A 225,235-nucleotide genomic window follows, 5' to 3' on the forward strand; every position below is an offset into this window, starting at 1 on the left:
ATCACGATCGATCATCGAGGGCACGCTGGGCAAGGCGTTCGGGGTGATGGGCGGCTATATCGCGGCCGACCAGACGATCATCGATGTCATCCGCTCCTATGCGCCGGGCTTCATCTTCACGACCTCGCTGTCGCCGGTGCTGGTCGCCGGTGTGCTGGCGAGTGTCCGCCACCTCAAGGCCTCGACCGCCGAGCGCGACGGCCAACAGGCATCGGCCCGGATGCTCAAGGCGATGCTGGCCGAGGCCGGGCTGCCGGTGCTGCCCGGCGACACGCATATCGTGCCGCTGATGGTCGGCGATCCGGTCAAGGCCAAGCGGATCAGCGACATCCTGCTCGCCGAATACGGCGTCTACGTCCAGCCGATCAACTACCCGACCGTGCCGCGCGGCACCGAGCGTCTTCGCTTCACGCCCGGCCCCGCACATGACGAAGCCATGATGCGCGACCTCACCAAGGCACTGGTCGACATCTGGAACCGGCTGGAAATGGAAAGCGCCGTTCGTCTCGCGGCGTAACGGCGATCAGCAATCGGGACAGTCTTCGCCGTCGCTGGCCAGCTTCCGGCTGCAAACCGCGTGGCACCCCGTAGGCGATTCCTCGCGCGGGGCTTTTTTGCGATCGAGCGGGATGGCGATGCGGTGACTGCTATCGCCGCAGATCGACAGCGTCAGAACCTGTGAAGGCGGGCAGCAGGCAATAGCCAGCGCCAGCCGAGTAACCGCTGCAATCCCCATCCAGGCCGCCGCGCCCTCAATCATCCCGATCATCCTCGATCAGAATACGCATGGAGGCGCCGTCGAGATCCTCGAACTGGCCATCGCGAACCGCCCAGAAAAAGGCCGCGAGACCAGCGAGGCCGAGGCCAAGCGCGAATGGGATGAGCAACAGGATGCCGTTCATCGTACCGCGCCCCTCAACCGCAGCGCATTGGCGACGACCAACAGCGACGATCCCGACATCGCTGCCGCGGCAATCAACGGCGTCACGTGCCCCAGGATGGCGAGCGGCACGGCGATCGCATTGTAGCCGATCGCCAGCGCGAAGTTCTGGCGCACGACCGACATTGTCCGCCGCGCGGCCGCGATCGCCAGGGGGACGGGCATCAACCGGTCACCGAGAAAGACGATATCGGCAGCGAGCGTGCCGACATCGCTCGCGCTTCCCGGGGCCATCGCGACATCCGCGCTCTTGAGCGCCGGACCGTCGTTGAGCCCGTCGCCGACCATCAGGACGTGGTGCCCCGCAGCTTGAAGCTTGCCGACGTGATCATATTTGTCGGCCGGCGACATCCGCGCCTGGGCGGCGACGCCGAGCGTCGCGGCGAGTTCCGCGACCGCGGCGGGCGTGTCGCCCGACAACATCTCCACGGTCAGTCGCGAACGATGCAGGCGCGCGATTGCTTCCGCCGCATCGGGCCGGGTTTCGTCCCTCAGCACGACCATGCGGGGCGGCTGTTCGCCGACGCGATAGGCGATGGCGGTGCGATCATAGTTCAGTTCGCTGTCCTGGGCGATCCAGTCGGGCCGCCCCAGCCGGCAGCGGACCCCGGCGATTTCCCCTTCGAGCCCCAATCCGGCCTGTTCGATCAGATAGGCGGAGGGCAGCGCCACCGCGCCGGCTCGTTGCGCCGCCGCCGCGATGGCGCGCGACATCGGGTGCGTGCTGCCGCGTGCCAGGGTGTACAGGATCGACAAGGTGGCGACGTCGTCAGGCATGCCGCTGACTGGAGCGAAGCGTCCCAGCGTCGTCGTTCCGGTCTTGTCGAGCAGCACGGTATCGACGCGCGACAGGCGCTCGATCGCACTGCCGTCCTTGACCAGCATGCCCGCACGCATCAGCGCACCCGAGGCGACGACATGTGCGATCGGCACCGCCAGCCCCAGCGCGCACGGGCAAGTGATGATGAGCACGGCGACCCCGATCGTCGCCGCGTGATGGACGCCGGCACCGGCGATCAGCCAGCCGAGGAAACTGAGCGCAGCCAGCGTATGGACCGCGGGTGCATAAAGGCGCGATGCGCGATCGGCGATCCGTACATAGCGCGATTTGACCTGGTGCGCCGTTTCCATCAGCCGCGCGATATCCGCAATCGCCGTATCGTCGCCCGTTCGTGTCACACGGATTACCAGCGGGGCGGCGACATTGATCGTGCCGGCGAGAACCTCGCCATCGGCCTCCACCGGGTCGGGCGCGCTTTCGCCCGTCACCAGCGATCGATCGACCAAGCTCGTGCCGGTCTCCACGATCCCGTCGACCGGGATCCGCTCCCCGGCGGCGATGAGCACGCGGTCGCCGGGGCGCAGGTCGGCGATCGGCCGCCGCGAGGACGATCCATTGGCGGCAAGGACCAGCGCGTCGGCGGGAACCTGGTGGAGCAAGGCCGCGACGCTGTCGCGGGCGCGGGCGCGCATGACGCTGTCGAGGAAGCGCCCCGCGAGCAGGAAGAACAGCAGCATGACCGCGCCGTCGAAATAGGCATGCTCGCCGCCGGTGGCGGTTTCGTAGAGACTCATCAGCGTGGTCAGCACGACGCCGATCGAGATCGGCACATCCATGTTGGTGCGGCCACGACGCAGCGCGCTCCACGCATTGGTGAAGAAGGGCCGGCCGGCAAAGGCTACCGCGGGGATCGCGATCAGCGCGGACAGCCAATGGAACAGGCCGCGCGTCGCGTCGTCGGCGCCCGACCAGACCGACACCGACAACAGCATGATATTCATCGCCGCGAACCCGGCCACGCCGAGCGCGAGCAACAGCCGGCGGCGTTCGCCGTCCTCGCTTGCGCTTTCGGCGGCAGCGAACGGATGCGCCCGAAAACCCATCCCCTCGACCGTGCGGACCAGCGTCGCCGCATCGATTGCCGGAACATGGGTGACACGCAGCCGATGCGTCGAGAGATTCATCCGGGCTGTCGCGATCCCGGGCAGGGCATGCAGGCCGCCCTCGATCTTGGCGATGCACGAGGCGCAATGCACGCCCTCGACGGTCAGATCGGTCGTCGCCAGACTATCGTCGCGGCGGATGACGACCGGCGCGTTCATACCCTGATCTCATCGTCGAACGCGGCCTTGTCGGCGCCGGTATCGACCTCGATGCGCACCAGCCACCGGCCATGCGGCAAGCGGTCGACCGAGCGGTACATCCCGTCCCCGATTGACCGCAGGCGAACCTTCCGCTGCGCAACCAACCCGACGGGATGGTTGGCGACGATGCTGACCATCGCGCCCTCGACTGGCCGGTCGGCGCGCGACAGGCGCAGTGAGATCGTCCCGGTGGAGTCGGCCGTAGGCGCGGCTTGCCACCCGTCGCGCTCCTGCTGGCGGCCCTCTGCCAGCCAGCGATTGTAATGCGTCGTCGCGACATAGGAATTGTCGACGACCAAGCCGCCAAACGTGCGGATCGCGTCGCTGGCCATCACCATGTTGACCGCGATCACCACGCCGAAAAAGCCGATCATGATCGCCAGCATGTGCCAACCGGTAAAGCGTGCAGTCATCATCTACTCCGGGCGTTCGAAGACACTGGACACGGACGCGACGCCGCCTTCGCGATCGAGCGCACGCGCGGTGAAGGTGATCGGCGTATGCTCTTCCTCGGCTGCGGGCGCGGCCACGAACAGCGGCACTTTGGCCACCTGATCGGCCGGGACGGTCAGGCGGATCGTGCGGGTGGCGGCTTCGCGTGACCCTTGTTCGGTCCAGATCACGGCATCGACTCCCTGCAGATGCAGTTCGACGCTGCGCGGGCGACCTTCCATGTTGCGGACGTTGATCGAATAGCTGTTGCGGATGCTGCCGTCGGACAGGCGCACCCACATCGGGTTGCGGTTCTGCAGCGCCTCGACCGTCAGCCGCGTGCGGGTACCGAGCGAGAAGAGCATGGCGAGCCCGACCGCTGACCAGGCGGTGAGATAGATCAGCGTGCGCGGCCGCAACAGCCGGCGCAGCGGCGGCAATGCCGGCTTGCCCGCGGTCTCGAGCTGCGCATCGACCTCCGTCGTATAGCCGATCAGCCGCGGTGGTCGTCCGACCCGCTTCATCACGTCGTCGCACGCGTCGATGCACAGGCCGCAAGTGATGCAGCCGATCTGCGGGCCTTCGCGGATGTCGATCCCGGTCGGGCAGACCGCGACACAGGCATTGCAGTCGATGCAATCGCCGATCCGCGACGCACCGGTCGCGAGGTCGGCCAGTACGATATTGCCGTCGCGCGCTTCAGCAGCACGCTTCACGCCATGGCTACGCGGTTCGCCGCGCCAACTCTTGTAAGTCACCGCGAGCGTGCGCTCGTCCATCATCGCGCCCTGGATACGCGGCCACGGACACATATAGATGCATACCTGCTCGCGCATCAGGCCACCCAGCGTGAAGGTGGTGAAGGTCAGGACCCCGATCGTCGCATAAGCGACGAATGGCGCGGTGCCGTCGAGGAGTTCGCGGGCGAGGGTAGGCGCATCGGTGAAGTAGAAGACCCAGGCGCCACCCGTCGAAACGGCAATCGCCAGCCACAGGACGATCTTGCTCGTCCGCTTGGCGATCTTGGCTGGTCCCCAAGGCGCGCGATCGAGGCGGATCTGCGCGTTGCGGTCCCCCTCGATCATGCGCTCGACATGCACGAACAGATCGGTCCAGACCGTCTGAGGGCAGGCATAGCCGCACCAAGCGCGGCCGACCGCCGAGGTCACCAGGAACAGTCCGATCGCCGCCATGATCAGCAACCCGGCCACATAATAGAATTCGTGCGGCCAGATCTCGATCGAGAACATGTAGAACCGACGATGCGCCAGGTCGATCAGCACCGCCTGATCGGGAGCGTAGGGCCCGCGGCTCCAGCGCAGCCACGGCGTGACGTAATAGATGACCAGCGCGACCGCCATCACCGCCCATTTCAATCGGCGGAACGTCCCGTCGATCTTCTTGGGAAACACCTTGCGGCGCGCGGCGAAGAAATGTTCCTCGCCCTTGGTCAGGTCGCGTGGGTCCGACATCTCACTTGGCCGCGACGGTCGTGGCCGGTGCCGCGGCTGGGAGCGCTTCGCCGCCACCGAGCGAATGGACATAGACCGCCAGCATCTTCAGCGTGACCGGGTCGAGCTTCTTTCCCCAGGCCGGCATGATCCCATAGCGCGCATTGGTCACCGTTTGGGTCAGGCTGTCGCGATCGCCGCCATAGAGCCAGATCTTGTCGGTCAGGTTCGGCGCGCCGAAGTCGCGGTTTCCCTGGCCATTGGCGCCATGACACGCCGCGCAATTGTTGGCGAAGATCGTGCCGCCACGCTTGGCCGACGGGCTCATCGCTTCCTGGTGCGAGATGAAGCGCACATAGGAAACGGCATCCTGAACCTCTTCGGGCTTGAGGATCTCGTCCTTGCCGAACGCCGGCATCTGCGACATGCGCGTGCTGTCGTCGCCCGGGAACCGTACGCCGTCGAGCAGGGTCCGCTGGATCGACTTGATGTCGCCGCCCCACAACCAATCGTCGTCGTTCAAATTGGGATAGCCCTTGCTGCCCGCGGCGCCCGATCCGTGGCACGCCGAACAATTGATGCGAAACGCCGCGCGGCCACCGTCGATCGCCGCGTGCATCAAGGTCGGGTTCTTCTCGATTTCCTCGATCGGCAGACGATCGATCGCCGCGAGCGTGGACGCCTTGGCCTTTTGATCGGCGGCGAGTTCCGCCTCCAGCTGGCCCTTGCTGGTCCAGCCCAGCACGCCCGGCGTACCGCGCGTCAAGAGCGGCCAGGCCGGATAGGCGATGCAATAACCGATCGCGAAGACGATGGTCGCGTACAGGATATACAGCCACCACCGCGGCATCGGCGTGTCGAGTTCTTCGATCCCGTCCCATTCGTGACCGACAGTCGGGGTGCCGGTCGCCTGGTCGATGCGGCCTTTCTCAGACATCGGCCTGATCCTCTTCGAAAATGCTGGTGGCGGCGCGGCGCGTGGCCGCACTCGAATTCGGGCGGAAGGCCCAGCCGACAAAGCAGAGGAAGGCCACGCTCATCAGCACGAGCCCCCAAGAGTCGGCGAATTCGCGGAGCGCATTATAGCTCATCGTGCCTGCTCCCGTGCCGCCGCCTTCTTGAAGTCGACCTGGGTGCCGAGCATCTGGAGATAGGCGACAAGCGCATCCATCTCGGTCAGCCGGCCGGGATTGCCGTCGTAATCGCGCGATTGCGCGCCGGGATAGCGCTTGGCGAGTTCGGCCTTGTCGCCGTCGCCGAAGTCGCCTTGGGTCAGGACGTCGGCGACCGCTTTCTTGACGTCGTCGTCGCTGTACGGAACCCCGACGTCGCGCAACGCGGTCAGGTCGCGGTCGATATTGGGCAGCTTCAAATCGCGCTCGGCGAGGAAGGCATAACCCGGCATGATCGATTCCGGCACGACCGAACGCGGATCGGTCAGATGCTGGCGGTGCCATTCGTCCGAATAGCGTCCGCCGACGCGGGCCAGATCGGGGCCGGTGCGCTCAGATCCCCATAGAAACGGGTGGTCGTACATGCTCTCCGACGCCAGGCTGTAATGGCCATAGCGTTCGACCTCGTCGCGAAACGGGCGGATCATCTGGCTGTGGCAGAGCGAGCAGCCTTCCCGGATGTAGATGTTGCGCCCAGTGAGCTCGAGCGGGGTGTACGGCCGCACGCCGTCGACCTTGGGCACCGTCTCCTTGATCCAGAACAACGGCGCGATTTCGACGATGCCGCCGATCGCGACGACGAGCAAAGAGAGCACCAGCAGCAACATCACGTTGCGTTCGACGACCTTGTGTTTCTGAAGGAATGAAATGGCCATTGCTGCTTACTCGGCGGCAAGAGGAAGAGGAGCGGCGGCGCCGTCGGCGGGCGTCCGGATCACCGGACGGTCGCTGGCCGGGTCGAACGCGGCATCGGCGAGTGGGGCTTCGCTGCGCAGCTTACCCGCGATGGTCATCCAGATGTTCCAGACCATGAACAGCGCGCCGACGAAGTAGAGCAGGCCACCGGCGGTACGGATCACGTAATATGGATGCAGCGCGGCGACGACTTCGGCGAACGAGTAGACGAGATAGCCGTCCTGGCCATATTCGCGCCACATCAGGCCCTGGGTGATACCGGCGACCCACATCGACGAGGCGTAGAGGACGATCCCCAGCGTCGCGCACCAGAAGTGCCAATTGACCATGCGCAGCGAGTAGAGCCGCTCGCGACCCCATAAGCGCGGCGTCATGTAATAGAGCGCGCCGAAGGTGATCATGCCGTTCCAGCCGAGCGCGCCCGAATGGACATGGCCGATGGTCCAGTTGGTGTAGTGCGACAGCGAGTTGACGCTCTTGATCGACATCATCGGGCCTTCGAAGGTCGACATGCCGTAGAAGGCGAGCGCGAAGACCATCATGCGGATGATCGGGTCGGTGCGGATCTTGTCCCAGGCGCCGTTGAGCGTCATCAGGCCGTTGATCATGCCGCCCCAGCTCGGCATCCACAGCATCACCGAGAACACCATGCCGAGCGTCTGCGCCCAGTCGGGCAGCGCGGTATAGTGAAGGTGGTGCGGACCCGCCCAGATGTAGAGGAAGATCAGCGACCAGAAGTGAACGATCGACAGGCGATAGCTGTAGATCGGCCGCTCGGCCTGTTTGGGCACGAAATAATACATCATGCCGAGGAAGCCGGCGGTCAGGAAGAAGCCGACCGCGTTATGGCCGTACCACCATTGCGTCAGCGCATCCTGAACCCCGGAAAAGGCCGAATAGGATTTCGATCCCAGCCATGACGGCGGCACCGAGATGTTGTTGACCAGGTGCAACATCGCCACGGTGATGATGAAGCCGAGATAGAACCAGTTGGCGACGTAGATGTGCGGTTCCGACCGCTTCACGATCGTGCCGACGAAGACGATCAGATAGCTGACCCAGACAATCGTCAGCCAGATGTCGACATACCATTCGGGCTCGGCATATTCGCGGCCCTCGGTGATGCCCAACATATAGCCGGTCGCCGCCAGGACGATGAACAGCTGGTATCCCCAGAACACGAAGCGGGCGAGGGCGGGTGCGAACAGCCGCGCGCGGCACGTCCGCTGCACGACATAGAAACTGGTCGCGATCAGCGCGTTGCCGCCGAATGCGAAGATGACCGCAGAGGTGTGGAGCGGACGCAGGCGCCCGAAGGAGGTATATTCGATGCCGAGATTGAAGATCGGCCATGAAAGCTGCGATGCGATCAGGATGCCGACCAGAAATCCGGCGACGCCCCAGAAGACGGTCGCGATGACGCCCCAGCGTATCACGTCGTCATAATAACGGTCGGGACGTACCGCTTCCGGCGCGCGCCCGATCTGCCGCAGCGTATAGAAAGCCGCGATCGTCGCCGCGGCGGCGGAGATCATCATGTGCACGGCAAAGCCGGTATCGGCCGCAAAGCCCGCTGCGCTCACGCACAGGAACATCAATAGGAGCCAACCCCCGGCTCTGGTCACGACGTCGTCCAAATCGACCCCCCGAAAAGCGTTGTCACCCCGGTTCATGGGGGTGGCGGCGGCTTAGCCGGGGGGATCGGCGCGGCTCTATGCGTAGTTTCCCCAAGGCCTTGCCGGCGCGATGGGCCGGTGGCCGTCAATGCCGGCGAATTCCTTGACCACGATCAAATCCAGGCCGTGGAGCAGGGGTTTATGGGTTTTTGTGACGAGGCGGCAGAGGGGGCAATCGGGTCGCCTCGTCACTTTCCATCAGCCGAGGCACGACCCGTCATGCAGACCGACGAAATGCTCACCACGCCGTTCTGGCGCCGATCCCACTATCTTGATCGCATGACGTTGCGCGATCTCGCCGGCGCCTATTTCCGTCATTACGCGATCGTCACCTATCTGCTGCTGGCGGCGGCGATGCTGGGCCTGTACGGCTACCGGCCGGCCTCGCCGATCCAGACCGCCGCGGCGATCGCGCTGGTCGTCCTGGCCTATCCGCTGGTCTGGTATTCGCTCCATCGCTGGGTGCTGCACAGCAACTGGATGTTCAAGGTCCCGTTCCTGGCCGCGGCATGGAAGCGCATCCATTATGACCACCACCAGGATCCCAATCACCTGGAGGTGCTGTTCGGCGCGCTCTACACGACGCTGCCGACCTTATTGCTGGTCGCGGCATTGCCCGGGTGGCTGATTGGCGGGACGGGCGGGGCTGCCGCCGGGTTTGCCGCCGGCCTGCTCGTTACCTGCTTCTACGAATTCGCGCATTGTATCCAGCACCTGTCCTACAAGCCGCGGCTGCGGTTTCTCGCGGTTATGAAGGCGCGCCATCTCGAGCATCATTTCCACGACGAACGCGGCAATTTCGGCATCACCAATTTCGTCTGGGATCACCTGTTCGGGACCTATTACACGCGGCCGCAACGTCCGCCAAAAGCGCCACGGTTTTCAATCTCGGCTATGACGACGGGATGGCCCGCCGCTATCCCTGGGTCGCGCGCCGGTCGGGCGGCGTCGCTGCCGGCCATCCGCGATATCGGGCCGGCGCGTATGACTGAGCCATGGCCGATGCTCGACCGATGGTTCGCCGACGCCGCGGCAACCGATCCAGCCTTCTACAACGCCGCCGTCCTGGCGACAGCGGACCGAACGGGTCCGTAATTCCCCGAATATCGCGGTCGCAGCCGGCGCAATAGGGTGAGCGCCGGCTATTTCGCGGGGACGGCGATGAAGAATATCCTGGTATTGATCCATGACGACCCGGGGCAGGAGGCGCGCCTCCAGCTGGCATTGGATGTGACGAGGATGTTCAACGGGCACCTGATGTGCCTGGACGTCGCAATTCCTTCGATCGCGCTCGCGGACGAGGCATTCGGCGGTGGGGTCGGCGCGATCCTGCTGGCCGAAGAGGTCACCCATGAGGCCGCCAATCGCACCCGATTGGAACAGCGGCTGAAGATCGAAGGCGTTTCCTGGGAATGGGCTGACGCGACGGGCCGGGTTGCCCCCAGCCTGCGCGCTGCGAGCCAGTTTGCGGACCTGATCGTCGTCAACCGGCGGCTGGACGATTTCCCGAGTTCGGACATGCGCGCCGTCGCCGGCGAAGTGATCGCGCGATCGGGCAAACCCGTATTCGCCGTTCCGGAGAGTCTGCGCCGATTCCGGCCAGCCTGTGCCATGATCGCCTGGAACGGATCGACCGGCTCGATGGCGGCGGTGCGGTACGCGCTTCCTCTTTTACAGCACGCCGACCGCGTGTTCCTGACCGAAGTGGAAGGGCGCGGTGAAGGGTCCGCCGAGGCTGCGGCCAGCTATTTGTCGCGATACGACGTGCATGTCCGCGTCGAGCGACTGGCGCCCGAAAACGGCGACATCGGCCGCACGTTGATCAGCCGCGCAGTAAGACACGACGCAGGCTATATGATTGCCGGCGGATTCGGGCACTCGCGGTTGACGGAAGCGCTGTTCGGCGGCGTCACTCGCGACTTGCTCACGCACGCTCCATGTCCCGTGTTCATGGCGCACTGACGGTAATCATATCCTGCGCGCGAGCATCGTCCTTGACCGGAGAGAGCGCAAAGGAAAGCAGCGGGAGCGATAGCGCATAGGCATATTGCGTGAGCGAGACGCCGATGTTGAACGGGAACCAGATAGTGGGAACCCCAAGCCGGGAAAGCTCATTGATGAACAGCGCTACAGCGACCACCGCCATCGTTGTCAGTGCTAGCAATCTGCGTTCGCCGCGCGCGATGATCCGCACCGCAATCACCACGAACAGGACGGCGAAGACGGCGCGTCCAACGGCGACCAATGCATCTGCATGTGTAATCGCTCCGACGACTCTTACCACCCAGGCGGCTATACCGGTCAGCAAGACGATCCGCCTATCGCGGCCGTCCGCCCAGTCGTTCCAGGCAGCCGTCCATGCCAGCATGGCGAGTGGCGAGAGCAGAATGGCGTTCTGCCGATCCAGTGTCGAAATACCGATCAGGTCGGTCCAGGAGGCGACCGCGTTTCCCAGCCTGAGGCAAGCAGTCGCAACGAGGGCGATCGATAACCACCGGGCAAAGCCTGGCCTGGCCATCGAGGGAGCCACGACGAGCGCGATCCCGGCGAGCAGGAACATCATGATCGGCAGCGCGATTTCGACGATGTAGCCGGCAATGGTTCGATGCCATTGGGCATTGTACAATGTGTCGCCGAACGAGGCCGCGGCCAGAGTGGGCACGCTCCTGAGTCCACCGCTCTGATTGTCCCGACCAAGTCCCGGTTGCATGAAGGTCCTGATCGCCAGCAACGCGGAATGCTCGCTCGCCGATGGCGGAAGCTTGACCAGGAACGGCCGGGCACCGACCACTTTCGGATCATGGCCCAGCCTGCCGATGCCGCCGATCGGCTTGCCATTCCAGAACATCTCATAACCGTCATCGACCATCGTCGGGCCAAGCAACGCCAAGTCGCCCTGCGCGGGCAAGGCGACGCGGCGGCGATACCAGCCATAACCCTCAAGATCGGGATGGCCGCGCGCGTGCCAACCGGCGAGATAGCCGGGAAGGCCGACGTCGAAATCGTGATTGCTCGGTAGCGAAACCAGGTCGATCCGATCCCAGTTGCGATCGTCGGTCCGCGGGTCGGCCCATCGTGGATCGTCGCCCGCGTGGAAGCGCCACGACCCGTCCAGCACCCTCGCCGGGCCAACCGGATCGGGCCGGCCGCCGATCGCGAGCATTGCGACGACCGAGAGCAGCATCACCAGACAGAGAGAGCAGAACCAGAACCGCTGAGACAATTCGCTTCCCCTACAAACTGCCCGAACGAAGGTGCAATTGGAAACTGAAGCAGGTAGACCTGACTGCACCAGTTAAATGTGTTTTACTGGTGCAGTCAACGGAGTGCAGGTTGGATGGCCATTTCCTCTCCCCGTCCGGTTTCCGCGATCCGCCTGGATGGCGGCCGCTTGTCCATCGATTTCGCCAACACGATCCACGACCGGTTCGCGGCGGACGTGGAGGATTATATCGCGACCCCCGAACGCTATGTGGAATGGGCGAGGCGCTCGGGTGCGATCGCTGCCGACGAGGCGATGGAGGTATCGCGTTTGGACGGAGAGGGCGAACTCCTCATGGCGGACGTTCGCTCGCTGCGGGACGCTACCTATCTCCTCTTGTCGGCATACATCGACGATGTCGCGCTTCCCAAAGGTCCGCTGCTCGTTGAAAATCATTGGCTCCTGCATGCCCGACGGAGCCAGTCGCTGGCAGAAAACGGCCTACTAGCGTTGCAGGTGGACCCGGAGGATCTTCGCCTTCCTCTCAAGCGGATCGCCTTGGACGTCGTGGACACGCTCGCGGACGCGCGCGCCGGCAAGTTCACGCTCAAACGTTGTGCAAACCAGAGCTCCTGCGGATGGATATTCGCGGACACCAGCAAGAACGGAAGACGACGGTGGTGCGCGATGCAAACCTGCGGGACCGCCAGCAAAACCGAGACTCGCCGGAACAAGGGCTAAGGCCTGCGATACGCCGCAAGCAGGAACCGAGCAGCTTTGGGTGAGCAGAGCCGGATCATAACTCCGGGTTATCGGCGCAAGACGTAATTGCGATTGATTCCTCGCCCCCGCTCACGGACGTTGCAGTGCCCGGTCAGCAATAAGACCGAGAGCAAAATAAACATCAGGGGAAAATCATGGGGCCTCATTCGTGTTCCAATGCCGCACGTCTGCGCTACGCGTACCTTGCTGGTTGCGCCGCGATCTTGCTGGTATCTCCGCCCGCATTTGCCGCGAGCGCCAATAGCGAGGCGCCGACCGGACAGGAAACGCCCCCTGTTACTCAGCCGAGTGACGATCAACCGCAAAAGGACATTGTCGTCACCGGTTCGCTGGTGCGCAGCACCGGCTTCACCGCACCGACGCCGGTCACCGTGATCGATGCCGACGCCTTGGCGCGGGTCTCCGCGCCCAATGTCGCCGACGCGATCAACCAGATGCCGGCGCTGCGTCCCTCGCTCACCCCGACCAGCGCCGTGAACGCCGGCGGCGGCACCCAGATCGGCGGCAATTATCTCGACCTGCGCGGTCTCGGCTATGCCCGTACCCTGGTGCTGCTCGACGGTCGGCGCTACGTGCCGTCCAACCCGACCGGCGCGGTCAACCTCAACAACATCCCCCAGGCCTTGATCGATCGCGTCGACATCGTGACGGGCGGGGCCTCCGCCGCTTATGGCGCCGATGCCGTGGCCGGTGTCGTCAACCTGCAGACCAAGGCGAATCTGGAAGGGCTCAAGGCGACGCTGCAAGCCGGCGAGGCCGGAGCGGGCGATTATCGCAACCTGCTGATCTCGGTGGCGGCCGGGACCAAGCTGACTGACAGCATGCACCTGGTATTGGCCGGCGAATATTCCGACAATTCCGGTATCGCCCGCTTGGCCGCGCGGCGATGGGCCGCGGCCGGCGCCGGTCTGTTGGCCAACCCCAATGCCGGCAATGGCGGGCTCGGCACGCCGAGCCAACCGCGCCAGTTTCTCGTCACCAGCGGTCTGCGCAACAGCAATTCCACGGCCAATGGCGTGATCACCGGAGTGACCTTCCGGCCCGGTTCCGGCTCGCCGATCAACACCATCACCGGCCTGCCATCCTATTTGAAAGGCGTGCAGTTCAACGATGCCGGCCAGGCGGTACCGTTCTCACTGGGGACGATGACGACCTCGGGCACGATGCTGGGCGGGGACGGCGTGAACGGCATGGCCGACCAGGTCGGGGCGACGCCGATCACGCGCTATACCGCTTATGGCAAATTGAGCGGCGACGTCGCGCCCGGCTGGACCGCGTTCATCGAGAGCTCCTACAGCCATTTCCATTCGCTGCAGGACGGTATCCCCTCGACCTTCAGCTACACGATCGCGGCGGACAATTTCTATCTGCCGACGCAGTTGGCCGCGACGCTGGCGGCCAACAAGGTCGCCGCCATCACCGTCAACAAGCTCGCCGATCAGAATGCGCGGACGCTGACCAGCTACAATACCGACGTCTATCAGATCACGCTGGGCGTGCACGGCGAGCTCGGCAAGAGCTGGTCGTTCGACGGCTATTACGGCCACGGCCGCAACTACAACGACAATATCAGCCGGAACAACCGCATCCTGGCCAATTACGCCCTGGCGATCGATGCCGTGGCCGATCCGGCGCATCCGGGCTCGGCGATCTGCCGATCCACCCTGACCAAGCCGGGCAATGGCTGCATCCCGCTCAACATCATGGGCAAGGTCGATCCCAACAATCCGGCCTTGGGCTATGTCAACGGCGTCGCCGAAACTATCAACGACATCGAGCAGGACGAGCTTTCGCTCACGCTGCGCGGCGAACCCTTCTCGACCTGGGCCGGGCCGGTTTCCCTGGCTCTGGGCGGCGAATATCGCAGTCAGTCGCTACGGGTGAATTTCGACAGCGCGTCGCGGGCCGGCGCCTATTCCGCTCCCGCGCTTCCCTATTCCGGCAGCGTCGACGTCAAGGAAGCATTCGGCGAGCTGCTGATCCCGTTGCTCGCCGATTCCCCCTTCGGCAAGAGGCTGAGCGTCGACGTTGCCGGGCGGATCACCAATTACACGACCTCGGGAACGGTCGAGACCTGGAAGGCGGGTGTCGACTATGCGATCAACAAGTCGATCCGGCTGCGCGCGACCGAATCGCGCGACATTCGCGCGCCCAACCTGACCGAATTGTATCAGAAGAGCGGCAGTTCCTTCCTGACCGTCACCGATCTCGACCCGCGCTATCTCGGGCAGAGCTATCTCGTGACGGCACTGACCGCGGGCAATCTGAACCTGAAGCCGGAAGTCGCCAGGACCTTCACCGGCGGTGTGGTGCTGACGCCGAGCTTCATTCCGCGGCTGAGCATTTCGGTCGACTATTACAATATCGACATCAAGAAGGCGATCATCCAGCTGACGCCGGCGACGATCGTCCAGCAATGCTTCACCACCAACACGGCGGCTTGCCAATATATCACCCGGGACAATAGCGGCCTGATCGCCACGGTGTTCAGCGGGCCGACCAATCTCGCTTATGCCATGACTCGTGGTGTCGACGTCGAGATGAGCTATACGATGCCGGTCGGCAGCGATCGCATCGTCTTTCAGGGACTGGTCAATTATCTGATCAAGACCGAGACTTATGACGGGACCGTCCACGTCCGATTGGATGACAGCGTGGTCCAGCCGACCGTTGCCGGCATGGGCGGCAACCCGCGATGGAAGGCGAACGCCAATATCAGCTACATCGCCGGCGATTGGCGCCTCTCTGCCACCGCGCGCTATGTCGGCGGCGGCTTTATCGACCGCACCCTGACCGCCAGCAATATCGACAAGCTGACCGTCAACGGGCGGCTCTATGCCGACCTGTCGGGTGAAGTGACGATCTTCCGCCCGCATGGCGCGGGCAGCAAGGTCGCTTTGTTCGGCGCGGTTCAGAATCTGTTCGACAACGACCCGCCGATCACCGGCGCCGGCGGCTATGGCACGACGCGCGCGCTGTACGACACGATCGGCCGCCAGTTCATGGGTGGGCTCCGCGTGAAATATTGAGGCAGATGGCCGAAAAAAGGGGAGGGTAGCGTGACTCGGATTGGATATCTGCCGCTGGTCGCGCTCATTGCGATGTCACTGATGGCGCCCGCGGCAACGGCCGCCACGGCGGCCGAGCCGACGGCGGAGAAGGCGGCCGCGGTCAAAGCCGCGCTGGCTGTGCCCGCCACGTCGGCCGCCCCCGGCTGCGCGGTCGGGCTGTTTCGCGGCGGCAAGACCGAATTGCAGGTCAATGACGGCTATGCCGATATCGCAACCGGACGCCGGATCGACGCCGACACGCAATTCTACGCCGCCTCGGTCTCCAAGCAGTTTACCGTCGCCGCGCTGATGCAGTTGGTTACGGCCGGCAAGGTGCGGCTCGACGCCGACGTCCATCGCTACCTACCTGATTTGCCGTCCTATTCCGATCCGCTGACGATCCAGAATTTGTTGAACATGACGAGCGGCGTGCGCGATTCGCTCGTCCTGCTGCAGCTCGACGGGATCGAACCGCTTTCCCGCGCGACCCGGGCCCAGGCACTGGCCGAGGTGTTTCAGCAACGCGATATCAAGTTCAAGCCCGGCACCGCCTATGATTATACCAATGGCGGTTATCTGCTGCTGTCCGAAGTGGTCGAACGCGTCTCCGGCGAGAAGTTCGAGGCCTATGTCAACGCGCATGTGTTGAAGCCGCTGGGGATGACCCGCAGCTTCGTCATACTGGGCAGCCGCACGTCCGACGCCAATGCCGCGCGGGGCTATACCATGCCCGGCGGCAAGGCGGTGCTGACCGACGAATTTCCGCTGTTCGGCGGGAGCGGCGGGTTGATCACGACGATCAACGATCTCGCCAAATGGTATGCCGATATCGACCACGGACATAAGGTCTGGACCCCCGAGGTCACCCGGCTGATGGCCATGCCGGGGCGGTTCACCGATGGCAGCCCGGTGCGCGACCACGGCCAAGGGCCCGTCTATGGCAATGCCCTGCTGATCGGTCCGCACTGGTTCCACCACACCGGTTCCGCGGGAGGATTCAAGACCCTGTTCGGCTATAATCGCGAGCAACGCTTCGGCGTGGCGCTGCTGTGCAACAATGGCGACTATAACCCCGACAAAGTGGCCGATGCCGTGCTTGCCGCCTATGACGGAAACGTGCCGCGCGTCAGCGAGGGCGCACCGCCCTCTTCGCTCAACGGCCGCTACGGCAATCCCAACCTCAAGGCGGTCTATTCCATCGCCCTCACCGAAGCCGGCGGCACGGTGACCGTCACCGATCGCACCGGCAAGCCGCGCGCGCCGCAATTGCTGGAGGCAACCGGGCCCGGCCAATATAAGGGTCCGGGCTACACGCTGAGTTTCGACGACAATGCCATGGGCTTCACTCTGACTATCCCGCGCGTGGTTCTGCACTTCACCAGATTGCCCTGAGGCAATGTTGTCCGGCGAGTCGACGGCTGGCCAAGCAGGCGAACCGACCGCGCCACGGCTTGTCTAGCCCGGCTCAGCCGGTAAAGGCGGTGCGATGAGCACCGAGCTACCCAAGACCTTCGACCCTGCGGAAATCGAGACGCGCTGGTATGCGCATTGGGAGGAGAGCGGCCAGTTCCGCCCCGATCGCCCCGGCGCCGAACCGTGGACGATCGTCAACCCGCCGCCCAACGTGACGGGTTCGCTGCATATCGGTCACGCGCTCGACAATACGTTGCAGGATGTGCTGGTCCGTCATGCCCGTCTCAAGGGCAAGGATGCCTTGTGGGTGGTCGGTACCGATCATGCCGGCATCGCGACGCAGATGGTGGTCGAGCGCCAGATGGCCGAGCGCCAGCAGAAGCGCACCGACTTCACGCGCGAGGAGTTCGTCGCCAAGGTCTGGGAATGGAAGGCCGAAAGCGGCGGCGAGATCACGCAGCAGCTCCGCCGTCTCGGTTGCTCGATGGATTGGGCCAACGAGCGCTTCACGATGGACGAGGGCTTTTCCAAGGCCGTCCTCAAGGTGTTCGTCGACCTCTACAACCAGGGCCTGATCTACCGCGACAAAAGGCTGGTGAATTGGGACCCGGGTCTCGGCACCGCGATCAGCGACCTCGAGGTCGAGACCAAGGAGGTCAAGGGCAGCTTCTGGCAGATCCGCTATCCGCTGGCGGATGGGTCGGGATCGATCACCGTCGCAACGACGCGGCCGGAGACGATGCTCGCCGACATGGCGGTCGCGGTGCATCCCGAGGATGAGCGCTACAAGGCGATGATCGGCAAGCAGGTGAAGCTGCCGATCACCGGCCGCCTGATCCCGGTGATCGGCGACGAGCATGCCGATCCGACGCTCGGTACCGGCGCGGTGAAGATCACGCCGGGGCACGATTTCAACGATTTCGAAGTGGGCAAGCGCGCCGGGTTCAAGGCGGGCGAGATGCTCAACATGCTCGATGCCAAGGCGCAGGTTCAGCAGACCGCCGACGGGCTGATCCCCGACGACCTGCTCGGCATCGACCGCTTCTGGGCGCGCAAGCTGGTGGTCGAGCGGCTGAAGGAAGGCGGCTTCCTGGTCCCGCACATCGACAAGGACGGCGTCGAGCATGACGCCGAGCCGCGCACGATCCAGACGCCTTATGGCGACCGCTCGGGCGACGTGATCGAGCCGTGGCTGACCGACCAATGGTATGTCGATGCCGAGACGTTGGCGAAGGCGCCGATCGAGGCGGTCCAGTCGGGCGCGATCAAGATCGTGCCGAAGAGTTGGGAGAAGACGTTCTTCAATTGGATGGAGAACATCCAGCCGTGGTGCGTCAGCCGGCAATTGTGGTGGGGGCATCGGATTCCGGCGTGGTTCGCCGACGATGGACGCATATTAGTTGCCCAAGATGAGCAGGCGGCTTTGCTGCAAGCGATTGGGGGCGATAACGCCGGGCTCGACCTGATGGGAGGGTCGGCGATCGTCGTGGAGGATGAGCGCGCCGCGCAGGCGCTGCGCGAGACGCTGGCCGACAATGATAAGACGCTTATCCTGTGGCAGGACCCCGACGTCCTCGACACTTGGTTCTCCTCCGCGCTTTGGCCCTTCGCGACGATGGGCTGGCCTGACGAGACCGATCCCAAGCTCCACAGCCGCTATCCTAACGACGTGCTGATCTCCGGCTTCGACATCCTGTTCTTCTGGGACGCGCGGATGATGATGCAGGGCATGCACTTCATGAAGGACGTGCCGTTCCGCACGCTCTATCTGCATGGCCTGGTGCGCGCCGCCGACGGGCAGAAGATGTCCAAGTCGAAGGGCAATGTCGTCAATCCGCTCGGGCTGATCGACCAATATGGCGCCGACGCGTTGCGCTTCTTCATGGCGGCGATGGAAAGCCAGGGCCGCGACATCAAGATGGATGAGAAGCGCGTCGAGGGCTATCGCAACTTCGCGACCAAGCTGTGGAACGCCGCGCGCTTCTGCCAGTCGAACGGCATCGGCGCGTCCAAGACGCTCGAGGCGCCCGTGGCGACGCTGGCAGTCAACAAATGGATCATCGGCGAGACGATCCAGACGGTGCAGGCAGTCGATCTCGCGCTCGCCGATTACCGTTTCGACGGTGCCGCCAACGCGATCTATCAATTCGCCTGGAGCCGGTTCTGCGACTGGTATCTCGAACTGATCAAGCCGGTCTCTAGCGGCGACGAACGCGGCGCGATCGACGACGAGAGCAAGGCGGTCGCCGGCTGGGTGCTCGACCAGATCCTGGTCATGCTCCATCCGTTCATGCCGTTCGTGACCGAAGAGCTTTGGTCGAAGCTCGGCGTGCGCGACGACGACCTGATCGTCGCCAAATGGCCGATCGCCGATGCACGCGCGATCGATCCCGAAGCGGGCAAGGAGATCGACTGGCTGATCCGGCTGGTCAGTGAAGTGCGGTCGAGCCGCACCGAACTCAACGTGCCGCCAGGAGCGCGGCTTCCCGTCTATCTTCGCGATGCCTCGGCCGAGACGCAGGCGCGGTTCGAGCGTCTGGCGCCGGCGATCGCACGGCTCGCGCGGATCGATCGCGCTGAGGGCGAGGCGTCGGGCGGTGCGGCACAGGTCGTGGTGGACGAGGCGACCTTCGTCCTGCCGCTCGAGGGCGTGATCGATCTCGCCGCCGAGCGCACCCGCCTGACCAAGGCGATCGAGGCGGCGGCCAAGGAGCGTGACGGGCTGGCCGGGCGCCTCAACAATCCGAGCTTCGTCGAGCGCGCCAAGCCCGAGGCGGTCGAGAAGGCGCGGGCGGATCATGCCGAGAAATCGGCCGAGGCCGAGCGGCTGACGGCGGCGCTGGCGCGGCTGGGTTAGCCACACTTACAACGTCACCCCGGCCTTGTGCCGGGGTCCACTCCTCCTCTTGCGAAGGCAGGAGTTGTGGCACGGTGGATGCCGGGACAAGCCCGGCATGACGAAGTGACTGCCGACTCCGGGCGAATGCCACTCGCCGCCCAGTAACGCCAAGGAACATCTCTCCCGCGAACGGATTATGTTGCGCCTTGGGCTAGGCGAACCGGCGCCCATTCCCTATCGAACCGCACGACAGCGAAACGACCAGCGAATCCGGCCGTCCGGGCCGAAGAAAGGCAATCCACCGTGGCGCAGCCGCCGCAACAGCCTCAGCACCGGGGGCCGGGAGGCCGACGCGATCTGACCGTCGGACCGATCGGCTCGACCTTGCTGGCGTTCGCGCTGCCGACCCTCGCGTCGAACATTCTTCAGTCGCTCAACGGCTCGATCAACTCGATCTGGGTGGGGCGCTTCCTCGGCGAAAGCGCGCTCGCGGCGACCTCCAACGCCAACATCATCATGTTCCTGATGTTCTCCGCCGTGTTCGGCTTCGGCATGGCGGCGACGATCCTGATCGGCCAGTCGGTCGGGCGCAACGATATCGAGGGTGCGCGGCGCGCTTTCGGATCGGCGGTCGGCCTGGTGATCGGCGGCGCAGTCGTGATTTCGATCCTCGGCTGGCTGTTCGCGCCGCAGATATTGCGGCTGCTGGCGACGCCGGGCGAGGCGCAGAACATGGCGCGCGATTATCTGCGCGTGATTTTCCTCGGCCTGCCTTTCTCGATGCTCGGCGTGCTCATCTCGATGAGCCTGCGTGGCACCGGCGATTCGGTCACGCCGCTCTGGTTCATGGGGTTGAGCGTCGCGATCGACAGCAGCTTCAACCCGCTGCTGATCGACGGCATCGGCCCGTTTCCCAAGATGGGCATCGCCGGCTCGGCGACGGCGACGTTACTCGCGGGGATCGTGTCGTCGGCGGGCATGCTCATCTATGTCTATTGGCGCGACCTGCCGATTCGCTTGCGCGGGCACGAACTGCGCTATCTGATCCCCGAAAAGGCGCTGGTGAAGACGATCCTCGCCAAGGGTCTGCCGATGGGCGCGCAGATGCTGGTCATGTCGACCGCTGGTCTCACGATGATCGGCCTCGTCAACCGCCACGGCGTGGAAACCGCCGCGGCCTATGCGGTGTCGCAGCAGCTATGGACCTATATCCAGATGCCGGCGATGGCGATCGGCGTCGCGGTCAGCTCGATGGCGGCGCAGAATATCGGCGCGGGCAAATGGGAGCGGGTCAACGCGATTACGCGCTCGGGCATCGTCTACAACACGATCATCACGCTGGTTGTCATCACCGCGATCATCCTGTTCGACCGTCAGGTGATGACCCTGTTCGTCGGCAGCGGCAGCCCGGCGATCCCGATCGCGCGGCATATCCAGCTGATCTCGAGTTGGACCTTCGTGATGTTCGGCGCGACGATGGTGCTGTTCTCGACCGTGCGGGCCAACGGCGCGACGGTGCCGCCGCTGATCATCCTGGCGGTCGCTTTCTATCCGGTTCGTCTCGGCTTCGCGATCTTCGGTCAGCCGCTGATTGGTGCCGACGCTTTGTGGTACGCCTTTCCAATCGGCTCGATGGTCTCGCTGCTGCTCGCCGCCTGGTATTACCGGAGCGGCCATTGGCGCGAGCAGGTGCTGATCGTCCCGCCCGAGCCCGAGGCGGAAGAGCATGCCCATGGCACCGGCGAGCCGGCGGGACGGCTGCATCCAACGGGTTGAGCGAGAGTCTCCCCGGCCCCTTGCGCGCAGCGGCGGGGAGGCTCAAATGCGCGGCCATGAGCCAATACCCCGCGATCCGTCTCCGCCGCCCTCGCGCTTCGGCGTGGAGCCGGCGGATGCATGCCGAAACCACCCTGACCGCCGCCGATCTGATCTGGCCGCTGTTCATCGCCGAAGGGCGAGGCGTCGAGGAACCGATCGCCAGTCTGCCGGGCGTATCGCGCTGGTCGGTCGACGGCATCGTCGCGCGGGCGAAGGAAGCGCGTGACCTCGGCATCCCGTGCATCGCGCTCTTCCCCAACACGCAACCCGATCGCCGCACCGATGATGGCAAGGAAGCGCTCAATCCCGACAATCTGATGTGCCGCGCGATCCGCGCGCTCAAGGACGCGGTGCCCGATATCGGCGTGCTGACCGACGTCGCGCTCGATCCCTATACCAGCCACGGGCATGACGGCTTGCTCGACGATAGCGGCTACGTCCTCAACGACGCCACGGCGGACGTGCTCGTCGGCCAAGCGCTCAATCAGGCTGCCGCCGGTGCCGACATCATCGCGCCGTCGGACATGATGGACGGTCGCGTCGGCCTGATCCGCGACGCGCTGGAGGCGGAAGGCCACGTGAACGTCCAGATCATGTCCTATGCCGCAAAGTACGCCAGCGGCTTCTATGGTCCGTTCCGCGACGCGGTCGGCTCGCGCGGGCTGCTCAAGGGCGACAAGAAGACCTATCAGATGGACCCCGCCAATGCCGAGGAAGCGCTGCGCGAAGTCGCGCTCGACCTCGCCGAGGGTGCCGACAGCGTGATGGTCAAGCCGGGGCTGCCGTATCTGGACATCATATTGCGAGTGAAGGATCGATTCGAAGTCCCTGTATTCGCGTATCAAGTGTCGGGCGAATATGCGATGCTGGAGGCTGCCGTGGCGGCCGGTGCCGCCGAGCGCGACGCGGTGGTGCTTGAGACGCTGATGGCGTTCAAGCGTGCGGGTTGCTCGGGCGTGCTGACCTATCACGCGCTCCACGCGGCGAAGCTGCTGGCAAAATGATCGAGACGGCTCGCCTGATCCTCCGCCCGTGGCGCGAGGATGACAAACCTGCGTTCGACGCGATCATCAACACGCCGGCGATGATGAAGCATTTCGGCGGGGTCGCGCCGCGCGAGCGGATCGACACGCTGATCGACAGCCAGATCGCCAAACAGGACGCCGACGGCCATTGCATGTGGGCGGTCGAGACCAAGGCAGATGGCGCGCTTGCCGGGATTTGCGGGCTCAGGCTTGGCGGCCATCCCGATACGCCAGTCGACGGCATGTACGAACTCGGCTGGCGAATCGCCGAGAAGCATTGGGGGCAGGGGGTCGCACGCGAGGCGGCCGAGGCGAGCCGTGACTGGGGCTGGACGAACACGCCGGCCGAGACGATCGCGGCGTGGACCAATCCCGACAACGCGCCGTCCTGGGGGCTGATGATCCGGATCGGCATGACGCGCCGTCCCGAGCTCGACTTCCGCCATCCGCGCTATCTCGATAATGACGACGTGATCGGCGACATGATCGTCTACGCGATCGATCGACCGCGATGAGCGCGATCGAGACCGAACGACTAATCCTGCGCGGCTGGCGCGAGAGCGACGTCGCGCCGTTCCATGCCATGTGCAACGATCCGGAGGTCATGCGCTATCTCGGGCCGCCGCTGAGCCGCGAGGATGCCGAAGCCGCCGCGGCCCGCCAGAACGGATTCATCGCCAGCCACGGCTACTGTTTCTGGGCGGTCGAGCGAAAAGCCGATGGCGCGTTCCTCGGCTTTTGCGGCCTCAAGCCTGGCCCCGAGGGTACGCCGCTCTTCCACCAGGTCGAGATCGGCTGGCGGCTCGCGCGGGACGCCTGGGGCCGGGGCTATGCGCGCGAAGCGGCCGAGGCGGCGATCGCCTGGGGTTGGGCGAACACCGATGCCCCCGGTATCGCGGCGATGACGAATATTGAGAACGTGCGCAGCTGGGGCCTGATGGAGCGGCTCGGCATGATGCGCGATCATGCCGCCGATTTCGACCATCCGGCGGTGCCGATCGACGATCCGTTAAGGCCGCACATCGTCTACCGGATAGCGCGGCCTTAGTCCCACAGCGTGCCGTTGAGGCGCTCGACCACATAATCTGCACCCGATTCCGAAAGGTGTTGTTGGTCAATGAAGAACGGAATCTCTCCGTCATTGGTTCGGCACCGATCATTGGGGCACAACAGATCGCGCAGTTGCGCGAAACGAACGCCGCGGACGGCGTGAGCGCTCTCTGCGACGATCGCATTGCCGCGATCGACCAGCGGGTCGAAGAAGCGATCGTCGACTGATCCGTCCATCTCGCTCAGCCCCGGCGTCGTGTAGCCCTCGATGAGCCCGCGCAACGGCAGCGCTTGCGCCCAGACATGGCGCGCCGGGTCGAATCGCAGCCAAGGCACGTCCCCCAGCAGAACGACCTTCTTGCCGGCGTCACGGAGGCGAGTCAGCGTTCGGCCGAGCGCCGAGCGCAGTTCGATGTCGCTTGAGCTGTCCGTATTCGTCCCGTTGGCGGGTATCACCCCATCGCCGATGGCAATGGCACGAGCGCTGAAAGGCGACTGCCAGAATGCCGTCAGGACGACGATCTTGATGCGGGGATCCCGGGCCGCCTTTTCGATCGCGGCAATGTTGAAATCAGCGCAGGCCCGCGATGCGCCGGGATGCTCGCGCAGCCTGAGAGTCGCGCCGAGCAACGGTGGGCAGGAACCCGCCGTCATCTGGATCAGCCCGTAACCGTGCGCACGGGCATCCTCGCGCAGCGCGTCGCCGAGCGACGATGCATGGCTATCGCCAAGCAATGCGACAAGCGGGCCATTGCCGGGCGGCGCGCAGAATGGGCTGGGGTTCGGTCGATCGACGCCATAGCCGGTCAGGCAAGAGCTCCTGCTCTTGGTCAGGATTCTCTCTATGCGCCGTGACGATGCGCCGGTTCGGTCGGGAATGCCGCCGGACAGCGCGATACCACCGAACAGCGCGAGACTCGCCGCAAGCGCGATGCCGTAGCGCCGCAGGGCGGCCGGATTGGTGCGGCCATGCCGGGGGTGGCGCCAAGGCCGTTCGATCCAACGCCAGCAGCAATAGGCAGGAACGATCGACCCGATCGCCGTTGCCGCCAGCAGCAGCGGCGGTACCGGACCAGCAGCGGCGACGCGGAGGAAGGCGAGCGGCGGCCAGTGCCAGAGGTACCAGGAATAGGAGATGAGCCCGATCGCGACCAGCGGGCGGCTGCCGAGCAGGTGGCGGTTGATGCCGCTTTCGGGTGCCGCAATCATCATCGCCGTACCGAGGGTCGGCAGGAGCGCGGCATAGCCCGGAAAGCGCACCTGTTCGTCGAACAACCGCAAAGACGCGGCGATCGCCACCAGCCCGGCAACGGCGATCCATTGCTGTACGGCAGCCGGGAGCCGGAAGCCCGCGCAGTAGGCGATCGCCAGCGAGACGCCGATACCGAGCTCCCACGCACGCGTCGGCAATAGGTAGAAGGACGCGACCGGCTCGATCGGTGTCGCCAGCAGGCCGAGCAAAAGCGATAGGCCCGTAATGGCGAGCACCGCCCATAACGTGCTTCGGACGCTCCATCGGCGAAGCACCAGTAACAATGGCGGCAGGAGCAGATAGAATTGTTCTTCGATGCCGAGCGACCAGGTCATCAGGAACGGCTCGAGCACCGCGCTTGGCGTGAAATAATCGGTTGTGTGGAAGAACCAGAAATTGGAGATGCCGAGCAACGCGGCGACCGCCGAGATCGCGAACCGCGCAAGTTCGCTCGGCCCCAGGATCAGCACTCCCGATCCCAGCGTCGCCAACGACACGGCGATGAGCGCCGGCAGGATGCGCCGGGCGCGCCGGGCGTAAAAGGCGGCAAAGCTGAATCGGTGATCGGCGATCTCGTGATGGACGATTCCGCCGATGAGAAATCCCGAGATGACGAAAAATATATCGACGCCGGCGAACCCGCCGGGCAGCCAGCCGAGGCCGGCGTGAAAGAGCACGACGGAGGTAACGGCAATCGCGCGCAGCCCATCGATATCTGGACGATAGCCGGCACGCGCTCCGGCCAGAGCCGATCGGTCCGCAATTTGCCCGGTCGCCATATCCATCGCCGCGATCTAGGCGATAGAAGTTGAAAGAAGCTGAAATCCGATAAGCTTAGCGATCAAACTTTGATTGCAAGGTTGGATTATTGATGTTCTCCTTATGTTCCAGCGCAGTGCGTTGGACGGATCGCAGAGGAGAATTGCATGCAAATCAATGGCCCCAGCCAAATCGTTTTTCCGGACGGTTCGGCACAGCAGAGCTTGGCGCTGACTACCAGCGGCACTACCGGTACCGTCGACTTCAGCGTCACTGAAATCCCTGCGCAGGTTGCTTCGGTACGCCTGTCGGCCACCGCTTCACCGCTGGCTGTCGGCGCCGCGCTAACGCCAGCGCAGGCCGGAGCACTGGTCGTAACCCGTACCGCCAGTGGCGGCACCGGTTACGGCCCGAYGATCGACAAGTCGGCGATCGTCGGCGTCCGCTCGCGTGTCTACGCGACCGGCACCGCCGCGCCCGCTTTCACCACCGGCGATTCGACGGCGGTCACCGCGTGCAAGAATGGCAACTATTTCATCCCGGACTTTCCGACGGGCGGCAGCGGCACCTTCACCGTCGACATGCTGTTCGATATCGGTACGGCGATCACGCTAGGTAAGGTGGTCGATACGCTATTGAGCCTGGGGTACACCACGGCGACCAGCGATCAGTGGACCGGCGTCTCTGCCACAACCCTGGTCAGCGGCGACGGCACGACCGTATCGGTGCTGAACGCGCTGACGATCACCGCTGACAGCACCAATCCATTCAACCAGAAGAAGCTGAATGCGACTGTCACCGGCGCATTGTCGGGCCGCTGGGTCGGTGTGCGGCTGACCGCTGTCTCGCCGAGCCGCTACCCTTGCGTGTTCGGCGGCCTTGGCGTGCAGGCAAGCACCGGGTCGGGCTCGACCTTCACGCCATTGCCGTCGCCGGTCTATTTCGGCGTTACCGCGACCGACAGCGGGTCGGGATCGGGTGCGCTCATCGACCAGTCGTCGATCGTCGGCGTACGTACGCGCGTCTTTGCCAGTGGGACGACCGCGCCGTCTTTCACGACTGGCGACGCCAACGCCGTGACCGCATGCAAGGACGGCAACTACTTCATCCCCGGCCTGCCGACGAGCGGCACTGGAACCTATACGATCGACGTGTTGCTGGACATCGGCACCGCAATCACGCTGGCCAGTGTCGCTGACACGAAGGCCAGTTTGGGCTACACCACGGCGACGACCGATCAATGGACCGGAGTCACCGCCAACGCGATCGCAAGCAGCGACGGCACGACATTGTCGGTGCTCAATGCCCTGGCGATCACCGCGGACAGCGCCAGTCCGCTCAACCAGAAGAAGTTGAACGCGACCGTCTCCGGTGCACCGACCGGTCGCTGGGTCGGATTCCGCCTGCTTGGCGTGTCGCCCAGCCGTTATCCGTGCGTATTCGCCGCGTTGGGCGTGCATCCGGCCAGCGGCAGCGGATCGTCCGCCACCTATCGCGTGCCGATCGGCGACACATCGACCGATTTCGGCTCCACTCCGCCGCCGACTGGTAATCCGGTGGTCTATGGCGATCCGGGCACGCGTTTCCCGCTCGGCATCTATCTTCCGTCCCCGGCGGCGAGTTATGCACTGACGATCCCCGTCGGGCTGTCGCTCGTTGTGCGCTCGACCAGCCCGACGACCATCACCGTAGGTTCCGCCTATAGCCTCACCAGCGCCACCGGGCCGTTTGCTCCCACCCAGACCGCAGGGGGTGCGAGCAGCGTATCGCTGCAGATTGTGGGCAGCGGCAAAAGCTTCGACGGCACCAACCTTAACCTATCGGCCGGCACCTATCTCGCCTCTCCAGCGCTCGGGCTGAGCTTCGCGAGCAGCAGCGACGCGAGCAAAAGCCAGACGCCGCCGGCCTTCACCCTGTCGTTCAAGGGGGTCATCCCGACCGACAAGAACGTCATCGCCGCGGTCTACGAATATGGCGAAGGCGGCATCGTGCTACTCGGCAACTGGGCGACCAACAACGTCATCGTCCGGATCGAGCGCGACGGCACCGTCGAGGAGTTCGAGAGCCCGAGTGTGTTCTCGAACACCGCGGTCGAGGACGTAGCGGTGCGTTATGTCGACAATGCCTCGGGGGCAGGCGGGACCATCAGCTTCCTCCGTGCCGGGACACAGGTGGGGACGGCGCAGACAACGACGATCAAGCCGCGTGTCGTCCCTGACGCTCCGCTGGAAAGCAACGCGCTATCGGGCAACACTGCCGGCGGCGGTGCGCTCAAGGTGCAAAAACTCGGCGTCACCGTTGATCTTCCCTCGCAGAGCGAAAGCTTCACGCCGGTTTCGGCGGGCAACGTGACCGCCACGCAGTTGCAGAACCTCTATATCGATGCGCTGGCGGTAATGGCGCCGCAAAGTGCGCGGACGGTGACCTATCAACCGACGGGTGGATCGGTCCAAGCACTGGATGTGGTCATCGGCCCCCTGACGGTGCCGGCAGGCGCTCCGTATCGAGCAGTGCTCGAGGACTGGTCGAGCGGCTCGGCTGTCAGCCATGCCAACGTGCTCGTCATGACCAGACCGGTCAGGCAGAATTGCGTGTTCGAGGATGCGCAATTGGGGGCGGTTCCGCCATGGATCGAGTGTCTGCCGCAAGGCGCGGTACCGGTGATCGGCGGCATCGCCTATTATTGCGAAGCCGTGCGCATCGGGAGCTACGCGACCTTCCAGTTCGGCTATGACTGGACGACCGCGACGATGCCCAACAACCCGTTCGGCGATCCCAGTGGCAAGAACAGCTACATGGTGCCGCACAAATGGCGAATCGAAGATTCCTCAGGCAATCTGCTCGGCAAGGTCGAAAGGCCCGATGGCGGCCCGCTGAACGGCACTGACATCCCGAGAATCTTCGCCGGCAGCTATGACGGCAACGGTGTGGCGATCACTAACGCCACCGATAGATGGTATCCGCACGGCACGGTCCGCGCGGCGGTGATCTGGCGCTCGGCAACGCCGACGGCACAGAGCCAATCATTCATCAACGCCAATCTGCCGCGGTACGACATCACCGTGCCGTATGCGTCGCACACCCATTTCTCCAACAATGGCGGGGACATGCGCTTGTGGAGCGACGGACAGGCCAACGGGTTTGGCAATACGCGCGTCATGCCGTGGCAACCGACCACTTATGCTGCCCTGGTACCGCAGGCGGGTGTCACGCAGGATCCGTACAAGGCGTCGCTCTACGCCGACGTGTCGCTCGCGTCGGTGGCATCGACGTGGCTTAAATATACGCCGTTCAATCAAGCCGGCCGCAGCCCGGTGACGGGGCCGGGCGGTGCTCGTGACGATCGCGCCGGCATCGCCGAGCCCGTTGCCCAATATATGTACGACGTGACCGCCACGCGGCCGCACGACGGCACGCTGTTCGCCGCGATCGCGCTGGATTATTGTTCGAGTTACGCCAGCGATCCCTATCATTGTTTCGAAGGCGGGCGATGTGTGCCCCTGTTCAAGGGGCCCAACGCTAATCGTACGATCACCCTGCGGAATCACTATTATGGTGCGGGTGACGGCGCGACGCCGCCGGAAAGGGCCTATTACATCCAGGGCGGCCAGCCTTATGTGTTCGCGACGCAATACAGTCCGTTACGGGTCACGGTGCCCTATGCCGGTTCTGCGGCGGACAAGCCCTATTTCGGGACGAACGAAATCGATTCGCTGCATGCGCATCAGTTCCCGCACTGGGGCTCGTTGCTCTGGAAAACGCCCGAATTCGCGTTCCTTGGGCACAAACTCTGGGATCAGACCCGTCTCTATCTGAACGTAATCATCAACGAATCGTCGGCCCAGCGCTGGGCGGTACGCGATGGTGCGTGGTCGTTCCTCCATGCCGCATTGGCGTGGAAGACGGCATCGGCGAATTCCGACCGGCTCTATAGTCGGGCCGAGGTGATGGCATTTGCTGTCGCCGATTTCGAAGCGTTCAGCGACATGCACAAGACGGCCACGCCCGGCTTCGACCATCCGCCGGCCAACCTGTTCACCGGCGGCGCAATTGATCCGGTCAAAGTCGCCTATGCCGGTGCGAGCAAGTTCGGCATCATCATCCCGATCAACGACGACTATGGCCAGCACGATTTCTATGCGGGCTACTGGCTAAGCGCGCTGGGAATCGGCGAGAAGCTGGGCTTCAATGCCGCGTTGCGCAGTGCATCCGCGAAGGCAGGGGCCGTGCTCGACTGGCTGATCGCCCAGCATCGCAAGCGGATCGTCGGGCGCATCAACTCGGCACCGCGTGCCAATCTGGCCGACAACAATTATCTGTTCGTGTTATGGAAGACGGCGTCGATCAACGCCGCGAGCGGGAATGTTGCCAGCCTGCCGCAAACCTTTGCCGCAGTCGCGACGCAGAACGGCAATGCGCCGAGTTGGGATTATTCGACCGCCAACGGCGTCACGGATATCCGAGATGGCCAGGCGACCGACCAGCTGCTGGCCGGCCCGTCAATCCTGAAGAACCAATTGGCGCAGACGGGCACCGATCTCGACTCGGCGCTCACCACTGTCACCGGTTGGCGCAACCAGAAGAAAAGCGAGCAGTTGGCGCTGGGCTCCAACGCAGGGCAGAGCTGGTTCCGATATCTGAATGCGATGAACAATCCAGCCATAAGCTGAACTGAATGACGGCGCTCAGTGGCTGAGCGCCGTCACCCTCCGTCCGTTTCGGCTCATTTCTCGCCGAGGATCGCCTTGATCACGGCGATCTTCTTCTGCTGAGTTTCCATCTGTGTCTGCGCCTTGGCGCGCGCTTCGTCCAGCGCTGGATAGGGGGGATCGCCGGCCACGCCGCGCTCGCTGGCCAATTGGTCGAGATCGCTGACCGCCCCCAGCGTATCGACGCGGAGCGAATCGAGATCGGCGAGCGCCGATTCGGCGCGCACCCATTCGTTGCTGCCCACCGCCTGCGCGGCCGGGCTGCGCGCGGCGCTCTCCGCGGTGGCGGCGCTGGCGGCAAACGCCGCGTCCGACGCGCCCAGCTTGGCGGCGATCGCCGCGATCTTCTTGTCGAGTTCGGAATCCGGGGCTGCGACTGGCGTCACCACTTCCGGCTCGGCGTCCGAGCGCGATTCGATCGGCCGTAACGCGAGCGACGGATAGGTGCCCGGTGGTTCCGTGCAGCCGACCAGCCCGAGGGTAAGGAGTATCGCGATCCGCTTTGACATGACGCTGCTCTAGGCGGCGAAAAACTATGGCGCAACGCACTTGCGCTTCCCGAAACACCCCTCTATGTGCCGCGTCTCCCAGGCGCCCGTAGCTCAGCTGGATAGAGCATCAGACTACGAATCTGAGGGTCGGACGTTCGAATCGTTCCGGGCGCGCCATTTCCATTCACAGGCACAAATGCCTATCGCCGCCGCCTCTATACCAGAGGCGGCGGTTCGCGTTCTGCGCCAGCTCGCCGCGCATTGTCGTGGGGCGACGGCAGCTGTACCGGCCGGCGGCACCTGCCGCTCGCAGACCCACATCCGGAATTACGACGATGATGATGAAACTCTTCTTCAGTCGAAATCCAAATCCGCGGCTTGCGGTCGCGGTCGCACGCTACCTGAATTCGGCGATCGACTTTGAATATGCTTCGCCGTTCGCGCCGGGCGAATCCGAGAAGTTCCGGGCTTTGAATCCGAACCTTTCCCTGCCCATTCTCGTGGGCGGCGAACGGGTCCTCTGGGAAGCGGACGCCATAGCATGCCGGCTTTCGCGTGACGCAGCGTCGGACTTCTGGCGCACAGGTGATGACGAGCCGGAAATGATCCGTTGGCTGAGCTGGGGGAAGGAGCATTTCATGCGGGCGTGCGATATGGTCCATTTCGAGCGTGGAACGAAGCAGCGTTACGCCCTCGGACCGATCGACGCCGAAAAGGTTGCGGAAGGGCTGGCGCGTTTCCACGACGCTGCCACCATCCTTGAAAGCGAACTCGCGGCGCGAGAGTGGCTTGTCGGGGAATCGGTTTCGTATGCCGATTTCCGAATGGCCGCCTTTCTGCCGTTCAACGACGTCGCCCGCCTGCCCATCGACGAATATCCGGCGATTGGCCGGTGGTATGATCAACTCGAGAACATCGAGGCATGGCGGGAGCCGTTCCGGGGATTGGATGCTCCCGGCCTGCCACCAATAACACCACCGCGATAGCGCTCGACTAGCACTCGGAGGGAAGTGCTCTCGCAATGGGTGTCGAATAGCGAACTGACGCTGCTTGCCGCCGATGCCGATGTCAGTCGCAATGCCGATGGCTGGAATGTCGCAGCCGCCAATTGGCGATATGCGCCCTGGCGAGGCACAGGCTGCCGAGGATCGTCACCGGTGTCTCCCAACGCCCGCCGAGCAGGAACAGCGCGCCGGTCGCGAGCAGAATCAGCCCTGCTGCGCCAATCATCAAGGGATGGGCCCGTCGATGATGGTGCCGGCCGGTAAACAGGGCCAGCGCCGAGGTCGGAACGGCGAAGGCCAGGACCCAGACGTGGAAACTCTCGGGAATGGGAAGGAACGACGATAGAGCGGGCAGGGCAGCCAGCAAGAGCGGCAGGCCGATACAATGGATCAGGCACAGCGCCGACGCACCGACCGCGGCGCGCTCCACCCAGTCGATACCTGGCGCCCCCGCGGCGGGTTGTCGGTGGGACATGCGATTCTCCAATGTCGATGCGCCTTTGACGATGTTGGTCGGGAAGGCTCGCGGCTAGCGGCCACCACGGGCGCGCCGCGGCGGCTGGCCAACCCCAGCGGGGCGCGCCACCGGCACGCCCCGATCCGTGCTCAGAACTTCTTGCTGATGCCGGCGAAGAATCCGCGCCGCGCGCCATATTGCGGCGCGCCGACGCCGACCCCCGATCCGTCGCGGATCAGGTAGCTCTTGTCGAACAGGTTCACGACGTCGAAGCGGATCGACAGCCCTTTGAGCACGCCCGGCCCTTCGAGATTCTGCGCGATCCCGATATTGGCGGTGACGTAGGAGGGCAGCTTGCCGCCATTGGGGACGATTCCCGCAGGATCCTCCGCGCGCAGGCCGTCGCCGTAGAGGAAGTCCACCGCCGGAACGAGCGTGCCGATCCCGTCATGGATCGTGACGCTGGCGCCGCCCGACGCCGTCCAATTCTGCGAATGGTCGGTGAAGATATAATGGTTGGAGATGTAGGCGAGTTCGTCCGGCGCGAAGAAATATTGGCTCGAGACGATGTTGCGTCCCTTCTCTTCGCCGCGCGCAACGTTGGCGTAGAGATCGACCGGCCCCTTGGTGTAATTGGCGCTGAGTTCGACGCCCCAGGCATAGCCCTTGGCGTAGTTGAACGGCGACAGCACCAGCGACGTGCCGAACTGCCCCTCGTCGAGCAGGTTGCGCTTGATCTTGTAATAAGCGTCGAGCCCGATCTTGAGGCCCGGCAGCAGCTTCTGCTCCAGTCCGGCATCGAAATAATGTTCGCGCTCGGCACGGACCGGATCGGCGGTCGCGATCTCGGGTTCCTTGGTCGTGCCGTTGAACAGCGCCAGCGTCGGTGCCGCGATCAGTTCCTGCGGCGGCGGCGTGAAGTTGCGCGCATAGCCGAGATGGAAGGTGGTGCCGTCGCTTGGCTTCCAGACCAGATTGACGCGTGGGCTGACCTGTTGCTCGCGGGTATAGGCCCGCACTGCGTCGAAGCGGACGCCATAGTTGAGCGTCAGCCTTGGAGTCAGCGACCATTCGTCCTGGAGATAGATGCCATAAAGCTGGCCGTTGCGGCCGCCCTTGTCGGTGATCGTGATCGGCACGTCGGAGGTCTGGTTGCCGTCTCCGTCGACGGGGAACACGCGCGAGGTCACCAGCGACCGCGTCCGCTCGTTCTGGACGAACAGCCCGAAGCGCAGCATGTGCGTGTCGGATAACTTGTAGCTTCCATCGGCCTGGACCCCAGCGGTCAGGCTCGACAGGCGCGAGCGATCGGCGACGCCGGTGAAGATGAGGTCGCCGCCCTGCGGATCGGGCGTGAAGCGGGTCTGCGAATAACGCACGAACGGCGCGACCTGAAAATTGAGCGCCCCGCCGGCATATTGGTAGGCGAGCACGCCATAATGCGTGATCTCGCGCTGGTTCTGGTCGAGCTTGGCCGAATCGAAAGACGACTGCCCATTGAGAATGAAGGCTGGCGTCTGGCCCGGGTTGTTGGGAATCTGGAAATAGCCGATCGACGTGCCGCCGAACGCGGTGATGCGGCTGGTCGAGGAGACGATGTCCGAAACATAGGCGAACGCCCGGTACTGACGTGTGCGGTCGTGGATCGCGTCGCGCGTCGCAATCGGGTTTTCGACGCCCAGATCGTTCTGAAGATAGCTGCCCGAGGCGAAATAGCTCAGCGATCCGTCCGATCCGTGAATCGACGCGCTGGGATTGAGCGTGTTCCGGCTGCCGCCGTAAAAGCCGACATCGCCGCCATCGTCGAACCCGCCCGTGCCGGTCTTCAGGCTGACCACGCCCGACGTGCGATAGCCATATTGCGCCGGCAAGGTACCGGTGATGAGCTCGACCGAGTCGGCGATCCGGGGGTCGAAGGTCTGGCCGAAGCCGGAGATGCTTTCCGGCACGATCACGCCATTCAGCCGGTATTGCAGGTTACCATGCTCGTTGCGGACGTGCACCGCGCCATAGCTGTCGAGTGTCACGCCCGGAGCCTGCGACAGGATCTGGACCAGGCTGACGTTGACGCCGCCGGGCTGCTTGGCGAGCATCGCCTTGTCGACCGTATAGGCGCTGGCGCCGAGCGATGGCAGGATGGCGTCGCGCGCGGCGTCGAGCCGCTGCGCGGTGATCACGATGTCTCCCGGCTGAGCCGACGACGTTGGGGTGGGGGCAGGGGCAGGGGCAGCCGGTGACGGGTTGGCCGGCGCGTCCTGGGCCGAGGCAATTGCGGGAAACAGCGCGACGGATGCCGCGCCCAGCAGGAAGAGATGTCGCATTCGAATAAACTCCGGGAACCTTGGTCGCGGATTCACGGTGGAATCCGCGGGACGCGACCGGGCACGGTGCCGTGCCTTCGCGTCGCGGCGATACAGTCAGGCCTGGAGTTGGATCGGGGGTGCGCGGCTATGCCAGCCGAGCGAGCGCCGTTGGAGGATCAGCCCGAACGCTAGCCCGGCGACGAGCCAGACGAGCATCGGTTGGGGCGCCGGCAGGACGATCGGCGCCGGCGGCAGATAGGCCGCGCTTTGCGCGATTTCCCGGCAGATCGGACAATTTGCCGGGGAATCGAACGGGGAGTTTCGGTCCGACGAGGACGCCGCGGCCACATTTGTCCCAGCCGCGGCGGTCGAGATCGGTGCGCTGGCGAAATGGTTGTGGGTCTGCGCAACGAAGCTCTGCCACGAAAAGGCCAGCAGCATGGCCAGCAGCACGGCGACCCAGCCAGCACTCAGTCGCCGCCCCGAACGGGACGGGCGCGACGTGCTGCCGATGCGCTTTGCGATAGTCGCCATAATCTCCGGCCGGTCGTTCGACGAACGGGTTGCGGTCGTGCCCTGCTATGTTGCATTGTTACATGAATCAAGCCCGTTTCGTTGCGGTGCACCATTCCGCTGGGTTATAACCGTGGCGCAGCGGCGATGAACCGGGCGTTTGCGTGCGCATGGTTTCGCGCTACGCCGCTAGCCATGATCGACGACGACAAGAGGATCGCCGCCGAGGCCGCGGTCGCCGAAATCCGTGACGGCATGCTGGTCGGCATCGGCACCGGATCGACCGTGGCGTTTGCGATCGGCGCGATCGCCGCGCGCCTGCCCGAGCTGCGCAAGACGATATTTTTCGCCACGTCGATCGCTACCGAACAGGCGGCGCGCGATGTCGGCATTCCGATCGGGCGATTCGCGCTCGCGGCCCGACTCGACCTGACGATCGACGGCGCCGATGAGATCGACCCCGCATTGCGCGTCATCAAGGGCGCGGGCGGCGCGTTGCTGCGCGAAAAGATCGTTGCCGAAGCGTCCGAGCGGATGGTGGTGATCGCCGATTCGTCGAAACGGGTCGATCGACTGGGCGCCGCGCCGCTGCCGGTCGAGGTGTTGCCCTTCGCCCGCAGCTTCGTCGCGGCCCGCTTGGCGGCGCTGGGAGCAGAACCTGTCCTGCGTATGGCGGACGAAGGCGCGTGGCGCAGCGATCAGGGCAATGTCATTTTCGACTGCCATTTCGCGTCGTTCCCGGACCCCGCTGGCCTCGCGGCAGCGTTGCAGGCGATCCCGGGCGTGATGGGACATGGCCTGTTCCTGCGCGAAATCGACGCCGCCTATGTCGCCGATGGGGGAACCGTTACGAAAATGGAACGCAATACCACCTGACGGGTGGCAAGCGCTCAAGGCTCCCCATATAGGGCGTGGAAATGGCGCAACCGCGATGCGGCCTGCGCGTTCGTCCACCCGAAGCGGGAGCCTGAAAGAGAATGTCCGATACCCAGACCGCCGACGTGGATCAGCTCAAAGAGGATGGCTCGATCGAGCGCCTGACCATCGACACGATCCGCACGCTGTCGATGGACGCAGTGCAAAAGGCCAATTCGGGGCATCCCGGCACGCCGATGGCGCTGGCGCCGGTTGGTTACACGCTCTGGTCGCAATTCCTTCGCTACGATCCGTCGACGCCGACCTGGCCCAATCGCGACCGGTTCGTGCTGTCGGTCGGCCACGCTTCGATGCTGCTCTATTCGCTGATCCACCTCGCCGGAATCGAGGAAGTCGACGGCACGGGAAAGAAGACCGGCAAGGAAGCGGTCAGCCTCAACGATATCGAGAATTTCCGTCAGCTCGGCTCGAAGACGCCGGGCCATCCCGAATATCGTCACACTACAGGAGTCGAGACCACGACCGGTCCGTTGGGGCAGGGCTGCGGCAATTCGGTCGGCATGGCGATCGCCGAGCGCTGGCTCGCGGCGCGCTATAACAAGGACGGGTTCACGCTGTTCGATCACGACGTCTATGCCTTGTGCGGCGACGGCGACATGATGGAAGGTGTCTCGGCCGAGGCGGCGTCGATCGCCGGGCACCTCAAGCTCTCCAACCTCTGCTGGATCTACGATTCGAACCACATCTCGATCGAGGGCGACACCGCGCTCGCCTTCGACGAGGATGTCGGCAAGCGCTTCGAGGCTTATGGCTGGAACGTCATCCATGTGAACGACGCCAATGACTGCGCCGCGATGGCGCAGGCGCTCGAGACGTTCCGCAAGACCGACGACCGGCCGACCTTCATCGTCGTCCATTCGGTGATCGGCTGGGGCAGCCCGCGCGCCGGCAGCGAAAAGGCGCATGGCGAGCCGCTCGGCGTCGACAATGTCAAGGCGACCAAGGAGGCCTATGGCTGGCCGCAAAAGGACTTCTATGTCCCCGACGGCGTCGAGAAACATTTCAACCAGGCGATTGCCGGCCGCGGCCGCCCGCTGCGCGAGGAATGGGAAGCGAGCTTCGCCAAGTATAAATCGGCTTATCCCGATCTCGGCAAGGAACTCGACCTGATCCTGTCGGACCGGCTACCCGATGGCTGGGATGCCGACATCCCGACTTTCGACGCCGACGAAAAGGGTCTCGCGACCCGCGATTCGAGCGGCAAAGTGCTCAACGCGATCGTGCCCAAGGTGCCGTGGCTGCTCGGTGGCTCGGCCGACCTCGCGCCCTCGACCAAGACCGACATCAAGAACGCGCCGTCGTTCGAGCCGGGCAATTACGGCGGCACCAACTTCCATTTCGGCGTGCGCGAACACGGCATGGGCGCGGTGGTCAACGGCATGTCGCTGTCGCATCTGCGCGCTTACGGTTCGACCTTCTTCGTGTTCCTCGACTATATGCGCCCGCCGGTGCGGCTGTCGTCGCTGATGGAATTGGGCTCGGTCTGGGTGTTCACCCACGATTCGATCGGTGTCGGCGAGGACGGCCCGACTCACCAGCCGATCGAGCAATTGGCGATGCTCCGCGCGACGCCGGGGATAGACACGATTCGCCCTGGCGACGCCAATGAGGTTGCCGCGGCGTGGCGCGCGCTGATGATCGATGGCCGGCACCCGACTGCGCTCGTTCTGTCGCGTCAGGCGATGCCGACGCTCGATCGATCGACCTATGCCAGCGCCGACGGCGTTGCGAAGGGCGCCTATGTACTGGCCGACAGCGATGATCCGCAGGTGATCCTGATCGCGAGCGGATCGGAAGTCAGCCTGGTGACCAAAGCCTATGAGCAGCTCAAAGCCGAAGGTATCGCGGCGCGCGTCGTGTCGATGCCGAGCTGGTTCAGGTTCGAATTGCAGGATCAGGCGTATCGCGAAAGCGTGCTGCCGTCGGGCGTTACCGCGCGTCTCGCGGTAGAGATGGGCGGCGAAATGGGCTGGGACCGTTATGTCGGCCCGAAGGGTTCGACGATCACCATGTCGACCTTCGGTGCCTCGGCCCCGCTCGCCGGTCTGCAGGACAAGTTCGGGTTCACCGTCGAGAATGTGGTGAAGAGGGCGAAGGAACTGATCGGCAAATAACAGGCCGTCATCCCAGCGAAAGCTGGGATCTCGTGCCGCATGAGACCCCAGCTTTCGCTGGCGTGACGCAGAAGGAAAGACACATGGGACGGATCAACGATCTGGAAAAACTCGGTCAGGCGATCTGGCTCGACTTCATCGACCGCAAGCTGCTCACCGAGGGCGGTTTGAAGAAGCTGGTCGAGGAAGACGGCGTCACCGGCGTGACCTCCAACCCGTCGATCTTCGAGAAGGCGATGGGCCATGGCAATGCCTATGACGCCGAGCTCGCCGAGTTCGACAAGGCCCATCCGGGTGCATCGGCGATGGCACGCTACGAGCATCTCGCGATCGAGGACATCCAGGCGGCCGCCGACACGCTGCGCCCGGTCTATGACCGACTGGGTGGCAAGGACGGCTATGTCAGCCTCGAAGTGTCGCCCTATCTCGCCAACGACACCGATGAGACCGCCGCCGAAGCCGAACGGCTATGGAAAGCGGTCGGCCGGCCCAATCTGATGATCAAGATCCCCGGCACCGCCGCGGGCGTCCCCGCGATCGCGACGTCGATCGACAAGGGCATCAACATCAACGTGACGTTGCTGTTCTCGATCGAGGCATACAAATCGGTCGCGCTGGCGTTCGTCGAGGGTCTCGAGAAGCGCGCAGCGCGCGGTGAGGCGGTCGACCGTATCGCCAGCGTCGCGAGTTTCTTCGTCAGCCGCATCGACACCAAGATCGACGATGCCATCGACGCGGGAACGGGCGGCGACGAGGCCAAGGCGCTGAAGGGTAAGGTGGCGATCGCCAACGCCAAGGCAGCCTATGCCTGGTATCAGGATTTCATCCAGTCGGACCGCTGGCAGGCGCTCGCCGCCAAGGGTGCGATGCCGCAGCGACTGCTCTGGGCGTCGACCGGTACCAAGAACCCCGATTATTCGGACGTGCTCTATCTCGATACGCTGATCGGCCGCGACACGGTCAACACGGTGCCGCCCAAGACGCTCGACGCGTTCCGCGATCACGGCACCGCCGCCGAGACGCTGACCCAGGATCTGGACGGCGCGAGGCATGTGCTGGCCGAGGCCGAACGGCTCGGGCTCGACCTGCAGGGCGTGACCGAAACTTTGGTCGAGGAAGGCGTCGCCTCCTTCTCCAAGGCGTTCGACGACCTGCTCGGCGCGATCGCCGCGAAGCATCCCGTCGAAGCGACCTGATTTCACCCTCATCATGCCGGGCTTGTCCCGGCATCCAACGGGCCTCACGCGATATCGCCCGTGGATAGTTGGACCCCGGCACAAGGTCGGGGTGACGCAGGAATAGATCAGCGCTTCAGGAGTTTCACATGAAAATCGGAATCATCGGCCTCGGCCGCATGGGCGGCAATATCGCGCGGCGGCTGATGCGCGGCAATCACGAGACCGTCGTCTACGATCGCGCGCCCGAAGCCGTGAAGGAAATCGTCGCCGATGGCGGCATCGGTGCCGGGTCGCTGGAGGACATGGCGGGCAAGCTCGACAGTCCGCGTATTTTCTGGGTGATGTTGCCGGCGGGCGCGCCGACCGAGACTACGATCGAGACACTGACCGGGCTATGTTCGCCCGGCGATATCATCATCGATGGCGGCAATACCTTCTACAAGGACGATATCCGCCGCTCGAAGGCGCTGGCCGGGAAGGGCCTGAAATATGTCGATGTCGGCACCTCGGGCGGTGTCTGGGGTCTGGAACGCGGCTATTGCATGATGATCGGTGGCGATGACGACGTCATGCGCCATCTCGATCCGATCTTCGACACGCTCGCGCCGGGGCTGGGTACCATCCCGCGCACGCCCAACCGGATGGCGCAGGAAGGCGAGGATCCGCGCGCGGAGAAGGGCTATATCCATGCCGGCCCCGCCGGTGCGGGCCATTTCGTCAAGATGGTCCATAACGGCATCGAATACGGCCTGATGCAGGCCTATGCCGAGGGCTTCGACATCCTCAAGAGCAAGGTCTCGGAGCAATTGCCCGAGGATGAGCGCTTCGATCTCAACCTCACCGACATCGCCGAGGTATGGCGCCGCGGATCGGTGATCTCGTCCTGGCTGCTCGATCTGTGCGCACAGGCCTTGGCCAAGGACCAGGCGCTCGATCAATTCTCCGGCCGCGTCGCCGATTCGGGCGAGGGGCATTGGACGATCGAAGCGGCGATGGAAGAAGCGGTGCCCGCGCACGTGCTGACCGCGGCGCTGTTCGCGCGCTATCGCAGCCGCGTTGAGCATACTTATGGCGACAAATTGCTGTCGGCGATGCGCTTCGGGTTCGGCGGGCATGTGGAGATGCCGCAGTGACGCAAGCCGATCCGGCGATCCGGCTGGTCATTTCGGACGTCGACGGCACGCTGGTCCGTAAGGACAAGTCGCTCAGTCCCCAGGTCATCGCCGCGGTGCATCGCCTGCGTCAGGCCGGCGTCGCGTTCACCCTGATCAGCGCGCGTCCGGTGTCGGGCGTGTTGCCGCTGATCGCGCCGCTGGGGATCGATATCCCCCTGGCGGCGATCAACGGCGGGATCGTCTTCCGCCCGGACGGCAGCGTGATCACCAGGCATGGTATCGACCCCGAGGTCGTGCATGGCATGTTCGCGTTGGCCGAGGGCGTTCCGGTCGATCGCTGGGTGTTCGCCGATGGCCGTTGGTATGCCTCCAGCCTTGCGGGCGTCCATGTCGAGCATGAGCATGTCGCCTCGAACCAGGAGCCGATCCTGCGCGACGATTTCAGCGATCTCTATGACCGTGCCGACAAGATAACCTTCGTCAGCGATAACCCGCCGGTGCTGAAGGATCTCGCCGCTCGCGGCGTTGCGCAATTCGGCGCGCGCGCGACGATCGGGCAGAGCCAGACCTATTATCTCGACGTCACCGACACTCACGCGAACAAGGGCGATGGCGTGGCGGAGCTCGCCGCTATCCTGGGCGTCGATCTCGCGCATGTCGCGGTGTTCGGCGATATGGACAATGACGTCGCCATGTTCGCGCGCGCCGGCATGTCGGTGGCGATGGGACAAGCGCCCGACACGGTGAAGGCCGCCGCCGATTTCGTCTCGTCGAGCAACGAGCAAGATGGCGTGGCGCATGCGATCGACGCGTTCGTGCTGGCGCGGGCGGTGGCATGAAGAAGCTGGTCGCGTTCGACCTCGACGGGACATTGGCGCTCAGCAAACAGCCGCTCGACGAGGATATGGCGGGGCGGATCGCGGATCTGCTCGACGTCTGCCTGGTCGACATCATTTCGGGCGGCGACTGGCCGCAATTCGAAAAGCAGGTCGTGTCGCGGCTACCGGAGCGGGCCAAGCTCGAGAACCTGTTCATTCAGCCGACCACGGGGACCAAGCTCTACCGCTGGTCGGGCGAGTGGAAGCCTGTCTATGCCGAATTGTTCTCTGACGGTGAGCGCCGTCAGATCGAGACGGCGCTCGACGACGCCGTCAAGGCCGAGGGTCTCGACGAGGGGCAGACCTGGGGCGACCGGATCGAGGATCGCGGCAGCCAGATCACCTTTTCCGGCCTGGGCCAGGACGCTCCTTTGGTCGCGAAGAACGCCTGGGATGCCGATCGCTCGAAGCGTGAAGCGCTGCAGAAAAGGCTGCGCGCCGCACTGCCCGATCTGTCGATCAATATCGGCGGATCGACCTCGATCGACATCACGCGCCAAGGTGTCGACAAGCAATATGGGCTGAAGAAATTGCTGCCGGTGGCTGGGGTGCGCGCGGCAGAAGTGTTGTTCATCGGCGATGCGATCTACCCGGGCGGCAACGACTATCCGGCCAAAGAAATGGGGCTCGACACGATCAAGGTCGATGAGATCGAGCAGACCCGGCTGGTGATTTCGACCGTCGCGACGGTGCTGAAGGGCTGAGTTTGGGGAGGGGCTGACGCCAGCCGTTACCCCCATCGTCATCCCGGCCTTGTGCCGGGATCCCACCGCGCCATCCTCCCGATTAGGAGTTGTTGCACGATGGATGCCGGGACGAGCCCGGCATGACGATGGTCAGTTAATCGCGCAATGCGCTCTCCACCGCGTCATGGAACAGGCGAATGCCGCCTTCCATGCTGCCCAAGGTCAGCCGGTCGATCGCGCCGGACATCAGCCCTTCCTGGCACAAAGCCGCCGCGCGGAAATCTTCCGAACCGAAGACCTCGCCGTCGAGCAGGTTCCAGCTCTTTTCCCAATGCGCCTGCGCCTTATCCGTCGCGGGAGGCTCGGGGATCAGCATGAAATCCTCGACCAGCACGCGGTCGACGCCGCGCGGCATCAAGGTCATCAGGTTCATGTAATCGGGGCTGACCACCAGCACCGTCGCCGGGAACATCTGATAGGTATAAGTGATCGCGCGGCGCAGGGTCGGCCAATCCTCCGCCGCGCAGTCGTCCGCAGACACGTCGCGACCGACCGCGGAGCGCTGGTGCGCGCCGATCATGTCGCCCGAGGCGACGCCATCCTTGAAGAACGGACCGATCGTCGCGGCGTGGAGGCGCTGGACGTGATAGCTTTCCAGGAAGGCATCCATGATCTGTTTCCAGTTTGCCGCGACATCGTGGGTGCGGCGGCGGAACAGATATTGGCCGGCGAGATTGAAGGCGTCGAAATCATGACCCAGCGTCTCGGGCTCGGCGAAATCGGCTTCTTCGTCGAACGCGAACCAGATCAGCCCGCCCGCTTCGCAGGTCGGCAGGCGGCGCAGCCCGAACTCGCTTTTGTCGAGATCGGGAAAGGCGTCGGTCCGCGGCAGCGCGAGCAGCGCGCCGTCGAGCGCGTAGGTCCAAGCGTGATAGGGACAGACCAGGCGCGCGGCGCAGACCGGCTCCTGGCCTTCGATCAGCCGCGTGCCGCGATGGCGGCAGACGTTCATGAAGACGTGCGCCTTGCCGTCGCGGTCGCGCGTGATGAGCAGCGGCTTGCCATAGCCGTCGTGCGGCACCGCCATGCCGGGGTCGGGCAGCAGCGCCGACGGCGCGATTACCAGCGGGCGTTTGGCGAAGATCGCCGCCCGCTCGGCCTCGAACCGTGCCGGATCGGTATAGGCGGCAGCGTCGACATGGGTGATTCCGCCACCGCGCCGCTCGCCACCTTCGGCCAGTTTCTTCGCCAGCGCGAGCTGCCCCGCGGTCGGAGCGATCCTGGTCGCCACGTTCATGGGCTTCCTCTCCCGATTTTTGCGGTTAGTGTCTGCCGTAACAAGCCGGGGAGCAAGCCTGAATGACCGATACAGCGGTGACACGTCCCAAGGGCTGGCGCCTGTTCGTCGCCGCGCTCAGGACGCGCAAGTCGGCGTCGATGCTAGCGCTCGGCTTTTCGTCTGGGCTGCCCAATGCCTTGCTGATCGGCACGCTGACCGCCTGGCTGGGCGAGGTCGGGATCAAGATGGCGACGATCGGCGTGCTGTCGTGGATCGGCCTGACCTATGCCTTCAAATTCCTGTGGTCGCCTCTCGTCGATCGCCTGCAATTGCCAGTGCTCGGCAAGCTCGGGCGGCGCAAAAGCTGGATCGTGTTGTGCCAGACGCTGATGATCGTCGCTTTGTTGGGGATCGTCGTCACCGATCCGGCGCAGCAGATCGGCATTTTCGCGATGTTCGCCTTTCTCGGCTCGCTTGGCTCCGCGACGCAGGACATCGCGATCGATGGCTGGCGCATCGACGTTGCGGACGAGGATGCGCCGGTCGAATTGCTCTCCGCGGTCAATCAGCTCGGCTATCGCACCGCCAGCATCGTCGGCGGCGCGATTGCCCTCTACATGGCCGCGCGAATGTCATGGCCGACCGTCTATCTGGTGATGGCGGTGATCATGGGGCTAATGCTGCTGATCACGCTCGGCGCTCCCGATACCAAACGTGTGCCGAGCGAGGCAGTGCAGGCGCTGTCGGAGCCGGGCGAGATCAGGCCGCGGACGCGTGCGATCGCATTGCTCGTCGTCGGAATCAGTTGGGTCTGGGCGATTGGCTCGCTGATCGGCTTCATGGTCTCGATGCTCGCCGACACGCCGCCGGGAGCAACCAAGCCGTCCCCGGCCGACTTCCTCAAATATCATGGTCCGGCGATCGTGATCGCGACTGTGCTCGTGCCGCTCGCCGTCGCCGCCATCCTCAACTGGCTGAAGACGCAGGGACGCCAGGTCCAGGCCGAGCGAGACACCACGGTTTCCGCATCGAGGACGGCCGCGAACCATCTCTATGGCGCGTTAATCGCGCCGCTCGCCGATCTCGTCGCGCGGCTCGGCTGGGGCGTGCTGATCGTGATCGGGCTGATCCTGACCTATGCGCTTTGCTACAATGTCTGGGGATCGTTCGCTTATCCGTTCTATCTGGAATTCATGCATTATTCGAAGGACGAGGTGGCCTTCGCATCGAAGATTTTCGGCATTATCATGTCGATCATCGGCGTCAGCCTGGGCGGCTATCTGTTCGCCAAGATCGGACGATTCCCCACCGTGCTGATCGGGGCGATCCTGCCGATCTTCGGCAATTTCCTGTATGCCGACCTCGCTGACGGATCGCCGCATATCGACCCCGTATTGCATTTCCTCCGGCTCGATTCGCTGGCAGTCGCACTAGGCAGCGACGAACGGATGGCGCGCTTGCTGCTGACGATCAGCTACGAGAATATCTCGACCGGCCTGGCGCTGGCTGCGTTCGTCGCGTTCCTGTCGGGTATCGTCAGCAAGAAGTTCGCGGCGGTCCAATATGCGGTGCTGTCGTCGCTGACCTTCCTGATCGGCTCATTGGGCAAGGGCATGGCCGGCGAAATGATCGACAAATACGGCTATGCCGACGTGTTCCGCTATGTCGCCGCTGTCGGCGTGCTGGCGATCCTGTTCGTCCTGCTCGAATGGTGGCGCGCCTCGCAAGTTCCGACGGTGGTGGAGGCCGGCAATACCGGCAAGCCTGCCTGATGCTGTTCCTGATCCTGTCGGGCGGGACGATCGTCTGCCAGATCGCCTGCGTGGTGCATTGCGTGCGCAACAGCCGCAACACGTTCTGGATCTGGCCATTGGTGTTCTTTCCGATGGTCGGCTGCATCGCCTATTTCATCGTCGAAGTGCTGCCCGGCATGCAGGGCAATCGTCATGTCCGCACGATGCGCGCGCAGGCCGCCAAGGCGATCGACCCCGAGCGCGAAGTGCGCTCCGCCCGCGACGCGCTGGGGCTGGCCGATACGATCGCCAATCGCATCCGGCTGGCCGACGCCCTATCGGCAGTCAACCGGCCGGCTGAGGCGATCCCGCTCTACCGTGAAGCGATCGCCGTGCAGCCGCTGCCCGACACGCGCACCGAAACCAAGCTTGCCCGCGCGTTGTTCGAAGAAGGCAAGATCGACGAGGCGCAGCAGGTGATCGACGCGATCGCCAAGCCGTCGGGGCAAAGCGACCGCGACCGCCTCGATCTGCTCCGCGCGCGGATCTACGACCATCTCGAGCGCAAGGACGATGCCCTGGCGATCTATCGCGACATCGTCACGCGCATGCCCGGCGAGGAAGCGCGCTGCCGCTATGCCGCACTGCTGATCGAACTCGGCCGCAAGCGCGAGGCGCTGGGCGTGCTGGAGGAAGTCGAGGATCGGATGAAGCGGCTCGATCGCCACCAGCGCCAGGCGGAGGGCGACATGTACCGCTGGGCGACCGACAAGTTACGCGAGCTGCGCGCGGCGGGGTAGCGGGCTGCTTGGCCCCTTACAAATTTATTGAATACCGATTGGCAGCCCCGCATCCGCGAACGCCGCGGACAAGGCCGCCGCCGTCGCCACGATCGCATCGGCACGGCGTTGCGCCATCAGGTCAGCGAGCAACAGGCGGGCGGTTTCCGGGCGACGCTCGGCATGGGCGATCGCGGTGATCATCGTCTGCTCCGCCCAGGTCATCCGCGCGCAGCAGCACGGCGCGATCGGAATAGTGGTGGTCGAGGTCGCGGCGAGTTCGGCCATGAAGGCGCGTGCGAGCAATAGCGGCCGACGGAACCCCGCGCCGAATGCGCTCAGAAAGGTGTTCGCGGCGACCGCATCGTTGAGGCCGTGCGCTCCCATGCGACGGATCGCGAGCAGCAGGAGGCGTGCGGCCATTGTTTCCGGCAGGCTGTGCGGCAGGGCTTCGCTGACCAGCGACGCGGGCATTGGGGCAGGGGCCATCGGGCGACTCCATGGTGGGAGCCGCATAGTCGGTAAACCGCTATTGATAGTCAATCGCAATAATGCATCACTCCGGCGCTTCGCCGTTCGCCGCGAGCACTTCGCCTGCCAGATAGAGCGAGCCCAGGATCATCACCGTCACCGGTTTTTTGGCGTCGTCGGCGATCGCTTGCAGTGCCGCCTCCACCGTATCCGCAGATTGCGGCGCCATGCCGATATCGCGGGCGACCGCACCCAGCACTTCCGCGCTGTGGCATTCATGACCACCGACCGGGACGGCATGGAAGCTCGCTGCCAGCCCGGCGAACGGCTGCAGTAACCCTGCGGGATCCTTGTTGGACAGCATGCCCACGATCATGTGCGCACCGTCTGTCTCGCGGTGATCCAGCACCTCGCGCAACGCCGCGGCGACGCTGGCGCCTGCGGCAGCGTTATGGCCGCCGTCGAGCCAGATCTCGCTGCCGGACGGCAATAGGCGCGTCAGCGGGCCGTCGCCGAGCAATTGCATCCGCGCGGGCCAGGTCGCGTGCTCGGCGGCGGCGACGAAAGCGTCGGGTGGGATGGTCAGCGTCTTCTGATGATGGAGCATGGCGATCGCCAGCGCGAGATTGCCCGGCTGGTGCGGCCCGGCCAGCACCGGCAGCGGCGTCTGCACCTTGCCGGCGGCGTCGCGATAGGTGAGCCGGCCGTCGTCGGCCGCCCAGAACCAGTTCCTGCCTTCGGGCGACACGGGCGCGCCGGCGGTGCGCGCGACGGCATTGACCCGCGCTTCAACCGATGGCGGGTAACGCATGGTGACGAGCGGCACTTGCGGTTTGGCGATGCCAGCTTTTTCGGCGGCGATATCCTCGATGGTCGTGCCCAGGAATCGTTCGTGGTCGATGCCGAGCTGCGCGATGCCGGTGACGATGGGTTGCGCGATGACATTGGTCGCGTCGAGCCGCCCACCGAGCCCGACCTCGACGATGCTGGCGTCGGCGGGCGTGCGGGCGAAGGCGAGGAATGCCGCTGCGGTCGTGACCTCGAAAAAGCTCGCGCCGATATCGCCGCCGGCGTCGAGCACTTCCTCGAGCAGCGGCGCCAGCTCGGCATCCTCGATCAGCGTGCCGGCGAGCCGGATGCGCTCGTTGAAACGCACGAGATGGGGGCTTGAATAGACATGCGTCGTGTAGCCCGCCGCCTCGATCGCCGCGCGCAGGAAGGCGCAGGTCGATCCCTTGCCGTTGGTGCCGGCGACATGGAGTACCGGCGGCAAGCGTTCGTGCGGATTGCCGATGCGCTCGAGCAATTCGGTGATTCGCTCGAGGCCGAGAATATCGGCACCGGGGGAAAGAGCCCATAATCGGTCGAGCTGGCGCTGCACCGCGGGATCGGAAGAGGTGGCGTGGTCAGGCATCTTAGTTCCCCTCCCATTCATGGGAGGGGCTAGGGGAGGGCGTGTTGGTCACCACGAACGGCACATGCCCTCCCAACTCGCGGTCTGCAACTGGCCGAAATGCGCCCCGCGCATTTCGCAATCATGCCGGGGGCATGATTGACCAGTTGTAGACCGTGAGTTCCCTCCCACAAGCGGGAGGCGAGAATCCGTCACGCCGCCTTACGCTGGCCACCGACATAATCGATCAGCCGCGCCAAGGTCGGGCGCAGTTCCGCACGCGGCCTCACCATGTCGAGCATGCCGTGGTCGAGCAGATATTCGGCGCGCTGGAACCCTTCGGGCAGCTTTTCGCGGATCGTCTGCTCGATCACCCGCTGGCCGGCAAAGCCGATCAGCGCGCCGGGCTCCGAAATCTGCACGTCGCCGAGCATCGCATAACTCGCGGTGACGCCACCGGTGGTCGGGTCGGTCAGCACGACGATATACGGCAAGCCGACATCATGGAGCATCTGGATCGCAACCGTGGCGCGCGGCATCTGCATCAGGCTCAATATGCCTTCCTGCATCCGCGCGCCGCCCGCCGCAGTGAAGATGATATAGGGTGCGCCTTCGCTGATCGCCGCCTCGACGCCGCGGACGAACGCCTCGCCCACCGCGAGCCCCATCGATCCGCCCATGAAGGCGAAATCCTGGACGCCGACGACTGCCTTGCGGCCCTCGATCGTCCCGGTCGCGTTGATCAGCGCGTCGCTCTCTCCGGTGGCAGCGCGCGCCGCCTTGATGCGGTCGGTATATTTCTTCTGATCGCGGAACTTGAGCGGGTCATCCTGAACCTTGGGCGGAGTCAGCGTCGCGAACGAACCGGCGTCGAAAATCTGCGCGAACCGCACCTCTGGCCCAATCCGCTCGTGAAACGCGCAATTGGGACAGACGTAGAGATTGTCGGCCAGTTCCTTGGCGAACACCATCTGCCCGCACCCCTTGCACTTGTGCCAGAGGTTGTCGGGGCTTTCCTTCTTGGGGATGACGTACGACAGCGCGTTGCGGACGTTGGTCAGCCAGCTCATGCCATTTCCTTTCTGGCGGCGCGGATCGCGCCAGCGAGACTCGCGATATAGGCGCGCACAGGCTCGGCCGCATCCTTGCCATGCTGCCCGACCAGTTCGACGATCGCCGAGCCGACCACGACGCCATCGGCGACCCGCGCTATCGCGGCGGCCTGATCGGGCGTGCGGACGCCGAAGCCGACCGCCACGGGCAGCTTGGTGGCGGCCTTGAGGCGCGCCACGGCTTCCTCGATCGAAGCCTGCACCGCTTGTTGCTTGCCGGTGATGCCCGCGACCGAGACGTAATAGAGGAACCCGCTAGCGCCTTCGAGCACGGTCGGCAGTCGCGCGGCATCGGTGGTCGGGGTAGCGAGGCGGATCAGGTCGACGCCATTGCCGCGCAGCGCCGGCCCGAGCGAATCGTCTTCCTCGGGCGGGATGTCGACACAGATCACGCCATCGACACCGGCTTCCTTGGCGCGCTCGGCGAACCAATCGGCGCCGCGCCGCGTCATCGGATTGGCATAGCCCATCAGGACGAGCGGCACGGTCGGATGACGCTCCCGGAACGCCGTCGCGATGGCCAGGATGTCCGCCGTGGTTGTGCCCGCCGCGAGGCTCCGCAAATTCGCTGCCTGAATAGCGGGGCCGTCCGCCATCGGATCTGTGAATGGCATACCGAGCTCGATCACGTCGGCGCCGCCCTCGACGAGGGCGTCGAGGATCGGTCCGGTCGCGAACCGACCGGGGTCGCCGGCGGTGACGAAGGCGACGAGGGCCGGGTGGCCCTTGGCAAAGGCTTGGGAGAGGCGGGTCATATCGTGGTCCGCTTGTCGCGTCGGCGCAGGGCGATCAGGTCGATGAATATAGCGAACGGCGATCCAATGATGATCGCAACCATCTGCTCCCAATGCCATCTTTCGAATGCCATTCCGTGCCACGCTAAATTGGCTAACGCCGTACCCCCGCAGAACAGCGCGGCGAAACGGAGGCGTTGACGAAACGCTTCTGAAAGCGATGCGGGGGGTTCGTATCCCGTGATGACCGCAATAGCGTAAGGAACCCCAACGACGAGCAAGAAGAAGAAGATCGCGAGGACGGTCATTGGGTCGATCATATCTTCACTCCCAGCGCTTCGGCGACGGTGAAGATGTCCTTGTCGCCACGCCCGCACAGGTTCGCCAGGATGATCTGATTCTCGTCCATTTCCCGTGCCTTCTTGGTCACAGCTGCGATCGCGTGCGAGGGTTCGAGTGCGGGAATGATGCCCTCGGTGCGACACAATAACTGGAAAGCGTCGAGCGCTTCCTCGTCGGTTGCCGAGATATAATCGACTCGGCCGATTTCCTTGAGCCAGGCATGCTCAGGACCAATGCCCGGATAGTCGAGCCCAGCCGAGATCGAATGCGCCTCGGCGATCTGCCCGTCATCATCCTGGAGGAGATAGGTGCGGTTGCCGTGAAGAATGCCGGGGAACCCGCCCGCCAGGCTCGCGGCGTGCTTGCGCTCGAGCCCTTCGCCCGCCGCCTCGACGCCGAGCATGCGCACGTCGGGATCGTCGAGGAACGGATGGAACAGCCCGATCGCGTTCGACCCGCCGCCGATCGCCGCGACCAGCAGGTCGGGCAGGCGGTTGATTCGCGACAGCATCTGCGCGCGCGCTTCCTTGCCGATCACCGATTGGAAGTCGCGGACCAGTTCGGGATAGGGATGCGGACCCGCTGCGGTGCCGATGATGTAAAACGTGTCGTGGACGTTGGCGACCCAATCGCGCAGCGCCTCGTTCATCGCGTCCTTGAGCGTGTTGGCACCGCTGGTGACGGGGATCACCTCGGCGCCGAGCAACTTCATCCGGAACACATTGGGCTGCTGCCGCTCGACGTCCTTGGCGCCCATATAGATGACGCAGGGCAGGCCGAAGCGCGCGCAGACGGTGGCGGTGGCGACACCGTGCTGGCCGGCACCGGTTTCGGCGATGATCCGCGTCTTGCCCATGCGGCGCGCGAGCAGAATCTGGCCGATGCAATTGTTGATCTTGTGCGCGCCGGTATGGTTGAGCTCGTCGCGCTTGAACCACACTTGCGCACCCTTGCCCGGCTCCGACCCGGCGCGGATCGCCGCGGTCAGCCGCTCGGCGAAATAGAGCGGACTGGGGCGGCCGACATAATGTTCGAGCAGGTCGTCGAATTCCTGCGCGAACGCGGGGTCGACCTGCGCCGCGCGATATTCGCGTTCGAGGTCGAGGATCAGCGGCATCAGCGTCTCGGCGACGAAGCGGCCGCCGAACTCGCCGAAATGCCCGCGATCGTCGGGTTGGGTACGATACGAATTCGACAAAAGATCAGGGTCAGACATTACCGTTATTTCCTCGTCACAACATTAGGTCCAATCGCTTCGAACAGCGATCAGCGCCATCGTTGCGGAATGCGCAGGGCAGGGAGGATCGGCATCAGCATTGCGCCACCGCTTTAAGGAACGCGGCGATCTTGTCCACATCCTTGACGCCGGGCGCGGATTCGACCCCGGAGGAAACGTCGACCATGCGGGCGCCCGTGATAGTGACAGCCGGAACCACGTTTTCCGGCGTAAGGCCTCCAGCGAGCGCCCACGGACTCGAATGGCGATGTCCCTGCAGCATGGTCCAATCAAAGCGCAATCCCATGCCGCCTGGCAGCATTGCGTCATCCGGCGTTTTGGCGTCGTAGAGCACGCGGTCGACAGGGATGCTGGCGTAGCGCTCGGCTTCGTCGATATCGGCGGCCCGCCTGACAGAGATGGCCGGCCAGACCGAATAGCCGCGCGCGTCCAGCTCTGCGACGCGAAGGAAATCCGTCGAGTGGAGCTGGATTGCCCACAGATTCGCGGCCTCCGTGGCGCGCGCGATCAGATCGTCATCGGGATCGACGAACACCCCGACCTTTCCGATACCGTCGGGAACACGGGCTGCCAGCGCGCGCGCTTGGTCGAACGTAACGTTGCGTGGCGAACGCTCGAAGAACACGAACCCAACATGACTCGCCCCGCCGGCAATCGCGGCGTCGAGCGTTTCGGGCGTGCTGAGGCCGCAGATCTTGGCGGTAACGCGGGACATGGCGGCGCTATAGACGCGGTGAGGGGCGGATGACCATGGGAGTGGCTTGACGCGAGTGGACGGCGATGCGGGACTCAGCCGAGCGACTTTTCCAGCACCACCATGTGAAGCGGTGGGTCGAGCAAGATCGGAAAATCGCGCGTCCCGACCTGTGCATAGCCCCGGCGCTCGTAGAAGGCGATCAACTCGGCGCGCCGATCGATCACCGTCATCTCAACCCGGTCGGCACCAAATTCCCGGTGCGCGACCGTTTCGGCCGCGGCGATCAATTGCTTGCCATAGCCGCCGGTCTGCAACAGCGGATCGACGCATAGCAGCCCGAGATAGGCGAGCCCGCCGCCCGAATTGGCGACGCGAACGCAGCCGACCAGGCGATCATCATCGAACCCGACAAGCAAGCGTTCCGCCGGATCGGCGATCATCGCCTCCAATTCATCGATACCGATCCGTTCGCCGTCGAGCAGGTCAGCCTCGTGCGTCCAGCCGGCGCGCGCATCGTCGCCGCGATAGGCGCGCTGAATCAGGGGTTGAAGCGTGGCGAGGTCATCGCGTCGCGCGACGCGAACCGATAAATCGGACATGACAAGAACCTAAAGCGTCGCGCCGATCTCGCGCGCGGCGAGGTCGGGATCCTCGGCGGCAGTGATCGGCCGGCCGACCACCAGAATCGAGGCGCCGGCGTCCATCGCGGCGCGCGGCGTCACCACGCGCTTCTGGTCGCCTATCGCACCGTTGGCGGGGCGAACGCCCGGCACGACGAAGAAGCCCTTGGGCCACAATTTGTGCGCGGCCCGGACTTCCTCGCCCGAACACACGATGCCGTCGACCCCGGCGTCCATCGCCAGTTCGGTCAGCCGTAGTACCTGGTCGTGCGACGACCCGTCGACGCCGGTGGCGCGCAAGTCGTTCTCGTCCAGGCTGGTCAGCATCGTTACCGCGACGACCTTGGTATTGCTCGGCGCGGCGGCCTTGGCATCCTCCAGCATCGAGCGGCCGCCGCTGGCATGGACGGTCAGCACCGCTGGCTCGAGCCCGCGCAATGCCTGGATCGCCTTGCCGACGGTGTTGGGAATGTCGTGCAGCTTGAGGTCGAGAAAGATCGGCAGGCCCAGCTCGTGCATTTCCAGCACGCCATGGCGGCCATTGGCCATGAAGAATTCGAGGCCCAGCTTGATCCCGCCGACATGGTGGCGGACCCGCGTGGCGATCGCCTTCGCCTTGTCGATATCGGGTGTGTCGAGCGCGACGTAGACGCGGCTGGTCATGGCGTCAGCTCGAGCGGCGGCTGTTTGGGCGGCTTGGGCGGTGCCGGCGGCGTGGTCGCGGCGATCGGCGCGGCAAGCACCGGGCCGGGATCGGCGCCCATCGGCACCACAGGTTTCAGATCGGCGATCACGCGCTCGGCGGTCGTCAACCGCTGCGTCAGGCGCCAGCGGATCGTCCGGTAATAGAGCCAGGTCGGAACCATTCCGGCGAGAAACATGAACAACATCATGAAGGGAAGGTTCACTTCCGCGACCAACCCACCCCACAGGTTGATCGTCACCCAGCTCCAATTGCCATAGGTGAAGATCGCCGCGACGAAGCTGATCAGGCACCAGAAAAGGATCTTGAGGAATTGCATGGAGCGGGACGCTAGCGGGGCCGGTCAAGTTTGGCCAGACTTCCCGGCAATCCTCCCCATAAGCGATGGGGAGGGCCGGAGCTGTCCGCCGAGCCTCAGCGAATCGGCGAGTTCGGGTCGAGCCGCATATCCAGATACTTGTCGACGCTGCCCATCAGCTCGCCCATCTCATGCTCGAAGAAATGGTTGGCCTTGGGAATCGTGTCGTGGTGGATCGTGATGTGCTTCTGGGTACGCAATTTGTCGACCAGCTTTTGCACCGCGATCGGGGTCACGACCTCGTCATTCTCGCCCTGGATGATGATGCCCGAGGCGGGGCAGGGGGCGAGGAAAGTGAAGTCGAACATGTTCGCCGGCGGCGCGATCGAAATGAAGCCGCGGATTTCCGGGCGGCGCATCAGCAACTGCATGCCGATCCACGCGCCGAACCCGAACCCGGCGACCCAGGTGGTCGAGGCTTCGGCATGGAAACTCTGCACCCAATCGAGCGCAGAGGCGGCGTCGCTCAGTTCGCCAATGCCGTTGTCGAACACGCCCTGGCTCTTGCCGACGCCGCGGAAATTGAAGCGCAAGGTCGCGAATCCGCGCCGCTGGAACGTCTTGTAGAGCTCGATCACGATGCGGTTGTTCATCGTGCCGCCCGACATCGGGTGGGGATGCAGGATCATCGCGACCGGTGCGCGCGGCTTGGGCGCGGGGGCGAAACGACCTTCGAGGCGGCCCTCGGGGCCGGGGAAAATGACTTCGGGCATCGTGTCCTGTTCTTTTAGCCGCAGAGGCGCCGGTGTGGCGCTAAAGGTTGCGCGCTATATAGGCAGCAGGCCCCAACACGCAATTGGAACGAGTCGGACCCATCGTGAGCCAGCGCATCTATCTCGATCATGCCGCGACCACGCCGCTGCTGGCGGCCGTGCGCGAGGCGATGGCCGAGGGGTATGCGCGTTGGGCCAATCCGTCATCGCCGCATGCCGAGGGGCGCGCGGCCAAGGCGATGCTGGAGAAGGCGCGGACGCAAATCGCGGCGGCCTATGGCTGGCCGGGCGAAGTGCTGTTCACCAGCGGATCGAGCGAGGCGTTGGCGATCGCGTTGACTCGCTCGGCAGTGACGCGCCGATTGGCGAGCGCGGTCGAGCATGATGCGGTGCTTCGCGCTGCCTATGATATCGTCCTGGTCTCAGTGGATTCGGTGGGACTTGTCGATCGCGCCGCGCTGGATGCCGCGATGGCGAGTGAAGGGCGCGCGGTCGTCGCGATCCAATGGGCCAATAGCGAAACCGGAATCCTCCAGCCAATCGCCGAACTGGCGGAACAGGTTCACGCCGCCGGCCATCTGCTGCTGGTCGATGCCGCGCAAATGCCGGTTGGCGCTGATCGCGAGGTGGCGCGCCATGCCGATTTCGTCGCGCTGTCGGCACACAAGCGCGGCGGGCCGATCGGTGTCGGCGCGTTGCTGGTACGTGATCTCGCGACGCTCGATCCGACCGGTGGGCAGGAGCGGGGATATCGGCCCGGGACGGAGAACATGCCCGGCATAATCGGCTATGCGGCAGCGCTCGCTGAGCCCGAGGACATTGCCGGGTACCGAGCATTGCGCGCCCATTTGGACGAGGAGATCAAGGCGTCGGGCGGTGAGCCGGTGCTGGCCGGCGCGCTGCGTCACCCGGCGATCGGCTCGTACCGTATGCCCGGTGTCGCCGCCACGACGCAGCTGATTCGCTTCGACATGGCTGGGATCGCGGTCTCCGCGGGAAGCGCGTGCGCGAGCGGCAGCATGAAGCCGAGCCATGTGCTGTCGGCGATGGGCTGGGACATGCAGGCGTCCCAGGAAGTGGTAAGGGTCAGTTTCGGACGATCGACGACGCGCACCGAGCTCGACGCGTTCGTCGCGGCGTGGCGCGAGATCGCGGCGTCACTGGCGCGCGCGGCATGATCTATCTTGATTACCAGGCGACCACGCCGCTCGCGCCCGAGGCGCTGGAGGCGATGCTGCCCTGGCTGCGCGACCAGCATGCCAATCCGCATTCGGCGCATGGCCCCGGTCGCGCGGCCAAAGCGGCGATCGAGGTTGCGCGGACGCAGGTTGCCGCGTTGCTGCCGGCTGGTGGAACGCTCAGCTTCACTGGCGGCGCGACCGAGGCGCTCAACTGGGCGATCAAGGGTGTCGGCGACCCGATCGTGACCCTCGCCACCGAGCATGCCGCGGTATTGGACACCGCGGAGGCAGTTGGCGGAGCGGTGGTGGTGCCGGTGCGGCATGACGGCCTGGTCGATCTCGATGCGGCGCGCGCGGCGATCAGGCCAGGCGTGAAGCTGGTCGCGGCGATGCTGGTCAATAACGAGATCGGAGTGATCCAGCCGATCGCCGAATTGGCCAGGCTGGCGCACCAGGCGGGCGCGTTGTTCCTGTGTGACGCGGTGCAGGGTTATGGCCGGGCGGCTATCCCTGAGAACTGCGATCTCATCGCGCTGTCGGCGCACAAGATCCACGGGCCCAAGGGCATCGGCGCCCTGTGGATACGCGATGGCCTTGCGCTGGCGCCATTGCTCCATGGCGGGGGGCAGGAGGCGGCGGGGCGCTCGGGTACGCTCAGCCCCGCTTTGTGCGCGGGATTCGGCGCGGCGGCGGCGCTGATGGTGGCGCGGCATGATCAGGACGCGGCGCATGTCGAGAGGTTATGGTCGGCCGCGTATTCGATCCTAGGCGCGAACTGGATCGTCAATGGATCGCCCGAGCATCGCTATCATGGCAATCTCAACATTCGGCGTGACGGGCTGGACGTGGCGCGGCTGATGTCCGATCTGCGCGACATCGCCTTTTCGGCGGGGTCGGCTTGCGCCAGCGGATCGGGAAGGCCGAGCCATGTGCTCGAGGCGATCGGATTGAGCGATGCGCAGGCCCGCAACAGCGTGCGGATCGGTTTCGGGCGCTATACGACCGAGGAGGAATTGGTGACCGCGCTACAGCGCATCGACGCAGCCGCCCGCGCGCAGAGAATCGCAGCATGACGAAGGTGATTTTCATCGAGCGCGATGGCGCCACGCGCGAAGTCGAGGCGCGGCCGGGCGATCGCCTGCTCGACCTGGCACAAAATGCCGGCGAGCCGCTCGAAGGAACCTGCGAAGGCCAGATGGCCTGTTCGACCTGTCACGTGATCATCGATGCCCAGGATTTCGCGAAATTGCCTCCCGCCGTCGAGGAGGAAGAAGACATGCTCGACCTTGCCGCTGGGGCCACGCGATACAGCCGACTCGCGTGCCAGATCTGGCTGAACGACACGCTCGAAACGCTGACCGTGCGCATCCCCTCCGAAGCCAAGAACATGCAGGGACGCTGACCTAAATTCTTAATGTCTTACAGTGACTAAGCATTATTTCGTTCGTGGAACGGCCGCTGCATGTTAGGCGTTTGGACGCGCCGGGGGGCGAAAAAAGCATGGAGAGATACGCCATGAAATTTCTCGCTGTAGTTGCTGCTGGAATTCTTGCCGCCTCCGCCCTCACACCGGTTGCTCCCGCCAGTGCGGCGCCCGCTCCCGCACGCTGGGGCCACGGACATCATGGATGGAAGTGGAAAAAGGTGTGCACGGTGCGCTGGCATCACGGCCACAAGGTCCGGACGTGCCGCAAGGTTCGTGTTCGTTGGTAGCAGCAGGCTTCTAATAGCTTGAAAGCGCCGCCCGATCCCGCCATATGCGCGGCGGGAGTCGGGCGGACGCAATCGTCGCCAACCCGGTCAGGTCCGGAAGGAAGCAGCCGTAACGATTTCGTTGCGGGTCGTTCCGGCTCCCACCTGCCTCCATTGATATTATGGCCTGTCCACCTGCGTGACGGCGCGACACTTGGTCGCTTACCACGTGTCGGCGCGGACCGTTTTAGTATCGGCAGCGATCGCATCCGAAATGGATCAGGATCGACGCACCGGGGCGCTCCAATCCGATACGGAACGCGATAGCGCTTTCGTGCATTTCGACAGTGCCTCTGACCCACAAGGCAAGGAGTCCTGTATGCGTATCACTCGAATGTTCGCCGTCCTGCTGGCCGTTGCCGGCGTATCGGCGATTAATCCTGCTTCGGCCGAAACGTCGCTGACGCGGTCGACGACGATCGCCGCGCCGATCGCGGCACCCTCCGGCACCACCGCAACCGCGGACCAGTATCGCGATCGCGGCCGCCACAATGGCTGGCGCAACGGTAACCGCGGTTGGCGCGGCGACCGCGGCTGGCGGGGTCGTGGCTATGGCTATCGCGGCGGTTACGGCTATCGCGGCCGCGGTTATTACGGTCCGCGTTATGCCTATGGCCGGCCATATCGTTGGCGCGGACCGCGTCTCGCATGCCGCACGTCGTGGCGCTGGGGCCGGCCGCACCGCGTGTGCTTCCGCCGCTGGTAACAGGCTTCGACAATCGGGCTCGCCGTGCCTAGATAAGGGTCGATGTCCGACTCTTTCGATCTCGGCGAGCCGCCGCAGCCCAAGGAAACCGCGTACCGCGTGCTCGCGCGCAAGTACCGGCCGCAGAATTTCGATCAGCTGATCGGCCAGGACGCGATGGTCCAGACGCTGGGCAATGCGATCCGGCGCGGGCGGTTGGCGCACGCCTTCCTGCTGACCGGCGTGCGCGGAGTCGGCAAGACGTCGACCGCGCGCCTGATCGCCAAGGCGCTCAATTGCATCGGCCCGGACGGACAGGGCGGTCCGACGATCGATCCGTGCGGCGTGTGCGATCCCTGCGTGTCGATCGCCGAGGGTCGCAATATCGACGTGATCGAGATGGACGCGGCCAGCCATACCGGCGTCGACGACATGCGTGCGGTGATCGACGCGGCGCGGCTCGCCGCGTTCGGCGCCCGGTTCAAGATCTACATCATCGACGAAGTCCATATGTTGTCGAAGAACGCATTCAATGCGCTTCTGAAGACATTGGAAGAACCCCCTGAACATGTGAAGTTTCTGCTGGCGACGACCGAGGTGCAGAAGGTGCCGGTGACGGTCCTGTCGCGATGCCAGCGATTCGACCTCAGGCGCATTCCGGCGGATAAATTGGCGGCCCATTTCGCCCACATCGTCGAGTTGGAGAGCGCGGAAGCGGAGCCCGAGGCATTGGCGCTGATCGCGCGCGCGGCGGACGGATCGGCACGCGACGGCCTGTCGATCCTCGACCAGGCGATCGCGCATGCCGGGATGGAAGGCGGCGGCGTGACCGCGCCTGCCGTGCGTGCAATGCTCGGCCTGTCCGATCGCGCCGCGATCCGCGATTTGTTCGCGCTTCTGCTCGACAGCGATGCGCCCGGCGCGCTCGCGGCGTTGCGCCGGCAATATGATCTCGGCGTCGATCCGCAATCGGTGCTGCGTGGCTTGCTCGAGACGGTGCACGCGGTGACCTTGGCGAAGTTGGGTGGCGATGCCGATCCGGCGCAATCGGCGGAGGAACGCGAGGCGTATCAGGGCTGGGCGCGGCTGCTGTCGTTTCCGGCGCTCCATCGATTGTGGCAATTGATGCTCAAGGGGCATGAGGAAGTAGCGCGCGCCGCGCTGCCGATCGAGGCCGGCGAAATGGCGTTGCTCCGCGTCGTCCATGCCTCCAGCCTGCCCGATCCCGGCGAACTCGCGCGGCAGATTGCGGCGGGCTCCGCACCATCCATCGCGCCGCCCTCGACGAGTGCCGCTCCGTCCTCCGCTCCAGCCACGGTCCAGGCGCTGCCCGCCAATTTCGATGCGATGGTCGAACTGGTCCGCGCCAATGGCGGCGGCGCATTGCTGTCGCACCTGACCGCCAATGCCCGGGTGGTACGCTATGAGGCGCCCGAACTGGTGCTCAGCACCTCGCGGCCCTTGCCCGCCGACTTGCCGACGACCCTTGCCGCACGGTTGGGCGAACTGACCGGCGCGAAATGGAAAGTGACGACCGAGGACGCCGAGGGCGAGGCAACGCTTGCCGAACGCCGCAAGGCCGAGGAAGAGGCCGAACGCGCCGCGGTCATGGAAACCCCCATCGTGAAGGCAGCGTTGGAGACATTCCCCGACGCGGTGCTCGAACGCATCAACAAGGAAGCACTGGGATGAAGAGTCTCGAAGACATTATGGCCATGGCGCAGAACGTCCAGGCCGAACTGGCCAAGGCGCAGGACGGGCTCGACCAGATCGAGGTCGAAGGCGCGTCAGGCGGCGGCATGGTCAAGGTGAAGGCGTCGGCCAAGGGTCGGATCATCGGCGTCGACATCGATCCATCGCTGCTCCAGCCGTCGGAAAAGCAGATGCTGGAAGATCTGATCGTCGCCGCGTTCAACGACGCGCGGGCGAAGGCGGATGCGGCATCGAACGCGGAAATGGCCAAGATGACGCAAGGCCTGCCGCTGCCGCCGGGGTTCAAGCTGCCGTTCTGAGCCGATCGGAGCGGGCTGCCGCCACGGACCCAGCTGTGGCTCGGATGCGTTTTCCCGATCATGACGCCAAGCGGAATAGAAGGATTCGTCACCCGGGAAGTGACGACCGATCGCGGCATGGTCTTCTGCTACCAAGGCGGGAGCGGCCCCCCGGTTCTGCTCCTCCACGGCTTTCCGGAAACGAGCCTGATGTGGCACCGCATCGCGCCATTGCTGGCGAGCGATTTCGCCATCGTGGCAGCCGATCTGCCGGGCTATGGCCGCAGTGATTGCCCGGTCGATGGCGAAGGCCATAGCGCGATGTCCAAGCGGGCGCTTGCCGCGACTCTCGTCGAGGCGATGAAGGCGCTGGGGCATGAAGCCTTCGCGATCATCGGCCATGATCGTGGCGGCCGCGTCGCCTATCGCGCGGCACTGGATCATCCCGACAGAGTGACCGCCGTCGCGGTGCTCGACGTCATCCCCACCTACGAGGTCTGGGAAAGGGCCGATGCGCGGCTCGCTTTGTCCTTCTGGCCGTTCTCCCTGCTCGCTCAACCCGCTCCCTTGCCTGAGCGGCTGTTGCTTGCAGCGCCGGAGGCGATCATCGACAATGCCTTGTCCGAATGGGGTTCCCCGCCCGAGACTTTTCCGTCGTGGTTGCGCGAAGCCTATGTCGCTGCACTCAGCGATCCCGCCCACGTCCATGCGATCTGCGAGGAATATCGAGCCGCGGCCGGGATCGATCGCGACATCGATCGTGCCGACCTGGAAACGGGGCGCCGCATTCGATGTCCGTTACTGGCATTGTGGAGCGACAAGGGCGGATTGGCCACCTGGTACGACGACGCCGGTGGGCCACTCGGCATTTGGCGCCGTTGGGCGGAGGACGTTCGCGGACACGCCGTATCGGGCGGACACTTCTTTCCCGAGGAACAATCTGAGGCGACTGCACGCGCTCTAAGCGCGTTCCTGAGCGACCGCGCTACGGACCATTAAGCGGCGGTTACCTTGGTCCGTTCCGGAGGGGCAGGTCTCTCCGCGCTACCGCACGCAGCTGTCGAGCCCGTTGCCGCGCACGACATTGACGTACTTCGCCAGCGCATTGCCGTGGCGGCGCACGAAGCCGCGCGGATCGATCGCGGCGCGCTTCTTGGGGAGCGGCAGGACCGCCGCGATCCGTCCAGCCTCGGTTGATGACATGCGTGATGCGTCGTGGCCGAAATAGCGGATCGACCCGGCATTGGCACCATAGGTGCCGATTCCCGTCTCGGCGACGTTGAGATAGACCTCCATGATGCGTCGCTTGCCCCACAGATGTTCGATCAGGAAGGTGAACCACGCCTCGAACCCCTTGCGGACGTAGCCGCCGCTTTGGATGAGGAAGACATTCTTGGCGGTCTGCTGGCTGATCGTCGATCCGCCGCGGATGCGGCCGCCTTTCTGGTTGCGCTGATAAGCCTGGCGCAGCGCACCGAAATCGAACCCGTCGTGCAGGCAGAAGCGCGCATCCTCCCCGGCGATCGCGGCGCGCGGCATGTTGGGATCCATGCGGTCGATCGACATCCACTGTTTGGTGATCAACTGACCATGCAGCACATCACCCAGCATCGTGAAGGTGAAAGGCGGATTGATGAAGCGGTAGATGCCGACCCACAGCACGCTGACGACCACGAAGGCGAGCGCACCTTTCCAGATCCAGCTGAACAGGCGGCGGAGGAAAGGGCGGCGGGGTTTGGCTCTGGCGGGCATGGAGTCGGGATCGGCCTGTGTCGTCGCGATATCGGTCGGGTTGGGCGAGGGCGCCGTCATCAACGGCATGCTTGCCACTATCCGCGGTCGGCGGTCGGCGGCAAGAGCTTCTTCGGCGGCGGCGATGCCGGTCTCGTAGGCGCCATGCGCGGTCGAGAAATCGCTCGCCGAACAAGCCTCGCCGGCAAAGAAGATGCGGTCGTCGTGCGGCTGGGCAAGCACGCGGCGCTGGCCGGATTGCCCGATCCGGGCATGCGAATAGCTGCCGCGAATGAAGCGTTCGGCGCGCCAGCGCGTCCGCGCGAGCGGCTGGAGCCGCAACCGCCAGTCGTTGCCGAGCAGGCGGGCGAGTTCGCCGATCGCAAAATCGGCGGCGCCGAGGTCGCTTTCGCGCTCGATCGCCTCGGCGCAATCGCCGCCGAAGAATGCCTCGACCACTGGGCGACCGAGATAGCCGATCTGATAGCTTGCGGTGCACGCATTGCGCGGATTGCCGATCAGATGCGCATTGTGCGGATAATCGTCGCCGCGAATGCCGAGGAAGATCTTGTCGGCCAGCCCGAGCGGGAGTGCGACGGCGGCCTCGCGCTTGGCATCGATCGGCGGGTCGAATGCCAGGTCGCCATCGGCGATGATCGGGGTCGGCACCGCGACGATCACGCGGTCGGCCTCGATTAGCCCGTGCGGCGTCACGAGGCGCATGCGCGGGCCGCGATGGTCGATCAGCGAAACGGGACAATCGAGCCGGACGGGCAGGCGCTTGCCATGAGCGGCGATGAGCGTGCCATAGCCCTCGACCAGCCGCCAATTGTCGTCGCCCGCGGCGTCTTCATACGCCGCCCAGTCGTGCAGCGAGACGGCGCCGAGGTTGGCACCATTGGCATAGCCCGAAATCGCGTCGATCAGCGGGCGCCACGGATTGTCGGGCGGGATGAAGTCCGACAGCGGCCGGTCGGGGCCGCTGCGATAGGCCAAAGCGCGCTCGCTGAATTGCTGATATGCAGCCTGGAACGCCTCTTGGTCGGCGGCGGGGAAACCGAGATCGCGCCATTGTTCGCGCCAGTGCGCGGGCGTGCGATCAATCTGGAACCCCTCGGCGAGCGCGATCCGCGTCCAGGGGTTGCGGTCGGCCGAATGCAGCCAGGAACAGCCAAGATCGAGCGTTTCGCGGCCAACGCGGACGCTATGCGCCCGCCCGCCGATCCGCCCGCTCGCTTCGAGCAACAATGTATCGGCGCCCGAATCGACAAGGCGCCGCGCGGCAGCGATGCCGGCGGCGCCTCCTCCGATGACGACGAACTTGCTGCTCATCCGCCCTGTATAGGGCGAATCGGGCGGCGGTCAGCCCGCAACGCGAGCGCAGGGCGTCAGAATTTCAGGCCGGCGACATTGAAGGTCATCTGAATGTTGCCACGCTGGAACACCTCAGCCTCGATCATAACCTTTTTGGCGGCCTTCAGCTTGCTGACAATCCGCGAACCCGGATTGATGAACGCAGTACCAAATTCATCGCCCACCGCTCCGGTGCAGCCGAACCGTTCGATTGGGCCATCGTCGAATTTGACAGACACCTGTTTGCTAGTGAGCGAATTACAGGTGAACTGCAGATTGGGGTTGATGATAACGACGTCGTATCCCTTGGCGGCAGTTTGAACCTGTAACGAGGTGGTTTGTTCGTCCGTGCCGAGAACGTTCTGATATTTCTCTTCGCTTCGCGTGGCAGCGTACTTCGTCGATGTGCCCCGCATCGCATCCTTGTTCTCGCCATAGGTCCAGGGTGACGCAGGCGCCGCCGCCGCGCTCTGGCTGTTGCCATCGGCAGCAGAGCCGGAATCGACCGTTGCCGTCGACGTCGATTTGGTCTGGCTTGGCGCCAAGCTCGAGATACCGATGATGGCGCCCACGATCGGCAGGCCGACGAAGATCGCTGCCCCAGTCGCAATGGCGCGGCCCCGCGTGGCATACATTGGCAGAGACGATGACGGCCGAATGATGAACCAGATCGATGCGACGGTTCCGACAAGCCAGATAATTGTAATTAGCGTACCCATGCTACCCCTCCGTTATTCAAGGGGAATATTCTTCAGTACAGGGAACGCGTCAAGAACATCGATCGATTTTGGCGCAATCGCCCCGGCCGCCGCGCACCGCGGCAGCCGGGGGTTGGACAATCAAGCCGCGATCAGCCGCTTTTCGCCGGCCAGCCGCATCATTACCTTCTGCAGCTTCTCGAACGCGCGGACCTCGATCTGGCGAACGCGCTCACGCGACACGCCATAGACCTGGCTCAGCTCTTCGAGCGTCTTGGGGTCGTCGGTCAGCCGGCGCTCGGTCAGAATGTGACGCTCACGCTCGTTGAGACCGTCCATCGCTTCGGTCAGCAGGCTGTGGCGGACATCCGCTTCCTGCGCTTCGGCGACGACCGAATCCTGCAACGGTGCATCGTCCTGCAGCCAATCCTGCCACTGACCCTCGCCATCCTCACGCATCGAGACGTTGAGCGACGTGTCGCCGCCCATCGCCATGCGACGGTTCATCGACGTGACCTCGTCCTCGGTGACGCCGAGATCCTTGGCGATCTTGGCGACATTCTCGGGGCTCAGGTCGCCGTCCTCGAACGCGTCGAGCTTCGACTTCATCCGGCGCAGGTTGAAGAACAGCTTCTTCTGCGCGGCGGTGGTGCCCATCTTGACCAGGCTCCACGAGCGCAGGATGAATTCCTGGATCGAGGCGCGGATCCACCACATCGCATAAGTGGCGAGACGGAAGCCGCGATCGGGCTCGAACTTCTTCACGCCCTGCATCAGGCCGATATTGCCTTCGCTGATCAGTTCCGAGACGGGCAGACCGTAGCCGCGATAGCCCATCGCGATCTTGGCCACGAGACGCAGGTGCGAAGTGACGAGCTGCGCCGCCGCCTCGGTATCGCCATGCTCCGAAAAGCGCTTGGCGAGCATATATTCCTGTTCCGGGGTCAGGATCGGGAACTTCTTGATCTCGGCCAGATAGCGGTTGAGGCTTGCCTCTCCACCGAGAGCAGGAATCGTCGCGGGGACGTTGCTGCGATTTGCCATGACCTAGTCTCCCTTACCTTTCAGCCGGCCTGCCCCTTCAAAAGGCGGCATGCCGCACTGCAACAAAACTCAATCGCTGAGTGTATCGAAGAGTTCCCGCATGTCCGCTGGGATTTCGCTATCGAACGACAAAGCGTTTCTTGTGATGGGGTGGATGAACCCGAGATGCGCCGCGTGCAATGCCTGGCGGCGGAAATTCAGGGTTTCCAGAACCTTCCTGTGAACCTGTTTTGTTCTACCATAAACCGGGTCTCCAATCAAGGGGTGACCGATCGACGCCATGTGCACGCGCACCTGATGGGTGCGGCCGGTCTCGAGCTTGCACTCGACCAGATCGGCTTCGTGCAAGCTCTTGAGCTTGCACCAATGCGTCACCGCGCGCTTGCCGGTGCGAACGATCGCGACCTTCTTGCGGTTCTGTGGACTGCGCGCGAGCGGCGCGTCAATCGTGCCGCTGGCGGTCGTCAGATGACCCGAGACCAACGCGCGATAGCGTCGATCGATCGAATGGTCGGCGAACTGCTTGGCGAGGCCTTCATGGGCGCGATCGGTCTTGGCCGCGACCATCAGCCCCGACGTGTCCTTGTCGATGCGATGGACGATCCCGGGCCGCGCGACGCCGCCGATCCCCGACAGGCTGCCACCGCAATGATGGAGCAGGGCATTGACCAACGTGCCGTCGAAATTGCCGGCCGCGGGATGGACGACAAGCCCGGCAGGCTTGTCGATCACGATCAGATGCTCGTCCTCGAACGCGATTTCGAGCGGGATGTCCTGGGCTTCGTTATGCGCCGGTCGGGGAATGGGCACGGTGACGGTGAAGGTTTCGCCACCAAGGAGCTTGCGGGCGGGGTCGCGCATCAACACGCCCGACGGATCGCTGACCGCGCCCGACGAGATGAGCGCTTTCAGCCGCTCGCGTGACAATGTGGGCACGGCATCTGCCAGCGCCCGATCGAGCCGCCAGCCTTTGGCCGCGCCCGAAACCACTGCTTCGAAGATGGAAACCCCCGGAACCATTCGTGTAGGAAGATGGGAATGAGGTTGGAAATTTCAAGAGAAGTGCTCGCCGGAATCCGGGCTGCGGCCGCTGGCGCGCATCCTAACGAGGCGTGCGGGCTGCTGTTCGGTGATGCGGACCGGATCACCGGCTGGCAGGGAACGCAAAATGTCGCCGAGCGTCCGGACATTGAATTCGAGATCGATCCAGCCGCGCTTTTTGCAGCGCTTCGCGCCGAGCGGGCGGGCGGGCCGCGATTGATCGGCTATTGGCATTCACATCCGAACGGGGTGGTAAAACCGTCACGGCGTGACGCTGAGATGGCGGATATCGACGGCAAGATTTGGGTCATCGTCGCCGGCGACGATGTAGCTGCATGGCTAGCTGTCGAGGAGCCGGTCTATAGCTGGGCCGAGCATTCAGTTGAGCAGCGTGACGGGCAGTGTGTGGCGATACCGACCGTGAGCCATACAATCAGGGGCTTCCAGCACGTCCCAATGGCGACTGGCGAGGTGCGACACCTGATCCCCCGTGACAAGACCGACGAGGACATGGTGCCGCTGATCGCCGCTGCGGGCTATCCCGCAATCGCGCCGATCCTAGATGATTTGATGCGCTGGACCGCCGATGGCAATTGGCCAGTCGCGGGCCCATTGATCGACTATCTGGCGACAATTGGCGAACCGATGCTAGAACCGGTCCGCCGGGTGCTGCGCGGTGATGATGGCGGGCACAAATGGATGTGCATGCGCTTTATCGTCCGTCGGTTGCCGCGGTCAGCTCAGCTTGAGTTGACGAATGATCTGCGCATTCTTGCCGAAGACCCGAGCCAAGATGATTTGCTCGAAGAGGCGGATGTCGAGGCGCGCGAAATCTTGGCCGGACTTGCCGAATCGAGCGCTTAGCAGGTTGCGGGTCGCGTCTCCCTACGCCAGAAGACAGGCAACGATAGGAAAGAAACGTCCGTAATGACCATGACCTCGGTCGATTTCGCCAGCTTGCTCTGCTCGCGTTTGTGCCATGACCTGCTCAGCCCGGTGGGTGCGCTCAATAACGGGCTCGAATTGCTCGCCGACGAGCATGACCCGGAAATGCGTGCGCGTTGCCTCGAATTGCTCAACGAAAGCGCTCGGGCGTCGGCCAACAAGCTCAAATTCTTCCGCCTCGCGTTCGGCGCGGCGGGCGGTTTCGGCGAAAAGGTCGATACGCGGGAGACGCGCTCGGCGATCGAAGGGTTGTTCGGCGACAATGCCAAGCTGACGATCGGCTGGATGGTCGAGGAAGCGACCTTGCCCAAGCCCGCGACCAAGGTGCTGCTCAACCTCGCGCTGATCGCCGGCGACGCCCTGGTGCGCGGTGGGCAACTCGATATCGGCGCCGAGGAGAATGCGGGCAATATCGAGATCGTGGTGCGCGCCGAAGGGCCGCGGCTGGTGCTCGATCAGGAATTGCGCACGACGTTGCTCGGCGAACAGGGCGACACGGCCATCACGCCACGCGCCGCAGCGGCCTATCTGATCCATTCGTTGGTCAGCGAGGGTGACGGTAGTGTGCAGATCTCCGAGCCCGATGCTCCGGTGTTGCTGTTCGGCGTGACAATTCGCGCCGGGTAAACGTCTCTTTTACCACTGCTCGTCCAAGGTCGAACCGCGCATCATGCTCGGGGACCCATGGACGACCTGCTCCAGGAATTCATTGCCGAAACGCGCGAGACGCTAGACGCGCTCTCGGGCGAGATCGTCGCGTGGGAAGCCGACCCGGCCGACCGTGCGCGGCTCGATGCCATTTTCCGTTTCGTCCACACGGTGAAGGGAAGCTGCGGCTTTCTCGACCTGCCGCGCCTGGCGCGCCTGAGTCACGCCGCGGAGGACGTGCTGGCCGCGGTTCGCTCGGGCGAGCGGAGCCCCGACCAGAAATTGGTCACCGCGGTGCTGGCGATCGTCGACCGGATCGGCGAGATCGTCGAGGCGATCGATGCCGGTGCCGCGCTCGACGATAGCGGTGAGGAATTGCTGATCGCGGCGCTCAATGCGGGCGCCGAAGCGGCGGCTCCCGCCGCGCAACAGGCACCCACCGGCCAGCGCGTCGCCAATCGCAGCGTGCGGCTGTCGACCGATCTGCTCGACCGCATGATGTCGGGCATGTCGGACATGGTATTGGCGCGCAACGAACTCGCGCGCCGCATGCGCGACCAGAATGTCGATCCGACGATCGAAGCCGCGCTCGACCGCCTGTCGCTGACCGTGGCGGAGATGCGCGACACCGTGACGCGGACGCGCATGCAGAAGGTCGACGCCTTGTTCTCGGCCTTGCCGCGCATGGTCCGCGACACTGCAGCCGAAGTCGGCAAATCGGTGCAGCTCCAGATCGAGGGATCCGACGTCGAACTCGATCGCGAGATGATCGAGATGATGCGCGATCCGCTCGTCCACATCATCCGCAATTCGATCGACCACGGCATCGAAAGCGCCGCGGAACGCCGCGCGCTCGGCAAACGCGAAGTCGGCCGACTAATCGTGTCCGCGCGCCAGTCGGGCAATCAGATCATCCTCGAAGTCGCCGACGACGGCCGTGGGATCGATACCGATCGCCTGGTTCAGAAACTCACGTCGTCGGGCCAGTCGCGCGGCCGCGATCTGTCGATGCTGAGCGAGCGCGCCAAGCTCGACCTGATCTTCGAACCCGGACTGTCGACCAAGGACGAAGTTACCGCGATTTCCGGCCGGGGCGTCGGGATGGACGTCGTCCGCGCCAATATCGAACAGATCGGTGGACGAATCGATCTGGTCAACGCCAAGGACCGCGGACTGCGGATCCTGATCCACGTGCCGCTGACATTGTCGATCATCCCTGCGATCGTCATCGGCATCGCCGGCCAGCGTTTTGCGGTCACGCGCCAGGCGATCGAGGAAATCGTCCATGTCTCCGGTGATGCGATCCGCGTCGATCTGCTGGGCGATACGCCGGCGGCGACGGTGCGCGATCGCCGTATGCCGCTGGTCGATCTCGCAGCGTTGCTCGGCCTGCGCGCCATCGATCCGATGTCGGTCGACATGCTGGCGATCATCAGTGCCAGCGGCGGCAGTTTCGCGGTCGCAGTCGATTCGGTGCTCGATCACGAGGAATTGGTGATCAAGCCCGCGTCGCCGGCAGTGATGGCGACAGGCATCTATGCCGGCCAGACCTTGCCCGACAGCGGCTCGCCGATGCTGTTGCTCGATTGCGCCGGGGTCGCCGCGGCCGCCGGGATCAATTTTACCCGCGATACGGCGGTCGAAGAAGAGGAGGCGATCGAGCCCGAGGCGGTCCTGGCCGACGCGCTGTTGTTCGACGACCTCGATGGCCGCCGCCGCGCGGTGCCGTTGGCAATTATCGACCGTGTCGAAACCGTCGACGCGTCCAATGTGCGGTTCAGCGGTGGCCGGATGCGCTTGTTGGTCGACGATCGCATCGTGCCGCTTGCCGCGCTCGGCGAGATCGAAGGCCATGCCCAACTCGCCGTGCTGAGGATCAAGGATGGCGATGCCGAAATCGCCTATGCGATTGCCGAACCGGTCGACATCGTCGCCATTCCGACCGACATCTCCCCGTCGGCGCAGCCTGGGCCAATCCTGGGGGTCGTTGTGATCGGCGACGAACAGGTGGAACTGATCGATCCGCAATGGCTGCTCGGTCCCGATGCCCTGGATATCGTCCGGGCGGGCGCGCCGCTCTGCCTGATCGACAGCCAGTCGGACAGCTGGATCGCGACTTTCCTGAAGCCGGTGCTCGAACAAGCAGGATATCGTGTTTCGACCAAGGCGAGCGCGGACGAACAGCCGGCGGTGATCCTGACCACCGATGCCGCTCCGGCCGCGGCACGCGACGGCCGCGTGCTTCGTCTCAGCAATGATCGGTGCGATACCGGCGGCGACGATCGAGTCTATCGCTATGACCGCGCCGGATTGCTCGCCGCCGTCGCCAAACGGGTGAATGTGGCATGAGCGAACAGCTTTTCCTGATCGCGCATATCGCCGGCCGCGGAGTCGCGATCGATTCGGCGCAAGTCGAGTCGGTGGTCGATATTGGCGCGGTCATCCCGACGCCGCGCGCCGCGCCGCACATTCGCGGGCTGGCCGCGCTGCGCAGCCGGGTGGTGACGGTCATCGACACGCATGCCGCGCTCGGCCTGCCCAAGCTCGCGATCGCCGGATCGCGCGCGGTTATCACGGTGGTCGACGGGCATCATTATGCCGTGCTGGTCGACAGCCTGGAGGATGTCGCGCCGTTCGTCGCCGCGCCGCTGCCGCCGGGGATCGGGCTCGACGCCGGATGGCGCCAGGCCGGTTGCGGCGCGATCGAGCGCGATGGCGAGCCGATTCTGGCGATCGATCTCACCGCGCTGGTCCACGGACCATCAAACGACGCGAATGCAATCAATTAACCGGGTGATCACGGTTTGGCGGGTAAGCCCTTCGATGGGCCTAGTAACGGGGTGTTTCGGTCATGAAGACGTGTCTGGTTGTCGATGATTCCAAGGTGATCCGCAAGGTCGCCCGCCATATCCTCGAGACGTTGAATTTCGAGGTGAGCGAGGCTGCCGACGGTAAGGAGGCGCTGGACAGCTGCATGGCGTCGGTCCCCGACGTGATCCTGCTCGACTGGAACATGCCGGTGATGAGCGGGATGGATTTCCTGCGTGCGCTCCGCGACACCGCGCTATCGAGCCGGCCCAAGGTGGTGTTCTGCACCACCGAGAACGGCATGGCCTATATCCGCGCCGCGATCGAAGCGGGTGCCGACGAATATGTGATGAAGCCATTCGATCGCGAAACGCTGGAATCGAAGCTCCAAATCGTCGGCCTGGCATAAGCGCACCGGTGCCGTGGTGGCGAGCAAGCCTTTTCCCGATTTCGAAGCGCCGCCCTCGGTCCTGATCGTCGACGATTCGGTCGTTGCACGCGCTGTGATCGCGCGAGCGATCGACGGCGGCGACCGTTTCCTGGTGGCTGGCGCGGTACAGGACGTCAAGGCGGCGCTGGCGTTCCTGGCGCGGCATCGCGTCGACGTGATCCTGCTCGACATCGAAATGCCGGGGGTCGATGGCCTGACCGCCTTGCCCGACCTGATCGCGGCGGGGCAGGGCGCCCGCGTGCTGATCGTGTCCTCTGCGTGCGCCGATGGCGCCGCGTCGACGGTCCAGGCATTGGCGCTGGGCGCGGCGGATACGCTGGTCAAACCCGAAGTCGGCGCCTTTGCCGGGCGCTTCGGTGATCAACTCAACGAACGGCTCGTCCGACTGGTCGAGGCTGATGAGGTCGTGGCGCCGCGGACGCCGGCAGCGGCCAGCGCGCCGGGGAACGACTATGATATCGTCGCGATCGGCGCCTCGACCGGGGGCATCCACGCGCTCAGCCAATTGCTCAGGGCGATCCCCGCCGAGTTCCGCTTGCCGATCCTGATCACCCAGCACCTGCCCGAATCGTTCATGCCCTATTTCGCCGCGCAGGTCGCGGTGCTGGCCAATCGTCCGTGCGAAGTGGCGGAGGACCGCGTCCGCGTGCGTCCCGGCCGCATCCTGATCGCGCCGGGTCGCGCGCATATGCGCTGCGTGGCGATGGGCGATGGCGTGGCGATCCGTCTATCGACCGCGGCATCGGTCAGTGGCTGTCTGCCGTCGGTCGACCCGATGCTGCAATCGGTGGCTGAGGTGTATGGCGCGCGCGCGCTCGGCGTGATGCTGAGCGGGATGGGCCGCGATGGCGCCATCGGGGCTGGGCAGTTGTCCGCCGCCGGTGGCAGTGTCGTTGTCCAGGATCGCGCGTCCTCGGTGGTCTGGGGGATGCCCGGTGCCGTGGTTGCCGGTGGAGTCGCCGACGCGATCCTGCCGCCGGACGAGATCGGCCAATTGATCGCGCGCCGTCGGCGGCCTTCATGCTGACCCCGCGCCCCGCCGGCGCGGTCGCGGAATTCATCGCGCTGCTCGAAGCGCGCACCGGGCAGCAGATGGGTGCCAACCGCAACTGGCGCATCGAAACCGCGCTGAAGCCAGTGATGCGTGATACGGGTCACGATACGCTGGAGAAGCTTGCCGAAGCGACCCGGGCGGATCGCGGCGGACCGCTCGCCGATCGCGTGGTCGACGAATTGCTCAACCAGGAGAGCTCGTTCTTCCGCGATGCGGCGGTGTTCGACATCGTCGAGCAGGCAGTGTCGGCGATCCCCGATACGCGCCGCCCGCGAATCTGGTCGGCGGGCTGCTCGACCGGGCAAGAGCCGCTCAGCCTGGCGATGCTGTTCGCCGAAAAGCTCGATCATCAAATGCCGGAGATACTGGCCACCGATGTCTCCGAATCGGCGCTGCATAAGGCACGCGCTGGACGTTACACCCAGTTCGAAATCCAGCGCGGCCTGCCGATCCGCCGGATGATGCAATGGTTCGATTCGGTCGACGGCGACTGGATCGCCAATCCTGGGCTGACTCGGATGGTCTCGTTCCGCCGGATGAACCTGGTCGCCGATTCGCTGCCGATCGGCCGATTCGATGTCATCCTGTGCCGCAACGTGCTGTTGTATTTCTCGCTCGACATGCGCCGCGCGGTCCTCGGTCGGCTCGCGCAAGTGCTGCGGCCCGATGGGGTATTGGTGCTTGGCGCCGGCGAGACCGTGATCGGCCAGACCGACGCGTTCCGTCCCAGCCAGCGCTATCGTGGACTGTACGAGCCGAACTGGGCCGCCGCCGCGGCTGCGTGATTCCGGAAGCAGCGGGACGGTTTACTTTCGCCGCGCTTCGCCGCAATCCAGCGGGCGTGAGCATCGTCGAAACCCCGTCGCCCAATTTCAACGAGCGGCAGCTGCCGGTTTCGATGATCGTGCTGCATTATACCGGCATGCAAAGCGCGGAGGCCGCGCTGGCGCGCCTGACCGATCCAGCGGCGGAGGTGTCGGCGCATTATCTGATCGACGAGGATGGCACGATTCATCGTCTGGTGGCCGAGGACAAGCGTGCCTGGCACGCCGGGCAATCGCATTGGCGCGGGATCACCGACGTCAATTCGGCCTCGATCGGGATCGAATTGGTCAATCCCGGCCACGAATTCGGCTATCGCGAGTTCGCGCCCGCGCAGATCGAGGCGCTGGTCCCGCTGCTGGCCGAGATCAAGGATCGCTACCAGATCACCCGCGGCAACATTGTCGGTCACTCCGACATCGCGCCGACCAGGAAGCAGGATCCCGGCGAGCTTTTCCCCTGGGCCCAGCTGGCGCGCCTGCGTCTCGCGCTGCCGCGCCCAACCAAGAATCTGATGGACCCGTTGTGGACCGACGCCGGCTTCCTGCTCGCGCTCGAACGGTTCGGGTATGAGGTCACCGACAAGCTCGCCGCCGTCGTGGCGTTTCAGCGCCGCTTCCGCCCTGAACTGATCGACGGCGAGATCGACGGCGAATGCCGCTGCCTGCTGCTGGCGCTGCTGCTGCCGAAGCCGCAGGGGGATGAGTAAGCGATCGATCGAGCGCGTGCTCGACGAGTACGCCACCGCAACGACCGGTTCGTTCGTCGAGCGATCCGAAGCGGTATCGAGCGAAAAGCTGCTCGGACCGTTCCTCGATATGTTTCCCCCACCGCCCGCGCGCATCGTCGATATCGCCGCTGGCACCGGCCGGGATGCGGCGTGGCTCAGCCGGCGAGGATATGAGGTGACCGCGGTCGAACCCGTCGCGGCGCTGCGCGAGGTCGGGATGCACCTGCACGGGACCGCCAGGATCGACTGGTGCGACGGCATGCTGCCGGACCTTGCCATTTCGCCGCCACCGGCACGCGGATTCGACGTCACCCTCCTATCCGCGGTGTGGCAGCACCTCGACGATCGCGATCGTGCGCGATCGATGCCCAATATCGTCGAGCTGACGGTGGCTGGAGGCCTGATCCTGATCTCGCTGCGACAGGGGCCGAGCACGCCGAGCCAGACCCTGCACGAGGCATCGGTGCCTGCGACCGTCGATCTGGCGAGCGCGAACGGCTTGCAGATGGAACGCGAAGTGCGGATCGAATCGATGCAGGCGGCGGATCGTGCCGCGGGCATTTATTGGACGTGGCTGGCCTTTCGGCGATTGGCGCGCTAGGCCGCGCCTGCCAGAGGGTCGGGCGGCCGCGTGGATGCTTGCATCCCCGAGGAAAGTCCGGGCTCCGCGGAACGACGGTGGCGGGTAACGCCCGCCGGGGGTGACCCCAGGGAAAGTGCCACAGAGAGCAGACCGCCAACCCGGTTCGCCGGGAGGTAAGGGTGAAAGGGTGCGGCAAGAGCGCACCGCGCTTCTGGTAACAGCGGCGGCATGGCAAACCCCACCGGGAGCAAGACCGAATAGGGGCGGCATATGGGTGTGTTCCCACCCGTCGCCCGGGTTGGTTGCTTGAGGCGGCGCGCAAGCGTCGTCCTAGAGGAATGGTCGCCCATCCGCGCGAGCGGTGGACAGAACCCGGCTTACAGACCCTCTGGCGCTCTTTTCCTCGTGTTGAATGTCAGCTAACCTGCCCCAAAAGCGGGGGAAAAAATATGCGGGGATTGCTTCTCGGCGCGACTGTGCTCGCGATGGTCCCGATGCTCGCATCGGCGGATGTCACGCCGCCGGCACCGACCATTCAACAGGCTTTCGACGCCGCCACGGCGTTGCAGGATAGCGGCAAGTTCGCCGACGCGCTCGCGGAGTGGGAAAAGCTGGAGCCGCGCGTCGCGAACAAGCCACGAAGCCTGGCGCTGGTCCGCTTGCGCAAGGGGCTCACGCTCTATCGGCTTGATCGTCGCGACGACGCGGTGGCGTCGGTCCGCGCCGCGCTTGCGGTCCTCCCAGCAAACGAGCCGACGATGCGCAACGATCGTATCCAGGGCTATAATCTGCTCGCCAAAGTGGCGGAGACGTCGCTCGATTACGCGACCGCCTCGGACAATTACCGTCAGGCGGAGGCGTTGGCGGCAACTCCGGTTGAGCATCTAGGCACATTGCGCGGGCTGATTGAGACCGAGACTTTCGTCGATTCGGGTGCCGCGGTCGCCGATCTCGCTCGTGTCCAGCAATGGCTCGTCGACCCATCGGTCGACAATGTCGCCCGCGCCGCGCTCAAGCGCGTGGAAAGCCAATTGCTCCTTAATCGCGGCGACTTTGCCGGCGCGCGCACCGCTGCTGGTGAAGGGGTCAAGCTGCTCGGCGGGCTGACCAGCAGGACCGACCTCAACGATGTCGCCGTGCGATCGAATTACGCGATCGCTGCGATGATGCTCGGCGATCGCGACGATGCCCGCAAATATATGGCCTATACTGGCGCGGGGCGCGTCTCGACCGGCTCGTTCGATCCCGCCGTCCAGATGACGCCGCCCGATTGCGGCGGCGATTCCGATCTGCGCCCGGATGACATGGCTGTCGTGGAATTCTCGATCGGTGACGACGGGACGATCGTCTATGCCTCGCCGGTTTATGCCTCGCGCGGCGGCAAGGTCGCGCTGCAATTCGCGCGCGCGGTGCGCAATTGGTCGTGGAAGCCCGAGCAGGTGAAGGCGCTGCCGGCATTCTTTCGTTACCGCGCTCGCGTCGAATTGCGCTGCTCGACCGAATTTCCCAAGCCGTCTCTTCACGACTATCTCGACAAGTCGCTGGCGAAATGGCTCGAGCATCGCGGGGTCGACGTCCCCCAGAAACACGAGGGCGCGGACGCGGCGTTGCTTACCGCCGAACGCAAGGAATTGGCTGACCTCGAAAAGGCCAAGGGGGCTGATTCGCTCGCCTTGGTGCCGATCTTGCACCTCTTGTCGCGCAACACCGTGTTGCAGGCCGAGGAAGGTGCGCGGTTCGCACAGCGCGAGGTGGCGATTCTGGCTGCCAACGGGGCGCCGGCGATGGCGCGGTTGTCCCCCGACTTGAAGGGCTGGCAGAGCAAGAATTCCGACAGTTGGGGTGGCCGGCGATATTTTCGCATGCTCGAAGCTGCCGCGGCGAGCGGACCCTATGCCGAGGATCCGGAAGCCCGTGCGGTGCTCCGGTTGATGATGTCCGATGCATCGCGCGGGTTCGACAAGGAGCGTAGCTTGGCGCTGCTCGATCAGGTCGCGAACGATGCGTCGCTGCCGGCCGAGGATGGGTTCAAGGTCGGGGCGTTGATCCGCAAGGCGTCCATGCTCACCCAGCGCGGCGATCTCGCCGCCGCCAAGGCGGTCTATGCACAGACCGGTACGACTGCCGATCAATGCTCGCTGATCGATTCCGCGCCGCGTGCTATCGGCGTTAGTGGTACCTTTCCCGACGAAGCCTGGAAGTGGGGTTTCGAGGGCTGGGTGTCGGTACAATTCGATGTCGGCGCTGATGGCCGGACGGTCAACCAGCGGGCGGTCATCTCCTACCCGCCGTTCATCTTCACCAAGGCGGGTGACGATATGTTCAAAACCGCGCGTTACGAAAAGACCTTCCGTCCGGACGGCGGTATAGGATGCGGCGGTGTAACGCAGCGGGTCAGATTCACAATGCGCCCTTGACCCCGCTTGCGCTCGTACGCCCAATGCCTATGTCGCGCACATGGCGCGTCCGACCCGATCCGATAACTGGGGCTTTCCCCGCTGGGGCAGCTACGGCTCGACGCGCGAGGCGACACGGGTGCGGATGTGCGACCGCCATGGGTGCGATCAGCCCGGCAATTGCCCGGCGCCCAAATCGCCCAATAGCCCCGAGCGCTGGTATTTCTGTCAGGACCATGCCGCCGAGTATAATCGCGGCTGGAATTATTTTGAGGGCTTGAGCGCAGAGGAGGCAGCCGAGCGCGAGGCGGCCGAGACGCGCACGGCGAACGGTTATGCCGAGGCACGGCATTATGGTTGGGGCGGATCGGGCGACGGCAGCCGATCGCGCGACGAAATGCGCGCGCTCGACGTGCTCGAACTCGATTCGGACGCCGATTTCGATGCCGTCCGTGCCGCATGGCGCAAGCTAGCCAAGGAATGGCACCCGGACGTGCGCCAAGGGGACGAGGAAGCGGCGAAGCGCTTTCAGGCGATCCAGGCTGCCTATGACGTCTTGCGTGCCGCCGAGGAAAACCGCGCGTGGCGACCGACGAGCTAGTTACCCCGGAACTCGGCGCGCTGGGTCGGGGGCTCGAGAGTCGCTGGTCGGGGGCGATTCTGGTCTGCTCGAAATGTTCCAAGAAGCTCGACGGCGGGTTTGGGCGCAAGGGCAGGACCAGTCTCGGCAAAGCATTGCGCAAGCGTTTTGGGCTCAAAAAGGGACGCAAATCGCCGGTGGGGCTGATCGAGGTCAAATGCCTGGGCGTCTGTCCCAAAGGCGCAGTGACGTTGGTCGATACCAGCCGTCCTGGCACGTGGCGGCTGGTGCCCGCCGGCGCCGATGTCGAGGCGATCGGCCGCGACCTCGGACTCGAGCCGGGGGCTCAGGCGCCGCGCCGCGCCATCACGTCGAGATAGGTCTGCAGCACCTTTTCGTTGACCGGACCCCAGACATAGGCCTGCGCCTTGGCATGTCCCGATGCGCCGGCCGAGGCGCGCAGCGAATCGTCCTCGATCAGCCGCTGGATCGCGTCGGCATAGGCGTTGACGTCGCGCGGCGGGACGAGAAATCCGTTGACGCCCTCTTCGACCAGATCGACCGCGCCCGTGGCGCGCGCGGCGACCACCGCGACCCCCGCCGCCATCGCTTCCGAGGTGACGTTGCCGAACGTCTCGGTGACGGAAGGGTTGAAGAATACGTCCATCCCCGCCACCGCGCGGCCGAGATCGTCGCCGCTCTGGAAACCGGCGAATACCGCGCCGGGCACGCGATCGGCGAACCAGTCGCGTGCTGGGCCGTCGCCGACCACCAGCACCTTGTGACGGATGCCGCGGCGGGCCAGCTCGTTGACCACGTCGGCGAAGATGTCGAGGCCCTTTTCGAGCACCAGCCGGCCGAGAAAGCCGACCGCCACTTCGTCATCGGCGATGCCCAGCGAGCGGCGCCAGGCGAGGTCGCGCCGACCGGGATTGAAACGCTCGTGATTGACGCCGCGCGACCAGATGCTGACCGGAACCGTCACGCCCCATGACTTGATCAGATCGGCGACCGAGGGCGAGGGCACGACTACTTCGTCGACCCGATTGTAGAAACGCTTCAGCATGCCGATCAGCAACGGCTCGACGAAGCCGATGCGATAATAACGCGGATAGGTTTCGAACCGCGTGTGGAAAGAGGCGACCGAGGCGAGGTTGTTCCGTCGCGCCCAAGTCACCGCGCGGTGACCAAGGATCTCCGGCGCAGAGACGTGGACGAGGTTGGGGGCGAACGCCTCCAGGTCGGCGCGCACCTTTTTCGGCAAGCCGCGGGCCAATTTATACTCCGCGCGGCCGGCCGGCATCGGGATTGCCGGCACGCTCACCAGGTCTCCGGTCGGCGGAAAGGCGGGTTCGTCGACGGTCGGCGAATAGACACGCACCTTCACCCCGCGATCGAGCAAATGCCCGACCAGCAGATTGAGCGCCTGATTGGCGCCGTCCCGCGTGTAATTGTAGTTACCGCTGAACAGCGCGACACGAAGATCGCCTGGTTGCATCCAACGCCCATAGCGGTGCGCGGGCGGCTTGCCTATCTACTCCCCAGACCTAAGCCCAGGGAGATGCCGTGTGGCCGATCTGTCGTCCTTTCCGATCACCAAGAAGTGGCCTGCGGCCGATCCGAATGTCCTCCAATATTACGGCCTGCCTACGCCCAACGGGGTGAAGGTGACGATCATGCTCGAAGAAATCGGGCTGCCTTATGAGGCGCATCTGGTCGATTTCGCGACCGACGATCAAAAGTCGCCCGAGTTCGGGAGCCTCAATCCCAACGGCAAGATCCCCGCGATCATCGATCCAGATGGGCCCGGCGGCAAACCGATGGGGCTGTTCGAAACCGGCGCGGTCCTGCTCTATCTCGCCGACAAGAGCGGCAAGTTCATCCCCGCCGACCCCGCCGCGCGGTGGGAGACGATCGCCTGGTTGATGTGGCAGATGGGCGGCGTCGGACCGATGTTCGGCCAGCTCGGCTTCTTCAACAAATTCGCCGGCAAGGACTATGAGGACAAGCGTCCGCGCGACCGCTACGTGGCGGAAAGCAAGCGGCTGCTCGGCGTGCTCGACGGACGGCTGGATGGCCGCACCTGGATCATGGGTGACGGGTATACGATCGCCGATATCGCGACCTTGGGTTGGGTGCGGAACCTGATCGGCTTCTACGAAGCGCGCGACCTCGTCGAGTTCGACACGTTCAAGAATGTCGCGGCCTGGCTGGAGCGTGGCCTGGCGCGACCGGCGGTGCAGAAGGGGCTGACGACCCCGGCGCGACCGGCAAGCTAATCGTCCGGCGACGATCCCTTTAACGGCAAGGGAATATCGATGTTCCCTAATCGTTCCGTTTCGGATAAACACCGCGCCATGGCCAAACCTCAGAAACGGTACGTCTGTCAGGCTTGCGGATCGGTCGCGACCCGGTGGCAGGGGCAGTGCGTCGATTGCAGCGAATGGAACACGTTGGTCGAGGAGGTCGGCGGCAATGTCACGCCGTTCCAGGCCAAGCATAACCTGCAATCGGGTGGGCGCGCGATCGCGTTGATCGGGCTCGACGCCGAAGTGACGCTGCCCGATCGCCTGGTGACCGGGATCGCCGAACTCGATCGTGCGCTGGGTGGCGGATTCGTCGAAGGATCGGCGACCTTGATCGGCGGCGATCCGGGGATCGGCAAGTCGACGCTGTTGCTCCAGGCGGCGGCGTGTCTGGCGCGGCGCGGCGAGCGTGTCGTCTATGTGTCGGGTGAGGAAGCGGCCGATCAGGTGCGGCTGCGCGCGCGCCGCCTCGGCCTGGGCGACGCTCCGGTCGAACTGGGCGCCGCGACATCGACTCGCGATATCCTGACGACCCTGGGGCAGGGGCCGCGGCCGGCCTTGTTGGTGATCGATTCGATCCAGACGATGCATTCGGACTTGATCGAGGGCGCGCCGGGGACGGTCAGCCAGGTGCGCGCGTCGGCGCAGGAATTGATTCGTTTCGCCAAGGAACGCGGCAGCGCGGTAGTGCTGGTCGGGCATGTCACCAAGGATGGCAGCATCGCCGGCCCGCGCGTGCTCGAGCACATGGTCGACACCGTGCTCAGCTTCGAGGGCGAGCGCAGCCACCAATATCGCATCCTGCGCGCGATCAAGAACCGTTTCGGTGGGACGGACGAGATCGGTGTATTTTCGATGGAGACGTCGGGCCTGAACGAGGTCGCCAACCCGTCGGCCTTGTTCCTGACCCATCGCGAGGACGGAATGACCGGCGCGACCGTCTTCCCCGCGCTGGAGGGCACGCGCCCGGTCCTGGTCGAGATCCAGGCGCTGGTCGTCCGGCTCGCTTCGGGCGCGACGCCGCGGCGCGCGGTGGTCGGCTGGGATTCGGGCCGGCTGGCGATGATCCTGGCAGTGCTCGAGGCGCGGTGCGGGCTCAGCTTCTCGACCTGCGAAGTCTATCTCAACATTGCCGGCGGTTATCGCGTGCAGGATCCGGCGGCGGACCTTGCCGTCGCGGCGGCGTTGATCTCGGCCCTGAGCGAGCGGCCGGTGCCGGCCGATGCGGTCGCGTTCGGCGAGATCGCGCTGTCGGGCGAAGTCCGCCCGGTCGCGCATGCGCCGCTCAGGATGAAGGAGGCCGCCAAGCTGGGGTTCGACCGCGCGCTGGGGCCCGCATCGACCAAGAGCGAGAGCGGAATCAAGATCAGTGGTTTCCGCACGCTCGGTCAACTCGTTGACCATATGCTGGGTCGGGGCTAGCTGTCGGACCGGGTATGGGGCTGACTGGATTAGATATCGCCGTCCTTCTGGGCGTTGGCGCAGCCGCGGCGCTCGGCTGGTGGCGCGGTTTCGTGACCGAGGTTCTGTCGCTGCTCGCCTGGGTGCTCGTGGTGTTCGCGCTCAAGGCGCTGCACACGCCCGCGACCGCCGCATTGACCGGTATTGTCGGGACGAGTTCGGGCGCCGCTATCCTCGCCTTCGCGTTGATCGCGGGAATTGCCTATTTCGGCGGGCGGATGCTCGCGCGTGCGATGGGCCAGCGCACCAAGCAATCGATCCTGGGGCCGCTCGACCGCGCGATGGGATTCGGGTTCGGCGCGCTCAAGGGCCTGATTCTCGCCAGCCTCGCCTTCCTGCTGCTGGTCTTGGTCTACGATACGATCGACGGCGGCCCGAAGCTGCGCCCGGCCTGGCTGACCAAGTCCCGCACCTATCCGTTGCTCAATGCGACCAGCGCGTTCGTCGCCGACTTCGTCGCCAAGCGGCGCAAGGGGCAGCCGATGTTCGGCAGCGACAATGCGAGCGACACCACCGCCAACGCCGACGATGCAGCGGAGCCGGGTAATACGGGCGGTGCCATCGTCACCAACAAGGCCGGCAAGGCGGGGCCGCATCGTTCACATTCTGCGCGCTAATTGGGCCGAAGGGGTCGCGCTTTTCGTTACGCTCGCCTACATGGCCGTCAGGATGAACGCGCCGCTCTACAACACTGAAATCCTGCGGCTCGCGGCGTCGATTCCGCATCATCGGCGCCTCGCCGATCCGATGGGATCGAGCGAGAAACGCTCTCCGATCTGCGGCAGCCGCGTGACCGTCGACGTCAATCTGGCCGCTGGTCGCGTCAGTGAGGTCGGGATGCTGGTGCGTGCCTGCGCGCTGGGCCAAGCCTCGTCCTCGCTACTTGCCGCCAATATCCTCGGCAAGAGCCCGGCCGAACTCGCAACGGCGCGCGACGAGCTGACGGCATGGCTGGCGGGAGAAGGCCCGGCGCCGGGCTGGCCCGATCTCGACATCTTCACCCCCGCGCTGACGGTCACCGCGCGCCATCCCTCGATTCGCCTGGCGTTCGAGGCGGCGGCGGAAGCGGCGGCGATCGCGGCCGCTTCGACCACCGGAAACGACTCCTGATGCACGGCGCATCGATGCTCCGCGACGGCGTCGTCATGCTCGGCGTCGGGATGGTGTTCGTTCTGTTGTTCCGCCGTCTCGGCCTGGGCGCGACTTTAGGCTTCCTCGTCGCCGGCGCGTTGATCGGACCACAAGCGCTCAATTTGATCGGGGACGCCCAAGGGAAGATCAGCGTCGCCGAGCTCGGCATCACGCTGCTGCTGTTCATCGTCGGGCTCGAACTCAATTTGTCGCGCCTGTGGAAGATGAAGCAGGACATTTTCGCGATCGGCCTGATCCAGGTGCTGACCTGCGGTCTGGCGATCACTTTGATCGTCCACGGCATCGCCGGCTTTTCATGGCAGGCCGCTTTGGTCCTCGGCCTGCCGCTAGCCCTGTCGTCGACCGCGCAGGTGCTGCCGATGCTGCAATCGGCCGGGCGGTTGCGCACCCCGTTCGGCGAACGCGCCTTCGCGGTCCTGCTGTTCCAGGACTTGTCGATCGTCCCGCTGATCACGCTGGTGACGATCCTGTCGCGCAACCCGGCGGATCAGCAGGGGCCGCCGGGCTATCTGCTGTTCATTTACACTGTGCTGGCGATTACCGGGCTGGTGCTGGCGGGCCGGTATCTGTTGCGGCCCTTGTTCCGAGTGATCGGCAATCTCGGCGAGCGCGAGATGTTCGTCTTCGCCGCCTTGTTCACGGTCACCGCATCGGCGGCGGTGATGGAATATCTGCATTTGTCGACTGCCCTGGGCGCGTTCGTCGCGGGCGTAATGCTGGCCGATTCGCCGTATCGCCATGAGCTGGAAGCGGACGTCGAGCCGTTCCGCTCGATCCTGCTCGGGCTGTTCTTCCTGGCGGTCGGCATGTTGCTCGATCTCCAGGTGATTGCCGATCGCCCGTTCTTCGTCATCGGTATGGCGCTGGCGCTAATCGCGACCAAGGCGGCGATCATCTTCGCGATCGGCATGGCGTTCCGCATGAACTGGCGCGGGGCGTTGGCGCTCGGCCTGTTGCTCAGCCAGGGCGGCGAGTTCGGCTTCGTCTTATTCGCGCAGGCGCAACGCGCGTTCCTGATCGAGCCCGCGGCGGTCAGCGTCTTCAGCGCGGTGGTCACCTTGTCGATGGCGACGACGCCGTTCCTGATGATGGTGACCGCGCGATTCCGCGAGGCGCCCCAGGTCACGGGCGATCGCGAGGGGCCGCGCGCCGACGGCGCCAACGCGCTGGTCGTGGGTTATGGACGGTTCGGCCAGACCGTGTCGCAGATGCTGATCGCCGCCGGCGTACCGGTGACGCTGATCGATACCGATATCGAGATGATCGACGTCGCCGCCGATTTCGGCGCCAAAGTCTATTATGGCGATGGGACCCGGCTCGACCTGCTGCGCCAGGCCGGCGCGAGCGAGGCCGAGCTGATCCTGTTCTGTATCGACGGCGACCAGCTCGACGGCGATTTGATCGAGGGCGTGCATGAAGCTTTTCCCAAGGCAGCGATCTTCGCACGCACCTATGACCGCCGCGCGCTGATCAAACTCAAAGGCTCGCCGATCGCCGGTGTTGTGCGTGAAGTAATGGAATCGGCGATCAAGATGGGCCGCATGGCGATGGCGGCGATCGACATCGATCCGGCCGAAGCCGAGCGCGCCGAGGACATGTATCGTGCCCGCGACAAGGAACGACTGAAGGCGCAATATGAAACCGGCGACGTGCGCGCCGCGCGCGACCGCATCATCACGAGCGACGAGCGCGAGGAGATTTTCGCCGCGACTCGCCGCGAGCTTGCGGTCGACGCCGACGCCGCGTCAGAGCCGGTGGGTGCCGAGGAATTGGGACGAGGGCAGGAACCATGAACTGGATCGCGATCCTGGCTGCGTTGTCGGGTGCATTGGCGGTCGGTGCGGGCGCTTTCGGCGCCCATGGCGCCTCCGGGCAGGCGGCCGAATGGCTCAAGACCGGCGGGCAATATCAGCTGATCCACGCCGTAGCCGCACTGGCCGCGTTGAAGATGGCGGCGAAAGGTCCGGCGGCATTGTTCGTAATCGGCGGGCTAATCTTTGCCGGGACGCTCTACCTGATGGCGCTGGGCGCTCCGCGCTGGCTCGGTGCGATCACGCCGATCGGCGGGCTGGCCCTGATTGCGGGCTGGCTATGGTTGGCGTGGAGCGTTGCGCGCAGCGGCATGTGATACCGCTCGTCGTGCGGCCTATCTCTAATGCGGCATATCCCTATGGGCGCTCAATCGTCATGCCGGGCTCGTCCCGGCATCCACTGCGCAGCAATACCCATCGGCAATTGGGTTTACGGCACGGTGGATGCCGGGACGAGCCCGGCATGACGGTAAGCCTGATCGTACAACTCATCTATCGCCGCGTGTCGATCTTCGGCGATGGAGCGGGTGGCGCATAAACGGGGCGAAGTCGCCCCTGACGATCGCGGTACAGATAGCGATCCCCGTCTTCGTCGATCGCATGGGGCGAGATGCGATCGGGCGCCGTTGCGAAATGGTCGGCGATCGCCTCAGCCTCGCGGTCGGAACGCCGGCCGCGGCGGACCCAGATGATACCGATCCACACCAGCACTGGTCCGGTCACGATGATCGGCACGATCTGTATTGCCGTCGCCAGCACGTTCCAGCCGTTGCAATCGCTGGCGCACCGCCCGGCCAGCCAGTCGAACAACGCCTGGAGTTCGATTGGTCCGGCAACGCGAATGATCATCAAGACCATCGCCGGCAGATAGACCACGCACCCGAGCGTCAGCAGCGCGATGCGAACGAGGTGCTTTCTGGTCACTGCTCGGCGTCGAGGAATGCCTCGACGTCGGCAAGGTCGACCGAATGGTCGAGATAGGTTCGTCCGATTCCGTGCGCGAGCAGGAAGGGCAGGGTGCCAGCGTCCATCTTCTTGTCGTGGCGCATATGGTCGACCAATGTCGCGCCGCTTGCGGTTATTCCTGCGGCCTTGATCCCGTCGGGCAGGCCGACCGCGCGCAGATGGGCGGCGACGCGCCCGGCATCCTGGCTCGGGCAAAGTCCGCGCCGTGCCGAATAGGCGAAGGCCAGCGCCATGCCCGCTGCGACGCCTTCGCCATGGAGCAGGCGGTCGGAAAACCCCGTCTCCGCTTCCAGCGCATGGCCGAACGTATGGCCAAGATTGAGTAAGGCGCGCTTGCCGGTCGTCTCGCGTTCGTCCTCGGCGACGATCCGCGCCTTGGCACCGACCGAATGCGCGATGGCATGTTCGCGCGCCTCTGGGTCGCCGGCAAGCAGCTTTTCGCCATTCGCCTCGCACCATTCGAAGAAGGCGAAATCGTCGATCAGGCCGTATTTGACCACCTCGGCATAGCCGGCTCGGGTCTCGCGTGTGGGCAAGGTGTCGAGAACGTCGGGATCGATCAGCACCAATCCGGGCTGGTGGAACGCGCCGATCAGATTCTTGCCGGCGTGCGTGTTGATCGCGGTCTTGCCGCCGACCGAACTGTCGACCTGGGAAAGCAAGGTGGTCGGTATCTGGACGAAGCCGCAGCCGCGCTTGACGATCGAACAGGCAAACCCGACCAGATCGCCAATCACGCCACCGCCCAGCGCAATGACATGATCGCCGCGCTCGACGCCGTGCGCGAGCAATTGGTCGGTCACTGCCTCAAGTTGCATCCAGCTTTTGGTCGCTTCCCCGGGGGGTAGCACGATCGCTTCGCTCGCGATGCCGGCGGCGGCGAGCGTGGCCTGCAGCGTGGCGAGATGCGGCGCGACATTGGCGTCACTGACGATCGCCATCGACCTGCCGCGCGACAGCGGCTTCAAATGTTCGGCGGCGCGGCCGAGCAGTCCGCGCTCGATCACGATGTCGTAGCTGCGCGAACCGAGCGAAACGGGAACGATGGTCACAGGCCGAGGGCTTTCAGGATGGCGTTGACGGCCGATTCGTGCGGCGCTTGGTCGCTGGCGATGCGAATCGGTGCCTGCGCATAGATCGGATTGCGCACGGCGGCGAGTTCGTCGAGCACCTCGCGCGGGTTGCGGTTGCGCAGCAAGGGGCGTGTGTCGCGGCGGCCGACGCGTTCGGCCAGGATCCGCGTCGGAGCGTCGAGCCAGATCGCGATCGATTGATCGAGGATCAGCGCGCGCGTCTCATCGTTGATGAACGCGCCGCCGCCGGTGGCGATCACCTTGGGTTTGCCGTCGACCAAGCGGGCGATCACGCGGCGCTCGCCGTCGCGGAAATACGCTTCACCGAATTTTTCGAAAATTTCGCTGACGGACATGCCCGCGGCTTCCTCGATCTCGGTATCGGCGTCGGCGAAGGGCAAATGCAGCCGCGCCGCGAGGCGGCGGCCGACGGTCGACTTGCCGACGCCCATCAACCCGACGAGCACGATCGGCTTGCCGGTCCAGGAAAGAAAGGGAGGAGCGCTTTGCAACATGGGTTTGGGGGCTATACAGCGCACCGCACGCTCGGGCACAAGCGCCGAGCCGGGCGGCGTGCCGGTTTGAACGCCGAAAGACTGTAGAGGTTATTGTCGCATGTCGCGAATGTTGGTGGTGCTGATCGTCGTGCTGGTGCTGTTGGTGGGCGGAATGTTCTTCTTGTCGAGCCGAGCGCACGACACGCAGCAGACCCGGGTGGAAAAGGCTGTCTCGCTTGCGAATCTCCAAGGCTAGCGCCGGCGCGTCAGCGCTGGCGATAGCGCTGCTCGCCGCGGGCGGCGTCGCGCTCGCGCAGAAAAAGCCCGAATCGATCCTGCCGCCAGGGTTCGACCAGCCGGTCGCGCCTGCTCCCGCGCCGCGCCCATCGCCGCGCGCCTCGACTCCCGCGCCGACACCGGCGCCCGCGCCCGCGCCGACGACGGCTCCCGCTGTGGGCGCCGCACCGACGGCCAGCCCGGCCGCTCCGGCGATGCCATTACCCACGCCTGCTGCCACCGATCCGGTGACCGGGCTGCCGATCGCGGCGCCGACGCCGACCGCGACCCCTGGCCCAGTGCGTTACACCTTGCCTGAATCGTCGCGCCGCAATCTGGCGATGATCGGCATCCTGCCGACCGCCGAGCGGATGATGGATCCCGCCGCGTTCGGTAATGCCGATGGCCGGTACATCGAGCGGCTGATGCGCGACACGCGCGCGCCGATCGCCTCGCGTTGGGTGTCGATCGCCCTGCGCCGGCTGTTGCTGCAGCCGATCAGTACACCGCGCAACGTCAACGGCGCCGATTTCGCGGCCGAGCGTGCCTGGCTGTTGCTGCGGATGGGCGAATCGGTCGGCGCGCGCGCGATGGTTCAGTCGGTCGACCCGCAGGATTACACGCCCAAACTCTATCAGGTCGCGATGCAGGCCGCGTTGGCGACCGGCGATGTCGGTGCGATGTGTCCCTTGGCCAATGATGCGGTCAAGGTGTCGAGCGAGCCGAGCTGGGTGCTGGCGCGCGCGATGTGCGCTTCTCTATCCTCGACGCCGAGCCAGGCGACGCCGCTGATGAACCAGGCCAAGCGCGTCGCCGCGGGTATTGATCTGGCATTGGCGCAGAAGATCGCCGGGCGCGGGTCGAGCAAGGGCGACGTGGTGATCGAATGGGACGGCGTCAGCAATATCAATACGTGGCGCTACGGACTTGCGATGGCTGCGGGCGAAAAAATTCCCGACGCGCTGTTTGAGGGGACCGGCCCGCAGATGCGCTATTGGCAAGTGTTGGCGCCTCAGGAAACGCCGGTCGAACGGTCGCAATTTGCCGATCAGGCGGCTGCCCAGGGTGTCCTCTCCAACCTCGCCTTGGTCGATCTCTACGGTCTGATCGATGCGGGCGACGATCAGGGCAATCCGGCCAACGGCGTCGCCAGCGATTTGCGCACCGCCTATACGGGCGGATCGCGCGATGCCCGGCTCGGCGCGCTGCGTGGGCTCTGGGGCCAGAATGTTGACGGCCTGGCGGGCTATGGCCGGTTGGTGCTGACGGCGCGCGCGGCAAAACGCATTCCGGTTGCGGCCAAGACCGATGGCAGCGATCAGCTGGTCGCCTCGATGCTCAGCGCCGGGCTCGATCGGTCGGCGGCGCGCTGGCGTGGCGCGGTGGCGCGTGGCAGCCTGGGCTGGGCGCTGATCCTGGTGTCCAATCCAGACAATAACGCACGATACGGATCGGGAGAGGTCGGCGCGTTTTCGGGCGACGCCGACAAGCAGCGAATGTTCGCGGCCGGGTTGGCTGGGCTCGCCAGGCTCGATCCAGCGGTGGCGCAAAGCTATGGGGCCGATGTGCAGGGGGACAACAAATGGACCCGCGCGATCGACCGTGCCGCGGCGGAAGGCCGCCCTGGTGAGGTGTTAGTGCTGAGCGCTGTCGGGCTGCAGACGCCGGATTGGCGCGGCGTATCGCCCGCGGCCTTGTTCCATATCGTCAATGCGTTGCGGGTCGTGGGTCTGGGAAGCACCGCGCGGATGGTTGCGGCCGAGGCCGTGACGCGGGCCTGATGGCCGCCATCGGCCTTGATGACCGTGCGCTGATCGAGCGCTTTCTCGAGATGCTGGTGGCGGAAGTCGGCGCCGCCAGGAACACCGTTGCTGCCTATGCCAGCGACTTGCGGCTCGCCTCCGAGGCCCTGGACGGACGATTGGTCTCCGCGGAGGTCAAGGACGTCGAACGGCTGGGCAACGGCTGGCGCGATCTTTCGCACGCGACGGTCGCGCGCAAGGCGGCGGCGCTGCGTCGGTTCTTCGCCTTCCTGGCCGATGAGGGCCACCGCGCCGACGACCCTGGCGCCGCCTTGCCGCGACCCGGCGCGCGGCGGCCGCTGCCCAAGGTGCTGAGTCACCAGGATATCGACCGGCTGTTCGCTGCGATCGCCGAGCGGCAAGCGCGAATGCCGCCGGATCCCAACGACCTGCGCCTCTCGGCCTTGATCGAATTGCTTTACGGGTCCGGACTGCGCGCGACCGAACTCGTCTCGCTGCCGCGCAACGCCATCCAGCCCGATCGGCCCTATATCATCCTCAAGGGCAAAGGCGGGCGCGAGCGGCTGGCGCCGGTTTCCGATCGCGCGCGTGCGGCCGTAGCGGCGTGGCGCGCGCATGTCGCGAGCGACCGGCCGTGGTTGTTTCCCTCCGGCAAGACGCATCTGTCGCGCATCCGCCTCTATCAATTGATCAAGGCGCTCGCCGCCGATGCGGGCATCCCGCCTGATCGCGTCAGCCCGCACGTGCTGCGCCACGCCTTCGCCACTCATCTGCTCGAAGGCGGCGCCGACCTGCGCGCGCTCCAGGCGATGCTCGGTCACGCCGATATCGCGACGACCGAAATCTACACGCATGTCGACAGCAAACGGCTGATCGAGCTGGTCAACACTCGCCACCCGCTCGTTGACGTTGCCCCGAGGCGGCCTTAACCCGCCCGGCCATGGCTACCTTCCTTGATTTCGAAAAGCCGATCGCTGAGTTGCAGGGTCGGATCGATGAACTTCGCGATACCGCTTCGGACGGCGCGATCGACATCGATTCCGAGGTCAAGCGGCTACAGACCAAGTCTGACGCCTTGCTCAAGGCGACCTATGCCAAGCTCACCCCGTGGCAGAAGACGCAGGTCGCGCGCCACCAGGATCGCCCGCATTTCGGGGATTATATCGCCGGCCTGTTCGGGGATTTCATGCCGCTGGCCGGCGATCGCGCCTTCGCCGACGATCAGGCGATTCTAGGCGGTTTCGCCACCTTCCGTGGGCAGAAGGTAATGGTGATCGGCCACGAAAAGGGCGACGACACCGCCAGCAGGCTCAAGCACAATTTCGGCATGGGCAAGCCAGAAGGCTATCGCAAGGCGATCCGCCTGATGGAACTCGCCGACCGGTTCGGGCTGCCGGTGCTGACTTTGGTCGACACGTCGGGTGCCTTTCCCGGCGTCCAGGCCGAGGAGCGCGGCCAGGCCGAAGCCATTGCGCGCTCGACCGAGGCATGCCTGAAGCTCGGCGTGCCGATGATCGCGGCGGTGGTCGGGGAAGGCGGATCGGGCGGCGCGATCGCGCTCGCTGCGGGCAATCGCGTGCTGATGTTCGAACACGCGGTCTATTCGGTGATCTCACCCGAAGGCTGCGCGTCGATTCTGTGGCGCACCGCCGACAAGGCGCCCGACGCCGCCGAGGCGATGAAGGTCACCGCGCAGGATTTGAAGGGGCTGGGCGTGATCGACACGATCGTGTCCGAGCCGTTAGGCGGCGCGCATCGCGATCCAGACAAGGCGATTGCGGCGCTGGGCGACGCGATGGCGGACGCGCTGGGCGGGTTGCACAATCTCGGTCCCGACGATCTGCGGCGCGATCGCCGTGACAAATTCCTGGCGATGGGCCGACTTTAAGACTCCGCCTCTCCCGCGTGCGGGAGAGGGAGGGGCCCGCCGCGAAGCGGTGGGAGGGTGAGGGTCTTCTTTCTTCTTTTGTGGTTGCGAGCCGCCTGGAAGAAGAAAGAAGACCCTCACCCGGCCTCTCCCGCAAGCGGGAGAGGAGTTCATAACAAAGAAAGGGCGGCGGAACCGAAGTTCCGCCGCCCCTCTTTTCAGCTGTAAGCGTTGGAGCTTACGAAGCCTTCATGTTCGAAGACACGTTGGTGAACGTGGTCTTCAGCTGGTTGCCCAGGCCCTGCATCGCGGCAATCGCAGCGACAGCGATGAGCGCGGCGATCAGGCCGTACTCGATGGCGGTGGCACCCTTCTTGTTGGTGAAAATCTTGCGAACGGTCTTCATATCCGGTCTCCAGTGGTTCGAACTACTTCAGTCACCCGGCTGAACCAGGATATGCCCCCGTCCAGCAGTCCGAATCAGTAGGCCAGGGCGGTTGAGAAAAGCTTAAAGCCGGAATGAAATGTTCCGGATGTCCGAATTAATGTGGGTTCTGGACCTTGTCGGCCACATTATTCCACATGCCGGTTGTCGTGCTGGCCAGCCCTTGCAAAGCGGCGAGCATCGTCAGGACGACCAGCGACAGGATCAGTCCGTACTCGACGGCGGTCGCGCCTCTTCGACTCCTGGCCAGTTGGCGTAGGACATGGATCATCGCTTTTTTTGCCGCGTACGGCTCCCCAATCTACGTATGATGGTAGGCACGTTTCGTTAACGAATGACCAACGGCGCGGAGGGACGGCACCAAAATGGACTTATTGCCCGTGGTTGCCGTCGCGCTGACCGATGCTCAGGGGCGCGTGCTGATCGCCCAGCGTCCGTTCGACAAGGAGCATGCCGGTTTATGGGAATTTCCCGGCGGCAAGATCGAGCCGGGCGAGTCGCCCGAGGCGGCGCTGGTCCGCGAATTGCGCGAGGAACTCGGCGTCACAGTCGCGTCGCCGCATCTCGAGCCGCTGACATTCAGTAGCGCCAGCCGGGGAACGCGGCATTTGCTCTTGCTGCTCTACCGATGCACTGCTTGGCAAGGGGAACCCCGCGCGCTAGACGCCGCGGCGATCCGGTGGGTGCTGCCAGCCGCGCTGGCGGATTATGATATGCCGCCAGCGGACCGCCCGTTCGTGTCAGTCCTTGCGGCCGAGCGCGGCGGCTAGTGAGACGGTGGCACTGCCGCGCCGCGCTGGCTTGGGCTGGTCGGGCGAGGGAGCCCAGCCGGTCAGGAAGATCAGGTCGAACCGCTCCGCCGTGCGGCCGTCGGGATCGGCGCGCTCGCCAAACGCTCCGGCGGCGGCGGCCAGCGTGGCCCGAGCGAGCGGCACGCGGCCCCGCAGCACGTTGGTCGCCGCCATGCCGCGCAGATCGCCGATCAGCCGGAACAGGTCGGGATAGCGGACGCTGAGCGTTTCGCTGTCCGCGACCGGCAAAGCGAAGCCGGCGCGGACGAGCAGGTCGCCGGCCGACCGCACGTCGATCATCGGATGAAAGCGGGCGGCGGGACGATCGGCCTCTGCCTGCAGGAAGCTGGCACGCATTGTTGGCAGCGATGTGCCGCCGATGAACGCGCCGAGGAACAAGCCGTCGGGTTTAAGCGCGCGGCGGATCTGCGCCAGCGCGCCGGGCACGTCATTGACATTGTCGAGGACGCCCGCCGAAACGACCAGGTCGAAGCTCTCCGGATCGATCGGCAACAGATCCTCATCCGCCTGGATGCCGCCGGCTTGCGCGGCGAACAGGCGCCCCGCATCGATCCGCGTCACCGCGCTGTTCGGCGGCGGCACGAATGCTCCATCGAAGCAACCGAGATCGAGCACGCGACTGAAGCTGCGCTTTACGCCATTCAACCGTTCAGCAATGCCGTCGAGCATCGCCTCGCGCAGGAAAGCGTGGCTGGCATAGACCGGCGCGGCACGATCTCGGTGGAGGCGCCGTGCCGCGCGATCGAAGATTTCGGGGGAGTCCATCGGCCGCGCTTGTGCCGCCGCGGCGACCGCGCGACAAGAGCGGGATGGGGGTCAAAGAGGTCTTCGCAGATACCGTGTCGCTGGCGCTGCCGCCGCGCTGTCCGGGTTGCGGCGCGGTGGTGAGGGGCGACCACAATTTCTGCGCGGCGTGCTGGGATTCGCTCGATTTCCTCGGCGAACCGTGGTGCGCGATGTGCTGCGCGCCGTTCGAGGTCGACCGCGGGCCCGACGCGCAATGCGGAGCGTGCCTCGCCAAGCCACCAGCGCATGCCGGCGCGCGCGCCGCGGTCGCTTATGGCCCGGTGGCAAAGACCGTCGCGTTACGGCTCAAATATGGCGGCCGGCTCGCCTTCGCGACAACGGCGGCGCGGCTGATGGCGCGACACATGCCTAAGGACGCGACCCTGTTGGTGCCGGTTCCGCTGCATCGCTGGCGGTTATGGGGCAGGGGGTTCAACCAGGCCGCGCTGATCGCCGACGCCTTGTCGGCGGCAAGCGGCGTCCCGCATGATCCGTTGTTGTTGCGCCGCCCGAAGCGAACGCCCGCACTGCGCGGAATGAACCCCCGCCAGCGTCGCGCCGCGGTTCGCGCCGCATTCACTGTCGAACGCCGGATAGAGGAGGGGCACGTCATATTGGTCGATGATGTCTATACTAGCGGCGCGACCGCCGACGCCTGCACGCGCGCGCTGCTCAAGGCGGGTGCCGGCAAGGTCACCGTTCTGTGTTGGGCTCGGGTGCTCGGCGACACGTCCGATTGACAAGCCGCGCAGCGCTCTCCACCTCTCTCGGACTATGGCCAAGGTAGAAGTCTACACCAAGGCGTGGTGCCCTTATTGCGTGCGAGCGATGAAGTTGCTCGAATCGAAGGGCATCGAGCCGATCGAATATGATGTCACGATGGGTGGCCCCAAAAAGGCCGAGATGATCGACCGCTCCGATGGTCGCATGACGATGCCCCAGATATTCATCGACGGAAAGCATATCGGTGGGTCGGACGATCTTGCCGCGCTCGACGCGCGCGGAGGGCTCGACCCGCTGCTCGCGACATGACCTCCGCAGGAAAAATCGCCGTTCTTCAGATGACGAGCGGGATCGATCTCGCCGCGAATCGGGCGACGATGGTCGATGCGGTCGCGACCGCCGCGGCGGGTGGCGCGACGATGCTGTTCACGCCGGAAGTGTCCGGACTGGTCGACCGAAATCGCGAGCGTGCGGCGCCGAACCTGTTCAGTGAGGCGGACGACCCCGTGCTGGCGGCGATGCGCATGGCGGCTGCCGATCGCGGCATCTGGGTGCATATCGGGTCACTGCTGATCCGCCGCGACGACGGCAAGCTGGCCAATCGCGGCTTCGTGATCGATGCGGCGGGCGAGATCCGAGCCCGATACGACAAGCTTCATATGTTCGACGTCGACCTGCCGACCGGCGAGAGCTGGCGCGAATCCGCATCCTATACGCCGGGCGAGGGTGCCGTGGTGGTGACGACGCCGGTCGGCCGCCTGGGCATGTCGATCTGTTATGACATGCGCTTTCCCGATCTCTATCGCGCGCTGACCAACGCCGGGGCGACGATCCTTGCGATGCCCGCGGCGTTCACCCGACCCACCGGCGCGGCGCATTGGCATGTGCTGCTGCGCGCGCGCGCGATCGAGGGCGCCTGTTTCGTCGTCGCCGCCGCGCAAACCGGCGTGCACGAGGATGGCCGCGCGACTTATGGCCATTCGCTCGTGATCGATCCCTGGGGAGAAGTGCTGCTCGACATGGGCGAGGCGCCTGGACTGGGCTTTGCCGAAATCGATCCGGCCTTGCAGGAAGACGTGCGGGCACGCGTCCCCGCGCTCAAGCACCGGCGTTCGATTCCCGAGGTGGTGCGGGCATGATCGTGTTCGACCTCAAATGCGGCGCCGGCCACGTGTTCGAGGCCTGGTTCGGCTCGTCGTCGGACTATGACGATCAGCGAGCGCGTGGCCTGGTCAGCTGTCCGATGTGTGGCAATAGCGGGATCGAAAAGGCAGTGATGGCGCCCAATGTCGCTGCCAAGGGCAATCGCCAGGCCGAAGCCACCCCCGCCGCAGTGAAGGCGGCGATGGCGACGTTGGCCAAGGCACAGCAACAGGCGCTCGCCAATTCCGAATGGGTTGGCACCGCCTTCGCCTCGCGAGCCCGGGCGATGCATTCGGGCGAGGAAGACCATGCGGCGATCCATGGCCAGGCCTCGATCGAAGAGGCCAAGGCGCTCGCCGACGACGGCGTCCCGGTCGCGCCCTTGCCCTTTCCGGTCGTCCCGCCCGAAGCCTGCAATTGACCCGTTCACTCGCGCTCGGTACCAGACCGGGCGTGGTTCCGTAGCTCAGCTGGACAGAGCGCCACTTTCCTAAAGTGGGCGTCGGGGGTTCGAGTCCCTCCGGGACCACCAATCACTTTCGAGTTCGGTTTGTGAGGCTCTGCAGGTTTGCCGATGGTCTGAACAATCAGACGACTCAGTTGTGGACGTGTACCGCAAACGGCATGTCGGGAGCCGATATATGAGAATGGTCTTGTGCTTGCTGCTTGGCCTGATCGCGATGTTCTTCGCATTTATCGGTACAACGATGCCATTGAGGCTCCCCGCGCAGGCTGCGAACGACCGGGCGTACTACGAGCAGTTCAAAGATGCGGCAGCCTCGATTGAAAAAAATCAGCAGGTACCTGCGGAGGAGGTCCTTCGTAGGATTCAGCCGTTCCAAAGCTACCCTTATATTCAATCGTCACCCACGATGCCTCTCGATTGTAACCCGTCGTTTAGGAAGGCTCCGACTGACCGCCTGATACTGTCGTTTTGGCGCGGCGAGTGGACGGAGTGCTATGCGATACCCTCAGGACGAACTACCTTGCCCATGAGTGTTTCGGCATATCTGCTATCCGGTCTGGGCATCAGTCTTGCCCTTTACTGGTTGTTTGCTGTGGCCGCGGCTTGGGGAGCGATTCGCTTGCGCCCAAGAAGAAGCGGTTAAATGTTGCCTAGGCCGAACGGCAGCTAAGACCCGAACTCGGACATTCACCAGGGCGAAAAGGTTTGGCCACGTTTCGGGGGTTATCCCGGCGCAATCGTCCGAAGACAAGCCATGCTGGCTACGGCCGCTGCCGCTGCGCGAGCCCGCGCTTCCAGCGCGATCGCAATTCGCCGGGGCGCGCGGGATAGCGTTCGTCGAGAAACTGCGCGGCGACGATGCGGTCGGTGCGGAAGTGGCGGAAATCCTGGCGCAGTTCGCACCAGGCGGCGATCACCCGCGCCTGGTCGAAGAAACCGATGATGACGGGCCAGATCACCCGATCGCTGACCGCTCCGCGTTCGTCACGATAGTCGATGCGGATCTTGCGGCCCTCGCGGATCCAGCTGCGGGCAATTCCCAGGTCGATCGCGTCGGGCGCGGCCTTTGATCGCGGCGGCGTGCCGATCGAGGGATCGGCGATGAATGGCCGCAGTCGCTCGGGCACTACGGAGGTTATCTTGGCGATCAAGTCGCGCGCGGCTGCTGCCAGCGCCGGGTCGCCGCGTCCGGCCACCCATTGCGCGCCGAGCACGGCCGCCTCGATCTCGTCGGGCGTGAGCATCAGTGGCGGCATGTCGAATGCGTCGTCGAGGATGTAGCCGAAACCGGCTTCGCCGCGGATCGGCACGCGCTGGCCGATCAGGTCGGCGACGTCGCGATAGATCGTTCGGACAGAGACTTCGATCTCGGCCGCGATGTCCTGCGCGGTGATCGGGCGTGATGACCGCCGCAGGATCTGGATGATCTGGAACAGCCGATCGGCACGACGCATGACGAAATCTACACCCCCCACTTCCTACTGACAGGATGCTGTCAGGAGGGTGCACTTACAAGCCTTTTCATCGGGCGCGGCGATTTGGCCGCTGCTTCGAAGCGAAGGAGCCGCCGTTATGATTACTCTCTACCACGCCCCGCAATCGCGATCGTCGCGCATGATCTGGCTGCTCGAGGAATTGGGCGTGCCCTATGAGATCCGCCCGGTATCGATCTTTCGGCCGATGACCGGCGAAGGCGTTGGCGATCCCGCCAATCCGCACCCCGACAAGCGCGTGCCCGCGATCGAGCATGACGGTGCATTGGTCGCCGAATCGGTCGCGATCCTGCAATATCTCACCGATGCTTTTCCGAACGCCGGGCTCGGACCGCGTATCGGGACGCCGGAACGCGGCGCTTACCTCACCTGGCTCGCCTGGTATGCCGCCGAAATGGAGCCGGCGATGTTCGCTGCGATGCTGGGCGAACTGGGCGGCGCGCCGCGCAAGCAGCGCAGCTATGATGCAGTCGTCGCCAGGCTGGAGCGGGCGCTCGCGGATGGCCCCTATGTGATGGGCGATGATTTTTCGGGTGCCGACTTGCTGATCAGCAGCGCAATGACATTCGCCCGCCACGCTTTCCCACCGAGCGCGGCTATCGACGCCTATATCGAACGGTGCCGCGCGCGACCGGCGGCGGAGCGGGCCGGACCGCTGGATGACGCGTCGGGCATTCAGATCGTGATGACGGCGGAGACCGTCGCGGCCTGAACGCCTTTCCGACAGCAAAAAGGGCGTCGCGCGGTCTCCCGCGCGGCGCCCTTCAGGTCATAGGTCCGACTTACGCCTTGACGTGCTTCGAGATGTACTTGTTCATCTCGAACATCGTGCACTTGTCGGTGCCGAACACCTTCTTCAGCTTGTCGTCGGCCAGAATCTCACGCTTGTTGGCGGGATTCTGAAGGTTGTTCTTCTTGATGTGGTCCCACACCTTGCTGATCACCTGGCTGCGCGGCAGCGGCGCCGTCCCCACGATCGCGCCCAGCTCGGGCGACGGGGTGACGGGCGCGTGAATTCCGCCGGTCTTGGGTGCAGTAGCCATTGCATTCCTTCCTGTTCATTTGGCCGGTGTTCCGGCCCCAGACTCGTTACGCCTCATGGAGCGCGCGCCTCTTGTGCGCTGCCTTTTTGCGCTTGTCACGCCTTAGGATAGCGCGCGGAGTGACTTTTGACGCCGATATGACATGACCACGATCGGCAGGGCGCTGGTTTGCGCCGGCTCGGCGGGGCGATGAGGGGTGCCGGTGCCAGATCCCGGAACGCGCGATAGTCGGTGTCCGATGCTGTCTCCGCGTATCGTTTCCCGACCCTCCCAACCGCTCGCGCGGCGGCTCGCGCGCGGGCAACGCATACGGTCGTCGAATTCAGGGTATGCTGAAGGTTGCCCCCGCCGCGCGAGCGGTTAGAAGCGGGCGCGACAATTAGGGAGCCGATACCGATGAAGACCCGCGCCGCCGTCGCCTTCGAAGCGAAGAAACCGCTGGAGATTGTCGAGGTCGACCTGGACGGTCCCAAAGCGGGCGAAGTGCTGGTCGAGATCATGGCGACGGGCATTTGTCACACCGACGCCTACACGCTCGATGGTCTTGATTCTGAAGGGATTTTTCCGTCGATCCTCGGTCATGAAGGCGCCGGTATCGTGCGCGAGGTCGGTCCTGGCGTGACCAGCGTGAAGCCCGGCGACCACGTCATCCCGCTCTACACGCCCGAATGCCGGCAGTGCAAAAGCTGCCTGTCGGGCAAGACCAACCTGTGCACGGCGATCCGCGCGACCCAGGGCAAGGGGCTGATGCCCGACGGCACGACTCGCTTTTCGTATAAGGGGCAGCCGATCTTTCATTATATGGGTTGCTCTACCTTTTCGAATTTCACCGTGTTGCCCGAGATCGCGGTGGCGAAGATTCGCGAGGACGCGCCGTTCCAGACGAGCTGCTATATCGGCTGCGGCGTGACCACCGGCGTGGGTGCCGTGGTGAAGACGGCGAAGGTCCAGGCCGGCGACAATGTAATCGTGTTCGGATTGGGTGGAATCGGCCTCAACGTCATCCAGGGCGCCAAAATGGTCGGCGCGGACAAGATTATCGGCGTCGATCTCAACGACTCGAAAGAGGAATGGGGGCGGCGATTCGGCATGACCGACTTCGTCAATCCGAAGAAAGTGGAGGGCGACCTGGTCGCGCACCTGGTCGCGATGACCGATGGCGGTGCCGATTATACGTTCGACGCGACCGGCAATACCGACGTCATGCGCGTCGCGCTCGAGGCGTGCCATCGCGGCTGGGGCACCAGCATCATCATCGGCGTGGCTGAGGCCGGCAAGGAAATCTCGACGCGCCCATTCCAGTTGGTCACCGGACGCAACTGGCGCGGCACCGCATTCGGCGGCGCCAAGGGCCGCACCGACGTGCCCAAGATCGTCGACTGGTACATGCAGGGCAAGATCGCGATCGATCCGATGATCACCCACGTGCTCAAGCTCGACGAGATCAACAAGGGGTTCGACCTGATGCATGCGGGCGAGAGCATCCGCAGCGTCGTGGTCTTTTAAAAAAAACATATTCATCTGGGGAGGATAACGCCATGTTTTCGCACATGATGGTCGGCAGCAACGACCTCGATCGATCGAAGAAATTCTACGACGCGCTGTTCGGCGCGGTCGGTGGGAAAGAGGCCATCGTCGATCCCAAGGGCCGGCTGATGTATTTGCACAATGGCGGCATCTTCATGGTCACCGCGCCGATCGACGGCGCGCCCGCTTGCCACGCCAATGGCGGTACGATCGGCTTCGCGATGGAAACGCCCGAACAGGCGGATGCTTGGCATGCCGCTGGCGTCGCCAATGGCGGCGTCGCGATCGAGGAGGATCCTGGCGTTCGCGAAGGGGCCGGTATGAAATTGTACCTCGCCTATCTGCGCGATCCCGACGGCAACAAGCTGTGCGGGCTTCACCGGCTTGGCTGATCGCGTGTCGCTGACCGTCAAATCGACCAATCGCGCCTTCGGTGGCGTCCAGGGCGTGTATGAACACGCCTCGGCCGCCACCGGCACGCCGATGACCTTTTCGGTGTTCGTGCCGGAGCATGAGGCAGGCGCGCGGCTACCGGTGCTCTGGTATCTGTCGGGGCTGACCTGCACGCACGCCAATGTCACCGAAAAGGGCGAGTTTCGCCGCGCCTGCGCCGAACATGGCGTGATTTTCATCGCCCCCGACACCAGCCCGCGCGGCAACGATGTGCCTGATGACGAGGCTTATGATTTCGGCAAGGGCGCGGGCTTCTATGTCGACGCGACCGAGGCGCCCTGGTCGGCCAATTTCCGGATGCGGTCCTATATCGAGGACGAACTCCCGGCGCTGATCGCGGCCGAGTTCGCTATGGCCGACATGGCGCGCCAAGGCATCACCGGCCATTCGATGGGCGGACACGGCGCGCTGACGATCGCCTTGCGCAACACGGGGCGCTTCCGCAGCGTGTCGGCCTTCTCGCCGATCGTGTCGCCGCTTCATTGCCCCTGGGGTGCAAAGGCGCTGGGCGGTTATCTCGGTGCCGATCGCGCCGATTGGCGGCCCTATGATGCCTGTGCGCTAATCGACGACGGCGCGCGCGTGTCAGACATCCTGGTCGATCAGGGCGATGCCGACGCGTTTCTCGCCGACCAGCTCAAACCCGAATTGCTGGCGGACGCCTGCCATCGCGCCGGGATCGACCTGACGCTGCGGATGCAGGTGGGCTATGATCACAGTTATTACTTCATCTCGACCTTCATGGCCGATCATATCGCCTGGCACGCCGCCCGGCTGGGCTAAATCTTGCCGGCGAAGCAGAGCAAATTGCCGTTCGGGTCGGCGACGATGAATCGGCTTGTATCCTAGTTCAAGAAAAGATTCCGCGAGCAAACCTCTAAAACGAGAAGTCGAGCGGCAGCTAATTCTCCGGGGGAGAAGAGCAACAAAAAGTTTATTCTGGTATTTTTGGCATACCCTTGGCAGCTCTATAATATCCTCTGTATGTGAAATAGCACAATGCCCAACAGGAAAAGAATATAATGTCGAAAATTATTTCTATAGCAGAAAATGTTTCACTTTGTGTTGTAAAATAACTCAAAATTGGCTTGTGCGAATACGCAAATGATACGCAGAGTATTAGCTGACATAAAATGTAATTGTATTTGCTGTACATTATAGAATACCTATCAGCAAAGTTTCTTCAACTTATCTTGATATTTTTGGATGGCTTTGCCAGCATAGACACCAATAATAGCGCCTCCGATTGCGCCAACGACACCTCCGGCACGTCCCGCGCGCGCTCCGATAAGCGCTCCTCTTTCCGCGACTACGATCGACCCTTCTTCTGCTGTCCATGAAGATCGCATTACTTGTGAGGCGTAGCCTGTCGCAATAGCACCTATTTTATTGCCCACGAGCCCAGTGCCAATTCCAAGGAGGATTTGAGCGGGATCGCCACCGACATTGTCAACAATACTCTTGCAAGTTGCGGTCCCGAAAGACTGCAAAAACGTGGGGGTGCCACGTTGTCCAGTCCTCGGTAAAGTTCTTCCAGCCCTTGCTCCGTGCACTACTATATCATGATCATTGGACTCTTCATTGTTCGTATCGGGATCTTCATCCGTCCGACTTCTCGTGCCGTTAACAAGGATGTCAGATAAGTTCGTCCCCTTGATCGCCTGGCTTAGCGTGGAGCCGGCAGCGGCCGGTGGTGGGGAGGGACCAAATGTCGCGACGCCCAAAGACCGAATTCCCGTTATGACGATTTGTGGGCCGCCATCGTCTTTCGGAGCGGCTGCGCCGGGGTTAATGTCCAGGTAATTCTGGTCCGTGCCGCTTGGATCGCTGTTATTGACCGGGTCGCCGCCGACATAATTATACCAATTCATCCCATCGCCATACCCGATCGGGTCGGTCTGCATGAACCGCCCGATCGTGGGACAGTAGAACCGGGCCTTGTAGTACCAGCAGCCAACCTGCGGGATCCACACCTGTCCGGTGAAGCCGTACTTGCCGAATTGCGACCACGGGATGCCATATTCGTCGTAACTGTTGATCGAGAGTAAAGTGCCCGCGGCATTCACCACCGACGTGATCGACCCCCGCTCATCCGCTTGCAGCGATCGCCGATCGCTCAGGGTCGAGCCTTCATACCAGACCAGCGGATTGTCCTCGCCTGCGCCAAGCACATAGCGCTTCGACAGAGTCGCACCGTCATATTCGGCGATCCGTTGGTCGCCGTCATATAGGACGGTCTTCGTCGCCGACCCCTGGATCGACCCATAATAGCGCCCCAGGGGATCATAGAGCAGCGTCGCGCCGCCGCCGAACGTCGTCGCGACCATTCGATTCTCTGAGTCGTACGTGTAGCTCGTAGTCCCGTCCGACGTGAGGTTGCCCTTCGCATCGTATCCGAACGTCGCGCCGCCCGCCGTCGCATATTGATTCAGACCGTTCGCCGTGTAGTTGCGTGCTACATTCGTCGCGCCCGGCCAGGAATAGGCGTTGTTAGACCGCGTCGTGGACGTGATCTGCGACGCGGAATTATAGGCGAAGCCGAGCGTCAGGTCATTGGCCGTGCCGGCAAGGTCGGACACGAGAGATGTCAGCCGCGATGCGTTGTCATAGCCGTAGCTGGTGACCACACCGTTGCTGCTAGTCAGCGAGGTCCGCCGGCCGAGATCGTCATAAGCATACGTCCCGAGCGTCGTTGCCCCATTTTCCTTGACCGTCGTCATCTCGCCGGTGACCAGATAATCATAGGTCACGTAGATAAGGTCAGGCCAGGTCAGCCGCGTCCGACGTCCCGCGATATCATACTGATAGCCGACCGTGCCGAGCGGCCCCGTTTGGGTAAGGTTGCGACCGAGCGCGTCATAGGTGAAGCTTAGCGTCTGCGCCGAGGTCGCGGCGCTCGTCAGCCGCCCGAGCAAGTCGTAGCCGTACGTTACGTCTGGCTCGGTGCCCGGCAGGTCCTTGGTCTGCAGCCGGTTCAGATTGTCGTAGGTATAGTTGATCGTCGATGTCGCGCCGCGCAGCAGACGGCTGGTGAGGTTGCTGTTGGCGTCATAGCCCAGCTGCTCGTAGTCCGTTCCCGAACTCGTGCCCGAGCCTTTGGTGGTCGAAGGATAGCTGATTTTCGACAGCCGATCGAATCCGTCATAAGTATAGGTAGTTTTATTGTTATTGGCATCGGTAAGCGTCGCGACCTGCCCGTTATCGGTATAGGTCGTGGTTGCATCGTCGGACGCGTCCGCTGTTCCATAAGCAGAAGTCGTCTTTGTGACGCGGTCAGCGTTGTTGTAGGTCATCTTGGTGATGCGATCTGCGTCGCCGGTACCGGTCGTCGCCGTGCAGGCCGAGGGTAGCGAGCCATAAGTGCTCGGTTTCATCCGCACCGCCGTGCAGTCTAACCGGCCATCGGCGTCATAGCTGTACTGCGCGAGGCTGTATGTCGTGCCACCGCCGCTGATGCTGTCAGTCGCTTTTCGCGCGTTGGCATCGTAGGTCGTGGCTTGCTGTTGCAGCGATACGAACGCCGACCAGTCGGTGTCGGTGGTGCCGTTCACCGTTCCGGCCTCGACGAGGGTCGGCTGTCCGTTATTGTTGTAGGTCGTTCTGATCGCGCGTCGCTTGAGCGCGCCGGCACCATCAGGGTCCGGCGAAATCGCTCCAACGCGCTCTCGATCGACGTCATAGCGATAAGTTACCGTGTCGCTGTTACCAGCGAGAGGGCCGTCGATACTGGCTACATTGCCAACATCGTCATAGGTGAACGCGGTGGTTGCGCTCAGCGACCCGTCTCCGGCGGCATCCGTCTGCGCGGTTAATGTCAAATTATTCGTGGTGCCATTTCCGGCATAAGCGAGGGTCGTTCGCGTTTCGTCAGCCGTGCCGGTGCAACTTGCTAACGTTCGACAAGTGGAAATCGACGTCCGCTTGTAGGTCGGGAAACCCGAGGCGACAATCGCGCCGACACTGTTCTTATACGATCCCTGCAAAGCGGTGTAACCGTACCGCGTTTGTGGGCTCACACCGCCCGTGCTAGCGGCAGGCAAAGTAGCGGTAAGTACACCTCCATGAGTGGCATCATAGGTGAATGTGGTGGTATTGCCCTTGGCATCAACGGCCGTAAGAGGTTGGTTGCATGTAAGGGCGTTGGTGCAACTACTGGGATAAGTCGCTGAGGTCACGATGTTGGCAAGTCCCGAACCGGGTTTGGCCGCTTCGGTAACGCTAAGGAGGTTGCCTCGCCCATCGTATCCGTAGGTTTTGGTATCACCTTCTGGGTTACGCACAGACGTCAAACGCCCGGCGACATCATAACCATAGTCCGTTTGGTGGGATAGCGGATCTATCACACTGGTAATTCGGCCGGAATTCGCCACGAAATTCGCCGCTTTATAAGTGACACTCGCGCCGGTCGGGTTCGTCCTGACGATGGTGCGTCCGGAAACGATTAGAAATCCTTGATCGGCGCCCGTATAGGTGTCGGTAGTATTATAGTTGTATGTCACACCATCGTTGGTGATAGAGGTCACTCTATCCGGATTGTTAGAATCTCCGTAGGTAACGGAGGTAGAATTACTGCTATCGCCTGGTCGACGAATGCCGATAATCCTATTGTAATAGGACGGAGAAACAAAATATTGGTTTAAGGTATAAGTCGTCGTTCTTCCCATTGCGTCGGAGACGTTAACATACCAAGGGTCGCCGTATTGCGCGGGCGGACTGGAATAGACGTATGACAGTCTAGGAAGATTCGTTGGCGGAGTAGAGCAGTGATCAGCCTGAGGATCGCAATAGCTCGTTGCTAGATTGTATCCAGTAACGCTTTGAATTCTGTTATAATCCGTATCGCTGCTAAGCGAAAATGAGGGAGTATCATTTACATATTCGAACTTCAATTCGTAGCCGTTGCTGCTAACGGCGCCAGAGATTCTATGTCCGATGTCAAAATAATAAGGCGCTGTTCCCGGATTGACCTTATAATATAAAGTTATATGTTCGCCGGAAGGTTTAATAACTGCGCTTGCTATAAATTGATGGCCTGATGATCCGGCATTACATCCACAAGTTATGTCTCTATCGAATACTATCTTAGTACCATCTTTAAGGGCGATGATGTATCCTGAACCAGAAGGGGTGACGGTCTTTCCTGAATCGGAGGAGTCGAGGTATTTCGTTCCATCCCAATAAAAGTTCACTCTATTCTTGCCGATCACGCCCAATATCGAGCCAAAGTTCCGATATTCCGGACTGGCATATGGAGGGGCAGCGGAGAGCTCAAAGTTATAATTGTGAACCCATGCCCCGTTAGTCCAAGTTCTTTCAAAAGTCAGGCCCGTGTCTGCGTCCCCAATGGTAAGGGATTCCGCCTGTTTCTGGTAGCTTGTCGACAGAAGATCGAAGCCTTGATCATCAGCTATCAGTTCATCAGGTACTGATGGTAGGGAGGTAGTTTGAGCCCACGACGGTGCCGCAAGGCATCCTCCCGCTAACGCAGTCGATGCGAGAATTACGCGCGCGAACTTATGGCCGAACATCGTTCGTCCTCCCCAGTTAGCTTAATAAAGGTTGAAAGCGAGAAAGCCGCCCGTGCTATTATGGCGCGCCGGTCACGTTCACATTGACGCGGTTATCTGCCTTGTCGAAGCTGTAATTCGAAACGACGTTGTTGTTGACCGAGCCGGTATGCGCGACCTTTACCAATCGTCCTTTGGCATCGTAGGTGTAATTGACCGTCTCCGAGGCACCGGCCATGCCGGTCGCCATCGCGGCGAGCGCCATCGAGCCGACGCAGACAGTCAGCGCCGTAGCTAGTCGAGCCATGATTGCCCCCTGATTCGGAACTGGAATAAGTTGCTCTAGATTACTTCGATTGGCAATTGGCGAAACGAAGTAAATCCAAAATTTCGTATTCATTTCGGATAGATGCAATCTTGCACCATCGAATAGGCTCGAAAGGTAACAGTGCGGCCATATTGCCGATGCCCGCCGCAGGCATGTCAGGACAGCCGGAGGCGGGGATAGAAATAAGAAAGGCCCCGGATTAACCGGGGCCTGAGGTAATGGGTGCTGCGCCGTCAGACGTAAGCGGCGGTGCTGTTTCCGCTTCCCGTCAGAACTTGAAGCCGGCGGCGATGCCGTAACGGCGCGGTTCGAGGGTGAAGGCGTTGGTGAACAGACCCGATGACTGGTCGGTCACGTAGAGGCCGGTGATCGCGTTGTTATCGGCCAGGTTCTGGACGAACGCGCGGACGTAGAATTTGTCGCTCGGCCCGTTCAGCTGGAGCTGGGCGTTGATCACCTCATAGCCCTGGATGCGGTTGACGTTGTTGTTGAAGATGCTGCCGTAATAGCCGCCGGTATAGGCCAGGTCGACGCGCGGGGTGATGTTCCAGTCATTGCCCAGCTGACCGGTCCACTGAATGCCCGCCGAGAATTTGTAGTGCGGCGACTGCGGCAGTTCGTTCCCCTTGATGTTCACGGCGACGCCCGACGGAAGCACGGTTACTGCTGGCGACGCTGCAGAAGCGGCCAACAATATATCGCAAACGCTGAACGCACCAGTCGTGCCGCCCATGCCCGGGATCGGCGTGGTGCCCTGGAAATTGCCCGGTTGGGCCGGGATACCCTGGGCCGCGAACAAGCCAGCGTTGATTGCCGTGTTCACGCCATTCACGAAGCCGTTCGAGATCGCCGCGTTGCCCGAATTCGATACCACGGCGCAGTTCGAGCCGTTGGTGACGTCCTTGATGATCACCGCGTCGGCGCGGCCGCCCGACGGATCCTGCGGGTTGCTGAGGAACTTGTCGTTGGAAACCTTGGTATGCAGGTAGCTCGCCGTCAGGTTGATCAGCACCGAATTGCTCGGCTTGATGATCGCTTCCGCCTCGGCGCCGTAGATATCGGCATCGACATTGTCGTTGACCGAGGTGCGCGCGACGATGCGGCTCAACTGGAGCTGCTTGTACTGGTAATAGAAAGCAGTGAGGTTGAGGCGGAGCGTGCCGCCCAGGAAGGTATTCTTCGACCCGATTTCGAACGCGTTGACCGTTTCCGGCCCGAACGTCAGCGGGACGCTGAACCCAGCCGCCAGCGACGGATTGAGGCCGCCCGATTTATAGCCGCGCGAATAGGATGCGTAGAGCAGGTTGCGCGAGGTGATCTGCCAATCGAGCACCGCGCGGCCGGTCAGACGCCCGAAACTGACATTGTTGATTGCCAGCGGCTGGTTGCCCGCACGTAGCGGATCGGCATCGTAGCAAGAGAAACCCGGCGACGAATAGGCATTGGCCGCGCCCACCGGAACCGCGCAGTTCAGCAAGTTCGTGCGCGACTGATAGTCCTTTTCGTCATGGTTGTAACGCAAGCCGCCGGTCAGCTTCACCTTGTCGCTGAAGTTCACATAGGCTTCCCCGAAGAAGCCGTAGCTCTTCAGATGGTAGAATTCGGAGTCGTTGCGATAGAAGGGCGTGCCGAGGACATTGCCGCCTCCCCCGCCGAGCAGACCCGCCGCATAGTCGAGCGCGAACGAGTTCACATAATAGCTGTTGTCAGTGACCTTATAGTCGAGATAGCCGGCACCGGCCAGGAAGTTGAACGGTCCGTCGAGCTTCGACGAGATGATGCCTTCTGCGAACCATTGTTTGCCGCTCGCGGTCGAACGGTCGAAGTCGAGGCTGGTCGAAGCGCAGACCTTGTGGCCGCTATAGACGCCGGTGCCGGTCGGTTCGGCAAGCGATTGGCAGAGGGTCGAGGTGTTGCCGTTGGGCAGCAGGATATTGCGGATCGCTTGGTAGCCCGGGCCGTAGAAGCCGGCGCCCGCAAGGGTATTGAACGCGTTGAGGCCGGGGTTGGTCGCGTAGGAGCGCTCGATGCCGACGTTATAGTCGACCGACGAGTCGGTCATGCCTTCGGTATAGCCGCCATCCAGCTTGAACAGCGCCTTTCCGAAATCCTGCGAGAAGTTGACCAGGACCTGCTTCTCATTGGTTTTGAACGTCGGCAGCGAGTCGATGTTGACCGTGCGCATGTCGGCCGGGTTGACGTAGCCGGTGTAGCTGTCGCCGTCCGAACCATAGACACTGCCCAGCGCGAAACCGGCGAGCGGCGCGGTCGAGGTGCGCAGCCTGAGGAACTGGCTCGACGTCAGTACCGAGGCTAAAGTCGCGTCGCCATTGACCTGCTCGAACCCGAGCCGGTCGGGCAAGCAGCCCAGCACGCCGGTCGGGTCGCGATGGCAGAGTTGTTTCTGGATGCGCGAGCGATCGTCGTTTTCCTTGAAATAATGGGCGACGATGTCGAGCGTCGTGTTCGCGGTCGGCTGGAAGCGCAGCGATACACGGACGTCATACTGGTCGCGGCCATCGATGTTGCTGTTCGTGGACAGGTTCTTGGTGAAACCATCGCGGTTCAGGTAGTAACCCGCGACGCGGACACCGAAGATGTCGCCCAACGGTATGTTGAGCATGCCTTTGACGCGGACGCTGTTGTAATTGCCATATTCGACATCGCCCGAGGCGTGGATGCCCGACAGATCGGGCTTGGCAGTGATGAAATTGATCACGCCACCAGTCGCGTTGCGGCCGAACAGCGTGCCCTGCGGTCCGCGCAGCACTTCGATGCGCTCGACGTCGAAATATTCGTTCTGGAAGATCGGCGAGCCGAGCACTGGCACATCGTTCACGTGGATCGCGGTCGCGGCGTCGCAGGTGACGCCGACGCAGAGGTCGCCGATGCCGCGGATGTTGAACGACGATGACGAGGTGAAGTTGCCCTTGGTGAAGGTAATGTTCGGCAGCGTCAGCTGAAGATCGCTCGTCGTGTTGATCTGCTGTTCTCTCAGCGCCTCGGCGCTGAACGCCGACACCGCGATCGGCACGGTCTGCAGCGTCTCGGACTGGCGCTGGGCAGTGATGACGATGTCGGCGATCTGGTCCTGATCGTCAGCCTGCGGCGCAGCGACCGGCGCTGCGGGTGTGGGTGCATTTTGCGCCATGGCCGGCGTGGCTGCGATCAGCGCGATAGCCGACGCGGCAAGCAGTTCGAATTTCTTCATGGTACATCCCCTCATGCATTCGCCCCGATCTTATGCCGGTTGGCGTGGTTTCCGACGAACTGGCAAGAGCCTAGGTAGCTTGGTCTTGCGGCGTCAATGGGCTTCGGGCACGGAAAACGGCGGGTTTCCTAGTCTGTTGCTTAAAAGAAACAGTATGGACCATACCCAAGGCTCGATTTTGCGGCCCTGCCGTAACGTCACCCAGGTTTGAAAGACCGGATCGACAACCATGAATGACCATGACGATGATTTGAATGACGGCGACCTGGTGGCGGCCGCGCCGAAAATTCCGGTGCCTGACGAGGTGGCCGACGCGGTTCGCACCCTGATTCGCTGGGCCGGCGACAAACCCGATCGCGAAGGGCTGCTCGATACGCCGTTGCGCGTGGCGCGCGCGTGGAAGGAATATTGCGCAGGATACCAGGACGATCCCGCCTTGCATCTGAAGCGCGTGTTCGAGGAAGTCGGCGGCTATGACGACATCGTTTTGCTGAAGGACATTCCGTTCCAATCGCATTGCGAGCACCACATGGCGCCGATCATCGGCAAGGCGCATATCGCTTACCTGCCCAAGAACCATGTCGTGGGCATTTCCAAGCTGGCGCGCGTCCTGCACGGCTTCGCGCGGCGGCTGCAGGTTCAGGAACGGCTGACTGCCGAAGTCGCCGACTGCATCTGGGACAATCTGAAACCTCAGGGCGTCGCCGTGGTGATCGAGGCGAGCCATGCCTGCATGACCGCGCGGGGCGTCCGCACACCCGGCGTATCGATGGTGACCAGCCGGATGATGGGCGTGTTCCGCGATGATGAACGTAGCCGTCGCGAGATTCTGGCGCTGATGGACATGCAGGGCAGGGCGTGATCCGCACGGTCCTCGTCACCGGCGGCTCCCGGCGGATCGGGGCAGCGATCGTCCGCGCGCTGGCGGCGGCGGGGCACCGCGTGGTGATCCACCACCATCATCCGCACGACGAAGATGCCGTGTCGCTGGCGCAGGAACTCGATCCGTCGGGCGACCGCGTCGCGACGGTGGTCGGGGACCTCGCCGCGCCCGATGCCGCCTCGGCGATCCTCCGCGCCGCGCGCAACGCGACGGGCGGGCCGATCGACGGGTTGGTCAATTGCGCGTCGGTGTTCGAGTTCGACCGGCCGCCGCATTTCGATCCTGCCTTGCTGGCCCGGCTGACCGCGGTGAACCTCGCAGCCCCCGCGGCGCTGGCCTGTGCGCTGGCCGAACAGGACGAGTTGGAGGACGGTGCGGTGGTCAATCTGCTCGACCAGAAGGTCGCCAATCTCAATCCCGATTTCTTCAGCTACACGCTGACCAAGATCGCGCTGGAAGGCGCGACGACGATGCTCGCCCAGGCGCTGGCGCCGCGGGTGCGGGTCAACGCCATCTCGCCCGGCCTGACCTTGCCGAGCGGCGACCAGAGCGACGCGGAGTTCGAGAGCGTCGCTGACGAGAATCTGCTGCGTCGACCAGTGCCGATCGAGGAGATCGCGCGCGCGGTCGACTATCTGCTCACCACACCGGCGGTGACCGGGCACAATCTTTTCCTCGACAACGGCCAGCGGTTTCTCAAGCGACAGGGTGACGTCATGTTCTCGACACCGGGCCGCCGCGATGGCTGAGGCGACCTACACGATCCGGCTCGACGGGCTTGAAGTGCAGATGGGGCTCGGCATTCACGAGGCGGAGCTTGCCGGGCCGCAGCGTGTGTTGGTGTCGGTGGCGATGACCTGCGCCTATCCGGCGGTGCCCGAGGACCGCATCGAGGCGGTGGTCGATTACGACCATATCCGCGAAGGCGTGCTGGCGATCGCGGCCGGCGGGCACGTAATGCTGCAGGAAGTCCTGTGCGAGCGCATCGCGACGCTATGCTTTGCCGATCCGCGTGTCGTCGCAGTGACCGTGCAGTCGGCGAAACCCGACATTTATCCTGACGCGCGGATCGGCTGCGAGATCACCCGGACGCGCTGACCTGCTCACATGAGTCATCCCGGCCCCGTGCCGGGATCCAAACCTCCCCAACGGAATCCAGCCGTTGTTGCGCGATAGATGCCGGGACAAGCCCGGCATGACGGGAGGTCAGGCAGCCCGGTTCGCCGCGCTCAGCACCGCGCGGACGCTCGCGGTCGCGACGTCCTCGTCGATGCCGACGCCCCAGACCGTTCCGCCATCCGCCGCGCGGCACTCGACATAGGCGGCTGCCTGAACGTCGCTGCCATGGCCGATCGCGTGCTCGACATAGTCGACGACATCCAGTTCGATCCCGAACCCGTCGCGGATTCCCGCGAGCACGCTCGAGATCAGTCCGTTGCCGCGTCCGCTCACCGACTTGACGCTGCCGGTTTCGGCGATGCTGCCGGCGAAGATGCGTTCGCCATTGGGCGCGCGCGTCTCGTCATAGGCCTGGAGCTGCAGCCGCTCGCCGCCATAGGGCAGGTAGGTGCGCTGGAAGAGCTGCCAGATATCGTCGGCATCGAGCTCGCGGCTGGTCTGATCGGCCAGGGCCTGGACATGCTTCGAGAAATCGGCCTGCAGGCGCTTGGGCAGCTTCAGTCCCTTGTCCTGTTCCAGGATCCAGGCAACGCCGCCCTTGCCGGATTGCGAATTGACCCGGATCACCGCTTCGTAGCTGCGGCCGAGATCGGCCGGGTCGATCGGCAGATAGGGGACTTCCCAGACATCGTCATTCTGGCGTTCGCGCGCGGTGAAGCCCTTCTTGATCGCGTCCTGATGCGAGCCCGAGAAGGACGTATAGACCAGCTCACCGGCATAAGCATGGCGCGGGTGCACCGGCAAATTGGTGCAATAGGTCACCGTGTTGATGATCTGGTCGATATCGGAGAGGTCGAGCTTCGGATCGACGCCCTGCGTGTACATGTTGAGCGCGACCGTCACCAAGTCACAATTGCCGGTCCGCTCGCCATTACCGAGCAGGCAGCCCTCGACGCGGTCGGCACCGGCCATCAATCCAAGTTCCGCCGCGGCGACGCCAGTGCCGCGATCGTTATGGGTGTGCAGGCTGATAATCACGCTGTCGCGATTGGGGATGGTTCGCCCGAACAGCTCGATCTGGTCGGCATAGACGTTGGGCGTCGCGCATTCGACCGTTGCGGGCAGGTTGAAGATGATCGGTTTATCCGGCGTCGGCTGGAGCACGTCCATCACCGCCGCGCAGACCTCGACCGAGAAATCGAGTTCGGCGGTCGAGAAGGTCTCCGGGCTGTATTCGAACCGCCAGTCGGTGCCCGGCCGCGCCGCGGCGCAGTCGCGCAGCATCTTCGCGCCCTCGACCGCGATCGCCTTGATCTCGTCCCTGGTCATGCCGAACACGATCTTGCGCCAGGCCGGCGAGACCGCGTTGTACAAGTGGACGATCGCTTTGGGCGCGCCGATCAGGCTGTCGAAGGTGGTCTCGATCAGGTCGCGGCGCGCCTGGGTCAGCACCTGCAGCGTGACGTCATCGGGAACGCGGCCCGATCGAACCAGATCCTGGATATAGTCGAAATCGGTCGCGCCGCTCGCGGGGAACCCGACCTCGATCTCCTTGATCCCGGTCTTGACGATGAGATCGAAGAAGCGGGTCTTCTTCTCGGCGTCCATCGGATCGATCAGCGCCTGGTTGCCGTCGCGCATGTCGGTCGACAGCCAGATCGGCGCCTGGGTGATCGTCCGCGACGGCCATTGCCGGTCGGGCAGGTTGATGGGGGGAAAGGGGCGGTATTTGGTCGATGGGTCGCGCAACATGGCTATGGCTCTTCTCGTCGTCAGGAGCGGCGGGGAGGGTCAGGCCCTTAGGCGCGGTGCGCGCCGTCGCCGGCACGCGGGATGAACTACGCGCCTAAGGGCGCGTAAGTCGAAGCAGGGTAAGGCCGAGTCCGATCGTCATCTCAGGTTCAGCCCTAGCCCCCGATGGTTAAGAAAGTCCAGCCCGAAAGACTGATCCACGGCAAGGAAAGGCTGGACGCGTTGTGGCAGCTTTACTGCCCTGTAAGGAGTAGCGTGTGCGTCAAATCATTTATCGCAGCCTCACCACATCGGAAAGCGGCCACGCGGCTGACGACATTCCGGACATCGTTCGCGATGCAGCGGCGCGCAACGGATTGGAGGGAATTACGGGTCTGCTCTACACAGAGGACGACGCTTTCCTGCAGGCGATCGAGGGACCCATCGATAGCGTGTCCGACTTGATGGAGCGGCTGAAAAACGACGCTCGTCATCGCGATCTGACGATTCTCGTCGACCGCCCGATCGAGGAACGCGAGTTCGGGGACTGGACGATGATCTATCGCGACCGCCGGGAATCGATCGACGCGTTCGATGATCGTCTGCGGGTGTTGCTTGCCGGGGTTTCTGACGAAACCGTCCGTCACTTCAGGGCACTGCAGCCCGCCTGACAGTTGGACCCTCTCCCGCTTGCGGGAGAGGGCAGGGTGAGGGTCTTCTTTCTTCTTCCAAACGTGTACCGAAGCAGAAGAATAAAGAAGACCCTCACCCTCCCACCGCTTCGCGGCGGGCCCCTCCCTCTCCCGCAGGCGGGAGAGGGCAAGAAAAACGCGAGATTGCGGTTCCTACTTAATCCCCGAACAACGCGTCGAACGGGCTTTTGGGCAGGCACCAGAGGAAGGCGACGAGCGCGGCGGCGGCGATGCCGAGCCATGGCGACACAAAGCTGAGCGCGGCGCCGGCGAGATAGATCAGCACGGCAGCGACGCCCTTGCGCGAGGTCTGGCGGTGATAGGTCTCGGCTTCCGGCCCGTGGACGCCGGTCCGCCGGATTTCGCCCTGGAGCGGAACGTAAACTATGCCCGGCAGGACCATCGATGCCAGGTAAACCAATGTCGCGTCGCGGCTGAAATGCTGCTCGCCGAGATAGGCGGCGGTGAACGGGATCAGCGACAGCGTGAACAGCAAACCGAGGTTCAGCCAGATCAGCAGGTTGGTCACCCGCGAGGCATGGCTGAACAAGCGGTGGTGGTTCGCCCAATAGATGCCGACATAGGCAAAGCTCAGCACATAAGCGAGGAAGACCGGCCAGAGGTGCACGAGCCTGTCGAGCCCCGGCAGTTCGGGCGCGTGCAACTCGAGCACCATGATGGTGACGATAATCGCCAGCACGCCGTCCGAAAAAGCCTCGACGCGCCCGATCCCTGGCTTGCCTTCCCCACCTTCGCTCATTCCGTGTCGAACCCCGCTTTAACGACGGGGCCGACGGTAATCAGAAATCAGCGGCACGTCAGTTCTTTTCCTTGTCCACCAGCTTGTTGGCGCCGATCCACGGCATCATCGCGCGCAGCTCGCTGCCGATCTTCTCGATCGGATGCGCTGCCGCCGCCTTGCGCGCCGCCTTCAGCTCGGGCTGGCCGGCGCGGTTGTCGAGGACGAAGTTCTTGACGAAGCGGCCCGACTGGATGTCGGCGAGCACGCGCTTCATCTCGGCCTTGGTCTCGTCGGTGATGATCCGCGGACCGGTGACGATGTCGCCATATTCGGCGGTGTTGGAGATCGAGTAGCGCATGTTGGCGATGCCGCCTTCATAGAGCAGGTCGACGATCAGCTTGGTCTCGTGGAGACACTCGAAATAGGCCATTTCGGGGGCATAGCCCGCCTCGACCAAGGTCTCGAATCCGGCCTGGATCAAATGGGTGATGCCGCCACACAGAACGGCCTGCTCACCGAACAAGTCGGTCTCGCATTCTTCCTTGAAATTGGTCTCGATGATGCCCGACCGGCCGCCGCCGACGCCTGAGGCATAGGCCAGCGCGATGTCATGCGCGTTGCCGCTCGCATCCTGGTGGATCGCGATCAGGCAGGGGACGCCGCCGCCGCGGACATATTCGCTGCGGACCGTGTGGCCGGGGCCCTTGGGCGCGATCATGATCACGTCGATGTCCGACGGCGCTTCGATCAGCCCGAAATGGACGTTGAGCCCGTGCGCGAAGGCGATCGCCGAGCCGGGGCGCATATTGCCCTTGAGGTCGTTTTCCCAGATCGCGGCCTGATGCTCGTCGGGGGCGAGAATCATCAGGATATCGGCCCAGGCGGCCGCATCCCTGTTCGACATGACCTTGAACCCGGCGCCTTCGGCCTTCTTCGCGGTGGCCGAGCCCTCGCGGAGCGCAATGGCGACTTGCTTGACGCCTGAATCGCGCAAATTCTGGGCATGGGCATGGCCCTGAGAGCCATAGCCGACGATGGCGATCTTCTTGTCGGTGATCAGGTTCAGATCGGCGTCGCGATCGTAATAGACACGCATTTCATTCCCTTTCGAAACGTAACCGTCATGCCAGCGGAAGCTGGCATCTCATGAGTTGATTCCCTGGTGGCGCAAGACCCCGGCTTTCGCTGGGATGACGCGATCTGCCGATCGCTACGCCGCGTCTTTCCCCCGCGAAATGGCGACGATGCCGGTGCGCGCAACCTCGATCAGGCCGACCTCGTTCATCAATTCGACGAACTTGTCGATCTTCTCGGTTCCGCCGGTCACTTCGAACACGAAGCTCGATATCGTCGCGTCGACCACGCGCGCGCGGTACACTTCGGCCAGGCGCAACGCCTCGATCCGCGCTTCACCGGTGCCGCGTACCTTGACCAGCGCCAGCTCGCGCTCGACATGCGCGCCCTCGGCGGTGAGGTCGCGGACCTTGTGCACCGGCACCAATCGGTCGAGTTGCGCCACGATCTGTTCGAGGACATGCGGGCTGGCCGAGGTCACGATGGTGATGCGGCTGACCTGCTTGTCCTCGGTGATCTCGCTCACCGTCAGGCTCTCGATATTATAGCCCCGTGCGGTGAACAGACCGGCGATCCGTGCCAGGATACCCGGCTCGTTGTCGACGATCACCGCGAGCGTATGCCGCTCGGCTTTCTCTTCCTTGATGTGCACCTTTGGATCGTCACCCCAGCGAAAGCTGGGGTCTCCCTGTTATAATGGCGTGCTTGCGGCACGAGATCCCGGCTTTCGCTGGGATGACGGTAAAGACTAGACCAATGCCTTGGCTTCGTCGTTGAGCGTGCCCGCCACCTTGTCGGTTTGCAGGATCATCTCAACGTGCGACGCGCCTGACGGGATCATCGGGAAGCAATTCGCCAGCTTGGCGACGCGGCAGTCGACGATCACCGGTCCATCGTGCGCGAGCATGTCGGCAATGCCGCCGTCGAGTTGCGACATCTCCTCGATCAAGATGCCCTTCCAGCCATAGGCTTCGCCCAGCTTCACGAAATCGGGCAGGCTGTCCGAATAGCTCTCCGAATAGCGGCTTTCATAGGTCAATTCCTGCCATTGCCGGACCATGCCCATATATTCGTTATTGAGGATGAAGATCTTGACCGGCAGCCGGTACTGCGTCGCCGTCGCCAGTTCCTGGATGTTCATCTGGATCGACGCTTCGCCGGCAATGTCGATGACCAGCGCCTTGGGATTGCCGAGCTGCGCGCCGATCGCGGCTGGCAGGCCATAGCCCATCGTGCCCAGGCCGCCCGAGGTCAGCCATTTGTTCGGCGCCTCGAAATCGAAATGCTGCGCCGCCCACATCTGGTGCTGACCGACTTCGGTGGTGATGATCGGGGCCTGATCCTTGGTCGCTTCCCACAAAGCGCGGATCGCGCGTTGCGGCATGATCTCCTTGCCATTGCCTTCGGGGAAATCGAGGCTCTTGACCGCGCGCCAGCCTTCGATCCGACGCCACCATTCGCGGGTGTCGGGCTTGGGATGCTGGCGCGCTTTCCACACGCGGATCATGTCCTCGAGCACATGGCCAACATCGGCGACGATGCCGAGGTCGATGCGCACGGTCTTGTTGATGCTCGACCGGTCGATATCGACATGGACCTTGCGCGCATTGGGCGCGAAGGCGTCGAGCCGGCCGGTGACGCGGTCATCGAACCGCGAGCCAAGCGCGAGGATCAGGTCGGCCTGATTCATCGCCCAGTTCGCTTCATAAGTCCCATGCATGCCGAGCATGCCGAGCCATTGTGGGCTGGAGGCAGGGAAGGCGCCCAGGCCCATCAAGGTCGAGGTGACCGGCGCGCCGGTGATCTTGGCCAATTCGCGCAGCAACAGCGACGCCGCGGGGCCGGAATTGATGATCCCGCCGCCGGTATAGAGGATCGGGCGCTCCGCCGCGGCCAGCATGTCGACCAATTGCTCGATCACTGCCGGATCGGCCTTGATCTGCGGGCGATAGGTCTTGTGCTGGATCGGGCCCGGCCTGGTGTATTTCGCGGTCGCGACCTGGACGTCCTTGGGAATGTCGATGACGACCGGCCCCGGCCGGCCCGACGTGGCGATATGGAACGCCTCGTGGATCGTCGCGCCCAGCCGTGCCGGGTCCTTCACCAGATAATTGTGCTTGGTGCAGTGCCGCGTGATGCCGACCGTATCGGCTTCCTGGAAGGCGTCCGATCCGATCAGATGCGTGGCGACCTGGCCGGTGATGACCACCATCGGGATCGAATCCATCAGCGCATCGGTGATGCCGGTGACCGCGTTGGTCGCGCCGGGTCCCGAGGTGACGAGCACGACGCCGGGCTTGCCGGTCGAGCGCGCATAACCTTCCGCCGCATGGGTCGCGGCCTGTTCGTGGCGAACCAGAATATGCCGCAGCCGCTTCTGCTTGAAGATCGCGTCATAGATCGGGAGCACCGCGCCGCCGGGATAGCCGAACACGACTTCCACGCCGAGATCGCACAGCGCCTCGACCAGGATATCGGCTCCACTTTTTTCGGCCACGACAATGTCCTCCTTCTTCGCATACGCAACATGATTGCAGACGGGCGGCTCTACGTGCATGAAAACTACGCGTCAACCGTCAATGCTGTAATCTTATTGCTATTTCACTAACTAGATTGAAACTATCTGTCTCTTCGGTGCGTGTCCAGTCCGCAGGCGGTTGATTGCGGAACCATGTATATTGGCGTTTGGCATATTGGCGAGTGGCAAGGCTGGCGCGCGCGATCGCGTCATCTAGGCTGATTTCGCTCAGCGCGGCCGCAGCGAGCTCGGGCATGCCGATCGCGCGGCGGATAGGGGCGTCGAGTGGGACGTCCTCGCGGGCGATCAGCGTGGCCACTTCCGCCATGGCGCCGGCGTCGACCATCGCCGCGAAGCGTCGGTCGATACGCTCGTTGAGCCAGTCGCGCGGCGGCAGCAGAATTGTCGCGACCAGGCCGATACGCTCGCCGATCCCGCCGACGCGCTCGCGCCGCCAATCGGCGATCGGGCGCCCGGTCGAGCGGACGACTTCGAGCGCGCGGCAGATGCGGCTGGTGTCGGCCGGGTTGAGCCTTGCCGCTTCCGCCCGGTCGACAGCGGTAAGTGCCGCATAGGCGTCGGAGAGGTTCATCGCGCGAACCTCGGCGCGGATCGCGGGATCGATCTCCGGCACCGGCGCGATCCCGTCGATCAGCGTGCGGAGATAGAGTCCGGTGCCGCCGACCAGGATCGGCAAGTTACCGGCCGCGACAGCGCGATCGATCTCGACCCGCGCTTCGGCCGCCCAGCGCGCGGCGGAATAGTCGGTATCGGCGGCATCGACATGGCCGAACAGGCGATGCGGCGCGCGTGCTTCTTCCTCGGGCGACGGACGCGCCGTGACGATACGCAGGTCGCGATAGACCTGCGCGCTGTCGGCGTTGATGATTGCACCGTGGAATTTCTCGGCAAGCGCAAGCGCGAGCGCAGACTTGCCACTCGCAGTCGGGCCGGCGACGATCGCCACCTTCGGCAGCTCAGTCTTGCTCATCTCCGTTCGCTTCGAACGAAGTAGAGAAGCGCTTCCCCACAACCAAAGGTGTCTCGACTTCGCGCGACACGAACGGGTAGGGCGGCGACTTCAAGGAGACCCGGCTTGTTCATCGCGACCCTGATAGCTCCCGATCTGCCCCAGGGCGAGATCACCGCCGCGCGCGACCGGCTCGATGCCGCGGGGTGCCTGCCCGTCGCGCAGGTCTGGGTCGAGAAAGGCGAGGCGATCGATCTCCAGTTCGGCCGCGATCCCGAGGCCGCGCGGGTAGCGCTGGAAGAGCAGGGCTATGACGTCGTCGTCCAGCCGGCTGAGGACCGGCGCAAGAAACTGATCGTCGCCGATATGGATTCGACGATGATCACGGTCGAATGCATCGACGAGCTCGCCGATTACGCCGGGATCAAGGCGCAGATCGCAGCCGTGACCGAAGCGGCGATGCGCGGCGAGCTCGATTTCGGCGAAGCGCTCGACGCGCGCGTTGCGCTGCTCAAGGGGCTCGACGAAAGCGTGATCGCGCGCTGCCTTGCCGAGCGCGTCAAGATCATGCCGGGCGCACGCGAGTTGGTCCGCACGATGCGCGGCTGGGGAGCGACCGCGATCCTGGTGTCGGGCGGCTTCACCCGCTTCGCCGAGCCGGTCGCCGCCGAGATAGGCTTCACCCGCGCCATCGCCAATGTGCTCGAAATCGCTGACGGCAAGCTCGCCGGTACCGTGACCAAGCCGATCGTCGACGCATCGACCAAGCTGGCCACCTTGTCGGAGGCGGTGCTCGACCTCGGCCTGTCGCGAGCCGGAACCCTGGCGGTCGGCGATGGCGCCAACGACCTGGCGATGATCACCCAGGCCGGGCTGGGCGTCGCCTATCATGCGAAGCCGGTGGTCGCTGCAGCGGCGGGTGCGCGCATCGACCACGGCGACCTGACGACGCTTTTGTTCGCGCAGGGTGTTGCGCGCAAGGAATGGATTAGCGAATAGTGAGCGTTAACAAAACTTGAGGGAGAGGGCGATGGACCGACGTAGTGCACTTGCGGTGATGGCGTCGGGGCTGGCCTTGCCGGCATTCGCGGCCGAGCGTCGTCTTTCTCCCGTTACCGGCGGATTGGCGATCGATCGCAACCGCATCGACGCCGCGCTCAAGCAGATGGTCTCCGCCAACCGCGCCGCGGGCGCCTCGTGCCTGGTCTGGCAGCGCGGGGCCGAGCGCTATTTCTGCGCGGCGGGGTTTGCCGATCGCGAGGCCAAGCGGCCAATGGCGCGCGATACGCTGGTGCAGATTTTCTCGATGACCAAGCCGGTGACAGGCATCGCGCTGATGCAGCTTTGGGAACAGGGAAAATTCGGGCTCGACGACCCGCTCGCGAATTACCTGCCCGCCTTCGGCAAAGTGAAGGTGCTGGCGGGTGGCACCGACGCCGACGGCAAGCCGCTGTTGCGCGATCCGGCGCGGCCGATCGTCATTCGCGACATCCTGCGGCACACCGCCGGCTTCTCGTACGGGATGCGCGATACCGTTGCCGACAAGATCTTCCACGAGGTGGATCCGCTGGCGCTCACCAACAGCCTCGACGAGTTTGGCGACAAGCTTGCGAGCGTCCCGTTGCTGTTCGATCCGGGCGCAGAGTGGAGCTACAGCACTGGGGTCGATGTCCAGGCGTTGCTGGTCGAGCATCTGACCGGTGAGAAGTTCGAGCCTTATGTCCGTCGCACGATCCTCGAGCCGCTGGGCATGAAGGACACCGCCTGGACCCAACCGCCGGAACGCCTCGCGCGATTCGCCGCTACTTATGCGCAGGCCGCAGGCGGCAAGCTTGATCGCGTTCCCGACGAGAAAGCGCGTGCGCTCAATTTCGGCCCCCGCAAACTGACGATGGGCGGCGCGGGGCTTGCCTCGACGCTCGACGATTATATGCGGTTCGCGCGGATGTTGCTCGGACGCGGCACGCTCGAAGGGACCCGGATTGTCTCGCCCGACACGATCCGCGTGATGTCGACGGATCAGCTCGATCCGCGGATCACCAAACGCTTCTTCCTGCCCGGCAAGGGGTCGGTCGGGTTCGGTATCGATTTCGCGGTGCGGGTCGCGCCGCCCAAGGACGCGAAGGAGAATCGCGGGGCTGTCGGCGAATTCTTCTGGGACGGCGCGGAAACGACCTTGTTCTGGGTCGATCCCGTCAACGATCTTGCCGCCGTATTCTTCGTCCAGGTTCTCCCGTTCGACGGGACATTGCACCACGACATCCGCCAGGCAGTGTACGGGCCGGACTATACCGGCCCGGCCGCCTGAGGCGGTTGCGGCCCGACGTTACGGATTGACCGGTACGCACTCCGACCCGGCGCGCTTGACCGCGCCGCACAGCCGAACCGCATCGGCCTGCGAGCGGATCGGTCCAGCCTGGAGCTTGGTGATCGGCCCGACGCGACGCAGATAAGGCTGCATGCCGGCAAGTCCGCCGACCTGTCCCTTGAGCCGCGTCCACAGAGCCTTGGCATTGCCCTCGTCGCGGAAGGCGCCGAACTGGACGCGCCAGCCGCCGCCGCTCGCAACCGCTACGGGTTCCGGTGCGGGGCGGACGGGCGCCGGCTTCGGTCGAGGGGCAGGCGGGACTGCATAAACAGGAGGCGGATTGCCGGCCGGCCCGGGATTATAGGCAGGTGACGGATTGTAGCTCTGCGGCGGATTGGCCGTGAGCACCGGCGGCTTGTTCTTGCCCGGCCTGGGTGCCTTGCCGGGTGCCGGATAGCTGGTACCGGGCAGGCCATAAACCGGCCCTGGCGCCGAAGACGGCGGAACGACGGTTGACGCGATGCCGGGGCCGGCCGGGCCGCCGCTGGTAATCTCCGACCCATAATTGCCGTTGCTCGCGACCTGCGTGTCCATCTTGCGCGCGAGTTCGATGCCGCGCTGGCGCTGGTCGGCGGGAATATATTTGTCCATTTCGGCGAGCGTCTGCGATCCTTGCGGCAAGCCGGCGCCCGACGAGCGCGTCATCAGCGCATAAGCGCGTACCCAGTCGCGCTCGATCCCGTCGCCGTTGAACAGCATCGTACCGAGTACGAGTTCTGCCCGCGGCTCGCCGCGGCCGACTGATTTCTCGAGCCATGGCACGGCGTCGGCGCGCTTGCCGTCCTGGAACAGCGCGAGACCGTAATTGTCCTCGGCCTGCGCATGGCCCTGCAGCGCCGCCTTGCGGTACCAGCTTTCGGCCATCTGCAGATCGACCGGTACGCCGCGCCCGAGTTTGTAGGCCTGGCCGAGATTGAATTGCGCGTCGGCGTCGCCGGCGATCGCGGCCTTGCGCCATTCGTCGACCGCGGCCTTATAGTCGCCGCGGTTCCAGGCATCGACCCCGGTTTTTGTGTCGGCCATGGCCGGCGCGCCGATGGCGATGGTCGCGGCGATGGTCGCAAGGGAAAGCGCCGCAGCGCCGATCAGCGTTCGCATGTTTACTCGTGTCCCGCCCAACTGCACCGGTAATGAATATCACGCTCTAGCGGTTGAATGGCAAAGAAAAGGTTAGCCACGAGTCTGTTTGAAAACTCGCGAAAGAGCGGGCTGGTGCCGCGAAACGCACTCTCGGCGCGTTTTCAAACAGACTCCACGATCGTTCCAGGTCCCAACTGAATATCACGCCGTTAACCTGTTCTTAGCTCGCGCCGTGGCACCTCGCTTCCCGAATAGCGGGGAGTAATAGGATCAATGCGCGTTCTCGCGATGGCATCGCAGAAGGGCGGATCGGGCAAGACGACGCTGTCTGGGCACCTTGCGGTGCAGGCACAGCTCGCCGGAGCCGGCCCTGTCGTGCTGATCGACATCGACCCCCAGGGATCGCTGTCGGATTGGTGGAACGAGCGGGAAACGGAATTTCCCGCCTTTGCCCAGACCACCGTTGCGCGGCTCGCCGCCGATCTCGAAGTACTGCGCCAGCAGGGCTTCAAGATGGCGGTGATCGATACGCCGCCCGCCATCACCATGGCGATCCAGAGCGTCATCCAGGTGGCCGAGCTGATCGTCATTCCGACGCGCCCGTCGCCGCATGACTTGCGCGCCGTCGGCGCCACGGTCGATTTGTGCGAGCGCGCGGGCAAGCCGCTGATCTTCGTGGTCAACGGCGCGACGCCCAAAGCCAAGATCACCTCGGAAGCCGCGGTCGCGCTGTCGCAGCACGGTACGGTTGCGCCGATCACGATCCACCATCGCACCGATTTCGCCGCCTCGATGATCGACGGCCGCACGGTGATGGAAGTCGATCCCAAGGGCCGCTCGGCTGCCGAAATCACCGAGCTCTGGGCCTATATCTCCGACCGTCTCGAAAAGAATTTCCGTCGCACGGTATTTGCCGCGCCGACGGCGATGCAGCATCCCGGCTTCGGCGCGCGTCCGCAGGCCGGCGGTGGTGGCTTCGGCCGCCGAGTGATGAGCTGAGGGCGGCGCGATGATGAGCGAACCCAAGCCTTTTGCCTCTTTGTCTTCCGGCCTGCTCGCCCGCAAGGGTCAGGCGCGTCCGGCGATGCGTCCGCAAGGTTTCACCGGCGGCTATGCCTCGCTGGCCGGGATCGAGGATCTCGGCTGGAACGACATGGGTCATATCCCCGAGCCGATGGCCGACATCCATCCGCTGCACGAGGATGACCAGATCCAGCCGCCGCCCGAGGGCGTGCCGCCTGTCCTGGCGCAACGCCATGCGCTGAAGCAGGAATTCGAGCCGGTCCTCGAGGAATTGGCGGGCGAGGAGGCTGAGGTTTCAGTCGAAGCGCCGGTCGAGACGCTGGTCACCGCGCCTGTCCCTGTGCTCGAGACGTTCGAACCCCGCCCGATCTCGGTCGCGGCGGCGGGCCGGATCGCCCGCGCCACGCAGCATAAGCACAAGGCGGCCTTCACCTTGCGTCTGGACGAGGAGCGCCATTTGCGGCTGCGCCTCGCCAGCGCGGTCAGCGGTCGTTCGGCCCAACAGATTGTTACCGGGGCGCTCGACGCCTTTTTGGAATCGCTGCCCGAAGTCGCCGAGCTGGCACGCCAGCTCCCGACGCGGGTCAAGGGGTGAATTGGGGGACGTTGCGATGAAGTCGAAGCGATTGACGATGGGCCTCTCGGCGGTCGCGCTTTGCGCTGCTTTGGGTGGCATCTATCAGGGCGCCGCGCTGGCCGGCTCGAAGTCGAGCCAGGTCGATGACAATGCGGCGGCAGCGGATATTGCCAAGGCACGCAAGGCGCTTGCGGACCGCCAGGGCAACAACGCGGTACGCTGGGCCGAGGCCGCGGTGGAACTCCGACCGCAAATCGCCGACTACCGCGCCGTGCTCGGTCAGGCCTATTTGCTGGCTGGTCGCTTCGCCTCGGCTCGCACTACCTTCAATGATGCGCTGACGCTGTCGCCGGGCGATGGCAAGGTCGCGCTCAACATGGCACTCGCCCAGATCGCCGAGGGCGATTGGACGGGCGCGCGCCAGACGCTCGACAGCAATTCGGGATCGATTCCGGTCAGCGATCGCGGTCTCGCCATGGCGCTCGCGGGCGATCCGACAAGCGCAGTCAATCTGTTGTTGCCGGTCGCGCGCCAGCCCGGTGCCGATGCCAAGCTGCGGCAGAACCTGGCCCTGAGCCTGGCGCTGGCCGGCCGCTGGCAAGATGCTCGCGTCGTTGCCGCGATGGATCTGTCCCCGACCGATGCCGACAAGCGCATCGTCGAATGGGCCGCCTTCGCGCGTCCCGCGTCGCGCTACGACCAGGTCGCGGCGCTGCTCGGTGTCACGCCGGCGGCCGATCCGGGCCAGCCGGTCGCGCTCGCGCTCAACGCCAGCACGTCGGTTGTCGCCAGCGCTCCGGCGCCGGTAGATGCCTATATGCCCAAGTCGTCAGCCGAGATCGCGGTCGTTGCCGCGCCGGTCGAGCCCGGTACGATCACGCCCGCTCCCGTCGTCGCGGCCGCGCCAGCGGTCAGCACCGTCGTGTTCGGCCCGCGTGCCGAAGTCGTTCAGCCGCTGCCGGTGCAATCGGCGGTCGGCAGCAAGGCGCCCCTGATCAAGGCGCCGAAGACGGCCGTCAAGGCCGCAGTATTTATGAAACCCATGGTTGCTCCTACCACCCCGGGCGCTTCCAAGGTCAGCGTGAGCAAGGGCAATTTCTATGTCCAGCTCGGTGCCTATGACAGCGCGGGCGTTGCCCGTGATGCCTGGGGCCGAGCCTCACGTGCTTATTCCGGCTTCGCTGGCCATGCCCCGACGGGCATGCCGGTGACGGTCAACGGCAAGAACTTCTATCGCCTGTCGGTCGGCGGGTTCGATCGCGCCGGCGCGGCGCAGCTCTGCGCGAATTATCGTGCCAAAGGCGGCACCTGCTTCGTGCGCGAGAATGCCGGCGACCAGGCGGTGAGCTGGAAGAAGTAAAATAGATCCCTCTCCCGCTTGCGGGAGAGGAGGGGCCCGCCGCGTAGCGGTGGGAGGTGAGGGTCTTCTTACTTCCTTTTGGCGTCGACCGCCTAGAAGAAGGAAGAAGACCCTCACCCAACCTGCACCGGGTGAACAGCGCCCCGCGCTGTTCAGGTCATGCCGGGGGCATGACCGACCCGGTGCACCCGCAAGCGGGAGAGGGCTTTTTCTTAAGCGCTGATCTCCTTCCCGCCCTTCCACAGGCGGAGCACCTTTCCCTGGGTCGGTAATCCGTCGAACGGCGTGTTGCCGGCCCTTGCTGTCATGGCCTCCCCGCGAATCTGCCAAGATGCTTGCGGATCGAGCAGCATCAGGTCGGCAGGTTGGCCGGACATTAGCCTGCCGGTATCGACGCCCAGCACCTTGGCCGGATTGACTGCCAGCATCTCGAACAGCCGCTCGATCGGCAGGCCGAATCCCAGACTGAGCGCGAGCAGCGTCTCCGCGCCCGACGCTCCGGGAGAGGCATCGGCGAACGGCAGCCGCTTTTCCTCGGGTCCACGCGGATCGTGGCCCGAGCATAGTATGTCGATCGTCCCGTCCGCCAGCGCGACCAGAGCGGCCTTACGGTCTTCCTCCGAGCGGAGCGGCGGCGATAAATGCGCGAAGGTGCGGAAATCGCTCATCGCATTGTCGGACAGCAACAGATGGGCAGGGGTGATCCCGCACGTCACCCGGACGCCGCGACGCTTCGCCGCGCGCACCAGGTCGAGCCCGGCCGCGGTCGTCACCTGACGGAAATGCAGCCGCGCACCGGTATCCTCCGCCAACGCGATGTCGCGCGCGATCGCCAGTGCCTCGGCCACGGCCGGCGCGGCGGGCAGGCCGAGCCGCGTCGCGGTCTCGCTCTCGGTCGCGACGGAATTGCCGGTCAGGCCGCCATCTTCCGCATGCGTTACAACGGTCAGGTCGAGGTCGCGCGCATAAGCCAGCACTTTGCGCATCACGCCCGAATCGGCGATCCAGCGCCGTCCGGTGCCGATCGCCTTGGCGCCCGCGCCTTTCATGATCGCCATTTCGGCTAGGTCTGTGCCCAGCAATTCCTTGGTTGCCGCCGCGATGGGGTGGATCCACAACAAAGGCTTGCCGACCAGCGACGAGCGCTGGACGATGCCCGGGCCGTCGAGCACCGGCGACTGATCGGGCATCAGCCCGACGCGGACGATGCCGCCGGCGCGGAACGCCTCGCGGTCGATCGCGAACACGCCGAGATCGACGATCCCCGGCGCAAGCAACTTGCCGCGGCAATCAATGGTCTCCGCGTCGGGGGCAGTGTCGACGATGCGGTCGCCGACGACGTGCAATTCGCCTTCCGCGACGCCGTCGGGCCGCACGATCCGGGCGTTGACGAAGCGCAACGCGGTCATGCCCAGCCCTCCACCTTGCGCGCTCGCCTGGTCAGCACGTCCAGGCACGCCATTCGCACCGCGACGCCCATTTCGACCTGCTCGGTGATCGCCGAGCGCTCGATATGATCGGCGACGTTCGAATCGATCTCGACCCCGCGATTCATCGGTCCGGGGTGCATCACCAGCGCATCGGGCTTGGCGAGCGCCAGCCGGTCGAGCGTCAGGCCGTAGCGCAGATGGAATTCGCGGGTGGAAGGAATGAACGCCCCCGCCATCCGCTCGTTCTGGAGGCGCAGCATCATCACCACATCGGCACCCTCGAGCGCGGAGTCGAAATCGGCGTACGGCGTCACCCCCATCCGCTCGATGGCCGCGGGCATCAAAGTTGCCGGCGCCACGACGCGGACTTCGGCAGCGAGTGCGGTCAGCGCCAGGATATTCGACCGCGCGACGCGGCTGTGCAGGATATCGCCGCAGATCACCACGCGCTGTCCGGCGATGCTGCCACGCCGCCGCCGGATCGTCAGCGCGTCGAGCAGCGCCTGGGTCGGGTGTTCGTGGCTGCCGTCGCCGGCGTTGAGCACCGGGCAATCGACCTTGCCGGCGATCAGCCGGACCGCGCCGGAGCTCGAATGGCGAATGACGATGACGTCGGCGCGCATTGCGTTCAGCGTCATCGCGGTGTCGATCAGCGTCTCGCCTTTTTTCACGCTCGATTGCGCGACCGCCATGTTGACGACATCGGCGCCCAGCCGCTTTCCGGCGATTTCGAACGAGAGAAGCGTTCGCGTCGAATTTTCGAAGAACGCATTGATCAGGGTGAGACCCGCGAGGCGCTTGTCGGGCTTGGCGCGATTGCGGTTCGCCTCGACCCATTGCTCCGCTTCGTCGAGCAGGAAGGCGATCTCATGGGGCTGGAGGCCGGAGATACCGGTCAGATGCCCGTGCGGAAAGACGGCGCCGCCCTCGATAAGGGCCGCGGGACGATGATCGGAAGGTTGCATTAAAGCCGTCGCCTAGACCCGCTTGGGCAGGGGCGCAAGCGCGCAACCAAGGTTGATCTGCATCAGCCCATTATGGGCTTTCGCTGTTGCCGACTTTTGGACAGAATGGACTGGAAGGAGACACATGACCGGTCCGTCAGCGACCAGCACGCCACCGGGCGCGCCGGAAATCCGCTTCTACCTGCCTGCGGAAGGGCTGCGTCCGCTCGTCACCTCTTATTATTTCCTCGAGTCGGCCGGACCGCTGGTCGATTTCACCCATCCGGAATGGGCCAATATCCGATTCGCGCTCAACGGCGTGTGGCGATTTGAAGGCGACGAGGCTCGAGAAACGATCGACCCGCCCAGAGCGGTATTGTTCGGGCCGACCGACCGCGCACGACGGTTCGCGACCGATGGCGGACTGGTGCTTGGCGTCGGCCTGACGCCGCTCGGCTGGTTGACGCTGATCGGCGAGGATGCGTCGGACTTCGCGAACCTCGCCGTCCCGCTCGACCGCCAATTGGGTCCATCGGGCTCGGCCATTCGTGCGCGGCTGCTCGAAGCGCGCACCGACGCCGAGCGCATCGCGATCCTCGATTCGATCCTCGGCGCGCAGCGGGAGTCGCAGAGCGCCTATTGCGCGCTCGCCGTCCAGGTGCAGCAGGCGCTGCTGTCGGGCACAGTCGACCATGTCGGGGATCTTGCCGAGCAGCTCGGGATCGAGCAGCGCACGCTGCATCGCGTCTGTACCGCGGTGTTCGGGTTTCCGCCGGTGCGGTTGCTGCGCCGTCAGCGCTTCCTGCGGACTCTGGCCAAGGTGCGCGACCAACTCGACCAGCCGCTCGGCGAACTGATCGATCCGGGCTATTACGACCAGGCGCATTTCAATCGCGACTTCAAAGCCTGCATGGGGATGACCCCGCTCGCCTATTTCCGCTTGCCGCGCGAGGCGCTGCGCCGGGCGGGAGAGGAACGCCAACGCGTGCTCGGCGCACCGGTGCAGGGGCTGCACATTGAGCAGGACGAGGCCGGGCAGGGGGATTAGGTTTAGAAACTAAATAAGCCGTTGTTCTTAAATCGATCCGTTTTCCAAATTCGTCATCCCAGCGAAAGCTGGGATCTCAAGCGGCATCGCGTCACCGCCAGAGACCCCAGCTTTCGCTGGGGTGACGGGAGGTGCGCTGGGGTGACGGCAGGATGACGACAGGAATATGTGTCCCCAATCTAGGGCTGAACGGCAACGAGCCCGTCGATCGCGCCTTGAAGGATGTAACTCGCCGCCAGCTTGTCGACGCGTTCGGCGCGTTTGGCGCGGCTCAGATCCTCCGCGATCATCTGGCGTTCGACCGCCTGGGTCGACCAGCGCTCGTCCCAGAGCAGGATCGGCAGGCCGAGATCGGCGATGTTGCGCGCGAATGCCCGGGTCGATTGGGTGCGCGGCGAATCGGTGCCGTCGAGATTGAGCGGCAGGCCGACGACGATGCCCTTGACCGACTGCGCCGCCGCCAGCGCCGCGAGCACCGCCTTGTCCGCGGTGAACTTGGTGCGGCGGATCAGTTCGGCCGGACTGGCGAAGCTCCAGCCCGCATCGCACAAGGCGGTGCCGATCGTCTTCGTCCCGACATCGAGCCCGAGCAGGCGCCCGCCATCGGGCAAAGCGGCACGGAACGCGACTCGATCCTCGGTGATCATCGGGTCTTCGCGGTTGGGACCGGGGTGGAGGCCGTCACGGGCTTGCCACCAGTGAAGGTCGCGAAGCGCCGCGCAGCGTCGTTTCGGACGTTCACCCAGAACATCGAATAATCGAACACATGGTAATTGTTGCCGGGCAGGACATAGCCGCCGAGGTTGACCGGCTCGCCGATCGACAGGAAGCCGCGTCCGAAACATTTGGCGGGCACGCCCGGCACGCCCAGGGTCGCGCTGCCCAAATCCTTGGATGGGATCAGCGTCCCGAGATTGTCTTTCCCTTCCGCGGTCGCCCCAGGCGTGCCGGTGATCGGATTGGTGCAGACCATGTCGGTGTCCTTGCGCGGCTTGCCGTCGAACCCGATGGTCGCGTCGTAGACATCGGTAATCATCGACGGATCGGCGGGCTCGGCGAAGCTCTGCCACGACAGGATGCACCCGGCCTGCTCGGCTGTCGCGCATTCGGGCAGGCCGAGGGCTGGGAGGTCATTGGCCTTCGAGATCGGCCAGCCGACGACATACGCCGCGACGATCCGCTTCGCGAGCGGCTGACCCGCGACGCGCTCACGCAGCAGGCGTTCGAGGTGGAGGGCGCCCTGGCTATGCCCGGCCAGGATGATCGGACGATCTGGGCCGACCTCTTTGAGGAATTCGTCGAACGCCGCGAGTACGTCGCGATAGGCGAAATCCAGCGCCTTCTGCGCCTCGGCCTGGCTCGTCAGGAAGGCGCCGAACGTGGCCTGGCGATAACGCGGCGCCCAAATCTCGCCGATCTCGTTGAACGCCGACGCCTGACCACGCAGGAAGACCGCGGCGGTGTTGTTGGCCTGGGCGTCGTCGAGCGGTGCATTCCAATGCGCGCGGTCGATGTACGAGGTAGGATGGATGAAGAAGACCGCGGCTGTCGGTTTCTCGCCCGGCTTGAAATCGGCTGGAGTCCACAAAGCCGGATTATTCGGAATGTCGGGCCGCGCGAACCACATGTCGGCCTTTTCGTAGGCCTGTTCGGGCGTGATTGGTCCGCCTTCGAATTGTGCGCTGGGGATCAGCGCCGCTTTCATCACCTGGCCGGGATAGAGCCGATAAATGAAGAGGCACGCGACCGCGACCAGGATAAGGAAGAGGACCAGATAGACGAATTTGCGGGCCAAGAACGCGCTCCGATTGCCGTCCGGGTCCCGTGCCTGATCGTCGCGGCGGTTGCAATCGTGGCGGCCGCTCTGCTAGCCGCGCGGCCATGTCCGTAGACGCTGCAACCGTAAAGAAGATCGCGAGCCTCGCTCGCATCGCGATCACCGACGAGGAAGTCGCGAAGATCGCGCCCGAACTCGACAACATCCTGGGCTGGATCGAGCAATTGGGTGAGGTCGACACGTCGTCGGTCGAGCCGATGACCGCGGTTATCGCCAATACGCTGCGCCTGCGCGACGACATCGTCACCGATGGCGGCAAGCGCGACGCGGTGCTGGCCAATGCGCCCCAGGCCGAACACGGCTTCTTCACCGTGCCCAAGGTGATCGAATAATGACCAATCTCACCGATCTTGGCGTCCGCGAGCTTCGCGACGGCATCCGCGCGGGCACTTTCTCGGCGCGCGAAGTGGCGGATTCGTTCATCGTCGCGGTCAGCAAGGCGAAGCAGCTCAACGCCTTTCTGGTCGAAACCCCCGATCATGCCATCGCCGCGGCCAACGAAGCCGATGCGGCGCGCGCGGCGGGCGAAGCGCTGAAGCCCTTGGCCGGCGTGCCGATCGGCATGAAGGACCTGTTCTGCACCAAGGGCGTGCAGTCGGCGGCGGCGAGCCATATCCTCGAAGGGTTCAAGCCCGAATACGAATCGACCGTCTCGCAGAAGCTCTGGGACGCGGGCGCGGGCATGTTGGGCAAGCTCAACATGGACCAGTTCGCGATGGGATCGTCGAACGAGACCAGCTATTTCGGCAACGTCATCTCGCCCTGGCGGCGTGCCGATGGCGGCAATGCACCGCTGGCTCCCGGTGGATCGTCGGGCGGCAGTTCAGCCTCGATCGCGGCGCGGCTCTGCCCCGCAGCGACCGGTACCGACACCGGCGGCTCGATCCGCCAGCCCGCCGCGTTCACCGGGATCGCCGGCATCAAGCCGACTTATGGCCGCTGCTCGCGCTGGGGCATCATTGCCTTCGCCTCGAGCCTCGACCAGGCCGGGCCGATGGCGCGCGACGTGCGCGATTGCGCGATCATGCTCGAGACGATGAGCGGGTTCGACGCCAAGGATTCGACCAGCCTCCAGCTCGACGTGCCGAAGTGGGAAGCTGGGCTCAATGCCAGCCTGGCGGGCAAGCGCATCGGTATCCCCAAGGAATATCGCGTCGACGGCATGCCGGCCGAGATCGAGGCTTTGTGGCAGCAGGGCATCGACTGGGTGAAGGATGCCGGCGCCGAGGTGGTCGAGGTGTCGCTGCCGCACACCAAATACGCGCTGCCGGCTTATTACATTATCGCGCCCGCCGAAGCGTCGTCCAACCTCGCGCGCTATGACGGCGTACGATACGGGCTACGCGACCTGCCGGAGGGCGCGAACCTCCAGGAAATGTACGCCGCGACCCGCGCCGCCGGCTTCGGGGCGGAGGTCAAGCGCCGCATCCTGATCGGGACCTATGTGCTGTCGGCGGGCTTCTACGACGCTTACTACACCCAGGCGCAGAAGGTCCGCACGCTGATCGCGCGCGATTTCGACCGGGCCTGGGAGACGTGCGACCTGCTACTCACCCCGACCGCGCCGTCGGCGGCGTTCGCGCTGGGCGAGAAGTCAGCCGATCCGATCGCGATGTACCTCAACGACGTCTTCACCGTGCCGTCGAGCCTCGCCGGCCTACCGGCGATGTCGGTGCCGGGCGGTCTCGACAAGGCCGGGCTGCCGCTGGGGCTCCAGGTGATCGGCAAGGCGCTCGACGAGCAAGGCGTGCTCGACGCGTGCCTCGCGATCGAGGAGCGCGCGGGGTTCAGGGCACGGCCTGGAGCTTGGTGGTAAACCGAGAAGGGGAGAGCTGCCTGGTGCGGCTTTGCTCTCGATTACCCGACCGCCGCGGACATTATTCGCCTTGGCGCTTGGGTAGCCGGGCCTTGTCGATCCGGGCCGCGACCCCGACGCTGCGGCCCGCCAGGTTGGGCACGCTGAAGCGGACCGACGTGCCGATCACCTGCGCGGCCTCGGAGAGCGTCAGGCCGTAATCCTGCTGCAGCCACTGGATCAGGCCGCCGCTTGCCGCCTTGAGTGCTTCGTCGAGTGATCCCGCCTGGCCGAGCACCATTAATTCGATGGGCGACTCGACCCGGGGCATCGCGATTGCGTTGCTTTTGATCAGCTCGACGCGCACGACGACATCCATCGATGTCTCCAGCGCGTATTGGCTAGTCTCGCCATCGCCTTGTGCCGCATGAGCGTCGCCCAGATACAGAAGCGCGCCCGGTTGCTGGACCGGCAGATAGACGACGTTACCCGCGACCACTTCGGGAAAGTCCATATTGCCGCCAGCGCGGCCGGTATCGCCGGTCGACAGGGGCGATGAGCCAAAGCCGTTTGCCAATGCCATTCCTCCCAGCATTGGCCTCAACGGCACGCGGTACTCCGCCAGTTTGCCACTTGCGCTTTCGGGTGTTGCGAACCCTTGGCTGCGGTCCAGCCGCCACCGAATGGGTTTGCCCAACGCGCCGGCTTTCGAAGCTAGGCCCGGCGGCAAAGCGCGCGCGACGATCGTGTCCAGGCTGTCGGCCCAATCGCGATTGGGCGTCAGCTTGATGATATGGACCGCAAGCGTGTCGCCTTGGGTGGCGCCCGCAATGAAGAACGGTCCGGTCTGCGGATTGCCGAACAAGGCGCGCGTTTTGCCTGCCGCGTCGATGCCGCCGGAATCGATGGTCGAGGTGCGGATCGTGTCGCCCGGCCACACGGTCAGAACGGGCGCGCGTTCGGCCGAGAAGCTGTTAGCGTAATCCGAGGGCGTAAAATCGATGATGCGCGGACCCCCGGGCGGGCGATCGGGAACGCGGCGGCCCGTCAGGGCGAATCGCAGGCGTTTGTCGGGAAAGTTGTTGTCGGGATAATCGGCAATGCCGCGCAGTGTTCCGTTCACGAGTTGCGCTTCGAAACGATAATGCGCGCCGCGCCCGTCGGTGACCATCAGCGCCAGAGCATTGGCCGAAGAGCTGCCCGTTACCGCATCCCCGTCCCAATCGCCGGTAACCGACGAACCGCTTATGTGAAGGTTGAGGGTGGAATATTCGAGATTGCCGAACCGGTCTACGATGAGAATCCATTGTCCGTCGACTGGCGCCGCGACAGCGGCGGGTGCGGCGATGACGAAAGCAGCGGCGAGCCCGGCGTAGCTGAACATTTATCGTGCCCTCACATACTGACTACACTTGTAATCGTTAAAGTGGGGGGCGCAAGCACTTAGTGGCGGCGTGCCAGCGGTTATGGCAAAATTGCAGGATCCGTTTGTCCCGTTTTGCCACTCATCTTCATTCCGGGCATTTGAGCTTTCTTCGGGCTCAGTTCCGCTCGACCGAATCCAAAATCCGCGCCCCGGCCATGAACACCGCGATCGGGCAGACCGAGAACAGCATCCAGCCGCCGAAACCGGGATATTGCTGGAGATAATGGACCCCGCGCTCGACCGCGCCCAGACCCAGGCCATAGATCACCATGAAGGCCTCGAACTTGGTCTTGATGACGAACAGGCGGGCGATCTTGGCGAACATGCAGGTAGTGAAGCATGAGCTGTGCCAATGGCGGAAATGCGCGGTTTCGGATTAACGAAGATGGTTACCTGTAAATTTACCCGACATCGCTGGCGCTAAATCTCGGTCAGCGCGGCGATCAGCCGGTCGACTTCCTCGGCGGTGTTGTAATGGCATAGACCGACGCGGAGGAGCCCGCCTTTGTCGGCAAGGCCGAGTCGGGCGGCGACTTCGACCGCATAGAAATGCCCCGCCCAGGCGAAGATGCCGCGTTTCGCCAGATGCTGCGCGATCGCCGGCGCGGCATGGCCGGAAAGCGTGAAGGAGAAGGTCGGGACGCGGGCCTCCATCGTCGGCGGGCCCCAGAGCTTGAGGCCGGGGATCGCCGCGAACCCGGCGAGCAGGCGGTCGCCGAGGTCGACCTCATAGGCGGTGGCGGCGGTCATCGCCGCGACCAGCCGCGAGCGCCGGCTGTTCGCGCTGGGATCGGCGAGTTCGCCCAGCCATTCGAGATAGGAGATCGTGCCGAGCACGCCGGCCTGGCCCTCGAACGACGGCGTCCCCGTCTCGAAGCGATGCGCGCCGTCATTCCCGGCGGGTCGAACCTTATAGGCACGGACGCGATCGTCGAGGCGCGGGTTCATCCACAGCACGCCCTGGTGCGGGCCGAAGAATTTGTACGGCGAACAGGCGACGAAATCGGCGCCGATCGCGGCCACGTCAGTAACCAAATGAGGAACCGATTGCACTGCGTCGACATAGACGAAGGCGTCGCTCCGCCCACGAACCAGCTTCACCGCCTCGGCGATAGGATTGACCGTGCCGAGCGCGTTGCTCGCGACGCCGAGCGCCACCAATCGCGTCTTCGGTCCCAGCAACCCCGCAAAATCCTCGAGCGTCCAGCGGCCGGTCGCCGGATCGAAATCGAGCCAGCGCACCGTCATCCCGCGATCTTCAGCGACCTGCAGCCATGGCGCGACATTGGCGTCGTGGTCGAGGCGCGTGACGACAAGTTCGTCGCCTTCGCGCCAATCGCGGGCGAGCGCGCGCGAGACGGCGAAGGTGAGGGTCGTCATGTTCGGCCCGAATGCGATCTCTTCGGGCTGGGCACCAAGCAGGTCGGCGATTGCCGCATGCGCATCGTCAGACAAACGGTCGGTCTCGAGCGACGTTGCGAACGGACCGCCGGCATTGGCGGTGCCCTCGCGTAGATGCGTGGTCATTGCAGCGATCGCCGCGTCACATGCCTGGGTGCCGCCGGGGGCGTCGAAATAGGCTGCGGGCTGACCCTCGACGTCGCGCGACAGAGCGGGAAAGCGTGAGCGGATACGGTCGATCGGGAAATTCTGCATCAAGCTGACCTTGGCTGGGTATCAAGAAATTGCGCGCTTCCATTCTCTCGGCTGGGGCCTAAAGAGCAAGCGCCGCCCGATATGGCGGGCATGAAAATGGGATCGATGTGATGGGTTACCGTGTGGTCGTCGCCGGCGCGACCGGCAATGTCGGGCGCGAGATGCTGAATATCCTGGCCGAACGCGAGTTTCCGGCCGACGAGATCGCGGTCGTCGCCTCGGCGCGCTCGACCGGCAACCAGGTCGAATATGGCGACACCGGCCGTATGCTGACCATTAAAAACATCGAACATTTCGACCCGACCGGCTGGGATATGGCGCTGTTCGCAATCGGCAGTGACGCGACCGCGATCCACGCGCCCCGGTTCGCCGCGGCGGGCTGCACAGTGATCGACAATTCGTCGCTCTATCGGATGGACCCGGACGTGCCGCTGATCGTGCCCGAGGTGAACCCGGACGCGATCAACGGCTATACCCGCAAGAACATCATCGCCAATCCGAATTGCTCGACCGCGCAGATGGTCGTTGCGCTGAAGCCGCTGCACGACGCCGCGACGATCAAGCGCGTCGTCGTCGCGACCTATCAATCGGTCTCGGGTGCCGGCAAGGCCGGGATGGACGAACTGTTCGAGCAGTCGCGCAACATCTTCGTCGGCGACCAGGCCGAGGCCAAGAAGTTCACCAAGCAGATCGCCTTCAACGTCATCCCGCATATCGACAAGTTCCTCGAGGACGGGTCGACCAAGGAAGAGTGGAAGATGGTGGTCGAGACCAAGAAGATCCTCGACCCCAAGATCAAGGTCACCGCGACCTGCGTCCGCGTGCCGGTGTTCGTCGGCCATTCGGAAGCGATCAATATCGAGTTCGAGCACGAAATCTCGGCGGCCAAGGCCAAGTCGATCCTGCGCGAGGCCCCTGGCATCATGCTGGTCGATAAGCATGAGGATGGCGGCTACGTCACCCCGGTCGAGTGCGTCGGCGAATATGCTACCTTCGTCAGCCGCGTCCGCGAGGATTCTACCGTCGATAACGGCCTGTCGCTGTGGTGCGTATCGGACAATCTCCGCAAAGGCGCGGCGTTGAACGCGGTACAGATAGCCGAACTGCTCGGGCGCAGGTACCTCAAGAAAGCGGCTTGAGTCTGCTGATAGCAGTGTGATATCATCGAGGCATGGGACAGGTTCTGATCCGCAGCCTCGATGACGAAGTGATCGCCGCCTATCGCGCGGCGGCCGTCGCTAACGATCGCTCGCTGGAAGCTGAATTGCGTGAGGCGCTGAAACGTGCCAAGCCGGTCGGCGCGGGCGACCGGCGCGCGTTGGCGATGCGGGTTCGCGACTTGCTCCCCGCCAATATGCCCGGCGAGGATGGTGCGGATATCATTCGTCGGTATCGCGATACGAACGGGGACCGCGAGCCCGATCGTTCCTGATGGCAGTGATCGTTGATGCCAGCGTCGCGTTCAAATGGTTCGTGCCGGAACCCGACAGCGATCGCGCACTGGCATTGTTCGAAACGCCCGAACCGCTGTACGCGCCGGATTTGGTGCTAACGGAAGTCTCGAACGCGATGTGGGCGCGGCTTCGTAAGCTTGACGGCGACCACGGGCCCGTGGTCAAGGCCGCCGCGAGCGCGCTCCCACGCATGCTGACCTTCCTGGTGCCGGTGGTTGAGCTGTTGCCTCGGGCCATCGAACTCGCGTTCGACCTTCAACACCCGATCTACGACTGCGTCTACCTCGCCCTCGCCGAGCGGGAGAAGGCGGCGCTGATAACAGCTGACCGGCGCCTGATCGCAACAGCGGGAAGCGGCGGGCATTCCGCATTGGTGAAGGCATTGGCGTGACTTTGCGCGCGGACCTCTATTTCTCCTTTCGCAGCCCCTATTCGTATCTCGCGCTACCGAAATGGCGCGCGATCGTCCGCGATTATGACCTCATGATCGACCTCAAGCCGGTCTATCCGCTCGCGATCCGCCAGCCTGATTTCTTCGAGCGCAGTCACCCCAATTGGCTGCGCTACACGATCCGCGACGTGATGCGGGTCGCGCAGCATGAGGGCATTCCGTTCGGGCCGCCCCGCCCAGACCCGATCGTCCAGAATATCGCCACGCGCGAGATCGCAGCCGAGCAGCCGCATATCCGTCGGCTCGTGCGAACTGGCCAGGTGGCCGCGCGACGGGGCAGGGGGTTCGCTTATGCCGATGAAGTGGCGCAACTTGTCTGGGGCGGTGCCGTCGACTGGCACCTGGGCGATCATCTTGCCGGTGCGGCAATGCGCGCCGGGCTCGACATGGCCGACCTCGATGCCGAAGCCGGACGCGACGCAGACGCACTCGACGCCGAAGTCGCCGCCAACCAGGAGGCGCTCGAAGCGGCGGGGCATTGGGGCGTGCCGACCCTGGTCTTCAACGACGAACCCTTTTTCGGACAGGATCGCATCGACCTCGCTATGTGGCGGATGAGGCAGGCCGGGCTGGAGAAACGCGGATGACATTCACCGGGGGCTGTCGCTGCGGCGCGGCGCGCTATGAGCTGGCGGTCGACGCCCTGACCGCGATCTATTGCTGCCACTGCACCGACTGCCAGCGTTGGTCGGGAAGCGCGTTCAGCGAGCAGGCGGTGGTGCCCGAAACCGCGATCAGCGCGACTGGCCCGATCGTCGAGTTCACCGTCACCAACGAGAGCGGCGCATTGTCCCACCAGCGCGCCTGCGGCGTGTGTCATAACCGGCTGTGGAACACGAACAGCTCGCGGCCCGGAATCGCGGTCGTCCGCGCGGGCACGCTTGACCACAACCGCGCGCTCGAGCCGCTTGTGCATATCTGGGTCAAAAGCAAGCAGCCCTGGGTGACGATCGCCGAGGACATTCCCTGTTTCGACGAAACCCCTCCGATCGCTAAATTCGCCGCTATCCTGTCGCGGTGAACCTTGCGCGCTATTCGGCGTGCACCACCTCGACCTTGCCCCTCGGCGTCTGTAGCAGCAGGACCAGCGGCAGCACCGCGATCGTGAGCCACGACATCAGGTAGAAATCGTCGATATAGGCGATCATCGCGGCTTGTTGCTTGACCATGTTGTCGACCATCCCGAACACTGCGTCGGACATCTCGCCGAGCTGAAATAGCTGGCCGATGTTGAAACCAGGAACGGCATGATCGGTAATGTGCTGGGCGAGATCGGCATGGCTGGTCTGGATGTTGCGCGCCAGGAACACCGTCACCATCGAAATGCCCGCCGATTGGCCGATCGACCGCATCAGGTTGAGCAGACTCGATCCATCGGTGCGGTAATTCTGCTCGAGCGTCGCAAAGGCCAGGCTGTTGAGCGGCATGAACACCAGGCCCATGCCTAGCCCCTGGATGAAGCCTGACGTAATGACCGGCCAGGAATCCATCTCGAGCGACCAGCTCGCCATCGAGTGTAGCGACCAGGCGAACAATACCAGCCCGATCGCGATGACGATCCGCGTATCGACCTTGCCGATCAAGCGGCCGGCCAGCCACATTGTGAACAACACGCCGACGCCGCGCGGCGCCATCATCATGCCGGTCTGGACCACCGAATAGCCGAACAATTGCTGCAGCATCGGTGGTAGCAATGCCATCGGCGCCATGGTCGAGATCCCGATGATGATCATGAAGAACATCGCCGTCACGAGATTGCGGTTCTTGAACAGATGCCGGTCGAACAGCGGCTTGGCAGCGGTGGCGAGATGGATCAGCGCGATCCACGCCGCGGCGATCGCGATCAGCCCTTCGGTGATGATTTCCCAGCTCGAGAACCAATCCTGGTTCTGACCGCGATCGAGCATCAGCTGGAAGCTCGCCACCGCCAGGCCGACGAACGCGAAACCGGTGAAATCGAACGAGCGCGTCGCCTTCGGCCGCGACGGCAGCAGGAACCACAGGATGGCGAAGGTCAAGGCGCCGACCGGCACGTTGACGTAGAACACCCAGCGCCAGTTGAAATTGTCGGTCAGATAGCCGCCGAGCACCGGCCCCAGAATCGGCCCGACCATCACGCCCATGCCCCAGACAGACATGGCTTGGGCCTGGCGTTCCTTGGGATTGATGTCGATCATCGCGGTTTGCGACAATGGGTTGATGAAGGCGGCAAAAATGCCCTGAAAGGCACGAAAGACGACCATCTCACTCAGATTGACTGCGGTCCCGCACAACGCCGAGGCGAGGACGAAGCCAGCGACCGAGATCAGGAACAGATTGCGGCTGCCCAGCCGATCGCTCAGCCAGCCGGTCGCGGGCAGGGCGATCGCGGTCGCGACGATATAGCTGGTCAGCACCCAGGTTATGGTGTCGGTGGTAGCGCCGAGCGCTGCGGTCATGTGCGGCAGCGCGACGTTGGCGATCGTCGTATCGAGGATCTGCATCACCATCGCGCCCATGACGCCGACGGTCAGGAGCGGGCGGTTCGAGGTCGCCAGCAGCGGCGGGCTGAGCGCGGGCTGGGCCGTGCGGGCCGCACTTGGGCCGGCGGGGATCGCCGCACTAGCCATTGGGTTTGGTATCGACCGAGACGTCGGTCGACAGTCCGGTGATCAACGGGCGGTCGGCTTTACAGGCGATCGTGATGCGCACCGGTACGCGCTGCGTTACCTTGACCCAGTTGCCGTTGGCATTCTGCGCTGGGAGGATCGACGCGGACGAGCCGGTACCGGCGCCGATGCTCTGGACCTTGCCGCACAATTTCATGCCCGGATAGGCATCGAACTTCAGCTCGACCGGCTGGCCGACACGCATGTTGGCGAGCTGCGTCTCCTTGAAGTTCGCCGTGACCCAGGGCGACGTCACGACGAGGCTGAGCGCGGGCACGCCCGAAGGGGTGATGTTGCCCACCTGCAACCGGCTGGTCTGCGTGATGATGCCGTCATGCGGCGCGCGCACCACGGTGCGGGTGAGGTTCATCTGGGCCTTGTCGCGATCGGCCATCGCGGCCTGGACCGCGGCGGGAACGCCCGATCCCGCGACGCCGCTGCCAAGCTGGACTTGCGCCTTCTGCGCCGCGGCACGGGCCGTTGCGAGGCGCGCTTTGGCGGCAAGGACCTCGTGCTGCGCGGCGTCGAGCGACGCCTTGGTCGTGAACCCCTTCTTCCACAGGGCATCCTGGCGCTGCCATGTCGCCTGGGCGAGCGCGATGTCGGCATCGGCGCTCTCGATATCGGCGGCGGCGCTTCCGGTGTCGGTTGCCTTGGTCGAGACGTCGACCTTCGCGCTGGCGATCGCGGCATTCGCCTGTTCGAGCGCGATGCGGTACGGCTCGGGGTCGATCACGAACAGGACATCGCCGGCCTTTACGCGCTGGTTCTCCTTTACGCGCACGTCGACGATGCGACCCGACACGTCGGGACTGATCGATACCGTATCCTGCTCGACATAGGCGTTATCGGTGGTCTGATATCGCCCGCCAGTGAGGTAGAAATACCCCGCGACCGCCGCGATCAATAACGGGACGCTGACCATCAGCGCGATCCGCACCCAGCTGCGCTTCTTGGCGACTGGCTGCGGCGCCTCGACCGTTTCGATGACGTTGGCGGCGGCGATCTTTTCGCCCTTCGTTTCTATTTTCGGATCGGCATCAGCCATGGGCGGTCTCGGTCGTACGGGGGGAAGGAAGGATGAGGAGGTTGGCGCGCATGCGCTGAAGCGTCTTGCCGAGCGCCGCTCGATCGGGTTCGTCGATGCCCTGCAGAACCTGATCGAACAGGTCTTCGGCCATGGAACGCAGATCGTCGAGGATCGGTTTCGACTTGTCGGTCAGGAACAATTGCCAGGCGCGGCGATCGGACGGATCGCGACGACGCTCGACCAGTCCCGATTCCTCGAGCCGGTCGATCATCCGGCACAAGGTAATCGGCTCGACTTCGAGCAGATCGGCCAGCGCGCCCTGGTTGAGACCTTCGTGGCGGCTGAGCGTCGTCAGCGTGCGCCATTGCGCGCGCGTTGCGCCGACCTCGCGCGCGCGTTCGTCGAAACGACGGCGCATCAGGCGCGAGACATCGCTAATCAGGAAACCGAGTGAGTCGCTCATAGCGACACATATAATGAGTATGCTTATATAAAATAGTAGCTGACGCAAAATTTTTTTGCGCAGTGCAGCATAGGAGGGATCGGTGGCGAACAGGATGACCGGCGGGTGCCAGTGCGGTCGCATACGCTATGTGGCTGAGATCGATGGCGATGATGCCTATTTGTGCCATTGCCGGATGTGCCAGCGCGCGACTGGCGGGGTATCGATCGCGTTCCGCAACGTGCCCAAGGCCGCGGTGGCCTGGGAGCACGAACCCGACCGCTATCGCTCGTCGCCCTTCGCGCAACGCGGTTTCTGTTCGAACTGCGGGACGCCGCTCACGTTCGAATTCGACGATGGCAACAATCTCGATCTGACCGTCGGCAGTTTCGACGATCCCGGTCGGTTCAAACCGACCAGCCATTTCGGCAAGGAGAGCTGGCATGAGGCATGGCTTGACACCAGCACGCTTCCCGCCAAGCGGAGCGACGAGCATCAGGCTTTGGTCGACAAATGGATGAACAGCGTTGGCAAACTCCCCGATTGAGCCGCAATATTTCGACAGTTTCGACGGCCAGCGCATGGCCTGGCGAGAGGTTGGAGATGGGCGGCCGGTCGTCCTGATCCACGGCTTCTTCTCCGATGCCGAGACCAACTGGATCCGCTACGGCCACGCCGCCGCCATCGCCGCCAAGGGGTTCCGGGTGATCATGCCCGATCTGCGGGGCCATGGATCGAGCGCGCGGCCGCACGATCCCGCCGCCTATCCGCCCGATGCCTTGGCGCGGGATGGGCACGCACTGATCGCGCACCTCGGACTCACCGATTACGATCTCGGCGGTTATTCGCTCGGTGCGCGGACCACCAGCCGGATGTTGGCGACGGGTGCCAATCCGCGCCGCGTGATCTTTTCGGGAATGGGGCTGGACGGTCTGACTTCGGCCGACCGGCGCGGCGGACATTTCCGCAATATCCTGACCAACCTGGGCAAGCACGAGCGCAACAGCCCCGAATGGTTTGCCGAGGCGTTCCTCAAGACAACCGGCGGCGATCCGCAAGCGCTGCTGGGGGTGATCGATACGTTCGTCAGCACGCCGATCCAGCAGATCGAGCATTTCGACTGGCCCACGCTCTGCGTGAACGGCGCCGATGACGACGACAATGGCAGTGCCGCAGCGCTCGCCGACGCCTTGCCTCACGCCCGCTATGTCGAAGTGCCGGGCAATCATATGAGCGCGGTGGTCAAACCCGAGCTCGGTCAGGCGATCGCCGATTTTCTCGCCGCTTGACCGCGGGCTTCCGGCGGGATCAGTGTCGCTCCCATAAGTTCAGGGAGTCGTTGAACATGATCCGTACCGCGATGGCGTCGGGCCTTGCGCTCGCGCTGGTTCTTTCTGGGGCCGTGGTTCTCGCCACCGCGCCCGACAAGAATGCTCCGGCGACCGCGGCGGATGCGGATACTTTCGTCGCCCGGGCCGAAAAGGATCTCGCCGACATTTCGGTCGATACCAACCGCGCCGGCTGGATCAACGCGACCTATATCACCGATGATACCGATGCGATGGCGGCAGAAGTCAGCGCCCGCCAAACCGAGCTCGCGGTCAAATATGCCGGCGAGGCGGCCAAATATCTCAACGTCCAGGGCCTGTCGCCGGACACGAAACGCAAGCTCGACCTGATCCGCAACGGCATCACCTTGCCCGCGCCGTCGCGGCCCGGTGCTGCCGATGAGCTGTCGACGATCGCGACGAAGCTCCAGTCCGAATATGGCAAGGGCAAAGGCACGCTCGACGGCAAACCGATCAACGGATCGGATATCGAGGCAGCGATGGGCACGACCCGCGACCCGGTCAAGCTCAAGGAGATGTGGGTCAGCTGGAACGACAATGTCGGCGTGCCGATGAAGGCCGATTACGCGCACATGGTCGACATCTCGAACCAGGGCGCCAAGGAACTCGGCTATGCCGATGTCGGCGCGATGTGGCGGTCGGGCTACGACATGCCGCCCGACGATTTCGCCAAGATGACCGACCACTTGTGGAAGCAGGTCGAGCCGCTCTACCTCTCGCTCCACACCTATGTCCGCTGGAAGCTCAACGAGAAATATGGCGATGCGGTCCAGCCCAGGACGGGTCCGATCCGCGCCGACCTGCTCGGCAATATGTGGGCGCAGGAATGGGGCAATATCTACGACGTCGTCGCGCCCAAGGGATCGGGCGATATCGGCTACGATACCGAGGCGTTGCTCAAGGCCAAGGGATACGACCCGATCAAGATGGTGAAGACGGGGGAGGGCTTCTATTCCTCGCTCGGCTTCGCGCCGTTGCCCGACACGTTCTGGGCACGCTCGATGATCGTCAAGCCGGCCGATCGCGAGGTCGTCTGCCATGCCTCGGCCTGGGACATCGACAACAAGCAGGACGTGCGCATCAAGATGTGCACCAAGGTCAATGCCGACGACTTCGTCACGGTCCATCACGAGCTTGGGCATAATTATTATCAGCGCGCGTATATGAACCAGCCGTTCCTGTACGAAAATGGCGCCAATGACGGCTTCCACGAAGCAATCGGCGATTTCGTCGCCTTGTCGATCACCCCGAACTACCTCGTCCAGATCGGCCTGCTCGACAAATCGCGCGTGCCCAGCGCGGACAAGGACACCGGCTTGCTGCTGCGCCAGGCGATGGACAAGGTCGCATTCCTGCCGTTCGGGCTGCTGGTCGACAAATGGCGCTGGGGCGTGTTCAACGGCTCGATCAAGCCGGATCAGTATCAGTCGGCCTGGGACGCGCTGCGGCTGCAATATCAGGGCATCAAGCCGCCCGTCGCGCGCGATGCATCGCGGTTCGATGCGGGCGCCAAATACCATATTCCCGCCAACACGCCGTATATGCGTTATTTCCTGGCGCGGCTGCTCCAGTTCCAATTCTACCAGGCGGCGTGCAAGCAGGCTGGCTGGACCGGGCCGCTTCATCGTTGCTCGTTCTACGGCAATAAGGAGGTCGGGGCGAAGCTGCAGAAGATGCTCGAAATGGGGCAATCCAAGCCCTGGCCCGACGCGCTGCAGGCATTCACCGGCAGTCGCGAGATTTCAGGCCAGGCGCTGGTCGACTATTTCGCGCCGTTGAAGAAGTGGCTCGATGAGCAGAACAAGGGCAAGCCTAGCGGATGGTGATCTCGCCCAGCCCGCTATGATCGTCATGCCGGGCTCGTCCCGGCATCCACCGTGCCACCACACCTCATCTCGGTTGTGGCGGAGTGGACCCCGGCACAAGGCCGGGGTGACGATTGGAATTTAGGCTAAGTTCCCCGACCAGCCATTGGCGTGATCAGGAATCCGAATCCTTCGGTTCGCCCTGCCGGCTGCTGCCACGCAAGGTGAACAGCGCCGCCACGGCACCGATCGCGCCGGCAATGCCGGCAGCGATTCCGCTGCGCTTGGCGATCGTCGCGGCGCGGCTGGGGGTCGATGGCGCCGGAGCGGCCGGCGTCGGAGCGGGTTTTGCGGCAGCCGGCTTCGGGGCCGGTTGCGGCGCTGCCGCCTTGGGTGCCGCTGCGGCCTTGGGCTTAGCAGCAGCCTTCGGTTTGGCTGCCTTCGGCGCAGCCGCCTTGGTTGCCGCTTTGGGTGTCGTTGCCGCTGCCGTGCCAGCCGCCTTGGCTACCGGCTTTGCCGCGGCTTTGGGCTTCGCAGCGGCCTTGGCCGGAGCCTTCGACGCGGCCACGGGCTTGGTTTCCGCTTCAGCCGCGGACGCGGCCGTCTTGGGCTTGGCCGCGGTCTTCGGCTTCGCGGGCGCCTTCGGTTTGGCGGTCGCCTTTGCAGCGGCGGGCTTGGCAGGCGTCTTTTTCGGCGTCGTGGCCATGAGAGATAATCCCCTGTTCTCTTTGGTCGCTAACGTCCGCGCATACCAGATTGTTTCAGGGTCGTGATAGCCCCGTGACAGATCAGCGGAATGGCGGCTCGTTGAAGGCGCGCAATTTGCGGCTGTGGAGCTTGGCGCCTTCCTGGCGGAGCTCCTCGCAGGTCTGGATGCCGATCCGCATATGCTCGTTGATCGCGCGTTCGTAGAAGCGGTTGGCCTGGCCGGGCAGCTTGAGCTCGCCATGGAGCGGCTTGTCCGAGACGCAGAGCAAGGTGCCGTAGGGGACGCGGAAACGATACCCCTGCGCCGCGATCGTCGCCGATTCCATATCGATCCCGACCGCGCGGCTGAGCGAGAAGCGCAGCGCCGATTTGGTGTAGCTCAATTCCCAATTGCGATCGTCGGTGGTGACGATCGTGCCGGTACGCAACCGGCGCTTGAGCTCTTCGCCCGACTGGCCGCTGATCTTCTCCGCGGCGCGCGCCATCGCGACTTGCACTTCGGCGATCGCCGGGACCGGGATTTCGGGCGGCAGCACGTCGTCGAGGACATGGTCGTCGCGCAGATAAGCGTGCGCGAGGACATAATCGCCGATCCGCTGGCTGGGCCGGAGCCCACCGCAATGCCCGATCATCAGCCATGCTTCGGGGCGGAGCACCGCAAGGTGATCACAGATCGTCTTGGCGTTGGACGGTCCGACGCCGATATTGACCAGCGTGATTCCCGTGCGATCGTCGGCCATCAGATGGTAAGCGGGCATCTGGTGCCGCCGCCATGCGCTGGTATCGGCCAGCACCGCTTCGATATCGTCGCCCGCGCGCAACAGCACGCTGCCCGCGCCTGAAACTCCGGTGAAGCGGCTGCCCTCGCCGAGCTGGTCGAATGCCCAGCGGACGAATTCGTCGACATAGCGGTGGTAATTGGTGAACAGCACGTAGCGCTGGACATGCTCGGGCGGGGTCCCAGTATAATGCCGCAGCCGCGCGAGACTGAAATCGGTACGCAGCCCGTCGAACAAGGCCAGCGGCCGCGCTTCGCCCGGCGTCGGCAGTCCGTCGGCGATCTCGTCACCGATATGCGCCAACTCGGTCGCCGGGAACCAGCGCGCGAGTTCTACCGCCGATACCTCTTCGAGGTTAAGTGCGTGACTCGGGTCGAGCACGTAAGGGAAGGGGATTTCCTGCCGCCCGGGGACCGCGGAGACCTCGACATCGTAATCCTCGATCAGCAGCGTGAGCTGTTCGGTCAGATAATCGGCATAGATGCGCGGCTTGGTGACGCTGATGCGATAGTCGCCTGCTTCCGACAGCCGGCCGAACGAGCGCAACGGGGTCGGGCGATCATGCTCGCCGCGATAAATCAGGCGGATTTCGGGATAGGCGAACGACCCGTCAGTGCGTGACTTGGGGTCGGGCGTCTTGCCGGTGGTGAGATAGGCGGTCAGCGCGTCCTGGAGGCGTTCGACCGAGGCGGAATAGAGCCGATCAAGTTCGGCGACGATATCGGAAGCCTGCGTCATCCGCTGCAGCTAAAGTACAGGGATGACGCTGGCAAGTCGTGGTCGTTACGCGGGCGCGTCAGTTCTTCTTCGTGGCGCCCTTGGATCCCGTCGTCGCCGTGTCGTCGTCCGACAGGAGTTTCGACGCGCCATAAGCCGCGCCGGCTACTGCCGCGGCAGCACCGGCAGCGATCCCGGCAGCCGCGATCGGATGCTCCTTGGCCGCCGCGACCGCGCTTTCAGCGGCATTGGTCAGCGTCTCCTGCGCCTTGGACAGGAATGATTTGGATTCGGTGAGGGCGGTGTCGAGTGCGCTTTTGGCGGTCTCGATCGCGCCGTCGACAAGCGACGAGTCGGCGGCTGCCGCCTTGGTGTCGGCTGCGGTGATGGTATCGTCGGCCATGGGGATCTCCACAAAAACAGAAAAACAGAACGCCGCGAGAACGCAGGGCGATCCCCTAGCGTTCCCGCGGCCGTGTTCATTTGTTTCGGTTACGCGACGATCCGAGTTGATCAGAGCTGTTCGAGCAAATGCTCCGCCGAGCTGACCTTGAACTCGCCCGGCGCTTCGACGTTGAGCTCTTCGACGACGCCATCGTTGACGATCATCGAATAACGCTGGCTGCGCTCGCCCATGCCGAATTTGGAACCATCGAACGTGAGGCCGACCGACTTGGCGAAATCGGCATTGCCGTCGGCCAGCATGGTGACCTTGCCGGCGGCGTCATTGGCTTTGCCCCAGGCGCCCATCACGAACGCGTCGTTGACCGAGGTGAAGGCGATTTCGTCCACGCCCTTGGCCTTGATGTCCTCGGCCTTGTCGAGAAAACCGGGCAGGTGGCGCGCCGAGCAGGTCGGGGTGAAAGCACCCGGGACAGCGACAAGAGCGACCTTGCGGCCGGCGAAGAAATCGTCCGAGCTGACCTGCTCGGGACCATTCTCGGTCGCCTTGACGATGGTGGTGGAAGGAAGCTTGTCGCCAACGGCAATGGTCATGTCGTTCTCTCCTCATAGGCGCGTCAACGCGCCGCGCGCCCGGCACTTGGCATCGCTGCCAGGAAATTCAAGCCGTGACGGCGGCGGTCCAACCGGCTTAGAGTGTCGACGATGGAATCGGCAGCCCCTTTTCTGACCGGACAGTTTCTTCTCGCATTGCCAGGCATCGGCGATCCGCGTTTCGAGCACGCGGTAATCGCGATGTGCGGGCACGATACGGAAGGCGCGATCGGCATCGGCATCGGCGCGACGATCAATGGGCTCGGGCTGCACGACGTGCTCGACCAGTTCGATATCGAGCCCGGCGAGGCGCCGGACGCGCCGGTTCATTTCGGCGGACCGGTCGAACCGCGCCGCGGGTTCGTGCTTCACTCGACCGACTGGTCCGGGCAGGACACGATCGACGTTGCCGGGCGCTGGGCATTGTCGGGCACGATCGACATATTGAAAGCGATCGCCGATGGGCAGGGCCCTAGCCGCTGGCTGGTGGCGCTCGGCTATGCCGGCTGGGGCGCCGGGCAGCTCGATGGCGAGATGCTGCGCCATGGCTGGTTCAATATCGCCGGCGACGAGCGGTTGCTGTTCGACACCGAAGCGGACGACCGCTGGACGGAAGGATTCGAGCGCGCCGGGATCGACCCGCGCCTGCTCGCGAGCCAGACGGGCACGGCCTGACGTTCGTTCGCTCTTGGCGGCCGCCGGAACAATGATTAGCGCCGATCATATGGGGTATGAGCAACTCGCCCGACCGGTTTGGAACGCATTGACGACGCGCTGGGCAGCGATCGCGGAAGGGGATGCGCGCGCCTGGCGGATCGACCGCGACTATGGGGTATTCGGTGCGGCTGCCGACCGCTCGCCGGAAAGCCTCGCCGCGCTGGCCGCCCTGGTGCCCGAACAAGGCGAATTGTGGATGGTCGAGCGCGAGGACTGGCCCGCGCCGCCCGGCACGCGCTTCGTGCGGCAAGCCGAATGCGTGCAAATGGTCTGCGAGAGACTGGCAGCGAGAAAGCCGCCGGCGTTCGAGATCGTCGACCTCAAGGAGGACGATGCGTCTGCCATGTATGATCTCGCGATGCTGACCCGACCGGGTCCCTATGCCGCGCATACCAATCGGCTCGGCGACTTCATCGGCGTGAAGCAGCATGGCGCGCTGATCGCAATGGCGGGCGAGCGGATGAAGATGCCCGGCCTCAGCGAGGTGAGCGGCGTGTGCACGCATCCCGACCGTCGCGGCCGCGGTTATGCCGGGGCGTTGATGCGCGTCGTGGCGGAGCGCATGCTGGCGAAGGGCGAGACGCCCTGGCTGCACGCCTATGCCAGTAATGCGGGCGCAATCGCGCTCTACGAGACCCTGGGCTTCCGCCTTCACGGCACGGTGACCGCGAGCACGCTTGTCCTCGCTTAGGGTCGCGGGTGCGCCGCGCTAGCAAATGGTGCTGCGGAAGAACCTGACCTCGCTGATGTCGCGATTGACGAATGCGTGGGGCACCGCGCTGTCGAACAGATGGCTGCCGGGTTCGATCCGTTTCGCCTCGCCTGCATATTCCAGGGTCAAGCATCCCGAAACCACCACCAGCAGGACGTGCCAGCCCGGGGGGTCGGCGCCCGCATCGTAGCGATCGCCGGGAGCCAGCCGCCATTCCCAGGTCTCGACCTCCCGCCGGGCCTCGACGCTGGACAACAGGATACCCTGGCCGCCGTGCCGTCCGGCCCAGCCCGGTTTGTTGAGGATCTGCGAGCGGGGCAAAGCGGGATCGCTGACGAGTTCCGCCAGCGTGACGTTCAACGCGGCGCCGATTCGGTCGAGCGTCGCCGTGCTGACGCTGGTCGAGCCGCTTTCAACGCCGCCGATCATCCGTGGGCTGACTCCGGACGCCCGCGCCAGCGCCAATTGACTCATGCCCGCCGCGACACGCCGCGCGCGCACATTCTCGGCGACGTGCTGAAGGAATGAAGGGAGCGGTTGACTCGGCAATATTTTGCTGACCTATATGGCAATATATTGCCGATTATCAGGAAATCACGATCCATGCGAGCCTTTGCCCGCCGCGCCGCACGCGGCCTCGCGTTATGGAGTGCGATAGCCTTATGCGTGTCGGCGCTTCCGGCCGGTGGGCAAGCGCAACCGGGCGGCGAGTCATCGGGCCAATTGACGCCGGCGCAGGCGCGCGAGGATTTCGATCTGGTGATCGCAGCAGTCGAAGCCGGGCTGCCGAACATCTATTGGCATCAATCGGCCGAGCATTGGCGTACGGCGAAGGCGCGGGCGAGCGCGGCGCTGGCCCAGGTTCGCGACGATTGGAGCCTCTACCGCCTTCTCATTCCCCTGATGAGCGGGATCGGCGAAGGGCATCTGAGTTTCCAGCCTAGCGAGGCAATGCTTCTTGCCCGCAGGAATTCGCGTCGCTTTCCGCTCGATCTGCACTGGAATACCGAGGGCGTGTTCGTCGTCGCAGGCCATGGCGATGCCGCCGATATCGCCCGTGGTACGCGGCTGCTGTCGATCGATGGCGAAGGGTTCGATGCGCTCGTGCGCGAGATCATGATCGCCTACGGTACCGACGGCTCGATCCCGACCCAGGCGATGCGCGCTGCCGGGGGTGCCGGCTATGCGAGTTTTCGGTACCGGCTGCGCGGTGAAGAACCGGTCTTTCACCTGCGCCTGCGGGTCGCCGATGGATCGACGGTCGAGCGCGACGTCCATCCGATCCCTTATAGCGGTTGCCCGGCTCTTCCCGAAACGACCACGTCGACCCTAGCGACGCTCGAATGGGTCAATCCCGTGACCGCCTATCTTTCGGTGCCGACCTTCAGCAACAAGAGATATCGCGCCGCGGGAGCGAAGTTTCCGGATACGATCAAGGCGCGGTTCACCGAAATCGCGCGCGGCGGGGCGAGGAACCTGATCCTCGATCTGCGCGAGAATGGCGGCGGATCGGAGCCGAATGAGAGTATACTCTTTTCCTATCTGACGTCACGGCTGCTGCACAAATATGCTGCGGTGGAAGCGCGCGGTAGCGCGGTGTCGATCACGAGCAATTCCGGGAAGCACTTCGAGACGACGGTGTTCGACGACGAGGAATTGCGTGGACAGCGCAGGATCAACGGCGGTCGGTTGTTGCGGCTGAACAAGGCACCGGAGGGCCTGATGTCGCGCTGGGCCGTGTTCGCACCGGTCTTTCACGGTCGATTGGTGGTCCTGGCCGGTGGCAGGACCTTCTCGGGCGGCGCCGAGCTCGCGTCGATGCTCTGGCACACCCATCGCGGCGTTTTCGTCGGCGAGGAAGTGGGTGGCAGCGATCAGGGCAATACCAGCGGCTATAGCTGGAACGTCGTGCTGCCCAATTCGGGGTTGCGCTTGTCGGTTCCGCTCCTGCAATTTCGGCTCAACTGGCGTCCGATGCAGGCCGATCGCGGGGTGTTTCCCCAATGCGATGTGCCGCCGGAGGTGATGGAGATCGGCAACCGCAAGGACAAGGCATGGCGCGTCGCGCTGACCCTGCTCGACCAGAATTGGGTGAAGCCAGCAAACGCGGTTTGCCCCCGATAGCGGCAGTCATGCCGGCAGGGTCGGGCAGGCGCGGCGTGCTCAGTGCAACGCGCCCTCCAGGTGCCGCAGCTTGTCCGGATTGCGCATCACGTAGATCGCCTTGATGCGGCCGTTCCCGATCAGTAGCGCGGTGGTCTGGAGTACGCCATCGGCCTCGCGGGTGACGAAGCCAGGCAGGCCGTTGATCCAGGCGAAGCGGATCAGCTCGCCGAAACGGCCCTGGAGCAGGCGCTGGATCGCTGCATAGGTGCGTGTGACCTCTCCCGAGCCGAGCATGATGCGCGCCGCGGCGGGCCGCTTGCCGCCGCCATCCGAATAAAGGCTCACATCATCCGCCAGCATAGCGCCCAGGACGCCGACCTCGCCGCGCGTCGCCGCGAAGAACGCCTGTGCGATCTCCAGGCCATGTTCGCGCTCGACCGGGAAGCGGGGCTTTTCCGCCCGGACATGCTCGCGGGCCCTGCTGGCGAGCTGACGGCAGGCCGCTGCGTCGCGGCCGAGGCTTTCAGCGACGTCGTCGAAGCTTTCACCAAATACATCGTGGAGCAGGAAGGCCGCGCGTTCGAGCGGTGACAGCCGCTCGAGCGCGAGCATGAGGGGGAGAGTGACATCCTCCACTTCCTCGGCCTCGACCACCGGTTCGGGCAGCCATGGGCCGATATATTCCTCGCGCCGCACCCGCGCCGACTTGAGCTGGTCCAAGCATAGGCGCGTGACCACGCGGCGCAGGAACGCCTCGGGCACGCGGACCGCGTCACGGTCGGTGTCGGCCCAGCGCAGCCAAGCATCCTGCACCACATCCTCGGCATCGGCGACCGAGCCGAGCATGCGGTAGGCGACGCGCATCAGCCGAGGCCGAAGCGCGTCGAATTGGGCAGCGGCGTCGCTCACGCCTTCCATCCGAGGCTCGGCTCGAACAGGTGGAAAGCGACCGCCAGGCGGTTCCAGCCATTGATCACGTTGATCATCATCGTGAGCTTGATCTGCTCCTCCTTGCTGAACTGCGCATCGAGCGCGGCATAAACATCGTCCGGGGCGCCCTTGTCCGCGATCAGCGTCAGCGCCTCGGTCCAACCCAGCGCCGCGCGCTCGCGGTCGGTATAGCACGGCGCATCGCGCCATGCCGAGGTCAGATAGATGCGCTGTTCGGTCTCGCCGGCCTGGCGCGCCTCGAACGTGTGCATGTTGATGCAATTGGCACAGCCGTTGATCTGCGACGAGCGGATCTTGACCAGTTCGAGCAGCGGCTTTTCGAGGCCGCTTTCAGCGACGGCGTTCGAGTAAGCGAGGAACGCTTGCGTGATCTCGGGGGCGGCGGTCCAGGCATTGAGGCGGGGAGTCTTCATGATTGGGTCCTTTTCATCAGGGTTGCGCAGACCTGACGAGACAGCGTGGGCCGATGTGACATGGGCCGAAGATTTTTTCCGGCTCACTGATTTTTCGACCGCCATTTAACCACTTGGGAGTGATCCGCGTGGCAAGCATCGTCCCATGCGCTTCGCCGAACTCCTGTTCACATATTTACCGGCCGCGACGCCCTGGCTTTTCTCCTTCGCGTTGATGACCGCGCTTGAATTGCTGTTGCCACGCGACCGCCATTCGCTGCGCGGCCGTCTGCCGGGGATTCTGTTCTGGGCGATCTGGCTGCCGGTGATGGCGGCAACCTATACGGCGTTCCGCGCGATATGGCATTGGCTGGGGTTGGAGCCGATCCTGATCCTGCCGCTCGAATTCCGCTGGGCCGGACCGTTCGCCATGATCCTGGCACCGGTCGCCGGCGCGGCGGTCTATGACTTCTTCTTCTACTGGTGCCATCGCGCCCAGCATCGATGGTTCTGGCGCTATCACGCAGTCCATCATTCGATGCGCGAGATGAACGCGGTCAACGCCTATCACCATATTACCGAGCCGTTCTTCCAGGCCGTGCTCCTGCTGTTGCCGGCCAGCTTGTTCGGCAGCGACACGGGGTATCTGGCGCCGGCGATGGCGGTGCTACTACACCTCCATTCCTCGTTCATCCACTCGCCGACCAGCGTCCATCTCGGGCCGCTCCGGGTGTTTTTCTGCGACAACCGCTTCCATCGCATCCACCATTCGCTCGAGGAGCGTCATTTTGATCGCAACTTCGGGGCATTCACTACCCTATGGGATCGCCTGTTCGGCACCGCGCATTTTCCCGCGGCGGACGAATGGCCCGATGTCGGACTTGCCGAGATCGACCAGCCACGCGACGTGATCGCCTGGGCGACCTTGCCCTATCGCCTTGGCCGGCAGGACGATCCGGCGCGCGCAACGACCGCTCCGGCGAACATATAAAGAAATCTTTATATCGAGATTGCAATCGGGCCGCCGGTTAGGTAGGGGAGCGCGCATCAACCGACTTTTCCGGAGATTTTTGACGTGGCCACCGTGCTCGACCGTACGACCGATTATGTCGTCAAGGACCTTTCCCTCGCCGATTTCGGCCGTGCGGAGATCAACATCGCCGAGACCGAGATGCCGGGCCTGATGGCGCTGCGTCAGGAGTTCGGCGCGTCGCAGCCCCTCAAGGGTGCGCGCATCACCGGCTCGCTGCACATGACGATTCAGACCGCGGTGCTGATCGAGACGCTCACAGCGCTGGGCGCGAAGGTGCGCTGGGCGACCTGCAACATCTATTCGACCCAGGACCATGCCGCCGCCGCGATCGCCGCGTCGGGCGTGCCGGTGTTCGCGATCAAGGGCGAGACCCTCGCCGAATATTGGGACTATGTCGGCTCGATCTTCGATTGGGGCGACGAGACCTGCAACATGATCCTCGATGACGGCGGCGACGCGACGATGTTCGCTTTGTGGGGCGCCAAGCTCGAGGCTGGTGAAACCTTTGCCGAGCCCGAGAATGAGGAAGAGATCGAGATGCAGCGCGCGGTGAAGGAATTCATCAAGCGCAAGCCCGGCTACCTCACCGAGACGGTCAGGAACATCAAGGGCGTGTCGGAAGAGACCACCACCGGCGTCCACCGCCTCTATGCGATCGCCAAGAAGGGCGAGCTGCCGTTCCCGGCGATCAACGTCAACGACAGCGTGACCAAGTCGAAGTTCGACAACCTTTACGGCTGCAAGGAATCGCTCGTCGACGCGATCCGTCGCGGCACCGACGTAATGCTCGCCGGCAAGGTCGCCTGCGTCGCCGGCTTCGGTGACGTCGGCAAGGGTTCGGCGGCGTCGCTGCGCAATGGCGGCGCCCGCGTGCTGGTGACCGAGGTCGATCCGATCTGCGCGCTGCAGGCGGCGATGGAAGGCTATGAAGTGGTGACGATGGAGGAAGCGGTGACCCGCGCCGACATCTTCTGCACCGCGACCGGCAATGCCGATGTGATCACTGCCGATCACATGAAGGGCATGAAGAACATGGCGATCGTCTGCAACATCGGCCATTTCGACAGCGAGATTCAGATTTCGGCGCTGTCCAACTACAAGTGGACCGAAGTGAAGCCGCAGGTCGACCTGGTCGAGTTCCCCGACGGCAAGCAGATCATCATCCTGTCGAAGGGCCGCCTGGTCAACCTCGGCAATGCGACTGGCCACCCGTCGTTCGTGATGTCGTCGTCGTTCACCAACCAGACGCTGGCGCAGATCGAACTGTTCACCAAGGCCGGCGAATATAAGAACGACGTCTTCGTCCTGCCGAAGCATCTCGACGAGAAGGTCGCTGAACTGCACCTCGAAAAGCTCGGGGTGAAGCTGACCAAGCTCACCCAGAAGCAGGCCGACTATATCGGCGTGCCGGTCGAGGGGCCGTTCAAGCCGGATCATTATCGGTACTGAGTGGCCAACGCCGATTAGGTAAAGGAGAGGGCGGTCCTGCGGGGTCGCCCTTTTCGGTTCAGGCAATGTCGTCAGCGTCAAGACCTCGCTGACCATTCGTACGTCGAAGAACCAGCCGGGCTCCCGGTCGGCGAGGAAGCTGCGCCAACCGGATTTGGGGGGGATGCAAGTGGGTAGCCCCGAACCTCTGGGCTATTTAGGGATTGTTACACGTGGCACCGGAATTCCATAATCCCATCGACAGTGCCTCCTTGGCCCTGCCATTGAATCAATCAATTGCGTCTCGTACAAGCAATTGATAGGTCCTGCGCCTAGGTACTCCTTCCAAAAATTAGTAGGAACGCCCCAAAAACAAAAAAAATAACGAAAGCAATGCCAAAGCGGCGGTAGTATTTTAATGCCACCCCGCCTGGGTAGTGCTCCTTGTATTTCGCCATTACATAGAAACCGCTGAAAGGCGGCACGATTTTTCCGAGGATACTGATCTTCTGCAGGGCCTTTACCATAGAATAGAAATGATAGTTCGCCGCAATCATGCAACCTGCGGCGACGGCGAGGAGGACACCGGTGGCGGAAAGCTGCAGAGTTAGCGGCATGGCGCCCTCAGGCTCATCATCACATCGTCCATAGCCGAGGCCGCGGGCGCCCTACCTAATTGGAGTGGTTGCGAATAATAGGTCGTGTTGACGTTGCCCGTCACCGCTCCAATTCCGACCAACTGGCCAATGTTGGCACCTAGTGTCACGTTCGCAACAGTAACGCCGTTGCGGTCGGGCACAAGTCCGCTAAGTTCGCGACCGCCGCCCGTGCCACTATTGCCTGACGCGATCGAGCCACCGATCAGTGGGCCGGACAGCGCGGCGCCTGTAAATCCTTTCGAATAATTGGAATTGTCCGCATTGAGGTTCCATGCCATCCCGGCATAGACATTGCCGGACAAACCGGCGTTCCAACCCGCATGGACGCCGCCATAGGCGGCGGCCCTTTTCGTATCAAGCGGCGAGGTCGCCCAGCGTATCGCGCAGTGGGCCGAGCCATTCGGCATAAGGCTCCCACACACCCAGACCGTCGCGGTTGAGCGGGCGACGGACCTGCTCGCTCGATGGCGTGCGTACGACTCGTTCGTTCCTGTGAAAGTCGTGAATCGCCGGGTCCCAAGGCAGGCCGAGAGAGTCGAGTGCCGCGCGCAATTCGGGCTCGGGATCGGCGATCAGCCGCTCGTAATCGACGTGGTGCACTAAGTCCGGCGCCACCGCGTCGAGGTGCCGCATCATCCGGATATAGTCGATATAGCAGCGCCCGATATCGGTGAGCGCGAACGACGAGGCGTGCGCGTTCGAGAAGGATTGGGTGAAGTTGGAAAAGCAACAATCCATGGCGGACCGTCGGATATCGAGAAAGCGCGCCTGAGGAAGAATTCGCTTCACGAACAGGATGTTGCTCCAATTGTGCGGCAGTTTGTCGAGGAAGAATCGCGTGCCTGCGCGCCGGTGCAGCGCCGCGCGCGCGAGATAGTCTCGGCCCATTGCCGCCGCTGTCGCGCCATCGAGTTGCGCGATGAGTTGCGGTACGGTGACGCGCCCACGTCGCGTCGCCAGCTCCATCGCAGTCCGCAGCAGGGCAGGGACATAGGGCAGCTCTCCGACCGGCTCGATCTCCGCGTGGCTGCCCAGCATCTGTTCGAGCAGGGTCGAACCCGACCGCGGCAGGCTGACGATGAATACCGGCACGATATCGGCATCGGGTGCCTCACCGAGTTTTGCGACGAAGTGCGTATCGACCAGTTGGGCGATTTCGTCGATTTCGGCGGTCAGTTCGCTGGCGTCATAGCCGATCCATTCGGCGCGTTCGGCGTTGCCCTGCGCATAATGGCGGAACGCCTCGGCGTAGAGGCCCCGATCATGAAGCGCGCGGCCGAGTGCGAAATGCAGCGGAGCGCTGTTCCGAACATCGACCGCGTCCGCGGCGCCACGCTGCATCGTCGCGACGTCGTCGTCGGTAAGCACTCGGCTCTTGATGCTGGCCAGCGCCCACCAGGCTTCACCGCACTCATAGTCGTCGGCCAGCGGCGTTCGATAAGCCGTGATCGCTTCGGGAACGCGGCCGGCGGCGCGTAGCGCGTGGCCATACTGGATCCAGAAACGAGTCTTGTCGGGATAGTCGCGCGTCAGCTGCTCGTAGATCGTGATCGATTCGGTGTTACGGCCGAGCTTGTCGAGTACCGCCGCTCGCAGCGCGCGGATTTCGGGATCGGTCGTTTCGCGCTCGAGCTGGGCGAACATCGCATCGGATTCGGCGATGCGCTCCTGCTGATTGACGACCAACGCGAGGAGGCGACGCGTGTCGAAATCGTCGCCGCCGCGCGCGATTGCCTGGCGCAGGAAGTGCTCGGCCTGACCGAGCGCGCCCAGCGCGTTGGCGATCTCGCCCAGCATCGTCAGACCGCGCGGTTCGCCCGGATGCTGCCGCAGATGCGTCATCACGCATTCCGCGGCCTGGTCGAACCGAGCACCGCTCATCAGCCTGCGGGCCTGCGCCAGCTGCGGGAAACCGGAAATCGTGGAGCGAAGCCCGGTCATGTCACGCATAGCCCAGCAGCGCACGCAGACCGGGCGCGTGATAATCGACCAGCGCGCGATGGCGCGGTCCAAGCGTGTCAGGCAGTTCGCGCGCAATGCCTGTCAGGTTCTCGCGCGCGGTTCCGCTCTGGCGGCGGTCGGCACCAACCCGTACGCGCTCGCGCCAGTCGTCTGGCCGGTCGATCGCGCAAGCAGCGAGCAGATCGGCGAAGAACGTCTCCGATGCCGCTGAATCGAGGTCGGTGAGGGCCGCAGACAAATCCTCCAGCCTGACCGGCCAGACGCGCGCGCCGAGCCAAGCAGCGGCATTGAGCTCGTAGGTATCGTTGAGCGAGGGCTCGCGGCCCGGCAGGCCGAAGATCATCATCGTCAGCAGCTCGTCGAGGCTGAGTGACTCCGACTTCAAATGGTCGACATTGCCGACGAATTGCTCGGACAAGAAGAATCGCGCCCGGGCGATCACCCAGTCATAGGGATCGCGGTAGAGCAGGATGCGGCGTGCTGCCGCGGTTTCTATCAGCGAGGCGTCGGCGAGGAACAGATGTCCCCAGCTCAGCATCGGCTTGGCGGGGTCGAAAGCGGCCCGATGCTGCTGCAGGGTCGGCCATTGGACGAAGTCGCGATTCCATTGCTGGTCGACAGGGACGAACATGCGCAAGATATTGCGCAGCAGGTGACTGCCGCTCTTGGGTATGCTGTTGAGGAATACCGGACTGCGCAAGCGAGCCTGCGCGAAACGGCCATTCTCAGCGTCGAGCGTGTCAGCCAGGACGAACACATTGGGCATCACGCTATCCTAGAAGCGACGGCGGGCAGAGACAAACCGGGCGGCATGTCGCCACGCCGCCCAGCCAGTTTCCGGTGTCGGATCAGAACTTCGTCGAAACGTTCACGAAGCCCTTACGACCGACGAAGCTGTATTGCGACGCAGCCACTACCGGACCGAGCATCGAAATCTCGCCGCCGTTCAGCACTGACACGCGCGGTGGACGCTTGTCGAAGATGTTGCTGAGACCGAGCGTGATCGAGAACTTGCCATCGGCGATATCCTGCGTGATCGACATGTTGTGGTAGAACACCGCCGAGGTGGTGAGCACTGGGCAATAGGTGCCCCGTATCGATGAATTGATGCACCGCTGGCCGCCATTGTCCCGCAGGAAGTCCTTCAAATTGGACGTGCCACCGATCACGTTGATTCCGTAGAACAGGCTGAGGCTCTTATTGGGTTGCCAGTTGAAGCGGAAATCGCCCACCCAACGTGGCGACCCCGCCTCGCCATTGTCTGATTCAATCGGAGAACTTGACAATAACTGTTTGTTGTCAATGAACTGCCACGTCATGTCGGCGGTGAAGTTGAACGTGCCCAGCTTGCCCAGATCCTGACGCGCGTTGAAGGTGACGTCGAGGCCGCTATTGTGCTGGCTGGCCACGTTGATGAATTTGTCCTCGACCGTCGAGATGGTCAGCGGCGCGCTGGGAATGCCGCCGCGTTGGAAGAGGCTGCACAGTGGGTCGGTGGGGAAGGTTAGCGAATTGTAGCAGCCCCGGACGATGGTCGACGCCCCGAGTTGGGAGATCTCGCCCTTCACCTTGATGTCGAAATAGTCGACCGCGAGGCTCAATCGCGTGCTTTCCCCGAAGAACGAGAATTTGGGTGTCAGAATCCCGCCGAAGACCATTGCCTTGGAGGTTTCGGAGACTAGGTCGCCAATACCGCCCTGTGCGATCGCGGTCGCCGTGATACTGCCGCCCGGATAGTTGGTCGGGATGCCATCGGCCACGCAATTGTTGTAAGTACGCTGGTTGATGAGACCCGCCGCCAGATTGGCGGCGATCTGGATGCAGGGATCGATGGCACGCTGGCTTGGGAAGCTGGTTTCATTCGCGAGGAACTGCTCGAACAGCGCCGGCGCACGGAACGAGGTGCCATAGCTGCCGCGGAAACGGAGCCAGTCGGTCAATGCCCAGTTGGCGCCCAGCTTGTAGGTAAAATTACCATTGTCGCTAAATGATTTGCCGTCGGATGCTCGCACCGATTTGACATTGGTGACGCGCCCTGCGAGCGAAAAAGTCAGCTCCTTGATGAGCGTGACGTCCTTCAGCAACGGCACGTTGAGTTCGCCAAACGCCTCGTAAGTTTCCTGGCGGCCCTTGGTAATGCCCGAAGTAGACGCCCCCCATGCATTACCCGCGAGGGTGATCGCGCCCGGTACGTCGTTGATCTTGTCCTGGCGTCCGGTGACGCCGAACGCGATGCCGAGCGGGCCGCCCGGCAGCTTGAACAATTCGCCCGACACCGACGCTTCGCCACTCAACTGGGTATAGGTCGTCTTGCCCTCCTCCCAGGAGAACAGGAAGTCGATCTGCTGTTGCGTCATCTGCCCGGCGAGGAAGTTGGGATCGGTCCACGGTAAGTCGATGCATTGCTTCTTCGAGATCGGCGTGATCATGCCGACGCACGAGCCCAGCGAACCGAAGCCCTGCTGCGTGCTGATGTCGTAGACATCTTGCAGGATCTGCTGTGTGCGGTAGCGCCCGACGCTCTTGCTATACTGGCCGTAAGCTTCGTAATGCCATTTGCCGCCGGCACCGAAATCGCCGCGCAAGCCGCCGACGGCACGCCAGTAATCGACCTTCTGGCTGCTGTCGGCCTGGTTGGTGATGCCGGTCGGGCTCAGCAGGTTGACGCCGGTCCAGCCGGGAGCCCAGAAATTGTAGGTGGTGCCAGTCCCGTAAAGGTCGCCGGTAAAGCCGAAACTCCAGAACTGGCGCCAGCCGTTCTGGTAGGTTTTGCGCCGGTTGGCAAGGAATTCGCCGAACAACTCGACCGAGTCCGAGAATTTGTACGCGCCCTCCGCATAGACCGTGTAGAGATCGGTCTTCGGGATGATCGTCTGTTCCTCGACGAACGGGTGATAGGCGTTCTGCGGCGCCAGCGAGGCGGTGTTGTAGCCCGTCGGGTACCAGCCGGGGGGCGTACCAAGGTCGCCAGAATATGCCGGGGCACCATAGGCTGGGATGCCGAGATTCTCGCCGGGATATTGATATTGCAGCAGTACCGTTTCGCCGTTGGGCGAGGTATCGAGGCCGGTGTTCGGACCGCCCGGCCCGTCGAGCTGCATATTGCCGATCAGGTTGTACGTCCAAACATGGCCCCAGCGCAGGTCCTCGCACTTGTACTTGCCGGTGCGCGGATCGATCAGATCGGCGCGGCCGCCGCCATTGGGCTTGAATGTGTACGCTTCGGGGCAGGCGAGGTAACTGCGGTCGCCGCGCCTGAGTTCGTTGGTGTGCTGATAGTCGGCCGCGATCATGAAATGGGCCTTGTTGCCCCAACTTTTTCCCCAGATCGCATTGATGCGATATTCCTCGCCACCGCCGTCGAACGGCTTCGAGACATTACCGTCGAGCTGGAGGCCGTTGGTATCGGTCTTGGTGATGATATTGACCACGCCCGCGACGGCGTCCGAGCCGTAAACCGACGACGCGCCCGTCTTGAGCACTTCGATACTGGAGACGATCGATTGCGGTAGAACGTTCAGGTCGAACGCCGATACCGCTCCGCGTGTACCCGCCGGACCGGCGCGCCGTCCGTTCAGCAACACGAGAGTGCGATTGGCACCGAGCCCGCGCAAGTCGATGGTCTGCGCACCCGGGCCGCCCGCGGTAACGAAATTGGAGGACAAGGCCGACGTAATCTGCGTCGAGCCGGCCGCGATCGGCGAACTCTGCAGCATATTGGCGACATCAAATTTGCCCTCGCGCATGGCGACCTGCGGGCTGATCACCGTGACCGGGTCAGGGCTGTTGAAAGGGGTGACCGTCTTGATGCGCGATCCCGTGACGATAATTTCGTTGGTGCCGTCTTTATCCTTCTGCGCGTCGGCGAGTGGGTCCTTTAAGGTATCCGGAGCCGTTGCACTGATCGACTGATCGTCGGGCGGGGTTGTTTGACCCCAAGCAGCCGACGCTTGGAACAACGCTATGAACGCGACAGAACACAGCGCGCTGGACGCGCGCAGAGACGTTTTTCGCATCGAGGCCCCCTTTTTTTGACCTATTTATGCGAGTGAGACTGCATTGCTGCGCTGCGGCGATCAAGTCCCTAAATTAACGCTACATGAATACATGGTTCATTCAGAAAATATTAGCCGAATTCAGGTGCTAAAGCCCGAAATCGACAAAAATTGTCACGCCGGTGCAGTCAAGCGTTGCCCGCAAGCAACAGCGTCCCAGGAAAGTGGGAGAGGAGCTTGGAAACCGATCAAGCTCGGCCCGAAGCACGTCGATATATTGGCGTGTCGGTCGAGGGGCCGAACGAGCTGGATCATTATCGGTATTGATCCCGCCTGGCAGGATCGACGGACAGGGCTGGCTTTGTCGGCCCTTTTTCGTTCGCGCTTCAGCCGGCCAGCGCAGCCTTCAGATCGTCGAGCCACGGCTCATAGTGGCGCCAGAGATCGAACGCGTCGCGGCTGATTGGCTTGCGGACCTGTTCCGAGCTTGCCGTACGGACTGGCCGCGCATTTTCATGGGGGCGCAAACACGCTTCCTCGAACGGCAAGTCGAGATAGTTGAGCAGGGCACGGATTTCCCGCTCGGGATCGGCCGCCAGCGATTCGTGCTGAACGCGATGTACCAGGCCGGGCAGGATCCTGTCGAAATGGTCCATCGCCCGGATGTAATCGCGATAATAGCTTCCGAGATCCTGCATCGAATAAGCGAAGGTTTGCCCGCGCGAGAAATGCTGACGGAAGTTCGAGAAGCAGCAAGCCATCGCATCGCGCCGCGCGTCGATGATTTTCGCGTTGGGCAGGATCAGATGGATCAGGCCGAGGTAGCGCCAGTTATTGGGCAGCTTGTCGACGAAGAACGGCCGAGAAGTCTTTCGTTTGGAAGCCGAATTCGCGATGTAGCGCTCGCCGAGCTCGCGTAGGTTGGTTGGAGTGAGGCGCTTTATGACGGCCGGGTAGGCTGCCGCACGGTTCTGCCAGTCCTTGGCGACCAACGATTGAACGATGAGCGGGATATCGGGCAGTTCCGACGTGCCCTCGATCTGCGAATGGCTCGCCAGAATCTGTTCGACGAGCGTGGAGCCGGCGCGGGGCATGCCGATGACGAAGATCGGGTCGGGCAGGGGGCAGCCCATTCCGCCATGTTCGGCGAAGAATGCGCGATCGAACAAGGCAATCGAGGCGTCGACCTCATCGGAAATCGCAGCGCGATCATGCGGCTCCTGCTCGAGCCGAAGCCGGTTGCCGTCGGTATAATGGCGGAACGAGGCTTCCCATTCCTTGCGGTCCTCGAACGCCTTGCCCAGGGCGAAATGCAGATAGAGTTGCTTGGTCGGCGCGGTGGCACGCCGCAGCGCGGCCTCCATCTTCGAAAGGTCATCCGCCTCGACCTTGTTGGCCTTCAATTCGGCCAGCGACCACCAGGCCTCGGCGAGCTCGGGCTCGAGCGTCGTGGCACGACGATAGGCAGCGACCGAGTCGGATTGCCGGCCGATCGTCTTCAGGAGGTGGCCGTACCGTAGCCAGACTTCCGGATGGTCGCCGACCGTGTCGAGGAGACCGGCATAGGTCTGTGCCGCCTCGTCATAGCTTCCGGTCTGGGCCAGGATATCGGCCTTGGATGCCGCCGCGCCAACATGCCCGGGATTGTCGGCGATGACGTGGTCGAGCGATGCCAGCGCTTCGTCCAAGCGGCCCTGGGAGAAGAAGACCAGCGCCAGGCTGACGCGCGCGTCGGGATAGTCCGGTGCCACCGACGCAGCGTGCGTCAACAGTCGCTCCGCTTCCGGAAAGATACCCAGGGCGGACGCGATCTCGGCCAGCATCATCGTGGCGACGACGTCGTCGGGCGACCGCGACAATTGCGCTCGCAACAGACGCTCCGCGGAAGCGAGGTCGTTCCCGGCGATCGCGATGCGGGCAGAACGGATGTCGGGCAATCGCAGCGTCGCGTTGATCGCCGCCAGATCGGCCTTGGCGGCCCTCTCTCTTTGACCAAGCTTTCGCAACGCTTGCCCGAGCAAGCGCAGCGCGTCGGGCTGGCCCGGGGTGACTTCAAGGATTGCTGTCGCCTGTTCGGCGGCGCCGACGGGATTGCGATCAAGCAGCCGCATCCCGTTTTCGAGCGCGGCCCGAAGAGAGCCGATATCCTCAGGCATGGCCGAGCGATGCCAGCAAAGTCCGCAATCCGCTACAAAAAAGGGGCCGGGAAAGTCCCGGCCCCTCCACTATTCGATAGAAGCGATGATCAGAACTTGGCGATGACGCCGGCGTAGAAGAAGCGACCGACATTGTCATAAATCGCGCTGCCGAAACCGGCGCCCGTCGTTCCGAGCGGCGGCTGCGTATTCAACAGGTTATCGACGCCGATATAGAAATTGTATTTCTTGGTGACGTCTACCTGAAGGCGCACGTTATGATAGTATTGAGCCGGGTAGTATGTGATATTCGAATAATCCGTCTCTTGCGGCGCTTGCCCATTGACGCTGTGCAGGGCATCCCAGGGCGCGACCGTCATCTTGCCGACATAGCGCAGCTTGTAGCCCAGCGTGACCGGCCCCTTGTTGACGTCCAGATTCCAGCTGAACTCGTCGAACGGGAAGCCCAACGTACCCAATTGCTGCGTTCTGAACGTGGGATCAGTCGCGTCCAGATAAGTGTCGTTCCGGAAATTGTGGGTATAGATCAACCGGGTCGACACACCTGCGATATTGGCGAACTGATGCTGGTAGTTCAGCTCGACGTCGATGCCACGCACACGCAGCTTCGCGTAGTTCAGCGGTATGACGTGGAGGCTGTTCTCCAGGATCTGACCAGGCTCTTCGCCGGCCGGTCCAGTAGTACCCGGCGCGCCGTTGTAGCGCTGGAACAGACCGCAATATTGGTTGTTGATGCTCGACTGCGAATAGCAAGCGTCGAGCACGGCCTGGGCGTCCAGGGTGGCGATCGAATTGTTGACGTTGATGTCGAACCAGTCGACCGTCAACGACAAGCCAGGCACCCAATGCGGGGTGATGACGGTACCGATCGTGTACGAGTCGGAGGTCTCGACCTTCAGGTTGACGTTACCGCCAGACTGATAGCCCAGCGAGTTGATATACTGGTGGTTGAACGTCGCGGGAATCCCTGCCGCGGCGCAGTTGGTTGCGATCTGCGTACCTGGATTAGCCGCATAATTGGCGCACGGATCGGTGACCAGTTCATAGTTCTGACCGAACGGTGTGTAGAGATCGACCAGAGTCGGCGCCCGCACCGCGCGCGAGTAATTGGCGCGCAGACGGATGTCGCGGGTCGGCGCCCATTCGAGATTGCCGTTATAGGCCCAGACCGAACCGGCATCGCCCTTGTAATCGGCGAACCGGACCGCGCCGCTCAGCGTCAGTTCGTGGAAGAACGGCTTGTCCTTGATGATCGGCAGGCGGAGCTCGCCGAATATTTCCTTCACCTCGAACGCCGGCGCGCTGAAATCCGGGATCGCATTATAGAAGGTCAGGCCAGCCTTGGTGAAATCATCCTCATGGTATGACGCGGTTTCCCGCCGATATTCCGCACCGATCGCGATCCCGATTGGGCCGCCCGGCAGGTTGAGGAAATTGCGGGTGTCGCCGCTCAGGAAGGCATTGGCGACGAACTGGGTGATGCGGCCGTTGGCGACCGAGTTTTGCAACAGATAGTTGCGTGCCGCGTCGCTGACATTGCCGACGCCGAACAGATTGACCGGCTGGCACGCCGCGACATCGGCGGCCAGCTGGCTGGCGGCAAAGCCCGGATTGGCGGCATTTTCATAAGCGATGCGCGCCGCCGGATCGACCGTCGCGCGGCAGACGATATTGCCGTTCGCGACACCGGTCGTGTACTTGCCCTGGTCGACGGGATCGATCGCCAGCAGGAAGCGCTGCAGATTGACGTTGCCGAGTATCTCGTTCTTCTCGTCGAACTGGCCGTAATTGCCCGAGAGCTCGTAGGACCAGCCGTCACCCAGTTCGCCGCGGATACCTGCGACGATGCGATAGGTTTCGCGCCGCAGCCTTTCCTGGCGGTTGGTCAGGCTGGTGGCATTCTCGTCGAAATAGAAGGGCTGGTGAGCGTCGTTGGCCACGCCATAGTAGTTCGTCAGGAAGCCGCGAGCCTGCGAACTGAGGTAGGGATTGTCGGTGTAGAAAACCTCGCGCGGGGAGCCTGTCACGCCGCCGTTGAAGAAGAACGGACCGCTGGCGCTGCCGAGAACGTCGGTCCGGACATATTTGGCTTCGATGAACGGCACGAACGCCGGCGAGATTTCGAAATGGCCGATCAGATTGGCGCTGTAGCGATCCTGGTTCGGCATCAGGCCGAGCTGTGTTCCGTCGCGGAAATTGTCGCCGTTACCGCCGATGAAGCTGCCGTACGGCGCGATTCCGACACGTTGACCGGTGACCGGGCTCAGCGAGCCATCGGGTTGGAAGCCGTAGGAACAATAATAGCCACCGCAATTGTTCCCGAGAAATAGACCGCCATTTGAATAGGTCGCGCTACGAATGTTGTTGTAGAAGATGCGATTGGGTTTTCCGTCATTGACGACGTTATCGACCGTAACGAAGCCGCTGGAAATGCTGTAGTTATTACGGTCGCTAGCGTAGAAAGCTCCCTGATGCGCATATTCAAGATCGACCGCGATGTTGCCGCGCCCACCGGCGAAGTTCTTGCCGGCCAATAGGCTCGCGAAATAGGACGGCGCATCGCCATATTGGCTGGTGCCGCCCTGCGAACGGAATTGAAGGCCATCGTAATGGTCCTTCAACACGAAGTTCACGACGCCGGCGACCGCGTCGGAACCATAGACCGCCGAGTCGCCGCCGGTGACGACGTCGACGCGTTCGATGAGATCGGCGGGAATCGTGTTGATGTCAGGTGACGAGGCTTCGTTCAGGATGTCGCCGGCGACGTGGCGACGACCGTTTACGAGGACCAGCGTACGCTGCGTGCCGAGGCCGCGAAGGTCGAGCAGGCTCAACCCTGACGTGCCGAGGAAGCGAGTCGAGTTCGATTGGCTGAACGTGCTGGTCAGCGCCGGCAGTTCGTTGAGCACGTCGCCAACAGAGGTCGTACCCGTCTTGAAGAACTCTTCGCCCGAAATGCTGGTAACCGGAACCGGCGAATCCAGATTGGGCCGTCGAATGCGCGAGCCCGTAACGACGATCTCGCCCGATTGATCGGGAGCCGTCGAACCCGTCGCGGTCGGAGGGCACGGCGCTTCCGGCGTCGGCGTGCTGCCGTCCGGGCATGCTTTTTGACCATCTGTAGCCGCCGTCTGCGCCGAAGCCTGACCGGCATACAGCAAACCAAACGCGAAGACGGCGGAGGTGAGTGCCGTCGACGCGCGAAGACCATTGATGCGCATATAAGCCCCTTTTTGCCCTTTATGACAGGCGTCTTGCCACAAAAAATATGGGATTCAAGAGTAGGGGGAGTTGAGTATCGTCAAAGTGACGAACTGTTTCAAATTGGCCACACTAATCATGCGCGTTACAATTTACGACAGACTGATACAATTTGCGACAGACTGTTACAATTTGTTACAATTTGAGATAGAACCTCCGATGATCTACAAAAGTGCGTAACGTTACGTTTAAGTAACGGTAAGAATCTGCCATCTATTCTTACGGATATTGCTCATTAACTGAGTGATCAGGTGGTATATTTGTCGCAGGTCATCCGCGTCGCGCCCGTCCCCGGATTGAAAATCTGGCTGAAGTCGCGCCGGTCGCGGACGATGAACGAGGCGACATAATGGATGCGCGCCGGGCTGGTCAGCCAGTTGCCGAACAATGGCTTGGTCAGGTAGTTGACTTCGACGAACATCACGCCCGATCCGCCCGGCGCATCGACCTGGGCGCTGGCGTCGCCCATGCCGGTGGAGGTGGTTCCGGCATTGGTCAGGGTGGCGGTGGTGCCCGCGGCCGTGGTGGTCGTGCCGTAGGTCGAATCGTAGCCGGTGCCGCTCTTGGCGCCCAGACATCGTTGCCAGTGGATGCGCTGGACGGCGGCGGTGTCGTAACTCTGCTGGACGTTTTCCAGGCTCGACAGGATGATGCGGCCATTGGTCGTCAGATTGATGCCATTGCCCTGATAGCGAGCGGCGGCGAAGATGTCGTTGACGTCGACCTCGCGCAGCTGCTGCGAGGTAAGCCCGCTATAGGTGCCGACGCGCGACGCATTGTCCGCCAGCGCCAGCGCGATCTGGCTGATGCGCAGGTTGATCAGCGCCAGATTGGCGGTCTCGAGGCCGTAGCAACCGACGCCGAGGACCAGTGGCATCGCCATGGCGAATTCGATCATCGCGACGCCGCTGCGGTCGCGCATCAGGCGGCGATACAGACGGTGAGCGACGGCGCGCGGACGGGCAAGGATCATGTGCACACCGTGACGTTGGCGGTGGTAGTCTGGGTTGCGTAGGGTTGGTTCTTGAGCAACGTAGTCGCGCTCACCGTCTGGGTAGTCGGCCAGCCGAACAAGCCTGCGACCGGGAACAAGCGGGGATAGGTCGCGGTCATGGTATAGACCGTCACCGCGCTGGCGCCGCCCTGTCCGGCCGCGCCGGGATCCTGATCCCACGTTCCGTTGCCGTTTTCGTCGGTGAAGCATTCCCCTGAATCGCGGACGCCGTTGCCATTAGTGTCGGTGAACGGCTCGGGCGCTACCTCGGAGAAGCTGTCATAGCTCTTGCGCGTCGAGGTGAACGTCGCGCCGGGCGCGATCTTCTTGACCATCGTCTGCACCTTGGCGTCGATCGTCGAGGTGCTGGCCGCGCCTCCTTCGATGCCCGAATCGCGCGCCGCCTTCTGCAACTCGCCGTTCAGGATCGACTGGGTGTAGACCTGATAGAGCATGTCGCCCAAGCCCATCAGCATGAGCAGCATGAGGGGCGTCAGCAGTGCGAATTCGACGAGCACGGCGCCGCGCCGATCGTCCCGCAGACCTGGGATGAACCGCGCGCGCATCAGTGCGTCAGCCGGAGCATGGCGAGATGTTGGGCGATGTTCGCGAAGGCGGCGGACAGACCGGTGCCGCTGGTCGTCGCGAGCGCTTGCGCAGAGGTCGTGGCGCAGCTCTGCATCTGGCTCGTCGCGCTGGGCTGGATCGATACCGTCCAGACGTCGATGTTCCGCGCCTTCGCCGCCGAGCAGGCGGCCAAAAACCGCGCATTGTGATAGGCAGTGATGTTGCTGTAGTCGCCCCCGGTTACGCGCTTGTCGAAATATTCGACGCCGTACATGCTGTAAGTGTCCGTGGTCGGCGCCATGAAACCGTCGGTCAGCAGGACGATGACACGGTTGGGCGGCAAGGCGCCGGGACCGGATCCCCAGGGCGCGGTATCCGCCTTGAACAGGCCGGTCGGCGAGATCATCCGCACGCCCCAGATCATGCCGGTATCGTGATAGGTGCCGCCGATTGGCTTGAAATCGGTCGCGTAGAGGTAATTGTAGACGTCGGTACGCTGCCAGGTCGTCAGTCGCCGAACCGGCTTGCCGCACGACAGATAGCCCCATTTGATCATTTGCGCGCTGCCGTAGTTCGGCGCGTTGTTGCTGTCGTCACCGTTGCTGGTGCCGTTGCCGGTGCCGCCATAGTTGTTACGACCATATTCGACGTCACCCCATTGCGGCGCCCAGCGCGTGGCGTCGCTGGTAGGCACGAAATCGGGGTCGATATCCTTGGGCAGGCTGGCGGTAGTGAATACTGTCTGGCCCGCCGAGGTCGAATCGATCCGTTCCTCGAGACAACCCGCCCATTTTGTGGTCGACGAGTCGACCTTGGTCGGGTCGTCGATCGTGTTGCCCGCGACATACTGGCTGACGTCCCACGGGTAGCGCGAATAGGTATATTGCGGGCCCAGCGTCTTGGTCGTGACCACGCATTTCAAGGTGCCGGAGTTCCACGCATAGCTGACCTGCGTTGCCGTTCCGGAGGTCGTATAGGTCAGCGCCGTTGCCGGCGATCGTGTCGTCGTCTGAGCGTTGCACGTCGCCTGGTTCATCGAGTTGTTCGCGGTTGCCGTGTTGCTCGTGTAATCGGCCGTCACCTTGCGAGACTGATAATTGTAGTTCGTCGCCGCGCCGCTGCCACCGAGGACATAGGTCGGATCGAGCGACATCACGGCCTTGCCCGAATTGACCGCCGACGTGTAGGTCACGAAGCCATAACGGACGTGGGTCGACGGGTCGGCATTCGCCGCGAAGGTATCGTAGAAGCTCAGCACGGCCTGGCGCAGTGCCTCGATGCGCGAACCGCTCTTCTCCGGCACGGAGTAACCGGTCGATCCCGAATAGCCCGCGGTTGAATAGGTCGTGTCGGTCGGCCGGGTGTAGGTGCTATTGCCGGCCGAGCCGACATAGCTGTTGCAGGTAGAGTCGCTGTCGCTTGGCGCACAGGCCATCGAGCCGGTCGTGTCGAGCACGAACAGCACGTCGGTATCGGCCACGTCGTAGCGCGCCGTGCAGGTGACCTGGACGGTGGTGTCGGGCGCCGCGAACATCTTCATCACGGTCATCGGGACGACGGCGCTCGCGGTAGCGGAGACCTGACTGTCGCTGGTCTTGGTGGGGACGAATGTGACCGTATTGGTCTTCATCCAGCCCGGGGTGAAATTGTTGTTGAAAAAGGTCGTCGCCTGGGTCGCCGCATTGCTGTCGAGAGTCGTCCCTGACGACTGGATCATGAACTTGCGCCCGGCGAGCACACCGGCGTCGCAGGCCTGTTGCAGACGGACCTTGACGACGTAAAGTCGCGCCATGTCGACACCCGAACCAGCCAAAGCCGCGAGGGGGATGAGCGCGATCGCCATCATGGCGAGCGTGTTACCACGCACATCGCGGCGTAACCGTCCCAGGAAGGTGCGCGCGTCCCCCCGCTTTGCGCCGAATGGTCCGAACATCTGCCCCGATCTGCCCGATATGATCCTACGAACATGCCTCATGCATCTAGAAGGGCTAACCGGCTCTCAATCGGTATGGTTAATGTTACGGTGACGATGGTTACCGATCTCTGGCTTGACCTCGCGCTGAGCTACGCTCCGGGCAGGTCGCGCGGGGCGCTGGACGCGCTGTTCGCGCTCGATGCTGCACTGGGCAATGTGTTGCGCACGACCCGCGAGCCGTTGGTCGGGCAGATGCGGCTCGCCTGGTGGCGCGAGGCGTTGCAGGGGCTCGACGCGTCCGACGCGCCCGCCGAACCCGTGTTGCAGTCCCTGACTGGCGTGGTCCTGCCGCTGGGGATTACCGGGCGCGCGCTCAGTGAGATGGTGGAGGCGTGGGAGCCTTTGCTCGGCGATATCCGTACCCAGTCGATCGACGATCACGCGCGCCTGCGCGGCCGCGCGCTGTTCACGATAGCCGGGATGGCGGTCGGCGCGGCCCCGGAAGACCCGGTTGGAGACGCGGGCGAGGGGTGGGCGCTGGCCGATCTTGCCGCCAATCTCAGCGACGCGGCGCTGGCGAGCCAGGCGCGAGAGCGTGCCGCCACCATGCTCACGCACGCCCGCCGGTCGCGTTGGAGCAGGAACGGGCGGGCGCTGGGAGCGCTGGCGCTGATCGCGGACCGGCGGTTGGGCGGACCGATCCCGCCGACCTTCGTCCTTCGGCTCGCGCGATTCCGGCTGACTGGCAGATAGCACCATGATGGAGGGATTCGGTTTTCTCCGTCTTTCGTGCGCGCTAGCGTGAGGTCAAAAGGAGGATCGAGCGATGTGGCGATATCTTGCGGGGGCGGCGGCCGGCATCTTGTTGGTAGTGGCGGGAATGACGTTGCAGGCGACGCGATCGCCGCCCGCGACGACGCTTGCCGCCATGCCGGTCGCTGCGGCTGAAACCGCGACGCCGGACGGGCAGACGACCAGCCCCGCCGTGCCCGAGGCATTGCCGGCCACGCGCGAGCAGAAGCGGTTCGATCGCTACGACAAGGATCGCAACGGTTCGGTCACTCGCGACGAATATCTGATGGCGCGGCGCAAGGCCTTCGCCAAGCTCGACGTCGATAACAACGGTACCTTGTCGTTCGACGAATGGGCGGTGAAAGCCGAAACCAAATTCGCGCTGGCCGACAAGGACAAGTCCGGCGCGATGAACGCGACCGAATTCGCCACGACGGCGGTCAAGCGCAAGTCCAAACCGCGGCCCAATTGCCGCCCCACGTCAACAGCCCCGGCGCCGGCCGAGGATAATCGCGAGGAGGATTCCTAAGCAGCCAGCCAGCCGGCTAGGGCGGTGCGGGCACGTTCGGTGTACATCTTCTTGCGATCCGCCTTTTTCGTGCGGCCGGTAATGGGTGGGAACAGGCCGAAATTGACGTTCATCGGCTGATAGGTCTCGGCCTCGGCCGCGCCGGTGATATGGTTGAGCAGCGCGCCGAGCGCGGTTTCGATCGGCGGCGGCGTGACGGCATTGCCGCTCAGCTCTGCCGCCGCGAAACGGCCCGCGAGCAAACCGATCGCCGCGCTTTCGACATAGCCTTCGCATCCCGTGATCTGACCGGCAAAGCGAATATTGGGCCGCGCCTTCAGCCGCAGCGTCGGGTCGAGCAATTCGGGCGAGCGGATGAAGGTGTTGCGGTGCAACCCACCCAGCCGCGCGAACTCAGCATTCTCCAGCCCCGGAATGGTGCGGAACAGGCGTACTTGTTCGGCGTGTTTCAACTTGGTCTGGAACCCGACGATGTTCCACAAGGTGCCGATGGCATTGTCCTGGCGCAGCTGGACCACGGCATAGGGCCAACGCCCGGTGCGCGGGTCGTCGAGCCCGACGCCCTTCATCGGTCCGAAGCGCAGCGTCTCCGGCCCGCGCTCCGCCATCACCTCGATCGGCATGCAGCCTTCGAAATAGGGCGTATCCTTCTCCCATTCGCGGAATTCGGTCTTCTCGCCATCGACCAGCGCCTGGACGAAAGCGTGATATTGATCCTTGTCGAGCGGACAGTTGATATAGTCTTTCCCGTCACCCTTGTTCCAGCGCGACTGGAACCAGGCGGTCTCCATGTCGATACTGTCGCGATGCACGATCGGCGCAATCGCGTCGAAAAAGGCAAGCGCGTCGCTGCCGGTGGCCGCGCCGATGCTGGCCGCGAGTCCGGGAGCGGTGAGGGGGCCCGTGGCGACAATCGCGAGGCCATCATCGGGAAGCGCGTCGACGCGTTCGCGAACGATCGTGATGTTGGGATGCGCCGCCAGCCGCGCGGTAACGCCGGCGGAGAAGCCGTCACGGTCAACCGCCAGCGCCGACCCCGCAGGCACCTTGTGACGGTCGCCTTCGCTCATGATGATCGAGCCCAAGGCACGCATCTCGGCATGAAGCAGGCCGACCGCGTTGTTCTCGGCGTCGTCCGACCGGAAGCTGTTGGAGCAGACCAGTTCGGCCAGGCTGTCGGTGTGATGCGCCGGCGTCATATCGCCGCTGCCGCGCATTTCGGAGAGCTTTACGCGCACGCCGGCTTCCGCGAGCTGCCACGCCGCCTCGGATCCGGCGAGGCCGCCGCCGATGATGTGGATGTCATGAGTCATGGGGTCCGGCGATAGCCGCGCCGCGAGCGGATGACAAAGCATGTTGCCGATATCGAATCGTGGGGCCATCACATCGCCATGACCGCGATCCCATTGAGACCCCGCGCGACGTGGCTGCCGATCCTGGCATTACTGGCCGGCGCCAGCTTCTGGTTCTGGCTCTTGTTCGTCTGGTTCGTCGGGCAGCACACCATTCCGACACTGCCCTGGATCGCGTGGAAGGGGGCGGGGGTCGGCCTGCTGACGATCTGGGCAGTGATAAATGCGCGCGGGCGCGATGGCTGGCTGATCACCACGGTGCTGGCGCTTGGAACGCTGGGGGATGTGCTGCTCGAGTGCAGCCAGACCGGCGGCGCGCTGGCATTTCTCGCGGGGCACCTTACCGCCGTCCTGCTCTATCTGCTCCATCGCCGCAGCAAGCCCACGCCGAGCCAGATAGCCTTATCCGTGCTGTTACTCCTCGGGGTGCCGGTGATCGCGTTCCTGCTTCCTGCCGATCGCGGGGCGGCACCTGGTATCGCGCTCTATGCCACCGGCCTCGGCGCAATGGCAGCGAGCGCGTGGATCAGCCGCTTCCCCCGCTATCGCGTCGGGCTCGGCGCGGTCATGTTCGTTGCCTCAGACCTGCTGATCTTTGCCAAGATGGGGCCCCTGGCCGGCTCGCTGATCCCCGTGTTCCTGATCTGGCCGCTCTATTTCGCCGGTCAGGCGCTGATCGCCTGGGGAGCCGTCACCACCTTGCTGCGTTGGAAAGACGATGAAGATCTTCACCATCGGTTATGAAGGCACGACGATGGACTCTTTCCTCGCCACTTTGCGCGAGGCGGGCGTCGAGCAAGTGATCGACGTCCGCGCACTGCCGCTATCCCGCCGCCCGGGGTTCTCGAAGAACATCCTGGCGGCGACGCTGAAGGACAGCGGGATTGGCTATGTCCACTTGAAGGCGCTCGGCACGCCCAAGCCGGGGCGGGACGCGGCAAAGAAGGGCGACTGGCGGACGATGGAACGCGTCTATGCCGGGCAACTCCATTTGCCGGAGGCGCAGGCCCAGGCGGCGCAACTCCGCGACCTTGCCGCCGAAAAGCCGTCGGCGCTGCTGTGCTTCGAGCACGACCCCAAACATTGTCACCGCACGATGCTGCTGCGCGAAGAAGGCGAGGGGTTCGAGGTCGTCGACCTGCTGCCCTGAATTGCCGTCAACCAGCGACGGGCAGCTTCACCGTCCCATCATCGTCCCGCTCGAGTTCGCCATAGGCGATCACGACGTCGAGCGGCATGGCGCCATAGATGTGCGGGAACAGCGCGCCACCGCGCGATTCTTCCCACCGAATGCTGTCGCCCAGCGCCACGAGGTCGATCGCCGCGACCCACAGGTCCGATTGGCCGGTAAAATGCCTGTCCACCGTCTCGGTCAGCTGATCGCGGGTCGACAGGTGGATATAGCCATCGGCCAGGTCTATCGGCGCGCCCTCGAAAGCATCGGCTTCCAGGGCGCGCATCTGATCGGCGGTCAGCACCTTATAGGCAATGTCCGGACGCTCACTCATTCGCCGTCGGCCGGTCCCGCCGCGCTGTCATCGGCGGTATCGGCGCCGGGATCGGGCGCGACCTCGCGCTCTTCTCCCGCGGTCAAATCCGCCTCGGCATCGCCTTCGGTCTCCTCGATCCGCGCGGCGGAGACGACATGTTCGTTCTCGGCCACGTTGAACAAGCGGACGCCTGCCGAACCGCGGCCGATCACGCGCAAATCGCCAAGCGACATGCGGATCAGCTTGGCCTGATCGGTGACGAGCATCAACTGATGCCCCTTGGTCGCCGGGAAGCTGGCGACGACCGGGCCGTTGCGGGCGATATTGTCGATATTGGTGATGCCCTGGCCACCACGGCCGGTGCGGCGATATTCATAGGCTGAGGACAATTTGCCATAGCCGTTGGCGCAGACGGTCAGGATGAACTGCTCCTTGGCCATCAGTTCTTCGTAACGGCTGTCGTCCATCTCGCGCGGCTTGCGCGTGCCCTCGATGTCCTCACCCTTCCAGGGTGCGTGGCGCAGATAATCCTCGCGCTCGTCCTGGTCCCTGACTCCGACCTTGTGCAGGATCGACAGCGAGATCACTTCGTCGCCATCGGCCAGGCGCATGCCGCGCACCCCGGTCGAATTGCGGCTCTGGAACTCGCGCACCTCATCGCCGGCGAAGCGGATCGCCTTGCCCTGGCGCGTGGCGAGCAGCACGTCGTCGCTCTCGTCGAGCAACGCGACGCCGATCAGCCGATCGTCCTCATCCTCGCCCTCGAACTTCATCGCGATCTTGCCGTTCGACGGCACGTTGGTGAACGCGTCCATCGAGTTGCGGCGCGCCGAGCCCTTGGCGGTGGCGAACATGACGTGGAGCTTGCCCCACTCGTTCTCGTCCTCGGGCAGCGGGAGCACGGTCGAGATCGTTTCGCCCTCGGCCAGCGGCAGCAAGTTGATCATCGGTCGCCCGCGCGTATTCGCGCCGCCTTCGGGCAAGCGCCATACCTTCATCCGGTAGACGCGGCCAAGCGTCGAGAAGAACAGCACCGGCGTGTGCGTCGAGGTGACGAACAATTCGGTGACGACGTCTTCGTCCTTGGTCGCCATGCCGGCACGGCCCTTGCCGCCGCGCGCCTGAGAACGGAACGTGTCGAGGCTGGTGCGCTTGATATAACCCTGCATGGTCACGGTCACGACCATGTCCTCGCGCTCGATCAGGTCCTCGTCCTCGATACCGTCGGCGGCACCGGCGATCTCGGTCCGGCGCGGCGTGGCGAATTCGGCGCGCACCGCGGCCAGTTCCTCGCGCATCACTTCGTAGAGGCGCGCGCGATTGGCCAGGATTTCGAGCAATTCGGCGATCGAGGCGGCGAGTTCCTTGAGCTCGTCGCCGATCTCGTCGCGGCCGAGCGCGGTCAGGCGATGGAGGCGCAGGTCAAGGATCGCGCGGACCTGAAGGTCGGACAGGCGATAGCTGTCGCCGGTGACCTCGACATCGGTCGCCTCGACCAGCCGGATATAGCCGGCGATTTCGGCGATCGGCCATTCACGCATCAGCAGGGCGCGCCGCGCCTCGGTTGGGCTCGACGATCCGCGGATGATGCGGACGACTTCGTCGAGATTGGTGACCGCGATGACCAGGCCGAGCAACAAATGCGCGCGGTCGCGTGCCTTGGCGAGTTCGAACTTGGCGCGCCGCGTGATGACCTGTTCGCGGAACTGAATGAACGCCTGGATGAAGTCGCGGAGATTGAGCAGATCGGGGCGGCCGCCGCGGATCGCCAGCATATTGGCCGGGAACGATCCTTGCGCCGGCGTGTGGCGCCACAATTGGTTGAGCACGACTTCGGGAGTCGCGTCGCGCTTCAGATCGATGACGATCCGCACGCCTTCGCGGTTCGATTCGTCGCGAATGTCGCTGACGCCTTCGATCCGCTTGTCCTTGGCGGCCTCGGCGATCTTTTCGACGAGCGCGTTCTTGCCCTGTTGATAGGGGATTTCGGTGAGGACGATCGAGCGGCGATCGCCGCGCCCCTCTTCGAGCTCGTGCCGCGAGCGCAGGATGATCGAGCCACGTCCGGTCTCATAGGCCGACCGCGCCCCGGAGCGGCCGAGGATGATCGCGCCGGTCGGGAAATCCGGACCCGGCACATATTCCATCAGCTCTTCGGTCGTGATGGCGCCATTGTCCATATACGCGAAGCACGCGTCGATCACTTCGCCCAGATTGTGCGGCGGGATGTTGGTCGCCATGCCGACCGCGATGCCGCCGGCGCCATTGACCAGCAGATTGGGGAAGCGTGCCGGCAGAACCGACGGTTCGCTTTCCGATCCGTCGTAATTGGGAACGAAGTCGACCGTATCCTTGTCGAGATCTTCCATCAGGAAGCTCGCCGACTTGGCGAGGCGCGCTTCGGTGTAGCGCATCGCGGCGGCGGGATCGGGATCCATCGATCCGAAATTGCCCTGGCCGTCGATCAGCGGCAGCCGCATCGCCCAATCCTGGGTCATGCGCGCCAAGGCCTCGTAGATCGAGCTGTCGCCGTGCGGGTGATATTTACCGATCACGTCGCCGACGATGCGCGCCGATTTGCGATACGGGCGGTTGTAGAAGAATCCGCTTTCCTGGGCGGAGAACAGGATCCGGCGGTGCACCGGCTTCAGCCCGTCGCGCACATCGGGCAGCGCACGGGCGACGATCACGCTCATCGCATAATCGAGATACGACGACTTCATCTCATCGACGATGGAGATGGGGGTAATGTCCGAGGGGTCGGCGAGGACGGTCTCGTCGGTCAAGTTTTGGGGTCTTTCAGGTGATGTTGCTGTTCGATGACGACCCTAGCGGGTCATGCAACCGATGTCACGCGCGCGCGTACGCGCGAGAGGGCGCAATTTGGCGCGCGCGAGAGCGCAATTTGGCGCATGCGAGGCGCAATCCGGTGCCAACCCCTGCCCGAGTGGCAGCGCGGGTGCAATTCTCCATTCAATCCGCATTCAGCCGGTTTCGGCGATTTGCGCCGCTACGCGCCTTGAACCCCCGGCGCCCGCTGATTAGAGCGGTGGGGATAGGGTTCCCCCGCCCATGAGGAGAGATTGATGAAGAGCATTTCGACGGCCGCCTTCGCCGCGGCGATGGTCGCCGGCGCGACCGGGCTGGCCTTTGCGCCGCCCGCTTTTGCCAAGAAGAAGGAAGAGGCGCCGGCCGGCCCGCAATATACCCAGGCCGTCGCGGTCGCCGCGAACAAGGCGAAGACCGCCTTGCTCGCCAAGGATATGGCGACAGCGGAAGCCGCCGTTGGCGAAGCCGAGGCGGCGGCCAAGACCGACGACGACAAATATATCTCGACCTTCCTGCGCTATGCCCTGGTGTCGCAGAAGATCGCCGATTCCTCCGCCGGGACCAACGGCGCCTTCGATCCGGCACCGATGATCGCCCCGCTCGATGCGCTGATCGTCAATCCCAAGACGCCGCCGGACATGCTGCCCAAGTTCGAGTTCAGCCGCGCGACGATCGCTTACGACAACAAGGATTGGGCGCGCGCGAGCCGGTTGTTCCAGCAGGCGCAGCAGCACGGGTCGACCGAAGCGAACCTGCCGCTCTATCTCGCCAAGTCCAAGGTCCAGGCCGGCGATGCCGCTGGCGGCATGGCCGACCTCGAAAAGGTGGCCGCGGCCGGCAAGCAGTCGGAGGACATCTACAAATACGGCATCGCGCAATCGGCCGCCGCCGGCCTCAAGCCACAGACCATCGTCTGGCTGAAGCGCTGGCTCGTCGCCTATCCGACGTCGAAGACCTGGCGCGATGCGCTCGGCTATTACGCGCTGACCCAGAATCCGGTCGCCAAGCTCGACAAGAAGCAGATGATCGACATATTCCGGCTGATGCGCCAGACCAAGTCGCTCGCCGACCAGAATTATTACGAGGAATATGCGCAAAAGGTGATGGACGTCGGCCTGCCCGACGAAACCAAGGCGGTGATCGCCGAGGGCAAGGCGGCGGGCAAGATCCCCGGCACCGGCAATTCCAACATCCAGGCGCTGGTTACGAGTTCGAACAGCCAGGTCGCGGCTGAGGGCTCTTTCGCCGGGCTAGAAACCAAGGCGGCGGCGTCGCCCAATGGCGCGCTGTCGTCGCAGACCGGCGACGCGTTCCTGGGCCGTGGCGACTATCCCAAGGCGATCGCGCTCTACAAGCAGGCGCTGGCCAAGGGCGGCGTCAACAATGACGAGGTCAACACGCATTTGGGCATCGCCTTGGCGCTGTCGGGCGACAAGGCCGGCGCCAAGACGGCGTTCGCCGCGGTCACCACCGCGCCGCGCAGCGACATCGCCGGCTTCTGGTCGACCTGGATCGACAGCCCGCCGACCAGCTGAGTCGAGGCGATCGAAACGAGAAAGGGGCGGCTGGCGACGGCCGCCCTCTTTTACTCAGCCCCGACCGGAATTCCCGGCTGATTCTTCGACGTGCGGATGGTCAGCGACGTCTTGACGCTCGCCACGTTGGGGGCGGGGGTCAGATGGGTCGTCAATATATCCTGGAACGCCTTCAGGTCGCCGGCGACGATCTTCAGGATGAAGTCGATTTCGCCGTTGAGCATATGGCATTCGCGGACTTCGGGAATCGTCGCGATGTGCGATTCGAACGCGGTCAGGTCGCGCTCCGCCTGGCTCTTCAGGCTGACCATCGCGAAGACGGTGATCGGATAGCCCAGGGTCGCGGGGTCGAGTTCGGCGTGATAGCCCTTGATCGCGCCCGCTTCCTCCAGCGCGCGGACGCGCCGCAGGCATGGGGGTGCGGTCAGACCGACCCGGTCGGCCAGTTCGACATTGGTCATCCGTCCGTCGGCCTGTAGTAAAGACAATATCTGCCGATCGATCCGATCCAACGCCATCGCCGGTTCTCCAAGAATTTTATGCGAGTTAGCCCGATGGCCAACATAATATAATTGCTGGATTGCGCAATCGTCCCACTATGCGACGCGTCAAAATGAACCGTTTGAAGCGCGCCGCACTGCGGTTAAGAAATTCCTAAGGCGCGGCGGCTCCGCGCGATCAGAGGGCGATCATTGCGCTTCGACGACAGTCTCGACACCGTGCTCGGCGCTGATATGGCAACGTCGTTCGGCGCGCAATCGGCATGGCGTCAGCTGACCGATCTGATTGGCCGCCGCCGGGCGGCGCCCGACGCGAAGGCGATCGAGCAATTGCGGGCGATACGGTCGCGGGTCCCGACGCGGACCCGGGCGGCGAGTGCGCGCAGCCTCGCCTTTGCCAACCCACCGGCGGAACTCGTCCGACTGTTCGCGGAGGACGAGCCGTCGGTCGCGGCACCGGTGATCGCGGCGGCGCAGCTGACCGGCGAGGAATGGCGCGCAATGCTGCCCGATCTGCCGCCGACCTCGCGCTCGTTGTTGCGCCATCGTCGCGATCTGCCCGCTGAGACGGTGCGCGCGCTCGACAGTTTCGGGCGGTCGGATTTCGCGCTGCCGCGGCCCGATAACGAGCCGGAGCCGACGATAGCCGCGATCGAGGCGGTCGCGTCCGTTGCCAGCATCGTACCGGATCGGCCGATCGTCAGCGAGATGCCGCAACGTGCCGAAACGCCCGCCAGCACACGGGCCAATGACGCGAGCCCGGCGCCCGCGCCGAGGGGCCCGTTCCAGATCGCCGATCTGGTCGCCCGGATCGATGCCTATCAGCGCGACCATGGCGGCCTGGGGCGCCCGCCGCGAGCAATCGCCAGCGATGGGCCGATCGATCATTTCTGCTTCGAGACCGACGCCACGGGGACGATCCGCTGGGTCGACGGCGCGCCGCGCGAGCCGCTGATCGGCGTGCTGCTCGGCACCGGCTCGGCGCAGGTCGACGGCGTGGTCAGCGGCGCGTTCCGTCGGCGTGCCTCGTTTGCCGATGCGCGCCTTGTCATTGCCGGCGCATCGCAAGCCGCGGGGCAATGGCAATTGTCGGCGACGCCGGCGTTCGATCCGGCCACCGGCCGCTTCACCGGCTATCGCGGCGTGGCGCGGCGACCGCGCGCCGACCAGCGCGCCGAACCGATGCCCAAAACCGGTCCGTCGCCCGAGGCGCTGCGCGCCCTGGTCCACGAATTGCGCACGCCGACCAATGCGATTTCGGGCTTTGCCGAGATGATCGAGGCGCAAGTGCTCGGGCCGGCACCCGACGCCTATCGCGAACGCGCCGCGGCGATTCGTCATGATACGCATGACCTGATCGCCGCGATCGACGATGTCGACACCGCCGCCCGGATCGAACAGGACGCGCTGGTCCTGCGTCCCGGGGTGGTCGAGGTGGCGCCGCTGCTCGCGCGGGCCGCACGCGATCTCGCGCCGTTGATGCTGCTGCGGCAATCGGTGGTCGACATCGATGGCGGCGCGCCGGGTCTGGCCATCGCCGGCGACGAGGTCGCGGTCGCGCGTCTGATCAGTCGGTTGATGGCATTGGCTGTCGGCGCGAGCGGGATCGGCGAACGGATCGCGATCAGGGCGTGGTCGAAGGATGGCCAGGCGCGGATCGCCGTCGAGCGCCCGCGCGCTTTTGCCGCATGGCCGGGCGAAGCCGTGCTGTCGCTGGAGGGCGAAGACCAGGAAGGCACGTTGCTCGGCACCGCGTTCGGGCTCAGGCTGGCGCGCAACCTGGCCGGTGAACTCGGCGGCAGCCTCAAGATCGGCGAGCAGCGCTTGACATTGCGCCTGCCGGCGGCGTTGGATCACGGCGTGGGGCAGCTTTCTTCCAATTGACGTGACCGCAGCGTTCCGTCCGCAACCGCCGGCGGCCGGCGACCTCGTCGCCTGGCCGGACTCGTTCGGCACGCGCTTCGTCGTGTTCGTCGACACCGAGGAGGAATTCGACTGGAGCCAGCCGCTCGCGCGCGAGAACCGGTCGGTGTCGACCGTGGCGGCGCTCCCTGCGGCGCAGGCCCAGTTCGCGGCGGCCGGCGTGCCGCTCGCGCTGATGGTCGACCACCCGATCGCCACCGATCCGCGCGCGATCGACCTGATCGGGCCGTTGCTGACTGGCGGTACGGCGGTGGGGACGCAGCTTCATCCCTGGGTCAACCCGCCGTTCGACGAAGCGCTGACGCCGGGCAATAGCTTCGTCGGCAACCTGCCGCGCGCGCTCGAAGAGGCGAAGCTGGTGGCACTGACCGAAGCGATCACGACGGCCTTCGGAACGCGCCCGATGGCCTATCGCGCCGGGCGTTATGGGCTGGGGCCGGCAAGTTTCGATCTGCTGGCGGCGCATGGCTATCGCCTCGACAGTTCGATGCGGCCGGGTTTCGACTATGCGTCGGAAGGCGGTCCCGATTTCTCCGCGCTCGGCAACCATGCCTTTCGCGTCGGCGGGATCGTCGAACTGCCGCTGACCACGGTCTTCACCGGCGCCGCGCGCTCGGGCGGGATGCCGCTCTATCGGTCGGCAGGACGCATTCCGAAGGGGAGGGCGGTGCTGGCACGATCCGGGCTGCTTCAGCGCATCCCGCTGACTCCGGAGGGCATTCCGGTGCGTGAGGCATTGGAAGCGATTCGTGTCGCGATCGGCGAGGGCACTCGCGTCTTGAGCTTTGCTTTTCACTCGCCGTCGCTCGCTCCGGGCCACACGCCCTATGTGAAGGACGAGGCAGACCTGGTCGCCTTCTGGCATTGGTGGGACAAGGTGTTGGCCGAACTCGATCGGCTTGGCGCCAAAGCGGCAGGTCTGGACGATGTGATCGCAGCGGCGACGGCCGGCGGCGCTGGTGGGCCCGGCAGGACTTGAACCCGCAACCTAGCCGTTATGAGCGGCCAGCTCTAACCAGTTGAGCTACAGGCCCCACCCGTGAGGCGCACGACCCTAGCGGAGCTAGTGTCGAGACGCCGAACGCCGGCCGGCCTCGCGTTAGCGAGGACCGACGACGCGGGATTTACTCCCGCGTCGTCATTTAGCAAGCGACAGGAGCATCGCGCGGAAAAGTGGGCACCGGTTTTCCGCAGAAAGCGATGCGACCCCAGACAGCAAAATACTTCCCCCCCCGTTGCACTCGGGAGTTTTGCGGGCGGGCGTCCGCCGGACGCCCGCTGATTCCGCAAAACTGGTCGGGGAGACAGGATTCGAACCTGCGACCCTCTGCTCCCAAAGCAGACGCGCTACCAGGCTGCGCCACTCCCCGACGCGGGCGTCCTCTAGGCGGCATTGATGCAGGCGGCAACCCGGCTCGTTCACGTCGCGTTTGACCGCCGACGATCAGCCGGAGGGCACGCAAGAAGAAGGGGCAGCTCCCGGAGGAGCCGCCCCTCTATCGTGCCGACGGGCCAGGCCCGACGGTGCGAAGTTACTTCTTGGCCGGGGCCGCGGCGTTTGCCGCTTCGGCGCGGATCGAATCGGCCGCGTTGTTCAGGCTGTCGGACGCATTGCTGACAGCGGCAGCGGCCGTGTTGTTGGTGAGGTCGCTGGCCTGATCCGAGAGATTGTCGGCTTCGGCCGCCAGATTGTCCGCAACCGCGTCGGCATTCGCCGCAGCCGGGGTCTGCGATTTGCAGGCCGCCAAGGACACCAGGCTCGCGGCGGCGAGAACAATGGCGATCTTCTTCATCTGGGTGCTCCCAAAAAGGTTACCGTCGTTTCGCAGCCGGGCCGATCTGCCCTTCGCGAAGCGAGAGGAATAACGGCGACAATGTGGCGGTCAACGACCAAATTGCCCCAACTCCCGGTTTGCGCCGAGCCGCACTCGCCGCTGCGGGCGTTTCACTCGCTCGTATTGGGCGTTACCGGCCCGAATTCCTCGGGCGCGTTGGCGACGATCGACAGCATTGTCGTCCAGGCGGCAACGTTCTGGCGCAATTGTTCCGGGTCGATCTTGTCGAGCGTGTCCTCGGGCGTGTGGTGCCAGTCGAAATAGCGCTGACCCGATTGGGCGAGCGTCACCGCGGGAACGCCGGTCGCGAGCACCGGGCCGACATCGGTCCCGCCACCCGCGACATCCTTGCCGCGGACGATGCCAAGCGGCGCCAGGGCCGCCGCCAGCCGATCGCCGACCGCCTTGGCGCTGTCCGGCAGGTTGGTGTTGAACCGCCAGACATTGTCGGCGCCGAAATCGGATTCGCTCGCCATCGCGAATTTTTCGCCGGCATGCGCCTTGGCATAAGCCGCGCCACCGAACCCGCCGGGTTCCTCGGCGCCGAACCACACGACGCGGATGGTGCGGCGCGGGCGGGGACCGTCGAGCAGGCGCTTGGCCGCCGCGGCGGTGATCGCGATACCCGCGCCGTCGTCGATCGCGCCGGTGGCGAGATCCCAGCTGTCGAGATGGCCGCCGATCAGGATCGTGCCGGCCTTGGGGTCGCTACCCGGCACTTCGGCGACGACATTGCCCGATTCCGCGTCGGGCAGCATCTGCGGGGTGAGGACCAGCTTCATCGTCACCTTGTCCGTGCGTGCGAAGATGCGTTCGAGTTGCTCGGCGTCGGCGACCGATAGCGCGCCAGCCGGGATCGGCGTCACGCCGGGTGCCCAATTGGTCCCGCCGGTATGCGGCCAGCGGCCCTTGTCGCTGCCGATCGAGCGGATGACGGTTGCGACCGCGCCTTTCTTGGCGGCGATGTTCGGACCGATGAAGCGCGCGCCACCATAAGCGCCATAGCCGCTGCCGTCCTGCGTCGCCTTCATCTGGTTGGAGATGAACGCGATCTTGCCCTTCAGGCTGCCGTCGGGCGCAGCGACCAGGTCGCCGAGCGTCGGGAAATAGACGACCGGGGCGGTGATGCCCTCCGGCGGAGTCGCGCCCGAGCGCCCGAGCGCCGCGATGACCAACTTCTGCGGATAGGGACCGACAATCTCGGCCGTCTCCGCGCCGCGCACCCAGACCGGCATCTTGTAGGTTTCGACATGGACGTTCTGGAAACCGAGCTTCTTGAGCCGGATCACTGCCCAGGCTCGGGCGCGCGCTTCGGCTTCGGTCGCCGCCAGCCGCGGGCCGACTTCGGTGGTTAGATCCTCGACGATATCCCAGGCGACCTGATCCTTGAGTGCGGCGTCGCGCGCCTTGGCGACGGCGGGATCGACCTTGGCGGGCTCGGGCACCGCATTGCGTTGCGCGAGGCCGATCGAGGGGAAGGTAAGGGCAAGCGTGGCGACGGACAGCATCAGCGGGATGCGCATAGGTTCAGGTCTCCTGCGACGAACAGCGCCCATGACGCCGGACGGCGCTGGGAGGACCCGTTGCTTAGAGCCGATACGCTCCGCCGAGCAAGCCTAGCGGGGCTTTCCAATCGGCAACCCAATCGCTATCTGGCCGCTCTACTTTTCCGGCAATTTCAAAACACGGAGCAACGTGCCGCCATGGCCGCCCAATACGCATATGTCATGAAGGACATGACCAAGTCCTTCCCCGGCGCCCCGAAGCCGGTGCTGAGCAACATCAATCTGCAATTCTATCATGGCGCCAAGATCGGCATTGTCGGCCCCAACGGCGCTGGCAAGTCGACGCTGATGAAGATCATGGCCGGCATCGACCAGGACTTTTCGGGCGAGGCGTGGCCGGGCGAGAACATCACCGTCGGCTATCTCGCGCAGGAGCCCGAGCTCGACCCGAACAAGTCGGTACTCGAGAACGTCAAGGACGGCGCGCGCGCCACGGCCGACATGGTCGACCGCTTCAACGCGATCTCGGCCGAAATGGGCGATCCCAAGGACGACACCGATTTCGACGCGCTGATGGAAGAGATGGGCGATCTCCAGGGCAAGATCGACGCGGTCGACGGCTGGACCCTCGACAGCCAGCTCGAACTGGCGATGGAAGCCTTGCGCTGTCCGCCGTCGGACTCGCCGGTCACCAGCCTGTCGGGCGGTGAAAAGCGCCGCGTCGCACTGACCCGGCTGCTGATCCAGAAGCCGTCGATCCTGCTGCTCGACGAACCGACCAACCATCTCGATGCGGAAAGCGTCGAGTGGCTGGAAAACCACCTCAAGGAATATGCCGGCGCGGTGCTGATGATCACCCACGACCGCTATTTCCTCGACAATGTGGTCGGCTGGATCCTCGAGATCGATCGCGGCAAATACTTCCCCTACGAGGGCAATTATTCGACCTATCTCGAAAAGAAGTCGAAGCGGCTCTCACAGGAGGAGCGCGAGGAGTCCGGGCGCCAGAAGGCGATCAAGGACGAGCTGGAGTGGATCCGGCAGGGCGCCAAGGCGCGCCAGACCAAGTCCAAGGCGCGTATCGCCAAGTTCGAGCAACTGGTCGAAGCGCAGCAGAACCGCTCGCCCGGCAAGGCGCAGATCGTCATCCAGGTGCCCGAGCGGCTGGGCGGCAAAGTGATCGAGGTCGAGAATCTCTCGAAATCCTATGGCGACAAATTGCTGTTCGAGAACCTGTCGTTCACGCTGCCGGCCGGCGGCATCGTCGGTGTGATCGGGCCCAACGGCGCGGGCAAGTCGACCTTGTTCAAGCTCATCACCGGGGCGGAACAGCCCGACGCCGGCAAGATCGATATCGGCACTACCGTCCGCCTGGGCTATGTCGATCAGAGCCGCGATCACCTAGACGACAAGAAGAATGTCTGGGAGGAAATCTCCGACGGGCTCGATTCGATGAAGGTCAACGGCTTCGATCAGTCGACCCGGGCCTATGTCGGCGCGTTCAACTTCAAGGGCGCCGACCAGCAGAAGAATGTCGGCAAGCTGTCGGGTGGTGAGCGCAACCGCGTCAACATCGCCAAGATGCTCAAGCGTGGCGGCAACGTGCTGCTGCTCGACGAGCCGACCAACGACCTCGACGTCGAGACCTTGGGCGCGCTCGAGGAAGCGATCGAGAATTTCGCCGGCTGCGCCGTGGTCATCAGCCACGACCGCTTCTTCCTCGATCGCCTGGCGACGCATATCCTGGCATTCGAGGGCAACAGCCATGTCGAATGGTTCGAGGGGAACTTCGAATCGTACGAGGAAGACAAGCGACGCCGCCTGGGCGACGCCGCGGATCGTCCGACGGCGCTCGCGTACAAGAAGCTGACCCGCTGAACGATTGAAAAAGGCTCCGCCATCACGTGACGGCGGAGCCTTTTTTGCAGCCCGACGGGGGGATCAGGCCGCTATGCGGTGAACCGCTTGGTAAATCCTTTCACCGGCTGGCCCGCTTCGACATAGGCTTCGACATGGTCGACCCGCGCCAATGGCGGGCCGGCGCGGCATGCCTCGACCAGCGAGGCGACCGCATCCTCCTCCCCGGACGCCAATATCTCGACCGTGCCGTCGTTGCGGTTGCGCACCCAGCCGGTGACCCCCAAGGACTGCGCCTTGCGGATGGTAAAATCCCTGAAGCCGACCTGGTGCACTTTACCCGACACCACGACCCGCTGCATTATCCCCATAAACTACAACCCTTTTGACGCGACCGCGGGGTTGATCCCCACTAATCGCGCCGAGACTAGCACCGGGTGCACCGAACCGTAGCGGTTTGATCCGCAGCCTGGCGTATCAGCGGGGCGATCCGGCGACGACTGCCGCTAATTTGCGCCGAACCGAAAGAGGCAGCTAGGAACACAGGACGAAATCAGGAGGATTTGTGCCGATAATCCCAGCCTTGCTGAGCTGGGCGGTGGCCACGGAAGGCCCGCCGCCGATCGATGGCGCGCTGCTGCCGGTTGGTGATGCTTGCTACACGGTCGCTGCGCCAGAGCAGGGCAAGTCCGCGGGCAGTGTCCTGCGCCGCGTCGAGCGTCTCGACGACAAGCGGCTGATGATCATGGTCGCGTCGCGCTTCAACGGCGGCCCGCTGCTGACCAGCCGGGTCGAAGTGGCGTTCCCCAGCCTGCGGCCGATCCGCACGATCGAGGAGACCGATGGAGAGACGGACCTGTCGGTGCGCTACCGCGACGGCAAAGCGGGCGGGACTGCTATCGGCGGGGACGGGCGACGCCAAGCGACCACCGTTCCATTACCGGGGCCGGTTTGGGACGAGGAGACGCTCGAATTCGTTCTGACCACGCTACCGCTGGCCGAGGGCGCTCATTTCGAACTGCCCGTATTCCATTTCGGCCGCGGACCCGGCGTAGCGAGGATCGATGTCCGACGCTCCATTTCGGCAGAGGGATTCGGCGGCAGCCCAATAGCCGCTTGGGAAATCGAAGGCAGCACGCGATCGGATATGACGATCACCTTCCTGGTCGCGAAAGCCGATCGTCGGCTGCTCGCGGTCGAGGTGGGCGGCGTGCGGTCGGTCCTGGGTGGCGATTGTTCGGGGTTGACCCGGTGAGAAAGCTGGAACCGCGCTTGACGCGCCAGCGGCGCTTTCATAGCTGACGCAACATGACTGTTCTTACTATTCTCGAAGTACCCGATCCCGGCCTGCGCGCCGTTGCCGCACCCGTCAGCGAGGTCGACGCTTCGATCCGCGCCACGCTCGCCGACATGTTCGAGACGATGTACGCCGCGCGCGGCATTGGCCTTGCCGCAATCCAGGTCGGGATCGAGAAGCGCCTGGTCGTCATCGACCTGCAGGAGCCCGAGGAAGAAGACGGCGAGCCCGTGCGAAAGCCTGTGGCGTTCGTGAACCCCGAGCTGCTCTGGGTCAGCGAGGAGATGGCGGTCTATAACGAAGGCTGCCTGTCGATCCCCGAGCAATATGCCGAGGTCGCGCGCCCGGCTCGGTGCCGCGTGAAATGGCTCGACGGCGACGGCAAGCCGCATGAGGAAGAGATGGACGGCCTGATGGCGACGTGCATCCAGCACGAGATCGACCATTTGAACGGCGTGCTGTTCACCGACCATATCTCACGGCTCAAGCGCGACATGATCATGAAGAAGCTGGCCAAGGCGCGGAAGGCGGCTTGATCACCGTCGAAGGCGGCTGTCATTGCGGCCATGTCCGTTTCGAGTTGCGGCTCGAACGCCCTGAGGTCGAACTGCTCGATTGTGATTGCTCGATTTGCCGGATGACCGGCTATCTCCATCTAATCGTGCCCGATGCTCGCTTCCGCCAGACTGAAGGGCGTGGCGATGTCGTGCTTTATCGCTTCAGCTCGGGCCGGGCGCGGCACCTGTTCTGCCAGCATTGCGGAATCAAGAGCTTCTACCGCCCCCGCTCGCACCCCGATGCGATCAGCGTGAACTGGCGGTGTCTGGATGAGGATCATGGCCTGACCGCGACGATCGTACCGTTCGATGGGGTGTATCCGGTTTAGGGCTTACGCCCACTCGTCGCGTTTGGCTGCAGGCCGATGACGGCCGATCTCGCGTGCAGTCGCGTGCGGCAGGCGAGTCTCGAAATGCTTGGCGTAGACGCAGCAGCTATAGTCGCCAAGCCGGGCGCCGCGTCGGAGCCACTGCCGATACCGGAGCATATCCCCTCGATTGAAGTAGCTTATGGCGAGTGAGTGCGCTGCTCTGCCTGCTTCAGGGCCGCCGCGACGCCAAACGCGATAGTAGAGGTTGGCCGCTGTGAGGGGTTCAGCCATCGCATCGAGGTCGTCGGGATTGTTGCCTTCGGTATACCAATGGGCGAGCGCGATCATCGCCCCGTCGTGTCTGCGCAAGGCGAGGCGCTGCATGATTGGAACCCAGAAGCCACGTGCGCGGCCATCCTGGATATCGAGCGCGCGGAGATAGAGACGCTCATCGTCCATCTTCAGAACAACCCCTCGATCGCCCCTGCTGGCCCGATCCTGATTCCCTCCGCGGCAGGTATGCGCGGCAATCCCGGCATGGTCATGATCTCGCCGCAGATCGCGACGACGAACCCGGCGCCGGCGGCCAGGCGCACTTCGCGAACCGGGACGATATGGCCGACCGGCGCGCCCAGTTTCGCCGGGTCGGTGGAGAAGCTGTATTGGGTCTTCGCCATGCAGACGGGGAGGTGCCCGTATCCCGCATCCTCCCAGCGTTTCAGCTGCGCCAGCACGCTCGGCTCGGCCGTGGCGTGTTCGGCGCGGTAGATCCGCGTCGCCACCGTGTTGATCTTGTCGAACAGCGGCATAGCATCGTCGTAGAGCGGGGCGAATTGCGCCCCGCCACCATCCGCCAGCGCGGCGACATGGTGCGCCAGCGCTTCGGTGCCCGCGCTGCCGTCGGCCCAATGTGTGCACAGGATCGCTTCGCAGCCATTGGCGGCGGCGATCTCGCGAACGACGCGCATCTCGTCCTCGGTATCGCTGTCGAAGCGGTTGATCGCGACGACCACGGGAACACCGAATTGACGGACATTCTCGAGGTGCCGCGCGAGATTGACCCCGCCAAGCCTCACTGCCTCGGGATCGGGGGTGCCGAGATCTGCCTTGGCGACCCCGCCATTCATCTTGAGCGCGCGGATCGTCGCGACGACCACCGCTGCGGCGGGTTTGAGGTCGGCCTGGCGGCATTTGATGTCGAAGAACTTCTCGGCGCCCAGATCGGCACCGAAGCCGGCTTCGGTCACGACATAATCGGCCAAGCCAAGCGCGGTGTTGGTCGCGATCACCGAATTGCAGCCATGCGCTATATTGGCGAAGGGGCCGCCATGGATCAGCGCCGGATTGCCCTCCAGCGTCTGGACCAGATTGGGCTTGATCGCCTCGGCGAGCAGCACCGCCATGGCGCCATCGGCCTTCAGGTCGCGCGCGGTGACTGGCTGGCGATCGCGCGTATAGGCGACGACGATCCGGCCGAGCCGCACCTCCAGGTCCTCCAGGTCCTCGGCCAGACACAGGATCGCCATCACTTCGCTGGCGACGGTGATGTCGAACCCGCTTTCGCGCGGGAAACCGTTGGCGACGCCACCCAGCGATTGCGCGATGTCGCGCAACGCGCGGTCGTTCATGTCGAGCACCCGGCGCCAGACGATCCGGCGCACGTCGATATCGAGCGCGTTGCCCCAATGCACATGGTTGTCGATCATCGCCGCGAGCAGGTTGTGCGCGCTGGTGATGGCGTGGAAATCGCCGGTGAAATGAAGGTTGATGTCCTCCATCGGCACCACCTGGGCGTAACCACCGCCGGTCGCACCGCCCTTGGTCCCGAAGCATGGCCCCAGGCTCGGCTCGCGCAGCGCCAACATCGTCTTCTTGCCGATCTGGTTGAGCGCGTCGGCGAGCCCGACCGAGGCGGTCGACTTGCCTTCGCCGGCGGGGGTTGGACTGATCGCGGTGACCAGGATCAATTTGCCCAGGTCGCGGGGCACCGGGAGGTGCTCGCGGATCAGCTTGGCCTTGTATTTGCCATAGGGCTCGACCGCGTCGACCGGGATGCCTGCTTTGTCGGCGATCTGCTGGATGGGGTGAAGGGTCGCGGCCCGCGAAATCTCGATATCGGAGAGCATGGGGGCTTCTTAGCCGCCCCATGGGCTGCCCGTCACCCCGCGCGCGTAACGAAATCAATTCCCCTCCCGTTTACGGGAGGGGCTAGGGGAGGGACTGTTCGTCTAGGCCCGTCCATCGATCGACATGCCCTCCCCCGACCCCTCCCGCAAGCGGGAGGGGAGTTGGAACCGTAACGAAATTGGGGCTGTCCTGGCATCGTCGTTCGATCTATGTTCCGGTCATTGATCGGGTTTCGTGGGTGAATTGTGGTTGAAGTGTTGATCGTCGCGTTGGGAGCGCTTGTCGTCGGGCTAGTGATCGGCTGGCTGTTCGCCTCACGCCGCGGCGTGGCCGAACTGGCGGCCGCCAAGGTGCATGCCGATCAGCATGACATGACGCGCCAGCAGTTGCTGGCCGTGACGGCGGAGCGCGACACGACGATGCGCGCGCTCGACGCACACCAGGCGGCGTCACGTGAGCGTGAGCTGGCGTTCGAGGCGCGGCTGGTCGAAATCGTCGCTGCCAAAGAAGCGCTGGCGGCGCAATTCGCCGAGGTCGGGCAGCGGCTGTTCGACGACGCCCAGACCAAATTCCTTCAGCGCGCCGACGAGCGGTTCAAGGAATCGGAAGCGACCAGCGGCCAACATCTCCGCGCCTTGCTCCAGCCTGTCCACGAACGCCTGCAGCGCTACGAAGAAGGCGTGGCCAAGGTTGAGGCCGATCGCCGCGATGCGTTCGGTACGCTTCACGGCCAGATCGAAGCAATGCGCGTCGGGCAGGAATCGGTACGCTCGGAAGCGTCCAAGCTGGTCAATGCGCTGCGTAACGCGCCCAAGGCGCGCGGGCGCTGGGGCGAGCAGCAATTGCGCAACGTGCTCGAGACGTGCGGGTTGAGCGAGCATGCCGATTTCCAGGCGGAAGTCAGCGTCGACGATGGCGAGGGCGGGCGGCTCAGGCCCGACGTCATCATTCGCGTGCCGGGCGGCAACGCACTGGTGATCGACGCCAAGGTGTCGCTCAACGATTATCAGGACGCGTTCGGCGCGATCGATGACACTGAACGCGCCGCCGGGCTGGTGCGCCACGCGGCGTCGATGCGGGCGCACGTCCAGGCGCTCGGCGCCAAGGCCTATTGGACGCAATTCGACGACGCGCCCGATTACGTGATTATGTTCGTGCCGGGGGAGCATTTCCTGTCCGCGGCGCTCGAACAGGATCCGACCCTGTGGGACTTCGCCTTCGACCGTCGCGTGTTGTTGGCGACGCCGACCAATTTGATCGCGATCGCACGCACCGTCGCCGCGGTTTGGCGGCAGGAGAAATTGGCCGGGGAGGCGCGGCAGATCGCCGAGCTGGGTAAGGAACTCTATGCCCGCCTGTCGGTGATGGGCAGCCATGTCGCCCGGTTGGGACGCAATATCGGGCTCGCCAACGATGCCTATAATGCGTTCGTCGGCAGCCTCGAGACGCAAGTGCTGACCCAGGCCAAACGGTTCGAGGATTTCAATATCGATACCGGCGGGCGGGCAATCGAGTCGCTGCCGATGGTCGAGCAATCGCCGCGCCCGCTGGTGAAGCTTGCGTCGGTCGGTGAGATAGGGGATCGTTCGTCGGAGGGATGATCCTCGTGCCTGTTGGGGAGCGGGTCGATGACGAAAATGGTCGGATTGCTGATTGCCGCGATGCTGACGGCGGTACCAATGGCCGCCGCGGGGCAGGATAAAGACCGCGACTCCGCCGCCGAGGCGACAATCAGCCAGGCTTTCTCCGCGATCCAGGCCGGCGATCCGGCGCGAGCCTTGGCCACGGTCGAGCCGGTCGTCGCGTCATTCGACAAGGAATTTTCGGGCGAGAAGCGCCATATCTTCTGCTCGCAGACGGCCGAACAGGACGGCTATTATCTGACCACTGCCGATGGCGGGGCGGATAATGTTCGGCTCGTGACGGTGGTGTGGTGCGAGGCGTTATATGTCAAAGCGTTCGCGTTGGTCGATCTCGAGCGGCTCGACGATGCCCAATCGGCGTTCGAGAGATTGGTGACTTTTGCTCCGAAACACGCTCGGTATCTCAATGAGTTAGGCTATGTTCTTCTGAAGAAGAAAGAATGGCAGCACTCGATCGACACTTATAGAAACGCCGAAGCTGCGGCGACTTTCACGCCCAAGCGGCGCGATTACGAGCGGTGCGTGTCGTTCCGCGGAATCGGTTACGACCTCGTCGAACTCGGGCGGCTCGACGACGCCGAAGCCGCCTATCGCAAATGCCTGGCGATCACCCCGGATGAGCCAAAGTCGCTGCGCGAGATCGAGTATATCAAGGAGCAGCGCAAGAAAACGACCTGATGTCGTTCGCCTGACTGCGTCTCCGGCGATATGAACGGGGGATCGGGTGATCGCTACAGTCTGAGGCCGTTCAGTCTATGCGGGTCAGCGTGGCGTTGCCTTTGGCGCTCGACAGGGTGAGCGTTCGGTCGCGCAGCGCGACGCGCGCTGGGCCGGCGATGATCGACAGGAACTTGCCTTCGACCTCCATGCCCGGCCCCGGACACGCCATCTTGGTCGAGATCACCCGGCTTGCGCTCAGACTGCCACGATCGATGCGATAGGCGCCGCCAAAGCTGTTGCAGCCGGCGTTCCCGGTGATGCGGTCGCCCTCGAAGCGTATCTCGGTCGCACGGGCGGTGCGGACCGGGCGTCCGTCGATGCTGGCAATCGTCCAGTGCGATCCGTCGAGCGCGGCGGCGTCCAGCACGGGATCGCCGCCACAGCCCTTGACGCTGCGCCGGCCGGTCGTGACGGTGACACGATCGGGAAATTTGCGGTCGCTCATCCCGTCGCTGCACGGCGCGCGGGTAATATCGACGACGATCCGCCGCGTGACATAGCGCCGTCCATTGAAACTGGGCCGCGCCGTGGGCGCCTTGACCCGAATCCGCGTCTTTCCATAATCGCCGGCATAATTGATCCAGCCGCGTTCGATGGTCAGCGTCCAGCCGGGTTCGGTGCCGACCGCGCGATAGGTCTCGGTCCTGGCCGAGGCGGGCAAAGCGAGGAACAGCGCGGGGAGGGCGAGGGTCGCGGCGAGCTTCATGGCATCTCTCCTTTGGCCAGGCTCATAGCCTAGTCCGGCTGAACCGGCCATGTCGGCCATATTCAGCAGCGATGCTGGGCGAGCACTTCATACGCCATTACCGCGGTCGCCACCGCGGCGTTCAGGCTGTCGGCCTTGCCCAGCATCGGTAATTTGACCAGCAAGTCGCATTCCGCCTCATAGGCGTCAGGCAGGCCTTGCGCCTCGTTGCCGGTGAGCAGGAAGGTCGGCGCCTGATACGCCGCACCGCGATAATCGTGGTCGGTCTGCAGACTGAGCCCGACGAGTTGCCCCGGTCCGGAGCGCAACCAGGGCAGGAACGCGTCCCAGCGCGCCTGCACGATCGGCACCGTGAACAGCGCGCCCATGCTCGCGCGTACCGCTTCGACCGAAAAGGGGTCGACGCAATCGTCGACCAGGATGAGTCCGCCCGCGCCGACCGCATCGCCGGTCCGCAGGATCGTGCCGAGATTGCCCGGATCGCGCAGCCGCTCGGCGACCAGCCAGATCGGCGAGGTCGAACGGTCGAGCGCGTCGAGTGGCGTGGTGAATTCGGGGAAGACGCCGACCACCGCCTGCGGGTTGTCCTTGCCCGACAATTTGGAGAGGATGTCGTGACTGGTCTCGATCGCTTCGCCACCCGCGCTTTCCACGGCGCCGACCAGTGCCAGGACCAGCGGATGTCTCGCGCTGTCGGCCGCGAAGAACAGATATTCCGGCAGGCGTCCCGCTTCGCGCGCCTCGGTCAGGATGCGCAGTCCCTCGGCGAGAAACAGACCCTCCGCCTTGCGATGCTTCTTGTCGCGCAGGCTGCGGACGCGCTTGACCAGGGTGTTGGAGAAAGCGGTGATCTCGCGAGGCATGAAGGGTTCCTAGCGAACCCATCACCTGAGCGGAAGCTGTAGCCGTCACCGCAGCGGAAGCTCCAATCGTCACCCCAGCGAAAGCTGGGGTCTTGTGCGGTATTTCCTCCTCATGAGATGCCAGCTTTCGCGGCCATGACGGATTGGGGAGGGGTCAGTCTTCGCCGAACTTGGCCTCGACCAACTCGCACAGCGCGCCAACCGCGGTCTCCGCGCCGTCGCCATCGGCGCTGATCGTGATCGTGTCGCCCATCGCCGCGCCCAGCATCATCAGCCCCATGATCGAGGTACCGGTGACCGCCGGGCCGTCCTTGACCACCTGGATCTCGACCGACTGGGTCGAGGCGAGAGTGACGAACTTGGCCGATGCCCGCGCATGCAGGCCGCGCTTGTTGATGATCTGCACTGTGCGGCTGATCGCCGGCATCAGGCAGCGGCCTCGCCGAGCGCCTCGGATGCCACTGCGATATATTTCCTGCCCGCCTCACGCGCGGCGATCACCGCGTCCACCACCTTCATCGACTTGCGCGCCGACGCCAGGCGAATCAGCATCGGCAGGTTGATTCCCGCGATCACTTCGACTCGCCCGCGCTCGAGCAGCGAGATTGCGAGGTTCGACGGCGTGCCGCCAAACAGGTCGGTCAGCACGATCACGCCCTTGCCGTCATCGACCTTGCCGATCGCCGTGGCGATATCGGCGCGGCGCGCTTCCATATCGTCGTCAGGGCCGATCGCGATCGACTCCACGCGCTCCTGCGGACCCACGACATGTTCCATTGCGGTCACGAACTCGGACGCGAGCCGTCCGTGCGTCACCAAAACCAGACCGATCATGCGTTTGCTTACTATCCCAAACCCGTCCGCGGCGCACCCTCCAAGGAGTCCTGCGGTGCCGCCCCCAGATCTCGATGCGTGACCGTGGGCGAAAACCCGGCGTCGCGCAACCGCTTCGCGACCTGTTCCGTGACATGGACCGAGCGGTGACGCCCGCCGGTGCAGCCGAAGGCTATGGTAACATAGGCTTTTCCCTCGGCCCGGTAGCGCGGCAGGAGGAGCAGGAGCAGGTCCTCGATCTGCTTCATGGCGTCATCATAGGCCGGATCCGCGGCGACATACGTCGCCACATCGGCGTCGAGTCCCGTTCCGGGGCGCAATTTCTCGTCCCAATGCGGGTTGCGCAGGAATCGCATGTCGAACACCAAATCGGCGTTGCGCGGGACACCGCGGGCATAGCCAAACGACATCGCCGACAAAGTCGGTTCGCCCAGACCGTCGCCGCCGAACGTCGCGCGCACCTGTTGCGCGAGCTCGTTCGACGACAGATCGGTCGTGTCGATCAAGCGGTTGGCCCAGCGCCGCAGCGGGGCGAGCAATTCGCGTTCGCGTGCGATGCCGTCGCTCGCCGGGCGGTCGAGCGCGAGCGGATGGCGCCGCCGGGTCTCGGCATAACGCCGCTCGAGCTCGGCGCCGCTGCAATCGAGGAACAACGTACCGATGTCATAACCATGCTCGGCGCGCAGCGTCTTGATGCGTTTGATGATGCTCTCGGGATCGAAGTCGCGCGTCCGTGCGCCGATTCCGACCGCCAACGGCGAATCGCTCTCGGTGCTCTCCGACAAGGGCGTGCTCAGCAGCCGGTCGAGCAACCGCAGCGGCAGATTGTCGACGGTTTCCCAGCCGAGATCCTCGAGCGTCTTGAGCACGGTCGACTTGCCTGCGCCGGACAATCCGGTGACCAGCAGGATCTCCTTGGCGCGAGTCACGCCTTCGTGCCGACCAGGTGCCGCAACGCCAGTTCGACCTTGATCGGCGCCGAGGCCGTATGCGAATCGACCGCGATCTCGCGAATGTCGAGCCCGGCGATGCGGCGGACGTCATCCGCCAGCGGCAACCGCTCGGGCGCATCGGTCAGGCGAATGAGCAGGGCTACCGGGATCTTCTCAACATATGCCGTCTCGAGGAGGCCCAGCCCGCGCACCTCGATCTTGCCGGCGATCGTGTCGGGCGGCGACGCGATCAGTTCGCCGCCGGCGCGCTGAAGCAAAGTGTAATCGTCGCTGATCAGCGTAGCGCCGCGGTCGATCAGGCGCAGCGCGAGGTCGGACTTGCCGGCCCCCGATTCGCCTTCGATCAATACCGCGCGCCCGTCGATGGCGACGCTGGAGACATGTAGGGTTTCAAATGAGAGCCCGGTCGCGATGGCTGCCTCCCTAGCCTGGAGCGAGCGGCAGCCGGACGACGAATCTGGCCCCACTCAGACGGTCTTCACGCGATTCGACCGCGATGGTGCCCTGATGCCCCTCGACGATCGTCCGCGCAATGGCGAGCCCTAGCCCGGAATGCTTGCCGAATTCCTCATTTTCCGGGCGGATAGATTGAAAACGCCGGAACACCGCTTCACGCGCCTCTTCGGGGACGCCCGGGCCTTCGTCCTCGACCCGGATCACCAAATCGTCGTCGGCAAGGGTCGCGGCAACCGTGATCAGGCCATTGTCGGGGGAGAAGGACACGGCATTGTCGAACAGATTCTCGAACACCCGTTCCAGCCGGGCGCCTTCGCCCATCACCAATGCGCCGCCGCGCACGCGATTGTCGAACCGGATGCGCACACTGCGTTCGATCCCGCGCGTGGTGCGTTGCTCGATCAGCGCGGCGAGCATCGCCAGCACGTCGACGGCATCGAACTTGGCGCGGCTGAGCTGGGCGTCGAGCCGCGATGCCTCCGAGATATCGGTGATCAGCCGATCCAGCCGGTGCACATCGTCGCGCACGACCGCCAGCAACCGTTCCTGCAGCGCAGGATCCTTGACGTGCGCCAGCCCGTCGACCGCCGATCTGAGCGAGGCGAGGGGGTTTTTCATTTCGTGCGTGACGTCGGCGGCGAACGCCTCGGTGGCGTCGATCCGTGCCCGCAGCGCCTGACTCATGTCGCTCAGCGCGCGGGCCAGGCTGCCGATCTCGTCACGGCGCGAGGGCAGTCGCGGGACGACGACCTCGCGCGCGCGCCCCAGCCGGACCCGGACCGCGGCGCGCGACAACCGGCGCAGCGGCCGCACGATCGTCCGCGCCAGGAACAGCGACAGGAAGATCGACACCAGGCTGACGATCGCCAGCACGACCCCCAGCCGGAAACGTTCGAGCCGTACCGTCTGGGTCACGTCGCGGGCGTTGACCGTCGTCATCACGACCTCGCCGTCGCCAAGACCCGCCGCCGCGGTGATGACAGGCGTACGGTCGGGCGCGCGCCACACCGTTGCCGGCGCGACTTGAGCGGTGCGGGCCGTGCGCACGTCGGGCCATTCGCTGCCGGCCTTGCGCTCGCGATAGAGCGGCGCGCGCGGGGCGTTGACCACGGTGTCGATGATCGCATCCAAGAATCGCGCCGCTTGCAGCCCCCAACCTTCCTTGTTCGGGTCGATCAGCACGAAATTGCGCAACCCCATCGCGCGCGTATCGGCGATCGGCGTGCCGTCGGCGGCGAACAACCGGATGCGTGTGTCGGTATCGCGGGCGAGGCGCAGCGCCAAATCGTTGCGGTGATCGGCCGGCGTCGACACCATCGCCGCCGCGATCAGCCGCGCTTCGCGACTGGCCTGGGCAGTGCGGTTGTCGAGGATCCGCGTCCGGTACGAGTCGAGATAGAAGAACCCGCCCGCGAGCAGCGCCAACGCGAAGATATTGAGCGCGAGAATGCGCGCGGTGAGCGAAATCCGACCCGACCATCTGAGCGTCAGGTCACGGCCTTCACCCTCCGCCTCACTCCTCCGAGAAGCGGTAGCCGGCGCCATAGAGCGTTTCGATCGCATCGAATTCGGCATCGACCTCGCGGAACTTGCGCCGGACGCGCTTGATGTGGCTGTCGATCGTGCGGTCGTCGACATAGATGTCGTCCTGATACGCCGCATCCATCAGCTGATTGCGCGTCTTGACCACGCCGGGCCGCTGCGCAAGCGCTTCGAGGATCAGGAATTCGGTCACCGTCAACGTCACGTTGTCGCCGGCCCAGGTCACGCGATGCCGCGCCGGGTCCATCTGCAGCCGCCCGCGGTCGATAGCGGTTTCCGCGGGTGGCTCGTCGCTGCCGGCGCTGGCGTGGCTCAATTCGGTACGGCGCAGGATCGCGCGGATGCGAGCGATCAACAGGCGCTGGCTGAACGGCTTGGCGATATAATCGTCCGCGCCCATCGCGAGGCCCAGCGCCTCGTCGAGCTCGTCATCCTTGCTGGTCAGGAAGATAACCGGGATCTGATTCTTCTCGCGAAGCCGCCGCAGCAACTCCAGCCCATCCATCCGCGGCATCTTCACGTCGAAGATCGCCAGGTCGGGCGGATTGTCGACCAGCGCCTTCAACGCGGTTTCGCCATCCGAATAGACCCGGGTCAGAAACCCTTCGGCCTGCAGCGCGATCGACACCGAGGTCAGGATGTTGCGATCGTCATCGACGAGCGCGATAGTGGCCGTCATCGTCCGGACAGATCCCAAAGCATAGCGCGGCTTGCCTAGGCGAAACCTTTGCGCCGGTAAACCATTCGCCCATTTGACGGACGCATGGAGCGGTTCTATGCGCCCGGGATAACGAGGATGCATACGTATGCGGGATCAACCCGCAGCGTGCGATATTCGGAGGAAAAATGATCGATCGAGTCCCTACGCAGGGGCTGGACGCGCAGGGCATTGCTACTGCCGCCAAGCTTTATTGGAATCTGGAAACGGCCGCGCTCGTCGAGCATGCGATCGCCCGCGGCGAAGGTCATCTCGCCGCCGACGGACCGTTGGTGGTCGCCACCGGGCGCCACACCGGGCGCTCGGCGCAGGACAAGTTCATTGTTCGCGATGCCGAGACCGAGTCGACGGTCTGGTGGGGCAAGACCAACAAGGCGATGAGCCCGGAAGGGTTCGCGGCACTGAAGGCGGACTTCCTTGCGGCGCTGGGCGAGCAGGACACGCTGTTCGTGCAGGATCTGTTCGGCGGCTCGCAGCCCGCCAACCGGGTCAATGTTCGCGTGATCACCCAGCTCGCCTGGCACAGTTTGTTCATCCGCACGATGCTGGTCCGCCCGGCGGCGCATGAAATGGCGGGGTTCGAGGCAGAGTATACCATTATCGACCTGCCGAGCTTCCGCGCCGATCCCGAGCGTCATGGCTGCCGCAGCGAGACGGTGATCGCGGTCAATTTCAGCGAGAAGCTGATCCTGATCGGTGGCACGCAATATGCCGGCGAAATGAAGAAGTCGGTGTTCGGCCTGTTGAACTATCTGTTGCCGGTCAAGGGCATCATGCCGATGCATTGCTCGGCCAATATCGGTCCCGAAGGCGGATCGGCGGTGTTCTTCGGCCTGTCGGGCACTGGCAAGACGACTTTATCCGCGGACGCCAGTCGTACGCTGATCGGTGACGACGAGCATGGCTGGTCGGACGACGCCGTGTTCAATTTCGAAGGCGGTTGCTACGCCAAGATGATCCGCCTGTCGGCCGAGGCCGAGCCGGAAATCTACGCGACCACCAAGCGCTTCGGCACCGTGCTCGAGAATGTCGTGATGGATCCGGAGACGCGAATTCTCGACCTCGACGACAACAGCCTCGCGGAGAATTCACGTGGCGCCTATCCGATCGACTTCATCCCCAACGCCTCCGCCGCGAACATGGGACCGGTGCCGCGCAACATCGTGATGCTGACCGCCGACGCGTTCGGCGTGTTGCCACCGATCGCCAAGCTCACGCCCGACCAGGCGATGTATCACTTCCTGTCGGGCTATACCGCCAAGGTCGCGGGCACCGAGATCGGCGTGACCGAGCCCGAAGCGACCTTCTCGACCTGCTTCGGCGCACCCTTCATGCCGCGGCATCCGTCAATCTATGGCAATCTGCTCAAGGAACGGATCGCCAAGGGGGGCGTCGATTGCTGGCTGGTCAATACCGGCTGGACCGGCGGCAAATATGGCGTCGGCAAGCGGATGCCGATCAAGGCGACGCGCGCGCTACTCAACGCGGCGCTCGACGGCAGTCTGAACGACGCCGAGTTCCGCACCGATCCCAATTTCGGGTTCCAGGTACCGGTCGCGGTGCCGGGCGTCGATAGCGCCATCCTCGATCCGCGCGAAACCTGGGCGAACAAGGCCGAATACGACGCGATGGCCGCAAAGCTGGTCGATCTGTTCGTCGAGAATTTCGCGCAATTCGCGGATCATGTCGACGAAGGGGTGCGACAATCCGCGCCCCGGACCCCCGCCACCGCTTGATCCGGCCCGTCATCAGTCGGGCCTCTCCAATTGGAAGCCCGACAATGACCGACCATAAGATCCGTTTCTTTGCCGATGACGCCGCTGTCCGCCATGTGGGGGAGGGGCTGCTCGCGCGCACCTTGCCCAAGGCGGAGTGGACGCATGAAGCGCACCTTGCCGCGTGCCTGTGGTTGCTGACCGAGCGGTCCGATATCGATGTCGAGCGCGACCTGCCGGCGATCATCTCCGGCTATAACGAGACGGTCGGCGGAGTGAACGATGCCACACAGGGCTATCACCACACGATTACGCTGACTTATATCGCGGCGATACGTCGCTTCCTCGGGTCAGTTCGCAGCGACTTGCCATTGGTGGAAAAGGTCAATGCGTTGCTTGCGGCGCCCGAGGGGCGGCGTGACTGGGCCCTCACGCTTTATTCGCGCGACCGCTTGTTCTCGATACAGGCCCGGCTCGGCTATTTGCGTCCCGATCTGGCTTCCTGACCGCACCGCAACCGCGTATCTGACGGGAAGCTGGAGTCGTTTCGTCTCCGGTCCAGTGAAAGGAAGTTCTATGTCGTTGCTCGATGGCATTCTCTCGCAGGTAAGTTCGAACGCCGACGTCCAGAACCTCGCCGCCAAGGTCGGGATCACGCCCGAGCAGGCCGAGAGCGCGATCATGGCGCTGGCCCAATCGCACACCGCGCCCGGCGATACCGTGGAAGGTGCGGCCGCATCGACCGGCCTGGGCTCTGACGTGCTGAGCCAGATCGTCGGCCATATCGGTGGCGAAGGCTCGCTCGGTCAGTTCGCGACCTTGATCAACAGCGGCGAGAATTCGGGTATCCTGGGCCAGCTCGGCGGTTTCGCCTCAAGCCTGTTCGGCGGCGGCAACAAGGCCTGAGGGAAAGAGCTCAGGCGAGCTCGACCGATAAGACGCTCCCGGTGGCACCCGTGATCCGCACGAGTGCCCCGGCGGGCGCATCCGGTCCCGTGGCGCTCCAGGCGCCGTCACCCACCTTGACTCGACCTTCGCCGGCGACGATCGCCTCGCATACCTCGACGGTCTTGCCGATCAGTTTGGCGGTGCGGTCGTTCAATCCGTGCGAAGGGCTGGCCAAGCGGTCGCGATGATACCATCGCCGGCCGATCGCGACGGCAGCCGCGCTGAACGCTGCGAACAATAAAGCCTGCACGATCCAGCCCAGTCCCGGGATCACCAGCACGACGAACCCGGTCAGCGCCGCACCGGCGGCGATGAAGATCATGAAGAATCCCGGCGCGATCAATTCCGCGATCGCCAGTGCCAGTGCGGCGGCGAGCCACAAGGCGCCCAAGCTCCACTCCAATCCGAACAGCGTCATGATGATATTCCTATCGTGTCCGCGGTGCCGAAGGGTTGCCCGGTGAGCCCGCAGGGGTGCCCAGCGCATCGCGCGCCAATTCGCCGATGCCACCCAACGTGCCCATCAATTGCGTCGCCTCGACCGGGAACAGGATCGTCTTGGCATTGGGCGAGGTCGCGAACAGCCCGATTGCCTCGACATATTTCTGCGCGATGAAATAGTTGATCGCCTGGGTGCTGCCGCCTTCGATAGCGTCCGACACCATCTTGGTCGCGGTGGCTTCGGCCTGGGCGGAGCGTTCGCGCGCCTCGGCGTCGCGGAACGCCGCTTCCTTGCGACCCTCGGCCTCCAGGATTTGCGCCTGCTTCTGACCCTCGGCGCGGTTGATTTCGTTCTGACGGGCAGCTTCGGACTCGAGGATCGTCGCGCGCTTTTCGCGCTCGGCCTTCATCTGGCGAGTCATTGCGTTGACGATGTCGGCAGGCGGACGAATGTCCTTCAACTCCACGCGCGTGATCTTGACGCCCCAGGCCTCGGTCGCGTGATCGACCACCGAGAGTAGCCGCGCGTTGATCTCGTCGCGCTTGGACAGCAATTCGTCGAGGTCCATCGAGCCCATCACAGTGCGCAGATTGGTCGTCGCCAGCTGCATGATCGCGACATAGAGGTCGCTGACCTCATAGGCTGCCTTCGCCGCGTCGAGCACCTGGAAGAACACCACGCCGTCGACGGCGACCATGGCATTGTCCTTGGTGATGATCTCCTGGCCCGGAATATCGAGCACCTGCTCCATCATGTTCACGCGGCGGCCGATGCGGTCGAACATCGGCGTGATGAAGGTCAGGCCGGGTTGCGCCACATAAGTGAACTTGCCGAAGCGCTCGACGGTATATTGATACCCCTGGCGCACGACCTTGATCGAGCTGAGCAGGTAGATCACCACCAGCACGCCCGCCAGCAATCCGATGATTGCACCCATTACAACTTCCCCCCAAAGCCCGATCGGCCAACGCCGAACTCGTTGCGATAGTAGCAGATCGCGGGCACCAATATAGCGAAATGCGACTAGCTCTCCGCGCCCCTAGCTTATCCGGCGGCCCGCGTTTACATGGACCGCCAACCCTCGATTCGAGAGATTGGCACTCCCCATGAATATCCGCCTCGGCCTGACCTTTGACGACGTATTGCTCGTACCAGGGGAGTCCGACGTCTTGCCGAGCGGGGCCGACACCAGCACGCGCCTGACCCGTGGCATCGCGCTATCGATCCCGATCCTGTCCTCGGCGATGGACACGGTGACCGAAGCGGACATGGCGATCGTCATGGCGCAATTGGGCGGGATCGGCGTGCTCCACCGCAATTTGTCGGTCGAGGAACAGGTCGCCGCGGTTCGCGCGGTCAAGCGCTATGAAAGCGGCATGGTGGTCAACCCGATCACTATCGCCCCCAATGCGACTTTGGCCGAGGCGCAGGCCCTGATGGCGCATCACCGCATCAGCGGCATTCCGGTGACCGAGGCCGACGGCAAATTGGTCGGTATCCTGACCAACCGCGACGTGCGCTTCGCCGGCAATCCGAAACAGCCGGTGTCCGAATTGATGACCAAGGATAATCTGGCGACTGCATCGATCGGAGTCCGGCACGAAGAGGCTCGGCATCTGCTCCACCAGCGCCGGATCGAAAAGCTGCTGGTGGTCGACGACGATTACAAATGCGTCGGGCTAATCACCGTCAAGGATATCGAGAAAGCGGTCACCTACCCCGACGCGACCAAGGACGAGGCGGGCCGGCTGCGCGTCGCCGCCGCGACCACGGTCGGGGATAAGGGGTTCGAGCGCACCGCAGCTTTGGTCGATGCCGAGCTCGATCTGGTGGTGATCGATACCGCCCATGGCCACAACAAGGACGTCGCCCGTGCGGTCGAGCGCGTGAAGAAATTGTCGAACTCGGTGCAGGTCATCGCGGGCAATGTCGCGACGGGCGAAGCGACGCGCGCGCTGATCGATGCGGGCGCCGACGGGATCAAGGTCGGGATCGGGCCGGGATCGATCTGCACGACGCGCGTGGTCGCCGGCGTGGGCGTGCCGCAGCTGACCGCGGTGATGGATTGTGCCGAGGAAGCGGCGAAGGCCGGTGTCCCGGTGATCGCCGATGGTGGCATCCGCACCTCGGGCGACATGGCCAAGGCGCTGGCGGCGGGTGCGTCGTCCTGCATGATCGGATCGTTGCTTGCCGGTACCGAAGAGGCTCCGGGCGACACCTTCCTGTACCAAGGTCGCGCCTACAAATCGTATCGCGGCATGGGCTCGGTCGGCGCGATGGGCAGGGGATCGGCCGACCGCTATTTCCAGGGCGACATCAAGGACCAGATGAAGCTGGTGCCCGAAGGAATCGAGGGCCAGGTCGCGTTCAAGGGACCGGCGCGCGACGTCATTCATCAGCTGGTCGGCGGCATTCGCGCGGCGATGGGCTATACCGGATCGCAGACGATCGCCGAACTCCAGAAGCGCGCGCAATTCGTCCAGATCACCGGCGCGGGGCTACAGGAAAGCCATGTCCACGACGTGACGATCACGCGCGAGGCGCCGAATTACCCCACGCGATGACGCCGGGTGCACGCCTGGCGGCGGCGATCGAGTTACTCGATGCCGTCATCGCCGCCGCGCGCGAAGGCGGCGCGGCTGCGGACACGCTGATCGCTCGCTATTTCGCGACGCGGCGCTATGCCGGATCGAAGGATCGCCGCGCGGTGCGCGAGCTGGTCTATGAAGCCATTCGCCGTTTCGGCGAGCCGCCGGCATCGGGACGTGCCGCGATGGTCGCGCTCGCCGATATCGATCCGAAGGTCGCCGCGTTGTTCGACGGCTCGGCGCATGCCCCGCCGGCGATCGATCCCGACGAACCGCGCGCGGTCGAAGCGCGCGTGCCGGGCTGGCTGGGCCGGCGATTGGCGGAATCGGGGCTAGATCAAGCCGATATCGACAGTCTGATCGATCGTGCGCCGCTCGACCTCCGCGTCAATCGGCTGCGGACCACGCCCGCCGAACTGGCCGAGCAGTTCGCCGAGGCAGCTTTGGTCGACGGCGCGCCCGATGCGTTGCGGCTCCCGACCGGAACCATGGTCGATCAGATGCCGGCATGGCAGGCCGGGCTGATCGAAATCCAGGATGTCGGCAGCCAGTTGGTGGCCGCGGCAGCGCGCGCGGAACCCGGCATGCGAGTGATCGACCTGTGCGCCGGGGCAGGCGGCAAGGCACTGACGCTGGCCGCCGCGATGGACAATCGTGGGGTGGTGCTCGCGACCGATGTCGATCGCACTCGATTGTCGCGCCTTGCGCCCCGCGCCGAGCGCGCGGGCGTGACGATCATCGAGACGCGGTTGCTTGACGGCGATCGCGAGGCGGCCGCGCTCGAGGATTGGACCGATCGCGCCGATGTCGTGCTGATCGATGCGCCATGTTCGGGCACGGGCACATGGAGACGCAACCCGGAAGCACGCTGGCGCTTGAGCCCGCCACGGATCGCCCGCCTGGCGGCGACGCAGTCCCGCTTGCTCGATCTCGGCGCCACGCTCGTCCGTCCGGGTGGCGCACTGGTCTATATCGTCTGCTCGCTGCTCGACGCGGAAGGGGCAGGGCAGGTCGACCGCTTCCTCGCTGATCACCCCAGCTGGACCGCCGAGGAGCCAATCGAACAGGGGCGCCCGTGCGGCGCCGGCAAACGCCTCACCCCGGCGTACGATGCTACCGACGGCTTTTTTGTCGCGCGGCTGATCCGGCCATGCTAGCCGGTGGCATTGTGCCCCGTGTGGAGACGATCATGCGTTTTTCGCCCGTAGCGCTCGCAATCGCCTTGGCGGGATTGAGCGTTTCGACTTCCTTGCAAGGCCAGCGCGCCGATGCGCAGATCGACCCGCGGTCGATGGCCTTGCTGATGCAGGGCCGCGCCGCGGCCGCGTCGGGAAATCTCGATGGTGCGACCGACCTGATCGAAACCGCGCTGGCGGTCGACCCGCGCAACCGTGCCGCTTTCCTCGAACTCGCGACCGTCGCGACGCGCCAGGGTCTGCCCGGCAAGGCGATCCGGTTGTACCGCGAGGCGTTGACGATCGAACCCAATGACGTGACCGCGTTGCGGGGTCAGGGTGAGGCTTTGGTCGCCAAGGGCGCGATGGAAGCCGCACGCGAGAATCTGACGCGGATCAAGACCTTGTGCGGGAAGAAGCCGTGCCCCGAGGCAACGACCTTGGCCTCGGCCATCGCCAAGGGGCCGCCGCCGAGCGTGGAGGTCGCGACCAAGGTTCCCGACAAACCGGACGCGGAGAAGAAGTAGGGCTTAAAAGCCTTCTCCCGCAAGCGGGAGAGGGTTTGGGTGAGGGTCTTCTTTCTTCTTCCAAGCGTGTGCCGAGACAGAAGAAGAAAGAAGACCCTCACCCTCCCCCCGCCTGCGGCGGCGGGCCCCTCCCTCTCCCGCGCGCGGGAGAGGGTCTTAGCGTTCAGGAAAGGCACCGCGCGAGCGCGATGAACTCTCCGACCGATACCGTCTCCGCTCGGCGTGCTGGGTCGATGCCGACTTTCTCGAGTGCTTCCAATGCCCCGGGCACACTCTTCAGACTCTGCCGCAACATCTTCCGGCGCTGCCCGAACGCCGCGGCGGTCATGCGTTCGAGCTTGGCGAACTCCACGCCGTCAGGCTGCTCGCTGGGCACGATATGCACGACCGCCGACATCACCTTGGGCGGTGGCGTGAACGCCGAGCGATGGACGTTCATCGCGATCCGTGCCGATGACCGCCACTGCGCGAGCACGGCCAGCCGGCCATAAGCGTCGCTGTCGGTGGTGGCGACGATCCGTTCGGCCACCTCGCGCTGGAACATCAATGTCAGGCTTTGCCACCAGGGCTGCCAATCGGCCGACAGCCAGCGGACGAGCAAGGCGGTGCCGACATTATAGGGCAGGTTGGAGACGATATGCGGCCGGCCCGCGAACAGCGCGGGCGCGTCGACCTCAAGTGCATCGCCCTCGATTACCCTGAGCTTGTCCGGATAGGCGACTTCGAGTTCGGCGAGCGCGGGCAGGCAGCGCCGGTCGCGTTCGATCGCCGTGACGCGAGCCCCGGCAGCGAGCAAGGCACGAGTCAGGCCGCCCGGGCCGGGACCAACTTCCAGTATCTCGGCATCGGTCAGGTCGCCGGGGATCGCCGCGATCCGCGCGAGCAACTGGCCATCGAACAGGAAGTTCTGGCCGAGTGCCTTCGACGCCGACAGGCCATGACGCGCGATGACCTCGCGCAGCGGCGGAAGGTCGGGAGTCACGCCGCGACGAGCGCGTCGGCGCGGCGCTGGGCGGCTTCGGCGGCGAGGCGGAGGGCGGCAATCATCGCACCCGGCTCGGCGCGGTCCTGGCCGGCAATGCCGAACGCCGTGCCGTGATCGGGCGAGGTCCGTACGATCGGCAAGCCAAGCGTGATGTTGACGCCTTCGTCGAAATGCAGCGTCTTGAGCGGCACCAGCGCCTGGTCGTGATAGCAGCAGATCGCCGCATCATAGGTTGCCCGGGCGCGCGCGTGGAACATCGTATCGGCGGCCATCGGGCCGGTCGCGTCGATTCCCTGCGCGACCAGCGCTTCGACCGCCGGGATGATCACGTCGATCTCTTCGCGTCCGATCGCGCCTTGTTCGCCGGCGTGCGGGTTGAGGCCGGCAAAGGCCAATCTCGGGCTGGCGATGCCGAAGTCGCGCACCAGCGCCCGGGCAGTGACCAGCGCCTTCGCCACGAGCAGCCCGGTGGTGATCAGGCCAGGCACCTGGCGGAGCGCGACATGGGTCGTCACTGGCACCACGCGCAAGGTCGGGCCGGCGAGCATCATGACCGTCGTGCTGGCGGCGACGCCGACCCGTTCGGCGACGAACTCGGTCTGGCCGGGATGGGTGAAGCCGATCTGATAGAGCTGTGCCTTCGATACCGGCCCCGTGACCAGCGCACCGGCGGCGCCCGATCGGGTCAGCCCGGTTGCCAGTTCGAGCGAATGCAGCGCGCAACGCGCTCCCTCCAGGTCCGGGCGTCCGGGAACGATTTCTCCGCCGTCTTCCACGCTCAGCACGGGCAAGGCGCCGTCGAATGCGGCAAACGCGCCGCTCGGCGAATCGATATGCGCGACCGGGCCGTCCCAGACGCGCGCGATTGCGCGAACGTCGCCGACCGCGAAAAACGGCAGCAACCGTTCCTCGCGCCGGCGCGCCCAGGCCTTGGCGATGATCTCCGGACCGACCCCGGCAGGGTCGCCCATCGCGACTGCCAGCGGGGGAAGGGCGGTCATGTTAGGGCCTCTCCGTCAACGATACTCGACGATGGCGTCGCGCCTGAGGTCGCGCAGGATCTTCTGCGCGCGTTTGTTCACGCGGTCCTGTTCCATCTTATATTGCAGGTCGGCCGCGTTGGGCAGCGTCGGCGCCTTGGCGTCGTCTCGCCCGCACAGCACGAGGACGCTGACGCCCTCGGACGGCGATCCGAACGGTGGCGTCGCCTGGCCGATCTGCATACTCAGGACCATCTGCTGCAAGGCCTGCGGCAAATCGCGTACGGTCAGCGAATCGTTGTCGACGATTTCCGCGCCCATGCCCGCCGCCGCCTGGTTGGCGGCGCCGCAGCCGTTGATCGCCTGGGTCGCCTTGGCGAACTCGGCGGCGCGGCCTTGCGCCTGTTCCTGGGTCGTCCCGGCCGGGAACGTGATCTTGATCTGCTTCAGGCTGAGCTTTGCCGCGAGCGGATCGATCCCGAGTACCTGCCGCTTTTCCTGGAGGAACAGGATGTCAAAACCGCCCGGAAGCTCGATCGGACCGGCAAGCTGCCCCGGCTGCATCTGCGACGCAGCGGTCGCGATTTCGGCGGGCAGCATCGCGGCGCGAACCCAGCCGAGGTCGCCTCCGCTCGGTCCCGTCGTCGTTTCCGACTGCGTCTGGGCGAAGTATCGGAACGTCTGCTTGCCGTCCTTCATCTGCTGCATCATGTCCTGCATGCCGGCGACGACGGCTTGCGGGTTGGTTCCCGCGCTCTTGTAGATTTCGTAGAGGTGATATTCCTCCGTGCCCTTGTCCTTGGTCATGCGGTCGAGGATCGATTGCACTTCCTCTTCGCTGACGTTGACGCGCGGTTCGACCGTGCGGCGAAGATAACGCTGCCAGGCGAGTTCGCCCTCGATCTGCTTGCGCACCGATCGTTCCGACGATCCGATCGAGCGCAGGAAGGCGGCGAACTTTTCCGGCGGCTGGTTGAAATTCTTGGCGACGCGGCCGAGCGCCTGGTCGATTTCTGCCGAGGTGATCGTGATGTCGTTGGTCTTGGCTTCCTGAATCTGCAGCACTTCGTCGATCAGGCCGCGCAGCACCATCAGCCGCAGCTGATCGCGCTCCTGGTCGTTGAGCTGATACTGGTTGGCGGCGATGATCAGCGCCATCCGCTGGTCGACATCGGTGCCGGTGATCACCACGCCATTGACGATCGCGGTCGGCTTGCGAACATTGGGATCGAGCTTGCCGAAGATCTGGAGGTTCTCCGGAATATCCAGGCCGGTTTGCGGCACGCCGCTATCGGGCACGGTCTGGGCGATCGAGGCGCTGCTCGCCGCCATCATCGCGCCGGCACCAAGCGCAAGCGCGATGCGCGCCGAAGTCGAGAAAATTTTCACCTGAAAGAAACCCCATGAACAACCGGGCGCACCCGACAAACCGTTTACGCCTGCCCGATTTCGCATGAACGCATGCTTAGCGACCCAAATTCTTGAACGCCAGCGTCAACAGGAAGCTGTTGCCGGCCCGGGCGTCGCCAGTATCCTGATAGTCGCGTTTCCAGGTCAGGCCGAGGCGCAGGCAATCGTCTTCATATTGCACGCCAAGCCGGTGTCGGATCGGATCGAAGCCGTCGGCTAGTGATTGCGGATCTTCGTTCTTGTCGGTCAGATCGATCGTCGTCGACCCGAAGATCGACCAGAAGCGTGCGAACCCGACCCGCGCGCCGAGACGCAATTCCTCACGATCGCGCAAATCCTCCAGCGTCGGGGCGATATTGCGATTGAGGCGAAGATAACCGAACAGCAAATAGGTGCGCTTGGTGCCGACCGTCGCGTCGACCTCGTTACGGCGGATCGCCAGATTGTCCTTGTCGAGCCGATAGCGGTGAATGAACGAAACGAAGTCGCGGAACCGCACCTCGGTCCGGCCGACGACGTCGGACCAGCGATCGGTCAGACCGGTGCCGTCGGGGAAGATCGTCGGCTTGCTCGACAACCGATAGCTCTGCCCGATCGTCGCGTTGATCGCGATACCCGGCAGATCGAGCGAATAATCCAGGCCGTAGGTGAAACGCGTCGAATCCTCCCACCGGTCGTAACCGGGGAAGCGGTTGAGCGCGAACAGGTTCGAATCCTCGAGGTCGACGGCGCGCGCATCCTCGTTGGGAACCTTGAGGTTTGGAGTCGGTGGCGAGGCGACGACCTGGAACCGCGGCGTCAGTCGCTGCGTGCCGCCGAGGAACTCGCCGATTAGCGGCCATTTGACGTCGAGTGCCAGCGCCGCGATGGCGCGTGCGTGGAAGCCGTTCTGACCGCGATAGCTGATGACCGTGGTCGCGGCCGTGTCGCTGGCATTGTAGAGATCGCCGCGCGCAAAGGCGGTCAGCGTCACTTCCTGACCCCAGGGCGTGATGCGGCGCAAATCCCATTGCGCGCTGACAAAGGCGCGCTGCGTATCCTGCCCAGCGGTGCGCGCGATGCTGAGCGTGTTGGCCTGGAGGTTGAGGCGGCCGCCGAGAATGCCATCGATCCGCCGGCGATAGTCGAATTCAGGCAGCGCGATCGGCTGCAGTCCCTGGCGGTCGCCGAGCCGTAAAGTCTGCACCAGCCAGCCGTTGATCGCGAAATAGCTATTGGCGTCGATCCGCTCGACGCTGAAGGTCGAGCGGAGGCGATCGTCGTTGGAGATTTCGTAGCGGCGCAGGAACGTACGGTCGGTGGTGATCCTGAGCGAGCCGGAGATCGACCAATTGGGATCGAGCTGATACCGTGCGACACCGTCCAGGTAACCGCGGAACGCATTCTCGGTCGTCGCCGGCGTGGGTGTCGCGAGTAGATCGCTTCGCGGCGATACCGTGCCGTAACCGGTGATCTTGAACGCGCCCTTGGTCGACAATTGCTCATATTCGGCCTGGATCATCGGCGCGACGCTGGTGAACAGCCGCGGCGTGATGGTCAGGCCCTTATTGTCGGCCAGCCGGAAATAATAAGGGACGCCGACCTCGAACCCGTTGGTGCGGCTGTAGCGGATATCCGGGCTGAGAATCCCGCTTTGCGCACCGTTGCCGACCGGGGTCGACAATTTGGGCAGCGGAACGGTGGCGAAACCGAACAAGTTGAAGCGCGCGCCGGTGAAATAGATGCGTTCGCGATCGGGGCGATAGACGACCTTGACCGCGGTGACCTTCCACGATGGTTCCTTGGGACATCCGCCGGAATCGGTCACGGAACAGGGCGTATAGGCGGCCTGGCGCAAGGTGACGACGCCGCTCTCGCTACGCTCGCCCTTGACCGCGGCCAGTCGTCCGCCCTGTTCGAGCACGACGAGCATATTGTCGACGACGCCGTCCTTGAGCGTATCGGTCAGGTCGATCTGATCGCCATAGGCCGTGTCGCCTTGGGGATTGGTGACCGCGATATTGCCGATCGCCGTCACTTTGCCCGTCTTGCGGTTCCAGACCACCTTGTCGGCGCGCAACTTGTCGCCCTGGCGATACATCCGCACGTCGCCGGTCGCCGTGACGATCTCGGTGTCGGTGTCGTATTGCAGCGTGGTGGCGGAGAATTGCACCTGGTCGGGATCGGTCGATGCCGGTGCTTCGGACGGCGGCGGCACCTCGACCGGGCGGTCCTGAAGATCTTGCGCGCAAGCCGGTGTCGCGGCCGCAAGCGCGAGAAGAATCGCCGAGCCGGCCAGAAATGCGGAACGCGTGACGATCACCAAACACCCTTTTTCCGGCGACGGTCCCTGACTGCCGGGCCGCCGGTATCGCATCCATGCCGCCGATCCGCAATCGCCGGGGCCGGCCTTTGCAGCCAGCGCAATAGCGGCCTAGAGAGGCGCGTCCAGCACGCATTTCGTGTTTTTGATTGAGGTTGCAGTCCATGAAGATCGAGTTCGCCGCCACACCTCCTGTCGCCGATGCGCTGGTTATCCCGGTGCAAAAGAACGGGCTCGACACGGCGATTGGCGGTCGTACCGGTCAGGAAGTGCTCGCCGCGACCGCCGCGGCAGCGCGGTTCGAAGGCGAAGCGGGCTCGATTGCCGAAGCGTTTGTCGGTGTCGATGGCGCGGTGAAGCGCATCCTGTTGCTAGGGGTCGGCGACGGCAACGAGACGGATTGGGAGCGGGCGGGAGGCGCGGTCACCGCGCGGTTGCTGACCAACGCGATCAGCGCGGCGATCGATCTCGGTGCGGTCCAGCCCAGCCCTGCGGCGGTCGGACGGTTCGCGGGTGCGCTCGCCCAACGCGCGTGGCGGATCGATACCTATCGCACCAAGCTGACAGAAAAGCAGAAGCCGACATTGGCGGAAGCGACGATCGTCGGCGCTCCCGATGGAGCCGACACTGCGTGGCAGCACAATCAGGCAGTCACTGGCGGCCTCGACCTTACGCGCACGCTCGTCGCGGAACCGCCCAACGTCGTCTATCCGGAAACGTTCGTCGAGCGCGTGCTGGCGAGCGTCGAGGGATTGGGCCTCGAAGTCACCGTGCTCGGCCCCGACCAAATGGCTGAGTTGGGCATGGGCGCGCTCCTGGGAGTCGCGCAAGGATCGGCCAGGGAAGGGCGCCTGCTGGCACTCAAATGGAGCGGCAAGGGCGCGGGCGATCCCGATCTCGCCTTGGTCGGCAAGGGGGTGACGTTCGACACCGGCGGCATTTCGCTCAAGCCCGGGCCCGGCATGGAAGACATGAAGTGGGACATGGGCGGCGCCGGTGCGGTGGTCGGCGCGATGAAGGCGCTGGCCTCGCGCAAGGCCAAGGCGAACGTGATCGGCGTGTGCGGCCTGGTCGAGAACATGCCCGACGGCAACGCGATCCGGCCGGGCGACATCCTGACCTCGATGTCCGGACAGACGATCGAAGTGCTCAACACCGACGCCGAGGGGCGGCTGGTGCTGTGCGATTGCGTCACCTGGGTGCAGCGCACGCATCATCCCAAGGCGATCGTCGACCTCGCCACCCTGACTGGGGCGATGATCATCAGCCTGGGCAACGAGCATGCCGGCGTCTTCTCGAATGACGACGCGCTGGCCGATCAGTTGCTCGCTGCCGGCCGCGCCTCGGGCGACCTGTTGTGGCGCTTCCCGATGAGCGACGCGTACAACAAGCTGATCGACTCGCCGATCGCCGACATGAAGAACGTCGGTCCGCGCGGTGCCGGGTCGATCACCGCCGCACAGTTCATCGGACGCTTCGTCGAGCCCGGCGTCAAATGGGCGCATCTCGACATTGCGGGCATGGTCTGGGCCGACAAGGCCGGCAACACTTATGACAAGGGCGCGACCGGCTATGGCGTGCGCCTGCTCGACCGCTTCGTCGCCGACAATTACGAGAGCTGAACGCCGGTCCGACATGCAAGTCGATTTCTACCACCTCACCGTCACTCCGCTCGACCGCGCCTTGCCCAGCATCGCCCAGCGCGTGGTGGCGGGTGGGGGGCGGTTACTGGTGGTCAGCGACGACGCGGCCCAGCGCGCCGCGATCGATCGTCTGCTCTGGACGTTCGCCGCCGACAGCTTCCTCCCGCACGGCCAGGCCGGAAGCGAGGACGACGCGGCCCAGCCGGTGCTGATCTGCGAAGCGCCTGTTCCCACCAACGCCGCACGCAACATCGCGCTGATCGACGGGCGATGGCGCGACGAAGCGCTCGATTTCGACCGGGCGTTCCACTTCTTCGACGGCGACCGCATCGTCGAAGCGCGCGAGGCGTGGAAATCGCTCGCGACGCGCGACGGCGTCGAGCGCAATTACTGGAAGCAGGACGATAACGGGCGCTGGTCGAAAGCTGCCTGATAGTCAGTCGTTTGAAACGTTCATCACCGCGTCGTCGAAACCAGCCGGTCCGTAAGGTTGATCGGCAATCCAGACCGCTTGCCATTTCGGCCAATCCGACGCGGTTTTTTGGGCAACATGACGCACAGCTCTGGCCGAAGTCACCTCGCATTCGTCCGGTTGGGTTTTGTCCGGCTTTGGAATGCGCCTGATGTCCGGATCCCTATCGCCATCCCGGGGGCAATAAAGCGGCATCAGCATCCCACGCGTGACCGGGTCGTTCGGGGACGGCAGGAAAGCGAGATATGCAAAGGCCATTTCAGGCTTCTTGTCGTCAGGCTTGGCGGGTGGCATGTCCATCGTGCCGTCATTGTAGAGGTCGGACGCGCCGGCGCCCATTCGATCTTTGTCGGCTGAGATTTGAAGGATCATCGGCATCCCGTCGCTCGAAACGAGCTTGAGTCGCACCGGCCCTGCGCCGGAAAAGATCCTGATCTCGCCATCCCGGACCTGCGCCGGCTTGGCGCAATCTGGCCAGTCGAAAATATTGGCATCTACCGGCGCGGGGCAATCTTTCGGCTCGATGACCCACAAACCGGGTTTGAGCCTGGCCTTGCCTTGCTCGAACAGCGGATTCTTAGACATCAGCGACGCATCGCATCCGCCGAGCAGCAATGCGGCCGCGGTGGCGATGACCCAAGCAGACCGCATCGATCCTCTCCCCGATATCGACCCTGGAGCAAAGGCTGACACAAAATCCCCCGAGCGGGTAGAGATTACATGTCGCATCCGAGCGCGGGTTGCATCCCGGACGCTCCCCGCCTAGGGAGCCGCCAGTTTTCCACAGCCCCAGCAATAGAGGAGCGAGCGACCGCCATGGCCGCCAACCGCACGTTTTCGATCATCAAGCCCGATGCCACGCGCCGCAACATCACCGGTGCGGTCACCAAGATGCTGGAAGAAGCGGGTCTCCGCGTCGTCGCATCGAAGCGCATCCACATGAGCCGCGAGCAGGCTGAAGGCTTCTACGCGGTCCACAAGGAGCGCCCGTTCTTCGGCGACCTGGTCGACTTCATGATCTCGGGTCCGGTCGTGGTTCAGGTGCTCGAAGGCGAGAACGCCGTGCAGCGCAACCGTGATATCATGGGCGCGACCAACCCCGAGAACGCCGCGCCGGGCACGATCCGCAAGGAGCTGGCCGAATCGATCGAGGCGAACACCGTCCACGGATCGGATTCGGACGAGAATGCCGCGATCGAGATCGCGTTCTTCTTCACGCCCGACGAAATTGTCGGCTGACGCCGGTTGGCGATTGAAGCGAGCGACCGCGGCGGATGCCGCGGCGCTGTCGCTCGTCGCCTCGGCCTGCTTCCTCGAGACGTTTGCCGGGCTCCTCGAAGGGCCCGACATCGTCGCGCATTGCGCCAAGGCCAATCACCTGGACGCATTTCGCGCTTGGGCCCAGGCGGCGGGTAGCCGCGTCGTCGTCGCAGAGATTGCGAGCGGCGGAGCGCCGATCGGCTATTCGGTGCTGACCACGCCCGAACTGCCCGCAATCGAAACGAGTTCCGCAGACATCGAGCTCCGCCGCATTTATACCCTATCGCGGGCGCACGGCACCGGGCTGGGCCCTGCGCTGATGGCTCAGGCGCTGCTCGACGCGCGGGCGATGGGCGGCGAGCGTATGTTGCTCGGCGTCTATGCCGGCAACGAGCGCGCCCGCGCATTTTACGAGAAGCAGGGCTTTATTAAGGTCGGCGAACGGCAGTATCAGGTCGGCGCTACCTTATGCGACGACGTGATCTACGCGCTGCAGCTATGATCGGGTGACGCCGGGTCGGCGGTCAGTGTTCCGCCGGCTTTTCCTTCGCCCATAGGGCATCGAGCCGCGCCGGACTCCCACCGCGTTCGGCCAGACTGGCGCCTTCGAGTTCGAGCTTGCGGCCGCCGAGCAGACGCCCGGCTGTCTTCCATCGGACTTGATAGATTGCCCGGTCGGTCTTCTTGGTGTCGCCATCCCACCAGGTCGCGGTGATCAGTACGGGCAGGCGGCCCTGACGGTCGTCCGCGCCTTTGTCGGTGACCTTGAGCAAGGCGCGTTCGAACCAGTTTGTGTCGATCTGCGGGCTGGACAGTCCGGTCTGCGCGTCCACTCCCAATGCCGGCGGGAAGGCGACGTCGATCTCCTGGATGCGATGATCGGGGTCGTTGAGCGTTAGCACAGTGTTCCCGTTGCGGGATGCGGTGAAGGCGACGAGCGATTTCTCGTTGCTCTCGGTCGCGCGCTCGGCCTGATCGGCCTTGCGATCGGACCAACTCATCCACAAGCCGCCAGCCGATACCAGCAAAGCGGCGATGCCGACCCATTCGGCCAGCGAAATCCAGCGCCGGCGGATCGCCGCCTTCTCGGCGCGCTCGGCCGGAGTTTCGACCGCGGCAGGAGTCGACATGGGCGTCTCTGGGTCGGTCATCGCCCACCGGCCTCCAGCAAGCGGCGCGGCGCCACCATTTCCCAGCTCATCGCGATCCTGTCCTCGACGCGTTGCCAGTCGGTCGCGTCGCCGTTCAATTCCATTCCAATCCAGCCCGACGGGCCGAGATAGGGCGGGATATGATAGAAATCGGGGTCCATCTCGACCAGCATCGCCTGTTCCTCGCGCCCGCTGGTCTTGACCATGACGGCGGTATGCCCGTCGCCGTGATGGTTGTGCCAGAAATAAGCATAGACCTTGCCCTTCTCGATGAAAAAGGCGGGCGATCCATGCGACAGCTTTTCGGCTGCCTCGGGGAAGGTCATGCAGATCGCGCGGATCTGCTTCAGGTCGGCATCGGGATCGGGACTCATCGCGCGGCGAAATCTGCCAGAACCTGGGGGTAAAGGCGATGCTCTTCCGCCAGGACCCGCGCGGCCAGCGTGTCGGCGTCGTCCTCGGGCAGGATCGGCACGCGCGCTTGTCCGAGCACTTCGCCGGCGTCGAGCTCCTCGGTCACGATATGCACCGAGCACCCCGCTTCTTCGTCGCCCGCCGCGATGGCGCGCGCATGCGTGTCGAGGCCCTTATATTTGGGCAGCAGCGACGGGTGGATGTTGATGATGCGCCCACGCCATTCGGCGACGAACTCGTCCGAGAGCAGCCGCATATAACCGGCGAGCGCGATGATATCGGTACCGGCCTCGCGGAGCGCCGCGGAAATCGCCGCTTCATAGGCGAGCTTGCCGATGCCCTTGGGCGACAGCGCGAAGGTCGGGATACCATGCTCGCGCGCCCAGATCAGGCCCGGCGCCTCGGGCTTGTCCGACGCGACCACCACGACTTCGTATGCGGTGTCCGCATTCTCGACGATCGCCATCATGTTCGACCCGCGGCCGGAGATCAGGATGCCGACTTTTTTCATGCGTTCCCCTCCCGCCAGCGGGAAGGGAGAAGTGCCTTATGCATTATGCGTCGCCGTCCAGTCGGCACGCGCGCTCCAGGTGCCGGCTGAGCCGGTCACCGTGCAGCCGCGCTGCCCGGCCTCGATCGCTCCGATTGTCAGCACAGTCTCACCGGCAGCCATTAGGGCGGCCGTCACCGCTTCGGCATCGTCCGCGGCAACCACGACCGCCATCCCGACCCCGCAATTAAAGGTCCGTGCCATTTCCTCGGGCTCGATCGCGCCTTGTGCCTGCAGGAACGCCATCAGCCGCGGCTGCTCCCAGCCATCGGCGTCGATCCGGGCATGCGCGCCATCCGGCAGCACGCGCGGGATATTCTCGAGCAGGCCGCCGCCGGTGATATGCGCCAATCCCTTGATCCGACCCTCGGCGATGAGCGGTAGCAGGCTTTTCACATAGATGCGCGTCGGCGCCATCAGCGCGTCGATCAACAGTGTATCGGCGTCGAACAGGGCAGGGCGATCGAGCTTCCAGCCTCTGTCCGCCGCCAATCGCCTGACCAGCGAATAGCCGTTGGAATGAACGCCTGACGAAGCAAGTCCAAGGATCACGTCGCCGGCCGCAATGTCCTTGCCAGTCAGCACGCGATCGCGCTCGACCGCGCCGACGCAGAAACCGGCGAGGTCGTAATCGCCATCGGCATACATGCCGGGCATTTCAGCGGTCTCGCCACCGATCAGCGCACAGCCAGCGATGCGGCAGCCTTCGGCAATGCCCGCCACCACCCGCTCGGCAACCGCATTGTCGAGCTTTCCGGTCGCGTAATAATCGAGGAAGAATAAAGGCTCGGCGCCTTGCACGATCAGGTCGTTGGCGCACATCGCGACGAGGTCGATGCCGACGCCGTCATGGCGTCCACTGTCGATCGCGAGTTTCAGTTTGGTGCCGACTCCGTCATTCGCCGCCACCAGCAGCGGATCCTTGAACCCGGCCGCCCTGAGGTCGAAGAACCCGCCGAATCCGCCGAGATCGGCGTCCGCGCCGGGTCGACGCGTTGCCTTGGCCAGTGGTCCGATCGCGCGAACCAGCGCGTTTCCGGCCTCGATGGACACGCCCGCCTGGGCATAAGTGTAGGGCTCATTCTCGCTCATACGGACGCGACTAGGGCGCACATTCACCCCTGGCAATGCCCTGGATTGCGCTGGGAGGCGTGCTGGCTAGGAGCGCAGCGCAGTCGCGTAGCCTTGAGCTACGCGCAAGCAAGCGACAACGCCGGTGCGCCTCCCAGCGCAACCGCACAGCGGCGGGCGGATTTTGGCGCAGCGCTGCGTCGCTCGTCGGTCACGATGCATAATGCATCGCTCCCTCCTCGCTTCTAGCCCTGCACCAAAATCCGCTCCGTCCAGGGCATCGCCAGGGGTGAAWGTGCGCCCAAACGACAACACGCTTGGATTTCCACGTCTGCTTCGCCAAAAGGGCGCCGACATGCGCCGCAGCCGTTTCTTCCACGCCTCCGCTTTAGCCGCGGCCCTTGCTCTTGCCGGGGCCGCCGGGATGGTCGCCGCACAAGACGATGGCGGCGACAAGATCGACATGAACCAGCCGATTGACGCGTCGGGCAGCTATCAGGTCGATAATGTCGAGGTCGACGTCAACGGCCCCGATGCCGAATCCGCGCGGATCGCCGGATGGAGACTTGCCCAGCGCAAAGCCTATCAAATGCTGTCGCAGAAATACGGCGGTGGCGGCGGCGTGCCTGCCGACAGCGTGCTCGATTCGATGGTGACCGGCATCGTCATCCAGAACGAGCAAATCGGCCCCACTCGCTATATCGCCAAGCTGGGCGTGCTGTTCAGCCGGGCGCGGCTGGGCGGGTTGATGGGCGCGGTTGGCGACATTTCGCGATCCGCACCGATGTTGCTGATTCCGGTTCAATGGTCCGGCGGCAGCGCGGTCGCGTTCGAACAGAAAACGGCCTGGGCGGATGCCTGGCAGCGGTTCCGGGCCGGAGACAGTTCGGTCGATTACGTCCGCCCGACCGGCGTCGGCGCCGATTCGCTGTTGGTCAACGAGGGGCAAGCAGGCCGGCGCGATCGCGGCTGGTGGCGCAGCGTGCTCGACCAATATGCCGCCGCCGACGTCCTGGTGCCCTCGGTCACGCTCTATCGCCAATGGCCGGGTGGGCCGGTCGTTGGCGTGTTCGAGGCGCGGCACGGCCCCGACAACGATTTGCTGGCGCGATTCGCCTTGCGCGTCGACAGTGAAGCCGGCGTGCCGGCGCTGCTCGACGCGGGCGTGAAGCGGATCGACACGATCTATCAGGACGAACTGCGCAATGGTGCGCTCGGCGTCGATCCCAGCCTCGCTTATATTCCGCCGCCCCAGGCGACGCCGACGGCAACCCCGACACCTACCGATACGCCGACCGGCGAGGCGACGACCGCCGACGCCACGACGGCGATCGCGGGAGGCGCTGCCGTTACCGTCCAGTTCGATACGCCGAGCGCGGCATCGGTCTCGGCTATCGAGGGCGCGGTCCGCGGTGTGCCGGGCGTCAGCGGCGCCAACACCACCAGCATGGCGATCGGCGGTGTGTCGGTGATGCGGCTCAATTATAGCGGCGATCCGGCGGCGTTGGCGTCGGCGCTCGAAGCGCGCGGTTTCCAGGTCGGCCGCAGCGGCGCGACGCTCAGGATCCGGCGGCCGTCCTCGCCGCCGCCGGCCGTCCCGTCGGAAGACCGACCGACCGGATGAGCCAGCAATTCGGCCTGCCGCTGGCTTGGCCGCCCGGACCGGGCGACGACGAGTTCCTCGTCACGCCGTCCAATGCGCACGCCTTTCACCAGCTCGAACATTGGGGAACCTGGCCGGTGATGACCGCCTTGCTGGTCGGTCCGCGCAAATCCGGGCGCAGCCTGCTGGCGCGCGTCTTCGCCAGCCGGAGCGGCGGCAGGATCGTCGATGACGCCGATCTTCGGCCCGAAAAGGAGTTGTTCCACGCCTGGAACGACGCCCAGGCCGCGCGCCGTCCGCAATTGTTCGTCGCCAATGCGGCGCCACCGGTGTGGAAAGTCGGCATCGCCGATCTGCGCTCACGCCTCGCCGCCAGCCCGATCGCGGAGATCGGCGCGCCCGACGACGCGCTGATGCAAGCGCTGCTCGAACGCCAGTTCCTGCGGCGCGGCCTCGATGCGCGGCCCGACCTGATCCAATGGCTGATCGCGCGGCTCGAACGCAGCTTCATTGCGGTGGAACGTGTTGTCGACGTGCTCGATCAGGAAGTGCTCGAACGCCGCAAGCGCTTGTCGATCCCACTGGCAAGGGCCACACTGGCCGAGGCGGGAATCATCGCCCGACCGTCCGCAGCCGACAACGCCGAACAAGGTGAACAATGACTCGCCCCGCTCATATCGCGCGCCTCGCCAATGACGACGATCCGTTCGAAAGCGGGGAGAGTGGCGAACGCTATTTCAATCGCGAGCTGTCCTGGCTAGCGTTCAACCGTCGCGTGCTCGAGGAAGCGTGCAATACCGCGCATCCCCTGCTCGAACGCGTGCGGTTCCTGTCGATATCGGGCTCCAACCTCGACGAATTCTTCATGGTCCGTGTCGCCGGCCTGATGGGGCAGCAGAAGCAGGAGGTTGAACGCCGCTCGCCCGATGGCCTGACTACGCGCGAGCAACTCGCCGTGATCGTCGCCGGCGCGGATTCGCTGGTCGAGGATCAGCGCAACGTCTGGCGAGACCTGCGTCACCAACTGGGCGAGGCTGGTGTCCATGTGCTGGGCTCGCGGCAGATCGACGAAGCAGTCACCGCGGACGAGGCGGCCTGGCTCGAAAAACACTTCCGCGAACAGATTTTCCCGATCCTGACGCCACAGGCGCTCGATCCCGCGCATCCGTTTCCGTTCATGCCCAATAAGGGGCTGGCGGTGATCTTCGACCTGACGCGCGCCTCGGACGGCGAGATGATCCGCGAACTGGTCATGCTGCCGGCGGCGATGGCGCGATTCGTTCGATTGCCCGGCGAGCCGGCGCGCTATGTCGCGGTCGAATCGCTGGTGAAGCGCTTCTCGACCTTGATCTTCCCCGGCTACGCGGTGAACGGCGCGGCTGAATTCCGCGTCCTGCGCGACAGCGATATCGAGATCGAGGAAGAGGCGGAGGATCTGGTCCGTTACTTCGCCAATGCGATCAAGCGGCGGCGGCGCGGCCGGGTGATCCGGCTCGAGCTCGAATCGGGCATGCCCGAGGCATTGGGCGTGGTGTTGCGCGAGGAACTGGCGGGGGGCGATGCCTTCGTCACCGAAAGCGGGGCCTTCCTGGGCGTCCACGATCTCGAAGCGATCATCGACGAGAACCGGCCCGATCTGAAATTCGTGCCGTTCAGCCCGCGCTTTCCCGAACGCATCCGCGAATTCGGCGGCGATTGTTTCGCGGCGATCAAGGCCAAGGATATCGTCGTCCATCACCCCTATGAGACGTTCGAGGTGGTGATTGAATTCCTCAAGCAAGCGGCGGCCGATCCCGACGTGGTCGCGATCAAGCAGACGCTCTATCGCGCCGGCAAGCAGTCGGCGGTGATCAACGCGCTGATCGCGGCGGCCGAATCGGGCAAGTCGGTGACCGCGGTGGTCGAGCTGAAGGCGCGGTTCGACGAAGAGCAGAATCTGCTCTGGGCCTCCGCGCTCGAACGCGCCGGCGTTCAGGTGGTCTATGGCTTTTTCGACTGGAAGACCCACGCCAAGGTCTCGATGGTGGTCCGGCGCGAGGGCGGCGAGTACCGCACCTACTGCCATTTCGGGACGGGCAATTATCATCCCGTCACCGCGCGCATCTATACCGACCTGAGCTTCTTCACCGCCGATCGCGAGCTCGGCCGCGATGCCGCGCAGATCTTCAATTACGTCACCGGCTATGTCGAACCGGTGTTGAGCCAGATCGGGATCTCGCCGCGTGACATGCGCACGCGGCTGACCGCGTTGATCGATGGCGAGATCGCCAATGCCAATGAAGGCCGGCCCGGCGCGATCTGGGCCAAGATGAACTCGGTGGTCGACCCGGCGATCATCGAGAAGTTATATGAAGCGTCCAACGCCGGCGTCGAAATCGACCTGATCATCCGCGGCATCTGCTGCCTCAGGCCCGGCGTGCCGGGCATGTCGGAGAATATCCGGGTCAAGTCGGTGATCGGTCGCTTTCTCGAGCACAGCCGGATCTGGTGTTTCGGCAACGGCAAGGCGTTGCCCAATGATGGCGCCAAGATATTCATCTCGTCGGCCGACTGGATGCCGCGCAATTTCGACCGTCGGGTCGAATATATGCTGCCGATCCTCAATCCGACCGTGCACGACCAGATTCTCGACCAGGTGATGGTCGCCAACCTGATCGATACCGAACAGAGTTGGGTGCTCCACGCCGACGGCACCTATGACCGAATCGAACCGGGGCCGCGGCCGTTCAACCTCCATCGCTACTTCATGACCAATCCGTCGCTATCGGGCCGCGGTGCCGCGCTCGAGGGCGGGGCAGTTCCGAAACTCTCGCTGACGCGACGGCGTTAGCGACGCGATGGCAACCCTTCTTTTCCGCAAACCCCAGGCCGAGCCGGTTGCTGGGCAGCCCCGCACGGGCATCATCGACATCGGCTCGAACTCGATCCGTCTGGTCGTCTATCAAGGGCCGCCGCGGCTGCCCGCGCCGCTGTTTAACGAGAAAGTCATGGCGGGGCTGGGGCGGGGGCTCGGTGAAACCGGGCAATTGGCTCCACAGGGGTTGGAACTCGCGATCGAAGCGCTCGAACGCTTTTCTGCGCTGGCCCGTGAGATGGAAGTCGAAAGCCTGAGGACGGTGGCCACCGCCGCCGTGCGCGACGCTTCCAACGGACACATCCTGCTCGATGCCGCGGCGCGGATCGGGCTTCCGGTCGAATTGCTGTCGGGCGAACAGGAAGCCACCGCGGCCGGGATGGGCGTGCTGTCCGCCATTCCCGACGCTGATGGGATCGTCGGCGACCTTGGAGGCGGCAGCCTGGAACTTGTGCGCGTCAAGAAAGGCGAAATTCGCGATCGCGTATCATTCCCCCTCGGCGTGCTGCGCATCGCGGCGCTCCGTGCCAAGGGCAAGGGAATGATCGATCGCCGCGTCGCCAAGCTGGTCGATCAGGCCGGTTGGTCGGGCAAGGGCAAGGGTCTGCCGCTCTATCTGGTCGGCGGGTCATGGCGTAGCCTCGCGCGGCTCGACATGAACCTGCGGCGTTATCCGCTGCCCGTCATCCAGCATTATGCCATGTCGCCCGCGACGATCGGCCGGCTGGTGCGCAGCGTCAGCCACAGCGGCAAGGGAACGCTCAAAGCCGTACCGGGGATCTCGTCGCAGCGCGCGCCGATGCTTAACGACGCGGCGGCGCTACTCGCCGCGCTGCTTCGCCACCTCAAGAGCGATCGCACGATCGTCTCCAGCTTCGGGCTGCGCGAAGGATTGCTCTACGAAGCGCTCGATGCCGAAACGCGCCTGCAGGATCCGCTGATCGTCGCCACGCGCGAGGAGGGGAGGCGGCTCGGCCGTTTCCCCGAACATGGCGACTTGCTCGACCGCTGGATCTCGCCGTTGTTTCAGGATGCGCCGGCGATGGAGCGGTTGCGCCGCGCCGCCTGCCTGCTTGCCGATGTCGGCTGGCACGCCAATCCCGAATTCCGCGCCGAACGCGGTGTCGAGATCGCGCTCCACGGTAATTGGGTGGCGGTCGATGGGCGCGGCCGCGCGCTGATCGCGCAGGCGCTATGGACGTCGCTAGGCGGCGGCGCCGGCACGCCCGAACCGCTCAATGTGCTAGCGCCGGTGCAAGACCTCAGGCGCGCCGCGCAATGGGGATTGGCGATGCGCCTGGGACAGCGCCTGTCGGGCGGTGTTGCCGGACCGTTGGAGCGTTCGAAACTGGGCGAGGACGGCTCGGCGCTGATCTTGCATCTCGCGCCGGACGATATCGCGCTTTACGGCGAGGCGGTGCAGAAGCGCCACGCGGCGCTTGCCGCCATCTGCGACCGCACGCCGCTGCTGACGAGCTAGGCCAGCGCGGGCGCTAATTGCGCCTTATCGCCTCGCCAATCGCGCAGCGCCGCCGCCCGATCGGCCGCCGCCGCATCCTTCATGCCCAGCGCCTCCTCGGCGTCTGCGCGAATGGACAGCGCGACCGGATCGTTCGATCGCCGCGCCAGGACGCGCGATGCCTGTTTGAGGGCCGCGCGCGGCTTGCCTTGCGCGAGCAACGCGGCGGCGTAGCTGCGGCGCACCGGGTACCACCAGGCCGGCGGATCGCTCAGCGTCTTCATCAATCGCGCTTCGTCGAGCTTGGCGGCGGCGAGATAGGCGCGTGCCGCCACATCGGGCCGCTTGTCGATCATCGCCGCGCGGCCATCGAGCACTAGCTGCGCGATCCGCACGAGTTGCCGGGATTGATAGGCCAGATCGTCCGGCTTGGCGGGAAGCGGCGGCAAGCTGATCTTGGCGCGTTCGGCGCGCACGCCCGCGGCATTGCCCAGTCGGGCCTGCGCTTCGCCGCGCGCATAAAGCCAATATTGCCGGACATAGGCTTGTTTCTCGCCGGGATCGGCCAGGGCCAGCACCTTGGCCGGGTCGGCGAAGCGGCCTTCGGCGAAATAGGCGGTGCCGACTCCCATCTGGAGGAACAGATTGCCGGGATCGGGCAGGTTGGCGGTCGCCGCGATCAGCGGATCGCTCAGCGCGAGCGCCGCTTTGCCGTCGCCCGAGATCAGCGCGCCGCCGACTCCGTACTGCACGTTATGGCCGTGATAGGGGAGCATCCAGACCTGGCCGGGCTTGATCAGTCCTGCGATCCGCGCGTCGCTTTGGCCGAGGTCGACCGCGGTGACGTTCACGTCGGCGGCATCCTGATAGCGGCCGACCCAATAGAAAGTGTGCGATGGCATGTGGATCAGATGACTCGACGCCGGCGCCAGCCTGCCAAGCTTGTCGGCATAGGGTTCCGCACGCTTGGGGAAACCGCTCATCTCGGTGGCATGGATGTAGAAGTGGATCGCGGGCGTGTAGTCCGGGCTGCGCCTGAGCACGCCCTCGAGCAGCGCCACGGCACGCGGCAGATTGGCGGTGCCGCTGGTCAGTGCCGTCGGGATCATCCACGCATCGGCCGCGATCGTCGCGATCTCGTCGTCCTGCGGATACCGCAAAGTCAGCGCATCCATCGCTTTCGCGAAGGCGAGGTCTCCCGCGCCCTTGCCGCCGCCTTCCACATAGCGAAGCTTGAGCGCGGCGATCAGATCGCGCTCGCGCTGCGGCGATTGCGGCGTCAGCAGCTTCTCGGCCGTAAGCACCTTGGCGAGCGCTGCTTTCTGTTGCTCGGCGCCGATCGGGAAATTGATCGTCGGCCCGTCGCTCCACGCAGCCCCCCATTCGCACATCGCGCACTTCGGATCGAGCTTGGCCGCCTCCGCAAAGGCGGCGCTGGCCGCGCCGTGCGCG

216 protein-coding genes, 4 tRNA genes, 2 other RNA genes and 2 pseudogenes (1 of these 224 cut by a window edge) are annotated in these 225,235 nt (G+C 64.3%); 115 read left to right on the top strand and 109 right to left on the bottom strand.

Features of this window, described 5'->3' with window-relative positions:
• On the top strand, positions 1–517 hold a 517-nt coding region (locus tag AC1DQQ_RS11780), incomplete at its 5' end, for an aminotransferase class I/II-fold pyridoxal phosphate-dependent enzyme (protein ID WP_478045289.1).
• 6 nt (positions 518–523) lie between these two features.
• On the opposite strand, the gene AC1DQQ_RS11785 is transcribed toward AC1DQQ_RS11780, so the two are convergent.
• From AC1DQQ_RS11785 to ccoN, 9 genes are read right to left on the bottom strand one after another with little or no spacing between them, the layout of a single operon-like run.
• Positions 524–760: a hypothetical protein gene (locus AC1DQQ_RS11785; protein ID WP_478045291.1), complete on the bottom strand. Its 237-nt coding sequence runs from the start codon at positions 758–760 to the stop codon at positions 524–526.
• Positions 753–902 carry a cbb3-type cytochrome oxidase assembly protein CcoS gene (ccoS, locus tag AC1DQQ_RS11790; protein ID WP_066590482.1) on the bottom strand — a complete coding sequence of 50 codons (150 nt, stop codon included), beginning with the start codon at positions 900–902 and terminating at the stop codon, positions 753–755. Before ccoS ends, AC1DQQ_RS11785 begins: the two co-directional genes overlap by 8 nt.
• Positions 899–3,043, bottom strand: a complete 2,145-nt coding sequence (locus tag AC1DQQ_RS11795) for a heavy metal translocating P-type ATPase (RefSeq protein ID WP_478045292.1) — start codon at positions 3,041–3,043, stop codon at positions 899–901. Before AC1DQQ_RS11795 ends, ccoS begins: the two co-directional genes overlap by 4 nt.
• Positions 3,040–3,498, bottom strand: coding sequence for a FixH family protein (locus tag AC1DQQ_RS11800; RefSeq protein ID WP_478045294.1), 459 nt, complete (start codon positions 3,496–3,498; stop codon positions 3,040–3,042). The genes AC1DQQ_RS11795 and AC1DQQ_RS11800 overlap by 4 nt, the downstream gene beginning before the upstream one ends.
• A 3-nt stretch (positions 3,499–3,501) precedes the next feature.
• Positions 3,502–4,989, bottom strand: a complete 1,488-nt coding sequence (ccoG, locus tag AC1DQQ_RS11805; protein ID WP_478045295.1) for a cytochrome c oxidase accessory protein CcoG — start codon at positions 4,987–4,989, stop codon at positions 3,502–3,504.
• 1 nt (position 4,990) lies between these two features.
• Complete coding sequence (gene ccoP, locus AC1DQQ_RS11810; RefSeq protein WP_478045297.1) at positions 4,991–5,905, bottom strand: cytochrome-c oxidase, cbb3-type subunit III; 915 nt, start codon at positions 5,903–5,905, stop codon at positions 4,991–4,993.
• Positions 5,898–6,059: a cbb3-type cytochrome c oxidase subunit 3 gene (locus AC1DQQ_RS11815; protein WP_478029903.1), complete on the bottom strand. Its 162-nt coding sequence runs from the start codon at positions 6,057–6,059 to the stop codon at positions 5,898–5,900. Before AC1DQQ_RS11815 ends, ccoP begins: the two co-directional genes overlap by 8 nt.
• Positions 6,056–6,796, bottom strand: coding sequence for a cytochrome-c oxidase, cbb3-type subunit II (ccoO, locus tag AC1DQQ_RS11820; protein WP_478045299.1), 741 nt, complete (start codon positions 6,794–6,796; stop codon positions 6,056–6,058). Before ccoO ends, AC1DQQ_RS11815 begins: the two co-directional genes overlap by 4 nt.
• Positions 6,797–6,802: 6 nt before the next feature.
• On the bottom strand, positions 6,803–8,431 hold the full coding sequence (gene ccoN / locus AC1DQQ_RS11825; RefSeq protein WP_478045301.1) for a cytochrome-c oxidase, cbb3-type subunit I: 1,629 nt from the start codon (positions 8,429–8,431) through the stop codon (positions 6,803–6,805).
• 300 nt (positions 8,432–8,731) lie between these two features.
• On the opposite strand from ccoN, the pseudogene AC1DQQ_RS11830 reads away from it, so the two are divergent.
• Both AC1DQQ_RS11830 and AC1DQQ_RS11835 read left to right on the top strand, forming a co-directional pair.
• Positions 8,732–9,504 (top strand): annotated as a pseudogene (locus AC1DQQ_RS11830) (sterol desaturase family protein).
• 139 nt (positions 9,505–9,643) lie between these two features.
• Positions 9,644–10,474, top strand: coding sequence for a universal stress protein (locus tag AC1DQQ_RS11835; protein WP_478045302.1), 831 nt, complete (start codon positions 9,644–9,646; stop codon positions 10,472–10,474).
• Here the strand turns inward: AC1DQQ_RS11835 and AC1DQQ_RS11840 are convergent.
• Entirely contained in the window at positions 10,461–11,735 is a 1,275-nt protein-coding gene (locus AC1DQQ_RS11840) for a hypothetical protein (RefSeq protein ID WP_478045303.1), read from the bottom strand. The genes AC1DQQ_RS11835 and AC1DQQ_RS11840 overlap by 14 nt on opposite strands.
• Positions 11,736–11,849: 114 nt before the next feature.
• Here AC1DQQ_RS11840 and AC1DQQ_RS11845 point away from each other — a divergent pair, with 114 nt between their 5' ends.
• The 8 genes from AC1DQQ_RS11845 to AC1DQQ_RS11880 all read left to right on the top strand — a co-directional run bounded on the left by AC1DQQ_RS11845 (position 11,850) and on the right by AC1DQQ_RS11880 (position 23,690).
• Entirely contained in the window at positions 11,850–12,455 is a 606-nt protein-coding gene (locus AC1DQQ_RS11845; RefSeq protein ID WP_478045304.1) for a CGNR zinc finger domain-containing protein, read from the top strand.
• A 176-nt stretch (positions 12,456–12,631) separates the two neighbouring features.
• A complete protein-coding gene (locus tag AC1DQQ_RS11850) occupies positions 12,632–15,526 on the top strand; it encodes a TonB-dependent receptor plug domain-containing protein (RefSeq protein ID WP_478045305.1) in 2,895 nt (964 codons plus the stop codon).
• Positions 15,527–15,556: 30 nt separating this feature from the next.
• Positions 15,557–16,939: a serine hydrolase domain-containing protein gene (locus AC1DQQ_RS11855; RefSeq protein ID WP_478045306.1), complete on the top strand. Its 1,383-nt coding sequence runs from the start codon at positions 15,557–15,559 to the stop codon at positions 16,937–16,939.
• A gap of 94 nt (positions 16,940–17,033) precedes the next feature.
• Positions 17,034–19,817 carry a valine--tRNA ligase gene (locus tag AC1DQQ_RS11860; RefSeq protein ID WP_478045307.1) on the top strand — a complete coding sequence of 928 codons (2,784 nt, stop codon included), beginning with the start codon at positions 17,034–17,036 and terminating at the stop codon, positions 19,815–19,817.
• A gap of 285 nt (positions 19,818–20,102) precedes the next feature.
• Positions 20,103–21,575, top strand: a complete 1,473-nt coding sequence (locus AC1DQQ_RS11865) for an MATE family efflux transporter (protein ID WP_478045308.1) — start codon at positions 20,103–20,105, stop codon at positions 21,573–21,575.
• Between the two features lie 56 nt (positions 21,576–21,631).
• Positions 21,632–22,621, top strand: coding sequence for a porphobilinogen synthase (hemB, locus tag AC1DQQ_RS11870; protein ID WP_478029913.1), 990 nt, complete (start codon positions 21,632–21,634; stop codon positions 22,619–22,621).
• Positions 22,618–23,157 (top strand): GNAT family N-acetyltransferase, encoded by a 540-nt coding sequence (locus AC1DQQ_RS11875; RefSeq protein ID WP_478045309.1) that lies wholly within the window; start codon positions 22,618–22,620, stop codon positions 23,155–23,157. The genes hemB and AC1DQQ_RS11875 overlap by 4 nt, the downstream gene beginning before the upstream one ends.
• A complete protein-coding gene (locus tag AC1DQQ_RS11880; protein WP_478045310.1) occupies positions 23,154–23,690 on the top strand; it encodes a GNAT family N-acetyltransferase in 537 nt (178 codons plus the stop codon). Before AC1DQQ_RS11875 ends, AC1DQQ_RS11880 begins: the two co-directional genes overlap by 4 nt.
• Here the strand turns inward: AC1DQQ_RS11880 and AC1DQQ_RS11885 are convergent.
• Positions 23,687–25,723 (bottom strand): acyltransferase family protein, encoded by a 2,037-nt coding sequence (locus tag AC1DQQ_RS11885; protein WP_478045311.1) that lies wholly within the window; start codon positions 25,721–25,723, stop codon positions 23,687–23,689. The two genes, AC1DQQ_RS11880 and AC1DQQ_RS11885, sit on opposite strands and share 4 nt — an antisense overlap.
• 147 nt (positions 25,724–25,870) lie before the next feature.
• On the opposite strand from AC1DQQ_RS11885, the gene AC1DQQ_RS11890 reads away from it, so the two are divergent.
• Positions 25,871–30,373: an autotransporter outer membrane beta-barrel domain-containing protein gene (locus AC1DQQ_RS11890; RefSeq protein WP_478045312.1), complete on the top strand. Its 4,503-nt coding sequence runs from the start codon at positions 25,871–25,873 to the stop codon at positions 30,371–30,373.
• A gap of 53 nt (positions 30,374–30,426) precedes the next feature.
• Here the strand turns inward: AC1DQQ_RS11890 and AC1DQQ_RS11895 are convergent, their stop codons facing one another.
• Positions 30,427–30,921: a hypothetical protein gene (locus AC1DQQ_RS11895; protein WP_478045313.1), complete on the bottom strand. Its 495-nt coding sequence runs from the start codon at positions 30,919–30,921 to the stop codon at positions 30,427–30,429.
• Between the two features lie 82 nt (positions 30,922–31,003).
• Between AC1DQQ_RS11895 and AC1DQQ_RS11900 the strand changes: the two genes are divergently transcribed.
• Both AC1DQQ_RS11900 and AC1DQQ_RS11905 read left to right on the top strand, forming a co-directional pair.
• Positions 31,004–31,080, top strand: a tRNA-Arg gene (locus tag AC1DQQ_RS11900).
• Positions 31,081–31,238: 158 nt separating this feature from the next.
• Positions 31,239–31,889: a glutathione S-transferase family protein gene (locus AC1DQQ_RS11905; protein WP_478045314.1), complete on the top strand. Its 651-nt coding sequence runs from the start codon at positions 31,239–31,241 to the stop codon at positions 31,887–31,889.
• Between the two features lie 82 nt (positions 31,890–31,971).
• On the opposite strand, the gene AC1DQQ_RS11910 is transcribed toward AC1DQQ_RS11905, so the two are convergent.
• From AC1DQQ_RS11910 to AC1DQQ_RS11920, 3 genes are all read right to left on the bottom strand, one after another.
• Positions 31,972–32,382, bottom strand: coding sequence for a MerC domain-containing protein (locus tag AC1DQQ_RS11910; RefSeq protein ID WP_478029920.1), 411 nt, complete (start codon positions 32,380–32,382; stop codon positions 31,972–31,974).
• Between the two features lie 131 nt (positions 32,383–32,513).
• On the bottom strand, positions 32,514–34,685 hold the full coding sequence (locus tag AC1DQQ_RS11915; RefSeq protein WP_478045315.1) for a TonB-dependent receptor: 2,172 nt from the start codon (positions 34,683–34,685) through the stop codon (positions 32,514–32,516).
• A 96-nt stretch (positions 34,686–34,781) separates the two neighbouring features.
• Positions 34,782–35,201, bottom strand: coding sequence for a DUF2946 family protein (locus tag AC1DQQ_RS11920; protein WP_478045316.1), 420 nt, complete (start codon positions 35,199–35,201; stop codon positions 34,782–34,784).
• Positions 35,202–35,375: 174 nt separating this feature from the next.
• Between AC1DQQ_RS11920 and rpiA the strand changes: the two genes are divergently transcribed.
• The 6 genes from rpiA (at position 35,376) to AC1DQQ_RS11950 (ending at position 42,105) form a co-directional block, all read left to right on the top strand.
• Complete coding sequence (gene rpiA, locus AC1DQQ_RS11925) at positions 35,376–36,056, top strand: ribose-5-phosphate isomerase RpiA (RefSeq protein WP_478029923.1); 681 nt, start codon at positions 35,376–35,378, stop codon at positions 36,054–36,056.
• Between the two features lie 101 nt (positions 36,057–36,157).
• The gene (gene tkt / locus AC1DQQ_RS11930) at positions 36,158–38,230 is read left to right on the top strand and encodes a transketolase (RefSeq protein ID WP_478045317.1); all 2,073 of its coding nucleotides are present in this window, start codon (positions 36,158–36,160) and stop codon (positions 38,228–38,230) included.
• Positions 38,231–38,313: 83 nt separating this feature from the next.
• Positions 38,314–39,426 (top strand): transaldolase, encoded by a 1,113-nt coding sequence (gene tal / locus AC1DQQ_RS11935; protein WP_478045318.1) that lies wholly within the window; start codon positions 38,314–38,316, stop codon positions 39,424–39,426.
• A gap of 128 nt (positions 39,427–39,554) precedes the next feature.
• Positions 39,555–40,541, top strand: coding sequence for a phosphogluconate dehydrogenase (NAD(+)-dependent, decarboxylating) (gnd, locus tag AC1DQQ_RS11940; protein ID WP_478029926.1), 987 nt, complete (start codon positions 39,555–39,557; stop codon positions 40,539–40,541).
• Positions 40,538–41,362, top strand: coding sequence for a Cof-type HAD-IIB family hydrolase (locus AC1DQQ_RS11945; protein ID WP_478029927.1), 825 nt, complete (start codon positions 40,538–40,540; stop codon positions 41,360–41,362). Before gnd ends, AC1DQQ_RS11945 begins: the two co-directional genes overlap by 4 nt.
• Positions 41,359–42,105, top strand: a complete 747-nt coding sequence (locus AC1DQQ_RS11950) for an HAD-IIB family hydrolase (RefSeq protein ID WP_478029928.1) — start codon at positions 41,359–41,361, stop codon at positions 42,103–42,105. Before AC1DQQ_RS11945 ends, AC1DQQ_RS11950 begins: the two co-directional genes overlap by 4 nt.
• Before the next feature lie 136 nt (positions 42,106–42,241).
• Here AC1DQQ_RS11950 and AC1DQQ_RS11955 read toward each other — a convergent pair whose 3' ends face one another.
• Positions 42,242–43,384, bottom strand: a complete 1,143-nt coding sequence (locus tag AC1DQQ_RS11955; protein ID WP_478045319.1) for an aromatic ring-hydroxylating oxygenase subunit alpha — start codon at positions 43,382–43,384, stop codon at positions 42,242–42,244.
• A gap of 62 nt (positions 43,385–43,446) precedes the next feature.
• Here AC1DQQ_RS11955 and AC1DQQ_RS11960 point away from each other — a divergent pair, with 62 nt between their 5' ends.
• Positions 43,447–45,138 (top strand): AmpG family muropeptide MFS transporter, encoded by a 1,692-nt coding sequence (locus AC1DQQ_RS11960; protein WP_478045320.1) that lies wholly within the window; start codon positions 43,447–43,449, stop codon positions 45,136–45,138.
• Positions 45,138–45,899, top strand: a complete 762-nt coding sequence (locus AC1DQQ_RS11965) for a tetratricopeptide repeat protein (RefSeq protein WP_478029931.1) — start codon at positions 45,138–45,140, stop codon at positions 45,897–45,899. The genes AC1DQQ_RS11960 and AC1DQQ_RS11965 overlap by 1 nt, the downstream gene beginning before the upstream one ends.
• A gap of 24 nt (positions 45,900–45,923) precedes the next feature.
• Here AC1DQQ_RS11965 and AC1DQQ_RS11970 read toward each other — a convergent pair whose 3' ends face one another.
• The 11 genes from AC1DQQ_RS11970 to AC1DQQ_RS12020 form a co-directional block, all read right to left on the bottom strand.
• Positions 45,924–46,367, bottom strand: coding sequence for a DUF6628 family protein (locus tag AC1DQQ_RS11970; RefSeq protein ID WP_478029932.1), 444 nt, complete (start codon positions 46,365–46,367; stop codon positions 45,924–45,926).
• A gap of 67 nt (positions 46,368–46,434) precedes the next feature.
• On the bottom strand, positions 46,435–47,763 hold the full coding sequence (locus AC1DQQ_RS11975) for a bifunctional folylpolyglutamate synthase/dihydrofolate synthase (protein ID WP_478045322.1): 1,329 nt from the start codon (positions 47,761–47,763) through the stop codon (positions 46,435–46,437).
• Positions 47,764–47,954: 191 nt separating this feature from the next.
• Positions 47,955–48,812: an acetyl-CoA carboxylase, carboxyltransferase subunit beta gene (gene accD / locus AC1DQQ_RS11980; RefSeq protein WP_478045324.1), complete on the bottom strand. Its 858-nt coding sequence runs from the start codon at positions 48,810–48,812 to the stop codon at positions 47,955–47,957.
• Positions 48,809–49,609, bottom strand: a complete 801-nt coding sequence (trpA, locus tag AC1DQQ_RS11985; protein WP_478029935.1) for a tryptophan synthase subunit alpha — start codon at positions 49,607–49,609, stop codon at positions 48,809–48,811. The genes accD and trpA overlap by 4 nt, the downstream gene beginning before the upstream one ends.
• Positions 49,606–49,908, bottom strand: coding sequence for a hypothetical protein (locus AC1DQQ_RS11990; protein WP_478045325.1), 303 nt, complete (start codon positions 49,906–49,908; stop codon positions 49,606–49,608). The genes trpA and AC1DQQ_RS11990 overlap by 4 nt, the downstream gene beginning before the upstream one ends.
• Positions 49,905–51,146 (bottom strand): tryptophan synthase subunit beta, encoded by a 1,242-nt coding sequence (trpB, locus tag AC1DQQ_RS11995; protein ID WP_478045327.1) that lies wholly within the window; start codon positions 51,144–51,146, stop codon positions 49,905–49,907. Before trpB ends, AC1DQQ_RS11990 begins: the two co-directional genes overlap by 4 nt.
• A 94-nt stretch (positions 51,147–51,240) precedes the next feature.
• The gene (locus AC1DQQ_RS12000; RefSeq protein WP_478045329.1) at positions 51,241–51,882 is read right to left on the bottom strand and encodes a phosphoribosylanthranilate isomerase; all 642 of its coding nucleotides are present in this window, start codon (positions 51,880–51,882) and stop codon (positions 51,241–51,243) included.
• A gap of 74 nt (positions 51,883–51,956) precedes the next feature.
• Entirely contained in the window at positions 51,957–52,463 is a 507-nt protein-coding gene (locus AC1DQQ_RS12005; RefSeq protein WP_478045331.1) for a GNAT family N-acetyltransferase, read from the bottom strand.
• A gap of 9 nt (positions 52,464–52,472) precedes the next feature.
• The gene (gene pyrF / locus AC1DQQ_RS12010; RefSeq protein WP_478029940.1) at positions 52,473–53,147 is read right to left on the bottom strand and encodes an orotidine-5'-phosphate decarboxylase; all 675 of its coding nucleotides are present in this window, start codon (positions 53,145–53,147) and stop codon (positions 52,473–52,475) included.
• The gene (locus AC1DQQ_RS12015; RefSeq protein WP_478045333.1) at positions 53,144–53,506 is read right to left on the bottom strand and encodes a hypothetical protein; all 363 of its coding nucleotides are present in this window, start codon (positions 53,504–53,506) and stop codon (positions 53,144–53,146) included. The genes pyrF and AC1DQQ_RS12015 overlap by 4 nt, the downstream gene beginning before the upstream one ends.
• A 95-nt stretch (positions 53,507–53,601) precedes the next feature.
• Positions 53,602–54,258 carry an alpha/beta hydrolase gene (locus AC1DQQ_RS12020; protein WP_066807358.1) on the bottom strand — a complete coding sequence of 219 codons (657 nt, stop codon included), beginning with the start codon at positions 54,256–54,258 and terminating at the stop codon, positions 53,602–53,604.
• A 104-nt stretch (positions 54,259–54,362) separates the two neighbouring features.
• Here AC1DQQ_RS12020 and AC1DQQ_RS12025 point away from each other — a divergent pair, with 104 nt between their 5' ends.
• The 8 genes from AC1DQQ_RS12025 (at position 54,363) to AC1DQQ_RS12060 (ending at position 60,866) form a co-directional block, all read left to right on the top strand.
• Positions 54,363–55,436 carry a cysteine desulfurase family protein gene (locus tag AC1DQQ_RS12025; RefSeq protein WP_478029942.1) on the top strand — a complete coding sequence of 358 codons (1,074 nt, stop codon included), beginning with the start codon at positions 54,363–54,365 and terminating at the stop codon, positions 55,434–55,436.
• Positions 55,433–56,512, top strand: coding sequence for a cysteine desulfurase family protein (locus tag AC1DQQ_RS12030; protein WP_478045335.1), 1,080 nt, complete (start codon positions 55,433–55,435; stop codon positions 56,510–56,512). The genes AC1DQQ_RS12025 and AC1DQQ_RS12030 overlap by 4 nt, the downstream gene beginning before the upstream one ends.
• Complete coding sequence (locus AC1DQQ_RS12035) at positions 56,509–56,841, top strand: 2Fe-2S iron-sulfur cluster-binding protein (protein WP_478029944.1); 333 nt, start codon at positions 56,509–56,511, stop codon at positions 56,839–56,841. Before AC1DQQ_RS12030 ends, AC1DQQ_RS12035 begins: the two co-directional genes overlap by 4 nt.
• A 361-nt stretch (positions 56,842–57,202) precedes the next feature.
• Positions 57,203–57,300: signal recognition particle sRNA small type (gene ffs / locus AC1DQQ_RS12040), an RNA gene on the top strand.
• Between the two features lie 210 nt (positions 57,301–57,510).
• Positions 57,511–57,897 carry a hypothetical protein gene (locus AC1DQQ_RS12045; protein ID WP_478040784.1) on the top strand — a complete coding sequence of 129 codons (387 nt, stop codon included), beginning with the start codon at positions 57,511–57,513 and terminating at the stop codon, positions 57,895–57,897.
• Positions 57,898–57,939: 42 nt separating this feature from the next.
• Positions 57,940–59,568: a DNA polymerase III subunit gamma/tau gene (locus tag AC1DQQ_RS12050; protein ID WP_478045337.1), complete on the top strand. Its 1,629-nt coding sequence runs from the start codon at positions 57,940–57,942 to the stop codon at positions 59,566–59,568.
• Positions 59,565–59,888, top strand: coding sequence for a YbaB/EbfC family nucleoid-associated protein (locus AC1DQQ_RS12055; RefSeq protein WP_066589895.1), 324 nt, complete (start codon positions 59,565–59,567; stop codon positions 59,886–59,888). The genes AC1DQQ_RS12050 and AC1DQQ_RS12055 overlap by 4 nt, the downstream gene beginning before the upstream one ends.
• 99 nt (positions 59,889–59,987) lie before the next feature.
• A complete protein-coding gene (locus AC1DQQ_RS12060) occupies positions 59,988–60,866 on the top strand; it encodes an alpha/beta fold hydrolase (RefSeq protein ID WP_478029947.1) in 879 nt (292 codons plus the stop codon).
• Between the two features lie 45 nt (positions 60,867–60,911).
• Here the strand turns inward: AC1DQQ_RS12060 and mtgA are convergent, their stop codons facing one another.
• The 5 genes and pseudogenes from mtgA to AC1DQQ_RS12085 all read right to left on the bottom strand — a co-directional run bounded on the left by mtgA (position 60,912) and on the right by AC1DQQ_RS12085 (position 65,713).
• A complete protein-coding gene (gene mtgA / locus AC1DQQ_RS12065; RefSeq protein WP_478030458.1) occupies positions 60,912–61,619 on the bottom strand; it encodes a monofunctional biosynthetic peptidoglycan transglycosylase in 708 nt (235 codons plus the stop codon).
• 117 nt (positions 61,620–61,736) lie between these two features.
• A pseudogene (locus AC1DQQ_RS12070) lies at positions 61,737–62,930 on the bottom strand (flavin monoamine oxidase family protein); the annotation flags it as partial.
• Positions 62,931–62,986: 56 nt separating this feature from the next.
• The gene (locus AC1DQQ_RS12075) at positions 62,987–63,670 is read right to left on the bottom strand and encodes a hypothetical protein (RefSeq protein ID WP_478029948.1); all 684 of its coding nucleotides are present in this window, start codon (positions 63,668–63,670) and stop codon (positions 62,987–62,989) included.
• Between the two features lie 120 nt (positions 63,671–63,790).
• Positions 63,791–64,693, bottom strand: coding sequence for an RNA polymerase sigma factor RpoH (rpoH, locus tag AC1DQQ_RS12080; protein WP_066809596.1), 903 nt, complete (start codon positions 64,691–64,693; stop codon positions 63,791–63,793).
• Positions 64,694–64,762: 69 nt separating this feature from the next.
• A complete protein-coding gene (locus tag AC1DQQ_RS12085) occupies positions 64,763–65,713 on the bottom strand; it encodes an RluA family pseudouridine synthase (RefSeq protein ID WP_478029949.1) in 951 nt (316 codons plus the stop codon).
• An 18-nt stretch (positions 65,714–65,731) separates the two neighbouring features.
• Here AC1DQQ_RS12085 and AC1DQQ_RS12090 point away from each other — a divergent pair, with 18 nt between their 5' ends.
• The 13 genes from AC1DQQ_RS12090 (at position 65,732) to AC1DQQ_RS12150 (ending at position 77,131) form a co-directional block, all read left to right on the top strand.
• On the top strand, positions 65,732–66,598 hold the full coding sequence (locus AC1DQQ_RS12090; protein ID WP_478029950.1) for a DUF5071 domain-containing protein: 867 nt from the start codon (positions 65,732–65,734) through the stop codon (positions 66,596–66,598).
• Positions 66,599–66,661: 63 nt separating this feature from the next.
• Positions 66,662–67,306, top strand: coding sequence for a histidine phosphotransferase family protein (locus AC1DQQ_RS12095; RefSeq protein ID WP_478029951.1), 645 nt, complete (start codon positions 66,662–66,664; stop codon positions 67,304–67,306).
• Between the two features lie 57 nt (positions 67,307–67,363).
• Entirely contained in the window at positions 67,364–69,676 is a 2,313-nt protein-coding gene (locus AC1DQQ_RS12100; RefSeq protein WP_478045339.1) for a chemotaxis protein CheA, read from the top strand.
• A complete protein-coding gene (locus tag AC1DQQ_RS12105; RefSeq protein WP_478040791.1) occupies positions 69,673–70,116 on the top strand; it encodes a chemotaxis protein CheW in 444 nt (147 codons plus the stop codon). The genes AC1DQQ_RS12100 and AC1DQQ_RS12105 overlap by 4 nt, the downstream gene beginning before the upstream one ends.
• 62 nt (positions 70,117–70,178) lie before the next feature.
• Positions 70,179–70,544 carry a response regulator gene (locus tag AC1DQQ_RS12110; protein WP_066589882.1) on the top strand — a complete coding sequence of 122 codons (366 nt, stop codon included), beginning with the start codon at positions 70,179–70,181 and terminating at the stop codon, positions 70,542–70,544.
• 16 nt (positions 70,545–70,560) lie between these two features.
• On the top strand, positions 70,561–71,613 hold the full coding sequence (locus tag AC1DQQ_RS12115; protein WP_478040792.1) for a chemotaxis protein CheB: 1,053 nt from the start codon (positions 70,561–70,563) through the stop codon (positions 71,611–71,613).
• Positions 71,607–72,425, top strand: coding sequence for a CheR family methyltransferase (locus AC1DQQ_RS12120; protein WP_478029955.1), 819 nt, complete (start codon positions 71,607–71,609; stop codon positions 72,423–72,425). The genes AC1DQQ_RS12115 and AC1DQQ_RS12120 overlap by 7 nt, the downstream gene beginning before the upstream one ends.
• Before the next feature lie 56 nt (positions 72,426–72,481).
• A complete protein-coding gene (locus tag AC1DQQ_RS12125; protein WP_478045341.1) occupies positions 72,482–73,171 on the top strand; it encodes an N-acetylmuramoyl-L-alanine amidase in 690 nt (229 codons plus the stop codon).
• Positions 73,164–73,793, top strand: a complete 630-nt coding sequence (locus tag AC1DQQ_RS12130) for a class I SAM-dependent methyltransferase (protein WP_478029957.1) — start codon at positions 73,164–73,166, stop codon at positions 73,791–73,793. The genes AC1DQQ_RS12125 and AC1DQQ_RS12130 overlap by 8 nt, the downstream gene beginning before the upstream one ends.
• Before the next feature lie 10 nt (positions 73,794–73,803).
• Positions 73,804–74,171: RNase P RNA component class A (gene rnpB / locus AC1DQQ_RS12135), an RNA gene on the top strand.
• A gap of 53 nt (positions 74,172–74,224) precedes the next feature.
• Positions 74,225–76,192: a hypothetical protein gene (locus AC1DQQ_RS12140; RefSeq protein ID WP_478045343.1), complete on the top strand. Its 1,968-nt coding sequence runs from the start codon at positions 74,225–74,227 to the stop codon at positions 76,190–76,192.
• A gap of 40 nt (positions 76,193–76,232) precedes the next feature.
• On the top strand, positions 76,233–76,772 hold the full coding sequence (locus tag AC1DQQ_RS12145; RefSeq protein ID WP_478030459.1) for a J domain-containing protein: 540 nt from the start codon (positions 76,233–76,235) through the stop codon (positions 76,770–76,772).
• Entirely contained in the window at positions 76,754–77,131 is a 378-nt protein-coding gene (locus AC1DQQ_RS12150) for a (2Fe-2S) ferredoxin domain-containing protein (RefSeq protein ID WP_478045345.1), read from the top strand. Before AC1DQQ_RS12145 ends, AC1DQQ_RS12150 begins: the two co-directional genes overlap by 19 nt.
• Here the strand turns inward: AC1DQQ_RS12150 and AC1DQQ_RS12155 are convergent.
• Positions 77,098–78,249, bottom strand: a complete 1,152-nt coding sequence (locus AC1DQQ_RS12155) for a glycosyltransferase family 4 protein (RefSeq protein WP_478040796.1) — start codon at positions 78,247–78,249, stop codon at positions 77,098–77,100. The genes AC1DQQ_RS12150 and AC1DQQ_RS12155 overlap by 34 nt on opposite strands.
• 70 nt (positions 78,250–78,319) lie before the next feature.
• Between AC1DQQ_RS12155 and AC1DQQ_RS12160 the strand changes: the two genes are divergently transcribed.
• From AC1DQQ_RS12160 to AC1DQQ_RS12185, 6 genes are all read left to right on the top strand, one after another.
• Positions 78,320–79,030 carry a glutathione binding-like protein gene (locus AC1DQQ_RS12160; RefSeq protein WP_478045347.1) on the top strand — a complete coding sequence of 237 codons (711 nt, stop codon included), beginning with the start codon at positions 78,320–78,322 and terminating at the stop codon, positions 79,028–79,030.
• Positions 79,031–79,108: 78 nt separating this feature from the next.
• Positions 79,109–80,479 (top strand): DNA repair protein RadA, encoded by a 1,371-nt coding sequence (gene radA, locus AC1DQQ_RS12165; protein ID WP_478029961.1) that lies wholly within the window; start codon positions 79,109–79,111, stop codon positions 80,477–80,479.
• A gap of 14 nt (positions 80,480–80,493) precedes the next feature.
• Positions 80,494–81,135 carry a CvpA family protein gene (locus tag AC1DQQ_RS12170; protein WP_478029962.1) on the top strand — a complete coding sequence of 214 codons (642 nt, stop codon included), beginning with the start codon at positions 80,494–80,496 and terminating at the stop codon, positions 81,133–81,135.
• Between the two features lie 52 nt (positions 81,136–81,187).
• The gene (locus AC1DQQ_RS12175; protein WP_478030461.1) at positions 81,188–81,628 is read left to right on the top strand and encodes an iron-sulfur cluster assembly scaffold protein; all 441 of its coding nucleotides are present in this window, start codon (positions 81,188–81,190) and stop codon (positions 81,626–81,628) included.
• Positions 81,628–83,463 (top strand): cation:proton antiporter domain-containing protein, encoded by a 1,836-nt coding sequence (locus AC1DQQ_RS12180; protein WP_478029963.1) that lies wholly within the window; start codon positions 81,628–81,630, stop codon positions 83,461–83,463. The genes AC1DQQ_RS12175 and AC1DQQ_RS12180 overlap by 1 nt, the downstream gene beginning before the upstream one ends.
• The gene (locus AC1DQQ_RS12185; RefSeq protein ID WP_478045348.1) at positions 83,460–83,798 is read left to right on the top strand and encodes a DUF423 domain-containing protein; all 339 of its coding nucleotides are present in this window, start codon (positions 83,460–83,462) and stop codon (positions 83,796–83,798) included. Before AC1DQQ_RS12180 ends, AC1DQQ_RS12185 begins: the two co-directional genes overlap by 4 nt.
• Before the next feature lie 175 nt (positions 83,799–83,973).
• Here the strand turns inward: AC1DQQ_RS12185 and AC1DQQ_RS12190 are convergent, their stop codons facing one another.
• The 3 genes from AC1DQQ_RS12190 to AC1DQQ_RS12200 are packed head-to-tail and all read right to left on the bottom strand — an operon-like array spanning position 83,974 to position 86,035.
• Positions 83,974–84,405 carry a hypothetical protein gene (locus AC1DQQ_RS12190; protein WP_478045349.1) on the bottom strand — a complete coding sequence of 144 codons (432 nt, stop codon included), beginning with the start codon at positions 84,403–84,405 and terminating at the stop codon, positions 83,974–83,976.
• A complete protein-coding gene (gene aroB, locus AC1DQQ_RS12195; protein ID WP_478040800.1) occupies positions 84,402–85,499 on the bottom strand; it encodes a 3-dehydroquinate synthase in 1,098 nt (365 codons plus the stop codon). Before aroB ends, AC1DQQ_RS12190 begins: the two co-directional genes overlap by 4 nt.
• On the bottom strand, positions 85,496–86,035 hold the full coding sequence (locus AC1DQQ_RS12200; RefSeq protein ID WP_478029967.1) for a shikimate kinase: 540 nt from the start codon (positions 86,033–86,035) through the stop codon (positions 85,496–85,498). The genes aroB and AC1DQQ_RS12200 overlap by 4 nt, the downstream gene beginning before the upstream one ends.
• Before the next feature lie 100 nt (positions 86,036–86,135).
• Here AC1DQQ_RS12200 and AC1DQQ_RS12205 point away from each other — a divergent pair, with 100 nt between their 5' ends.
• Genes AC1DQQ_RS12205 through AC1DQQ_RS12220 form a run of 4 tightly spaced genes read left to right on the top strand, consistent with a single transcriptional unit; the run spans position 86,136 to position 89,944 of the window.
• Complete coding sequence (locus AC1DQQ_RS12205; protein ID WP_478029968.1) at positions 86,136–86,273, top strand: hypothetical protein; 138 nt, start codon at positions 86,136–86,138, stop codon at positions 86,271–86,273.
• Positions 86,254–88,074: a hypothetical protein gene (locus tag AC1DQQ_RS12210; protein ID WP_478045350.1), complete on the top strand. Its 1,821-nt coding sequence runs from the start codon at positions 86,254–86,256 to the stop codon at positions 88,072–88,074. The genes AC1DQQ_RS12205 and AC1DQQ_RS12210 overlap by 20 nt, the downstream gene beginning before the upstream one ends.
• On the top strand, positions 88,074–88,985 hold the full coding sequence (locus AC1DQQ_RS12215; protein WP_478029970.1) for a tyrosine-type recombinase/integrase: 912 nt from the start codon (positions 88,074–88,076) through the stop codon (positions 88,983–88,985). The genes AC1DQQ_RS12210 and AC1DQQ_RS12215 overlap by 1 nt, the downstream gene beginning before the upstream one ends.
• Before the next feature lie 11 nt (positions 88,986–88,996).
• Entirely contained in the window at positions 88,997–89,944 is a 948-nt protein-coding gene (locus AC1DQQ_RS12220) for an acetyl-CoA carboxylase carboxyltransferase subunit alpha (protein WP_478045351.1), read from the top strand.
• A 217-nt stretch (positions 89,945–90,161) separates the two neighbouring features.
• Here the strand turns inward: AC1DQQ_RS12220 and AC1DQQ_RS12225 are convergent, their stop codons facing one another.
• The gene (locus AC1DQQ_RS12225) at positions 90,162–90,329 is read right to left on the bottom strand and encodes a Flp family type IVb pilin (protein ID WP_066590201.1); all 168 of its coding nucleotides are present in this window, start codon (positions 90,327–90,329) and stop codon (positions 90,162–90,164) included.
• 136 nt (positions 90,330–90,465) lie between these two features.
• On the bottom strand, positions 90,466–90,639 hold the full coding sequence (locus AC1DQQ_RS12230; RefSeq protein WP_478029972.1) for a Flp family type IVb pilin: 174 nt from the start codon (positions 90,637–90,639) through the stop codon (positions 90,466–90,468).
• Positions 90,640–90,733: 94 nt separating this feature from the next.
• Between AC1DQQ_RS12230 and AC1DQQ_RS12235 the strand changes: the two genes are divergently transcribed.
• Positions 90,734–91,138, top strand: coding sequence for a (deoxy)nucleoside triphosphate pyrophosphohydrolase (locus AC1DQQ_RS12235; RefSeq protein WP_478045352.1), 405 nt, complete (start codon positions 90,734–90,736; stop codon positions 91,136–91,138).
• On the opposite strand, the gene AC1DQQ_RS12240 is transcribed toward AC1DQQ_RS12235, so the two are convergent.
• Positions 91,109–91,945: a methyltransferase domain-containing protein gene (locus tag AC1DQQ_RS12240; protein WP_478045353.1), complete on the bottom strand. Its 837-nt coding sequence runs from the start codon at positions 91,943–91,945 to the stop codon at positions 91,109–91,111. The two genes, AC1DQQ_RS12235 and AC1DQQ_RS12240, sit on opposite strands and share 30 nt — an antisense overlap.
• Positions 91,946–91,989: 44 nt before the next feature.
• On the opposite strand from AC1DQQ_RS12240, the gene AC1DQQ_RS12245 reads away from it, so the two are divergent.
• The 5 genes from AC1DQQ_RS12245 to AC1DQQ_RS12265 all read left to right on the top strand — a co-directional run bounded on the left by AC1DQQ_RS12245 (position 91,990) and on the right by AC1DQQ_RS12265 (position 94,364).
• Positions 91,990–92,706: a ComF family protein gene (locus tag AC1DQQ_RS12245; RefSeq protein WP_478045354.1), complete on the top strand. Its 717-nt coding sequence runs from the start codon at positions 91,990–91,992 to the stop codon at positions 92,704–92,706.
• A 34-nt stretch (positions 92,707–92,740) separates the two neighbouring features.
• Positions 92,741–92,998, top strand: a complete 258-nt coding sequence (gene grxC, locus AC1DQQ_RS12250) for a glutaredoxin 3 (protein WP_478040805.1) — start codon at positions 92,741–92,743, stop codon at positions 92,996–92,998.
• Between the two features lie 29 nt (positions 92,999–93,027).
• Complete coding sequence (locus tag AC1DQQ_RS12255; protein WP_478040806.1) at positions 93,028–93,828, top strand: carbon-nitrogen hydrolase family protein; 801 nt, start codon at positions 93,028–93,030, stop codon at positions 93,826–93,828.
• Positions 93,825–94,253 (top strand): DUF1178 family protein, encoded by a 429-nt coding sequence (locus tag AC1DQQ_RS12260; protein ID WP_478040807.1) that lies wholly within the window; start codon positions 93,825–93,827, stop codon positions 94,251–94,253. The genes AC1DQQ_RS12255 and AC1DQQ_RS12260 overlap by 4 nt, the downstream gene beginning before the upstream one ends.
• A gap of 34 nt (positions 94,254–94,287) precedes the next feature.
• Positions 94,288–94,364: transfer RNA gene (locus AC1DQQ_RS12265), tRNA-Arg, on the top strand.
• Between the two features lie 695 nt (positions 94,365–95,059).
• Here the strand turns inward: AC1DQQ_RS12265 and AC1DQQ_RS12270 are convergent.
• Positions 95,060–95,752, bottom strand: a complete 693-nt coding sequence (locus tag AC1DQQ_RS12270) for a helix-turn-helix transcriptional regulator (protein WP_478040808.1) — start codon at positions 95,750–95,752, stop codon at positions 95,060–95,062.
• Between the two features lie 118 nt (positions 95,753–95,870).
• On the opposite strand from AC1DQQ_RS12270, the gene AC1DQQ_RS12275 reads away from it, so the two are divergent.
• Positions 95,871–96,503 carry a glutathione S-transferase family protein gene (locus tag AC1DQQ_RS12275; protein WP_478045355.1) on the top strand — a complete coding sequence of 211 codons (633 nt, stop codon included), beginning with the start codon at positions 95,871–95,873 and terminating at the stop codon, positions 96,501–96,503.
• Between the two features lie 70 nt (positions 96,504–96,573).
• Here AC1DQQ_RS12275 and AC1DQQ_RS12280 read toward each other — a convergent pair whose 3' ends face one another.
• Positions 96,574–96,834, bottom strand: a complete 261-nt coding sequence (locus AC1DQQ_RS12280) for an SWIB/MDM2 domain-containing protein (protein WP_478029981.1) — start codon at positions 96,832–96,834, stop codon at positions 96,574–96,576.
• Positions 96,835–97,230: 396 nt separating this feature from the next.
• Here AC1DQQ_RS12280 and AC1DQQ_RS12285 point away from each other — a divergent pair, with 396 nt between their 5' ends.
• The 3 genes from AC1DQQ_RS12285 to fghA are packed head-to-tail and all read left to right on the top strand — an operon-like array spanning position 97,231 to position 99,597.
• Positions 97,231–98,340, top strand: a complete 1,110-nt coding sequence (locus tag AC1DQQ_RS12285) for an S-(hydroxymethyl)glutathione dehydrogenase/class III alcohol dehydrogenase (protein WP_478040809.1) — start codon at positions 97,231–97,233, stop codon at positions 98,338–98,340.
• A 32-nt stretch (positions 98,341–98,372) separates the two neighbouring features.
• Complete coding sequence (locus tag AC1DQQ_RS12290) at positions 98,373–98,753, top strand: VOC family protein (RefSeq protein WP_478029983.1); 381 nt, start codon at positions 98,373–98,375, stop codon at positions 98,751–98,753.
• Between the two features lie 10 nt (positions 98,754–98,763).
• Positions 98,764–99,597 (top strand): S-formylglutathione hydrolase, encoded by an 834-nt coding sequence (gene fghA / locus AC1DQQ_RS12295; RefSeq protein WP_478045538.1) that lies wholly within the window; start codon positions 98,764–98,766, stop codon positions 99,595–99,597.
• A 386-nt stretch (positions 99,598–99,983) separates the two neighbouring features.
• Here the strand turns inward: fghA and AC1DQQ_RS12300 are convergent, their stop codons facing one another.
• The 3 genes from AC1DQQ_RS12300 to AC1DQQ_RS12310 all read right to left on the bottom strand — a co-directional run bounded on the left by AC1DQQ_RS12300 (position 99,984) and on the right by AC1DQQ_RS12310 (position 107,860).
• Complete coding sequence (locus tag AC1DQQ_RS12300; protein ID WP_478045356.1) at positions 99,984–104,342, bottom strand: RHS repeat domain-containing protein; 4,359 nt, start codon at positions 104,340–104,342, stop codon at positions 99,984–99,986.
• A gap of 58 nt (positions 104,343–104,400) precedes the next feature.
• Complete coding sequence (locus AC1DQQ_RS12305; protein ID WP_478045357.1) at positions 104,401–104,628, bottom strand: hypothetical protein; 228 nt, start codon at positions 104,626–104,628, stop codon at positions 104,401–104,403.
• 289 nt (positions 104,629–104,917) lie between these two features.
• Positions 104,918–107,860: a TonB-dependent receptor gene (locus AC1DQQ_RS12310; RefSeq protein ID WP_478045358.1), complete on the bottom strand. Its 2,943-nt coding sequence runs from the start codon at positions 107,858–107,860 to the stop codon at positions 104,918–104,920.
• A gap of 229 nt (positions 107,861–108,089) precedes the next feature.
• Here AC1DQQ_RS12310 and folE point away from each other — a divergent pair, with 229 nt between their 5' ends.
• Genes folE through AC1DQQ_RS12325 form a run of 3 tightly spaced genes read left to right on the top strand, consistent with a single transcriptional unit; the run spans position 108,090 to position 109,841 of the window.
• A complete protein-coding gene (gene folE, locus AC1DQQ_RS12315) occupies positions 108,090–108,722 on the top strand; it encodes a GTP cyclohydrolase I FolE (protein WP_478029986.1) in 633 nt (210 codons plus the stop codon).
• Positions 108,719–109,492 (top strand): SDR family oxidoreductase, encoded by a 774-nt coding sequence (locus tag AC1DQQ_RS12320; RefSeq protein WP_478040811.1) that lies wholly within the window; start codon positions 108,719–108,721, stop codon positions 109,490–109,492. Before folE ends, AC1DQQ_RS12320 begins: the two co-directional genes overlap by 4 nt.
• Entirely contained in the window at positions 109,485–109,841 is a 357-nt protein-coding gene (locus AC1DQQ_RS12325; protein WP_478040812.1) for a dihydroneopterin aldolase, read from the top strand. Before AC1DQQ_RS12320 ends, AC1DQQ_RS12325 begins: the two co-directional genes overlap by 8 nt.
• Positions 109,842–109,949: 108 nt before the next feature.
• Here the strand turns inward: AC1DQQ_RS12325 and leuA are convergent, their stop codons facing one another.
• The gene (leuA, locus tag AC1DQQ_RS12330; RefSeq protein ID WP_478029989.1) at positions 109,950–111,614 is read right to left on the bottom strand and encodes a 2-isopropylmalate synthase; all 1,665 of its coding nucleotides are present in this window, start codon (positions 111,612–111,614) and stop codon (positions 109,950–109,952) included.
• Between the two features lie 257 nt (positions 111,615–111,871).
• Here leuA and AC1DQQ_RS12335 point away from each other — a divergent pair, with 257 nt between their 5' ends.
• Positions 111,872–112,264, top strand: coding sequence for a BLUF domain-containing protein (locus AC1DQQ_RS12335; RefSeq protein WP_478040813.1), 393 nt, complete (start codon positions 111,872–111,874; stop codon positions 112,262–112,264).
• A gap of 178 nt (positions 112,265–112,442) precedes the next feature.
• Here the strand turns inward: AC1DQQ_RS12335 and AC1DQQ_RS12340 are convergent, their stop codons facing one another.
• The 5 genes from AC1DQQ_RS12340 to miaA all read right to left on the bottom strand — a co-directional run bounded on the left by AC1DQQ_RS12340 (position 112,443) and on the right by miaA (position 117,610).
• Positions 112,443–113,045, bottom strand: coding sequence for a TMEM175 family protein (locus AC1DQQ_RS12340; protein WP_478045359.1), 603 nt, complete (start codon positions 113,043–113,045; stop codon positions 112,443–112,445).
• Between the two features lie 58 nt (positions 113,046–113,103).
• Positions 113,104–114,123, bottom strand: a complete 1,020-nt coding sequence (gene ilvC / locus AC1DQQ_RS12345) for a ketol-acid reductoisomerase (protein ID WP_478029992.1) — start codon at positions 114,121–114,123, stop codon at positions 113,104–113,106.
• Between the two features lie 114 nt (positions 114,124–114,237).
• A complete protein-coding gene (gene ilvN / locus AC1DQQ_RS12350) occupies positions 114,238–114,753 on the bottom strand; it encodes an acetolactate synthase small subunit (protein ID WP_066810648.1) in 516 nt (171 codons plus the stop codon).
• Between the two features lie 96 nt (positions 114,754–114,849).
• Complete coding sequence (locus AC1DQQ_RS12355) at positions 114,850–116,598, bottom strand: acetolactate synthase 3 large subunit (protein WP_478045360.1); 1,749 nt, start codon at positions 116,596–116,598, stop codon at positions 114,850–114,852.
• A 79-nt stretch (positions 116,599–116,677) separates the two neighbouring features.
• The gene (gene miaA, locus AC1DQQ_RS12360) at positions 116,678–117,610 is read right to left on the bottom strand and encodes a tRNA (adenosine(37)-N6)-dimethylallyltransferase MiaA (RefSeq protein ID WP_478045361.1); all 933 of its coding nucleotides are present in this window, start codon (positions 117,608–117,610) and stop codon (positions 116,678–116,680) included.
• A gap of 105 nt (positions 117,611–117,715) precedes the next feature.
• Here miaA and serB point away from each other — a divergent pair, with 105 nt between their 5' ends.
• Both serB and AC1DQQ_RS12370 read left to right on the top strand, forming a co-directional pair.
• Positions 117,716–118,588 carry a phosphoserine phosphatase SerB gene (gene serB, locus AC1DQQ_RS12365; protein ID WP_478045362.1) on the top strand — a complete coding sequence of 291 codons (873 nt, stop codon included), beginning with the start codon at positions 117,716–117,718 and terminating at the stop codon, positions 118,586–118,588.
• Between the two features lie 31 nt (positions 118,589–118,619).
• On the top strand, positions 118,620–119,897 hold the full coding sequence (locus AC1DQQ_RS12370) for a serine hydrolase domain-containing protein (protein WP_478045363.1): 1,278 nt from the start codon (positions 118,620–118,622) through the stop codon (positions 119,895–119,897).
• An 18-nt stretch (positions 119,898–119,915) separates the two neighbouring features.
• Here the strand turns inward: AC1DQQ_RS12370 and AC1DQQ_RS12375 are convergent, their stop codons facing one another.
• Positions 119,916–121,055: an SPOR domain-containing protein gene (locus AC1DQQ_RS12375; protein ID WP_478045364.1), complete on the bottom strand. Its 1,140-nt coding sequence runs from the start codon at positions 121,053–121,055 to the stop codon at positions 119,916–119,918.
• 255 nt (positions 121,056–121,310) lie between these two features.
• On the opposite strand from AC1DQQ_RS12375, the gene AC1DQQ_RS12380 reads away from it, so the two are divergent.
• The 3 genes from AC1DQQ_RS12380 to AC1DQQ_RS12390 are packed head-to-tail and all read left to right on the top strand — an operon-like array spanning position 121,311 to position 123,997.
• Entirely contained in the window at positions 121,311–122,036 is a 726-nt protein-coding gene (locus tag AC1DQQ_RS12380; RefSeq protein WP_478029998.1) for an AAA family ATPase, read from the top strand.
• Positions 122,037–122,049: 13 nt separating this feature from the next.
• Positions 122,050–122,655, top strand: coding sequence for a hypothetical protein (locus AC1DQQ_RS12385; protein ID WP_478029999.1), 606 nt, complete (start codon positions 122,050–122,052; stop codon positions 122,653–122,655).
• Between the two features lie 16 nt (positions 122,656–122,671).
• On the top strand, positions 122,672–123,997 hold the full coding sequence (locus AC1DQQ_RS12390) for an SPOR domain-containing protein (protein WP_478045365.1): 1,326 nt from the start codon (positions 122,672–122,674) through the stop codon (positions 123,995–123,997).
• Between the two features lie 212 nt (positions 123,998–124,209).
• On the opposite strand, the gene AC1DQQ_RS12395 is transcribed toward AC1DQQ_RS12390, so the two are convergent.
• Positions 124,210–125,406 (bottom strand): dihydroorotase, encoded by a 1,197-nt coding sequence (locus AC1DQQ_RS12395; protein ID WP_478045366.1) that lies wholly within the window; start codon positions 125,404–125,406, stop codon positions 124,210–124,212.
• Entirely contained in the window at positions 125,403–126,392 is a 990-nt protein-coding gene (locus AC1DQQ_RS12400; protein ID WP_478030002.1) for an aspartate carbamoyltransferase catalytic subunit, read from the bottom strand. Before AC1DQQ_RS12400 ends, AC1DQQ_RS12395 begins: the two co-directional genes overlap by 4 nt.
• Positions 126,393–126,516: 124 nt before the next feature.
• Between AC1DQQ_RS12400 and AC1DQQ_RS12405 the strand changes: the two genes are divergently transcribed.
• The gene (locus tag AC1DQQ_RS12405) at positions 126,517–127,419 is read left to right on the top strand and encodes an AraC family transcriptional regulator (RefSeq protein WP_478040824.1); all 903 of its coding nucleotides are present in this window, start codon (positions 126,517–126,519) and stop codon (positions 127,417–127,419) included.
• A 179-nt stretch (positions 127,420–127,598) separates the two neighbouring features.
• Here AC1DQQ_RS12405 and ruvX read toward each other — a convergent pair whose 3' ends face one another.
• Together ruvX and AC1DQQ_RS12415 are read right to left on the bottom strand one after the other, a co-directional pair.
• Complete coding sequence (gene ruvX, locus AC1DQQ_RS12410; RefSeq protein WP_478040825.1) at positions 127,599–128,066, bottom strand: Holliday junction resolvase RuvX; 468 nt, start codon at positions 128,064–128,066, stop codon at positions 127,599–127,601.
• A complete protein-coding gene (locus AC1DQQ_RS12415; protein WP_478030005.1) occupies positions 128,063–129,214 on the bottom strand; it encodes a DUF3089 domain-containing protein in 1,152 nt (383 codons plus the stop codon). Before AC1DQQ_RS12415 ends, ruvX begins: the two co-directional genes overlap by 4 nt.
• Before the next feature lie 86 nt (positions 129,215–129,300).
• On the opposite strand from AC1DQQ_RS12415, the gene gatC reads away from it, so the two are divergent.
• Positions 129,301–129,588 carry an Asp-tRNA(Asn)/Glu-tRNA(Gln) amidotransferase subunit GatC gene (gene gatC / locus AC1DQQ_RS12420; protein WP_478030006.1) on the top strand — a complete coding sequence of 96 codons (288 nt, stop codon included), beginning with the start codon at positions 129,301–129,303 and terminating at the stop codon, positions 129,586–129,588.
• A complete protein-coding gene (gene gatA, locus AC1DQQ_RS12425) occupies positions 129,588–131,072 on the top strand; it encodes an Asp-tRNA(Asn)/Glu-tRNA(Gln) amidotransferase subunit GatA (protein WP_478045367.1) in 1,485 nt (494 codons plus the stop codon). Before gatC ends, gatA begins: the two co-directional genes overlap by 1 nt.
• 61 nt (positions 131,073–131,133) lie before the next feature.
• Here gatA and AC1DQQ_RS12430 read toward each other — a convergent pair whose 3' ends face one another.
• The 3 genes from AC1DQQ_RS12430 to AC1DQQ_RS12440 form a co-directional block, all read right to left on the bottom strand.
• A complete protein-coding gene (locus tag AC1DQQ_RS12430) occupies positions 131,134–132,435 on the bottom strand; it encodes an acetamidase/formamidase family protein (RefSeq protein WP_478045368.1) in 1,302 nt (433 codons plus the stop codon).
• Positions 132,436–132,592: 157 nt separating this feature from the next.
• On the bottom strand, positions 132,593–132,802 hold the full coding sequence (locus tag AC1DQQ_RS12435) for a hypothetical protein (RefSeq protein WP_478030009.1): 210 nt from the start codon (positions 132,800–132,802) through the stop codon (positions 132,593–132,595).
• Positions 132,803–132,897: 95 nt separating this feature from the next.
• Positions 132,898–134,133, bottom strand: a complete 1,236-nt coding sequence (locus AC1DQQ_RS12440; protein WP_478045369.1) for a cysteine desulfurase-like protein — start codon at positions 134,131–134,133, stop codon at positions 132,898–132,900.
• 110 nt (positions 134,134–134,243) lie between these two features.
• On the opposite strand from AC1DQQ_RS12440, the gene AC1DQQ_RS12445 reads away from it, so the two are divergent.
• From AC1DQQ_RS12445 to AC1DQQ_RS12465, 5 genes are read left to right on the top strand one after another with little or no spacing between them, the layout of a single operon-like run.
• A complete protein-coding gene (locus tag AC1DQQ_RS12445) occupies positions 134,244–135,272 on the top strand; it encodes an aspartate-semialdehyde dehydrogenase (protein ID WP_478040828.1) in 1,029 nt (342 codons plus the stop codon).
• Between the two features lie 32 nt (positions 135,273–135,304).
• The gene (locus AC1DQQ_RS12450; protein ID WP_478030012.1) at positions 135,305–135,565 is read left to right on the top strand and encodes a FitA-like ribbon-helix-helix domain-containing protein; all 261 of its coding nucleotides are present in this window, start codon (positions 135,305–135,307) and stop codon (positions 135,563–135,565) included.
• Positions 135,565–135,978 carry a type II toxin-antitoxin system VapC family toxin gene (locus tag AC1DQQ_RS12455; protein ID WP_478045370.1) on the top strand — a complete coding sequence of 138 codons (414 nt, stop codon included), beginning with the start codon at positions 135,565–135,567 and terminating at the stop codon, positions 135,976–135,978. Before AC1DQQ_RS12450 ends, AC1DQQ_RS12455 begins: the two co-directional genes overlap by 1 nt.
• A complete protein-coding gene (locus tag AC1DQQ_RS12460; RefSeq protein ID WP_478045371.1) occupies positions 135,975–136,625 on the top strand; it encodes a DsbA family protein in 651 nt (216 codons plus the stop codon). The genes AC1DQQ_RS12455 and AC1DQQ_RS12460 overlap by 4 nt, the downstream gene beginning before the upstream one ends.
• Positions 136,622–137,059, top strand: a complete 438-nt coding sequence (locus AC1DQQ_RS12465; RefSeq protein WP_478045372.1) for a GFA family protein — start codon at positions 136,622–136,624, stop codon at positions 137,057–137,059. Before AC1DQQ_RS12460 ends, AC1DQQ_RS12465 begins: the two co-directional genes overlap by 4 nt.
• Before the next feature lie 10 nt (positions 137,060–137,069).
• On the opposite strand, the gene AC1DQQ_RS12470 is transcribed toward AC1DQQ_RS12465, so the two are convergent.
• The 3 genes from AC1DQQ_RS12470 to AC1DQQ_RS12480 are packed head-to-tail and all read right to left on the bottom strand — an operon-like array spanning position 137,070 to position 140,179.
• Positions 137,070–138,647, bottom strand: a complete 1,578-nt coding sequence (locus AC1DQQ_RS12470; RefSeq protein ID WP_478040832.1) for a DHA2 family efflux MFS transporter permease subunit — start codon at positions 138,645–138,647, stop codon at positions 137,070–137,072.
• Entirely contained in the window at positions 138,640–139,734 is a 1,095-nt protein-coding gene (locus tag AC1DQQ_RS12475; RefSeq protein ID WP_478030017.1) for an HlyD family secretion protein, read from the bottom strand. The genes AC1DQQ_RS12470 and AC1DQQ_RS12475 overlap by 8 nt, the downstream gene beginning before the upstream one ends.
• Positions 139,727–140,179, bottom strand: a complete 453-nt coding sequence (locus tag AC1DQQ_RS12480; RefSeq protein ID WP_478030018.1) for a MarR family winged helix-turn-helix transcriptional regulator — start codon at positions 140,177–140,179, stop codon at positions 139,727–139,729. The genes AC1DQQ_RS12475 and AC1DQQ_RS12480 overlap by 8 nt, the downstream gene beginning before the upstream one ends.
• Before the next feature lie 82 nt (positions 140,180–140,261).
• Between AC1DQQ_RS12480 and AC1DQQ_RS12485 the strand changes: the two genes are divergently transcribed.
• From AC1DQQ_RS12485 to AC1DQQ_RS12495, 3 genes are read left to right on the top strand one after another with little or no spacing between them, the layout of a single operon-like run.
• On the top strand, positions 140,262–140,705 hold the full coding sequence (locus AC1DQQ_RS12485; RefSeq protein WP_478030019.1) for a GFA family protein: 444 nt from the start codon (positions 140,262–140,264) through the stop codon (positions 140,703–140,705).
• Positions 140,686–141,447 (top strand): alpha/beta fold hydrolase, encoded by a 762-nt coding sequence (locus AC1DQQ_RS12490; protein WP_478045373.1) that lies wholly within the window; start codon positions 140,686–140,688, stop codon positions 141,445–141,447. Before AC1DQQ_RS12485 ends, AC1DQQ_RS12490 begins: the two co-directional genes overlap by 20 nt.
• 56 nt (positions 141,448–141,503) lie before the next feature.
• Entirely contained in the window at positions 141,504–143,333 is a 1,830-nt protein-coding gene (locus AC1DQQ_RS12495; RefSeq protein ID WP_478045374.1) for a M2 family metallopeptidase, read from the top strand.
• 154 nt (positions 143,334–143,487) lie between these two features.
• Here the strand turns inward: AC1DQQ_RS12495 and AC1DQQ_RS12500 are convergent, their stop codons facing one another.
• The 4 genes from AC1DQQ_RS12500 to AC1DQQ_RS12515 all read right to left on the bottom strand — a co-directional run bounded on the left by AC1DQQ_RS12500 (position 143,488) and on the right by AC1DQQ_RS12515 (position 146,512).
• Entirely contained in the window at positions 143,488–144,018 is a 531-nt protein-coding gene (locus AC1DQQ_RS12500) for a hypothetical protein (RefSeq protein ID WP_478045375.1), read from the bottom strand.
• Positions 144,019–144,100: 82 nt separating this feature from the next.
• Positions 144,101–145,537, bottom strand: coding sequence for an AMP nucleosidase (locus AC1DQQ_RS12505; protein WP_478040839.1), 1,437 nt, complete (start codon positions 145,535–145,537; stop codon positions 144,101–144,103).
• A gap of 58 nt (positions 145,538–145,595) precedes the next feature.
• Positions 145,596–145,919: a hypothetical protein gene (locus AC1DQQ_RS12510; protein WP_478030024.1), complete on the bottom strand. Its 324-nt coding sequence runs from the start codon at positions 145,917–145,919 to the stop codon at positions 145,596–145,598.
• 110 nt (positions 145,920–146,029) lie between these two features.
• The gene (locus AC1DQQ_RS12515; RefSeq protein WP_478030025.1) at positions 146,030–146,512 is read right to left on the bottom strand and encodes a redoxin family protein; all 483 of its coding nucleotides are present in this window, start codon (positions 146,510–146,512) and stop codon (positions 146,030–146,032) included.
• 111 nt (positions 146,513–146,623) lie between these two features.
• Between AC1DQQ_RS12515 and AC1DQQ_RS12520 the strand changes: the two genes are divergently transcribed.
• Positions 146,624–147,187, top strand: a complete 564-nt coding sequence (locus tag AC1DQQ_RS12520; protein WP_478030026.1) for a YqgE/AlgH family protein — start codon at positions 146,624–146,626, stop codon at positions 147,185–147,187.
• A 31-nt stretch (positions 147,188–147,218) separates the two neighbouring features.
• A complete protein-coding gene (locus AC1DQQ_RS12525; protein WP_478045376.1) occupies positions 147,219–147,920 on the top strand; it encodes a GNAT family N-acetyltransferase in 702 nt (233 codons plus the stop codon).
• 18 nt (positions 147,921–147,938) lie between these two features.
• Here AC1DQQ_RS12525 and AC1DQQ_RS12530 read toward each other — a convergent pair whose 3' ends face one another.
• Positions 147,939–148,442 carry a helix-turn-helix domain-containing protein gene (locus tag AC1DQQ_RS12530; protein ID WP_478030028.1) on the bottom strand — a complete coding sequence of 168 codons (504 nt, stop codon included), beginning with the start codon at positions 148,440–148,442 and terminating at the stop codon, positions 147,939–147,941.
• A 165-nt stretch (positions 148,443–148,607) separates the two neighbouring features.
• Here AC1DQQ_RS12530 and AC1DQQ_RS12535 point away from each other — a divergent pair, with 165 nt between their 5' ends.
• On the top strand, positions 148,608–150,065 hold the full coding sequence (locus tag AC1DQQ_RS12535) for a S41 family peptidase (RefSeq protein WP_478045377.1): 1,458 nt from the start codon (positions 148,608–148,610) through the stop codon (positions 150,063–150,065).
• Between the two features lie 39 nt (positions 150,066–150,104).
• On the opposite strand, the gene AC1DQQ_RS12540 is transcribed toward AC1DQQ_RS12535, so the two are convergent.
• Both AC1DQQ_RS12540 and AC1DQQ_RS12545 read right to left on the bottom strand, forming a co-directional pair.
• The gene (locus AC1DQQ_RS12540) at positions 150,105–150,965 is read right to left on the bottom strand and encodes a sigma-70 family RNA polymerase sigma factor (protein WP_478045378.1); all 861 of its coding nucleotides are present in this window, start codon (positions 150,963–150,965) and stop codon (positions 150,105–150,107) included.
• Positions 150,953–151,411 (bottom strand): carboxymuconolactone decarboxylase family protein, encoded by a 459-nt coding sequence (locus tag AC1DQQ_RS12545; protein ID WP_478045379.1) that lies wholly within the window; start codon positions 151,409–151,411, stop codon positions 150,953–150,955. The genes AC1DQQ_RS12540 and AC1DQQ_RS12545 overlap by 13 nt, the downstream gene beginning before the upstream one ends.
• 145 nt (positions 151,412–151,556) lie before the next feature.
• Here AC1DQQ_RS12545 and AC1DQQ_RS12550 point away from each other — a divergent pair, with 145 nt between their 5' ends.
• Both AC1DQQ_RS12550 and ahcY read left to right on the top strand, forming a co-directional pair.
• Entirely contained in the window at positions 151,557–152,381 is an 825-nt protein-coding gene (locus AC1DQQ_RS12550; protein ID WP_478030031.1) for a sterol desaturase family protein, read from the top strand.
• 84 nt (positions 152,382–152,465) lie between these two features.
• Positions 152,466–153,872, top strand: a complete 1,407-nt coding sequence (gene ahcY, locus AC1DQQ_RS12555) for an adenosylhomocysteinase (RefSeq protein ID WP_478045380.1) — start codon at positions 152,466–152,468, stop codon at positions 153,870–153,872.
• 311 nt (positions 153,873–154,183) lie between these two features.
• Here ahcY and AC1DQQ_RS12560 read toward each other — a convergent pair whose 3' ends face one another.
• From AC1DQQ_RS12560 to AC1DQQ_RS12605, 10 genes are all read right to left on the bottom strand, one after another.
• Complete coding sequence (locus AC1DQQ_RS12560; RefSeq protein WP_478045381.1) at positions 154,184–154,468, bottom strand: hypothetical protein; 285 nt, start codon at positions 154,466–154,468, stop codon at positions 154,184–154,186.
• The gene (locus AC1DQQ_RS12565) at positions 154,459–154,812 is read right to left on the bottom strand and encodes a hypothetical protein (RefSeq protein WP_478045382.1); all 354 of its coding nucleotides are present in this window, start codon (positions 154,810–154,812) and stop codon (positions 154,459–154,461) included. The genes AC1DQQ_RS12560 and AC1DQQ_RS12565 overlap by 10 nt, the downstream gene beginning before the upstream one ends.
• Before the next feature lie 52 nt (positions 154,813–154,864).
• Positions 154,865–156,451: a sulfotransferase family protein gene (locus AC1DQQ_RS12570; protein ID WP_478045383.1), complete on the bottom strand. Its 1,587-nt coding sequence runs from the start codon at positions 156,449–156,451 to the stop codon at positions 154,865–154,867.
• A gap of 1 nt (position 156,452) precedes the next feature.
• On the bottom strand, positions 156,453–157,238 hold the full coding sequence (locus AC1DQQ_RS12575) for a hypothetical protein (RefSeq protein WP_478030035.1): 786 nt from the start codon (positions 157,236–157,238) through the stop codon (positions 156,453–156,455).
• 82 nt (positions 157,239–157,320) lie between these two features.
• A complete protein-coding gene (locus AC1DQQ_RS12580) occupies positions 157,321–160,488 on the bottom strand; it encodes a TonB-dependent receptor plug domain-containing protein (RefSeq protein ID WP_478030036.1) in 3,168 nt (1,055 codons plus the stop codon).
• 365 nt (positions 160,489–160,853) lie between these two features.
• Entirely contained in the window at positions 160,854–162,578 is a 1,725-nt protein-coding gene (locus AC1DQQ_RS12585) for a tetratricopeptide repeat-containing sulfotransferase family protein (protein ID WP_478030037.1), read from the bottom strand.
• Between the two features lie 134 nt (positions 162,579–162,712).
• Positions 162,713–165,844: a TonB-dependent receptor domain-containing protein gene (locus AC1DQQ_RS12590; protein WP_478030038.1), complete on the bottom strand. Its 3,132-nt coding sequence runs from the start codon at positions 165,842–165,844 to the stop codon at positions 162,713–162,715.
• A 287-nt stretch (positions 165,845–166,131) separates the two neighbouring features.
• The gene (locus AC1DQQ_RS12595; RefSeq protein WP_478030039.1) at positions 166,132–166,857 is read right to left on the bottom strand and encodes a TadE/TadG family type IV pilus assembly protein; all 726 of its coding nucleotides are present in this window, start codon (positions 166,855–166,857) and stop codon (positions 166,132–166,134) included.
• Positions 166,854–167,396, bottom strand: a complete 543-nt coding sequence (locus tag AC1DQQ_RS12600; protein WP_478045384.1) for a TadE/TadG family type IV pilus assembly protein — start codon at positions 167,394–167,396, stop codon at positions 166,854–166,856. Before AC1DQQ_RS12600 ends, AC1DQQ_RS12595 begins: the two co-directional genes overlap by 4 nt.
• A gap of 47 nt (positions 167,397–167,443) precedes the next feature.
• Positions 167,444–169,378: a TadE/TadG family type IV pilus assembly protein gene (locus AC1DQQ_RS12605; protein WP_478045385.1), complete on the bottom strand. Its 1,935-nt coding sequence runs from the start codon at positions 169,376–169,378 to the stop codon at positions 167,444–167,446.
• Between the two features lie 96 nt (positions 169,379–169,474).
• On the opposite strand from AC1DQQ_RS12605, the gene AC1DQQ_RS12610 reads away from it, so the two are divergent.
• Positions 169,475–170,113, top strand: a complete 639-nt coding sequence (locus AC1DQQ_RS12610; protein ID WP_478045539.1) for a squalene/phytoene synthase family protein — start codon at positions 169,475–169,477, stop codon at positions 170,111–170,113.
• Between the two features lie 73 nt (positions 170,114–170,186).
• The gene (locus AC1DQQ_RS12615) at positions 170,187–170,681 is read left to right on the top strand and encodes an EF-hand domain-containing protein (RefSeq protein WP_478045386.1); all 495 of its coding nucleotides are present in this window, start codon (positions 170,187–170,189) and stop codon (positions 170,679–170,681) included.
• Here the strand turns inward: AC1DQQ_RS12615 and trmFO are convergent.
• Complete coding sequence (gene trmFO / locus AC1DQQ_RS12620; protein ID WP_478045387.1) at positions 170,678–171,994, bottom strand: methylenetetrahydrofolate--tRNA-(uracil(54)-C(5))-methyltransferase (FADH(2)-oxidizing) TrmFO; 1,317 nt, start codon at positions 171,992–171,994, stop codon at positions 170,678–170,680. The genes AC1DQQ_RS12615 and trmFO overlap by 4 nt on opposite strands.
• 30 nt (positions 171,995–172,024) lie before the next feature.
• Between trmFO and AC1DQQ_RS12625 the strand changes: the two genes are divergently transcribed.
• Both AC1DQQ_RS12625 and AC1DQQ_RS12630 read left to right on the top strand, forming a co-directional pair.
• Positions 172,025–172,777: a lysoplasmalogenase family protein gene (locus AC1DQQ_RS12625; RefSeq protein WP_478045388.1), complete on the top strand. Its 753-nt coding sequence runs from the start codon at positions 172,025–172,027 to the stop codon at positions 172,775–172,777.
• Entirely contained in the window at positions 172,752–173,183 is a 432-nt protein-coding gene (locus tag AC1DQQ_RS12630; RefSeq protein WP_478040851.1) for a DUF488 domain-containing protein, read from the top strand. Before AC1DQQ_RS12625 ends, AC1DQQ_RS12630 begins: the two co-directional genes overlap by 26 nt.
• A gap of 7 nt (positions 173,184–173,190) precedes the next feature.
• Here AC1DQQ_RS12630 and AC1DQQ_RS12635 read toward each other — a convergent pair whose 3' ends face one another.
• The gene (locus AC1DQQ_RS12635) at positions 173,191–173,541 is read right to left on the bottom strand and encodes a DUF952 domain-containing protein (RefSeq protein ID WP_478045389.1); all 351 of its coding nucleotides are present in this window, start codon (positions 173,539–173,541) and stop codon (positions 173,191–173,193) included.
• Positions 173,538–176,309: a DNA gyrase subunit A gene (gyrA, locus tag AC1DQQ_RS12640; RefSeq protein WP_478030047.1), complete on the bottom strand. Its 2,772-nt coding sequence runs from the start codon at positions 176,307–176,309 to the stop codon at positions 173,538–173,540. Before gyrA ends, AC1DQQ_RS12635 begins: the two co-directional genes overlap by 4 nt.
• 300 nt (positions 176,310–176,609) lie before the next feature.
• Here gyrA and AC1DQQ_RS12645 point away from each other — a divergent pair, with 300 nt between their 5' ends.
• Positions 176,610–177,887 carry a tetratricopeptide repeat protein gene (locus tag AC1DQQ_RS12645; protein ID WP_478045390.1) on the top strand — a complete coding sequence of 426 codons (1,278 nt, stop codon included), beginning with the start codon at positions 176,610–176,612 and terminating at the stop codon, positions 177,885–177,887.
• 50 nt (positions 177,888–177,937) lie between these two features.
• Here the strand turns inward: AC1DQQ_RS12645 and AC1DQQ_RS12650 are convergent, their stop codons facing one another.
• A complete protein-coding gene (locus AC1DQQ_RS12650; RefSeq protein WP_066810938.1) occupies positions 177,938–178,405 on the bottom strand; it encodes an Lrp/AsnC family transcriptional regulator in 468 nt (155 codons plus the stop codon).
• A 174-nt stretch (positions 178,406–178,579) separates the two neighbouring features.
• Here AC1DQQ_RS12650 and AC1DQQ_RS12655 point away from each other — a divergent pair, with 174 nt between their 5' ends.
• Together AC1DQQ_RS12655 and AC1DQQ_RS12660 are read left to right on the top strand one after the other, a co-directional pair.
• A complete protein-coding gene (locus AC1DQQ_RS12655; RefSeq protein ID WP_478045391.1) occupies positions 178,580–180,271 on the top strand; it encodes a sensor histidine kinase in 1,692 nt (563 codons plus the stop codon).
• 1 nt (position 180,272) lies between these two features.
• Complete coding sequence (locus AC1DQQ_RS12660; RefSeq protein WP_478045392.1) at positions 180,273–181,289, top strand: polysaccharide deacetylase family protein; 1,017 nt, start codon at positions 180,273–180,275, stop codon at positions 181,287–181,289.
• Here the strand turns inward: AC1DQQ_RS12660 and AC1DQQ_RS12665 are convergent.
• The 4 genes from AC1DQQ_RS12665 to AC1DQQ_RS12680 all read right to left on the bottom strand — a co-directional run bounded on the left by AC1DQQ_RS12665 (position 181,268) and on the right by AC1DQQ_RS12680 (position 183,668).
• A tRNA-Ile gene (locus AC1DQQ_RS12665) sits at positions 181,268–181,344 on the bottom strand. The two genes, AC1DQQ_RS12660 and AC1DQQ_RS12665, sit on opposite strands and share 22 nt — an antisense overlap.
• A 259-nt stretch (positions 181,345–181,603) precedes the next feature.
• Positions 181,604–181,680: transfer RNA gene (locus AC1DQQ_RS12670), tRNA-Pro, on the bottom strand.
• A 162-nt stretch (positions 181,681–181,842) separates the two neighbouring features.
• Positions 181,843–182,103 (bottom strand): hypothetical protein, encoded by a 261-nt coding sequence (locus AC1DQQ_RS12675; protein ID WP_478030051.1) that lies wholly within the window; start codon positions 182,101–182,103, stop codon positions 181,843–181,845.
• 152 nt (positions 182,104–182,255) lie between these two features.
• Positions 182,256–183,668, bottom strand: a complete 1,413-nt coding sequence (locus tag AC1DQQ_RS12680) for a M20/M25/M40 family metallo-hydrolase (RefSeq protein ID WP_478030052.1) — start codon at positions 183,666–183,668, stop codon at positions 182,256–182,258.
• 180 nt (positions 183,669–183,848) lie between these two features.
• On the opposite strand from AC1DQQ_RS12680, the gene ettA reads away from it, so the two are divergent.
• Positions 183,849–185,528: an energy-dependent translational throttle protein EttA gene (gene ettA / locus AC1DQQ_RS12685; protein WP_478030053.1), complete on the top strand. Its 1,680-nt coding sequence runs from the start codon at positions 183,849–183,851 to the stop codon at positions 185,526–185,528.
• A 71-nt stretch (positions 185,529–185,599) separates the two neighbouring features.
• On the opposite strand, the gene AC1DQQ_RS12690 is transcribed toward ettA, so the two are convergent.
• Positions 185,600–185,878, bottom strand: coding sequence for an acylphosphatase (locus AC1DQQ_RS12690; protein WP_245656946.1), 279 nt, complete (start codon positions 185,876–185,878; stop codon positions 185,600–185,602).
• A 194-nt stretch (positions 185,879–186,072) separates the two neighbouring features.
• On the opposite strand from AC1DQQ_RS12690, the gene AC1DQQ_RS12695 reads away from it, so the two are divergent.
• Genes AC1DQQ_RS12695 through AC1DQQ_RS12705 form a run of 3 tightly spaced genes read left to right on the top strand, consistent with a single transcriptional unit; the run spans position 186,073 to position 187,690 of the window.
• Positions 186,073–186,762, top strand: coding sequence for a DUF3108 domain-containing protein (locus AC1DQQ_RS12695; RefSeq protein WP_478030054.1), 690 nt, complete (start codon positions 186,073–186,075; stop codon positions 186,760–186,762).
• A gap of 53 nt (positions 186,763–186,815) precedes the next feature.
• Positions 186,816–187,340, top strand: a complete 525-nt coding sequence (gene def / locus AC1DQQ_RS12700) for a peptide deformylase (RefSeq protein ID WP_478030055.1) — start codon at positions 186,816–186,818, stop codon at positions 187,338–187,340.
• Positions 187,337–187,690 (top strand): GFA family protein, encoded by a 354-nt coding sequence (locus AC1DQQ_RS12705; protein WP_478030056.1) that lies wholly within the window; start codon positions 187,337–187,339, stop codon positions 187,688–187,690. Before def ends, AC1DQQ_RS12705 begins: the two co-directional genes overlap by 4 nt.
• Before the next feature lie 3 nt (positions 187,691–187,693).
• Here the strand turns inward: AC1DQQ_RS12705 and AC1DQQ_RS12710 are convergent, their stop codons facing one another.
• The gene (locus tag AC1DQQ_RS12710) at positions 187,694–188,131 is read right to left on the bottom strand and encodes a hypothetical protein (protein WP_478030057.1); all 438 of its coding nucleotides are present in this window, start codon (positions 188,129–188,131) and stop codon (positions 187,694–187,696) included.
• 2 nt (positions 188,132–188,133) lie between these two features.
• Complete coding sequence (locus AC1DQQ_RS12715) at positions 188,134–189,798, bottom strand: formate--tetrahydrofolate ligase (RefSeq protein WP_478030058.1); 1,665 nt, start codon at positions 189,796–189,798, stop codon at positions 188,134–188,136.
• A 246-nt stretch (positions 189,799–190,044) separates the two neighbouring features.
• Between AC1DQQ_RS12715 and AC1DQQ_RS12720 the strand changes: the two genes are divergently transcribed.
• Both AC1DQQ_RS12720 and AC1DQQ_RS12725 read left to right on the top strand, forming a co-directional pair.
• The gene (locus AC1DQQ_RS12720) at positions 190,045–191,400 is read left to right on the top strand and encodes a DNA recombination protein RmuC (protein WP_478030059.1); all 1,356 of its coding nucleotides are present in this window, start codon (positions 190,045–190,047) and stop codon (positions 191,398–191,400) included.
• Positions 191,401–191,427: 27 nt separating this feature from the next.
• Entirely contained in the window at positions 191,428–192,120 is a 693-nt protein-coding gene (locus AC1DQQ_RS12725) for a tetratricopeptide repeat protein (protein WP_478030060.1), read from the top strand.
• Between the two features lie 70 nt (positions 192,121–192,190).
• Here the strand turns inward: AC1DQQ_RS12725 and AC1DQQ_RS12730 are convergent, their stop codons facing one another.
• From AC1DQQ_RS12730 to AC1DQQ_RS12765, 8 genes are all read right to left on the bottom strand, one after another.
• Positions 192,191–192,868 (bottom strand): META domain-containing protein, encoded by a 678-nt coding sequence (locus AC1DQQ_RS12730; RefSeq protein WP_478030061.1) that lies wholly within the window; start codon positions 192,866–192,868, stop codon positions 192,191–192,193.
• Between the two features lie 62 nt (positions 192,869–192,930).
• Complete coding sequence (locus AC1DQQ_RS12735; RefSeq protein ID WP_478045393.1) at positions 192,931–193,731, bottom strand: TrmH family RNA methyltransferase; 801 nt, start codon at positions 193,729–193,731, stop codon at positions 192,931–192,933.
• 154 nt (positions 193,732–193,885) lie between these two features.
• Positions 193,886–194,158, bottom strand: coding sequence for an HPr family phosphocarrier protein (locus tag AC1DQQ_RS12740; RefSeq protein ID WP_478030063.1), 273 nt, complete (start codon positions 194,156–194,158; stop codon positions 193,886–193,888).
• Positions 194,158–194,565 carry a PTS sugar transporter subunit IIA gene (locus tag AC1DQQ_RS12745; protein WP_066583126.1) on the bottom strand — a complete coding sequence of 136 codons (408 nt, stop codon included), beginning with the start codon at positions 194,563–194,565 and terminating at the stop codon, positions 194,158–194,160. The genes AC1DQQ_RS12740 and AC1DQQ_RS12745 overlap by 1 nt, the downstream gene beginning before the upstream one ends.
• Before the next feature lie 11 nt (positions 194,566–194,576).
• Positions 194,577–195,494, bottom strand: coding sequence for an RNase adapter RapZ (gene rapZ / locus AC1DQQ_RS12750; RefSeq protein WP_478045394.1), 918 nt, complete (start codon positions 195,492–195,494; stop codon positions 194,577–194,579).
• On the bottom strand, positions 195,491–195,931 hold the full coding sequence (locus tag AC1DQQ_RS12755; protein ID WP_478030464.1) for an HPr kinase/phosphorylase: 441 nt from the start codon (positions 195,929–195,931) through the stop codon (positions 195,491–195,493). The genes rapZ and AC1DQQ_RS12755 overlap by 4 nt, the downstream gene beginning before the upstream one ends.
• 10 nt (positions 195,932–195,941) lie before the next feature.
• Positions 195,942–197,519, bottom strand: a complete 1,578-nt coding sequence (locus AC1DQQ_RS12760; protein WP_478045395.1) for a sensor histidine kinase — start codon at positions 197,517–197,519, stop codon at positions 195,942–195,944.
• Entirely contained in the window at positions 197,488–198,195 is a 708-nt protein-coding gene (locus AC1DQQ_RS12765; RefSeq protein ID WP_478045396.1) for a response regulator transcription factor, read from the bottom strand. Before AC1DQQ_RS12765 ends, AC1DQQ_RS12760 begins: the two co-directional genes overlap by 32 nt.
• A 167-nt stretch (positions 198,196–198,362) precedes the next feature.
• On the opposite strand from AC1DQQ_RS12765, the gene AC1DQQ_RS12770 reads away from it, so the two are divergent.
• The 3 genes from AC1DQQ_RS12770 to AC1DQQ_RS12780 all read left to right on the top strand — a co-directional run bounded on the left by AC1DQQ_RS12770 (position 198,363) and on the right by AC1DQQ_RS12780 (position 200,855).
• On the top strand, positions 198,363–199,970 hold the full coding sequence (locus AC1DQQ_RS12770; RefSeq protein ID WP_478045397.1) for a phosphoenolpyruvate carboxykinase: 1,608 nt from the start codon (positions 198,363–198,365) through the stop codon (positions 199,968–199,970).
• A gap of 44 nt (positions 199,971–200,014) precedes the next feature.
• Positions 200,015–200,455 carry a hypothetical protein gene (locus tag AC1DQQ_RS12775; protein ID WP_478030068.1) on the top strand — a complete coding sequence of 147 codons (441 nt, stop codon included), beginning with the start codon at positions 200,015–200,017 and terminating at the stop codon, positions 200,453–200,455.
• Positions 200,456–200,525: 70 nt separating this feature from the next.
• Positions 200,526–200,855 carry a hypothetical protein gene (locus AC1DQQ_RS12780; protein ID WP_478030069.1) on the top strand — a complete coding sequence of 110 codons (330 nt, stop codon included), beginning with the start codon at positions 200,526–200,528 and terminating at the stop codon, positions 200,853–200,855.
• Positions 200,856–200,865: 10 nt separating this feature from the next.
• Here the strand turns inward: AC1DQQ_RS12780 and AC1DQQ_RS12785 are convergent, their stop codons facing one another.
• Positions 200,866–201,315 carry an NfeD family protein gene (locus AC1DQQ_RS12785; RefSeq protein WP_478040869.1) on the bottom strand — a complete coding sequence of 150 codons (450 nt, stop codon included), beginning with the start codon at positions 201,313–201,315 and terminating at the stop codon, positions 200,866–200,868.
• Positions 201,316–201,325: 10 nt separating this feature from the next.
• Positions 201,326–202,276 carry an SPFH domain-containing protein gene (locus tag AC1DQQ_RS12790; protein WP_478030070.1) on the bottom strand — a complete coding sequence of 317 codons (951 nt, stop codon included), beginning with the start codon at positions 202,274–202,276 and terminating at the stop codon, positions 201,326–201,328.
• A 169-nt stretch (positions 202,277–202,445) separates the two neighbouring features.
• Here AC1DQQ_RS12790 and guaB point away from each other — a divergent pair, with 169 nt between their 5' ends.
• The 3 genes from guaB to AC1DQQ_RS12805 are packed head-to-tail and all read left to right on the top strand — an operon-like array spanning position 202,446 to position 205,629.
• Positions 202,446–203,903 (top strand): IMP dehydrogenase, encoded by a 1,458-nt coding sequence (gene guaB, locus AC1DQQ_RS12795; protein ID WP_478045398.1) that lies wholly within the window; start codon positions 202,446–202,448, stop codon positions 203,901–203,903.
• A complete protein-coding gene (locus tag AC1DQQ_RS12800) occupies positions 203,900–205,084 on the top strand; it encodes an RsmB/NOP family class I SAM-dependent RNA methyltransferase (protein ID WP_478045399.1) in 1,185 nt (394 codons plus the stop codon). The genes guaB and AC1DQQ_RS12800 overlap by 4 nt, the downstream gene beginning before the upstream one ends.
• Before the next feature lie 32 nt (positions 205,085–205,116).
• Positions 205,117–205,629: a tetratricopeptide repeat protein gene (locus AC1DQQ_RS12805; RefSeq protein WP_478030073.1), complete on the top strand. Its 513-nt coding sequence runs from the start codon at positions 205,117–205,119 to the stop codon at positions 205,627–205,629.
• A gap of 163 nt (positions 205,630–205,792) precedes the next feature.
• On the opposite strand, the gene rsmA is transcribed toward AC1DQQ_RS12805, so the two are convergent.
• The 4 genes from rsmA to AC1DQQ_RS12825 all read right to left on the bottom strand — a co-directional run bounded on the left by rsmA (position 205,793) and on the right by AC1DQQ_RS12825 (position 211,306).
• Positions 205,793–206,611, bottom strand: a complete 819-nt coding sequence (gene rsmA, locus AC1DQQ_RS12810; RefSeq protein ID WP_478045400.1) for a 16S rRNA (adenine(1518)-N(6)/adenine(1519)-N(6))-dimethyltransferase RsmA — start codon at positions 206,609–206,611, stop codon at positions 205,793–205,795.
• On the bottom strand, positions 206,608–207,615 hold the full coding sequence (gene pdxA, locus AC1DQQ_RS12815; RefSeq protein ID WP_478030075.1) for a 4-hydroxythreonine-4-phosphate dehydrogenase PdxA: 1,008 nt from the start codon (positions 207,613–207,615) through the stop codon (positions 206,608–206,610). The genes rsmA and pdxA overlap by 4 nt, the downstream gene beginning before the upstream one ends.
• Positions 207,616–207,630: 15 nt before the next feature.
• Complete coding sequence (locus AC1DQQ_RS12820) at positions 207,631–208,983, bottom strand: peptidylprolyl isomerase (protein ID WP_478030076.1); 1,353 nt, start codon at positions 208,981–208,983, stop codon at positions 207,631–207,633.
• Between the two features lie 76 nt (positions 208,984–209,059).
• Positions 209,060–211,306, bottom strand: a complete 2,247-nt coding sequence (locus AC1DQQ_RS12825) for an LPS-assembly protein LptD (protein ID WP_478045401.1) — start codon at positions 211,304–211,306, stop codon at positions 209,060–209,062.
• A 164-nt stretch (positions 211,307–211,470) separates the two neighbouring features.
• Between AC1DQQ_RS12825 and AC1DQQ_RS12830 the strand changes: the two genes are divergently transcribed.
• Positions 211,471–212,928 (top strand): leucyl aminopeptidase, encoded by a 1,458-nt coding sequence (locus tag AC1DQQ_RS12830; RefSeq protein WP_478045402.1) that lies wholly within the window; start codon positions 211,471–211,473, stop codon positions 212,926–212,928.
• Positions 212,929–212,941: 13 nt separating this feature from the next.
• Positions 212,942–213,382, top strand: coding sequence for a DNA polymerase III subunit chi (locus AC1DQQ_RS12835; RefSeq protein WP_478045403.1), 441 nt, complete (start codon positions 212,942–212,944; stop codon positions 213,380–213,382).
• A gap of 3 nt (positions 213,383–213,385) precedes the next feature.
• Here AC1DQQ_RS12835 and AC1DQQ_RS12840 read toward each other — a convergent pair whose 3' ends face one another.
• Complete coding sequence (locus AC1DQQ_RS12840; RefSeq protein WP_478045404.1) at positions 213,386–214,072, bottom strand: hypothetical protein; 687 nt, start codon at positions 214,070–214,072, stop codon at positions 213,386–213,388.
• A gap of 165 nt (positions 214,073–214,237) precedes the next feature.
• Between AC1DQQ_RS12840 and ndk the strand changes: the two genes are divergently transcribed.
• Together ndk and AC1DQQ_RS12850 are read left to right on the top strand one after the other, a co-directional pair.
• The gene (gene ndk, locus AC1DQQ_RS12845) at positions 214,238–214,660 is read left to right on the top strand and encodes a nucleoside-diphosphate kinase (protein ID WP_478030081.1); all 423 of its coding nucleotides are present in this window, start codon (positions 214,238–214,240) and stop codon (positions 214,658–214,660) included.
• 13 nt (positions 214,661–214,673) lie between these two features.
• Entirely contained in the window at positions 214,674–215,183 is a 510-nt protein-coding gene (locus tag AC1DQQ_RS12850) for an N-acetyltransferase family protein (RefSeq protein WP_478030082.1), read from the top strand.
• A gap of 22 nt (positions 215,184–215,205) precedes the next feature.
• Here the strand turns inward: AC1DQQ_RS12850 and AC1DQQ_RS12855 are convergent, their stop codons facing one another.
• Genes AC1DQQ_RS12855 through purM form a run of 4 tightly spaced genes read right to left on the bottom strand, consistent with a single transcriptional unit; the run spans position 215,206 to position 217,888 of the window.
• On the bottom strand, positions 215,206–215,832 hold the full coding sequence (locus AC1DQQ_RS12855; RefSeq protein WP_478040878.1) for a hypothetical protein: 627 nt from the start codon (positions 215,830–215,832) through the stop codon (positions 215,206–215,208).
• Positions 215,829–216,206, bottom strand: a complete 378-nt coding sequence (locus AC1DQQ_RS12860) for an MmcQ/YjbR family DNA-binding protein (RefSeq protein ID WP_478040879.1) — start codon at positions 216,204–216,206, stop codon at positions 215,829–215,831. Before AC1DQQ_RS12860 ends, AC1DQQ_RS12855 begins: the two co-directional genes overlap by 4 nt.
• Positions 216,203–216,757 carry a phosphoribosylglycinamide formyltransferase gene (purN, locus tag AC1DQQ_RS12865; RefSeq protein WP_478045405.1) on the bottom strand — a complete coding sequence of 185 codons (555 nt, stop codon included), beginning with the start codon at positions 216,755–216,757 and terminating at the stop codon, positions 216,203–216,205. The genes AC1DQQ_RS12860 and purN overlap by 4 nt, the downstream gene beginning before the upstream one ends.
• Positions 216,758–216,793: 36 nt before the next feature.
• Positions 216,794–217,888 carry a phosphoribosylformylglycinamidine cyclo-ligase gene (gene purM / locus AC1DQQ_RS12870; RefSeq protein ID WP_478045406.1) on the bottom strand — a complete coding sequence of 365 codons (1,095 nt, stop codon included), beginning with the start codon at positions 217,886–217,888 and terminating at the stop codon, positions 216,794–216,796.
• 334 nt (positions 217,889–218,222) lie between these two features.
• Here purM and AC1DQQ_RS12875 point away from each other — a divergent pair, with 334 nt between their 5' ends.
• Genes AC1DQQ_RS12875 through AC1DQQ_RS12890 form a run of 4 tightly spaced genes read left to right on the top strand, consistent with a single transcriptional unit; the run spans position 218,223 to position 223,804 of the window.
• Positions 218,223–219,491: a heavy-metal-associated domain-containing protein gene (locus AC1DQQ_RS12875; RefSeq protein ID WP_478045407.1), complete on the top strand. Its 1,269-nt coding sequence runs from the start codon at positions 218,223–218,225 to the stop codon at positions 219,489–219,491.
• Positions 219,488–220,132, top strand: coding sequence for an HdaA/DnaA family protein (locus AC1DQQ_RS12880; RefSeq protein ID WP_478045408.1), 645 nt, complete (start codon positions 219,488–219,490; stop codon positions 220,130–220,132). Before AC1DQQ_RS12875 ends, AC1DQQ_RS12880 begins: the two co-directional genes overlap by 4 nt.
• Positions 220,129–222,300: an RNA degradosome polyphosphate kinase gene (locus AC1DQQ_RS12885; RefSeq protein ID WP_478045409.1), complete on the top strand. Its 2,172-nt coding sequence runs from the start codon at positions 220,129–220,131 to the stop codon at positions 222,298–222,300. The genes AC1DQQ_RS12880 and AC1DQQ_RS12885 overlap by 4 nt, the downstream gene beginning before the upstream one ends.
• A gap of 7 nt (positions 222,301–222,307) precedes the next feature.
• A complete protein-coding gene (locus tag AC1DQQ_RS12890; RefSeq protein ID WP_478045410.1) occupies positions 222,308–223,804 on the top strand; it encodes a Ppx/GppA phosphatase family protein in 1,497 nt (498 codons plus the stop codon).
• Here AC1DQQ_RS12890 and AC1DQQ_RS12895 read toward each other — a convergent pair.
• On the bottom strand, positions 223,801–225,235 hold the 3' portion of the coding sequence (locus AC1DQQ_RS12895; RefSeq protein ID WP_478040884.1) for a hypothetical protein. The gene runs 242 nt beyond the window's last position; only the last 1,435 of its 1,677 coding nucleotides appear in the window; its start codon lies beyond the right edge, outside the window — the gene reads right to left on this strand; it ends in the stop codon at positions 223,801–223,803. The two genes, AC1DQQ_RS12890 and AC1DQQ_RS12895, sit on opposite strands and share 4 nt — an antisense overlap.

This window comes from Sphingomonas sp. P4_G3, from assembly GCF_056401105.1.

Bases quoted from the DNA above. Each gene is read 5' to 3' on its own strand.
- AC1DQQ_RS11785 (WP_478045291.1), bottom strand. From the start codon at position 760: ATGATTGAGGGCGCGGCGGCCTGGATGGGGATTGCAGCGGTTACTCGG.
- ccoS (WP_066590482.1), bottom strand. From the start codon at position 902: ATGAACGGCATCCTGTTGCTCATCCCATTCGCGCTTGGCCTCGGCCTC.
- AC1DQQ_RS11795 (WP_478045292.1), bottom strand. From the start codon at position 3,043: ATGAACGCGCCGGTCGTCATCCGCCGCGACGATAGTCTGGCGACGACC.
- AC1DQQ_RS11800 (WP_478045294.1), bottom strand. From the start codon at position 3,498: ATGACTGCACGCTTTACCGGTTGGCACATGCTGGCGATCATGATCGGC.
- ccoG (WP_478045295.1), bottom strand. From the start codon at position 4,989: ATGTCGGACCCACGCGACCTGACCAAGGGCGAGGAACATTTCTTCGCC.
- ccoP (WP_478045297.1), bottom strand. From the start codon at position 5,905: ATGTCTGAGAAAGGCCGCATCGACCAGGCGACCGGCACCCCGACTGTC.
- AC1DQQ_RS11815 (WP_478029903.1), bottom strand. From the start codon at position 6,059: ATGAGCTATAATGCGCTCCGCGAATTCGCCGACTCTTGGGGGCTCGTG.
- ccoO (WP_478045299.1), bottom strand. From the start codon at position 6,796: ATGGCCATTTCATTCCTTCAGAAACACAAGGTCGTCGAACGCAACGTG.
- ccoN (WP_478045301.1), bottom strand. From the start codon at position 8,431: ATGTTCCTGTGCGTGAGCGCAGCGGGCTTTGCGGCCGATACCGGCTTT.
- AC1DQQ_RS11845 (WP_478045304.1), top strand. From the start codon at position 11,850: ATGGCCATTTCCTCTCCCCGTCCGGTTTCCGCGATCCGCCTGGATGGC.
- AC1DQQ_RS11850 (WP_478045305.1), top strand. From the start codon at position 12,632: ATGGGGCCTCATTCGTGTTCCAATGCCGCACGTCTGCGCTACGCGTAC.
- AC1DQQ_RS11860 (WP_478045307.1), top strand. From the start codon at position 17,034: ATGAGCACCGAGCTACCCAAGACCTTCGACCCTGCGGAAATCGAGACG.
- hemB (WP_478029913.1), top strand. From the start codon at position 21,632: ATGAGCCAATACCCCGCGATCCGTCTCCGCCGCCCTCGCGCTTCGGCG.
- AC1DQQ_RS11875 (WP_478045309.1), top strand. From the start codon at position 22,618: ATGATCGAGACGGCTCGCCTGATCCTCCGCCCGTGGCGCGAGGATGAC.
- AC1DQQ_RS11880 (WP_478045310.1), top strand. From the start codon at position 23,154: ATGAGCGCGATCGAGACCGAACGACTAATCCTGCGCGGCTGGCGCGAG.
- AC1DQQ_RS11885 (WP_478045311.1), bottom strand. From the start codon at position 25,723: ATGGCGACCGGGCAAATTGCGGACCGATCGGCTCTGGCCGGAGCGCGT.
- AC1DQQ_RS11895 (WP_478045313.1), bottom strand. From the start codon at position 30,921: ATGTCAAAGCGGATCGCGATACTCCTTACCCTCGGGCTGGTCGGCTGC.
- AC1DQQ_RS11905 (WP_478045314.1), top strand. From the start codon at position 31,239: ATGATGATGAAACTCTTCTTCAGTCGAAATCCAAATCCGCGGCTTGCG.
- AC1DQQ_RS11910 (WP_478029920.1), bottom strand. From the start codon at position 32,382: ATGTCCCACCGACAACCCGCCGCGGGGGCGCCAGGTATCGACTGGGTG.
- AC1DQQ_RS11915 (WP_478045315.1), bottom strand. From the start codon at position 34,685: ATGCGACATCTCTTCCTGCTGGGCGCGGCATCCGTCGCGCTGTTTCCC.
- AC1DQQ_RS11920 (WP_478045316.1), bottom strand. From the start codon at position 35,201: ATGGCGACTATCGCAAAGCGCATCGGCAGCACGTCGCGCCCGTCCCGT.
- rpiA (WP_478029923.1), top strand. From the start codon at position 35,376: ATGATCGACGACGACAAGAGGATCGCCGCCGAGGCCGCGGTCGCCGAA.
- tkt (WP_478045317.1), top strand. From the start codon at position 36,158: ATGTCCGATACCCAGACCGCCGACGTGGATCAGCTCAAAGAGGATGGC.
- tal (WP_478045318.1), top strand. From the start codon at position 38,314: ATGGGACGGATCAACGATCTGGAAAAACTCGGTCAGGCGATCTGGCTC.
- gnd (WP_478029926.1), top strand. From the start codon at position 39,555: ATGAAAATCGGAATCATCGGCCTCGGCCGCATGGGCGGCAATATCGCG.
- AC1DQQ_RS11950 (WP_478029928.1), top strand. From the start codon at position 41,359: ATGAAGAAGCTGGTCGCGTTCGACCTCGACGGGACATTGGCGCTCAGC.
- AC1DQQ_RS11955 (WP_478045319.1), bottom strand. From the start codon at position 43,384: ATGAACGTGGCGACCAGGATCGCTCCGACCGCGGGGCAGCTCGCGCTG.
- AC1DQQ_RS11960 (WP_478045320.1), top strand. From the start codon at position 43,447: ATGACCGATACAGCGGTGACACGTCCCAAGGGCTGGCGCCTGTTCGTC.
- AC1DQQ_RS11965 (WP_478029931.1), top strand. From the start codon at position 45,138: ATGCTGTTCCTGATCCTGTCGGGCGGGACGATCGTCTGCCAGATCGCC.
- AC1DQQ_RS11970 (WP_478029932.1), bottom strand. From the start codon at position 46,367: ATGGCCCCTGCCCCAATGCCCGCGTCGCTGGTCAGCGAAGCCCTGCCG.
- AC1DQQ_RS11975 (WP_478045322.1), bottom strand. From the start codon at position 47,763: ATGCCTGACCACGCCACCTCTTCCGATCCCGCGGTGCAGCGCCAGCTC.
- accD (WP_478045324.1), bottom strand. From the start codon at position 48,812: ATGAGCTGGCTGACCAACGTCCGCAACGCGCTGTCGTACGTCATCCCC.
- trpA (WP_478029935.1), bottom strand. From the start codon at position 49,609: ATGACCCGCCTCTCCCAAGCCTTTGCCAAGGGCCACCCGGCCCTCGTC.
- AC1DQQ_RS11990 (WP_478045325.1), bottom strand. From the start codon at position 49,908: ATGATCGACCCAATGACCGTCCTCGCGATCTTCTTCTTCTTGCTCGTC.
- trpB (WP_478045327.1), bottom strand. From the start codon at position 51,146: ATGTCTGACCCTGATCTTTTGTCGAATTCGTATCGTACCCAACCCGAC.
- AC1DQQ_RS12000 (WP_478045329.1), bottom strand. From the start codon at position 51,882: ATGTCCCGCGTTACCGCCAAGATCTGCGGCCTCAGCACGCCCGAAACG.
- AC1DQQ_RS12005 (WP_478045331.1), bottom strand. From the start codon at position 52,463: ATGTCCGATTTATCGGTTCGCGTCGCGCGACGCGATGACCTCGCCACG.
- pyrF (WP_478029940.1), bottom strand. From the start codon at position 53,147: ATGACCAGCCGCGTCTACGTCGCGCTCGACACACCCGATATCGACAAG.
- AC1DQQ_RS12015 (WP_478045333.1), bottom strand. From the start codon at position 53,506: ATGCAATTCCTCAAGATCCTTTTCTGGTGCCTGATCAGCTTCGTCGCG.
- AC1DQQ_RS12020 (WP_066807358.1), bottom strand. From the start codon at position 54,258: ATGCCCGAAGTCATTTTCCCCGGCCCCGAGGGCCGCCTCGAAGGTCGT.
- AC1DQQ_RS12030 (WP_478045335.1), top strand. From the start codon at position 55,433: ATGATCTATCTTGATTACCAGGCGACCACGCCGCTCGCGCCCGAGGCG.
- AC1DQQ_RS12035 (WP_478029944.1), top strand. From the start codon at position 56,509: ATGACGAAGGTGATTTTCATCGAGCGCGATGGCGCCACGCGCGAAGTC.
- AC1DQQ_RS12045 (WP_478040784.1), top strand. From the start codon at position 57,511: ATGCGTATCACTCGAATGTTCGCCGTCCTGCTGGCCGTTGCCGGCGTA.
- AC1DQQ_RS12050 (WP_478045337.1), top strand. From the start codon at position 57,940: ATGTCCGACTCTTTCGATCTCGGCGAGCCGCCGCAGCCCAAGGAAACC.
- AC1DQQ_RS12055 (WP_066589895.1), top strand. From the start codon at position 59,565: ATGAAGAGTCTCGAAGACATTATGGCCATGGCGCAGAACGTCCAGGCC.
- mtgA (WP_478030458.1), bottom strand. From the start codon at position 61,619: ATGCCCGCCAGAGCCAAACCCCGCCGCCCTTTCCTCCGCCGCCTGTTC.
- AC1DQQ_RS12075 (WP_478029948.1), bottom strand. From the start codon at position 63,670: ATGGGTACGCTAATTACAATTATCTGGCTTGTCGGAACCGTCGCATCG.
- rpoH (WP_066809596.1), bottom strand. From the start codon at position 64,693: ATGGCAAATCGCAGCAACGTCCCCGCGACGATTCCTGCTCTCGGTGGA.
- AC1DQQ_RS12085 (WP_478029949.1), bottom strand. From the start codon at position 65,713: ATGGTTCCGGGGGTTTCCATCTTCGAAGCAGTGGTTTCGGGCGCGGCC.
- AC1DQQ_RS12090 (WP_478029950.1), top strand. From the start codon at position 65,732: ATGAGGTTGGAAATTTCAAGAGAAGTGCTCGCCGGAATCCGGGCTGCG.
- AC1DQQ_RS12095 (WP_478029951.1), top strand. From the start codon at position 66,662: ATGACCATGACCTCGGTCGATTTCGCCAGCTTGCTCTGCTCGCGTTTG.
- AC1DQQ_RS12100 (WP_478045339.1), top strand. From the start codon at position 67,364: ATGGACGACCTGCTCCAGGAATTCATTGCCGAAACGCGCGAGACGCTA.
- AC1DQQ_RS12105 (WP_478040791.1), top strand. From the start codon at position 69,673: ATGAGCGAACAGCTTTTCCTGATCGCGCATATCGCCGGCCGCGGAGTC.
- AC1DQQ_RS12110 (WP_066589882.1), top strand. From the start codon at position 70,179: ATGAAGACGTGTCTGGTTGTCGATGATTCCAAGGTGATCCGCAAGGTC.
- AC1DQQ_RS12120 (WP_478029955.1), top strand. From the start codon at position 71,607: ATGCTGACCCCGCGCCCCGCCGGCGCGGTCGCGGAATTCATCGCGCTG.
- AC1DQQ_RS12130 (WP_478029957.1), top strand. From the start codon at position 73,164: ATGAGTAAGCGATCGATCGAGCGCGTGCTCGACGAGTACGCCACCGCA.
- AC1DQQ_RS12140 (WP_478045343.1), top strand. From the start codon at position 74,225: ATGCGGGGATTGCTTCTCGGCGCGACTGTGCTCGCGATGGTCCCGATG.
- AC1DQQ_RS12145 (WP_478030459.1), top strand. From the start codon at position 76,233: ATGGCGCGTCCGACCCGATCCGATAACTGGGGCTTTCCCCGCTGGGGC.
- AC1DQQ_RS12155 (WP_478040796.1), bottom strand. From the start codon at position 78,249: ATGCAACCAGGCGATCTTCGTGTCGCGCTGTTCAGCGGTAACTACAAT.
- radA (WP_478029961.1), top strand. From the start codon at position 79,109: ATGGCCAAACCTCAGAAACGGTACGTCTGTCAGGCTTGCGGATCGGTC.
- AC1DQQ_RS12170 (WP_478029962.1), top strand. From the start codon at position 80,494: ATGGGGCTGACTGGATTAGATATCGCCGTCCTTCTGGGCGTTGGCGCA.
- AC1DQQ_RS12175 (WP_478030461.1), top strand. From the start codon at position 81,188: ATGAACGCGCCGCTCTACAACACTGAAATCCTGCGGCTCGCGGCGTCG.
- AC1DQQ_RS12180 (WP_478029963.1), top strand. From the start codon at position 81,628: ATGCACGGCGCATCGATGCTCCGCGACGGCGTCGTCATGCTCGGCGTC.
- AC1DQQ_RS12185 (WP_478045348.1), top strand. From the start codon at position 83,460: ATGAACTGGATCGCGATCCTGGCTGCGTTGTCGGGTGCATTGGCGGTC.
- AC1DQQ_RS12200 (WP_478029967.1), bottom strand. From the start codon at position 86,035: ATGTTGCAAAGCGCTCCTCCCTTTCTTTCCTGGACCGGCAAGCCGATC.
- AC1DQQ_RS12205 (WP_478029968.1), top strand. From the start codon at position 86,136: ATGTCGCGAATGTTGGTGGTGCTGATCGTCGTGCTGGTGCTGTTGGTG.
- AC1DQQ_RS12215 (WP_478029970.1), top strand. From the start codon at position 88,074: ATGGCCGCCATCGGCCTTGATGACCGTGCGCTGATCGAGCGCTTTCTC.
- AC1DQQ_RS12220 (WP_478045351.1), top strand. From the start codon at position 88,997: ATGGCTACCTTCCTTGATTTCGAAAAGCCGATCGCTGAGTTGCAGGGT.
- AC1DQQ_RS12225 (WP_066590201.1), bottom strand. From the start codon at position 90,329: ATGAAGACCGTTCGCAAGATTTTCACCAACAAGAAGGGTGCCACCGCC.
- AC1DQQ_RS12230 (WP_478029972.1), bottom strand. From the start codon at position 90,639: ATGATCCATGTCCTACGCCAACTGGCCAGGAGTCGAAGAGGCGCGACC.
- AC1DQQ_RS12235 (WP_478045352.1), top strand. From the start codon at position 90,734: ATGGACTTATTGCCCGTGGTTGCCGTCGCGCTGACCGATGCTCAGGGG.
- AC1DQQ_RS12240 (WP_478045353.1), bottom strand. From the start codon at position 91,945: ATGGACTCCCCCGAAATCTTCGATCGCGCGGCACGGCGCCTCCACCGA.
- AC1DQQ_RS12245 (WP_478045354.1), top strand. From the start codon at position 91,990: ATGGGGGTCAAAGAGGTCTTCGCAGATACCGTGTCGCTGGCGCTGCCG.
- grxC (WP_478040805.1), top strand. From the start codon at position 92,741: ATGGCCAAGGTAGAAGTCTACACCAAGGCGTGGTGCCCTTATTGCGTG.
- AC1DQQ_RS12255 (WP_478040806.1), top strand. From the start codon at position 93,028: ATGACGAGCGGGATCGATCTCGCCGCGAATCGGGCGACGATGGTCGAT.
- AC1DQQ_RS12260 (WP_478040807.1), top strand. From the start codon at position 93,825: ATGATCGTGTTCGACCTCAAATGCGGCGCCGGCCACGTGTTCGAGGCC.
- AC1DQQ_RS12270 (WP_478040808.1), bottom strand. From the start codon at position 95,752: ATGCGTCGTGCCGATCGGCTGTTCCAGATCATCCAGATCCTGCGGCGG.
- AC1DQQ_RS12275 (WP_478045355.1), top strand. From the start codon at position 95,871: ATGATTACTCTCTACCACGCCCCGCAATCGCGATCGTCGCGCATGATC.
- AC1DQQ_RS12280 (WP_478029981.1), bottom strand. From the start codon at position 96,834: ATGGCTACTGCACCCAAGACCGGCGGAATTCACGCGCCCGTCACCCCG.
- AC1DQQ_RS12285 (WP_478040809.1), top strand. From the start codon at position 97,231: ATGAAGACCCGCGCCGCCGTCGCCTTCGAAGCGAAGAAACCGCTGGAG.
- AC1DQQ_RS12290 (WP_478029983.1), top strand. From the start codon at position 98,373: ATGTTTTCGCACATGATGGTCGGCAGCAACGACCTCGATCGATCGAAG.
- AC1DQQ_RS12300 (WP_478045356.1), bottom strand. From the start codon at position 104,342: ATGTTCGGCCATAAGTTCGCGCGCGTAATTCTCGCATCGACTGCGTTA.
- AC1DQQ_RS12305 (WP_478045357.1), bottom strand. From the start codon at position 104,628: ATGGCTCGACTAGCTACGGCGCTGACTGTCTGCGTCGGCTCGATGGCG.
- AC1DQQ_RS12310 (WP_478045358.1), bottom strand. From the start codon at position 107,860: ATGAAGAAATTCGAACTGCTTGCCGCGTCGGCTATCGCGCTGATCGCA.
- folE (WP_478029986.1), top strand. From the start codon at position 108,090: ATGAATGACCATGACGATGATTTGAATGACGGCGACCTGGTGGCGGCC.
- AC1DQQ_RS12325 (WP_478040812.1), top strand. From the start codon at position 109,485: ATGGCTGAGGCGACCTACACGATCCGGCTCGACGGGCTTGAAGTGCAG.
- leuA (WP_478029989.1), bottom strand. From the start codon at position 111,614: ATGTTGCGCGACCCATCGACCAAATACCGCCCCTTTCCCCCCATCAAC.
- AC1DQQ_RS12340 (WP_478045359.1), bottom strand. From the start codon at position 113,045: ATGAGCGAAGGTGGGGAAGGCAAGCCAGGGATCGGGCGCGTCGAGGCT.
- ilvC (WP_478029992.1), bottom strand. From the start codon at position 114,123: ATGCGTGTCTATTACGATCGCGACGCCGATCTGAACCTGATCACCGAC.
- miaA (WP_478045361.1), bottom strand. From the start codon at position 117,610: ATGAGCAAGACTGAGCTGCCGAAGGTGGCGATCGTCGCCGGCCCGACT.
- AC1DQQ_RS12370 (WP_478045363.1), top strand. From the start codon at position 118,620: ATGGACCGACGTAGTGCACTTGCGGTGATGGCGTCGGGGCTGGCCTTG.
- AC1DQQ_RS12375 (WP_478045364.1), bottom strand. From the start codon at position 121,055: ATGCGAACGCTGATCGGCGCTGCGGCGCTTTCCCTTGCGACCATCGCC.
- AC1DQQ_RS12380 (WP_478029998.1), top strand. From the start codon at position 121,311: ATGCGCGTTCTCGCGATGGCATCGCAGAAGGGCGGATCGGGCAAGACG.
- AC1DQQ_RS12385 (WP_478029999.1), top strand. From the start codon at position 122,050: ATGAGCGAACCCAAGCCTTTTGCCTCTTTGTCTTCCGGCCTGCTCGCC.
- AC1DQQ_RS12390 (WP_478045365.1), top strand. From the start codon at position 122,672: ATGAAGTCGAAGCGATTGACGATGGGCCTCTCGGCGGTCGCGCTTTGC.
- AC1DQQ_RS12395 (WP_478045366.1), bottom strand. From the start codon at position 125,406: ATGACCGCGTTGCGCTTCGTCAACGCCCGGATCGTGCGGCCCGACGGC.
- AC1DQQ_RS12400 (WP_478030002.1), bottom strand. From the start codon at position 126,392: ATGCAACCTTCCGATCATCGTCCCGCGGCCCTTATCGAGGGCGGCGCC.
- AC1DQQ_RS12405 (WP_478040824.1), top strand. From the start codon at position 126,517: ATGACCGGTCCGTCAGCGACCAGCACGCCACCGGGCGCGCCGGAAATC.
- ruvX (WP_478040825.1), bottom strand. From the start codon at position 128,066: ATGATCACCGAGGATCGAGTCGCGTTCCGTGCCGCTTTGCCCGATGGC.
- gatC (WP_478030006.1), top strand. From the start codon at position 129,301: ATGTCCGTAGACGCTGCAACCGTAAAGAAGATCGCGAGCCTCGCTCGC.
- gatA (WP_478045367.1), top strand. From the start codon at position 129,588: ATGACCAATCTCACCGATCTTGGCGTCCGCGAGCTTCGCGACGGCATC.
- AC1DQQ_RS12430 (WP_478045368.1), bottom strand. From the start codon at position 132,435: ATGTTCAGCTACGCCGGGCTCGCCGCTGCTTTCGTCATCGCCGCACCC.
- AC1DQQ_RS12435 (WP_478030009.1), bottom strand. From the start codon at position 132,802: ATGTTCGCCAAGATCGCCCGCCTGTTCGTCATCAAGACCAAGTTCGAG.
- AC1DQQ_RS12440 (WP_478045369.1), bottom strand. From the start codon at position 134,133: ATGCAGAATTTCCCGATCGACCGTATCCGCTCACGCTTTCCCGCTCTG.
- AC1DQQ_RS12445 (WP_478040828.1), top strand. From the start codon at position 134,244: ATGGGTTACCGTGTGGTCGTCGCCGGCGCGACCGGCAATGTCGGGCGC.
- AC1DQQ_RS12450 (WP_478030012.1), top strand. From the start codon at position 135,305: ATGGGACAGGTTCTGATCCGCAGCCTCGATGACGAAGTGATCGCCGCC.
- AC1DQQ_RS12455 (WP_478045370.1), top strand. From the start codon at position 135,565: ATGGCAGTGATCGTTGATGCCAGCGTCGCGTTCAAATGGTTCGTGCCG.
- AC1DQQ_RS12465 (WP_478045372.1), top strand. From the start codon at position 136,622: ATGACATTCACCGGGGGCTGTCGCTGCGGCGCGGCGCGCTATGAGCTG.
- AC1DQQ_RS12470 (WP_478040832.1), bottom strand. From the start codon at position 138,647: ATGGCTAGTGCGGCGATCCCCGCCGGCCCAAGTGCGGCCCGCACGGCC.
- AC1DQQ_RS12475 (WP_478030017.1), bottom strand. From the start codon at position 139,734: ATGGCTGATGCCGATCCGAAAATAGAAACGAAGGGCGAAAAGATCGCC.
- AC1DQQ_RS12480 (WP_478030018.1), bottom strand. From the start codon at position 140,179: ATGAGCGACTCACTCGGTTTCCTGATTAGCGATGTCTCGCGCCTGATG.
- AC1DQQ_RS12495 (WP_478045374.1), top strand. From the start codon at position 141,504: ATGATCCGTACCGCGATGGCGTCGGGCCTTGCGCTCGCGCTGGTTCTT.
- AC1DQQ_RS12500 (WP_478045375.1), bottom strand. From the start codon at position 144,018: ATGGCCACGACGCCGAAAAAGACGCCTGCCAAGCCCGCCGCTGCAAAG.
- AC1DQQ_RS12505 (WP_478040839.1), bottom strand. From the start codon at position 145,537: ATGACGCAGGCTTCCGATATCGTCGCCGAACTTGATCGGCTCTATTCC.
- AC1DQQ_RS12510 (WP_478030024.1), bottom strand. From the start codon at position 145,919: ATGGCCGACGATACCATCACCGCAGCCGACACCAAGGCGGCAGCCGCC.
- AC1DQQ_RS12515 (WP_478030025.1), bottom strand. From the start codon at position 146,512: ATGACCATTGCCGTTGGCGACAAGCTTCCTTCCACCACCATCGTCAAG.
- AC1DQQ_RS12520 (WP_478030026.1), top strand. From the start codon at position 146,624: ATGGAATCGGCAGCCCCTTTTCTGACCGGACAGTTTCTTCTCGCATTG.
- AC1DQQ_RS12525 (WP_478045376.1), top strand. From the start codon at position 147,219: ATGATTAGCGCCGATCATATGGGGTATGAGCAACTCGCCCGACCGGTT.
- AC1DQQ_RS12540 (WP_478045378.1), bottom strand. From the start codon at position 150,965: ATGGAAGGCGTGAGCGACGCCGCTGCCCAATTCGACGCGCTTCGGCCT.
- AC1DQQ_RS12545 (WP_478045379.1), bottom strand. From the start codon at position 151,411: ATGAAGACTCCCCGCCTCAATGCCTGGACCGCCGCCCCCGAGATCACG.
- AC1DQQ_RS12550 (WP_478030031.1), top strand. From the start codon at position 151,557: ATGCGCTTCGCCGAACTCCTGTTCACATATTTACCGGCCGCGACGCCC.
- AC1DQQ_RS12560 (WP_478045381.1), bottom strand. From the start codon at position 154,468: ATGCCGCTAACTCTGCAGCTTTCCGCCACCGGTGTCCTCCTCGCCGTC.
- AC1DQQ_RS12570 (WP_478045383.1), bottom strand. From the start codon at position 156,451: ATGACCGGGCTTCGCTCCACGATTTCCGGTTTCCCGCAGCTGGCGCAG.
- AC1DQQ_RS12575 (WP_478030035.1), bottom strand. From the start codon at position 157,238: ATGCCCAATGTGTTCGTCCTGGCTGACACGCTCGACGCTGAGAATGGC.
- AC1DQQ_RS12580 (WP_478030036.1), bottom strand. From the start codon at position 160,488: ATGCGAAAAACGTCTCTGCGCGCGTCCAGCGCGCTGTGTTCTGTCGCG.
- AC1DQQ_RS12585 (WP_478030037.1), bottom strand. From the start codon at position 162,578: ATGCGGCTGCTTGATCGCAATCCCGTCGGCGCCGCCGAACAGGCGACA.
- AC1DQQ_RS12590 (WP_478030038.1), bottom strand. From the start codon at position 165,844: ATGCGCATCAATGGTCTTCGCGCGTCGACGGCACTCACCTCCGCCGTC.
- AC1DQQ_RS12595 (WP_478030039.1), bottom strand. From the start codon at position 166,857: ATGATCCTTGCCCGTCCGCGCGCCGTCGCTCACCGTCTGTATCGCCGC.
- AC1DQQ_RS12605 (WP_478045385.1), bottom strand. From the start codon at position 169,378: ATGTTCGGACCATTCGGCGCAAAGCGGGGGGACGCGCGCACCTTCCTG.
- AC1DQQ_RS12610 (WP_478045539.1), top strand. From the start codon at position 169,475: ATGGTTACCGATCTCTGGCTTGACCTCGCGCTGAGCTACGCTCCGGGC.
- AC1DQQ_RS12615 (WP_478045386.1), top strand. From the start codon at position 170,187: ATGTGGCGATATCTTGCGGGGGCGGCGGCCGGCATCTTGTTGGTAGTG.
- trmFO (WP_478045387.1), bottom strand. From the start codon at position 171,994: ATGACTCATGACATCCACATCATCGGCGGCGGCCTCGCCGGATCCGAG.
- AC1DQQ_RS12625 (WP_478045388.1), top strand. From the start codon at position 172,025: ATGACAAAGCATGTTGCCGATATCGAATCGTGGGGCCATCACATCGCC.
- AC1DQQ_RS12630 (WP_478040851.1), top strand. From the start codon at position 172,752: ATGAAGATCTTCACCATCGGTTATGAAGGCACGACGATGGACTCTTTC.
- AC1DQQ_RS12635 (WP_478045389.1), bottom strand. From the start codon at position 173,541: ATGAGTGAGCGTCCGGACATTGCCTATAAGGTGCTGACCGCCGATCAG.
- AC1DQQ_RS12645 (WP_478045390.1), top strand. From the start codon at position 176,610: ATGAAGAGCATTTCGACGGCCGCCTTCGCCGCGGCGATGGTCGCCGGC.
- AC1DQQ_RS12650 (WP_066810938.1), bottom strand. From the start codon at position 178,405: ATGGCGTTGGATCGGATCGATCGGCAGATATTGTCTTTACTACAGGCC.
- AC1DQQ_RS12675 (WP_478030051.1), bottom strand. From the start codon at position 182,103: ATGAAGAAGATCGCCATTGTTCTCGCCGCCGCGAGCCTGGTGTCCTTG.
- AC1DQQ_RS12680 (WP_478030052.1), bottom strand. From the start codon at position 183,668: ATGCGCATCCCGCTGATGCTGTCCGTCGCCACGCTTGCCCTTACCTTC.
- ettA (WP_478030053.1), top strand. From the start codon at position 183,849: ATGGCCGCCCAATACGCATATGTCATGAAGGACATGACCAAGTCCTTC.
- AC1DQQ_RS12690 (WP_245656946.1), bottom strand. From the start codon at position 185,878: ATGGGGATAATGCAGCGGGTCGTGGTGTCGGGTAAAGTGCACCAGGTC.
- def (WP_478030055.1), top strand. From the start codon at position 186,816: ATGACTGTTCTTACTATTCTCGAAGTACCCGATCCCGGCCTGCGCGCC.
- AC1DQQ_RS12710 (WP_478030057.1), bottom strand. From the start codon at position 188,131: ATGGACGATGAGCGTCTCTATCTCCGCGCGCTCGATATCCAGGATGGC.
- AC1DQQ_RS12715 (WP_478030058.1), bottom strand. From the start codon at position 189,798: ATGCTCTCCGATATCGAGATTTCGCGGGCCGCGACCCTTCACCCCATC.
- AC1DQQ_RS12725 (WP_478030060.1), top strand. From the start codon at position 191,428: ATGACGAAAATGGTCGGATTGCTGATTGCCGCGATGCTGACGGCGGTA.
- AC1DQQ_RS12730 (WP_478030061.1), bottom strand. From the start codon at position 192,868: ATGAAGCTCGCCGCGACCCTCGCCCTCCCCGCGCTGTTCCTCGCTTTG.
- AC1DQQ_RS12735 (WP_478045393.1), bottom strand. From the start codon at position 193,731: ATGCCTCGCGAGATCACCGCTTTCTCCAACACCCTGGTCAAGCGCGTC.
- AC1DQQ_RS12740 (WP_478030063.1), bottom strand. From the start codon at position 194,158: ATGCCGGCGATCAGCCGCACAGTGCAGATCATCAACAAGCGCGGCCTG.
- AC1DQQ_RS12745 (WP_066583126.1), bottom strand. From the start codon at position 194,565: ATGATCGGTCTGGTTTTGGTGACGCACGGACGGCTCGCGTCCGAGTTC.
- AC1DQQ_RS12760 (WP_478045395.1), bottom strand. From the start codon at position 197,519: ATGGCGCCGGCTACCGCTTCTCGGAGGAGTGAGGCGGAGGGTGAAGGC.
- AC1DQQ_RS12765 (WP_478045396.1), bottom strand. From the start codon at position 198,195: ATGACGGCCACTATCGCGCTCGTCGATGACGATCGCAACATCCTGACC.
- AC1DQQ_RS12770 (WP_478045397.1), top strand. From the start codon at position 198,363: ATGATCGATCGAGTCCCTACGCAGGGGCTGGACGCGCAGGGCATTGCT.
- AC1DQQ_RS12775 (WP_478030068.1), top strand. From the start codon at position 200,015: ATGACCGACCATAAGATCCGTTTCTTTGCCGATGACGCCGCTGTCCGC.
- AC1DQQ_RS12780 (WP_478030069.1), top strand. From the start codon at position 200,526: ATGTCGTTGCTCGATGGCATTCTCTCGCAGGTAAGTTCGAACGCCGAC.
- AC1DQQ_RS12785 (WP_478040869.1), bottom strand. From the start codon at position 201,315: ATGACGCTGTTCGGATTGGAGTGGAGCTTGGGCGCCTTGTGGCTCGCC.
- AC1DQQ_RS12790 (WP_478030070.1), bottom strand. From the start codon at position 202,276: ATGGGTGCAATCATCGGATTGCTGGCGGGCGTGCTGGTGGTGATCTAC.
- guaB (WP_478045398.1), top strand. From the start codon at position 202,446: ATGAATATCCGCCTCGGCCTGACCTTTGACGACGTATTGCTCGTACCA.
- AC1DQQ_RS12800 (WP_478045399.1), top strand. From the start codon at position 203,900: ATGACGCCGGGTGCACGCCTGGCGGCGGCGATCGAGTTACTCGATGCC.
- AC1DQQ_RS12805 (WP_478030073.1), top strand. From the start codon at position 205,117: ATGCGTTTTTCGCCCGTAGCGCTCGCAATCGCCTTGGCGGGATTGAGC.
- pdxA (WP_478030075.1), bottom strand. From the start codon at position 207,615: ATGACCGCCCTTCCCCCGCTGGCAGTCGCGATGGGCGACCCTGCCGGG.
- AC1DQQ_RS12830 (WP_478045402.1), top strand. From the start codon at position 211,471: ATGAAGATCGAGTTCGCCGCCACACCTCCTGTCGCCGATGCGCTGGTT.
- AC1DQQ_RS12835 (WP_478045403.1), top strand. From the start codon at position 212,942: ATGCAAGTCGATTTCTACCACCTCACCGTCACTCCGCTCGACCGCGCC.
- AC1DQQ_RS12840 (WP_478045404.1), bottom strand. From the start codon at position 214,072: ATGCGGTCTGCTTGGGTCATCGCCACCGCGGCCGCATTGCTGCTCGGC.
- ndk (WP_478030081.1), top strand. From the start codon at position 214,238: ATGGCCGCCAACCGCACGTTTTCGATCATCAAGCCCGATGCCACGCGC.
- AC1DQQ_RS12855 (WP_478040878.1), bottom strand. From the start codon at position 215,832: ATGACCGACCCAGAGACGCCCATGTCGACTCCTGCCGCGGTCGAAACT.
- AC1DQQ_RS12860 (WP_478040879.1), bottom strand. From the start codon at position 216,206: ATGAGTCCCGATCCCGATGCCGACCTGAAGCAGATCCGCGCGATCTGC.
- purN (WP_478045405.1), bottom strand. From the start codon at position 216,757: ATGAAAAAAGTCGGCATCCTGATCTCCGGCCGCGGGTCGAACATGATG.
- purM (WP_478045406.1), bottom strand. From the start codon at position 217,888: ATGAGCGAGAATGAGCCCTACACTTATGCCCAGGCGGGCGTGTCCATC.
- AC1DQQ_RS12875 (WP_478045407.1), top strand. From the start codon at position 218,223: ATGCGCCGCAGCCGTTTCTTCCACGCCTCCGCTTTAGCCGCGGCCCTT.
- AC1DQQ_RS12880 (WP_478045408.1), top strand. From the start codon at position 219,488: ATGAGCCAGCAATTCGGCCTGCCGCTGGCTTGGCCGCCCGGACCGGGC.
- AC1DQQ_RS12885 (WP_478045409.1), top strand. From the start codon at position 220,129: ATGACTCGCCCCGCTCATATCGCGCGCCTCGCCAATGACGACGATCCG.
- AC1DQQ_RS12890 (WP_478045410.1), top strand. From the start codon at position 222,308: ATGGCAACCCTTCTTTTCCGCAAACCCCAGGCCGAGCCGGTTGCTGGG.